General features: G+C 39.1%; 156 protein-coding genes, 7 tRNA genes and 1 pseudogene. 72 read left to right on the top strand and 92 right to left on the bottom strand.

Going from position 1 to position 193,527, the window contains the following annotated elements:
- Positions 1-256 precede the first annotated feature (256 nt).
- The 4 genes from DD649_RS07095 to DD649_RS07080 all read right to left on the bottom strand — a co-directional run bounded on the left by DD649_RS07095 (position 257) and on the right by DD649_RS07080 (position 5,790).
- Entirely contained in the window at positions 257-601 is a 345-nt protein-coding gene (locus DD649_RS07095; protein WP_294105072.1) for a YfiM family lipoprotein, read from the bottom strand.
- Positions 602-667: 66 nt separating this feature from the next.
- Positions 668-2,023 carry a CDP-diacylglycerol--serine O-phosphatidyltransferase gene (gene pssA, locus DD649_RS07090; protein ID WP_294105070.1) on the bottom strand — a complete coding sequence of 452 codons (1,356 nt, stop codon included), beginning with the start codon at positions 2,021-2,023 and terminating at the stop codon, positions 668-670.
- Between the two features lie 153 nt (positions 2,024-2,176).
- Positions 2,177-4,822, bottom strand: coding sequence for a bifunctional acetate--CoA ligase family protein/GNAT family N-acetyltransferase (locus tag DD649_RS07085; protein WP_294105068.1), 2,646 nt, complete (start codon positions 4,820-4,822; stop codon positions 2,177-2,179).
- Between the two features lie 266 nt (positions 4,823-5,088).
- Positions 5,089-5,790 carry a tRNA-uridine aminocarboxypropyltransferase gene (locus DD649_RS07080; protein ID WP_294105066.1) on the bottom strand — a complete coding sequence of 234 codons (702 nt, stop codon included), beginning with the start codon at positions 5,788-5,790 and terminating at the stop codon, positions 5,089-5,091.
- A 190-nt stretch (positions 5,791-5,980) separates the two neighbouring features.
- Between DD649_RS07080 and DD649_RS07075 the strand changes: the two genes are divergently transcribed.
- Both DD649_RS07075 and pta read left to right on the top strand, forming a co-directional pair.
- Positions 5,981-7,060, top strand: coding sequence for a tRNA/rRNA methyltransferase (locus tag DD649_RS07075; RefSeq protein ID WP_294105064.1), 1,080 nt, complete (start codon positions 5,981-5,983; stop codon positions 7,058-7,060).
- A 570-nt stretch (positions 7,061-7,630) separates the two neighbouring features.
- Positions 7,631-10,879, top strand: coding sequence for an autotransporter Pta (pta, locus tag DD649_RS07070; protein ID WP_294105062.1), 3,249 nt, complete (start codon positions 7,631-7,633; stop codon positions 10,877-10,879).
- A 95-nt stretch (positions 10,880-10,974) separates the two neighbouring features.
- Here pta and emrB read toward each other — a convergent pair whose 3' ends face one another.
- The 11 genes from emrB to nrdH all read right to left on the bottom strand — a co-directional run bounded on the left by emrB (position 10,975) and on the right by nrdH (position 24,904).
- Positions 10,975-12,513 (bottom strand): multidrug efflux MFS transporter permease subunit EmrB, encoded by a 1,539-nt coding sequence (gene emrB, locus DD649_RS07065; RefSeq protein WP_294105061.1) that lies wholly within the window; start codon positions 12,511-12,513, stop codon positions 10,975-10,977.
- A 14-nt stretch (positions 12,514-12,527) separates the two neighbouring features.
- On the bottom strand, positions 12,528-13,709 hold the full coding sequence (emrA, locus tag DD649_RS07060; RefSeq protein WP_294105057.1) for a multidrug efflux MFS transporter periplasmic adaptor subunit EmrA: 1,182 nt from the start codon (positions 13,707-13,709) through the stop codon (positions 12,528-12,530).
- 225 nt (positions 13,710-13,934) lie between these two features.
- Positions 13,935-14,450 (bottom strand): transcriptional repressor MprA, encoded by a 516-nt coding sequence (gene mprA / locus DD649_RS07055; protein WP_294105055.1) that lies wholly within the window; start codon positions 14,448-14,450, stop codon positions 13,935-13,937.
- Positions 14,451-15,110: 660 nt separating this feature from the next.
- The gene (locus DD649_RS07050) at positions 15,111-16,301 is read right to left on the bottom strand and encodes an MFS transporter (RefSeq protein WP_294105054.1); all 1,191 of its coding nucleotides are present in this window, start codon (positions 16,299-16,301) and stop codon (positions 15,111-15,113) included.
- Between the two features lie 584 nt (positions 16,302-16,885).
- Positions 16,886-17,881: a glycine betaine/L-proline ABC transporter substrate-binding protein ProX gene (gene proX / locus DD649_RS07045; RefSeq protein WP_294105091.1), complete on the bottom strand. Its 996-nt coding sequence runs from the start codon at positions 17,879-17,881 to the stop codon at positions 16,886-16,888.
- 111 nt (positions 17,882-17,992) lie between these two features.
- Positions 17,993-19,192, bottom strand: a complete 1,200-nt coding sequence (gene proW / locus DD649_RS07040) for a glycine betaine/L-proline ABC transporter permease ProW (protein ID WP_294105052.1) — start codon at positions 19,190-19,192, stop codon at positions 17,993-17,995.
- On the bottom strand, positions 19,182-20,384 hold the full coding sequence (proV, locus tag DD649_RS07035) for a glycine betaine/L-proline ABC transporter ATP-binding protein ProV (protein ID WP_294105050.1): 1,203 nt from the start codon (positions 20,382-20,384) through the stop codon (positions 19,182-19,184). Before proV ends, proW begins: the two co-directional genes overlap by 11 nt.
- A 740-nt stretch (positions 20,385-21,124) precedes the next feature.
- Positions 21,125-22,096 (bottom strand): class 1b ribonucleoside-diphosphate reductase subunit beta, encoded by a 972-nt coding sequence (gene nrdF / locus DD649_RS07030; protein WP_294105048.1) that lies wholly within the window; start codon positions 22,094-22,096, stop codon positions 21,125-21,127.
- Positions 22,097-22,110: 14 nt separating this feature from the next.
- Entirely contained in the window at positions 22,111-24,243 is a 2,133-nt protein-coding gene (gene nrdE, locus DD649_RS07025) for a class 1b ribonucleoside-diphosphate reductase subunit alpha (protein WP_294105046.1), read from the bottom strand.
- 11 nt (positions 24,244-24,254) lie between these two features.
- Positions 24,255-24,668 carry a class Ib ribonucleoside-diphosphate reductase assembly flavoprotein NrdI gene (gene nrdI, locus DD649_RS07020; protein ID WP_294105044.1) on the bottom strand — a complete coding sequence of 138 codons (414 nt, stop codon included), beginning with the start codon at positions 24,666-24,668 and terminating at the stop codon, positions 24,255-24,257.
- Positions 24,669-24,676: 8 nt separating this feature from the next.
- On the bottom strand, positions 24,677-24,904 hold the full coding sequence (gene nrdH / locus DD649_RS07015) for a glutaredoxin-like protein NrdH (protein WP_294105042.1): 228 nt from the start codon (positions 24,902-24,904) through the stop codon (positions 24,677-24,679).
- Positions 24,905-25,191: 287 nt separating this feature from the next.
- On the opposite strand from nrdH, the gene DD649_RS07010 reads away from it, so the two are divergent.
- Both DD649_RS07010 and cspE read left to right on the top strand, forming a co-directional pair.
- Positions 25,192-25,650 (top strand): methylated-DNA--[protein]-cysteine S-methyltransferase, encoded by a 459-nt coding sequence (locus DD649_RS07010; RefSeq protein ID WP_294105040.1) that lies wholly within the window; start codon positions 25,192-25,194, stop codon positions 25,648-25,650.
- Between the two features lie 214 nt (positions 25,651-25,864).
- Positions 25,865-26,074, top strand: coding sequence for a transcription antiterminator/RNA stability regulator CspE (cspE, locus tag DD649_RS07005; protein WP_294105038.1), 210 nt, complete (start codon positions 25,865-25,867; stop codon positions 26,072-26,074).
- A 134-nt stretch (positions 26,075-26,208) separates the two neighbouring features.
- Here cspE and lipA read toward each other — a convergent pair whose 3' ends face one another.
- The 9 genes from lipA to rsfS form a co-directional block, all read right to left on the bottom strand.
- A complete protein-coding gene (gene lipA / locus DD649_RS07000; RefSeq protein ID WP_294105036.1) occupies positions 26,209-27,174 on the bottom strand; it encodes a lipoyl synthase in 966 nt (321 codons plus the stop codon).
- Positions 27,175-27,330: 156 nt separating this feature from the next.
- The gene (gene lipB / locus DD649_RS06995) at positions 27,331-27,975 is read right to left on the bottom strand and encodes a lipoyl(octanoyl) transferase LipB (protein ID WP_294105034.1); all 645 of its coding nucleotides are present in this window, start codon (positions 27,973-27,975) and stop codon (positions 27,331-27,333) included.
- A gap of 175 nt (positions 27,976-28,150) precedes the next feature.
- Positions 28,151-28,414: a DUF493 family protein YbeD gene (gene ybeD, locus DD649_RS06990; RefSeq protein ID WP_294105031.1), complete on the bottom strand. Its 264-nt coding sequence runs from the start codon at positions 28,412-28,414 to the stop codon at positions 28,151-28,153.
- A gap of 96 nt (positions 28,415-28,510) precedes the next feature.
- A complete protein-coding gene (gene dacA / locus DD649_RS06985) occupies positions 28,511-29,722 on the bottom strand; it encodes a D-alanyl-D-alanine carboxypeptidase DacA (protein ID WP_294105030.1) in 1,212 nt (403 codons plus the stop codon).
- Positions 29,723-29,913: 191 nt separating this feature from the next.
- Positions 29,914-30,891, bottom strand: coding sequence for an endolytic peptidoglycan transglycosylase RlpA (gene rlpA, locus DD649_RS06980; RefSeq protein ID WP_294105029.1), 978 nt, complete (start codon positions 30,889-30,891; stop codon positions 29,914-29,916).
- A gap of 13 nt (positions 30,892-30,904) precedes the next feature.
- Positions 30,905-32,017: a peptidoglycan glycosyltransferase MrdB gene (gene mrdB, locus DD649_RS06975; protein WP_294105027.1), complete on the bottom strand. Its 1,113-nt coding sequence runs from the start codon at positions 32,015-32,017 to the stop codon at positions 30,905-30,907.
- A gap of 24 nt (positions 32,018-32,041) precedes the next feature.
- On the bottom strand, positions 32,042-33,931 hold the full coding sequence (mrdA, locus tag DD649_RS06970) for a peptidoglycan DD-transpeptidase MrdA (protein ID WP_294105025.1): 1,890 nt from the start codon (positions 33,929-33,931) through the stop codon (positions 32,042-32,044).
- 32 nt (positions 33,932-33,963) lie between these two features.
- Positions 33,964-34,434: a 23S rRNA (pseudouridine(1915)-N(3))-methyltransferase RlmH gene (rlmH, locus tag DD649_RS06965; protein ID WP_294105023.1), complete on the bottom strand. Its 471-nt coding sequence runs from the start codon at positions 34,432-34,434 to the stop codon at positions 33,964-33,966.
- Between the two features lie 2 nt (positions 34,435-34,436).
- The gene (gene rsfS / locus DD649_RS06960; protein ID WP_336429695.1) at positions 34,437-34,763 is read right to left on the bottom strand and encodes a ribosome silencing factor; all 327 of its coding nucleotides are present in this window, start codon (positions 34,761-34,763) and stop codon (positions 34,437-34,439) included.
- A 268-nt stretch (positions 34,764-35,031) separates the two neighbouring features.
- On the opposite strand from rsfS, the gene DD649_RS06955 reads away from it, so the two are divergent.
- A complete protein-coding gene (locus tag DD649_RS06955; protein WP_336429693.1) occupies positions 35,032-35,766 on the top strand; it encodes a YbgA family protein in 735 nt (244 codons plus the stop codon).
- On the opposite strand, the gene nadD is transcribed toward DD649_RS06955, so the two are convergent.
- From nadD to DD649_RS06915, 8 genes are all read right to left on the bottom strand, one after another.
- A complete protein-coding gene (nadD, locus tag DD649_RS06950) occupies positions 35,757-36,425 on the bottom strand; it encodes a nicotinate-nucleotide adenylyltransferase (RefSeq protein ID WP_294105089.1) in 669 nt (222 codons plus the stop codon). The genes DD649_RS06955 and nadD overlap by 10 nt on opposite strands.
- A gap of 57 nt (positions 36,426-36,482) precedes the next feature.
- A complete protein-coding gene (gene holA / locus DD649_RS06945; protein ID WP_294105020.1) occupies positions 36,483-37,517 on the bottom strand; it encodes a DNA polymerase III subunit delta in 1,035 nt (344 codons plus the stop codon).
- A complete protein-coding gene (gene lptE / locus DD649_RS06940; protein ID WP_294105018.1) occupies positions 37,517-38,056 on the bottom strand; it encodes an LPS assembly lipoprotein LptE in 540 nt (179 codons plus the stop codon). The genes holA and lptE overlap by 1 nt, the downstream gene beginning before the upstream one ends.
- Positions 38,057-38,068: 12 nt before the next feature.
- The gene (gene leuS / locus DD649_RS06935; protein WP_336429689.1) at positions 38,069-40,651 is read right to left on the bottom strand and encodes a leucine--tRNA ligase; all 2,583 of its coding nucleotides are present in this window, start codon (positions 40,649-40,651) and stop codon (positions 38,069-38,071) included.
- 297 nt (positions 40,652-40,948) lie between these two features.
- On the bottom strand, positions 40,949-41,674 hold the full coding sequence (locus tag DD649_RS06930; RefSeq protein ID WP_294105015.1) for an amino acid ABC transporter ATP-binding protein: 726 nt from the start codon (positions 41,672-41,674) through the stop codon (positions 40,949-40,951).
- Complete coding sequence (gene gltK, locus DD649_RS06925; RefSeq protein WP_336429712.1) at positions 41,671-42,348, bottom strand: glutamate/aspartate ABC transporter permease GltK; 678 nt, start codon at positions 42,346-42,348, stop codon at positions 41,671-41,673. The genes DD649_RS06930 and gltK overlap by 4 nt, the downstream gene beginning before the upstream one ends.
- Positions 42,349-42,352: 4 nt before the next feature.
- On the bottom strand, positions 42,353-43,093 hold the full coding sequence (locus DD649_RS06920; protein WP_294105014.1) for an amino acid ABC transporter permease: 741 nt from the start codon (positions 43,091-43,093) through the stop codon (positions 42,353-42,355).
- Between the two features lie 111 nt (positions 43,094-43,204).
- Positions 43,205-44,098, bottom strand: a complete 894-nt coding sequence (locus tag DD649_RS06915) for a glutamate/aspartate ABC transporter substrate-binding protein (RefSeq protein ID WP_294105013.1) — start codon at positions 44,096-44,098, stop codon at positions 43,205-43,207.
- 559 nt (positions 44,099-44,657) lie between these two features.
- On the opposite strand from DD649_RS06915, the gene DD649_RS06910 reads away from it, so the two are divergent.
- The 4 genes from DD649_RS06910 to DD649_RS06895 all read left to right on the top strand — a co-directional run bounded on the left by DD649_RS06910 (position 44,658) and on the right by DD649_RS06895 (position 48,856).
- On the top strand, positions 44,658-45,053 hold the full coding sequence (locus tag DD649_RS06910; RefSeq protein WP_294105012.1) for a metal resistance protein: 396 nt from the start codon (positions 44,658-44,660) through the stop codon (positions 45,051-45,053).
- Between the two features lie 47 nt (positions 45,054-45,100).
- The gene (locus DD649_RS06905) at positions 45,101-47,176 is read left to right on the top strand and encodes a protein-disulfide reductase DsbD domain-containing protein (protein WP_336429685.1); all 2,076 of its coding nucleotides are present in this window, start codon (positions 45,101-45,103) and stop codon (positions 47,174-47,176) included.
- Positions 47,173-47,901 (top strand): DsbA family protein, encoded by a 729-nt coding sequence (locus DD649_RS06900; RefSeq protein WP_294105010.1) that lies wholly within the window; start codon positions 47,173-47,175, stop codon positions 47,899-47,901. Before DD649_RS06905 ends, DD649_RS06900 begins: the two co-directional genes overlap by 4 nt.
- Positions 47,902-48,355: 454 nt before the next feature.
- A complete protein-coding gene (locus DD649_RS06895) occupies positions 48,356-48,856 on the top strand; it encodes a protein disulfide oxidoreductase (protein ID WP_294105084.1) in 501 nt (166 codons plus the stop codon).
- Positions 48,857-49,012: 156 nt separating this feature from the next.
- Here the strand turns inward: DD649_RS06895 and lnt are convergent, their stop codons facing one another.
- The 5 genes from lnt to miaB form a co-directional block, all read right to left on the bottom strand.
- Complete coding sequence (lnt, locus tag DD649_RS06890) at positions 49,013-50,545, bottom strand: apolipoprotein N-acyltransferase (protein WP_294105009.1); 1,533 nt, start codon at positions 50,543-50,545, stop codon at positions 49,013-49,015.
- The gene (corC, locus tag DD649_RS06885) at positions 50,545-51,429 is read right to left on the bottom strand and encodes a CNNM family magnesium/cobalt transport protein CorC (RefSeq protein WP_294105007.1); all 885 of its coding nucleotides are present in this window, start codon (positions 51,427-51,429) and stop codon (positions 50,545-50,547) included. The genes lnt and corC overlap by 1 nt, the downstream gene beginning before the upstream one ends.
- 263 nt (positions 51,430-51,692) lie before the next feature.
- Entirely contained in the window at positions 51,693-52,160 is a 468-nt protein-coding gene (gene ybeY / locus DD649_RS06880; protein WP_336429680.1) for an rRNA maturation RNase YbeY, read from the bottom strand.
- Positions 52,161-53,156 (bottom strand): PhoH family protein, encoded by a 996-nt coding sequence (locus DD649_RS06875; RefSeq protein WP_294105082.1) that lies wholly within the window; start codon positions 53,154-53,156, stop codon positions 52,161-52,163.
- Between the two features lie 86 nt (positions 53,157-53,242).
- Positions 53,243-54,673, bottom strand: a complete 1,431-nt coding sequence (miaB, locus tag DD649_RS06870; protein ID WP_294105005.1) for a tRNA (N6-isopentenyl adenosine(37)-C2)-methylthiotransferase MiaB — start codon at positions 54,671-54,673, stop codon at positions 53,243-53,245.
- 411 nt (positions 54,674-55,084) lie between these two features.
- Here miaB and ubiF point away from each other — a divergent pair, with 411 nt between their 5' ends.
- Positions 55,085-56,272, top strand: a complete 1,188-nt coding sequence (ubiF, locus tag DD649_RS06865; RefSeq protein WP_294105080.1) for a 3-demethoxyubiquinol 3-hydroxylase — start codon at positions 55,085-55,087, stop codon at positions 56,270-56,272.
- Between the two features lie 61 nt (positions 56,273-56,333).
- Here the strand turns inward: ubiF and DD649_RS06860 are convergent, their stop codons facing one another.
- The 11 genes from DD649_RS06860 to nagB form a co-directional block, all read right to left on the bottom strand.
- Complete coding sequence (locus tag DD649_RS06860) at positions 56,334-57,689, bottom strand: dicarboxylate/amino acid:cation symporter (RefSeq protein ID WP_294105004.1); 1,356 nt, start codon at positions 57,687-57,689, stop codon at positions 56,334-56,336.
- A 561-nt stretch (positions 57,690-58,250) separates the two neighbouring features.
- Positions 58,251-58,325: transfer RNA gene (locus DD649_RS06855), tRNA-Gln, on the bottom strand.
- A gap of 33 nt (positions 58,326-58,358) precedes the next feature.
- A tRNA-Leu gene (locus DD649_RS06850) sits at positions 58,359-58,443 on the bottom strand.
- 5 nt (positions 58,444-58,448) lie between these two features.
- Positions 58,449-58,525 (bottom strand) — tRNA-Met (locus tag DD649_RS06845).
- A gap of 59 nt (positions 58,526-58,584) precedes the next feature.
- Positions 58,585-58,659: transfer RNA gene (locus DD649_RS06840), tRNA-Gln, on the bottom strand.
- 43 nt (positions 58,660-58,702) lie between these two features.
- Positions 58,703-58,777 (bottom strand) — tRNA-Gln (locus DD649_RS06835).
- Between the two features lie 30 nt (positions 58,778-58,807).
- Positions 58,808-58,892, bottom strand: a tRNA-Leu gene (locus tag DD649_RS06830).
- Positions 58,893-58,898: 6 nt separating this feature from the next.
- Positions 58,899-58,975: transfer RNA gene (locus tag DD649_RS06825), tRNA-Met, on the bottom strand.
- Between the two features lie 328 nt (positions 58,976-59,303).
- Positions 59,304-60,527, bottom strand: coding sequence for an ROK family protein (locus DD649_RS06820; protein WP_294105001.1), 1,224 nt, complete (start codon positions 60,525-60,527; stop codon positions 59,304-59,306).
- Between the two features lie 7 nt (positions 60,528-60,534).
- Complete coding sequence (gene nagA / locus DD649_RS06815) at positions 60,535-61,701, bottom strand: N-acetylglucosamine-6-phosphate deacetylase (RefSeq protein WP_294104999.1); 1,167 nt, start codon at positions 61,699-61,701, stop codon at positions 60,535-60,537.
- 75 nt (positions 61,702-61,776) lie between these two features.
- Entirely contained in the window at positions 61,777-62,580 is an 804-nt protein-coding gene (gene nagB / locus DD649_RS06810) for a glucosamine-6-phosphate deaminase (RefSeq protein ID WP_294104997.1), read from the bottom strand.
- Positions 62,581-63,065: 485 nt separating this feature from the next.
- Between nagB and nagE the strand changes: the two genes are divergently transcribed.
- Entirely contained in the window at positions 63,066-65,093 is a 2,028-nt protein-coding gene (gene nagE, locus DD649_RS06805) for an N-acetylglucosamine-specific PTS transporter subunit IIBC (protein ID WP_294104995.1), read from the top strand.
- Positions 65,094-65,187: 94 nt separating this feature from the next.
- On the opposite strand, the gene efeB is transcribed toward nagE, so the two are convergent.
- The 5 genes from efeB to DD649_RS06780 all read right to left on the bottom strand — a co-directional run bounded on the left by efeB (position 65,188) and on the right by DD649_RS06780 (position 69,181).
- Positions 65,188-66,459, bottom strand: coding sequence for an iron uptake transporter deferrochelatase/peroxidase subunit (efeB, locus tag DD649_RS06800; RefSeq protein ID WP_294104993.1), 1,272 nt, complete (start codon positions 66,457-66,459; stop codon positions 65,188-65,190).
- An 11-nt stretch (positions 66,460-66,470) separates the two neighbouring features.
- Positions 66,471-67,358, bottom strand: coding sequence for an EfeM/EfeO family lipoprotein (locus tag DD649_RS06795; RefSeq protein WP_294104991.1), 888 nt, complete (start codon positions 67,356-67,358; stop codon positions 66,471-66,473).
- Complete coding sequence (locus DD649_RS06790; RefSeq protein ID WP_294104988.1) at positions 67,351-68,184, bottom strand: FTR1 family protein; 834 nt, start codon at positions 68,182-68,184, stop codon at positions 67,351-67,353. Before DD649_RS06790 ends, DD649_RS06795 begins: the two co-directional genes overlap by 8 nt.
- A gap of 11 nt (positions 68,185-68,195) precedes the next feature.
- Positions 68,196-68,531, bottom strand: coding sequence for a cupredoxin domain-containing protein (locus DD649_RS06785; protein WP_294104986.1), 336 nt, complete (start codon positions 68,529-68,531; stop codon positions 68,196-68,198).
- A 92-nt stretch (positions 68,532-68,623) separates the two neighbouring features.
- Positions 68,624-69,181 carry an iron transporter gene (locus DD649_RS06780; RefSeq protein WP_294104984.1) on the bottom strand — a complete coding sequence of 186 codons (558 nt, stop codon included), beginning with the start codon at positions 69,179-69,181 and terminating at the stop codon, positions 68,624-68,626.
- A gap of 270 nt (positions 69,182-69,451) precedes the next feature.
- Here DD649_RS06780 and DD649_RS06775 point away from each other — a divergent pair, with 270 nt between their 5' ends.
- Positions 69,452-70,381, top strand: coding sequence for a haloacid dehalogenase-like hydrolase (locus tag DD649_RS06775; RefSeq protein WP_294104982.1), 930 nt, complete (start codon positions 69,452-69,454; stop codon positions 70,379-70,381).
- 394 nt (positions 70,382-70,775) lie between these two features.
- Complete coding sequence (locus DD649_RS06770; RefSeq protein WP_336429672.1) at positions 70,776-71,393, top strand: helix-turn-helix domain-containing protein; 618 nt, start codon at positions 70,776-70,778, stop codon at positions 71,391-71,393.
- Between the two features lie 45 nt (positions 71,394-71,438).
- On the opposite strand, the gene dhaM is transcribed toward DD649_RS06770, so the two are convergent.
- Together dhaM and DD649_RS06760 are read right to left on the bottom strand one after the other, a co-directional pair.
- Positions 71,439-72,872: a dihydroxyacetone kinase phosphoryl donor subunit DhaM gene (dhaM, locus tag DD649_RS06765; protein ID WP_294104976.1), complete on the bottom strand. Its 1,434-nt coding sequence runs from the start codon at positions 72,870-72,872 to the stop codon at positions 71,439-71,441.
- A 714-nt stretch (positions 72,873-73,586) separates the two neighbouring features.
- The gene (locus DD649_RS06760) at positions 73,587-74,216 is read right to left on the bottom strand and encodes a LuxR family transcriptional regulator (RefSeq protein ID WP_294104974.1); all 630 of its coding nucleotides are present in this window, start codon (positions 74,214-74,216) and stop codon (positions 73,587-73,589) included.
- A gap of 474 nt (positions 74,217-74,690) precedes the next feature.
- Between DD649_RS06760 and DD649_RS06755 the strand changes: the two genes are divergently transcribed.
- Positions 74,691-75,686, top strand: coding sequence for a LacI family DNA-binding transcriptional regulator (locus DD649_RS06755; RefSeq protein WP_294104972.1), 996 nt, complete (start codon positions 74,691-74,693; stop codon positions 75,684-75,686).
- Between the two features lie 52 nt (positions 75,687-75,738).
- Here DD649_RS06755 and DD649_RS06750 read toward each other — a convergent pair whose 3' ends face one another.
- Entirely contained in the window at positions 75,739-77,172 is a 1,434-nt protein-coding gene (locus tag DD649_RS06750; RefSeq protein WP_294104970.1) for a glycoside hydrolase family 32 protein, read from the bottom strand.
- 246 nt (positions 77,173-77,418) lie between these two features.
- Here DD649_RS06750 and DD649_RS06745 point away from each other — a divergent pair, with 246 nt between their 5' ends.
- The 7 genes from DD649_RS06745 (at position 77,419) to yjiA (ending at position 85,292) form a co-directional block, all read left to right on the top strand.
- Positions 77,419-78,363 (top strand): aminoimidazole riboside kinase, encoded by a 945-nt coding sequence (locus tag DD649_RS06745; protein WP_294104967.1) that lies wholly within the window; start codon positions 77,419-77,421, stop codon positions 78,361-78,363.
- Positions 78,364-78,550: 187 nt separating this feature from the next.
- Positions 78,551-79,477: an EamA family transporter RarD gene (rarD, locus tag DD649_RS06740; RefSeq protein WP_336429667.1), complete on the top strand. Its 927-nt coding sequence runs from the start codon at positions 78,551-78,553 to the stop codon at positions 79,475-79,477.
- A gap of 111 nt (positions 79,478-79,588) precedes the next feature.
- Positions 79,589-80,767: a formate-dependent phosphoribosylglycinamide formyltransferase gene (gene purT, locus DD649_RS06735; RefSeq protein WP_294104964.1), complete on the top strand. Its 1,179-nt coding sequence runs from the start codon at positions 79,589-79,591 to the stop codon at positions 80,765-80,767.
- A gap of 151 nt (positions 80,768-80,918) precedes the next feature.
- Positions 80,919-81,383 carry a WG repeat-containing protein gene (locus DD649_RS06730; protein WP_294104962.1) on the top strand — a complete coding sequence of 155 codons (465 nt, stop codon included), beginning with the start codon at positions 80,919-80,921 and terminating at the stop codon, positions 81,381-81,383.
- Between the two features lie 435 nt (positions 81,384-81,818).
- Complete coding sequence (locus DD649_RS06725) at positions 81,819-83,972, top strand: carbon starvation CstA family protein (protein WP_294104960.1); 2,154 nt, start codon at positions 81,819-81,821, stop codon at positions 83,970-83,972.
- A 71-nt stretch (positions 83,973-84,043) separates the two neighbouring features.
- Entirely contained in the window at positions 84,044-84,247 is a 204-nt protein-coding gene (locus tag DD649_RS06720) for a YbdD/YjiX family protein (RefSeq protein WP_294104958.1), read from the top strand.
- Between the two features lie 70 nt (positions 84,248-84,317).
- Positions 84,318-85,292: a GTPase gene (gene yjiA, locus DD649_RS06715; RefSeq protein WP_294104956.1), complete on the top strand. Its 975-nt coding sequence runs from the start codon at positions 84,318-84,320 to the stop codon at positions 85,290-85,292.
- A gap of 110 nt (positions 85,293-85,402) precedes the next feature.
- On the opposite strand, the gene DD649_RS06710 is transcribed toward yjiA, so the two are convergent.
- Positions 85,403-86,722 (bottom strand): L-serine ammonia-lyase, iron-sulfur-dependent, subunit alpha, encoded by a 1,320-nt coding sequence (locus DD649_RS06710; RefSeq protein ID WP_294104954.1) that lies wholly within the window; start codon positions 86,720-86,722, stop codon positions 85,403-85,405.
- 219 nt (positions 86,723-86,941) lie between these two features.
- Positions 86,942-88,288 carry an MATE family efflux transporter gene (locus tag DD649_RS06705; protein WP_294104953.1) on the bottom strand — a complete coding sequence of 449 codons (1,347 nt, stop codon included), beginning with the start codon at positions 88,286-88,288 and terminating at the stop codon, positions 86,942-86,944.
- A 325-nt stretch (positions 88,289-88,613) separates the two neighbouring features.
- Here DD649_RS06705 and DD649_RS06700 point away from each other — a divergent pair, with 325 nt between their 5' ends.
- Both DD649_RS06700 and DD649_RS06695 read left to right on the top strand, forming a co-directional pair.
- Positions 88,614-89,510 (top strand): diaminopimelate dehydrogenase, encoded by an 897-nt coding sequence (locus tag DD649_RS06700; RefSeq protein ID WP_294104951.1) that lies wholly within the window; start codon positions 88,614-88,616, stop codon positions 89,508-89,510.
- Between the two features lie 206 nt (positions 89,511-89,716).
- On the top strand, positions 89,717-90,478 hold the full coding sequence (locus tag DD649_RS06695; protein WP_294104949.1) for a hypothetical protein: 762 nt from the start codon (positions 89,717-89,719) through the stop codon (positions 90,476-90,478).
- Between the two features lie 130 nt (positions 90,479-90,608).
- Here the strand turns inward: DD649_RS06695 and DD649_RS06690 are convergent, their stop codons facing one another.
- Positions 90,609-91,436, bottom strand: a complete 828-nt coding sequence (locus DD649_RS06690; protein ID WP_294104947.1) for a phosphoenolpyruvate hydrolase family protein — start codon at positions 91,434-91,436, stop codon at positions 90,609-90,611.
- 15 nt (positions 91,437-91,451) lie between these two features.
- On the bottom strand, positions 91,452-92,672 hold the full coding sequence (locus DD649_RS06685; RefSeq protein WP_294104945.1) for a Tm-1-like ATP-binding domain-containing protein: 1,221 nt from the start codon (positions 92,670-92,672) through the stop codon (positions 91,452-91,454).
- Between the two features lie 385 nt (positions 92,673-93,057).
- Between DD649_RS06685 and DD649_RS06680 the strand changes: the two genes are divergently transcribed.
- A complete protein-coding gene (locus DD649_RS06680) occupies positions 93,058-93,693 on the top strand; it encodes a TetR/AcrR family transcriptional regulator (RefSeq protein ID WP_294104943.1) in 636 nt (211 codons plus the stop codon).
- Between the two features lie 199 nt (positions 93,694-93,892).
- The gene (locus tag DD649_RS06675; protein WP_294104941.1) at positions 93,893-94,930 is read left to right on the top strand and encodes an AbrB family transcriptional regulator; all 1,038 of its coding nucleotides are present in this window, start codon (positions 93,893-93,895) and stop codon (positions 94,928-94,930) included.
- A gap of 80 nt (positions 94,931-95,010) precedes the next feature.
- Here the strand turns inward: DD649_RS06675 and DD649_RS06670 are convergent, their stop codons facing one another.
- A complete protein-coding gene (locus DD649_RS06670) occupies positions 95,011-95,358 on the bottom strand; it encodes a YacC family pilotin-like protein (protein ID WP_294104939.1) in 348 nt (115 codons plus the stop codon).
- A gap of 249 nt (positions 95,359-95,607) precedes the next feature.
- On the opposite strand from DD649_RS06670, the gene cueO reads away from it, so the two are divergent.
- A complete protein-coding gene (cueO, locus tag DD649_RS06665; RefSeq protein ID WP_294104937.1) occupies positions 95,608-97,311 on the top strand; it encodes a multicopper oxidase CueO in 1,704 nt (567 codons plus the stop codon).
- Between the two features lie 190 nt (positions 97,312-97,501).
- A complete protein-coding gene (hpt, locus tag DD649_RS06660; protein WP_294104935.1) occupies positions 97,502-98,038 on the top strand; it encodes a hypoxanthine phosphoribosyltransferase in 537 nt (178 codons plus the stop codon).
- Between the two features lie 63 nt (positions 98,039-98,101).
- Here the strand turns inward: hpt and can are convergent, their stop codons facing one another.
- On the bottom strand, positions 98,102-98,755 hold the full coding sequence (can, locus tag DD649_RS06655) for a carbonate dehydratase (RefSeq protein WP_294104933.1): 654 nt from the start codon (positions 98,753-98,755) through the stop codon (positions 98,102-98,104).
- 470 nt (positions 98,756-99,225) lie between these two features.
- On the opposite strand from can, the gene DD649_RS06650 reads away from it, so the two are divergent.
- The 8 genes from DD649_RS06650 (at position 99,226) to DD649_RS06615 (ending at position 107,733) form a co-directional block, all read left to right on the top strand.
- On the top strand, positions 99,226-100,167 hold the full coding sequence (locus tag DD649_RS06650; protein ID WP_336429656.1) for an ABC transporter ATP-binding protein: 942 nt from the start codon (positions 99,226-99,228) through the stop codon (positions 100,165-100,167).
- Positions 100,164-100,934 carry an ABC transporter permease gene (locus DD649_RS06645; protein WP_294104929.1) on the top strand — a complete coding sequence of 257 codons (771 nt, stop codon included), beginning with the start codon at positions 100,164-100,166 and terminating at the stop codon, positions 100,932-100,934. The genes DD649_RS06650 and DD649_RS06645 overlap by 4 nt, the downstream gene beginning before the upstream one ends.
- 781 nt (positions 100,935-101,715) lie before the next feature.
- The gene (locus DD649_RS06640) at positions 101,716-102,258 is read left to right on the top strand and encodes a fimbrial protein (RefSeq protein ID WP_294104927.1); all 543 of its coding nucleotides are present in this window, start codon (positions 101,716-101,718) and stop codon (positions 102,256-102,258) included.
- Positions 102,259-102,312: 54 nt separating this feature from the next.
- A complete protein-coding gene (locus DD649_RS06635) occupies positions 102,313-102,990 on the top strand; it encodes a molecular chaperone (RefSeq protein ID WP_294104926.1) in 678 nt (225 codons plus the stop codon).
- A 20-nt stretch (positions 102,991-103,010) separates the two neighbouring features.
- The gene (locus tag DD649_RS06630) at positions 103,011-105,590 is read left to right on the top strand and encodes a fimbria/pilus outer membrane usher protein (protein WP_294104924.1); all 2,580 of its coding nucleotides are present in this window, start codon (positions 103,011-103,013) and stop codon (positions 105,588-105,590) included.
- A gap of 21 nt (positions 105,591-105,611) precedes the next feature.
- Positions 105,612-106,625, top strand: coding sequence for a fimbrial protein (locus DD649_RS06625; RefSeq protein ID WP_294104923.1), 1,014 nt, complete (start codon positions 105,612-105,614; stop codon positions 106,623-106,625).
- A gap of 16 nt (positions 106,626-106,641) precedes the next feature.
- Positions 106,642-107,178 carry a fimbrial protein gene (locus DD649_RS06620; protein WP_294104921.1) on the top strand — a complete coding sequence of 179 codons (537 nt, stop codon included), beginning with the start codon at positions 106,642-106,644 and terminating at the stop codon, positions 107,176-107,178.
- 9 nt (positions 107,179-107,187) lie between these two features.
- The gene (locus DD649_RS06615; protein ID WP_294104919.1) at positions 107,188-107,733 is read left to right on the top strand and encodes a fimbrial protein; all 546 of its coding nucleotides are present in this window, start codon (positions 107,188-107,190) and stop codon (positions 107,731-107,733) included.
- A gap of 66 nt (positions 107,734-107,799) precedes the next feature.
- On the opposite strand, the gene panD is transcribed toward DD649_RS06615, so the two are convergent.
- The 7 genes from panD to sfsA form a co-directional block, all read right to left on the bottom strand.
- Positions 107,800-108,180, bottom strand: a complete 381-nt coding sequence (panD, locus tag DD649_RS06610) for an aspartate 1-decarboxylase (protein ID WP_294104917.1) — start codon at positions 108,178-108,180, stop codon at positions 107,800-107,802.
- Between the two features lie 253 nt (positions 108,181-108,433).
- A complete protein-coding gene (gene panC / locus DD649_RS06605) occupies positions 108,434-109,297 on the bottom strand; it encodes a pantoate--beta-alanine ligase (RefSeq protein WP_294104915.1) in 864 nt (287 codons plus the stop codon).
- A 43-nt stretch (positions 109,298-109,340) separates the two neighbouring features.
- Positions 109,341-110,132 carry a 3-methyl-2-oxobutanoate hydroxymethyltransferase gene (gene panB / locus DD649_RS06600; protein WP_294104913.1) on the bottom strand — a complete coding sequence of 264 codons (792 nt, stop codon included), beginning with the start codon at positions 110,130-110,132 and terminating at the stop codon, positions 109,341-109,343.
- Positions 110,133-110,191: 59 nt separating this feature from the next.
- Positions 110,192-110,683: a 2-amino-4-hydroxy-6-hydroxymethyldihydropteridine diphosphokinase gene (gene folK / locus DD649_RS06595; protein WP_294104911.1), complete on the bottom strand. Its 492-nt coding sequence runs from the start codon at positions 110,681-110,683 to the stop codon at positions 110,192-110,194.
- Between the two features lie 12 nt (positions 110,684-110,695).
- On the bottom strand, positions 110,696-112,102 hold the full coding sequence (pcnB, locus tag DD649_RS06590; protein ID WP_294105076.1) for a polynucleotide adenylyltransferase PcnB: 1,407 nt from the start codon (positions 112,100-112,102) through the stop codon (positions 110,696-110,698).
- Positions 112,103-112,720: 618 nt separating this feature from the next.
- On the bottom strand, positions 112,721-113,176 hold the full coding sequence (gene dksA, locus DD649_RS06585) for an RNA polymerase-binding protein DksA (protein ID WP_294104909.1): 456 nt from the start codon (positions 113,174-113,176) through the stop codon (positions 112,721-112,723).
- A 194-nt stretch (positions 113,177-113,370) separates the two neighbouring features.
- Entirely contained in the window at positions 113,371-114,081 is a 711-nt protein-coding gene (sfsA, locus tag DD649_RS06580; RefSeq protein ID WP_294104907.1) for a DNA/RNA nuclease SfsA, read from the bottom strand.
- 104 nt (positions 114,082-114,185) lie between these two features.
- Between sfsA and hrpB the strand changes: the two genes are divergently transcribed.
- Together hrpB and mrcB are read left to right on the top strand one after the other, a co-directional pair.
- The gene (gene hrpB, locus DD649_RS06575; RefSeq protein WP_294104905.1) at positions 114,186-116,645 is read left to right on the top strand and encodes an ATP-dependent helicase HrpB; all 2,460 of its coding nucleotides are present in this window, start codon (positions 114,186-114,188) and stop codon (positions 116,643-116,645) included.
- A 179-nt stretch (positions 116,646-116,824) separates the two neighbouring features.
- Positions 116,825-119,359, top strand: coding sequence for a bifunctional glycosyl transferase/transpeptidase (gene mrcB, locus DD649_RS06570; protein WP_294104903.1), 2,535 nt, complete (start codon positions 116,825-116,827; stop codon positions 119,357-119,359).
- Positions 119,360-119,480: 121 nt separating this feature from the next.
- Here the strand turns inward: mrcB and hemL are convergent, their stop codons facing one another.
- Positions 119,481-120,770 carry a glutamate-1-semialdehyde 2,1-aminomutase gene (hemL, locus tag DD649_RS06565; protein WP_294104901.1) on the bottom strand — a complete coding sequence of 430 codons (1,290 nt, stop codon included), beginning with the start codon at positions 120,768-120,770 and terminating at the stop codon, positions 119,481-119,483.
- A gap of 280 nt (positions 120,771-121,050) precedes the next feature.
- Here hemL and erpA point away from each other — a divergent pair, with 280 nt between their 5' ends.
- Positions 121,051-121,395, top strand: coding sequence for an iron-sulfur cluster insertion protein ErpA (erpA, locus tag DD649_RS06560; protein WP_294104899.1), 345 nt, complete (start codon positions 121,051-121,053; stop codon positions 121,393-121,395).
- Positions 121,396-121,620: 225 nt separating this feature from the next.
- Here erpA and btuF read toward each other — a convergent pair whose 3' ends face one another.
- Positions 121,621-122,445, bottom strand: coding sequence for a vitamin B12 ABC transporter substrate-binding protein BtuF (gene btuF / locus DD649_RS06555; RefSeq protein WP_294104897.1), 825 nt, complete (start codon positions 122,443-122,445; stop codon positions 121,621-121,623).
- Positions 122,446-122,529: 84 nt separating this feature from the next.
- Positions 122,530-123,222 carry a 5'-methylthioadenosine/S-adenosylhomocysteine nucleosidase gene (mtnN, locus tag DD649_RS06550; protein ID WP_294104895.1) on the bottom strand — a complete coding sequence of 231 codons (693 nt, stop codon included), beginning with the start codon at positions 123,220-123,222 and terminating at the stop codon, positions 122,530-122,532.
- A gap of 244 nt (positions 123,223-123,466) precedes the next feature.
- Here mtnN and dgt point away from each other — a divergent pair, with 244 nt between their 5' ends.
- The 3 genes from dgt (at position 123,467) to relA (ending at position 128,757) form a co-directional block, all read left to right on the top strand.
- Positions 123,467-124,990: a dGTPase gene (gene dgt / locus DD649_RS06545; protein ID WP_294104893.1), complete on the top strand. Its 1,524-nt coding sequence runs from the start codon at positions 123,467-123,469 to the stop codon at positions 124,988-124,990.
- A 187-nt stretch (positions 124,991-125,177) separates the two neighbouring features.
- Positions 125,178-126,509 (top strand): 23S rRNA (uracil(1939)-C(5))-methyltransferase RlmD, encoded by a 1,332-nt coding sequence (gene rlmD, locus DD649_RS06540; RefSeq protein ID WP_294104891.1) that lies wholly within the window; start codon positions 125,178-125,180, stop codon positions 126,507-126,509.
- 16 nt (positions 126,510-126,525) lie between these two features.
- Positions 126,526-128,757, top strand: a complete 2,232-nt coding sequence (relA, locus tag DD649_RS06535; RefSeq protein WP_294104889.1) for a GTP diphosphokinase — start codon at positions 126,526-126,528, stop codon at positions 128,755-128,757.
- Positions 128,758-128,972: 215 nt separating this feature from the next.
- On the opposite strand, the gene DD649_RS06530 is transcribed toward relA, so the two are convergent.
- Together DD649_RS06530 and DD649_RS06525 are read right to left on the bottom strand one after the other, a co-directional pair.
- Positions 128,973-129,155 (bottom strand): hypothetical protein, encoded by a 183-nt coding sequence (locus DD649_RS06530; protein ID WP_294104887.1) that lies wholly within the window; start codon positions 129,153-129,155, stop codon positions 128,973-128,975.
- Positions 129,156-129,311: 156 nt separating this feature from the next.
- Positions 129,312-130,250: an Rpn family recombination-promoting nuclease/putative transposase gene (locus DD649_RS06525; protein WP_294104885.1), complete on the bottom strand. Its 939-nt coding sequence runs from the start codon at positions 130,248-130,250 to the stop codon at positions 129,312-129,314.
- Positions 130,251-130,462: 212 nt separating this feature from the next.
- Here DD649_RS06525 and mazG point away from each other — a divergent pair, with 212 nt between their 5' ends.
- The 4 genes from mazG to DD649_RS06505 all read left to right on the top strand — a co-directional run bounded on the left by mazG (position 130,463) and on the right by DD649_RS06505 (position 136,308).
- The gene (gene mazG, locus DD649_RS06520) at positions 130,463-131,257 is read left to right on the top strand and encodes a nucleoside triphosphate pyrophosphohydrolase (protein ID WP_294104883.1); all 795 of its coding nucleotides are present in this window, start codon (positions 130,463-130,465) and stop codon (positions 131,255-131,257) included.
- A gap of 378 nt (positions 131,258-131,635) precedes the next feature.
- Positions 131,636-133,273 carry a CTP synthase (glutamine hydrolyzing) gene (gene pyrG / locus DD649_RS06515; protein WP_294104881.1) on the top strand — a complete coding sequence of 546 codons (1,638 nt, stop codon included), beginning with the start codon at positions 131,636-131,638 and terminating at the stop codon, positions 133,271-133,273.
- Positions 133,274-133,338: 65 nt separating this feature from the next.
- Positions 133,339-134,640 (top strand): phosphopyruvate hydratase, encoded by a 1,302-nt coding sequence (gene eno, locus DD649_RS06510; RefSeq protein ID WP_294104879.1) that lies wholly within the window; start codon positions 133,339-133,341, stop codon positions 134,638-134,640.
- Positions 134,641-134,922: 282 nt separating this feature from the next.
- Positions 134,923-136,308 carry a DASS family sodium-coupled anion symporter gene (locus DD649_RS06505; RefSeq protein ID WP_294104876.1) on the top strand — a complete coding sequence of 462 codons (1,386 nt, stop codon included), beginning with the start codon at positions 134,923-134,925 and terminating at the stop codon, positions 136,306-136,308.
- 65 nt (positions 136,309-136,373) lie between these two features.
- Here the strand turns inward: DD649_RS06505 and DD649_RS06500 are convergent, their stop codons facing one another.
- Positions 136,374-137,309 (bottom strand): filamentous hemagglutinin N-terminal domain-containing protein, encoded by a 936-nt coding sequence (locus tag DD649_RS06500; RefSeq protein ID WP_294104874.1) that lies wholly within the window; start codon positions 137,307-137,309, stop codon positions 136,374-136,376.
- A gap of 195 nt (positions 137,310-137,504) precedes the next feature.
- Here DD649_RS06500 and DD649_RS06495 point away from each other — a divergent pair, with 195 nt between their 5' ends.
- Complete coding sequence (locus DD649_RS06495; RefSeq protein WP_294104872.1) at positions 137,505-143,588, top strand: TcdA/TcdB pore-forming domain-containing protein; 6,084 nt, start codon at positions 137,505-137,507, stop codon at positions 143,586-143,588.
- A 53-nt stretch (positions 143,589-143,641) separates the two neighbouring features.
- Here the strand turns inward: DD649_RS06495 and DD649_RS06490 are convergent, their stop codons facing one another.
- Both DD649_RS06490 and DD649_RS06485 read right to left on the bottom strand, forming a co-directional pair.
- A complete protein-coding gene (locus tag DD649_RS06490; protein WP_294104870.1) occupies positions 143,642-146,803 on the bottom strand; it encodes an efflux RND transporter permease subunit in 3,162 nt (1,053 codons plus the stop codon).
- A gap of 15 nt (positions 146,804-146,818) precedes the next feature.
- The gene (locus DD649_RS06485) at positions 146,819-148,006 is read right to left on the bottom strand and encodes an efflux RND transporter periplasmic adaptor subunit (RefSeq protein ID WP_294104868.1); all 1,188 of its coding nucleotides are present in this window, start codon (positions 148,004-148,006) and stop codon (positions 146,819-146,821) included.
- A 134-nt stretch (positions 148,007-148,140) separates the two neighbouring features.
- On the opposite strand from DD649_RS06485, the gene acrR reads away from it, so the two are divergent.
- The 3 genes from acrR to mscK all read left to right on the top strand — a co-directional run bounded on the left by acrR (position 148,141) and on the right by mscK (position 152,689).
- Positions 148,141-148,782, top strand: coding sequence for a multidrug efflux transporter transcriptional repressor AcrR (gene acrR / locus DD649_RS06480; RefSeq protein WP_336429632.1), 642 nt, complete (start codon positions 148,141-148,143; stop codon positions 148,780-148,782).
- Between the two features lie 70 nt (positions 148,783-148,852).
- Positions 148,853-149,206: a DsrE/DsrF/TusD sulfur relay family protein gene (locus tag DD649_RS06475; protein WP_294104862.1), complete on the top strand. Its 354-nt coding sequence runs from the start codon at positions 148,853-148,855 to the stop codon at positions 149,204-149,206.
- Between the two features lie 105 nt (positions 149,207-149,311).
- Positions 149,312-152,689, top strand: coding sequence for a mechanosensitive channel MscK (gene mscK / locus DD649_RS06470; RefSeq protein ID WP_294105074.1), 3,378 nt, complete (start codon positions 149,312-149,314; stop codon positions 152,687-152,689).
- A gap of 6 nt (positions 152,690-152,695) precedes the next feature.
- On the opposite strand, the gene DD649_RS06465 is transcribed toward mscK, so the two are convergent.
- On the bottom strand, positions 152,696-152,872 hold the full coding sequence (locus DD649_RS06465; protein ID WP_294104860.1) for a YbaM family protein: 177 nt from the start codon (positions 152,870-152,872) through the stop codon (positions 152,696-152,698).
- Between the two features lie 53 nt (positions 152,873-152,925).
- Positions 152,926-153,474: a primosomal replication protein gene (locus DD649_RS06460; RefSeq protein ID WP_294104859.1), complete on the bottom strand. Its 549-nt coding sequence runs from the start codon at positions 153,472-153,474 to the stop codon at positions 152,926-152,928.
- Positions 153,475-153,617: 143 nt separating this feature from the next.
- Here DD649_RS06460 and apt point away from each other — a divergent pair, with 143 nt between their 5' ends.
- The 9 genes from apt to DD649_RS06415 all read left to right on the top strand — a co-directional run bounded on the left by apt (position 153,618) and on the right by DD649_RS06415 (position 164,142).
- Positions 153,618-154,169, top strand: coding sequence for an adenine phosphoribosyltransferase (apt, locus tag DD649_RS06455; RefSeq protein WP_294104857.1), 552 nt, complete (start codon positions 153,618-153,620; stop codon positions 154,167-154,169).
- A gap of 154 nt (positions 154,170-154,323) precedes the next feature.
- Positions 154,324-156,255 carry a DNA polymerase III subunit gamma/tau gene (dnaX, locus tag DD649_RS06450; RefSeq protein ID WP_294104855.1) on the top strand — a complete coding sequence of 644 codons (1,932 nt, stop codon included), beginning with the start codon at positions 154,324-154,326 and terminating at the stop codon, positions 156,253-156,255.
- A 57-nt stretch (positions 156,256-156,312) separates the two neighbouring features.
- Positions 156,313-156,642, top strand: coding sequence for a YbaB/EbfC family nucleoid-associated protein (locus DD649_RS06445; protein WP_294104854.1), 330 nt, complete (start codon positions 156,313-156,315; stop codon positions 156,640-156,642).
- Positions 156,642-157,241, top strand: a complete 600-nt coding sequence (gene recR / locus DD649_RS06440) for a recombination mediator RecR (protein ID WP_294104852.1) — start codon at positions 156,642-156,644, stop codon at positions 157,239-157,241. Before DD649_RS06445 ends, recR begins: the two co-directional genes overlap by 1 nt.
- 435 nt (positions 157,242-157,676) lie before the next feature.
- A complete protein-coding gene (gene htpG / locus DD649_RS06435; protein WP_294104850.1) occupies positions 157,677-159,551 on the top strand; it encodes a molecular chaperone HtpG in 1,875 nt (624 codons plus the stop codon).
- Between the two features lie 191 nt (positions 159,552-159,742).
- On the top strand, positions 159,743-160,387 hold the full coding sequence (adk, locus tag DD649_RS06430; protein WP_294104849.1) for an adenylate kinase: 645 nt from the start codon (positions 159,743-159,745) through the stop codon (positions 160,385-160,387).
- Between the two features lie 125 nt (positions 160,388-160,512).
- Positions 160,513-161,478, top strand: a complete 966-nt coding sequence (gene hemH / locus DD649_RS06425; RefSeq protein ID WP_294104847.1) for a ferrochelatase — start codon at positions 160,513-160,515, stop codon at positions 161,476-161,478.
- A 120-nt stretch (positions 161,479-161,598) separates the two neighbouring features.
- Complete coding sequence (gene wzz(fepE), locus DD649_RS06420; protein WP_294104845.1) at positions 161,599-162,720, top strand: LPS O-antigen length regulator Wzz(fepE); 1,122 nt, start codon at positions 161,599-161,601, stop codon at positions 162,718-162,720.
- A gap of 108 nt (positions 162,721-162,828) precedes the next feature.
- Complete coding sequence (locus DD649_RS06415; protein WP_294104843.1) at positions 162,829-164,142, top strand: inosine/guanosine kinase; 1,314 nt, start codon at positions 162,829-162,831, stop codon at positions 164,140-164,142.
- 350 nt (positions 164,143-164,492) lie between these two features.
- Here the strand turns inward: DD649_RS06415 and eutH are convergent, their stop codons facing one another.
- Together eutH and DD649_RS06405 are read right to left on the bottom strand one after the other, a co-directional pair.
- On the bottom strand, positions 164,493-165,743 hold the full coding sequence (gene eutH, locus DD649_RS06410) for an ethanolamine utilization protein EutH (protein ID WP_294104840.1): 1,251 nt from the start codon (positions 165,741-165,743) through the stop codon (positions 164,493-164,495).
- A 161-nt stretch (positions 165,744-165,904) separates the two neighbouring features.
- A complete protein-coding gene (locus DD649_RS06405; protein ID WP_294104838.1) occupies positions 165,905-167,344 on the bottom strand; it encodes an FGGY family carbohydrate kinase in 1,440 nt (479 codons plus the stop codon).
- Between the two features lie 242 nt (positions 167,345-167,586).
- Here DD649_RS06405 and DD649_RS06400 point away from each other — a divergent pair, with 242 nt between their 5' ends.
- The 4 genes from DD649_RS06400 to DD649_RS06385 all read left to right on the top strand — a co-directional run bounded on the left by DD649_RS06400 (position 167,587) and on the right by DD649_RS06385 (position 171,473).
- Positions 167,587-168,987 (top strand): FAD-dependent oxidoreductase, encoded by a 1,401-nt coding sequence (locus DD649_RS06400; RefSeq protein WP_336429624.1) that lies wholly within the window; start codon positions 167,587-167,589, stop codon positions 168,985-168,987.
- On the top strand, positions 168,984-170,213 hold the full coding sequence (locus DD649_RS06395; protein WP_294104833.1) for an FAD-dependent oxidoreductase: 1,230 nt from the start codon (positions 168,984-168,986) through the stop codon (positions 170,211-170,213). The genes DD649_RS06400 and DD649_RS06395 overlap by 4 nt, the downstream gene beginning before the upstream one ends.
- Positions 170,214-170,248: 35 nt before the next feature.
- Complete coding sequence (locus DD649_RS06390; RefSeq protein ID WP_294104831.1) at positions 170,249-171,025, top strand: DeoR/GlpR family DNA-binding transcription regulator; 777 nt, start codon at positions 170,249-170,251, stop codon at positions 171,023-171,025.
- A 106-nt stretch (positions 171,026-171,131) separates the two neighbouring features.
- Positions 171,132-171,473 (top strand): DUF1937 family protein, encoded by a 342-nt coding sequence (locus tag DD649_RS06385; RefSeq protein ID WP_294104829.1) that lies wholly within the window; start codon positions 171,132-171,134, stop codon positions 171,471-171,473.
- A gap of 142 nt (positions 171,474-171,615) precedes the next feature.
- On the opposite strand, the gene ybaL is transcribed toward DD649_RS06385, so the two are convergent.
- Both ybaL and DD649_RS06375 read right to left on the bottom strand, forming a co-directional pair.
- The gene (ybaL, locus tag DD649_RS06380) at positions 171,616-173,367 is read right to left on the bottom strand and encodes a YbaL family putative K(+) efflux transporter (RefSeq protein ID WP_294104827.1); all 1,752 of its coding nucleotides are present in this window, start codon (positions 173,365-173,367) and stop codon (positions 171,616-171,618) included.
- A 295-nt stretch (positions 173,368-173,662) separates the two neighbouring features.
- Positions 173,663-174,886 carry an MFS transporter gene (locus tag DD649_RS06375; RefSeq protein ID WP_294104825.1) on the bottom strand — a complete coding sequence of 408 codons (1,224 nt, stop codon included), beginning with the start codon at positions 174,884-174,886 and terminating at the stop codon, positions 173,663-173,665.
- Positions 174,887-175,216: 330 nt separating this feature from the next.
- Here DD649_RS06375 and ushA point away from each other — a divergent pair, with 330 nt between their 5' ends.
- Entirely contained in the window at positions 175,217-176,887 is a 1,671-nt protein-coding gene (gene ushA, locus DD649_RS06370; protein WP_294104823.1) for a bifunctional UDP-sugar hydrolase/5'-nucleotidase UshA, read from the top strand.
- A gap of 53 nt (positions 176,888-176,940) precedes the next feature.
- On the opposite strand, the gene ybaK is transcribed toward ushA, so the two are convergent.
- The 3 genes from ybaK to DD649_RS06355 all read right to left on the bottom strand — a co-directional run bounded on the left by ybaK (position 176,941) and on the right by DD649_RS06355 (position 179,233).
- Positions 176,941-177,417 (bottom strand): Cys-tRNA(Pro)/Cys-tRNA(Cys) deacylase YbaK, encoded by a 477-nt coding sequence (gene ybaK, locus DD649_RS06365; protein WP_294104821.1) that lies wholly within the window; start codon positions 177,415-177,417, stop codon positions 176,941-176,943.
- Between the two features lie 26 nt (positions 177,418-177,443).
- A complete protein-coding gene (locus tag DD649_RS06360; RefSeq protein ID WP_294104819.1) occupies positions 177,444-178,244 on the bottom strand; it encodes a TraB/GumN family protein in 801 nt (266 codons plus the stop codon).
- Positions 178,245-178,357: 113 nt separating this feature from the next.
- Positions 178,358-179,233 carry a hypothetical protein gene (locus DD649_RS06355; protein WP_336429616.1) on the bottom strand — a complete coding sequence of 292 codons (876 nt, stop codon included), beginning with the start codon at positions 179,231-179,233 and terminating at the stop codon, positions 178,358-178,360.
- 215 nt (positions 179,234-179,448) lie between these two features.
- Here DD649_RS06355 and celB point away from each other — a divergent pair, with 215 nt between their 5' ends.
- The 5 genes from celB to DD649_RS06330 are packed head-to-tail and all read left to right on the top strand — an operon-like array spanning position 179,449 to position 183,833.
- Positions 179,449-180,732, top strand: coding sequence for a PTS cellobiose transporter subunit IIC (celB, locus tag DD649_RS06350; protein WP_294104815.1), 1,284 nt, complete (start codon positions 179,449-179,451; stop codon positions 180,730-180,732).
- 33 nt (positions 180,733-180,765) lie between these two features.
- The gene (locus DD649_RS06345) at positions 180,766-181,734 is read left to right on the top strand and encodes a N(4)-(beta-N-acetylglucosaminyl)-L-asparaginase (RefSeq protein WP_294104813.1); all 969 of its coding nucleotides are present in this window, start codon (positions 180,766-180,768) and stop codon (positions 181,732-181,734) included.
- Positions 181,685-183,199 carry a leucyl aminopeptidase family protein gene (locus DD649_RS06340; protein WP_294104811.1) on the top strand — a complete coding sequence of 505 codons (1,515 nt, stop codon included), beginning with the start codon at positions 181,685-181,687 and terminating at the stop codon, positions 183,197-183,199. The genes DD649_RS06345 and DD649_RS06340 overlap by 50 nt, the downstream gene beginning before the upstream one ends.
- 1 nt (position 183,200) lies before the next feature.
- Positions 183,201-183,506, top strand: coding sequence for a PTS sugar transporter subunit IIB (locus DD649_RS06335; RefSeq protein ID WP_294104808.1), 306 nt, complete (start codon positions 183,201-183,203; stop codon positions 183,504-183,506).
- A gap of 9 nt (positions 183,507-183,515) precedes the next feature.
- Positions 183,516-183,833, top strand: coding sequence for a PTS lactose/cellobiose transporter subunit IIA (locus tag DD649_RS06330; RefSeq protein WP_294104805.1), 318 nt, complete (start codon positions 183,516-183,518; stop codon positions 183,831-183,833).
- A 108-nt stretch (positions 183,834-183,941) separates the two neighbouring features.
- Here the strand turns inward: DD649_RS06330 and DD649_RS06325 are convergent.
- Positions 183,942-184,325: pseudogene (locus DD649_RS06325) on the bottom strand (cation transporter); the annotation flags it as partial.
- Between the two features lie 207 nt (positions 184,326-184,532).
- On the opposite strand from DD649_RS06325, the gene cueR reads away from it, so the two are divergent.
- Complete coding sequence (cueR, locus tag DD649_RS06320) at positions 184,533-184,943, top strand: Cu(I)-responsive transcriptional regulator (RefSeq protein ID WP_294104803.1); 411 nt, start codon at positions 184,533-184,535, stop codon at positions 184,941-184,943.
- Here cueR and DD649_RS06315 read toward each other — a convergent pair.
- The 5 genes from DD649_RS06315 to tesA all read right to left on the bottom strand — a co-directional run bounded on the left by DD649_RS06315 (position 184,897) and on the right by tesA (position 188,824).
- Positions 184,897-185,376, bottom strand: coding sequence for an NfeD family protein (locus DD649_RS06315; RefSeq protein ID WP_294104801.1), 480 nt, complete (start codon positions 185,374-185,376; stop codon positions 184,897-184,899). The two genes, cueR and DD649_RS06315, sit on opposite strands and share 47 nt — an antisense overlap.
- Positions 185,373-186,317, bottom strand: coding sequence for an SPFH domain-containing protein (locus DD649_RS06310; RefSeq protein ID WP_336429610.1), 945 nt, complete (start codon positions 186,315-186,317; stop codon positions 185,373-185,375). The genes DD649_RS06315 and DD649_RS06310 overlap by 4 nt, the downstream gene beginning before the upstream one ends.
- A 13-nt stretch (positions 186,318-186,330) precedes the next feature.
- Complete coding sequence (locus DD649_RS06305; protein ID WP_294104798.1) at positions 186,331-187,188, bottom strand: co-chaperone YbbN; 858 nt, start codon at positions 187,186-187,188, stop codon at positions 186,331-186,333.
- Positions 187,189-187,259: 71 nt separating this feature from the next.
- Complete coding sequence (locus DD649_RS06300; protein ID WP_336429608.1) at positions 187,260-188,045, bottom strand: SDR family oxidoreductase; 786 nt, start codon at positions 188,043-188,045, stop codon at positions 187,260-187,262.
- 140 nt (positions 188,046-188,185) lie between these two features.
- Entirely contained in the window at positions 188,186-188,824 is a 639-nt protein-coding gene (gene tesA / locus DD649_RS06295; RefSeq protein WP_336429606.1) for a multifunctional acyl-CoA thioesterase I/protease I/lysophospholipase L1, read from the bottom strand.
- On the opposite strand from tesA, the gene ybbA reads away from it, so the two are divergent.
- The 3 genes from ybbA to DD649_RS06280 all read left to right on the top strand — a co-directional run bounded on the left by ybbA (position 188,795) and on the right by DD649_RS06280 (position 193,474).
- Positions 188,795-189,481 (top strand): putative ABC transporter ATP-binding protein YbbA, encoded by a 687-nt coding sequence (ybbA, locus tag DD649_RS06290; protein ID WP_336429603.1) that lies wholly within the window; start codon positions 188,795-188,797, stop codon positions 189,479-189,481. The two genes, tesA and ybbA, sit on opposite strands and share 30 nt — an antisense overlap.
- The gene (gene ybbP, locus DD649_RS06285; protein ID WP_336429601.1) at positions 189,478-191,925 is read left to right on the top strand and encodes a putative ABC transporter permease subunit YbbP; all 2,448 of its coding nucleotides are present in this window, start codon (positions 189,478-189,480) and stop codon (positions 191,923-191,925) included. Before ybbA ends, ybbP begins: the two co-directional genes overlap by 4 nt.
- A 190-nt stretch (positions 191,926-192,115) precedes the next feature.
- A complete protein-coding gene (locus tag DD649_RS06280; protein WP_294104788.1) occupies positions 192,116-193,474 on the top strand; it encodes an esterase-like activity of phytase family protein in 1,359 nt (452 codons plus the stop codon).
- Positions 193,475-193,527 lie beyond the last annotated feature (53 nt).

The raw sequence follows: 193,527 nt of genomic DNA, 5'->3' as shown, positions 1-193,527 counted from the left end.
TGTTATTGTTAGTCTTATTTTAGGCTGTATTAAGCTTTTTTGGGCTGTAAATTAATTTAGCGAATGGTTGTATAGAATGTAAGGCCGTGAGTGATAACACTTATTTAGTATGTTAGGCGCTATTTTTAAGTTTATTTAAGGTTACATTAAATAGTATTGAAATGAGGGTGAGCTTGAAGTATTTATTTCGGAAAATTTAACTACATAATGAGTAGTGAGGTATTAAATATAATTAACACTATTTTTAGTGTCATTTTTATTTAAAGGACTGATATAAGCTATAACCTGCTATAGAGCCTGCAACATCGTAGGCAAAGTCGTGCCAACTCCAACCTGTTCCTTCTGGCCGACTATCATAAAATTCTTTTGCTGCTCCTAATGATAAAGAAAATAAGATACCGAATTGCGCTGCATCTCTATGTGACATGTTTTGCCTATCTGCATATGCATTACCAGCAGCGGCCATGGCTGTAGAAAAAGCAAAATGTTGTGCTTTATCTTTACCGGTCCAATTATCATTTGACCAATGAAATCCAGTACACCCCGTGAGCACAAGAATGAAAGAGAACATAATTAAAGGACTTGAGCGGTTAATTAGCATTTTGGTATCACTAACTTGTCGTGAATTAGGGGGAAAACGCCACAGAAGTGACGTTTTGGCGTTAATTTATAAAATACGGCTTATGAGACGGTCAACACGTATTCTTCGTAATCGACGAATAAGTTTTTTCACTTTGACTGGATAGCTTTGAATATTGTCTAGCTCACGGTAATGACCAACAACTTTGGTATGAGTACGAATACATTCCAATTCATGGCTACGTTGTTCTTGTAGCTCTTGTTTGGGGTCATGTAGTAGGATTGCATTTTCAAGATCTAAGCCCCATGCTCGAGGATTTAGATTATTACCGGTGATCAATTGCCAGCTATCATCGACCCACATACCCTTGAGGTGGTAGGTATTATCGCTATCTTTCCATAGTCTTACTGTGAGCTGTTTTGAGTCAACAAAACGCTGTAATCGACTGATAAATTTACGTAAATTTATTTCATACAGATAAGGTAGCGCACCAATTATTTTAAATGGTTCTTCTGGCGGGATATAAAAGTCATTGGCCGTTTTATCCCCAATAATAATTTCTACTTGCTTACCTTCACGTAGTAACCGACTTATAATTCTAACAAGTACCGCGGGAAGATTAAAATAAGGTGTGCAAATAGTCAGTTTATTGGTCGTTGAACTCATTAAATGGGTTATCACGCGATTTAAATCATTCTTTTTACCAAGTCCGACAAATGGAGTTACTGCAAATTCATCATTAGATGCATCACCTAGAAATTGGTAAGACTCATCTTTTAATGATAGGCGGAATTGTTTAATTAAATGCTTAAATTCTGCAGTTTTCGGTCGTGTAGCCGTATTTAGTAAGTGAATGGCATTTGATTCTAACAGCGTGTTGTCAATATATTGCTTCATCGTAGCTGTTAATTGGCCATTTTTGATAATCTGGTATCTGTCATAGCGGTATTTTTCATGACGATGCAGATATACATCATTAATACTTGCGCCGCTGTAGAGCAGAGTATCGTCAAACAAAAAACCTTTAAGATGGAGAACACCTAATGCTTCACGAGTATTTACCGGAATACCAAAAATAGGAATCTCTACACTAGGGTAGCTTTGCGCAACTTCATAATACCAGTCAGCATTGGTTAAATTTGCCGCAGCACCAATTCGACCACGTTGAGCGCGGTGCCAATCAACTAGGATTTTAATCTCTAGGGATGGATTAGCTTGCTTAGCTGCATATAAAGCATGAAGTATGTCTTTACCTGCATCATCTTTTTCTAAATACAGAGCCGTAATGTAGATGGTTTTTTGTGCTTGAGAGATTAGCTCAAGCAGAGCATCACGAAAATCTTCTGTTTTATATAGCGTTCTAACATCAGCAATGGATTGAGACAATTTAGGTAAATTTGCCAAATATTGTTGATGTTTTGCTTGTTTTAATTTTGACAACATCACAGTTTGAATTTTCTCTTATTAGTCCAATAGCAAATCGCTTTGCACAAATATTTTAGCGAATGATCTACGGATGATAGCATATTTAGCCAAGTCGTTAGGAATAAATTGAATACCTGTTTAATCAATATACAAATTTACCCTAATGCATTTTTAAAGATGGAGTGTAAGGTTAACAATGCCATCTTCAAATTGAACCTCAATATTAAATCCTAGTTTTTTAGCTAAACTTATCATATTACGATTCTCAGGCATGGTAATTGCTATCAGTTTTTTAATACCATGAGCGCGAGTGTAATTTAATAGCTTTTGCATTAGCTGATAACCTAATGTTTGCCCTTTCATATCTGATCTGACGAGAACCGCAAATTCAGCCTCTTGATTGTCAGGATCGGCCATTGCTCGTGTCACACCAATAATTTCAGGTATCGTATTTTGATTTTTAACAGCAACAAATGCCATTTCACGGTCATAATCGATTTGTGTCATATTAGCGAGATCGTCATGGGTAAATTCGCTAATTTCACTGAAATATCGGTAATACAGATCTTCCTTTGTGACGCGTTCAATAAATGATTTTAAAAGTGGCTCATCTTCAGGAAGAATTGGACGTAGCAGGCAGATTAAGTCATCTTTTAATTGGATTGTTTCTTCTAACTCACTTGGATAGGGGCGAATGGCTAATCGGGATGTTGCTGTGCCACTCGTTTCGCTTAATGTCATTGACACATCGAGTAAAGTGAACTCGTCCCCAGCGGCGAGTAACGGGTGTATATCTAAACGAGATATATTAGGGCAGTCGATAATAAGGTTGGATACACGTACTAATAAACTGGCTAGACCTGGAATGTTTAGTGGTTCGAGCGCACTTCGAGCTTTGATTTTATAGCCTTTAATCGCATTTATCACGAGATATCTGGCTAAGGCTAGATTTAATGGAGGTAAAGCTACAGCAGCTTGGCTTTCTTGTTGCCACTCGATACCACCTTCGCCTAGCATGATCAATGGACCGAAAACAGGATCTAATTCAACTGCAATCCTTAGTTCTTGAGCACCCGCTCGGTTGGCCATGCTTTGAACTAATAGTCCTTCAATTCGTGCATTTGGATAATTAACAGAAACACGTTCGATTATTGCTTTAGCGGCGTCTTCGACCTCTTTTGCATTACGTAGATATAGCATAACGCCTTGAACTTCTGATTTATGCATAATATCAGGAGAGCGTAATTTCAATGCGACGGGATAACCGATTTTTTCTGCAATATCAATGGCTTCTTGGCTAGAGTGAGCAATCCAAGTGGGTAGGCTATTTAGGCCATAAGCTTTCAAAATGGGTTGAACTTCATGAGTATCTAAATGCAAATTATTATTTTGCAAGGCTTGCTGAATATACTCATGAGCTTGTTGAGTATTGGCTGTAATACCAATAGGCAGCGCAGGTGTTTCTTTGAGTTGTTTTTGGTTACGACGATATTCCACCATATGCATATAAGCAGTGATAGCACCTTCTGGGGTTCGATAGGTTGGAATACCTGCTTCACTAAATAAGCGTCGCGATTCTTGGGATGAATATTCACCGCACCAGTTAGTTAAAATCGTTAGCCATTTACCTCTAGGATGCTGTTTTATGGCTTTTATTATTTTTTCAGCCATGACTTTACTTTCAGTAATTGCGCTTGGGGTATGTATGAGGAGTAGCGCATCATGGTCATGACTATCAAGCATTTTATTCAAGACACTGATGTACCTCTCAACCGTTGAATCATCTCCGAGATCAATAGGATTGTGCGTTGATAAATCTAGAGGTAATAATGCACTGAGCTCATTTTCAGTTTCAGGGCTGAGTTTAGCTAATTTTCCATTACGTTGCAGAAGTTCATCTAGTGCCATTGCCGCAGGTGCTGAGCCGTTACTCATGATAGATAATCGCTCACCTCTGAGTGGTGTCATATAACTGAGAGTTTCTACGGCAGAAAACATTTCATGGGTATCTTGTACTCGCAGTAATCCTGCCCGTTGAATTGCTGCGTCATAGGCGGCATCAAGACTTGGTTTTTCGCCAAGTAACTCTTGCGCTTTTCGGGTTCTACCACTTTTGACTACTAATATTGGTTTATTACGTGAGGCGCTGCGTGATGATGATAGAAAGCGCCGAGCGTCACTTATATTTTCAAGGTAGAGCAAAATAGCACTGGTTTTACTGTCGCGAGCGAGATAATCAAGTAAATCATCGATATCAATGTCGATGCTATCGCCTAAAGCAATAAAATATGAAAAACCAATATCACGATGCCTTGCCCAATCAAGAACCGTATTAGAAACCGCTGCTGATTGAGAAATAAATGCGAGTTTACCTTTTAGAATCGGTATTGGTGAGAAACTGGCATTTAACCCCTGCCATGGCGCTAGAAAACCGAGGCTATTTGGGCCAAGTAGCCTAATTTGGTATTGTTGAGCAATTTTTTTTAGTTCATTGAATTGAATTGAGGGTGAAGAAAGAATAATAACGACATTACAGCCCGCTTCACCTAGCTGACGTAAACAATCTATATTTCTTGAGTAATGGGTGCAAATAACCGCGAGGTCGGGTTTTAGTGGGAGTTTATCAATCGAAGGATAAGCTAGAACGCCAAGAACTGAATTTCTGCTTGGATTTACGGGAAGAATCGGGCCTTTGAAGCCACTACCTAACAGGTTTCTCATCATAACTGAGCCTGCACGATTAGGGTTTTCTGAGGCACCAATAACAACGATTGATTTTGGTCTGAACAAAGATTCTAACTGACTCACTAAACCCATGGCAGATAACCTTTTACTTTGATGAGCGGGGGGCTCGCTCAATGAATATCTTTATTGATACGATATCGATATAACGACATTTTGTATCAATAATATGCCTCATCTTTTACATTACGCTAGTTTAGACTGTGACTTTAACTGAATTATATAAGCATGTTCACGTTTTATGATGAAGGTTATCTGAAATTTATCACTTTTGACCTCACTAAAGAAATGAAGGCTGATCCAAAAGGATATTATCGAAAGGTTAAATTGTTATGGAATAATTATTGGGTCGTTTTAGCTAAAATTTGCTGTGCAATAGGGTGAGATGGTTTTCCTTCAAGATACTTATGTCTAAATAAGTTGAAGTGAGTAAATAGTTGTTTAGATGCATCCATATCTCCGGCAAGTTCAAGTACAGTTGCCGCAATTTCAGCGGTGCAATGCTGCTCTTCTCTTGAAGGCGTTCGCAGTAGATAATCGGTTCTTGCTTTGGTATTGATGGATAATAGGGGAATATTATCTAAGTAAGGACTTTTTCTAAACATTTTACTGGCCTCAGGCCAAGTACCGTCTAATAAAATAAATAGCGCGGGTTTGTTTGAAATATTGGGTTGATTGACGACAATACGCTGACTTTGAGCATAGCTTTCGGGAAATATAAGGTAAGGCTGTCTTGTTGGATCTTGTAAAACAGACAATAACTGTGTGTCAGGATCTGTTCGTGACCATTGAAATGCAAGTGTATTCGGTAAAATATCGGCGATAAGTTTACCTGTATTACTAGGCTTAAATACTTCTCCATCAAACATAATGAGGCAAAATTGGCTTTTTGCATTCATTGGTACTGTTTGTGCGCAAAAACATTGTCGAATAGGTAATAAGCAATATTGGCAGCGCTTTACCCGGCAACCCCTAGCCTTGAAAGGTTTAGTTGAAAGGGCAAGACGTTTTTGACGTAAGTGATAAACTGCATTTTGAGTCATGGGAGTAAGGTATGTGAGCCGCTATAAAACAAGGCGTGTATTGTACGTAAAACGCTTTGTATACGATAGAAGTATATTCAATATCTTTTCGGTGAGATAATAGCCTTTATAGTGAGATAATCGTGTGAATTGGTGGCGCAGTCTTGAAACATCATGTAATCTTCGCGCCAAAGCTCAGTAGGGGATAGTGATGAACGACTCGAATGATTTTAGCGGTAAAAACGGCAAAGTAAAAGTGATGTATGTCCGCAGTGAAGGGCAGGATGACAATAAAGGTAGCGATAAGCGCCAAAATGATAATAAGCGTCGTGGTGGCCGTGATGACCGTGGCGATAGAAGAGGCTCTGATAATAGAAGCGGTGGACGTAACGAACGTTCAGGCCGCTCAGGACGTTCAGATAGCGATAGAGATAGCGCTCCTCGCGAACGTTCCCCGTGGCGTACAATTTCTCGACCAGATAGTGAAGAGTTAATTAATGACCACGGTGGCATTTCAGGTAAAAGCCTGATTGATCCGGAACAATTACGTAAACAACGTCAGGAAGAAACGCGCATTTACGGTGAGAACGCTTGCCAAGCGATGTTTAAAAACCGTCCAGATGCGATTGTTCGTGCATGGTTTTTGAAGTCTGTCACTCCGCGTTTTCGTGATGCGTTGAAGTGGATGGCTGCAAATCGTAAAGCATATCATGTGGTTGATGATGAAGAGTTAGAAAAAGCATCAGGTACAGAGCATCATGGTGGCGTTTGTTTTATTATTAAAAAACGCGGCGGTATGGATGTCGAGACCTATTTGCAAGAAGCAACTGACAAAGATTGCGTATTAGCACTGGAAGATGTGGGAAATCCACATAACCTTGGCGGGATCATGCGTAGTTGTGCACATTTTGGTGTGCAGGGTGTGATTTTACAGGATGCGGGCATGTTGGAGTCTGGTGCTGCGATCCGTACTGCTGAAGGTGGCGCTGAACATATTAAGGCGATTGATGCGGATGGTTTTACTTCAACATTAACTAAGTTCCGTGATGCAGGTTACACCATCGTAACCACTTCAAGCCATAAAGGTAGCCAAGACATTGCGAAAGCACAGTTACCGGCCAAAATGGTGCTTGTGTTAGGTCAAGAAAGCGATGGCCTAAGTGATAGCGCATGGGATGAAGGTGATATGAGCGTGTATATTGGCGGTACAGGTAAAGTTGAAAGTCTCAACGTTTCTGTTGCGACGGGTGTTATGCTAGCTCAATGGTGGCAGCAAAATAAAACCAAGTAAGCAAATATAAAATTATCAACTTCGATAAACCATACATGAAAAGCTAAATCAGCTAATTAATGTATGGTTTTTTTATTATTAATCCCTGTACTGACCTCGGCTATTTCTTTTTTAATTTATTGTACTTCTATTATAGAACAGTCACCTATAAATAAGTGTGTGGTGACTAAAAATAATGCTCTAGTTATTGATGAAAAGCCTTAATTATTTAAAGTAAGGTTTTATCTTTATTTTACTAAATGCTGATGTTTTTTTGTTAATTAGTTTGTAGCGATTGTTTCTTAGTATGTCTCCTTCTTATTTAATATGTTTAAAATTTGAATAATTGTATCGAAAAGCAAGATAAACATAGTGTTGAGTGTTTATAAAGTAGCTTACTTTGATCTTGTATCGTTAGATTTATCTAGTTAATTGCCTATGAGTAGTTAATTTATCTTAATTTTCATTTTGAAATAATGTTTTTGGGATGCTGTTCAAATATTTATTTTTATAAAAAATAGATTATCTCCATGATTTTATTTTTTGATTCTTAATTAATGTTATTAATTTAAATATAACTAAGGTATTGGAATGAACAAAGAGATAGCGTCGAATTTACGTTGTAGTTCAAAAAATAATCACTCTATAAATAAATATGTTATCAATAAACATAGATTTCAACTTTCTGTTGTTGCTTCTGCATTACTTTTTTCTGGATATGCCATTTCTTATTCAGAAATGGGGCAACTTGGTGATAAACAAAGTTGGGAAAGCCAAGAATATCAGAAAGACTGGGGACTTTCTGCCATGAATGCATCTAGTGCTTATGCCCTTGGTTATCATGGGCAAGGTGCAAAAATCGGTGTAATGGATTCAGGAGCTTTGTTATCTCATCAGGAGCTGAGTGGTTCCCGTTTTCATGCAGTTAAGGCAAAAGGAGAATATGGCACAACGGGTATGCGCTATCCCCAAGAAATGGGTGGGCATTATGAAAAAGGCCAGCTTTTTGATGTTGATGGTAATTGGATAAAAGGTGTTAATGACACTCATGGCACGCATGTAACGGGTACTGTCGGCGCTAATCGTGATGGTGACGGTATGCACGGGGTTGCTTGGGGATCTGATATTTATCTAGGTAATACCGGTGCAACAGACAGTAATAACTATGGCCCGTATCAGGATTATCAATACTTTTATACGGGTTGGAAAGCGATGGTTGATGCTGGTGCTCAGGTAATTAATAACAGCTGGGGGACTAACCCTCGCATTATTAATACTATTCCAACTAAAGGTCCTGATGGCGGTAATACCACCGTACATATGCCTGTGGATACGACGGCACAAACAGAATATGAATATTTTTATTTCAAAAAAGTTTATGGTGACAAGCCTTCATTTGTCGATGCAGCTTTTGATGCAGTGAAAGGGACGAATGTGGTTCAAGTTTTCACAACAGGTAACCGTGATTTTGCTAACCCATATTATCGTCCTTTATATCCTTATTTTAATCCAGAGGCTGAAAACCATTGGATTGCAGTGGCGGGACTTAAACAAACTGCGGATAAATCAGGCTATCAATTAGAAAAAGTATTTAATGAAGCAGGTAATGCAAAATGGTGGACGGTTGTTGCTCCGGGTCGGAATATTTACTCTACCGTTGTTGATGAAGAAGGAAACCCAGGTTGGGATACTTTTAGTGGTACCTCAATGGCCGCGCCGCACGTTACTGGTGCTATGGGTGTTCTGATGTCTCGCTATCAAGCCATGAATGCAATGCAAGTGCGTGACTTGATGTTTACAACGGCGAACCGCTATAACCCAGATGGTTCTTTATATGATAGTTGGACATCAGCAGAAGGGACACCTGACATTCGCTATGGCTGGGGAACACCCGATTTAGAGAAAGGGATGTATGGGCCTGGCCAATTTTTAGGGAAATTTGAATATCAGCTTGATGCCGTCCCGTTAGATGTTTGGACTAATGATATTTCTCAAACTGCGCTAGATTTACGTAAACAAGAAGATACTGCATGGTTAGCGGCTTATAAAGATAAGGGCATCGCTGCTGGCGGCGATTACAGCTTAGGTGATGATTTTATTATTAACGATGGTAATTCAGATCCGACTTCTCATATTGTCAGTAAAGAAGATGCACAAAAATGGCGCCAAGAGTATTACCAAAAACGTGCGGATGCCATTCAAGCTAAATTAGATGCAGGCTTATATGATGGTACATTGGTGAAAAAAGGCCAAGGTACATTAGTCATGACGGGTGATAATACTTATCGTGGTGGTACAACGGTTGAACAAGGCACTTTATATGGTTTCACTGAATCTTTTGGTTTGGAAGCGGTGAATGTGAATGGTGGTAAATTCGGTATTATCGATCGTTATAATGATGTATTTACACAAAAAGGCCAGCTAGCATCTAATGAAAGTCATAAAGCCAATATTAATATTAACGATAAAGGCACTTTTTTAGTAATGGCAGGACATAATGTTAATGTCGGTGATGTGTCATTAAATAACGGTGCTGCATTAGATGTTGGCGCTGATAATGTCGGCCAACTACGCGATGTTTATTTGAATAACAATGTTGCGACAGGTATCGTTAATGCGGATAATTTAGTTGATAACCGTATTAAAATGAAAATGGCTGCAACTGATAATAATCTAGAAACAAATAATGATTATGCGTTATTCGATAAAAATGTTTCGGTTAAAGATAATACAATTAAAGGCACTATAAGTAAGAAAGCAGATACCTCGTTATCTACATTTGCGAATAATGAAAATGGCCGTGCTATTGCTAATGCGATAGATAATAAAGGAAGTGGCGAATTATTTAATGCAGTATTACCAATGAATAAAAGCGACTTGAGTCGTACTTATCAATCACTCGGTAATGATATGTATTTAAATGCGAATAATGCAAGTGTAGTTAATGTATTGGGGTTAACTCGAACAGTAAAAGATCAAGCAATTGGTATTGGCCATGGTCGTTACGCAGCGCTAGAAAATAGTCAGGCCCGTATTTGGATGACAGGTATCGGTCAATGGGGTAATGCAGATTATGGTAATAGTAACATGGATGTGGATTTCTATGCTGGACTCGTCGGCGCAGAAATTGATGTGACTTCACAGACTAAAGCTGGGTTATTCTTTGGTGCAGGTTCAACCAAATATAAAGCGAATGAACAGGGTAAAATAGACAGTAACGATATTCACATCGGTTTATACGGTGTATCCAATATTTATGATGTTGCTTCTTTAAATTATGGTATCACTCATACTAATCAAGACCGTGATGCTAAACGTACATTATGGGTAGGACAAGCTTCGGGGAATAATTCTGTCAGTTATGATGCTAAAATTACGCAGTTATTCTTAGAAGGCGCTTACACACAATTTAATACCGATAAGTATTCAATTGAACCATATACTGGATTCAATTGGTTACGAGTATCAACAGATAATATTCATGAGCAAGTGGGGAATATGCAGTTCACTAGCAAAACGGACTCTCAAGATATTCAGGTTGGTACAGTTGGTTTACGTGGTGGTTATCCATTTACAGCAGGCAATATTAATATGGCATTAAAAGGGGATGTTTCTGCTAGCCATATTTTTGGTGATAATCGCCCTGAGGCTAAATTGTTCCTTTCTAATTCAGGTGAAGCAACCTTGAGAGGCGGAAAATTGGATAATTTATTTGGCGTAGGTTTCGGTGTTGATGCGCAATTAAATAAATCAACGACTTTTGGTGTTTCTTACCAAGGCCAATATAATAGTGATGTCAGTTCTAGTGGTATTAATGCAACACTGAAAATTAATTTTTAATTTAGATTAAACTCATACTTTAGTTTTATTAGTGATTAAAAATGTGACCCTATATCATCGATTATCGGTTTTATAGGGTCATTTCATTTGATTAACTAATGGCCTCCGCCGCCGTCTTTTGAGCCAGCCCCAAAAGGTGGCTTCGCAAACCAAACAAGCACCATTAATAAGATGAAAACGCCTGCGGATAACCAAAATATTTCATTGGCTGATATGATTAATCCCTGATCTGTAATACTTTTTGCTATATAAGCGGCACTTTGTTGCTCATTCATACCGACCTGTGCCAGTTCGTTGTACATGTGCTGAGCATTTGGATTAAATGGATTGACAAATTCAGTTAAGTTTTCGTGGTGCATTGCCTCACGTTGTGTCCATAAAGTTGTGGTGATAGATGTTCCTATTGCCCCAGCTAACGTTCGAACAAAGTTAGATAAACTGGAGGCTGACGCCATTCTTTCTGGAGGTAATCCAGATAAAGTAATGGTGGTTAATGGCATAAAGAAGCAAGCAATCGCCAAGCCTTGAACAAATTGAGGCCAAGCTGCTGCCGCAAAACTCATTCCAGGTTCAAAAGTATATGCACGCCAATAATAACAAATAGCATAGACAATAAAGCTAAATGTCACTAAATAACGCATATCAATACGATTGCCGAATCGACCAATAATCGGTGTAATTAATAACGGTAATAAACCGATAGGTGCGGAAGCGAGTCCTGCCCAAGTTGCCGTATAACCAAAGACTTGCTGCAATAATTGTGGCAGTAGGACAATGGTTCCAAAATAAAGCAGATATGCAAGACTGAGTGATAAGCAGCCTATGGTGAAATTTCGTTCTTTAAATAGTGAGAGGTCAATAACGGGGTGCTCATCTGTAAGCTCCCATACAATTAAGAATGCAATAGCTATAACAGCAACAATTGTTAGTACAATAATTTCAGTTGAGTTAAACCAATCGAGCTCTTTGCCTTGGTCAAGCATGATCTGTAGCGCGCCAATACCTACGACCAGTAGAACGAGGCCAATAGTATCAATGGGTCTGATAGATATATTGGTTTCACGGCCTTTGAGTGTTTTCATAATGGCAAAAATAATAGCAACACTAAAAGGAACATTAATAAAGAATATCCATCCCCAATGGTAGTTATCACTAATATATCCACCTAAAATAGGGCCACAAATCGGGGCGACAACAATGGTCATTGACCAAAGTGCAAGTGCCATATTCCGTTTTGCTGGTGGATAATTATTGAGTAATAAGCTTTGAGACAATGGGATCAAAGGACCTGCAACTAATCCTTGTAATACACGGAATAAAATTAACATTTCTAGGCTACCGGAGATCCCGCATAGCCATGATGTTAGTGCAAATAAACCCGTTGACCATAAAAATAATCTGACTTCTCCGATCCTACGGGCGAGCCATCCCGTTATCGGTATCGATATCGCATTCGCTACACCAAATGAGGTAATAACCCATATGCCTTGCGTATTCGATGCACCCAAGTTCCCAGATATGGTTGGAATAGCAACGTTAGCTATTGTTGAATCAAGTACTTGCATGAATGTTGCGAGTGAAAGCGCAACTGTCATCCATGCAAGTTTCGATCCTGTTAGCGGTGCATTAGTCACATTGGCCTCTTTGCTTATTTGTTGCCATAGTTATTATTAATTATCTCAGTAACTATTTTGTTCGCAGGAGACATATCAATTGCTAAAGCAGATGTGTGGTAAGCGGGTGTATCACGCATACCTTTTGAAAGCACTTTGCCATCTTTATTTAAGGTATCGACAGAAACTTCTGTTGAAAGACCAATACGTAGTGGGTAGTTTTCAAGTTGTTTTTCATCTAGTGCAATACGCACTGGCAAGCGTTGAACAACTTTTATCCAGTTGCCACTTGCATTTTGAGCCGGAAGTAGAGAGAAAGCACTACCAGTTCCCATGTCTAATCCTACAACCACACCATTAAAAACGATATCTTTACCATAAAAATCAGTGGTTACTTTGGCAGGTTGGCCAATGCGCATATCTGCAAGCTGTGTTTCTTTGAAATTTGCGTCAATCCACATTCCATTAGAGGGGACGATGGCCATTAATGGCGTTGCAAGGGTGATTTGTGAACCTACTTGCACGCTGCGGCGCGAAACATAACCATCAACAGGGCTGACAATTTTAGTCCGTTGTAGGGTTAACCAGCTATTTCTTACTTGGGTAGCGGCTTGTTCGACTGCGGGTTGTTTTTCTATTGCTGTATTAAGCACAATAGCTTGATTTGCATTGAATTGTTCAATAGCAACATCAAGGGCAGCTTTAGCACTAATAACAGAATCTCTCGCGTGTTGTAGTTCTTCTTTACCGATAAGATTACTATTCCCAAGTACTTCACGACGTTTTAAATCGTTTTGTAATCGACTAAGTTCAGAGCGTTTCACATCAATATTAGCTTGATATTGTCTGCTATTAATCATGTTTTGACGTGTTTGGCGTACACTATTCGCCAGCTCAGTCTTTGCTTTATCTAATGCAATTTCGGCATCTCTTGGGTCAAGCTCAACTAATATTGTGCCACTTTTGACAAAGTCAGTGTTATCAACATTAACCGTCATTACACTACCTGATACCTGAGATTGGATTTGAACTTGGTTTCCGGCAACGTAAGCATTGTCGGTAGACTCATGGTGACGAAGAACTAAATACCAGTAAGCAGACCAGCCAATCCCAATGGCAATAAAAATAAATGTTAAGAATACTAGTGCATTTCTGCGTTGCCTTTTTTTATTCCGTTGTGGCTGTTGCGTTTCTGGCATTTCCTCGCGGACGCTCATTCTGGTAATTCTCCATGTATGGATAAGGATCACAAACGTTTCCAGCAGTTAGTGATTAACTACTGGAAACTGAGACTACAAATTATGTTTTTACTTGATGGGGTAACGTAAAGCATAAGGTAGAAGAATAATGAAATATTAGGCACTGAACAGTCTTTTTTTGTTATTGAGCCTAGATTAGGCTCAAATACATTAACCATATAAAATGAATGGTTAATCGTCGAATTAATTTTTTATGTTATCGAGCTTGTTAAGCAACTTGCGCATTAATTTACTAAGTTGTTGTTTTTCATCTACATCTAATACTGACCAAATTTCAATTAATGCTTCATGCTGAGGAGGTAATAATCCATTTAAAAATTCAGAACCTTTCTCAGTCAGATGAAGATGCAGGCAGCGTCTATCGTTATGGCTTTCTTTGCGTTCTATCCATCCATGCTTTTCTAATTCATCAGCAATCCGTGTTGCATTGGTGCGAGAAGAACCGAGAGCCGCACTAAGCTCTGACGGTTGAATACTGCCAGTATCTTTAGTATCAAGGATCATTAAAGCCATAAATAGTGTTTCATTGATACCTTGAGATCTTAACATGTTATTACGAGAATCAAGTAGCTTGCCATGAACATGCATACTAAGACGAGTTAATAAAATTTCATTATCTGGAATTTCTTTGTTGAGTAACTTTTGTTGTTCAACACGAGCGTTTAATAGCGATTCAGTCGGTGTAAATGAACTTTCCATTATTTGGATACCTTATTAGTTTCAGTTGGTAAGATTACAACTGTCATCAACCATATAAATGGTATATTAAAAGATAAAATTAGCAATTATACTTAATTGATATCATCAATTTTATTTTGATAATGATACATCATTCATAAATATTGTGAATGTAAATTACGCGTTTCAGTATAGCGTAATTAAAATAAACTGTTTTTTTCACACATATAGCGTTAAAAACTGATGAAATAGTCAGAATTTACATATCAAATAAAATCATATAAAACAATATATAATCACATTGCATTAACTTAATACCACTTTTTTTGTTACTTAAGCATTACAATGCAGATGGCATTTACTATAAATTAAGCGAAAATACGTAGATTTAACTTGAGTATTTATTGTTTTTCATCGAAACAATAAGGTCAGTAAGTAATAATTATAGCGTCTTATTAAGGCATATCTTTTGTTTAACTGTGTCATTTGTTAACTTTTGCTAGCGAAACTATAACACTACATAATTATTTATCATTAATTGAGTTCTCAAATCATGAAAAAATAGTTTTAAGCTGAATTTAAGTATGAGATTAAGTAGTAATATATTATGATTTTTTATGTGTGAAGTTAGGTCATCGCATCCTATCGATAGATGCGATGACCTGATCTGAATACAGTAATTTAGGTTTCATCTGAGGGGGATATGGTTGGATCAAATCGGATACCGATTGCCCAAACGACTAAACTAATGAGCGTTAAAATAATACCTGCAATGGCAACACCTTCCCAGCCACCATGTTCATAGGCATAGCCAGACAATAGTGAACCGAGTGCACCGCCAATAAAATAGCTTGTCATATAGCCAGCGGTGAGGCGATTACGTGCGTCAGGCAAAATACGGTACAAAGTACTTTGGTTGGTGACATGAACAGCTTGTACCGCAAGGTCGAGGACTAAAACACCAATAATGAAAGCGACAAGAGAGTATTTTGCGAAAGCGATGGGTATCCAAGAAAGTAATAATAAAGTAAGTCCAAGGGTTGTGAGCCATTTTCCTTTACCTTTATCGACTAAATGACCTGCTTGTGATGCCATTAATGCGCCGGCAGCACCAACTAATCCGAAAAGGCCGATTGTGCCTTCAGAATAATTAAAGGGTGGACTAGCAAGTAAAAATGCCATTGCAGTCCACAATAGGCCGAAATTAGCAAAAGAAAGGGCACCGAGTAGACCTCGTGTAACCAGAACAGGAGTGCTGCAAAATAAACGGCCAATAGAACCAATTAATTGGAAATAATTAAGGTCAGTTTTTTGGTGATATCGAGGTAGTTTGACTGCAAGAACTATCATTAAGATCATCAATAATCCAAAAGCAACAAAGTAAATAGCACGCCAACCACCGACAGTTGCAACAGCTCCAGATACGGTTCTTGCCAATAATATTCCTAGCAATAACCCACTCATGATGATACCAACGGCTTTACCTCGTTGGCTTGGCTTCGCGATTGACGCCGCCATAGGGATCAAAATTTGAGCAACAACAGAAAATAATCCAGTTAATGCAGTCCCTAATAAAATCTGCCAGACATGACTAGAAAGCGCTGTAATAAGTAAGCCGATCGCAGAGAGTGAAGTCATGATTAAAATAAGGCGTTTGCGCTCAAATAGATCGCCCAAAGGCACTAAAAAAAACAAACCCGCAGCATAGCCCAATTGCGCAGCAGTGACGATAAATCCTGCCATATTGGTTGTTAAATTAAATTGTGTAGCAATGGTTTCTAATAGCGGTTGTGCATAGTAGTTACTTGCAACGACTAGTCCCGTTGCGATTGCCATCAAGATGGTTAGGCCTTTCGTCAATTCTGTGTTCATACCCGTCATACTTCAAGTTGTAGGGGTGTTGGCTTCACTCATGATCCCAAGTCACATACTGATGTATGCTCCTTGTGACTCATTCATTTGCCGCCTACCTACAACTCGAATTATTTAGGGTATGGATACCCGCTATTTTTCAAATTGTAGGGGTGTTGGTTTCATTCATAAACCCAAGTCACATACTGATGTATGCTCCTTGTGACTCATTCATTTGCCGCCTACCTACAACTCGAATTATTTAGGGTATGGATACCCGCTATTTTTCAAATTGTAGGGGTGTTGGCTTCACTCATGATCTCAAGTCACATACTGATGTATGCTCCTTGGAATTCATTCATTTACCGGCTACCTATAACTTGAATTATTTAGGGTATGTATATCGCCCTGACTTCAAGTTATAGGGTGTAATAATTTTAACAATCCATTATATCTATAATTTAAGCTTGATTATCGTTTTTTGTTATTGATAAAAAGAGGAAATGGGGCGATTTTTTTGGGGGAAATATTTATTGATTGGTTGTTGATAATAAAAAAGCCATCTTCAATTTGAAAATGGCTTTGATTATGAAGTAAAAATTAGATTATTTCGCTGCTTGGCGAGCCTGCTCAACCCAACCATCAAAGGTAGACTGATGCGCTTTAATCCAAGCATTGGTATGACGTTGAATATCAGCTTGAGACGATTCCCCATTATGCATTCTTAGATTTTGCGCATTAATATCTGAAATTGGTAATTTCATAATTTCAAATAGTTTAGCGGCGGCTGGGTTATCTGCTGCCCATTTTTTGTTCGCGACAATGTGCATGGTATTTGGTGGGAAACCATAGTTTTTACCATTCGGTAGTGCCGTATCAGTTTTCTCACCGTTAGGCATTGAAGAGAACGGAACTTCTAACCAAACGACATCACGACCCGGTTTTAGCACATCACTGATCCAGTAAGGGGTCCAAGTGTAATAAAAGATAGGTTTGCCTTCTTTATAGCGCGTAATGGTATCAGCCATCATCGCTGCATAGTTTCCTTGATTATGATCGACGGTTTTTTCTAAGTTATAGGCTTTTAAATGATTATTAATTGCTGCTTCACAACCCCAGCCCGGGTTACAACCCGTTAAATCAGCTTTTCCATTACCATTCGCATCAAATATTTTGGCGATTTTAGGATCTTTAAGTTGCTCGACGTTGGTTATGTTGTATTTTTCGGCTGTTTTTTTATCGATTAAATAGCCTTGAGCAGCATTTGTTACGTAATTACCTTGGCGATAAAAGACTTTGTCTCCACCCGCGGCATCATATTGAGCATTATGCAAAGGAACCCAGCTGGTGGCGAGATAAGTGGCGTCACCATTGGCAATGGAAGCGTATGCAACGTTGTAGTCGACTTCTTTAATTGAGTCGATATCATAGCCTAATTGTTCAAGTGCTTTAGCCACTAATAAGGTTTGAAAGGTTTCTTCGCTAATTGTACTTTGAACAGGACTGATTTTGATTCCTTTACCGGGAAGATCGGCTGCGCCTGCAAGGGGCACGGTAAGGATCGCTGTAAGTGCAGATGCTATAATTATTGGTTTTTTCATTGTTAACTTATACATTATTGTTACCTCTGTTTTATTTCGCAGCTTGTGCTTGCAAGCTAAGGGACGCGTTAACGACCCTATTGTGAATGGAGGAAATTGTTACTTTTCTAACTATTTATCTGCTTTTTTACAGAATGGGCGAGCAATTAACCCGATAGGCCCTTTTTGATACCAGCGTGTGGATGTTTTATTACGCGTATCTTTCCCTAACGATTGTGTGAAGCGGTCTAATACAATCGCCAATATCACGATACCGACACCTCCGACAGAAGCGAGACCCATATCGAGACGGCCTATTCCGCGTAGTACCATTTGTCCAAGTCCACCAACTGCAATCATTGAGGCAATAACAACCATTGAAAGCGCCAACATCAAGGTTTGGTTGACGCCAGCCATAATAGTTGGCATGGCAAGAGGAAGCTGCACTTTAAACAGCATTTGTCGTGGGCTAGCACCGAAAGATTCCGCCGCTTCAACTAAATCTGCGGGAACTTGTTTAATACCCAATATGGTTAAGCGGATTATCGGTGGTAGCGCAAAGATAATTGTCACGACGACCCCAGGAACATTACCAATACCGAATAACATGACAATGGGTACTAAATACACAAAAGCTGGTGTAGTTTGCATTGCATCAAGGAGTGGTCGAATAATTTTGGCAGCTTTATCGCTGCGAGCTAGCCAAATACCAAGGGGAAGCCCTATAACGATACAAAAAAATAGAGAAGTCAGCACGAGGGATAAAGTCACCATCGCCTCAGACCAAGCCCCAATAGCGCCTATGGCTATCATTGAGACAAAGGTTGTCACACCCATCACTCGACCTGCTAATTGCCATGTTAAGAGCGTAAATAAAATGATTGCAACAGGAGAGGGCATCGATGTTAGAAATTGTTCAAAACCACTTAAGGTAAAGTCAATAGGGATACGTATTCCTTGGAATAGTGGGCGAAAATGCAGCACTATCCAATCAATACCATGAGCAACCCATGAATCTAAAGGGATCAGCGTGTGTTGAAACGGATCCATAATATTAAAGTGTTCAGGGGTGATGCTGTCAGTGGGAGCTGCATCTAGCCAATCACTTGAACCAGTATCTGTTGGAGCATCTGTACTTGAAGCTGTACCCCAAGGATCGTCACCTGATGTACTCGTTGTATCAGAGCTTGACGACCAAGGATCGTCGGCAGGAGGCGCTTCTTGTGTATTAGTTTGCGGTGATGCTGTGGTTGCTTGCGTATCAGCCCATGGATCTTGGTAATCATTCACTTGCTGCTGATCGGTGGTCTGTGCGTTATTTTTATTGCTCATTTGGCGTCTCCTTATCTAGCGCTTGTAGCAGCATTCCTTTTGATATCACGCCTAAATAGCGATTTTTGTCATTGATGACAGGAACGGCGCAGGGAGCTTGTGCAATTGTTGAGATAACTTCATTAAGCGGAGTATCGCCTTGAATGGGATCTATATCTGTTAAAATGGCGGCTTCGATACCGGTTTTATCGTGCAATGCTTTTTCGAGAGATTCTACTGAGACGACACCTGCAAAAGTATGACCTCGGGAGATTAAATACCCGTGATAGCGGTCTTCATCGTTGAGCACTTTAAGGGCTGAGCGAGGACCGAAGCCTGGCGCAACATGAAGAAGTGCATTAGGGCGTCTACGAGCGATGTCTTTGGCACTAAAAACTTGGCTAACATCAACACCACGAAAGAAGGTTCTGACATAATCATTTGCCGGATTATTAAGAATTTCATCCGGAGTACCTACTTGAACAACGATACCCCCTTGCATGATGGCAATTCTGTCACCAATTCGCATGGCTTCATCAAGATCATGAGAAATGAACACAATGGTGCGCTGTTTGTCGCCTTGTAAAGATAGGAGTTCATCCTGCATTTCTGTTCTGATTAGCGGGTCAAGGGCTGAAAATGCCTCATCCATTAACAGAATATCAGGATCATTTGCGAGTGCTCTTGCAAGGCCGATGCGTTGTCGCATTCCGCCAGATAATTCATCGGGATAGGAGTGCGCCCATTTATCTAAGTTAACTTGAAGAAGCGCATCCATAGCTTTTTTATGGCGTTCTTCTTTTGAGATACCGGATAATTCCATACCGAAAGCAGTGTTATCAATTACATTCATATGCGGCATGAGTGCGAAAGATTGGAATACCATACTGATTTTTGTACGTCTGACTTCTCGAAGTGCTTTATCAGAGATACTGGCAATATCTTCGCCATCAATCAATACTTGGCCAATAGTGGGTTCAATCAGGCGATTGAGGAGGCGCACCAACGTGGATTTCCCTGAACCAGAAAGCCCCATAACAACAAAGATTTCGCCTTCTTCAATCGCCAGATTCACATCTTGAACACCAACGGTTAGACCCGTTTTTTCAAAGATATCATCTTTATTCATACCTGATTCTAAAAGCTTAAAAGCTTGATCAGGAGCTTCCCCAAATATTTTATATAAATTTTTAACTTCTAATTTTATTGCCATACATTATTTACCCAATTTTCATTTGAACAGAAAAAGATAGCCTGTATCGAATGTTACTAATTCAATAATTACAGATTAAAAAATAAAAATGTTAATAACTGCTGTTTCTATCTTTGAAAATTATCAGGGCAGAGATTCCTTTTTATATTATTAGTTAGCTAGTATTTATTTAGCTATTATCGCTTTAATTTAATTTCCTCTCATGAAAATATTAATAATTTTTGTCAGCAATATAACCTAGCATAATAAAAAACTCTGACAACCCTAGGTTAAGCATAATTAATCAAAAAAAACAGTCATTATTTGAGTGTTAATTATTGATATGAATAATTGATTTAGATACTAAATAGTTAATGCTAGTATCATCAATATATAGTGATAACTTGCTGTTGAGCCTATATTTATTAAATGAGCATTATTTATTTTTTTTGTTGAATTAGATAAGATGTTAAACCAATGAAAATCTAAATAGGGTGTTACTTAATAGGTGTAAAAAACTTTATCAAATCACGCTAATCATTAAAATTATTAATGTTATTTGTGCGAATTTAGCTAGTACATCACCACTCTTTACCTAAATAGCTCATTAAAAATGAGTTATTTGACAAAATAATATATAAATACCGATGATATTAGGCTGTTTTTTGAGCCAAAAAAATCTTACCAAATAAAACTTTTATTATTCAGTAAGATATGGTTTTTGGCTTTTTCCGTGCTTAGATGTCAATTAAATTAATTGATTAAAAATTCCAATCATCATCTTCTGTGCTTACCGCTTTACCTATGATATATGAAGAGCCTGATCCAGAGAAGAAATCATGATTTTCATTTGCATCAGGTGAAAGTGCAGATAATATTGCTGCACTCACATCAGTCACTGTATCCGGAAATAAGGCTTCATAGCCTAAATTCATTAGCGCTTTGTTTGCATTATAATGAAGGAATTTTTTGACATCTTCAGACCATCCTACCGTGTCATATAATTCTTGAGTGTACTTAACTTCATTTTCATATAAGTCAAATAATAATGAAAATGTGAAGTCTTTAATTTCATTCTGAGTGGTCTCATCATATTGTAATAAAGATTTTTGGAACTTATAGCCAATATAATATCCGTGTATTGCCTCGTCTCTTATAATTAGCCTAATTAAGTCTGCTGTATTGGTTAATTTTCCTCGGCTTGACCAATGCATAGGTAAATAAAAACCGGAATAAAACAGGAATGATTCTAAAAATACACTGGCAATTTTCTTCTTAAGAGGATGTGAGTCGCAATAGTAAGACAGAATGATTTTAGCTTTGTTTTGTAATGCAGTATTTTCCTCACTCCAACGATAGGCGTCATCGACATCAGCGGTGGAGCACAAGGTTGAAAATATAGAACTGTAAGAGCGAGCGTGTACTGCTTCCATAAAGCTAATATTAGATAACACCGCTTCTTCATGAGGGGTTTGAGCATCAGCCATTAAGCAAGGCGCACCGACCGTATTTTGCAGTGTATCTAATAACGTTAGCCCCGTAAAAACACGAATGGTTAGTTTTTGTTCAGGGGGAGTCAATGTATTCCAAGAAGGTGTATCATTTGATAACGGAATTTTTTCGGGTAACCAAAAATTGGTGGTGAGACGATTCCAAACCTCGAGATCTTTATCGTCTTGGATACGATTCCAATTGATAGCCTTAATTGGGCCATTAGATGTGTGGGTAGTCATACCTATTTTTCCTTTTACAGTGAGCAAGACACACAACCTTCAACTTCAGTACCTTCAAGGGCAGTTTGACGTAGCCGAATGTAATACAAGGTTTTGATTCCTTTTTTCCACGCATAAATTTGGGCGCGGTTTATATCTCTTGTTGTTGCATCGTCTTTAAAAAATAGTGTCAATGATAAACCTTGGTCTACATGCTGTGTCGCGACGGCATAGGTATCAATAATTTTTTCAGGACCGATATGATAAGCATCTTGGTAGTATTCAAGGTTTTCATTATTCATAAAGGGGGCGGGATAGTAGACGCGTCCAATTTTTCCTTCTTTACGGATCTCAATACGCGATACGATAGGATGAATACTGGATGTTGAATTATTGATATAAGAAATCGATCCTGTTGGTGGAATCGCTTGTAGGTTTTGGTTGTAAATCCCATGAGTTATTATTGACTGTTTTAGATTGTGCCAATCTTCTTGTGTTGGTATTTCGATACCCGAACGTCGGAATAGTTCCTGAACGGTTTGTGTCTTTGGTAACCAGATTTGGTTGATATATTTATCAAAATACTCACCAGTCGCATAAGTTGACTGTTCAAAACCGAGAAAAGCTTCTTGGCGCTCAATCGCTAATTGGTTTGAGGTTTTCAAAGCGTGATAAGTGACGGTATAAAAATAAATATTAGTAAAATCGAGAGCTTGCTCAGAACCATAATAAATATGTTCTCTAGCAAGGTAACCATGCAAGTTCATTTGACCAAGGCCAATAGCATGAGATTGTCGGTTACCTTGAGCAATGGAAGGTACTGAACGGATATCACTCATGTCAGAAACGGCAGATAGTGCTCTAATTGCAGTTTCAATAGATATGGCAAAATTGTCAGAATCCATTGTGTTGGCAATATTCATCGAACCTAGATTACAGCTAATATCTTTCCCTATTTCTTTATAACTTAAATCATCTTCATAAAGACTTGGGCGATTTACTTGCAGTATTTCCGAACACAGGTTACTCATGTTAATTCGACCCGCAATTGGATTCGCACGGTTAGCGGTATCTTCAAATAAAATATAAGGGTAGCCTGATTCAAATTGTATTTCGGCTATAGTTTGGAAGAATTCTCGGGCGTTGATCTTAAATTTTTTTATCGCTTTATTATTGACCATTTCATAATATTTGTCTGAAACACTTATTTCAGACATTGGCACACCATAAACGCGCTCAACATCGTAAGGCGAGAACAGGTACATATCTTCATTATCTTTTGCAAGCTGGAATGTGATATCTGGAATAACAACACCTAAAGACAGTGTTTTTATTCGAATTTTTTCATCTGCATTTTCGCGTTTCGTGTCTAAAAATCGCATAATGTCAGGGTGATGAGCATGTAAATAAACAGCTCCAGCACCTTGGCGCGCACCTAATTGATTCGCGTAAGAAAAGGCATCTTCAAGCATTTTCATCACAGGAACAACCCCTGAAGATTGGTTTTCAATAAACTTTATTGGTGCGCCTTGTTCCCGTAAATTGGTCATCAAAAATGCGACACCGCCACCGCGTTTAGATAATTGCAACGCTGAGTTAACTGAGCGGCCAATAGATTCCATATTGTCCTCTATGCGTAATAGAAAACAGGAAATCAACTCACCTCGCTGTTTTTTTCCACAATTAAGGAACGTGGGGGTCGCAGGTTGGAAGCGGCCACTAATCATTTCATCAACTAAAAGGGAAGCTAGCGATATAGAACCTTGGGCGAGTGTCAGGGCGACCATGCAAACACGGTCTTCATAACGTTCAAGATAGCGTTTACCGTCAAAGGTTTTTAATGTGTAGCTGGTGTAATACTTAAAAGCACCTAAAAAAGTTTGGAAACGAAACTTATGAGCGTAGGCCTGTTTGAATAATTTTTTAATAAATTTAAAGTCATATTGTGCTAACACTTGCGCTTCGTAATAATTTTCATTGACCAAAAAATCAAGTTTCTCTTTTAAATCATGGAAAAACACGGTGTTTTGATTAACATGCTGACGAAAATAATGATGAGCGGCTTCTTTGTCTTTATCAAATTGAATATGTCCTTCGCTATCATATAGATTTAGCATGGCATTGAGTGCGTGATAATCAACCGTCGTTGTATTTTGTATTTTATCCATTGGGAATAACTCTAGTTTTGGGTATGTAGCCAGAAGGAATGCAGTCCATCACGTACAGATTCGACGTCACGCTGCGTTCCTAACAGTTCAAATCGGTAAAGGTAGGGGACATGACACTTTTGGGAAATAATGTCTCCTGCAATCGCATAGCCCTCGCCAAAATTAGTATTGCCTGCGGCAATAACACCTCGAATAAGTAATCGATTTGATTCAATATTTAAAAACCGAATAACTTCTTTGGGGACGGCGCCTTGTGTTCCTCCTCCTCCATAGGTTGGAAGAAGTAAAACAAAGGGTTGAGTTGCGATAAGTGGTTTACCTTCATCACCTATTAATAATCGAGTAGCGGGTATCGCAAGTTTTTCAACAAAACGATGACAATTACCCGAGCGACTCGAAAAGTAGATTAATGATTGGTTTGTCATCTCAATTCCTAAGAAACTAGGCTGTTTATCATATCAGGACGAAAACCTGACCAATGTTGATCGCCAACAATGACCACTGGGACTTGCTGGTAGCCTAATCGCTTAACTAGTTCAAAGGCTTGAATATCTAAAGTAAGGTCAATAATTTGGTAAGGAATGCTTTTTCTGTCTAGGGCTTGATAGGTAGCATTACACTGAACGCAGTTGGGTTTACTATAAATGATAATCTGAGCCATGTTAGTCACCGTTTCATTTTTTGAAAGTATTAGGAAGAGTGTTACTCATGGATAAATACTATATATAGATTTAAAATTTATCAACCACACAATATATAGTGTGAATAAAATATTGAATGATAATTATTCTAATTATCAGCTAGGTTGTTATTAACATTGAGAATAAAAAATAATGCGCTTGATGGTGCAATTAATCACACTGAGAAAAAAGATTATTGCAAAGTAGAAATGACACAGTTTATAACTGTATATACATTCAGGTAATTGAATCCAACTAAGGAGATAATATGTATCATCAATATTTAGCTTCACCGGAAAAATTTCCTAAACCGTGGATACATATTGCGGCTGATGATGTAGGGATAACCAGCCTCTATTTTGTGGATGAAAAAACGGAAAAAGAGCAAAAAAACGTGCATTCCAAGCTATGCGCTAAAGAATTAAAAGAATATTTTAGTCACAAAAGAAAGTTTTTTACGGTGACATTAAATCCACAGGGAACTGAGTTTCAAAAAAAAGTATGGCAACATCTTAGTGATATACCTTATGGCGAGCGTTGGAGCTATAAAGATTTGGCGCTAAAATTAGGTTCTGTTAATTATTGCCGTGCGGTTGGAATGGCTAATTCACGTAATCCAATTTCGCTAATTGTCCCTTGTCATCGGGTATTAGGGCATGATGGAAAGCTAGTGGGGTATACTGGAGGGTTAGATATTAAAGGTTGGTTGCTCAATCATGAGAAGTAATGTCTAAATAATTAACTCTTGACGATTTTAATGGGCGATAAAATGACCATCGATAAGAATAATTGGTCGATTTAAAGGCAATTAAACCTATAAATAATATTTTTTTGCATTTTTTATCAATTTTCGTGATCTAGGTTGTAGACAAGTTACTTAGATATCTGATGTACTGAGCATGATACATCGTGTGTCTATTTTATTTTAAAGGTAATATTTGATGTCTAAAGTTAAAGGTAACGTTAAGTGGTTCAACGAGTCTAAAGGTTTCGGTTTTATCACTCCAGAAGATGGTAGCAAAGATGTGTTCGTTCACTTTTCTGCTATTACAAGCGACGGTTTCAAAACCTTAGCTGAAGGTCAGAGAGTTGAATTTGAAATCACTGAAGGTGCTAAAGGCCCATCTGCTGTTAACGTTGTCGCTCTGTAATTTAAACAACTAAAACGAACAGCTATCAACTCGCTCTGGTTAATATCGGAGCGAGTTTTTTATTATCTAAAATTCAGTGCGAAAAGTTCGTTATTGGTAGGTAGTTAAAAAGCCTGAATGAACAGGCTTGCCCATTATTTAACTTCTTCACCCTTAGCTTGTAGATCAGCATGGTAAGAAGAGCGTACAAATGGCCCACAGGCTGCGTGGGTAAAACCCATAGCCATTGCTTCATCTTTCATTTCATCAAACTCAGCAGGGCTTACATAGCGTTTTACAGGCAGGTGGTGACGACTTGGCTGTAAATATTGTCCAAGTGTCAGCATGGTGACGCCATGGCGACGTAAATCGCGCATAACTTCGACAATTTCTGCGTTTGTTTCACCTAACCCAACCATAAGACCTGATTTGGTCGGAATGTCAGGGTGCGCTTCTTTGAATTTTTCCAGTAATTTTAATGACCAATCATAGTTTGCGCCGGGGCGGACTTGGCGATAAACCCGTGGGACATTTTCAAGGTTATGATTGAATACATCAGGTGGCGTTGCGGTTAATATTTCTAATGCACGATCCATTCGACCTCTGAAGTCGGGCACCAATGTTTCAATTTTGATATTAGGGCTTTTTTCACGAATAGCGCTAATGCAGTCAGCAAAGTGTTGAGCTCCACCATCACGAAGATCATCACGGTCAACAGAAGTGATAACAACGTAACGTAATGCCATATCTTTAATTGTTTGTGCAAGTTTTGCAGGTTCATTGGCATCTGGCGCGTTCGGGCGACCATGGGCAACGTCACAAAACGGGCAGCGGCGGGTACAAATCGCGCCTAAAATCATGAATGTGGCAGTACCATGATTAAAACATTCAGAAAGGTTAGGACATGAGGCTTCTTCACAAACAGAATGCAGGCCATTTTTACGCATGGCAGCTTTAATGCCTTGGATGCGAGTTGAGTCAGCAGGTAACCTAATTTTCATCCAGTCAGGTTTACGTAGAATCTCTTCACGTTCGGTAACGACGTTTTTGACTGGGATCAGCGCCATTTTATCGGCGTCACGATATTTAATTCCGCGTTCTATCAGAATGGGTTTACTCATAATATGCCGGTTCCAGTTATTTTTTGAGCTGATGGACAGGTTCTAATGCTTATATTTACCAGACTAGAATTATAGGTATTGATCATTCGAGTTTATAAGGATCTGTTACCTATCCATTAAAATTTATTTGAAAAATGTTAAAAAATTATAGCATTATTATTGAACAATATGAAATCCTAGTGTGTCACAGAATTGTTTAATTAGCACAGGTTGAACATCATTTAATGATGTTTCTGGAGCTAGAGCTTTAATCTGTGTCATTTTTAATTCGCTATAACCACAAGGATTTATACGATTGAACGGTTCAAGATCCATATGGATATTTAATGCTAAACCATGAAATGAACAGCCTTGTCTTATGCGTAATCCTAAAGAACAAATTTTATCACCATTCACATAAACTCCTGGTGCATCGGGGCGCGGATAGGCTTCGATATGAAAATGAGCAAGGGTTTTCACTATGGTATTTTCAAGCGCAGTCACTAATTCACGAACGCCGATTTTATTGCGTTTTAAATCAATCATGACATACATCACTTGTTGACCAGGCCCATGATAGGTCACTTGTCCACCTCTATCACTTTGAATGACAGGGATATCACCGGGAGCGATAACATGCTCTGCTTTTCCAGCTTGGCCTTGGGTAAAAACGGGAGGGTGCTCAACGAGCCATACCTCATCACATGTATCTTGATGACGAGATTCCGTAAACTGGTGCATCGCATCAGAAACATCCTGATAAGGCGCAAGCCCTAATTGACGTATGATTATGTTTCTTTCTGACAAAGTTTTAACATCCAAGCGGTTTGTGATCCGTGATTTGTGGGCAGTATAACGCTGCAAAATTTATATCGCCAGTTTGTCTTGTTGTAAATTTGTTATTTGGGTGCGGATGGCAAATTTAGATTAGACGATAATAACGAAAAAACCGAATAGCCAAGATGGTCTATTCGGTTTTCTTTTTAATGCCAACTAATTAAAGGACAACTTTAACGAGTTCTAATGCACCTAACTCAGTATATAAAGTTTCAACTTGTTCGATATGTGTCGCATTGATAGTTATCGATACAGAGTGATAAGTGCCTTTACTGCTCGGTTTAACTTCTGGGGAATAATCACCCGGAGCATGGCGTTGAACGACTTCTACAACCTGATCAACTAACTCAGGATGTGCCACACCCATTACTTTGTAAGTCAGCGGGCATGGGAAATCAAGCAGTTCACCTAATTTGGTTTTCATGGGCACTCCTAATTTTCGATAAATAGCGCCTGTCAGTTTAATGACAGGCTTTAAGATACCTTAATATATGGGGTTAACTTAATCTCAATTCAAGGGTTAGCTGAACCAGCGGTGAAACATCAGTTTAATGTAATCAATTAACCGACTGAAAAAGCCACCTTCTTCAACATTTTTTAAGACAGCTAATGGATGTTGCTCAACTGTTTTACCATCTAATTGGAAGCTAATCACGCCCACTTGTTGGCCTTTGGTGAGTGGGGCTTCTAATTCCGTGTTAGTTAATTCATAGCTAGCTTTCAAATCTTTCAAGCGGCCGCGAGGGATCGTCAGGAACAGATCTTCGGTCACGCCTAATTTCACTTCACTGTCATCACCAAACCATACGGGTGCTGTTGCAAATTCAACACCAGCTTGTAGTGGTTTTACTGTTTCATAGAAGCGAAAACCGTAAGTCAGCAATTTTTTACTTTCGGTATCGCGACCTTTGCTACTTTTTCCACCCATAACAACCGAAATTAAACGCATATCACCATCGGTAGCGGATGCAACTAAGTTATAACCCGCCGCATTGGTATGGCCTGTTTTGATGCCATCAACGGCTAGGCTCTTATCCCATAATAAACCATTGCGGTTGGTTTGACGGATATTGTTAAAGGTGAATTCTTTCTCTTTATAGATTTCGTATTCTTCGGGGACGTCACGAACAAGCGCTTGCCCAATCAATGCCATATCACGAGCAGAGCTATATTGGCCATCAGCATCTAAGCCATGCACAGTTTCAAAATGGGTGTTTTTTAAACCAAGTTTGCCGACGTAGCCATTCATTAATTGAACAAAGTTAGTTTGATCCCCTGCGACATAGTCTGCCATTGCGACGCAAGCATCGTTACCTGATTGCAAGTTAATGCCACGCGTCAGTTGCGCGACACTCACTCGGTCACCTGGTTTTAGGAACATCAATGAAGAGCCCTTAAAAACAGGATTGCCTGTTGCCCATGCATTTTCACTGACGGTAACCATATCATTGGCACCGATTTTTCCTGATTTGATAGCTTGACCGATAACGTAACTTGTCATCATTTTAGTTAAGCTGGCGGGATCGCGACGTTGATCCGCATTATTTTCAGCGAGGACTTTCCCTGAATTATAATCAATTAAGATATAAGCTTCCGCATCAATATTAGGGACTGCGGGTATTGATGTATTTGGAAAAGCTTCATTTGCATTGGCAGTAGTGACAGTAACAAACAGCAGCGCAGAACCCAGTAAAGCCTGACGCGCGATGCGTGATGGGGAGACATTTTTCATGGTTGTATCATTACATCCGAAATTCGGTAAACACAAGGAGGCGCAGTGTAGCAAAAGTGCTGGGATGGATAAAAGAAGTACTTGCTTTGCGCCAATAATTTTACGTTAGTTTATACCTGTCATCTTTCAAGTTGTATGGTTTTATTGGTTATTGCCATACAACTTGAATTCTGTAGAGTATATGACTCATTCTAAGGGGCAACCACCATGGATGCTTGATTTCTTTCAGATTGTAGGCGACCTTGGATTTCGACCGCTTTTTCTCTACTGGTAAATGGCCCTAATTGAACGCGATAAATACCGTTATAGGGTTGCAAGCGTCCGGGTACACCAAATTGATTTTTCAAATCATTGAGCATTTTATTAGCATTATCTTGGCTGCTAATTGCACCTGCTTGGACTAAGAAACCACGTTCAGGCACTGTTTCAGTGGCTGCGGCTTGTGGTGCAGTCTCAGGCTCCGGTGTTTTCAGTGCCATATCAGGCATCGTCGGCTGCATAGGTTCACTAGGTTGTTGAACAGGCAATGCGTTTTCTGGTGTAGGTAAATTTTCCATTACTGGGGTGCCCATTGGGCCTGCTCCGAGTTGTGGTCTACCTGGCAGCGCATAACTTTGCTTAATAAAATTAGAACCCACGGTTCCTGGCCCTGATAATGAACCATCTTGAGCAACTTGGATGGCATCAATTTTGATGCGTGTCGTCGGCATCAAATTTAAGCGATCAGCAGTAGCACGAGAAAGTGCAATACTTTTACCTTGAACATAAGGGCCACGGTCATTGACACGCACTACCATCATACGGCCATTCATCATATTGGTGATACGCACATAACTTGGTATTGGCAGTGTTGGGTGAGCGGCGGTTAGCTCAGCAGGATTAATTCGCTCACCGATAGCAGTCATATTTCCTGCGGATTCAGTGCCATAGATAGAGGCGTAACCAACTTGTGAAAACTGTGATGGGTCGCGAACAACTTGATATTGTTGACCATTACGTTGGTAGTCGCTATTTGCCGTTGGGTGATAAGGCTCATAATGAGGTTCTGCGCCAAGCACATCTTGTGTTTGCACATTTGTAGGTACATTTGTGGGTTGCTTGGGCTCTTCATTGACACAGCCCGCCAGTAGCGTGGCTGTGATGCCAAGTATAATCCATTGTAAACGCATACTAAGCCTCATATTATAAACTTTTAGAAAGAAATTTTCGGTGTGTATGGATAGACATGATAATACCGAACCCAGCCATTAACACAATCAAGGCCGATCCCCCATAACTTACAAGTGGAAGAGGAACGCCGACGACAGGTAATATACCACTGACCATACCAATATTGACAAACACGTAGACAAAAAGAATTAATATTAAGCCACCAACCATAACACGGCCAAATGTGTTTTGCGCACTTGCTGCAATATATAATCCTCTAATAATTAGAAGCATATATAGTGCAAGTAGAATTAATACACCTATCAGTCCGAGCTCTTCGGCTAATACTGCAAAAATAAAGTCGGTATGTCTTTCGGGCAAAAATTCTAGCTGTGATTGTGTTCCTTGTAACCAACCTTTCCCCATTAATCCACCAGAGCCAATTGCTATTTTAGATTGGATAATATGGTATCCAGCGCCTAACGGATCGGTTTCTGGGTCGAGTAACATCATGACGCGAGCTCTTTGATAGCCATGCATCAAGAAGAACCATAACAAAGGAATAAATGCGGCGAGCGCGACGGCCGCGACAGTGATCAATCGCCAACTCATACCGGCAAGAAAAAGAACGAACAGGCCTGAGGCTGCAACTAAAATAGACGTACCAAGATCGGGTTGTGCTGCGACGAGTAAAGTCGGTACAAAAATCAGCACTAGCGCTATCATCGTATTTTTGAATGAAGGAGGGCAAACATCTCGGTTCATAAATCGAGCAACCATGAGAGGAACGGCAATTTTTGCAATTTCAGATGGTTGAAAGCGAATAAAACCTAAATCAAGCCAGCGTTGTGCGCCTTTACTGATTTGCCCAAATACATCTACAAAAATCAATAAAATGACACAAAAAATAAATAAATGAGGTGCCCAATTTTCATACATACGTGGTGGAATTTGAGCCATAACAATCATGACAATAAAGCCAGTTGCGATTTGCCCTAACTTTCTTTCCATCATATCGACGTCTTGACCACTTGCACTCCACATAATAAAAGCACTGTAGGCGAGTAAGGCAAGTATGATCAATAACATAGGCAAATCAATGTGGAGACGCATTGATAGTGATATTTTTTTCTTATCGTCTGTCATATTATTTCATTTATCATCATAGAGTTAACGGTCTTCCTCAGCGCTAGCCTCTGAGCTTTTAACTTGCGTGGTATTATCACCTAAAAGTACATGGTCGAATATTTGACGAACAAGATCGCCTACAGCCGGACCTGCACCACCATTTTCAAGGATAATGGCAACAGCGATAGTCGGCTTGTCATAAGGTGCATAGGCAATCATTAGTTTATGGTCGCGTAAATGTTCTGAAAGCTTGCTCGCATTGTAGGTTTCATAGCTAAAGACTTGAGCGGTACCTGACTTGGCCGCAACTTTATAAGGCGTACCAATAAAGCTACGACGTCCGGTGCCGTTTGGTGCATTTGCAACGCCATACATGCCTTGTTTGGCCAGTTCCCAAAACCCAGAATGGATATCACCTATTTGCGTAGTTTCTTTATCTTCATATGGCACCATAGCATTACCTAATTTGGTACCATACAGTAAGTGAGGTGTTTTGACTTGCCCATCATTAATTAACGTCATCAATGCTTTAGACATTTGAATTGGCGTCGCAGTCCAATAGCCTTGTCCAATGCCTACAGGGATAGTATCACCTTGATACCAAGGCTTTTTATAGCGATTTTGTTTCCATTCACGAGTTGGCATTATGCCAGAATATTCTTCTAGTAGATCAATACCGGTATAGGTACCAAAGCCAAATCGCGTCATCCAGGCTGATAATCGGTCAATTCCCATGTCATAGGCGACTTGGTAAAAAAATGTATCCGCAGATTCAATGATGGATTTCATCACATTTAGTTTGCCATGTCCCCAACGTTTCCAGTCACGATAACGTTTCTCGGAGCCTGGAAGTTGCCACCAACCCGGGTCAAAAATCGTGGTGTTTGGCGTAATGACTTTTTCACTCAATGCAGCTACTGAAATAAACGGTTTAACGGTTGACGCAGGTGGATAGAGACCTTGAGTTGTTCTATTTATTAATGGCCTATCAGGATTAGTCAGTAGCGCCTGATAATCTTTATTTGATATTCCATTGACGAACAGATTGGAGTCATAGCTAGGGTTAGAAACTAATGCAAGTATCTCACCATTACGCGGGTCTGTGACGACCACGGCGGCGCGGCTAGTGGTGAGTAATTTTTCGATATAAGTTTGCAGTTCAAGATCGATAGTTAAGTATATATCGCGTCCAGCCTGAGGGGGCTGTTCATGTAGCTGACGGATAACGCGACCGCGGCTGTTAACTTCAACTTCCTCATAACCTGTTTTACCATGCAATATATCTTCGTAATAGCGCTCGATACCTAATTTGCCAATATCATGGCTTGCCGCATAGTTAGCTAATAAGCCTTCTCTATCAAGACGTTCAACATCTTTATCATTAATTTTAGCAACATAGCCGATAACATGGGTTAATGCAGAACCGTAGGGGTATGAGCGGCGTTGATAGCTTTTTACTTCAAGACCTGGGAAACGGTATTGATTGACAGCAAAACGAGCAACTTGTACTTCATCTAGCCGAGTTTTTAAGGCGATAGAGGTAAAGCGTCGGGAGCGTTTACGCTCTTTTTCAAAATTGGTGATATCTTCATCTGTGAGGCCAACTACATCCCTTAGTTTTTCTAAGGTATCTTGAAGGTTATCAACTTTTTCTGGGACAATTTCGAGTTGATAGAAACTACTGTTGAGGGCAAGTTGAGTGCCTTTTCTATCATAAATAATTCCACGACTTGGCGGAATAGGGACGAGTTTAATGCGGTTATCATTTGATCGAGTTTGGTAATCCTCATGACGTACGATTTGTAAGTGATACAAATTGGTGATGAGAATAGAGAGTAAAATGATAATAATGCCAAAAGCAATTAATGCCCGGCGAATAAATAAGACAGACTCAGCGGTATGGTCGCGAAAAGGGGTGTGTTGTGTTTTCATCCCATTACCATATTGAACATATTAAAACCTGACTATTCCCGATGATAAGGGTGATTAGTCGTAATACTCCATGCCCGATAAAGACTTTCGGCAACAAGGACACGAACGAGAGGATGAGGTAGCGTTAGTTCAGATAGTGACCAGCTTTGTTCTGCTGCTGCTTTACAAGCAGGTGAGAGGCCTTCAGGGCCACCGATCAACAAGCTAACATTACGGCCATCTTGCTTCCATTTATCTAACTGTACAGCAAGTTTTGGGGTATCCCATTTATCACCGGGAATATCGAGAGTAACGATTCGATTACCTTTACCTACCGCAGCGAGCATAAGCTCACCTTCTTTTTCTAGAATTCGCTTAATATCTGCATTTTTTCCCCGTTTCCCTGCTGGAATTTCCGTTAATTCAAACGGCATATCTTTGGGGAAACGATGGAGGTAATCCATAAAGCCGGTCTGTACCCAGTCCGGCATTTTTGTACCAACAGCAATGAGTTGTAATTTCAAACTCAGCTCCAAAGCTTTTCGAGTTCATACATGCGACGGCTTTCGTCTTGCATGATGTGCACGATAGCTTCGCCAAGATCAACAATAACCCAATCAGAAACGCCTTGTCCTTCAACGCCTAGAGGTATCAGACCATTTTTACGGCAAGCGTCAACTAATCTATCGGCTACAGACATTACATGGCGGCTTGATGTTCCTGAACAGATAATCATCTGGTCAGTAATACTTGATTTTTCATGAACATCAATAGTGATGATATCTTCAGCTTTAGCATCATCAAGTTGGTTGATTATAAATTTTTGGAGTTCAGTTCCTTGCAAAAGGTTCACCTTTTAATCAAATTGACAAAATATCATGTTAAATACAGCTTAAAGCAAAATATAGCTTATAGTAAGGCTGTGAGTGAGGGATTAGCCCCATTTAAAGCGCAGCCATTTTACCCTAGATTTTAATAAAAATCGGCTAAATTATTTTTTATTCGTCGTGGTTGGGAATTTATAGGGATATCTCGTCATTTGAGCAAGGAATTTGTATTAACTTTACAAAGTTAACCACTATTTTTATGCTCTAAACGTATTTTAGGATAAGAGGGACATTGTGCAATTAATAAAACAAAAAATTATTCTATTAGGTGAAATAAATTTTCCATCCGAACAAGTTCAGCAGTTAACAGCTTCATTTTTTGAATTAGTGCCTCAGGATATTTCGGTCGGTAACGAGTTTGATGGTGTTGGTATTATTTGTAGCAGCGGTGTTTATGAGCAGCAGCGGGTAAGTTTTCCTGAAAATATGCCGATTTTGATTGATGATGAATGGCAGAGCCCTGAACATCTTGATCGATTTTTAATTCAGATTCACACCTTACTGCGATTAGCGCAATTATCGCTCCATTTGACTCATCATGAAATCATTCAATTTCATAGCCGATACAAATATTTAATAATGGCATACTCGCCAAAAGGTTATCAATTAACAGGTAAAAGTGTTGCAAATATTAGCAGTAAAAGAAATGAACTTAGTCAGTTAAATAATTTTCTGATTGAATATAAAACTCAGCTAATGACCATTTTGTCGCAAACACCCGCAAGAAATATACAGATAAATGCACTGAGCCATATTCAAGGATATTTTAAACATAAGGCGACTAAAGATGAAAAAAAACACCTATTATGTTTGATTGATGAGTATCGAGAAGGGAATATATCCCTAAATTTACCTTTGGCTATGCTACGACAATTACTGAATCAATATCCAGATAATTATTTGAGTGCTCAATATTATTTTGAACCGTATCCAAACTGCGAACAGGTCAGAGAGTTACCCTATTTCTGATACAAATGTTGTTGCTTAATATAGTTCATGACCGCTTCTGGGATTAATTCATTACATGATTTCTCTGAATTTAAACCCGCGCTTAAATTTTGACGTATTTCAGTGGCTGAAATGTTGACGAGAGGTGTGTCGGCTAAAAAGATATAACCATGGGGAGTATGGCGTAATTGGTCTGGGTTTTCCGTTTTATGTTGCTGTAGCCAATTTTGCATAGTGGGATCGGTAAAATGGGTCGCATAACCGGGGCGTGAACAAACCAATAAATGACAGTTATCTAATAACTTGTCCCACCCATACCATGTATGAATTGATAGTAACGAATCTTGACCAATAATGAAGGCAAGAGGTTGCCTTGGACCCAATTCTTGGCGAAACGCAATTAAAGTTTCAAGAGTGTATGATGGCGAATTCTTTTCGAGTTCACGAGTGTCAATAGTAAATAAAGGATTGCCTTGAATCGCTAATCGCACCATTTCGAGCCGCTGCATTGGGCTTGCTTCAGGCTGGGGGCGATGAGGGGGGACATGATTTGGTAATAAAATGACTTTTTGCAAATTGACTTGCTTAGCAAGTGCTTCAACCGGACGTAAGTGCCCATAATGAATGGGGTCAAAAGTTCCACCAAATAACGCCTGAAGGCCTTGCTGATTATTTGTCATCATTAGTTTGCCAATCGTCTTATCTGTAGATTATGAAAGTGTACGAGTTATGACAGCTTATAAATTATGAATGAAGTTTTCTGCCAGTGCTTTGCCGCATAATAACATGGATAAAGTCTGAAGGTCGGGCCATGCAGAATGGCTGAAATCTTGTTTGATATGTATTTCAGCTTGGGTGAGTAATTTTAATGCTGATTGTAATTGTTGCAAACTCAAACGTTGCAATGCTTCGCCTAATAGCCCACGACGGTTTTGCCAGACCTTGTGTTGATCAAACAAGGTTTTTAGCGGCGTGACCTTTGATTGACGTTTTAAGGTAATCAGTAATAGTAGTTCACGTTGAATAGAACGAAGAAGAATGACAGGCTCGACATCTTCTTGTCGAAGTTGTTCTAAAATGTGCCATGAACGACGAGATTTTCCGGCTAGCAGTGCATCAACCCAATGGAATGGAGTAAAATGAGCGGAGTCATTGACTGCATTTTCAACGCGGGGATAGGTTAATTTACCATCGGGGTAAAGTAATGATAACCGTTCGAGTGCTTGAGCTAGCCCGAGTAGATTGCCTTCGTAGCAATAACATAATAGTTGATTTGCTTCAGTATCTATTGTTAGTTGCATACTGTAAGCACGCTTAGATACCCACTGAGGTAGCCGTTGATATTCAGGTGTTAAACAACTGATATAAATACTATCTTGGCTAATGGCTTTAAACCAAGCACTATTTTCTTGTGCTTTAGTGAGTTTATGACCACGTAAGATTAACAGCAAATCAGGGTGAAGTAGCTGAGCTAATTGAATTAGCTTTTCCGCCATCGCTGCATTAGCCCCATTTTCAGGTAAAAACAAAGTGAGTGTTTGACGGCTAGCGAATAAGCTAAGTGCCTGACAGAGGCTAAAAATCTCATCCCAGTCAGTATTTTGCTCTAATGAAAAGACAAAATGTTCTTCAAAGCCTTGTAGTTGTGCCGCTTTACGAATGGCATCTTGGCTTTCTTGAATAAGAAGGGGCTCATTGCCCCAAATTAAATAGCGGCCTCTAAGAGACTCTTGCAACGAAGAGGCCAGCTGTTCAGGATAAATACGCGTCATTATGGTGTAGAAACTGGCTCAGCAGCTTTAGCTTTCGTTTTTTCAAGCTCGGCCGTATGAACAACCAACAATTTACGGACTAAGATACGTGCGGCTTGTTGCTGCATTTCTTGTTTAACCAATTCATTTTCAGCATCTTTTGCAAGAGCTTCTAATGGGTTATCAAAGAAGGTTCGTTCAACCTGACTTTGTATTGGATAAATTGAGCCATCTGGCATTAATACTTGCGCATTCATGACAAAAGTCAGTTGTTTCTCCGCAGCCTTACCATCTTGATAAATCGACACTGTTTCTGTTTTTTCAGATGACGTTGTAATTTTCAAAATAGGTACACTTGCACTACCATTTTCAAGGATTGTGACGTTATTTAGTCTAAGTTGTTCCCTTAATGCTCTGGTGAGATAGCTATAAGGATCATTTGAACTCAGTTGTAGCGTTTTCAATTCTTCAGGAATTTGCGTAGTCCCTTGTAGACGAAAACCGCAACCTGCGGTGACTAGCACCGACAGGCTTAATAGTAAAGTTATCAGATAACGCACCTGGCCTCCTTATCAGCCAACAACTAAGTTCAGTAATTTACCTGGAACATAAATAACTTTGCGAATATTAACGCCTTCGAGGTATTTTGTAACACTGGCCTCTTGTGATGCCATTTCAAGAACGAAATCTTGATTAGCATCTGCAGGGACAGTGATACGGCCGCGAACTTTACCATTAACTTGGACAACAACCAGTTTGGTGTCATCAATCATGGCTTTTTCATCGGCAATAGGCCACTGAGCAAAATCAATATCTTCATTATGACCAAGTGCTTGCCACATTTCGAAACAAGCGTGTGGGATAATTGGTGATAGCATTAATGTAATTGCTTCAAGTGATTCTTGGATCAGGGCGCGATCTTGCTCTGTTTCTTGAGGTGCACGGACTAATTTATTCATGAATTCCATGACAGCAGCAATCGCAGTGTTAAATGCATAGCGGCGACCCACATCGTCAGTCACTTTAGCGATAGTTTTATGTAGGTCACGACGTAAATCTTTTTGTTCAGCTGTCAATGTACTGATATCTAAAGGTTGTGTTGTGCCTTTTTGTGAATGTTCATGAACTAGGCGCCAGACACGACGCACAAAGCGGTTTGCACCTTCAACGCTCGATTCTTGCCACTCAAGGGTTAACTCAGGTGGGGCTGCGAACATCATAAATAAGCGAACAGTATCAGCACCGTATTTTTCAACCATCAACTGTGGGTCAATACCATTGTTTTTAGATTTAGACATTTTGCTCATACCGGTATAAACCAGTTCATGGCCTTCACTGTCTACTGCCTTAATAACACGATTTTTTTCATCACGTTCAACGATAGCATCTGCCGGTGAAATCCAAACTCGATGACCATCACTGCCGGTATAGTAGAATGCATCCGCAAGTACCATGCCTTGGCACAGTAAGCGTTTTGCTGGCTCATCAGAGTTAACTAATCCTGCATCACGCATTAATTTGTGGAAGAAACGGAAATACATTAAGTGCATGATAGCGTGTTCGATACCACCAATATACTGATCTACTGGCAGCCAGTAGTTTGCAGCCGCAGGATCTAACATGCCTTCTTGATGTTGTGGACAAGTATAACGTGCATAGTACCAAGATGATTCCATGAAGGTATCAAAGGTATCTGTTTCACGTAGAGCCGGTTGTCCGTTAATCGTGGTTTTTGCCCACTCAGGATCGGCTTTAATTGGGCTAGTAATGCCGTTCATGGTGACATCTTCAGGCAGAATAACCGGAAGTTGGTCTTCTGGAACTGGAACGACAGTGCCGTCTTCCAATGTTGCCATTGGAATTGGTGCGCCCCAATAACGTTGACGTGAAACGCCCCAATCACGTAAGCGATAGTTAACTTTACGTTTGCCAACACCAATAGCGACCAGTTTATCGGCAATTGCATTAAAGCCCGCTTCATTGCTTAGTCCGCTAAACTCACCTGAATTGATCAGGGAATTTTTTTCTGTCATTGCTTCTTGTGACAAGTCAGGCTCATTGCCATTTGCATCCGCAATAACGCCTTTAATTGGCAGATTATATTTATGCGCAAATTCCCAGTCACGTTGGTCGTGAGCAGGAACTGCCATTACTGCGCCAGTGCCGTATTCCATTAAGACAAAGTTTGCGACCCAGATTGGGAGTTTTTCTTGTGTTAATGGGTGGATAACATAAAGACCAGTCGCCATGCCTTTTTTATCCATCGTTGCCATTTCTGCTTCGGCAGTTTTGGTATTACGGCATTCATCAATAAATTTAGCAAGTTCAGGATTGTTAGCTGCACCTTCTTGTGCCAGAGGGTGGCCTGCGGCAACAGCAACATAAGTTGCGCCCATAAAGGTATCTGGACGAGTGGTATAAACGGTTAAAGTTTCATCACGATCAGCAACATTAAAGGTAATGTCAGTTCCTTCAGAACGACCAATCCAGTTGCGTTGCATCGTCTTAACTTGTTCAGGCCAATCTTCCAGTTTATCCAGATCGTTAAGTAGCTCTTCTGCATAATCGGTGATTTTAATGAACCACTGCGGAATTTCTTTACGCTCAACAGGGGTATCACAGCGCCAGCAGCAGCCGTCAACCACTTGTTCATTAGCTAAGACGGTCAGGTCGTGTGGACACCAGTTAACCGCTGAGGTTTTTTTATAAACTAAGCCTTTTTCATATAGTTTAGTAAAGAACCATTGTTCCCAGCGATAATACTCAGGTGTACAAGTCGTGACTTCACGGCTCCAATCATAACCAAAGCCCAACATTTTCAGTTGGCCTTTCATGTAATCGATATTGGCATAAGTCCAAGGTGCTGGTGCCGTGTTATTTTTAACTGCGGCGCCTTCAGCAGGCAGGCCAAATGCATCCCAACCAATAGGTTGAAGTACATTTTTGCCTAACATTCGTTGGTAGCGAGAGATAACATCACCAATGGTGTAGTTACGCACATGGCCCATGTGTAGTCGGCCAGAAGGGTAAGGTAGCATGGACAGGCAGTAGTATTTCTCTTTGCTGTTGTCTTCAGTCACTTTAAATGTTTCTTTTTTATCCCAGTGACTCTGTACTTTAGGCTCTATATCTTCTGGACGATATTGTTCTTGCATGGCACCGATAATCCTATGGCGAGTAAAGGCTACAACAAAAGTAGCGTTAATTTCTTTTCTATGAATGAGATCGCTATAGCATAACGGATCATGCCCAATAACAACAAGCCTTAAGCAACGTTGCCTGTCATATTTTAATTATTGAATTATCTATTTATCATTTTATGGTCTAAACGACACAGTACTATAAATGTTAGATGATAGGGGGACGGATTGATATTATAGGCTTTTATGTTGTTGTGGTGTTTAAATAAACACCACAACAATGAATAATAATTAATTATAGTTAAAGATTAATTAATGCAAAATTTTAGCAAGGAAATCTTTGGCGCGGTCCGTTTTTGGATTAGCAAAAAAGTCTTCTTTTTTACTGTCTTCAACAATTTTGCCTTCATCCATAAAGATAACGCGATTAGCGACTTTTTTAGCAAAGCCCATTTCGTGAGTAACCACCATCATGGTCATTCCTTCATTCGCTAGCTCAACCATTACATCGAGTACTTCGTTGATCATTTCTGGATCAAGTGCCGAAGTTGGCTCATCAAATAGCATTGCAATAGGGTCCATGCACAGAGCACGAGCAATGGCGACACGTTGCTGCTGACCACCGGATAATTGTGAAGGGAATTTATTTGCATGGCTTGATAAGCCTACTCGCTCAAGTAGCTTTAACGCTTTTACTTCCGCTTCTTTTTTATTTCGATTTAACACCTTAACTTGTGCCAGTGTTAAATTTTCAATAATAGATAGGTGCGGAAAAAGTTCAAAGTGTTGGAACACCATGCCGACTTTAGAGCGAAGTTTTGCAAGGTCAGTCTTCTTACTATTGACTTGAATGTCATTAACAAAGATTTCACCCTGTTGAATAGGTTCTAAACCATTCACTGTTTTTATTAATGTGGATTTACCAGAACCAGATGGGCCACAAACAACCACAACTTCGCCTTTTTTGACTTCAGTTGTGCAATCAGTGAGCACCTGAAATTGGCCATACCATTTGGATACATTTTTCAGGGTTATCATGAAACAGTCCTTTTCTTAAGATAATTCACTAACATGGAAGCGCCAAAACTGAAAATAAAGTACACCAGACCCGCAAATAATACCATCTCTACCTGTGTCCCATCACGCTCACCTATATTGGTAGCGGTGCGGAAGAAATCAGTCAAACTCAATACATAGACGAGTGATGAATCCTGAAACAACACAATGCCTTGAGTTAGTAGTAACGGTACCATGGCTTTAAATGCCTGAGGTAACACAATCAGCCTCATGGTTTGCATATGTGTCATACCAAGTGCGAGTGCTGCTGAAGCTTGCCCTCTAGAGATACTTTGAATACCTGCACGAATAATTTCGGAGTAATAGGCAGCTTCAAAAAGGGAAAAGGCTATCATTGCTGAAATTAAACGAATATCATTTTTTGGAGATAAGCCTAGAACATTTTGTAATAAGGTAGGCACGATTAAATAAAACCATAGCAATACCATGACAAGAGGGATTGATCGGAAAGTGTTTACATACAGCGCTGCAAACCAACGAATAGGGGCAAAACGAGATAGTCTCATTACTGCAAGTACAGTTCCCCATAAAATCCCTACTACGATTGCAGTTATAGTAATTTTGGCAGTTACAATGAAGCCATCAATCAAAAATGGCATACTTGGTGCTATTGAGCTCCAATCAAAATCATAAATCATCTTATCGCCCTCCTAGTGTGCCAGGTAAGCGAACTTTACGCTCAAGCAAAGTCATTAAAATCATAATGACAACGTTGATACCGACATAACCTAATGTAATTGCAGTGAATGATTCCCATGCATGAGCGGAGTAATCAAGCAATTTTCCTGCTTGCGCAGCCATATCCACTAATCCAATTGTTGATGCAATGGCTGAGTTTTTGACTAAATTCAGCATTTCAGATGTCATAGGTGGCAAAATAACCCGATAGGCATTTGGCAGTAATACATAGCGATAAGTTTGAGGTAATGTTAACCCCATCGCTAAAGCTGCGCTTTTTTGCCCTCTAGGTAGAGATTGAATAGCGGCACGGACTTGCTCGGTCATTCGAGCAGCGGTGAACAAGCCAAGGCATAGCATCGATGAGAGGAAAAACTGGTAATTCGGGTCTAATTCCATCTTAAACCAATCGCCAATAGATTTTGGTAAAAGCTCAGGAACCACTAAGTACCAAGTAAAGAATTGAACGATTAACGGGACATTACGGAATAGTTCAACGTAGGCGGTGCCTAAGAAAGATAAAAAGCGATTAGGTACGGTACGTAAAATACCAAAGAAAGAGCCGACTAAAAACGCAATAATCCATGCGCAAATAGAAAGCGTAACAGTAACTTCAAAGCCAGATATTAGCCACCCTAAGTAGGTGGTATTCCCAAACGGGGCTTCCTGTAGGAAAATCCCCCAATTCCAATCGATAGACATAATCTCACTTCCTGTGGGCAATTAGATTGTCCCGAATACTGTGAAGAGGATGCAAGGCGGGAACGACCGCCTTGCAACTCTTACTTCAGTAACACCCTGTTTGTCTTTTTATTAGTTTAATGCTTTGTCATTTGGTGATTTGAATAGCGCTTTCATTTCATCAGACAAGGTAAATTTCAAATTAAGATTTTTAGGTGGAATTGGTTGGTTAAACCAACGGTCAAAGGATTTTTCTGCTGTACCTGATGTTTGAGCTTTTGCAATAGTTTCATCGATAAGCGCTTTGAATTGCGGGTCGTCTTTACGCAACATACAGCCATAAGCTTCTTCTGTTTGCGGTTTGCCTACAATTTCCCACATTTCAGTTTTTTTCGCTTTAGCGCGCTCACCGGCAAGAAGTGCGTCATCCATCATAAATGCAACAGCACGACCTGATTCTAAAGTACGGAATGAATCGCCATGATCTTTCGCACTGATAATGCGCATTTTCATGTTCTTTTCATCGTTGAGTTGATTAAGCAGAATTTCAGAAGTGGTTCCTGAGGTAACAACTACATTTTTTCCAGCTAAATCAGCAAAGTCTTTAACACCAGAGTCATTTTTTGTTAGTAAGCGAGTACCTACTACAAATATGGTATTAGAGAATGCGGCTTGTTTTTGTCTCTCTAAGTTGTTTGTGGTTGAGCCACACTCGAAGTCAAAAGTTCCATTTTGAAGCAAAGGAATTCGATTTTGTGAGGTAATAGGAATAAGTTTGACGTCTAAGTCAGGCATGTTGAGTTTCTTTTTCACAGCATCAACGATTTCGTTTGAGTAATCCTGTGAATAACCGACAACTTTTTGGCTGTTATCGTAGTAAGAGAACGGAACTGATGACTCACGATGACCAACAACAATCACGCCATTGTCTTTAATTTTTTTCAAAGTACCGTTTAATTCGTCTGCTTGAACTGCGCAGGTAGCACCCAAAATCATCATTGATAATACAAGCTTACTTATACGCATAATTACTGCTCCTTTAGAACATCGGTGTATAACTGTTATATTTCAATTTGTAGCCTTTGGGGCCGCAATTTGAATTATTTTGGCTTTGCTATGTTGTGTTTGCTGATGTTTCGCAGATTTATAAATACTGCAGTCATCGGCTATATGTTTTATTATTGTTAAAAAGTAATTAAATTTGTTAAATAATGAAAATGAATTGTTTCAAATTCGGGAGCCATCTCGCATATTATTTGGGCAGTTTTTGAATTACTGCACTAATATGGTGAGTAAGTGCCTTAAATTGATAGTCATGCACTGACAAAGTGCAAATTATCCTCACTTTTTGTTTTCTAATGTTCATGTTGCAATTACTGTGCCTAAATTTAGATAAAGATAGGAATAAAACTAAATAAAAATAAGGCGTATTTGTAAAGTTAGATGATGCCACTTGTGCATGGTGTTTTGCTGTGTAAGATGTAGCCTGTATTTAGCTTATAGATAAGTAACTTGCATAGATTGATGATTTGAAATAAAAAGCAACGAATGATTGTAATTTCAGGAAAGTAAATAGAAAAAACGCATGAACAGACATTTTAAATTAGGCAATGGATTAGTATTACTCGCCTGTCTGATGGTATTGGTTTGCATGAATCAACGAGCCGTCGGAGAACGTCTGTTCGCCCATTTTTTTGTAACAACGCCTGTTGTGCAAATGTCATCGACTGCTGAATCTTCTTTTTCCTATACTGAACAACAAAGTCAAAGTGACTCAAATCTTTCAACCTGTGAGCTCAGCGCTAAATCATTAATGACATTGATACCTGCGGTCATTGAACCTTTTTTCTTTGTGTTTCTTTCTTTGGCTGCATTAGCTATTTTTTGCACTAACCTATTTATACATAGAGCAAATCGTGAAGAGAAACATGCCCCTCCCAGAGTCCGGCGCCACTTACAGTTTTGTAATCTTCGGAATTAAAAAACCACGATTTTTAATTGGGTGGTATCATTTATTCTGGAGGAAACATGCGTTTTTTGATTAATACGTTATTTATTTTATTTGCTATTTTTTCGAGTGGCTTACACGCTGCCGATACGGGCTGGTTACAACCTGCAAATACAGGTTGGATGACCGAGAATAGCCCAAGGCATGTGGACGTTCGCTTGCTAAGCTCGACACAAGAAAATGGCAAGATTGACATATTATTGGATGTAAAGTTAGAAGAGGGTTGGAAGACCTATTGGCGCTCACCGGGAGAAGGGGGCGTTGCACCTGAAATTAAGTGGACATCACCTGTTAGCTCGGTAGATTGGCAATGGCCAGCACCGGGACGCTTTGATGTTGCTGGTGTATCAACACAAGGCTACATGGGCGATATCGTCTTTCCCATTACCGTCACCAGTGACGAAAAGCTCGACAAGTTGTCAGGCATTTTAACACTGTCGACTTGCAGTAATGTCTGTATTTTGACCGACTATCCATTTGAACTCGATTTAACCGAACCCGTCTCTGCTGATTTTACTTGGGCTTTCAATCAAGCCAAAGGTGGCGTACCGCCAACCAGTGGCCTTGTTGAACAAGTGTTAGCTGGGTTTTCGGGCAATAAGTTAATTGTTGAATTACAAAAGAGTACTGATGCTGAGTGGGGAAAACCCAATATTTTCACTGATGTTATTGAAGGGGCAGCGCTTGGCGTACCCAAAATCAAAATATCAGGAAATAGTTTAATCGCATCAATAGAAGTGAGTGATGATTGGGGTGGTGAATCGCCTAATTTAATCGGTAAAGATATCTCTTTTGTTGTCACTGATGGTGATGTTTCTCAACAAATTACCGCCAAAGTTACACCTTATACTGGCTCAGGTATATCAGAGGGTGGGACATCTATTCCACTGTGGCAGATAATCGTATTTGCAATACTCGGTGGGCTTATTTTAAACCTGATGCCTTGCGTTTTACCTGTTCTCGCCATGAAACTTGGTTCTGTCTTGATGGTGCCTCAAGGTGAGCAAAAAACGATTCGTCGTCAATTCTTATTATCTTCATCCGGAATTCTTGTTTCTTTTTGGTTACTTGCTCTGTTAATGACGTTATTGAGAGTCGGTCAACAAGCGGTTGGTTGGGGAATTCAATTTCAAAACCCGTGGTTTATTGGATTTATGGTGTTAGTTACTGCACTCTTTACCGCAAATCTATTTGGCTTATTTGAAATTAATCTCGGAAGTAAGACGAATACGCGTTTAGCTACCGCGGGTGGTCATGGCAATAGTGGGCATTTCTGGCAAGGCGTTTTTGCGACCTTACTGGCAACACCGTGCTCAGCACCTTTTTTGGGAACGGCGGTAGCGTTCGCACTTGCGGCACCAATGAGTGAGCTATGGCTAATATTTACCGCTCTCGGGTTAGGGATGAGTTTACCTTGGTTATTGATAGCTGCTTTTCCTGCTATTGCAAAACTGTTACCAAAGCCTGGTGCTTGGATGAGTAAGCTACGCGCTGTACTTGGTATGATGATGTTGATATCAAGTTTATGGTTAATAAGCTTACTAATTCCTCATTTTGGTGCAACTTATACACTTGTTATTGCGATTGCCTTTTTAGTTTTATTAATCATATTTATCGCAAAAAATAATGGATTACGTAAAGCTATCCTTCCGTTCATTGTATTTGCATTGCTTGCGAGTGGTTTTAGCTGGATGGTCCTTGAGCAAAAAAGTGGAAGTCAGTCTATGGTTAAAGACAGTGTTAACTGGCAGCCATTAACTGAGCAAGCGATTGTGCAAGCGTTGTCTGACAATAAGCGTGTATTTATTGATGTTACTGCTGATTGGTGCGTAACCTGTAAGGCAAATAAATATAATGTATTGCTAAGAGATGAAGTTCAGCAAGCATTGAGTGCGCCCGACATTGTTGCATTAAGAGGTGATTGGACTAAACCATCACCTGAAATTACTGCATTTTTACAAAAGCGTGGGCAAGTCGCGGTTCCATTTAATCAAATTTATGGCCCTAATTTGACAGAGGGAAAAATACTGTCAACGATACTTGATCGTGAATCATTATTATCAATTATGAAAGAGGCCAAAGGAGCCGAAAAATGAAAAAAACAATTTTAGCTGTTCTATTCTCATCGCTAATGCTAGGTGCAACCGCGCATGCGGCTCCATTAACGGCAGATCAAGAAGCACAAGTTCGTAAATTGGTTCGTGATACCTTAGTTGAAAATCCAGAGATCCTCGAGGAAGCAATAGCAGCGTTACAAGCTAAGCAAGGTGAAAAGCAACAAGCTCAAATGAAAACAACGCTCAAAGAAGAGCACAATGCGTTATTTAATGATCCAACAAGTCCACGAATTGGATCAAAGGATGCAAAGCTTGTTCTTGTTAACTTTACTGATTTTAACTGTCCATTCTGTAAGCGCTTTGATCCACAATTAATTGAGCTGGTGGAAAAGAATCCAGATGTTGCAGTGGTCATCAAATATTTGCCATTCAAAGGACAAACTTCTTTAGAGTCCTCTCAACTAGTAATGACCCTATGGCAAGAAAATCCAAAAGCGTTTGAAGCACTGCATCATAAGTTTATGCAAAAACAAGGCATGCTAACGGATGCAAATATCAAAGAAGCGCTCAAAGCTACAGGTAATGAAAACCTCAAAGCTAGTGATAAGAGTCGTGAAGGCATTCGCAGTAATATGATGTTAGCAGAGAAACTAGGTGTAAACGGAACGCCAGCAACATTGGTGGGCGATGAGTTGATCCCCGGAGCGATTGATGCTCAGCAGTTTGAGAGCATAGTTAAGGAGCAGCTGGCTAAGCTCAAATAAATCCTCTTCATATTTCGAGCGGTAGGGGTGTTGGTTGCGTTTAACTAACCCTAGTCACATACTTATGTATGCTCCCAGGGCTTAGTTTTACTTGCCGCCTACCTACCACTCGAACTATTTAGAGAATTGAATCCTCTTCATATTTCGAGCGGTAGGGGTGTTGGCTGCGCTTAACTAACCCTAGTCACATACTTATGTATGCTCTTAGGGCTTAGTTTCACTTGCCGCCTACCTACCACTCGAACTATTTCGAGGATAAATTTTAGAGAATTCTACAACTCAAATTTTTAAAGAACCTTATAACTCGAACTATTTAGAGGATAAATCTTAGAGGGTTGGAGCTTCGTTGTATTTCAAATATTAGTACAATATTCAAACATTCATTTTTTGAGATGTTTGGCTTTAGTGTATCTATGATTTGAATAATTTAATTTATTAATGGTTAATTATTATGATGACTAGACTAAAAAAGTGGTCTAAAGAACTCATTGTTTTAGCAATTATTTTATTTGTTGTTTTTACAGTGATGGATCTTTGGCGTAAACCGCAAAGCCTAGCCCCTGCATTATTGGAATCGCAAACATTAGCGAGTGGTGAAACGGTTTCGTTGGCTGAACTGAGTAAAGAAAAACCTATTTTGGTTTATTTTTGGGCAACGTGGTGTGGGATTTGTAAAATTACCTCGCCGACGGTTTCCGATTTAGCTAAATCAGGAGTCCCCGTTATTTCTATTGCTATTCGTTCGGGGGAAACTTCACGATTATTGGCTGGAATGGAAAAAAAGGATTTAGTATTCCCCGTTATTAATGACATCAATGGACAGCTTGCTAATATTGTTGGAGTGAGTGCAACACCGACATTTATGATTATCGATAACGGTGAGCTAGTGAGTTTTACATCAGGTTGGACAAGCTCATTAGGACTTAGAGCTCGCATGTGGATTGCATCATTCTAAAATAAAAAGGTGAGCAATCTTATGGTTGGAGACCTTTTTGCATCAACTCAATGAATTACCCCCAATAGTTGGATAATTAATTATTGGGGGTAATTCTATAATGCTAATTTAGGCTTTAATTTTATCTAACCAATTATCAATTAAATCAATTCTATACTAACGTTTTTGGCGTCGATTAAATGCAAAACCAATAATACCAAAAATAACAACTACTCCCCACATAGGATAGTTACTCCAACGTGCATAAGGGGTTAGCCCCGTTGTTGGTGTAATTTCAGTGGCAAGTGTGGCGGCTTTAAACTGTGGCAGCATATCTTGAATGGTACCATCAGCACGAACTACTGCGGTTATGCCATTATTCGTTGAACGTAATAATGGACGACCAAGTTCTAGAGAGCGCATTCTCGCCATTTGAAAGTGCTGCCATGGACCGATTGATTGTCCAAACCACGCATCATTCGAAATTGTCAGTAAGTAATCGGTGTCGGGTTTAAAGTTATCTCTAACTTGGGAACCCAAAATAATTTCATAACAAATTGCGGCTGTCAGATGAATATTACCAACGGCTAGCTGAGCTTGCTCATAATCACCGCGACTAAAACCTGACATTGGCAAGTTAAAGAAAGGCGCAATTGGTCTTAAAATATCCTCTAATGGTACAAACTCACCAAAAGGGACTAGGTGATGTTTGTTATAGCGATTTTTAGACGGATAGAGATACGGTTTCTTATCACCAAGTACAATGATAGTGTTATAAAATTCATACTCACCATCAATAGGCCTAGCATCGACGATCCCAGTAATTAATTGAGTATTCGATTCGAGTAGCAGCTTATCAAGAGATTTTAACCAAACTTGATTATCTAATTCGACAGAAGGTACTGCCGATTCAGGCCAAATAATTAACGACGCTTTACCAATATAAGGCCTAGAAAGTGCCATATAGGTATCTTTGGTCTGCTGCAAGAATCCGGCTTCCCACTTCATTGATTGGGGTATATTGCCTTGCACTAATGCAACTTGCATTTTGTTTGATTCAAGTGGGGTGAACCATTGAACATTTTTAAGAAGTAGCGGCGCAAATAAGATTACTGTGGCTGCCGCGAGCGCGATAAACTTCTTACGAACAATGGCGAGAGCCAAAAGTCCACTGATGCTAAATAACAGTAAAGTCATCATTTCAACACCAAATATCGGTGCCAAACTTTTCATCGGTCCATCGATTTGACTATAACCAAATTGTAACCAAGGAAAACCGGTGAGAACCCAACCACGTAAAAATTCAGTTAATTGCCAAAGTGCGGGGGCAGCAAAGGCAAATCGCCAGATATTTGGGTTTGGTGATAAGCGAGCAAGTAATGCACCAAATAGCCCCGGATATAAAGCTAAGTATGCCGCCAGTAAGATAACGATAAATATATTGACGGCTTCAGGCATGCCACCAAAGTCAGCGATACTGACGTAAACCCAATTAACACCACTACCGAATAAACCAAATCCCCACGCAAATGCGATAGCAAAAGATTGCTTCGCATTTCTTTGTAACGTTAATAGTTGGAGAAATAAAATGGACAGAAGCGCAGCAGGCCAGAGATCAAAAGGCGAAAAAGCCAGTGTTCCACTGGCCCCGAATAATAAAGCCAGAAGCAGTCGTAACCACTGGCTTTGATAGATTGACGGTAAGTTCATTAAGCCTGTTCTTCTTCCAAAGTAGGAATTGGGGCATCGTCAGGAATTTTCACATGCAATAGGAGAATTCGACGACTGTCAGCCATGGCGACTTTAAACTGATAATTGCCGATCGTGATGCTTTCACCTCGAGAAGGTAAATGTCCGAATGCTTGCATCACCAAACCACCAACAGTATCAACCTCATCATCACTAAAATTAGTGCCAAAAATATCATTAAAGTCTTCAATTTGCGTTAAGGCGCGAACTGAATATGAATGTTGGCTTAATTGACGTACATCGACGTCACCTTGGTCATCATATTCATCTTCAATTTCACCCACGATTAATTCAAGAATATCTTCGATGGTGACTAAGCCAGACACGCCACCAAACTCATCAATAACGATAGCCATGTGGTAGCGTTGGGAGCGAAATTCTTTGAGTAGACGGTCTACTCGTTTACTTTCAGGTACAACAACCGCTTGACGTAACACTTTATCAATACTGAAAGGTTCGGCATCTGTACGCATAAATGGCAGTAAATCTTTTGCCATCAATAGCCCTTCAATATGATCTTTATCTTCACTGATCACCGGAAAGCGTGAGTGTGCGGAATCGATAATGACATCAAGGCACTCATCAAGTGTTTGATTACGTTTTAAGGTAACAATTTGGGAGCGCGGGATCATGATGTCGCGTACGCGTTGATCCGCAATATCCATCACACCTTCAAGCATTTCTCGGGTATCAGGATCGATTAAATCGTTTTGTTCAGAGTCGCGAATGAATTCGACTAAGTCATCACGATTTTTAGGTTCACCGTGGAAAAGGTGATTTAAAAGTGCAAAGAACCCTTTCTTAGGGCCAGGGTTATCGTTACTCGAAGAGTTATCGTCGCTCATGGCGGTTAATTTCTTATTCCTCAGTTTATACTCGTCATACTTCAAACTGTAGCGTTGTTGGCTACTCTCAGCGTTATTGGCTACCTCAGCGTTTTTGCTGCGCTTAGATATATTATTGAAGTACTTAGAATATCGGTTAGTTAATAAAATAGTTTATATATACTTTTTAGCATAAAACTGACTGTTTATCATGAGAAATCCAGTCAGTTTTTTGTAAAAAAATGCTTTATTTTTAAAGCAGTTCTTGAAAAATTATAGTTAGATCATTCTTTTTCTGCAAGATAGGGGTCGGCATAGCCTAGTTCAGCGAGAATTTCAGTTTCTAATGTTTCCATTTCTTCTGCTTCATCATCTTCAATATGGTCATAGCCAAGTAAATGCAAACAACCATGTACTACCATATGAGCCCAATGCTCTTCGGCAGTTTTTTGTTGTTCCATCGCTTCTTTTTCAACGACCTGACGACAAATAATTAAATCACCTAATAAAGATAGCTCGATTTCAGGTGGTGCTTCAAAAGGAAATGAAAGCACATTTGTGGGCTTATCCATACCTCGATATGTCAGATTCAAATGATGACTTTCTGCTTCATCAACTATGCGGATCGTAACTTCACTTTCTGCTTGAAATTTAGGCAAAACAGCTTCTAGCCAATGTTGAAACAAGGCTACGGAAGGTAAACCTTCCGCATCTTCACAAGCTATTTGTAAATCAAGAATAACGTTGCTCATTTAGTTAGTTTCCTGCCTTTCAAATTCTCTTTGTTCTTTTTCTTCTCTTAGCTGTTGACGGCGTTTATTGTCTTGTTCTTCCCATGCTTCATAGGCAATTACAACTTTAGCTACCACTGGATGGCGCACAACATCTTCACTATGGAAGAAATTAAAACTGAGGTCATCCACATCGGATAGCACTTCTATCGCGTGTTTTAGACCTGATTTACTGCCACGAGGTAAATCGACTTGTGTAATATCACCAGTAACAACCGCTTTTGAGTTAAAACCAATGCGGGTTAAAAACATTTTCATCTGTTCGATGGTGGTATTTTGGCTCTCATCTAAAATAATAAATGCATCATTGAGCGTACGACCACGCATATAAGCTAATGGCGCCACTTCGATAACATTGCGCTCGATGAGCTTTTCAACTTTTTCAAAACCAAGCATTTCAAACAGCGCATCGTAAAGTGGGCGCAAATAAGGGTCCACCTTTTGGCTTAAATCACCGGGTAGAAACCCGAGTTTCTCACCTGCTTCAACCGCTGGACGGGTTAGCATAATACGACGTACTTCCTGACGTTCTAAAGCATCGACTGCTGCGGCAACTGCAAGGTAGGTTTTACCCGTCCCCGCAGGACCAATACCGAAAGTAATATCGTGATCCAAAATATTAGCAATATACTGCGCCTGATTTGGAGTGCGTGGCTTGATGACACCACGTTTGGTCTTAATGTTGACTGCTTTACCATAATCAGGAACGCTATCGGCAGATTGCTCTAGCACTCGGCTGTCGACTACCGCTAAATGAATATTTTCAGTGGTAATGTTTGGTGTCACACCACGAACGGGCGCGGTATCAACATAAAGTTGACGCAAAATCTTGCTCGCAGCTTGGATATTAAGCGGCTTACCTGATAATTTGAAACGATTATCACGGCGATTAATTTCGATTGCGAGGCGACGTTCAAGCTGCTTGATATTATCGTCAAATGGCCCGCAAAGGCTCATTAAACGTTGATTATCTGCGGGCTCTAAAAAAATTTCTTGTGTTGCGATTTGCAACGTTTTTTGATTGGTCACTGAGTATCCTATCGTTAAGGCTGGTAGTTACTTACACCAAGCTCATCTTCTTTACGGGTACGTGCGATAACAGACGCCGGAGATTCTTGAGAGCGTAAATCCATCTCATCTTCTGTGCGGATAATTTTACCGCGTAGGGAGTTAGCAAAGGCATCGACAATCTCTACATCGACGAATTTACCTATCATATCCGGTGTGCCTTCAAAATTCACGACACGGCTGTTCTCGGTACGACCTGAGATTTCCATTACATTTTTACGTGAAATTCCTTCAACTAAAACACGTTGAACAGAACCTAGCATTGTACGGCTAAAGCTCAAGGCTTGCTGATTAATGCGAAGTTGTAGCAGGTGTAAACGCTGTTTTTTCTCTTCTTCGCTGACGTCATCAGGTAAGTCAGCTGCTGGCGTACCCGGGCGAGGTGAGTAAACAAAGCTGAAACTCATGTCGAAATTAACGTCTGCAATCAGTTTCATGGTTTTTTCAAAATCTTCAGTGGTTTCGCCGGGGAAGCCAACAATGAAGTCAGAACTAATCAGAATACCTGGGCGTGCTTCACGTAATTTACGAATGATGGCTTTAAATTCTAGCGCGGTATGTGCCCGTTTCATCATCGTTAAAATACGGTCTGAGCCACTTTGCACTGGAAGGTGTAAATAGCTGACAAGTTCTGGTGTGTCTCGGTAAACTTCAATAATATCGTCTGTAAATTCAATCGGATGGCTTGTCATAAAGCGGACACGGTCAATACCATCGATAGCGGCAACGAGACGTAGTAATTCTGCAAATGAGCAAATTTCACCGTCAAAAGTAGCACCACGATAGGCGTTAACATTTTGACCTAATAAATTGACTTCGCGTACGCCTTGCGCTGCTAATTGTGCAATTTCAAACAAAATATCATCACAAGGACGGCTGACTTCTTCACCACGAGTGTAAGGAACAACGCAGAATGTGCAGTATTTATTGCAGCCTTCCATAATGGAAACGTAGGCGGTTGGGCCATCTGCTTTAGGTTCAGGTAGATTGTCGAATTTTTCAATTTCAGGGAAACTGATATCAATAACAGGACTACGAGTACCTTGAACTTGATTAATCATTTCAGGTAAGCGGTGAAGTGTCTGTGGGCCAAAGACGATATCTACACTGGGCGCACGTTGGCGAATAAAATCACCTTCTTGTGATGCGACACAGCCGCCAACACCGATAATAATATCGGGGTTTTTATCTTTGAAAAACTTCCAGCGGCCTAATTGATGAAAAACTTTTTCCTGCGCTTTTTCACGGATAGAGCAGGTGTTTAGCAACAAAAGGTCAGCTTCTTCTGGAATATCAGTTAACTGATATCCGTGGGTATTTTCTAATAAAGAAACCATTTTGGATGAGTCATACTCATTCATCTGGCAACCCCAAGTTTTAATATATAACTTTTTATTCGTCGACATGTCGTGTATCCGGTGTTTTCGAAGTGGCAAGTAATGGACTCCGAAACGCGTTGTAAATCCAAAGTCCTACCCTATTATGAGAGCTTGTATGCATTTATTTCATATACCCGTCATACTTCGAGTTGTAGGGGTGTTATCATTAGATGGTGCCTACACGCATCTTGAATTATTTCGTGTATAGACATCATGAAATGATGATGTAAATGCAACATTTACCCTGTAATCGCATTGTCTAAATAATATCATTACGAGGTATTTAAGGGCAGGCTATTCGCCTATTGTTTTAAACATTGACGAGTATTGTATTCATTTGCGGCATCAGTGACTAGCGTTCAGACGCAGATATTCCCTGTGAGGGGAACAATTTTTCGGTACACTACATAAATCAAACAGTTAACAGTAGCTAACATGATGAATAAATTAACAGAATTTTATGATGTTGTCGTTGTTGGCGCAGGAATGACCGGCGCAGCGGCAGCATTGGGTTTTGCCCAAGAAGGACTGCGAGTCGCTTTACTTGAAAAAGCAAAACCTGGCGCCTTTGATTCACAAAGTGCGCCAGATGTTCGTATCTCAGCTATCAGCAGCTCATCAGTTGAATTACTTAAACAATTAGGTGCATGGCAACATGTTGAGTCGATGCGCAGTGCGCCTTATCGAGCACTCGAAACATGGGAAGAGCCGGGCAGTAATGTGATTTTTGATGCTCAAAGTTTAGGGTTACCCGAACTGGGCTTTATGGTTGAAAATCGCGTTTTGCAATTAGCCTTGTGGCAGGAATGTGAAAAATACAGCAATCTCGAGATTATTTGCCCTGCTCAGTTGATTAACTTGTCTCAACCGAAAGGGCAAAAAGAGTGGATGGTTGAGCTTGATGATAATCGGGAGCTACAGACAAAATTAGTCGTCGGCGCAGATGGTGCTAACTCTCAGGTTCGTAAATTGGCGGGTATTGGTAGCCGTGGTTGGCAGTATCGTCAGTCGTGTATGTTAATTACGATACAAACGGCACAACCGCAGCAAGATAAAACGTGGCAGCAATTTTTCCCTTCAGGGCCAAGAGCATTTCTACCACTATATGATAATTGGGCCTCATTGGTCTGGTATGACAGTCCAGCGAAAATCAGAAGATTACAGGCAATGACCGTAGAACAACTCAATGACGCCGTGTGTGGTGCGTTTCCTGAGCGTTTAGGTCCTGTCTCTGTAATTGCCTCAGGCGCATTCCCATTAACACGCCATCATGCTAATCGCTATGTTATTGATGGATTAGCATTGATAGGCGATGCAGCGCATACCATTAATCCACTTGCAGGACAGGGGGTTAATCTTGGTTATCGTGATGTGGATGCACTTTTAAGTGTAGTAAGCCGTGCGCGAGAATATCTTGAGCCGTGGTCTAGTTTGGACGTTTTAAAACGTTATCAGCGTCGACGTTTACCGGATAATTTAGTCATGCAAGCAGGTATGGATATTTTCTATATGGCATTTAGTGAAAATATACCGGGCTTGAAAATACTGAGAAACCTAGGATTGATGGCTGCGCAAAGAGCGGGCGAGGCAAAGAAACTTGCGCTGAAATATGCATTAGGTTTGTAGTTAATTGTTTTTTGATATAAAAAATAAGCCGCAATTGCGGCTTATTTTAGTTTAATAGATGTTATTTATTATTAGGAATTTCAACAGTTGAAGTGTCTTTTACATTAGTACTGATGGTGCTTTCTTCAGTAAGAACTGAGTCGAGAGTTTCATTTTTAGCTGAAAATGCATGCGCTAATTTTTCAGTGTCTAACTCTTTTTCCCAACGAGCCACAACGATACACGCACAAGCGTTTCCTACTAAGTTGGTCAACGCTCGACATTCAGACATGAAACGGTCGATACCGAGTATCAGCGCCATACCTGCAACTGGGATACTTGGCACAACCATCAATGTAGCGGCTAAGGTGATAAAACCTGCGCCGGTGACACCTGCTGCACCCTTAGAACTTATCATTGCAACCAGTAACAATGAAACTTGTTCCCAGATAGTGAGCTCGATATTAGTCGCTTGCGCAATAAAAAGCGCCGCCATGGTCATGTAGATATTGGTACCATCGAGGTTAAATGAATATCCGGTTGGTATCACTAATCCAACAACCGATTTCTCACAACCTGCGTGTTCCATTTTTCTCATCAGACTTGGTAATGCCGCTTCCGAAGAAGAGGTCCCTAGCACAAGCCACAATTCATCTTTGATATATTTAATCAAATCAATAATTGAGAAACCGTTGTATTTCGCGACAGCGCCAAGGACAACCAAAATAAATAATAAAGAAGTGATGTAGAAAGTCATGATCAGCATCATTAGGTTGCCGATGGATGAAATTCCATATTTACCGATAGTAAATGCCATCGCACCAAATGCCCCAATAGGTGCTAGTTTCATTAACATCGCAACCATTTTGAAGACTGGCTCAGAGAAGTTTTGCAGCAGTTGGACGATTGGCTCTCCGTGCTTACCCGTAGCTGCTAACGCTAATCCAAAAATAACCGCAATAAATAGAACTTGTAAAATATTACCATTCACCAATGGGCTGATAACCGTATCAGGAATGATATTCATCAAAAAGCCCACAATGGATGATTCATGTGCTTTTGCTACATAGCCAGCAACTTTGCTGCTATCTAGCGTTGCGGGATCAATATTCAAACCTGAACCCGGTTGGATAATATTGGCAACGATAAGACCGATAACCAATGCAATCGTGGAGAAGGTAATGAAATAAAGCATTGATTTACCCGCAACGCTACCCACAGCCTTCATATTTGACATGCCTGATATGCCAGTAACAACAGTCAAAAAGATAACAGGTGCGATAATCATTTTAACGATTTTGATGAATGCATCACCAAGCGGTTTTAATGATTCTCCTATATCTGGGTAAAAGTGACCTAACGCGATACCCAGCGCGATGGCAACAATGACCTGCACATATAAGATTTTATATAATGGTTGTTTTATTATGTTTCGCATAAATTTTCTCTGTAAAAATATTGCGTGATGGCAATTTATAATTATTAGGTTTTTTAACTAATTTTAGCGCTTGAGATCTGATTTTAGGGAATGGAAGATTGGACAGAAATTTATAATGGTGAAAACGTTTTGGTTTTACTTACCACTAATCTTACCTAACTACAATTCGAGGGCAGATTACCATTTTAGCTCGTTAAATTGAAATGATTAAAGTCACATAATTGACAGAAAAGTTATGTAAAGGTAAATAATGTATGCGAAATGTTGATATGAAATGAAACAGGACGACAAAGGGCTAGCTAAATTATAATTGCAGTATTAAATAAAACAGATTATGAAAAGAGATTTACGCTATTTATATGAAATTAAGTGATAAAAATATAAAAGATAGATCGAGTTGGGGATCAAACCTGAGAAAGGATATTAAATATTGAATGGTTAGGTTTCAACAAGCTAACGTTATGAATAATGAATTTGTGGTTAACGGTGTATGGAAAGGTTAGTTAGAAATATATTTTATAAATTTGGGTGTTTTTTTAAAAGGGGAATATGTTTAGAAGATGGCTGGGGTACCAGGATTCGAACCTGGGGATGCTAGGATCAAAACCTAGTGCCTTACCGCTTGGCGATACCCCAATTTTAAAATTTATATTTGCCTAGAAGGCGAAATGGTGCGGGAGGCGAGACTTGAACTCGCACACCTTGCGGCGCTAGAACCTAAATCTAGTGCGTCTACCAATTTCGCCACTCCCGCAATCATGGTGGCTATGACGGGATTCGAACCTGTGACCCCAACATTATGAGTGTTGTGCTCTAACCAGCTGAGCTACATAGCCATTCAATATTTTAAAACTTTAAGATATTTTTACTAAGACAACCCTAACAGGGAAGTAGTTGGCTGGGGTACCAGGATTCGAACCTGGGGATGCTAGGATCAAAACCTAGTGCCTTACCGCTTGGCGATACCCCATCCGAGGATACTCACAACTAATTAAATTAAAAATAGATAAGATTGGCTGGGGTACCAGGATTCGAACCTGGGAATGCTAGGATCAAAACCTAGTGCCTTACCGCTTGGCGATACCCCAATCTTAAAATCTATTTCACCGAGAAGGAAATGGTGCGGGAGGCGAGACTTGAACTCGCACACCTTGCGGCGCTAGAACCTAAATCTAGTGCGTCTACCAATTTCGCCACTCCCGCAAATTATGGTGGCTATGACGGGATTCGAACCTGTGACCCCAACATTATGAGTGTTGTGCTCTAACCAGCTGAGCTACATAGCCAACTCTTTTGCATTACCTTCATCGGCGTTGCGGAGCGCATTATGCTAATTACAGGCAGGACAGTCAACAGCTTTTTGCACTATTTTTGAGAAAACCCGTCTGTTTGTTTGATGAATAATCACTTTGTCGATAAAGACAGCAAAAAAACAACCTGATAATTGATAAAAGGTGATTTTTGCTAATTCCCCCGTTTCTACTTGATAGCTTCGATATCACGTGCTGAAAAATAAAACGGATGTTATGAAGTAATAAAAAAATCCAAAAATATGAGATGTTAGATTAGGCCGAAAGTCATTTAAGATCAACTTTCGGCAAAAATAATCAATTTTTATTGGTCAAACAGTTTTTGTAATAACTCACCATTGAGCATGGCTCTTTTGGTGAGGGCAAAGGCACCGATTGCTGAATTATGAACGAGTTGAGAGGTCACAATGGGTAAGTTTTCACGAAACCCTTTTAGTGCTTGAGTATCAATGCAGCTTTGAATTGCAGGCAATAAAATCTGTTCGGCTTCTGTGATATCACCAGCAATAACAACCTTTTCAGGATTAAACAAGTTAATTGTAATCGCAATTGCTTTACCTATTTGTCGCCCAACGTGTTGAATGACTTCAGTTGCGAGTGAATCACTTTTATTCGCCGCCTGACAAATATGAGAAATGGTGCAAGTTTCAAGCGTTAGTGAGCTGGTATAACCTTGCTCTAAACGCTGTTTGACTCGATTTTCAATAGCTTGGTTGGATGCGATTGTTTCCAGGCAACCAAAATTACCGCAATGGCAAAGTTCACCAAGTGGATCGACTTGAATATGACCAATTTCACCTAAATTGCCGCGATGATTGAGAAGTATCTCTTTATTGATCACCAAACCGGCACCCGCACCACGATGAATACGCACGAGAAGTGAATCTTCACAATCACGAGTTGCCCCGAAATAGCTTTCCGCTAGCGCCAAACTGCGAATATCATGACCAACATAGCAAGTGATATTGAAGTAATCTTGTAAATTATCAATAAGATGCCAATTATCGACCTTGATATGTGGCATATAGTGAACAATGCCTCTATTGGGATTAACTAAGCCGGGGAGAATAACAGAAATGGCAATGAGCTCTTTAATACGTCGTTGGTTGATATCAATAAAATCTTCTATAGCCGCTATCAACTTTTGCTCTACAGCTTGCTGGGAGGGTTCTGTGATGGGGTAATGTCCATCGACAATCATCTTGCCACTTAGATCATAGAGCGCAATGGTTGCATCATAACGACCCAAACGAACACCTATGGTGTGAAAATTTTTGTATTCAGAGACGATGGAGATGGCGCGACGGCCTCCAGTGGAGGCCTGCTGGTCAACTTCTTTAATTAAACCACGTTCGAGTAATTGACGTGTAATCTTAGTCACACTTGCAGGGGCAAGTTGGCTTTGTTCCGCTATTTGAATTCTTGATATTGGCCCATTTTGGTCTATTAGGCTATATACCACGGCACTATTTAGTTGTTTTACCAGATCAATATTACCAATTTGCTTTAGTGTGTGGCTTTGATTCATTAGCTATTTACTCATTTTTGTAGACTTCATCTCCATTCACATAAGTGGCTAGGACTTTGAAGTCGTGGTTAAACGCAGTTAAGTTAGCAATTTTACCCGGGACGATGGAACCTAAAGAATCATCAACACCAATCGCTCTTGCGGGATACAGTGTTGCCATTCTCAATGTTTCATCTAATGCTATGCCTACGTGTTCTACACTATTTTTAACGGCATCGATCATGGTGAGTGATGAACCGCTGAGTGTGCCGTTTTCATCAACACACAATCCATCCCGGTAGTATATTGTTTTACCTGCAAAGATAAAATGATCCATTTCACCAGTTTGAGGATCAATTCCGGCAGGTGCTGTGGCATCTGTCACTAAAATTAACTTATCGCCTTTAAGTTGTTTACTGTTACGGATATTGGCCCATTGAACATGGAGGCCGTCCGCAATAATGCCAGCATAAACTTCAGGTGTATCATAAATCGCACCTACTAGGCCTGGTCCACGCCCTGAAATATAAGGCATTGCGTTGAAAAGGTGAGTAGAGAAACGAATACCTGCTTTGAAACCTTGCTTCGCTTCTTCGTAGGTCGCATTTGAATGCCCGGCAGAAATAATGATCCCCGCATCTTTTAATTGATGAATGAAATCATCGCTAACCATTTCTGGTGCCAATGTGATTTTAGTAATGGCTTCTGCATGTGCGGCCAAGTAATCGATCATCTGCGCTGAAGGTTGACGAATAAAGTCAGGATTGTGCGTCCCTTTTTTTATGACGTTTATATAAGGCCCTTCAAGGTGTAAACCAAGTGCCTGGTTTTTATTATTTTTTAGATAATCAGTCATGACGTTGATGCCATGCTTCATGAGTTCATCTGAACACGTAATTAAAGTTGGAAGGTAGCTCGTACAGCCAGTGCGTTCATTGGCTTTTTGCATGATATCCAAATTTTTCAATGTTACATTTTCTTTATTATCATTGAATTGGACGCCACCACAACCATTGACTTGTAGGTCAATAAATCCAGGAGAAAGTATTGCTCCGTTTAGATCGTGTTGTTTAATCGTCGAAGGAAGCTCAGAGACAGGACAAACATGTTTGATGATTTCGCCATCAATGATAACAGCATGGTTATCCAGCCTTTCATGACCGGTATAAATAATGCAATTAGTGAGTGCATACATAAGTTAATAACTCCTGACCTCTGAAAGGAAAACAGTCACCGATCAGTTTGAGCTGATCGGTTAATCGATATAATTTTAGTTAAATTGTCCAAGAATTTCAGACTCAAGCTGTTTAAAATACTTCAGCGTTTTAACTTTGAGTTCGAGTGTTGCAGGTTCATCACAGACAATAAGTGCTTTTGGATGCATTTGTACGCAGCTTACAGTCCATAAATGATTTATTGGACCTTCAACCGCAGCATGTACTGCCATTGCTTTATTTGCGCCTGTTGCTAGTACCATCAATTCTTGTGCATCCATAAGCGTAGCAACGCCTACGGTGAGTGCAAATTTAGGAACTTGATTGATGTCGTTATCAAAAAAGCGTGAATTTGCTTGGCGAGTTTCTGGTGTTAACGTTTTAATACGTGTACGAGAATTTAGCGATGAACCCGGTTCGTTAAATGCAATATGACCATCATTACCTACGCCACCCATGAATAAATTCACACTACCGTAAGATTTCATTTTTTCTTCATAACGGATGCATTCAGCATCAACATCCGCTGCATTACCGTTAAGCAAGTTGACATTTTCAGTTTGAATATCAACATGATTGAAAAAGTTTTCGTACATAAAAGTACGGTAACTTTGCGGGTGATCAGCTGGAATACCGATATATTCATCCATGTTGAATGTGACAACATGTTTAAAACTAACTTTACCTGCTTGATATAACGCGATTAATGCTTTGTATGTCGCTAATGGTGTTCCACCCGTAGGTAGGCCAAGAACAAAAGGGCGATCAGCGGTAGGGTTGAATGCGTTAATTTTATCGGCAATAAATTGAGCAGACCAAACACCGACATCATATGCATTATTTAGTGGAAGAAGCCTCATGTAAGTTACCTTTAATAAACTTAAATTATGTAGAGTATATCGTAATCATACTTCAAGCTGCATGTGCGTTAGCAACATTCATCTAGCTAAACAACATACATAAGTATGCTATTAGAGCGCGTTTTGTTTGGTGTCTTTTTGCAACTTGAATTAACAGTATATCGTAATTTATACATTGAGTTGCAGGAGTATTAGCGACACCAATTGTTTGAATGTATCTTGACGTATATTAAAAATAGGCAGTCAAATTCACTGCAAAAGTTATTTTTAATCATAAAATAAGTTTTGCATAATAGCTACTAAATTAAGCAATGAACAGCTTCATTCGTTGACATTTATCACAAATCTCACCTATTTATTTTGTATCGCGAAAGAATTAATTTACACTATGAAATTGATATTATTATTCAGTTAAATTATTCTTTAATTGAATGAAAAATAAGATCCCGCGTATGGGGCAAAACAGGGTTATAAAGGGGGAGTTTGTGAATATTCTTAGCTACTTACAGCGGATTGGTAGGGCACTTATGGTGCCTGTGGCAGTATTACCAGCGGCCGCGATCCTTATGGGGATTGGTTATTGGATTGACCCAGATGGTTGGGGCTCTAATAGTGCAATCGCGGCATTACTACTCAAATCTGGTGCGGCGATTATTGAAAATATGTCCGTGCTGTTTGCGATTGGTGTTGCCTATGGGATGTCAAAAGATAAAGATGGTGCTGCTGCGTTAACCGGTTTTGTTGGCTTCTTAGTTGTTACAACACTGTGTTCTCCTGCATCTTATTCCATGATTATGAATGTGCCTGTGGAAACTGTACCAGCTGCATTCAATAAAATTAATAACCAGTTCGTCGGTATCTTAGTCGGTGTGTTGTCCGCTGAATTATATAACCGCTATAGTGGCGTTGAGCTACCTAAAGCGCTGTCATTCTTTAGTGGTCGTCGCCTTGTTCCAATTTTAGTTTCATTCCTAATGATCTTCTTGGCATTCATACTGATGTATGTTTGGCCTCTCGTATTTAATGGCTTAGTTTCATTCGGTGAAAGCATTAAGGATATGGGTTCTGTGGGTGCTGGTATTTATGCATTCTTTAACCGTTTGCTTATCCCTGTTGGTTTACACCATGCTCTTAACTCTGTGTTCTGGTTTGATGTTGCGGGTATTAATGATATTCCTAACTTCCTTGGCGGCGCGAAGTCAATTGAGGCAGGTCTTGCTACTATAGGGGTTACTGGTCGCTATCAAGCTGGTTTCTTCCCAATCATGATGTTTGGTTTACCAGGTGCGGCATTAGCTATTTATCACTGTGCACGTCCTGAAAATAAAGCGAAAGTTGCGGGTATTATGATTGCCGGTGCTTTTGCTGCATTCTTTACAGGTATCACTGAACCACTTGAATTCTCATTCATGTTTGTTGCACCTGTTCTGTTTGTTATCCACGCATTATTGACAGGTATTTCTGTTTATATTGCCGCTTCGATGGAATGGATCTCAGGATTCGGTTTCAGTGCGGGTCTTGTGGATATGCTATTACAAACACGTAACCCACTTGCAGTTAAGTGGTTCATGTTGATTGTTCAAGGCTTAGTCTTCTTCTGTATTTACTATGTCATTTTCCGTTTCATGATCCTAAGATTCAACCTGTTAACCCCAGGTCGTGAACAAGATTCAGGTGATGAAACTATTGATGGCTATGATGAAAATCTAAGTCCAGAAAGCCACAACGATAGCGATATTCAAAAAGAAGCTCGCCAATATGTTTCAGCAGTTGGTGGCAGTGATAACATTGTTAACATTGACGCCTGCATTACACGTCTACGTTTAACGGTTAAAGACTCTGCGATTGTAAATGATGCAATGGCTAAACGTATTGGTGCATCTGGTGTTATTCGTTTGAATAAACAAAACGTACAAGTCATCGTGGGAACAAGAGCAGAGCTAGTTGCTAAAGCAATGGGTGATGTGATTGCAAAAGGTCCTATCGCAGCTTCAGCGCCAACGGCTGCACCTACAGCGGCTAAAGTGACGGAACCGACTAAAGCTAAAGGAAATACCATTCTGTCATTGGTGGCACCGGTAAGCGGTCAAGTTTATTCACTTGATGATGTACCTGATGAAGCGTTTTCTAGCCGTATTGTGGGTGATGGTATTGCTATCAAACCGACAAGTGACGAAGTTCTCGCCCCTGCATCGGGTACTGTTGTGAAAATCTTTGAAACTAATCATGCATTTTGCCTAGAAACTGAAAATGGTGTTGAGCTCATTGTTCATATGGGTATCGATACTGTGGCACTTAAAGGTGAAGGCTGTGCTCGTTTAGTTGAAGAAGGTGCTGAAGTTGAAGCCGGTACACCGATTCTAAAATTAGACCTTCCGTTCCTTGAAGCTAATGCTAAATCAATGATAAGCCCTGTAATTATCAGTAATATCGATGATTTTGCGGGTGTTGAGATTTTAGTTGAAGGCCAAGTGGTTGCGGGTGAAACGGTTATTTATAACGTGCTAAAATAATTTGAATTAGTGATGTTATTGATAAAGGGAGGCTTAGCCTCCCTTTTTTTAGTCATTTTTTAGTTTCTGGCAAAGTATTTTGCCTAAGATATTATTAGGCTTGTTTTAGGGCTTCAAACATACCTTGTGCTAAGTTATTTTTTGCAGATTGAACACCCGGTAACACGAAGTAATACCCACCACCAAATGGCTTAATATAGCGCTCTAAGGGTTCACCATTAAGGCGTTTTTGTGTATCAATAAATCCTGTTTTTAAGTTCTTTTGATAGGATACGAAAATTAATCCCATATCAAGTACTCCACTTTCGGTTAATCCGAGTGAATAACTGTAGCTTCTACGCCTTAATTTTGCCGTATAACGTTCAGGGTTACGGGGTTCAGCACGGCGCATATGGGAGTCAAATAAGATACGATCGCCATGAGGGTCTTTCTCAAAGCTAGGGTCGTCATTTTCATGTTTCATACCAATAGGCGCGCCGGTACTTTTGTGGCGGCCAAAATCATTTTCTTGATCTTCAAGCGGGGTTCTATCCCAGAATTCAAGGTTGAAACGTATTAAGCGCACTGCCTGATATGTGCCCCCTGCACACCATGCAGGTTCTTTATTTTCTGCGGTTATCCAAATGAGTTCATTCATAAGCGCCGCATCATTTGTTGGCGCGTTGCCTGTACCATCTTTAAAGCCAAAAAGATTAATGGGGGTAGTGCGTTGGTCGATATCTCTTGAGGGGAGAAAACCATCAATTTTCCACAATGGAAACCATAATTGCCCCGTATTTCGCAAAATATCTCGTAATGCATAAATGACACTTTCTTGGCTATTTGCACATATTTGCAGCGCGATATCGCCACCACACCATTTTTCCTCTAGCCGATCATTGGGAAAACTGGTCATCTCAACCAGATAATGGGGCTTGATTTTATCTAATCCAAAACGCGAATCAAAAAGGCTATTACCTAGTGATACCGTAATAGTTAAAGAATCAGGTTGTAATAGCGTGCCGAGAATACCCGATTCAGCAGGTGGCATTTTATCATTTGAGGTTGAGGCCGCTTTTTGTACTTGAGTTAGATAGGCAATACGTTGTGTGAGTATTGTGAAGAGTGTTTGTAACTCTTCGATTGAAGTTGTTGTAACATTAAAGGCAATAAATGATGCATTTTTTTGCTCAGGTGTTAATACCCCTGCTTGATGTTCACCCAGAAAATTGATGGCTTTATCATAAGTGAGTTGGCAGTTATTGATTTGCTCTTTTGCTTTAAGTGCAGGCGCCGCAAAAATTGCGCTGCCGATAGCTAAGGTTTTTAATACGCTTCGTCTGGAAAAATTGACAGATTGTGGTTCACTTTTACGTTTAGCTCGCATAAGTATATGCCTTAATATTTATAATAAACATCAACATCGAGCTGTGCACGTAATGTTGCGAGTGCTTCAGCTTGTTGCGTTAGTAGCGAATATAGCCGCATTTTATTTTTTTGATTTAATTGGCTATAAGGTGAATAGCTACCTTTAGTGAGTTGATACGACTGTATTATTTTGTTTATGTGTTGGTCATTTTCTTTTATTTGGTCGAGCTCTTTAGATTGAATAAAAGGTGAAATGACCTCAATGATTTCTTGAGCACCTCTGAGGTTCGCCGCGATATCGGCTAAATCAGACTGACTATAAATATTCTCTTTTCCCGCAAGTTTTGTTTCGAGGATCATTTCAATAAAATCAGCGGAAGCTTGTACAAGTTTAGGTATTTCAATCGTTTCAGTCTGTACGCGTTTATAAAGATCACGTCCTTTGAGGAGTAATTCTTCGGCAGCAGGTAACGCAGTTTTAACATCTTTTTGCTCAAATAAGCGGTATTCAACTAAATGGAATCCGGTGAAACGATAATCTTTTTCTTTATCAAGAAAATAATCAGCTCGTGGATTAATCGTTCTATCCGTATTACCAAATAGCATGATGATAGGACGAACCGCTTCATAATGTTGATGTGCTGTGATGTAAGCATTTTGCGCTTTTTGTAGGTCACCCTTTTTTAAGCTTTGATTTAGTATCTCTAATTGAGAAACCATCTCACCAAGTTCATTAGTTGCAAATAGCAAATAGGTTCGAATTGCTTGCTGATACTTTTCTGGGGTTGCGATATCACCTTTGGCTATCACAATATCGTCCCCTGTTTGCACAGGGGATCTTAGGGCTTTGGTATAGGCAGGCAGGGATACGATTGTCAGCAAAAGAAAGCTGAAAATTACGGTTATTGTTTTACGCATTTCTTTTGCTCCGCGTGAATAACGTAATAACGACAATCCAGTAAACAACAAAGGTAATAACACTTAACCAAATAGGCTGAGAGCGATACGCAAAAAATGAAGAGATGAAATTACCTGCAATATTTGAATCATCTAGAAATGCGGTGCTATCCCAAGCGGGGTAAATCAGAAACTCAGGAATTGAATAATCATATTCAATTAGCAAATTAGCGATTTCTTCTACGCCTTTTAGTAATAACGATAACGCAAGGAAGAGTAAAATAATTCCAGTTACTTTGAAGAAAATTCTCCAAGAAACAAAACGATTAGTTAAAAGGAAGGCATATAATGTTAACGCTGCAATAAGAATGCCACCGCCAGCCTCTAAGAAAAATTCACTTGCGTTTTCAGCATTGAGCGACATGATAAAGCTCGAGAGAAAGACGACGATTTCGCTGCCTTCACGTGCGATCGCGATGGCAATAATAATTGTGGCTCCCCACCAGTTATGGTGTTCAGCATTGCGGCTAATTCCAGTTTCAATTTCAGATTTCATGGAACTGCCATGTTTGTTCATCCAATAGACCATTTGGACAATCAAAATACAGGCGAGTATTTCCATAAATATCATAAATAGAGATTGGCCAGTATCATCAAGAACATTGAAGACACCATAAATAAGCAATGCGAGAACAATTGAGATAATAACCCCGAGTGCAACACCACCCCAGAGGAATTTCATACCATTACGTGCATCTGGATGACGTTTAATCCAAGCATAAATAATGCCGATGACTAAAAGTGCTTCAAAGCTTTCACGCCATACTACAAAGAGAACTTGCCCCATTTTAAATCCTACTATTTTGCAATGATCTCACCTTTAGGGTGAGAAAGGTGAAAGTCATCAAAGAAGGTATAAGTGCCAGGTTTGAGCGGTGCAATGACCACAACTGAGCTTGCGCCCGGGGCTAATACTTTTTCTTTTCGTAGTTGAAGACTTTCAAATTCGGCAGGCTCTGTACCTGTGTTGGTGATTTTGATGCGAATAATTGTTTTTGCAGGGACTTCAAGAACACGTGGAATTAAATCCCCATTTTTCATTTCTAATTCAACGGTAAATTTCTCAGCAGCAAATACAGTCTGAGGGGTTAATGCATAAATGATAACCAGTAAAAGGCTGAGTAATGTTTTCATTATGAGCTCGAATAATTAATCAATAACGATAAACAAAAAAGGCTTACGTGAGAAAATAGCCCACGGTAAGCCCTTTACTAATTTGAATTTAATTAGTAACTACCTTTACGACCTACACCTGCGTAGTCGAAATCCCAAGTAGTTTCAAAAGGCTGGAACCATGGAGCAACACCGGTTTCTTTATCGATATGGCGGCCAAATGCAGCTTGTTTATTATATGAAGGTGGATAGATTTTGTAAGTCACACGGTATTTACCGTTGCCATCTAATTTGATGTTTTCCCCATAATGAGGACCATCGCTTGCCACCATAGGCATGAAAGTGCCCGTTTGAGTTTGTGGTTTATCACCCAGCTTAGTCACAGAGTATTCGATAGTGAGGTAAGGGATCCAATCACCTTCTGCAAAGCCATTTGGATTATCTTCAACAGCATGAATGTCCGCTTCTAAGTGAATATCCGCTTTATCCGCTGCTAGGTGAGACATCGCATGATGCCCTTCTTCGGTATCCATCGTGATAGGTTGTAGATAGACACCTTGAATCTCCATTCCATTCTTAATAATAGGATGACCGAGTGGATATTCTTGAGCGAATGCAGTAACTGAAAATAATACTAGACCCGAAACAGCGGCTTGATAGGCGAGTTTCATTGATACGTCCTTACCATTATTTAATATAGAACTTTAATGATAATCATTACTATTCAATGAATACAAGTGAAAATTTTAGATAAAATTCGATATAGGTTATCTATTTATCAAAAAACTATAATAATCAATTTATTAGGTGAAGTTATTAATTTAAACAAAATAACTTTATGAGAAGTGAGTTGTATGGGATTTTTATTATTTCTGTCGTGATATATTCGAATAAATATAATTAACTTATTTAAAATTCATCGACTCATGAAGGTATTGTAAATGCAAAAACGTTATCTTGATTGTTCAGCTTCTGAAATTTTACGATTAGGTAAAAAGGATTTATTAGAATCGATTAAAGGGAGTGAAGGGCGTCTATTAGTGTCAGAAACAATCGGCACATTACAACCCGTATTGATGACTGTCACAAATGCAGAGTTAGCGGCAAGTCAAGGCGCAGATATTTTATTGTTGAATGTATTTGATGTGAATAATCCTATTATGCAAGGTTTACCCGAAGGTATCCCTGCGAATGATATTATCCGGACATTAAAGCGTCTGACTGGTCGTGCTATTGGTGTCAATCTAGAGCCTGTCCCCGCAGGCTTTAATAATCCAACGCAAGATGTGCAATGGAAAATATCAGAAGGGCGGTTAGCGACGGTTAAAAATGCGATAAAATTAAAAGAAATGGGCGTTGATATCATTGTGTTAACCGGAAACCCGGGCAATGGCGTCACTAACCAAGAAATTAACCAAAGTTTGAAAGAGCTCAAAGCGGTTGTCGGCAATGATGTGGTGTTGATTACTGGAAAAATGCATGCGGCTGGAGTGTTAAATGCATCTGCTGAGCAATTAATTACTGAGGAAGATATTCGTACCTTTATTAGTAGCGGCGCAGATATTATTTTACTACCGGCACCAGGCACTGTTCCCGGGATTTCTTTAGAGTTTGTCCAAAAAATGGTGAGTTATTGTCACTCTCAAGGCGTGATGACGATGACGGCTATCGGGACCTCACAGGAAGGAGCTGATGTTCAAACTATTAGGCAAATTGCGCTGATGTGTAAAATGGCTGGAACCGATTTACATCATATTGGTGATTCGGGATATAACGGCATTGCATTACCCGAAAACATTTTAAATTATGGCATTGTTATTCGTGGTGTTAGACATACCTACTCACGTATTGCTCGCTCAATTAATCGTTAATAGTTTCAATTTACTCGGAAAATCATTTTTGTCGATAAATACAATTTTATTTATTCTTTAGGTAAAAATTAGCAAGAAATTGCTGATATGGTTTATTTCAATGGCGAACGTGTTGATGAACAGGTGTTTGAGTTCAATCGGTATAGCTTAACAGTTTTACCCTTTTTTAATTCATTTTAAAACCCACTTATGTCTAAATAAGTGGGCTTTTCTTCGTCATTTTTATCGAATATTTTCACTTCTAATATGTGAATATTGATTTAGATCAATGGTTGAAAATCTATCAAACAATACATTGATCTAGAATATGAAAATTAAATCCTAAGTAGACATAATCAAATGAGACTTACTCATTATAAGGGTGATTATGCTTCTCAATACAACGGGTTCCATTGTGGCCAACTTATCAGATAAAGCCTTAAATTCAATAACATCGGAATTATTAACTACACTTGCGAGTGTAACGATAATGGACGGCTTAGCATTGATTAAAAATGATATGCAAGTTGATGTTTCGTTGATGGAGCCACAAGGAAAAATACTCTGGTTAAGTCATTCTTGTGAAAAATCGTCCAATATTGCGGCTTCACTTTCGGAATATATTTCTAAAGAGACTCAAAGTCAGTTATTTATACATTCGATTGAACTGCTCGGTAGATTTTATTATTTAGCCCCAATTTATTTAGAGAAAAGTAATTTGCTTGCAGTCGTTGCACTATCCACGAATGAGATAAATAGCACTATATTACTGGCTTTAGCACATTCGTTGGGCAGAGAAGTGAGTGAAAAATTAAAATGTCATTTTTATTTACAACAATTAGCATGCGAGCCTAAAGTTAACCCTTTTTTTAAAGAGCTTAATGTGCAAAAAGTTGAGAAAGCTTTAATTATTGAAGCTGCCAATTCTTGTAATGGGAAAGTTCAACAGATGCATCAAGTTTTGAATATGGGTAGAACGACATTGTGGCGCAAATTAAAGCAATATGAGATTAATATTAAAGATTATAAATAGGCTCATTTATTCATAATGAATGAATAGGGGATGAGCCATAATATCTTATTTATCAATAGATAAAGTGGATTTTTCAAGTGAAAGAATTAACTTACTTTTCGGTGGGATTTTATTTACCTTTTCACCAAGATTAACCAGCATAGGAATGCCCATCTTTGTCGCAATAATTGCTGTATGTGAATATGGCGATCCTTGCGCTAATACAATACCACGAAGCATGGGTTGAATATGTTGCATTAATTCTATTGGGCCAAGATCTTGGCTTATCAAAATGGTTGGTTCAGCAAAAGCGTATTTCGTCGTTGTGTGCTTAGCCAATGTTTTTAATAATTGATTTTTTAAATCTTCAATATCAATAAATCTTGCTTTGAGATAAGGAGAAGAGAGTTGTTTGTATTGAGCTGCCATTTCATTAAAAACAGATAATATCGCAGATTCGGCATGGGTAGAATTGCGCTTAATATGCTGCGTTAAATCCTCAAGTAGCGCTTCATCACTCAATAATAAACTATGACCGTGGAAGATATCTGCAATATTATTGTTCCTTATTTTTGCGGTCTCATCAGCTAAAGTGTCGAGATATGTGCATACTTGATTTAGCGCCTGCGTCATTCTTTGGATTTCTGTAGCATTGTCTTGTGGTGATTTATTATCGTGCTCAATACAAGTCGGTAGATGATAGGCTAAGCCTGATACATTCGGCAGAAATACAACTTCTCCTACTAAATTTGAATTGCCAATAGTATTAATGTCATCGCCGAAATTTTCATCTGCTAATAGATTAAAAGCGTCAATTGCTGCTTGTGCATCTTCACCTTCAGCGATTAATTCAATTTTGTCGCCTTGATAAGCTTGTAAGAGCGTAATTTGATTCATGCTCTTGGCATCGGCTATTTTGTTGCCATGGCGAAGTTGAATATTGGCTTTAAAAGCGCCCAGAGTTGATGAAATTTTAGCGGCTGGACGAAGATGTAAGCCTGCTGGGTTTTGTATTATACATTGGGTTTTTATTGCATACTTAGATGTAGGAGCTAGCTGGTTCGGCATTGAGGGAGTTAAATTAATATCTTCATTTAACTGCTGTTGCTTTGCTTGTAGGGCATTTTTTGCCTCTAATAAAATTGTATCTATTGGTGCGCCACCCGAAGCTGCAGCCGTCATTGCTATAGTACCTTCAACTAAAGGTGCAGAACAAAGATGTACTTTTTTAGCGAGCTCAGAATCAATAAGATCAAGGGCAGTTTCAGCACTGAGTATTGCACTTCCTAAATCCATTAAGAGGATGATGTGAGATGCATCTGCTAAGGATTCTATTGCTTCCATCACTTTAATTGCATCAGTGCCTATTGGGTGTTTATCATCATCGATACCCGCTGCAATCCTGATTTGACAATGTTGCGTATTTTGCATTTGGTTTGCTAACTGAAGTAATCCTTCGGCGAGCTGTTTGCTATGAGAAACAATAATTAAACCAATCACTTAGTTCTCCTTAGAAAAAGTAACGATATGTTATCATTATTTTTTGAAGCCATAGGAAACTTTACATGAAAAAAGGTACGCTTCTACTGATATTCTGCAATAATTTGAAAAATATTGTCAAAGCGTAAATGAGCTAACCAACATCCAGAAATGTGTGTATTCCGATGTTGGCTTTCTTATAGATAGTAATTAAATATACAAACTAATAAGTAAAAAGAGATGAACAAGAGGGGGTATTATCAATGAAGATATTGGATAGTTATATCAAATATAGTCTTAAATTTTTAGAATGTAAAATTGATTAAAATCAAATAACATTAATTTAGAAAAGAGTTTAACTTAAGTTGGATCTTTTTAGTGTAGTAAGTTAAAAGTTAAAAGTTAAAAGTTAAAAGTTAAAAGTTAAAAGTTAAATTTAGCATTTCATTTTACGCTGAATCTGTAAAAAACAGCGTGATTATTTCATAGGTAAAATATTAATGTAAATAAGTTATATTGAGACTTTAGTTTACGACAAAGCATCGATATAAATCGATATAGTTACAGTACCTATAAACCTAAATAAACTAGTTATTAGTTGTTTCTTTAGAGTTTTTATCTATATATGATTTTTTTCAGGTGTAAAAACATTTATATATTTAAAATATCTGATGATTTAAGGTTAAACCATCAGAATATAATAACTATAGCAAAATAGGTAATGCATAATATAAATTACATATTTTTAGGATAAGTATTAATATAATCATACTCTTGAATAAGTTGAGGTAATGACTTTATTCCTAATTTAGTGTAAATATTTGAACGATGAACTTCGACAGTTCTCGGTGATAATGAGAGCTTCTCGGCAGTTTCCTTACTTGTATTGCCATCAAGGATCATATCCATAATTTCGCGTTCGCGTATAGAAAGTCGATCAAATTTATTGGTTAAGTATATGTGTTTTTTGTAATCTTCAAGTTCATGTGTAAAGCGTTCAGCCGCACAATTAATTGAGTTCGATATTTCTATATCTTTGAATGGAAAAGGGAAAAAATCAAAGGCACCTGATTTGAAACTCTCTCTACAAAGACTAATAGAAGGCTCATCTGATAAAATAATAATAGGAACGATACCAAAATTATTATTGATGTTATTTAATCTATTAATATGACTTCCATCATTGTTTAAAAATAATAAAATACATTCCTTTGCTCCTTCCTCTAAAGGGTAAGTATAATTACTAATATATACTTCTTCATTATTATAAAATTTAAAGATGTAATCAAAAGATTCCATCATTAATTTCAGTTTATTCTTAAAGACATTATCATTTTCTATAATTACATGAATGGTGCAATTCATCACCATACTCCTGTTAAACTGATTTGATATTCATATTAATTTGATAAAATAGGTAGATAAATAAAATGCCCAGTAAAATAGACAGTAATATTTTCTACTAAACGTTGTTTTTTTTATTAATGTATTACTGACCATAATTTATATTAAATGTATCATCTAGTTAAATTTAATATAAAAATAGAAACAATGGTTAAAGTTGGTGTCAAAGCGTAAGAAACGATTACTGATTTGTAACAATGTAGGTGCTTTTACTTGTTTTCTGGTATTTTATTTTGCAAGTTTCTTATAAAATTATTTTATACAATAGCGTAATAATATATCAAAACGATAATCATAAAAAGCCTGAAAAGTAGATTTTATGAAGTTTTATTAAGCTGTCACACTAAATTCGTTTGCGCACTAAGAGTGAGTGCTTTTTATCATTAACATGATAGAATTTATTTTTATGTCTTTATACTGAGTGAATATACTTACATGGCCTCTTTGAAAGATGTGGCGCGACTCGCGAGTGTTTCTTTAATGACAGTATCAAGGGCAATCAATAGTCCTGAGTTGTTGAAGCCAGAAACACTAAAACAGGTACAACAGGCCATTGATGCGCTTAATTATGTTCCTGATTTCTCTGCTCGGAAAATCAGAGGTAAAAGCTCGCGCATTTCTACTGTCGGGGTTTTAGCGCTTGATACTGCAACAACGCCATTTTCAGTTGAAATGATTTTATCAATAGAGCAAACCGCAAGGCAATTTGGTTGGAGTAGCTTTGTCGTTAATATTACATCGAATGGTGATTATGATCGGGCTATTCGCCAATTATTATCCCAGAGGCCAGATGGTATTATTTATACGACAATGGGATTAAGGGAAGTTACTATTCCAGAATCGTTGCATAAAAGTCGTTTGGTATTAGCTAACTGCGTTAGTCAAAATAAACAATTTCCAACTTATATACCTGATGATTTTAATGGCCAATATAAAGCAGTCTGTCGTTTAATTGAGAAAGGGTATCGAAAACCATTATGTCTCTATATTCCTAAAGATACCTTGGCGGGGAAAACGCGTCGAGAGGCCGTTCAAGCCGCTTGGTCAAAGGCAAATCTACCTCTTGAATCTTTAATGCAATATCATTTAGAGTCCGGTGATGAACATTATATTGATGTGATTGAGTTGATTGACTCCCATTGTCAAAATGGTCAACCTGATTTTGATGTGGTAATTTGCGGTAATGATCGAATTGCTTTTTTAGCTTATCAAGTATTGTTGAGTAAGGGTCTCCGTATTCCTGAGGATATAGCGGTATTGGGCTATGATAATATGATTGGTGTGGGGGAGTTGTTTTATCCACCGTTAAGTACGGTTGTGTTACCACATTATCAATTAGGGCAAGAAGCGGCTTTACACATCATAGAAGAAAGGTCACATTGCGATACACAATATGTTGCTTGTGACTTGCTCGAGCGCAAATCTTTTTAAGATTTAATCGCGTAAGGGCTACAAATTGTAACCCTTATTTACGGTCGGTTATTTATTTAATTGCTTTCTTTAATGGCCAGTACGTAGCTTTGTCTAATTTTGCGTTCTGATTTATTGCGAATAACTTTAAACTACAATCATTTTCTGCCGGATAAATACGGCTACTAAAAGTTTGCTCTCCATCATTGATAAAAACTTCAAGACAAGACTTATCGATAAATGCGCGTATTTTAAGTTGTTTTGTTTGAGGAAGCGGTGCGCTTCGACTATCACTAATAATATATTCGGGATAGTGACGAGATAATGTTAAGCGCTGATTTTGGTTATCGATATAAAATTGAATACCACTTCCAATCCAAAAGCCAAATTTTTCAGCTGGGCTATTTTGTAGATCCCAAACTAGTTCTATTTCACAGCTAGTCGCTTTTTTCTCAATGAGTTGCGTTGTATTTTTTGTCATAACGACGGCTGGAATATGGATGGGATCTTTACGTAATGTTTTGAGCTCAACAATTGGCTTAGCAATAATTTTACCTTGTTCATTAAGAGAAAGTTCTCTTGGTAAGGTAAAACAACCAGACCAACCATGTGCTTGTGATGGCATATGACTTTCCCACATATCCATCCATGCAATTGCAATACGACGTCTATCTTGCGCTAAAAAAGTTTGAGGTGCATAAAAATCTTGGCCAAAATCGAGTTCCGTAAATTGATGGGTTACCTCATAAGGTTGCCCTGGAGCCCAGTTTCCAACAAGGTAGCCATTTTGGTACAGGTTACGGTATTGATTACCCTGTGCTTTTTTTCCTTGGGGTGAGAATAAGGTGATAAAGTGATCGCCTAATGGGAAAAAATCAGGGCATTCCCACATATAGACGTTTTTATCGTCTGTTTTGGCTAAGATCTGGTAGTCATTATTCCAATTTAGCAAATCTGTAGTGTTAAATAGTAAAATTTGTCCTTGATCAAGGGTATCTCGAGCACCGACTACCATCCACCATTTTCCATCTTGATGCCAAACTTTAGGATCTCGGAAGTGCATATAGCCCTTAGGGGATGGGATAATAATGCCTTTCTTTTCGAAATGAATACCATCGTCACTAACCGCTAAGCACTGAGTTTGGTGTATTTGGCTATCGTCACCTTCTCCTGATAACCAAATATGCCCTGTATAGAATAAATATAATTTACCTTCATGGCTTATCGATGATCCCGAAAAACAGCCATCTTTATCGTATTCATCACCGGGGGCTAGGGCGATCGGCTGATGTTGCCAATGAACCATATCTTTACTGGTCGCGTGACCCCAGTGCATGGGGCCCCAAACAGCGCTATAAGGGTGATGTTGATAAAAAGCATGATATAAACCATTATGATAAATTAATCCATTTGGATCATTGAGCCAGCCGGTATAACTGGCGAGATGATAATTAGGATAAAATTGTTTATTTAATGATTTTCTTGAATTTTCAATTGGATGTTTCATTAATAGTTTTCCGTGTGGCTTAAGCTGTAGGGCTATCTAATTTATTTGGATTCTCGAATTATGCTTTAGGGAAATCACTATTAGCAGATAATTCGTGCGTTCTTATCGTGCTTTATTTATACTTTATGTTAACGTTAACAAATTAAATTTACCAGTCTTAATTTTTATATGGTTTATCGTATTATCAATGAAAATTATTAGGGTTCAGTTAAACGACAATTAAAAACGACAGTTAAAGGAAAATCTATGAAAGTCTGGTCATTAGGTGATGCAGTAGTAGACTTAATTCCCTTACAAAATATGCAATATGAAGCCTGCGCAGGAGGTGCTCCTGTCAATGTAGCTGCTGGTGTTGCAAAGTTAGGTCAGCCAAGTGGTTTTATTGGTCGAGTGGGGGAAGATGCTTTTGGGCATTTTATGCAGAAAACCTTATTCGATTTAAATGTTGATACCAGTGCGATGGAATTTGATGAGTTACATCGAACCAGTACGGTTTTAGTTTCTTTGCATGAAAACGGCGAGCGTGAGTTTTCTTTTCTTGTTTCACCTTCCGCGGATCAGTTTTTATCAAATAAAAATTTACCTGTATTTGATAAAGATATTTTACATTTTTGCTCATTAGCTTTAGTGCATATTGTATGCCGTGAGGCTTTAATACAAGCAATAGACAAAATGAAGCAGGCGGGTGGGTTATTGAGTTTTGATATTAATATCCGCCCTCAAATGTGGGCTGATCCTAATGAAATGCACCGTATTGTCGATGAATTTGCTTATAAAGCGGATATTTTAAAATTATCAGATGATGAATTGTTGTGGCTAACCAAAGAGATCTCTTTAGACAATGCTGTTAATAAACTTAAAAAATATCCAGCGCGTTTGAAAATAGTGACTCAGGGTGCTAAAGGTTGCTTGGTGATTACACCAAACAGTAAAGTGGCGATCAGCGCTTATCAGGTTGAAAGCGTTGATACTACCGGAGCTGGTGATGCATTTATGGCGGGTTTGCTCGCAGCTATTGCTCAATATGGTGTTTCGGATAATGAAGATTATTTTATGACAATAGTGACTCAAGCCGCGGCTTGCGGTGCATTAGCTACAACTCGAAAAGGTGCGATTAGTGCAGCGCCAACCCAACAAGAGCTCATTGATTTTATTGCCCAACAGCCGCCGTTGCATCAAAGGGAATTATAACGCGAGTGGAACAAGGTGATATAAATATGTCACCTTGATTTAATCAGGCTGTTTATTGACTAATATTAAGTAAATATGTGATGTTTTATCATGACTGAAAGTTCTATTTTCTTGATATTAGCGTATGATATTGAATGTATTTCACTTGTTTATATTTATACTCTGACATTTGTACTATGGATAAACTATGTTACTGCGTTCGGGAGTAGCTTTAGCTATTTTTTCTTATATATTATGGGGGATTACCCCTTTGTTTTATCGCCTGCTTCCCGGCGCTCAGGCATTAGAACTTTTAGCCCAACGCCTGATATGGTCAATTCCTTTCCTATTTCTTATCCGCCTGATCATCAAAAATAAATCATTATGGAAGCAAGTTTGGGCTGACAAACGTTCGATTATTTTATGCTTATTCAGCTCATCAATTATGGCTGTCTCTTGGACTGCTTTTACTTATGCTTTGACGCATGGGCAGGTATTAGCGGCAAGCCTTGGGTATTTTATCAATCCACTTTTTTCAATTTTATTAGGTGTAATATTCCTACGTGAGCGGCTAATCTTTGCAGAAAAACTGGCCGTGATTTTTATTTGTGCAGGAGTGGGATATCAAATTTGGCAGTATGGCGAACTACCTATTCTGGCTTTAATTATGGGAAGTGCTTTTGCAATTTATGGCCTAATTCGTAAGTTTATTCGTTTTGATGTCTTTACCTCATTACTACTAGAGGCACTTTGGTTATTTCCTGTTGCACTCGCCATTACATGGTGGTTATCTGCAAACGGAACGAGCGCTGTTATGAATGGCGACTGGCAAACCAAGTTACTTTATATGCTCGCAGCGCCCGTGACTATTATTCCACTGATCTTCTTCACGGCTGCAATTAAACGAACAACATTGACGGTTATTGGTCTTGCACAATATATCGAACCAACCATTCAATTTTTATTGGCAGTATTCTTATTTAATGAGCTTTTTGATTGGGTGAAAGGGGTTAGTTTCTCTCTCATTTGGCTTGGCTTATTATGTTGTATTCTTGCTCTGCTACATAAACGCTATAGTGAATTTCATCGTAGAGATCCATTTGTAACAGGGCGTGATGAAACCCCCAAACTCTGATTATCATGGCATAGTTATTGTTTTAAAAAGTTTCTGCATAGCGAAAGCAAACGATTGCGTATATAATCTACTTCATTATTTTCATCTGTCCGCATACAAAGGCCATCAATCATGAATCAATTAGGTACTGCTCTTTGCTCCTCTGCTACAAAAGTCATGCTTCTCGGTTCAGGAGAGCTAGGTAAAGAAGTGGCGATTGAATGCCAACGTTTAGGGATTGAGGTTATTGCGGTTGATCGTTATGAAAATGCACCTGCAATGCATGTTGCACATAGAAGCTATACGATAAACATGCTTGATGGTGAAGCGCTACGTCAGTTAGTTTTAGCAGAAAAACCAGATTTTATCGTACCTGAAATTGAAGCTATCGCGACTCAGACCCTTGTTGAGTTAGAACAACAAGGACAAAAAGTTGTGCCTTGCGCAAAGGCGGTATCTTTAACGATGAACAGAGAAGGTATCCGTCGTCTTGCTTCTGAAGAGCTTGGCTTACCGACCTCTGAATACTTTTTCGTTGAAAATAAAGCAGATTTTATCCGTGCAGCAACTGAAATTGGTTTTCCTTGCATTGTAAAACCGGTGATGAGTTCATCAGGTAAAGGGCAAAGTATTATTCGTTCACTGGAACAACTTGAACAAGCTTGGAATTACTCTCAAGAAGGTGGTCGAGCAGGACAAGGTCGCGTTATTGTTGAAAAAATGGTTAATTTTGATTTTGAAATTACGTTACTTACTATTAGTGCTGTTGACGGTATTCATTTTTGTTCACCTGTCGGGCATCGCCAAGAAAAGGGGGATTATCGTGAGTCTTGGCAGCCACAGCGAATGAATGATATCGCCCTGAAAAAAGCACAGGAAGTGGCTGCGAAAATAGTCACTGCGCTTGGCGGCTATGGTTTATTTGGGGTGGAATTGTTTGTTTGTGGCGATGAAATTATTTTTAATGAAGTTTCTCCTCGCCCTCATGATACCGGAATGGTGACGCTAATTTCTCAAAATCTATCTGAATTTGCTTTGCATGTTCGGGCTTTTTTGGGTTTGCCTATTGGTAATATTCGCCAATATGGTCCAAGCGCTTCAGCCGTTATTTTACCTGAGTTACATAGTTGTGACGTGGTTTTTTCAGGTATTGGTGAGGCATTATCAAATGATGTTCAATTACGACTATTTGGTAAGCCGGAAATTGCCGGAACGCGTCGATTAGGCGTGGCACTTGCTATTGGTGATACAATCGAAAAAGCTTTAGATATGGCAAAATTATCGGCAAATACAGTAAAAGTGACAGGTTAATTTTCAATTATTAATTGATTAAGTGAGCCCATTAAAATAACGATGGGCTTATTTATTTCATTTGGTATTTCATCTTTTGTTATTTAATATTATATCGATGGTTTTTCAGAGTGAATAAATACAGCAAAATGATAAAGCTAAAGGGTGATAAATGATCCGATTTTTAATCTGCGCGGTGTCATTAATTTTTATGTCGAGTAGTTCGCTTAGCGATAATCTTGAAAAGCAATTTGAAAATTGGGTTGAAGGTAAGCAAAGTCACTGTTTCGAGCCTAAATCGCCTTACTTATATTGCCTACTTGATATTCCTAATGAAAAATTTTCAATCGTCGATATTAATGGCGATGAAATGTATCAAATTTATTATTTTGATAATTGGCCAGATGCAGCTAAGGATGGAGTGTATCGCATTATTAAGAACAATAAAATTGGCTATGCCGATGCAATAACAGGCAAAATTATGATTGAAGCTCAGTATGATTGTGCTCATCCCTTTGAAAACAGCAAAGCGCATGTTGGTGTTGGGTGCAAAATAGAAACGGATGGCGAACACAGTTGGTGGGTTGGTGGTAATTGGCAATGGATTTCTTTGAAAGGGGAAGTTATCAATGAATAACCACTACATTATCAGTTTTTGTAATCACTTTATTAATCAACAGTAATAATTCACTTATTTCTCTATGTTTATTAACAATAATGACAATTCTAACCAGATTGGTGTAATTATTTAACTTATTGAAATGCTGTTATTATTGTTATCTACATCACGTTTTTCATCCGCTCATGTCACGCTCAAAACCATTCGCGTCAAAAATCTAACCGCTTAATTCTTTATGCCACCGCTTAGTCCAACTTTCGCCTTTTAGGGTGAGTTATTTCTTACCATATACACTATGGCAGAGTTCATTTTTTACTTACTACAAGTCAACCGCTGCCAATAATAAAGTCATTAGTTATTCATTCAAAGTAATAAAAGCAGATTCAATGTGTTTTTAACTAATGGTAAATCAGGGATTAATGGCATGTTCGTTCTACCTCAGAAAGGTGTTCTATGAACAAGAATGGTATTTTAAAGCACGTTCCTTGGATGATCCTTGGGATAATTGGTGCAGTTTGTTTGGGCGTTGTCGCTCTCAGACGTGGTGAGAACATCAGTGCGCTATGGATAGTGGTCGCATCGGTGTCAGTTTATCTAATTGCATATCGCTACTATAGCTTATATATAGCGACTAAAGTGATGAAGCTCGATGAAACTCGGGCAACACCTGCGGTCATTAATAATGACGGTTTAAACTATGTACCGACAAATAAAAATGTTTTATTTGGTCACCACTTTGCTGCGATTGCAGGTGCTGGCCCATTAGTCGGGCCAGTATTAGCGGCACAGGTTGGTTATCTTCCCGGAACATTATGGCTACTTGCCGGTGTTGTTGTTGCCGGTGCGGTACAAGATTTTATGGTGCTGTTTATTTCATCACGCCGTAATGGTGCATCGCTAGGGGAAATTATTAAAGAAGAGCTAGGGCCTATCCCAGGGACTTTGGCTTTGTTTGGTTGTTTCCTTATCATGATCATTATTCTGGCTGTATTGGCCCTGATAGTGGTTAAAGCGCTAGCAGAAAGCCCTTGGGGTGTATTTACAGTTTGTTCTACAGTCCCAATTGCACTCTTTATGGGAGTGTATATGCGCTTTATCCGGCCGGGACGCGTGGCTGAGATATCCGTCATTGGTATTGTATTATTGGTGGCATCAATTTGGTTCGGTGGTGTTATTGCACACGACCCGTACTGGGGCCCAGCGCTGACATTTAAAGACACCACGATTACTTATACGCTTGTGGGTTATGCCTTTGTTTCAGCATTATTACCTGTTTGGCTGATTTTGGCTCCACGTGATTACCTAGCAACCTTCCTAAAAATCGGTGTTATTGTTGGATTGGCGATTGGTATTGTGATCCTAAATCCAGAACTGAAAATGCCAGCCGTGACACAATTCGTTGATGGCACAGGCCCTGTCTGGAAAGGTACGTTGTTCCCATTCTTATTTATTACTATTGCTTGCGGGGCGGTATCAGGTTTCCACGCATTGATAGCATCGGGTACGACGCCTAAATTGTTAGCGAATGAAAAAGATGCACGTTATATCGGCTATGGTGCGATGTTAATGGAATCTTTCGTTGCTATCATGGCATTGGTTGCCGCATCTATTATTGAACCAGGTTTGTATTTTGCAATGAACACTCCTCCTGCGGCTTTAGGTATTACGATGCCTAACTTGCATGAATTGGGTGGCTCTGATGCTGCAATGATCATGGCTCAATTGAAAGATGTTTCAGTACAAGCCGCCGCAACGGTTAGCTCATGGGGTTTTGTTATCTCTCCTGAGCAAATTATGCAAACTGCGAAAGACATTGGTGAACCTTCTGTCTTGAACCGTGCGGGTGGTGCGCCAACACTGGCTGTGGGAATTGCATTTGTATTCCACGAAATAATGCCTGCCGCTAATATGGGCTTTTGGTATCACTTCGGTATTTTATTTGAAGCGCTGTTTATCTTAACTGCACTAGATGCGGGAACGCGTTCAGGTCGCTTTATGTTGCAAGATTTACTTGGTAACTTCGTTCCATTCTTGAAGAAAACTGACTCATTAGTTGCGGGGATTATCGGTACCGCGGGTTGTGTTGGACTCTGGGGTTACTTATTGTATCAAGGCGTTGTTGACCCACTAGGTGGCGTTAAGAGCCTATGGCCGCTGTTTGGTATCTCGAACCAAATGTTAGCTGCAGTAGCTTTAGTCTTAAGTACCGTTGTCTTGATTAAGATGAAACGCAGCAAATACATTTTGGTTACTGTTTTACCAGCTGTATGGTTATTAATCTGTACCACTTGGGCGCTGGGTCTGAAATTATTCAGTGATAATCCTCAGTTGGAAGGTTTCCTTTATTTAGCGAAATCATATAAAGATAAAATCGCCGCTGGTGGTGCTGATTTAACAGCACAAGACGTGACGAATATGAACCACATTATTATTAATAACTATACGAATGCGGGTTTAAGTATTCTATTCTTAGTTGTGGTATACGGAATTATTTTCTTTGGTATCCGTGTTGCAATGAAGGCGAATAAAAACCCAAATCGCACCGATATGGAAACACCTTATGTACCGGTACCTAAAGAGGGTGTGAAAGTTTCATCTTCACATTAATCTTTAAAGTCTAAAATGGTGCCCTACATTGTGCGATAACATGATGTAGGGCATTTGTATTGGAGAAGGCGATGTTTGGAAGTTTAGGTAAAACAGGAAAATACCTTGGGCAAGCGGCACGTATGCTAATTGGTATTCCTGATTATGATACTTACGTACAACATATGAAAGATAACCATCCCGATAAACCGGTCATGACTTATAAAGAATTTTTCCGTGAGAGACAAGATGCGCGTTATGGTGGTAGTGGAAAGGGTGGATTTCGCTGTTGTTAATGATCAATAGTAATGATTAATGTTAATGATCGAAGTTAACCGATAAATTGATGAAGAAATGAGGATAATAATGAAACCAATCAATGTCACGATACTAAGCGGTTTTTTAGGTGCAGGTAAAACAACACTACTGAGTCATATTCTTCATGCTGATCATGGGCATAAAATCGCAGTTATTGAAAATGAATTTGGTGAAGTTCCTATTGATAATGCATTAATAGGTGATAGAGCCACTCAAATCACCACATTAAGTAATGGCTGTATTTGTTGTAGTCGTTCAAGTGAATTAGAAAATGCATTATTAGACCTATTAGATGGACTAGATAGCGGCAAACTTGATTTTGACCGATTGGTGATTGAATGCACGGGGATGGCCGATCCCGGTCCGATTACGCAAACTTTTTTCTCTCATGAAGTCTTGTGCGAACGATTTTTATTGGATGGCATCATTACGCTTGTAGATACGGTTCATGCAGATAAACAGTTAAATGATTTTGCAATAGCACAGGCCCAAATTGGTTATGCCGATAGAATTCTACTCACCAAAACAGATATCGAGCCTAACAATACTGCTCAAAAAGAGGCACTAATTGAGCGTATACAACGAATTAACGCACGAGCACCGATTTATCCAGTTATTCATGGTGATATAGATTTAAAGTTATTGTTGGATATTGAAGGGTTTTTGTTAGATTCACAGTTAATTGTTAAACAACCGATTTTTCGTTTTGCACCAAAACAGCAAAATGAGGTGGAGTCGATAGTGGTTGAATTTGATTACCCTGTTGAGTTGATGGCGATATCTCAAGTAATGGAAGATTTATTGTTAAGTTTCGCTGATAATTTATTACGTTATAAAGGTATTTTATCCATCAAAGATGAACCTAAGCGTTTATTATTTCAAGGCGTTCAGCGCCTATATAGCGCAGATTGGGATAAAGATTGGCTTGATGATGAAAAACGCCACAGTGTATTGGTGTTTATTGGGATTAAGCTTCCTGAAGAGATTATCCGCGAAAAATTTGCACAGCTTGAACTTAAATAATATAAGTTGCTAAGAGTAATTCAGAGGTAACAAGGTGATAAGCTAGGATATCGGGTCATCTATATAAGTATATGACCCGAATGGATGAAGCTGACGTGTTATAAGAACAGTTAGCGCGCTTTCGCTGCCATAATTTCGATGATTTGCACATCAGTATGCTTCATCGACCCTGCGGCTAATGCGCATAAATTTGCAATAGATTGGTCAACGTCATCAGAAACAATACCATCAGAGCCTCTAACACAGCTATTATCCATTGCCATTAGTACGGCTTTGTATGCTGAGCTCGCGCCCGTAGAGACTTTCATCGCACAACTGTTTGACGCCCCATCACAAATCATGCCACTGACATCCCCAATCATGCTACTAATAGCCATCGCAACTACTTCATAACGCGATTCTAATAACCACGCAATTCCTGCAGCGGCACCCATTGCGGCGGTGGTTGCCGCGCATAAAGCTGATAATGCAGGTAGTTGATTGTGAATATAAATAGCCATTAGGTGGGATAGCATTAATGCACGTGCGAGCTGTTCTTCTGTTGATTGAAGGTAGTCAGCCGTGACGACGACAGGCATGGTTGCAGCAATACCTTGATTACCTGAACCTGAATTGCTCATCGCAGGAAGAATTGCACCGCCCATACGTGCATCTGATGCGGCAGAGGTACGGATCATAATTTCTGACATTAAGTCTTTTGATAATAAACCGCGATCGCGCTGAGTCTGTAGCGTTCTACCAATATGTAAGCCGTAAACATTGCGCAAGCCTTCTTGAGATAACGCATCATTAAGATGCGCGGCTTCTAAAATGAAACAAATATCTTCAAGGGGGGCTTGAGTTGCGAAATTATAGACCGCTTTAGCGGTAACTATAGGTAATGGAATATCGGCAGCACAGTCAACAGGAGAGCTACTTTGTTGCTCACCTTGAGTGATATCAAAGATAATATTATCGTTATGGATAATTTTGACAATGTGCGTATGAGTACGCGCAATCATCACTGTTGCGGATTCAGTTTCGGTATAAACGGTGGCTTCGGAATAAATTACATCATCACAGGGTTTTTTAATATCGACAGTCACTAAACCTGCCGCAAGCATGGCCTTACTGCGTTCAATCGCATCGGGAGTGGCTGATTTTAGCACTTCAAGACCTGCATCTGCATTACCACCAATAGCGCCAAGAACGGCAGCGATAGGTAATCCGACCATGCCAGTTCCCGGTACGGTGACACCCATACCGTTTTTCATCAGGTTTGGGGAAACAAAGGCACATACACGGATCACTTCGCCATTAACGTACGAGGCCGCTTTCGCTGCCGCTAGTGCCAATGAAATTGGCTCGGTACAGCCTAAAGCAGGTTTAACCTCTTGCTTGACTGCGTTAATAAAATATTGCCACAGTAATGGCTGAGATTGTGTGTGCATAGTGAGTTTTCCCAACGGAATCTTTTTGATGGAATTATTTTAATAAAAAAGTGGGAGAAAAGTTTCACTATGTTTAAGGTGTTGAGGGGGTTTTAGAGAAAAATAATCTCTTATTTAAGTTACAAAGGCGAAAAAATTTTAAGTTTGATGTGTATCACAAAAAATCCTGCCTAAGACATTAGGCAGGATAGGGATGCTAAGGGCTGTTGATCTTTATCCCTAGCTATCTAAATCGAGTCGTTTGCTTTGCCAACGACGCGAGCGCCAACGCCAAGCATTGGTTAAACCACGTAGCCATTCATCTGCAAAGAAGCCAATCCAGATACCGAGTAGCCCCATTTCCATTTTAATACCAAGGAAATAACCCAATGGGATCGCGACGCCCCACATAAAGATAATGGCCGTACATAATGGGAAGCGTGCATCACCAGATGCTCTGAGTGCGTTAACCATGACAATATTCAGTGTTCTACCTGGTTCTAAGAATACTGAAAGTAGGAACAGTGGTAGCAAGAGCGTAATAATTCCCTGATCTTCAGTCAGATTGGTAATGATAGGATCACGCAGTAGCCAGAAAATAATAACGACACCGATAGTGACATAAAAGCCCATTTTTAAGCTTTTTATGCCACGACGGTAAGCATCTTCAAAGCGTTTTGCTCCAACGAGATGCCCAACCATAATTTCATTACCAATACTGATAGATATACCGAACAGCATAATAAAAAGAGAAAGCTGGAAGTATAGGGTTTGAGCCGCAAGTGCGGTTTCTCCCATCAAGCCGATGAATGCGGATGCGGTCATAAAATGTAGTATCCACACCAGGTTTTCTCCCGCAGAAGGTAATCCAATATGCAGAATTTTACCTAACATACTGCTAGACCAACGTACTAATTGTAGCGGGGAAAATTTAATTCTCAGTCCATAAAATAATAGGCAGAAAAGTAAAATAACCGCGATGACACGTCCAACAACAGTTGACCATGCAACACCTTCTAATCCGTATTGCGGTAAACCGAAGAAGCCATATAGCACAATCATGTTACCAAATACGGTAATGATATTGGCTATCAAAGTCACCCACATTGCAGGCTGCGATTTACCGTATACGCGTAAACATGCTGCTAATATGATTGAAATTGCTTCAGGAATTAAGCAAATGCCTAAAATGTGCAAATATGCATAACCATCATCCATTAAATGTGATGGTGTATTCATGATGCTAAGGATTTTATAGCCAAAAAAGAGGGCAATTAACGCACTTGAAAAACCAAGTATGAAGTTAAACGCAATCGAAATATGTATGGCTTGACCTGCTTTATCACGACGTCCCGCGCCTAAATATTGAGCAATAACAACACTGCACCCGACGCTGATGAAAGTGAAAATAGTGATAAAAAGATCAAATACCTGATTTCCCACCCCCATTGCAGCGAGGTAGGCTGTTGATACATGGCTCACCATGTAGGTATTAATAAGTAAAGTGGCCAAATGAAGAAAAATATCAATAAAAATTGGCCAACTAAGAGAAAATAGCGATCTCTCAGTGACATCAGACTGATGCATCAAGAACCTTTATATAATTAGAATTAAGGAAAAATAAATTGGACGATAATTCTACATGGATTTGCTGAGGTATAATAGCGTTTGGCATGCCCTATTTTTATAAAGTGAATACTTTGTTTAGTTTCAACGATTCTGTTAGATTCAATATATTCATAATAATTCGAATTATAGTGTTTATTATAACGCTATTGACTGTTAATTATTCACTCTTACTACATATTTATGTATTATTGCGATGAGATATATTTGCTGAGGCCTGAAAGATTCAAGGTATAGCGTTAATACGTGCGAACAACATCAGAAGACGTTAAATTAAGGAACACAAATGACTAAAATTAAAGCAGCAATAGTGGGATACGGCAATATTGGCCGTTATGCACTCGAAGCTGTTCAAGCCGCTGAAGATTTTGAATTAGTGGGGATAGTGCGCCGTAATACGCAAGATGTTCCTGCTGAACTTTCTGCTTACAAAATTGTAGATGATATTGAAAAACTGGGAAAAGTTGATGTTGCATTATTGTGCTCACCAACTCGTGCAATTGAGCCTTTGGCTGCAAAAATTTTAAGCCTCGGTATTAATACCGTGGATAGTTTTGATGTGCATTCAGGCATTGTAGATTTAAAACATAGCCTTGATAAAGTCGCAAAAGCTTATAACAGTACCGCAATTATTTCCGCTGGTTGGGATCCTGGTTCTGATTCCATCATGCGTACATTAATGTTAGCGATGGCACCGAAAGGCGTGACTTTTACCAATTTTGGTCCAGGTATGAGTATGGGGCATAGCGTTGCAGCTAAGGCAGTCGAGGGTGTAAAAGATGCGCAGTCAGTGACTATTCCGCTGGGAACCGGTGTGCATCGTCGCATGGTATATATTGAATTGGTCTCTGGGGCTAGTTTTGACGATGTGGCTCGTGCAATCAAAGCGGATAGCTATTTCTCATCAGATGAAACGCATATCCGTCAAGTTGATAGCATTGATGCGCTTAAAGATGTGGGGCATGGGGTACATATGACCCATAAAGGAGTTTCAGGTGCGACGCATAATCAATTATTTGAATATACAATGCGTATCAATAACCCTGCATTAACGTCCCAATTTATGGTTTCTGCTGCTAGAGCAACAATGAAACAAGCCGCAGGCGCTTATACGGTTATTGAAATCCCACCGGTTAATTTTCTACAAGGTGATTTAGATAGTTTAATCGCTAAATTGGTTTAACTATTTACTTATTTATTTACCTATTTATTTACTTATGTGGCATGAATAACGATTGAGATGATTCATGCCATTTCTTCTCATTTACGTACTCTGTTTTAATTCTCTCATTATTCCAACATTCAGATTATAGCCACTATTTATTTTTCACCTGATTGAGTAGTCTACCAAGCTTAATGATTGGCACGATTATTTTTGAGGATAAAATGATGAATAAAAAATCAAGGAGCGAAAGAAAAACGAATAGAAATAATCGTAGCAATGATAAGCAAAGCGAGAGCGGTTTTTTTTCTAAGAGCAGTTCGACAAAAAGTCTGACTGAAAGCAAACAATCATTTAATGTTATTCGCGCATTATCGAAAATGGTTAACTATGGTTTCTCGTTATTCTATGTTGGGTTTATTCTCTCAGTATGGTTTTACCCTGAATACTATAATGCAGAGATTATTTATAATCTGACAATTATTCTTATTTTTGAGTTTATTCTCGTGCACTCTGGCGTTTTTATGGCGGTAATTCAAAATAAAATTGCCTTGGTGGGTTTTGCTCTATTTTATGGAGTATTTGCCCTTGCAATAAACACTTCGGTACTTGGTGATGCGCCAATTATTCTTTATCTTTACAGTGCTACAGTGATAAATCGAATGATATTTGGCTTGAGTAGCCGTAGTCCGCAAGAACGACAAGAAAATATGGGCTATTCCGCATTAATGGCGCTCAACTTTATGTTTTGTATTTTCGCCGCTCTGATCCTATCTTTTATGGTGCCTTATGGTGGTCTAACGCCTAGCTACTTATCTTCCATTGACTATTATACAGCTATGACCTCAGGTGGAGAATTTCCTGAAAATCCCCATGTTGCATTTGCTTTTGGTGTTATGTACTTTTCTATGCCAGTAGTGATGCCTATTATTGTTAAATACTTTACTTATCGATACCGTAAAAAACAGGCCAGTAAGGTTAGCGCTTAAGTATGATTTTGCTTTGCGTTATCATTTTTAATGACAGCTTTTATTATGAATAAATAATTTATAAGCAATAAAAAAACGCCTACCGAAGTAGGCGCCTGGTGTTGGCAAAACAAAATGGAAAATAAAAATACTAGCGAGTAATTGATTTGAATTTTTGTGTTGTTTCTGTGAGGGCAATTTCAGTTGGTAGACGTTCCATCGAGCTTGCACCATAGAAACCATGACAATCTGGGCAATTAGCTAAGATATATTGAGCATCTTCTGGTGTAGCAATAGGACCACCATGACAAAGTACAATCACATCATCGCGAACCGATTTAGCCGCTTTCGCCCAATCATTAACTAGGGCCACACAATCCTTAAGTGTCAGTGCCGTTTCTGCACCAATATTACCACCTGTTGTTAACCCCATATGAGGCACAATGATATCCGCACCGGCTTTGGTCATTGCGATAGCATCTTCACTGCTAAAGACATAAGGTGTGGTTAATAAATCTTTTTCGTGAGCCATACGGATCATATCGACTTCAAGTGCGTAACCCATTCCTGTTTCTTCTAAATTTGCTCTGAAGTTACCGTCTATTAAACCGACCGTTGGGAAGTTTTGCACACCAGCGAAGCCTGTCGCTTTGATATCATCAAGGAATTTATCAAACTGACAAAATGGGTCCGTACCGTTGACACCTGCAAGCACAGGGGTTTGTTTAACGACTGGTAGCACTTCTTTTGCCATGTCCATAACGATTTCATTGGCGTTGCCATAGGCAAGAAGGCCAGCGAGTGAGCCACGACCAGCCATGCGATAGCGGCCTGAGTTATAGATAACGATTAAATCAATACCGCCAGCTTCTTCGCATTTAGCTGATAACCCAGTTCCCGCACCACCACCGATAATCGGTTCGCCACGGGCTATCATATCTCTGAATTTTTTCAGTAAACTTTCGCGGTTATGTTTCATGAATAGACCTCTGTATTATTTGTTCAATATATCCTGATGTAATTGAATCACTTGTTCACTAAATTCAGCGGAATTAACATGATAAGGACTCAAAATTAACTGTCTTTTTGCTGTTGTAATTAGATTTTCGGTCAGTGCATCAATAAATGCTTGGTCAGCGAGTGGGTCCCAAAATGGTGCGCCTTCAATATCTAAGGCTGAGAATCCTGCGGTTGGAATGATAAAGCGAATTTCGCCATCACAACGGTTAAGTTTTTGTGCAATCCAACGACCCATTTGTTGATTTTCTTCTGGGGTAGTTCTCATGAGGGTAACTTGCGAATTGTGGTGATAAAATTGCCTATCACGATATTGTTCGGGCACCGTGGCCGGTCGTCCAAAATTGACCATATCCAAAGCACCACAGGAAAGGACACAAGGGGTTTGAGTACGAGCAATTGCACCAAAACGGTCTTCATCACAGGCAAGTACGCCACCAAATAGAAAATCACAAACTTCCGTAGTGGTGATGTCTAAAACGGAATGCAATAGATTGCTATCAATGAGTTTTTCCATTGCCTTCCCGCCACTGCCAGTAGCATGAAAAACTAAACAATCAAACTCATCTTCTAGCTTAGCAGTAAGTTGTTGTACGCAAGATGTGGTGACACCAAACATAGTTAATGCAATAGCCGGTTTTAAGGTGGTGGTATCTTCATCATCTTGATTAAACCAAACTGCCCCTGCAATTTGATTGGCTGCATTTTTTAATACTTTACGGGAAATAATGTTTAACCCAGAGACATCGGTCACTGAATACATCATTGAGATATCGCTGGCACCGATATAGCCTGAAATATCGCCAGAGGCCATGGTGGAAACCATTAGTTTAGGTATACCGACAGGTAATATTTGCATCGCTGGGGTAATTAATGCTGTGCCGCCTGAGCCGCCAAGGCCTAATATAGCAGCAACATCGGTTTGTGCAGCAAGATAAAGACTAAATGCTTGCGCCATAGCTTCTATAGCTTTACCTCTATCGCCACAAAAAACAGCTTTAGCACCAAGAGGATGATAGTTCGCAATAGTATCAGCACTAACATCCGCATTTTTTTCTAATTGAGTTGGTTGCGTTGTTAAATCGACTGTTCGTACAGAAAGCCCTGCATTTTTTATTATTTCACTAACATAAAAAATTTCGGCACTTTTAGTATCTAACGTAGTAGCTATGTAAATAAATCCCTGGTGCTTTTTCATGGAAAATCCTTTCAGATTGGGTCGGGAGTTTAATTTTTCATCTTAATGAGACTATAGTATCATTTTTTAGGTTTGTAAAATGAGATTATTATCTCGTTTTTAAATTTAAGATAAGGAAAATGTGTTAATGATTGTATCTTATTGATAAAAATTAAAAAATAATATTTAATATGGGTTATTATCACTAGCATTAAATATTAATATCTATAATTTGTAGCTTAATTAGCATGATCCACCTATGATATTGAGTAATTAGTTTAAAGCTAAATTAAAATTGAGAGATGTTAGAAAATCTAATAGATTAAAAGTGCATGTCAACTCGAGTTCTTTTTTTTATGAAGTTGATTAAACTTATTCTCAGAGACAGTATTTTAAGGATGAATAAATGCCGCAAACTCAAAATATTTCAGAATATAAAGGTACGCGTAAACGAACCTATATTTTATTGGTAACGACGGCTTTAGATTTATTTGAAAAGGGTGCAATGCCTTCTGTTTCTGAGCTTGCATTTGAAGCCGGCGTTTCTCGTGCAACAGCCTATCGCTACTTTCCCACACAGAGCGACTTAATTACTGCTACCGTGAATGCCAGTTTGGGACCTATTTTAACATGGCGACCGCAAAGTGAAAAAACCAGTGAACGTATTGACGAGTTGTTGCGTTATGCTTTTCCTCGAATGTTTGAGCATGAAGGAGTACTAAGAGCGGCATTACAAGTCTCACTACAGCAATGGGCTTCTGACCGCTCATCATTGCAAAATGTAGATGTCCCGAAAGTTAAACGCCTTCAGCGAGGAAATCGAAAAGATATTCTTTCAATGGTGACAACGCCGATGAAAGGTGAATATCCGCAAGAAACGATTGATAAAGTTATCAAAGCTTTTTCGGTTATTTATGGCTCGGAAATATTCTTAGTGCTAAAAGATATTTGGATGTTAGATAATCAGCAAGTCACAGAAATTGCGCAGTGGATGGCAAAAGCAGTTATTAATCAAGCCGACGCTGATAACAGAAATAAGTAAATCCGAGCTTCAGTTAACTGATTTTATCATCACTGATTTATGCTTCTAAATTAGCAAAATACAAAATGAATATCGGTCAAAAATTGAAATTTCAGTGAATAATCACTTAGGTGACAAATAGGTGAAAACTAAACGTTGGTGGCATTATATTGTGATATAAATTAAGGCTATAACATGGGGTCTTAATGGTTAGTTTTTGATGATGAAATTCATAAAAATGTTAGGCGGGATAGTGATTTGCTCATTTATTGGTGGGCTACTAACCTATTTTGGAATACCACTCGCATTAATGTTTGGTCCCATTATTGCCATTATTATTTTTCATCGATTTGGTTTCTCTTTTCCTATTCCTAAGCATACCATCACCTTTGTTCAAGTCGCGTTAGGGACATCTGTAGGTTTGATGTTCAATCAGGTTTCGTTAAAAGAAGTCGATAATTTATTACTTTTATTAGTTATGTTAGTTGTCTGTTTAGCCGTGCAATTTTCATTCAGTTTTTTTTGGTTTTACCGCAAGGTAGGATGGACTAAACAAGAAGCAATGTTAGGATCAGTTCCTGGTGCAATGGCCGCCATTTTAGCGCTGACTGACCATACGCATACCCCGCCACAGAAAATTGTTATTTCCCATACCATTCGCTTAATTATCTTAATATTTTTAGCTGGTATTGTTGTGGGTAGCAATAATGACCCTCAACCTATTTTTCAATTACCCCAGCTTTCATTAGAATCTACTTTTTGGTTGCTAGTCATTGTTGCAGTAGGTGTTATTTCTGGATTGATATTACAGCGTTTAAGAGTTCCTGCACCTTTTATGCTGACTTCATTAGCCACGGCAACTTTAATACAAGGTTGGCTGGATGTGCCGCTTCATTTTCCATTAATGCTAACAGAACTTAGTATGGTATTAATCGGTATGAACATTGGTAATCATTTTATTGTTTTCCCATTGTCATCATTAATTAAAAATATTTACTCTTCTGCTCAAGTTGTTGTTATTAATATTTTTTTAACTTTTCTTGTTACTGTGTTTGCATCATGGTTAACCGGTTACGATATCTCAGTTTTGCTGTTAGCCTGGGCACCGGGCAGTATGGAAGCGATGACATTCGCTGCAATTACGATGAATCTCGATGCTGGATTTGTCATGTCGAATCACATTATCAGAATGGTGATAATTCAAAGTATTCCATCTTTGGTGTTATTTTGGCAGGAAAAAAGAGCGAAGAGGCCCTAAACTGAAAAGAAACATGTGTGGCAATTAACATGTTTCTTTACTTTAAGTTAACTGTTGTTCCCAATAGGTGATGATTTAACTTATTTGACGTAAGCAAATAATCCCAATGAGTCCCGAGCTAATGATTGACATTTAAAGTCTTTATCTAAAGGAATACCTTTTAGATCAGCATAACTTTCTTTGTTCATTTCTGTCATTTTTGTGGAGTTATAATCACTGAGATCCCATTTATTGCTCTTTGCAAGATAAACGATAGCTCGTTCAATTTCCCTATCGGGTATTTGTGTATATCCACAGTCATATTTTAAATAAATAAAAACGGCTGTGAGATCGGCAAGATCTTCAGCTTCGTTTGTAGAAAGAGCTCTGGCAGATTGGGTTATCCCTAACAGAGTCATTAAGCATGACATTACTATAAATTTGCGCATTCAGTATTCTATCGGATTTGTTTGTAAAGTTACGTTAGCATGAGAATAGAATTGTTAGTCAACTATATTTTTCTTAAATCAATGTAATAAACCCATATTTATTGAGTGGGTATGTTGACCTTCCTGTAGGGGGAAGCTTTATCATCCCCACTATTAAAGCACGTTTTCGCCGGAAAAGGTAATTGGCTATTTGCCATCCTATTTTGTTCTCACAGATTTTTTATTTTGATAAATAAAGGAAGGTTATCAATGTTACGTCGCGATTTTCTTAAATTAAGCGCTATTACTTACGCTGCAAGTGCGCTACCTATTTGGAGCCGTATCGCGGTAGCGGCTGAAAACTATCCAACTCTTGCTATTCCTGCATTGTTAGAGCCAGATGCTCAAGGTAATATCCAAATTGCAATTAAGCAAGGGACTTCTGTGTTTGTTCCCGGTAAAAAAACGACAACGTGGGGATATAACGGTGATTTACTTGGTCCGGCAATTAGTTTGAAAAACGGACAAAATGTTAATATTAATATTGTAAATCAATTACCTGAAGAAACAACAGTGCATTGGCATGGATTAGAAATATCAGGTGAGCAAGATGGTGGTCCACAAGCGATTATTCGTCCGGGCGCGAGCAGAAAAGTAAATTTTACCGTCGCACAACCTGAATCAACGTGCTGGTTCCATCCTCATACACACGGACAAACAGGCTACCAAGTTGCGATGGGATTAGCTGGACTGGTATTGATTAAAGACCAAGATAGCACTAAACATGGCTTACCAAGTTCATGGGGCGTTGATGACATTCCTGTGATTTTACAAGATAAACGTTTGAATGATGACGGCCAGATAGATTATCAGTTGGATGTGATGAGTGCTGCTGTGGGCTGGTTTGGTTCACTGATGCTGACTAATGGTGTAGTTCTTCCTAAGCACATTGCTCCAAAAGGTTGGATACGCCTTCGGTTGTTGAATGGATGTAATGCACGAAGCTTAAATATCTCAACCAGTGATGGCCGTAAAATGTATGTGGTGGCAAGTGATGGTGGCCTGCTCGCAGAACCTATTCCATTAACCGAATTACCTATTTTAACGGGTGAGCGTTTTGAAGTTTTGATTGATGCCTCTGATGGTCGTTCATTTGATTTAGTGACCTTACCTGTTGGTCAAATGGGCATGACGATTGCACCATTCGACCAGCCTCTGCCTGTCCTTCATATTGAAACGACGATCAGTGCTAGTGAAGGTAAATTACCACCTGTCTTGGCCGCGTTGCCCGCGATTCCATCACTTACAGGGCTGACTCGTCGCCGCTTCCATTTAATGATGGATATGCGCTTAGATATGCAAGGTATGATGATGTTACGTGAAAAATATGGTGACCAAGCTATGGGTAACATGGGCGGGCACGGGGCAATGATGGAAAATATGATGTCTGATGGAAATAATAATTCCATGGGGCAGGGAAATATGAATCACGGCAATATGAATCACGGCAATATGAATCACGGTAGTATGGGTGACGGTAATGCGTCTCAGGGCAAGATGAATAACATGCCAATGAATGGGATGGGAAATGGTGGTGGTCATTGTGGTACGGGGACTGGTGAATTAGATATTCATAACGCGAATACCATTAACGGACAAGTTTTCTCGATGACACATCCTGCGTTTAATGCACCGATGAATAAACAAGAGATTTGGGTCATTTCAGGTCGCGGTGACATGATGTTACATCCATTCCATGTGCATGGTACACGTTTTAGAATTTTGAAAGAAAATGGCAAAGCGGTAGAGCCACATCGCCAAGGCTGGAAAGATATTGTAAGAGTGGAAGGGCAAGTGAGTGAAGTGTTGGTAGAATTTAAGCATCCAGCAACACCGCAGCATCCTTATATGGCGCATTGTCATTTATTAGAGCATGAAGATACTGGGATGATGATGGGTTTCACGGTTAGCTAATATTAATTAAATTAAGCTAAATATCTCATGGGTTAGGATTGTTAGATTCTAGCCCTTTTGTTTTTATAGGTATAATTTAAAATCATTATCATCATTAACTTAAATTTAGGTTGTCTGTGAAGATATCGCGTCTTAGAGAGCTTTATGCTAAAATTACGTGCTTTCCATTCCCATAGATGCGTAATTAAAGATGAAACATACCCTTGAAGTAATGATCTCTGAAGAAGAGATCGCTCAGCGAATTAATGAATTAGCGAATGAAATTAGTGCTCACTACCAAAAAATAGAGGGCGAATTAGTACTCGTTGGCTTATTAAAAGGCTCATTTATTTTTATGGCTGATTTATGCCGTAAAATCAGTGTAGCTCATGAAGTCGATTTCATGACGGTATCAAGCTACGGTAATGAAATGACATCCAGCCGTGATGTGAAAATCGTTAAAGATTTAGATGAAGATATTCGGGGTAAACATGTTCTGATTGTTGAGGATATTATCGATTCGGGTAACACCTTAAATAAAGTACGTGAAATATTTGAATTACGTGGCCCGAAATCTGTTGCGATTTGTACGTTGCTTGATAAACCTTCACGTCGTGAAGTTGATGTACCAGTTGAATGGATTGGTTATTCTATTGAAGATAAATTTGTCGTGGGATATGGCATTGATTATGCTCAACAGTACCGCCATTTACCTTATATTGGGCATGTGACTCTACTTGACGAGTAATCAATCTCTCATGCTATAAAAGAAAGGACAGCTAAGGCTGTCCTTTTTATTGATATTCGATTGCTATATTTTTGGCGTGAGTTTCGCTATTGCTTCACGATAACACAGCTCAAGTTTTTCACGGCTATCAGCAGTGGTATGCAAATCATGCAAACGACCGTTGTTAATACCGTAGACCCACCCGTGGATCATCACTTTTTGCCCACGTTTCCATGCTGACTGCATAATAGTTGAGTGGCCTAAGTTATAAACTTGTTCAACAACGTTCAATTCGCATAAACGGTCGAGGCGTTCGCAAGGCTTTAATTCACCTAGCATTGAGCTATGTCGGTACCATATATCACGGATATGCAATAACCAGTTGTTAATCAATCCTAACTCAGTATTATCAACAGCCGCTTCAATACCACCGCATCCATAATGGCCACAGATGATAATGTGTTCGACCTCTAAAACATCTACCGCATATTGAATAACGGATAAACAGTTAAGGTCGGTATGGATGACAAGATTGGCAACGTTACGGTGTACGAATAGATCACCTGGCGCAGCATTAATTAATTTTTCAGCAGGTACACGGCTATCTGAACAGCCGATCCATAGGAATCTAGGTTTTTGAGCTTTTGATAATTCTTTAAAGAACTCAGGATTTTCCTCTTTTACAGAGGCTGACCATGCTTCATTATTTGCAAATAGCTCTTCGATTTTTTTCATCATGACTTATAGCCTGGTTGTGTTACTTTGCGATAAAAATTTATACAATATTTAACTCGTCATACATCAACTTGCATTGGTGTTGACTGTGTTCATTCGTTCTAGTTACCAATGTTAGTTAGCGCCTAGCGACTCATTTACTTGCCATTTAGCTGCACCTTGACTGATTTAGAGTATATTGATTTATTAATAGTTAGTTATATTAATTCAATTTCATTATGATGAACCACTCATTTAGACAAGACAACCCTAAATAAGTAACATGTTGAATTATCTTTTATAACCTTATATTCATCATACTTCAAATGACATTATTACTGCAGTTCTTGGGCTATTTTCCCTTGCTACCTATCTGTATCTCAAATTATTTTGGGTTTATTATCACTTTTCTGCATAACATAGAATAGAAAAAAGTGGCATCATAGGCCCATATTGCCCTTAAACCATCACAAGAATAAAGGTGTTTTTTACATATGACGTATGCCCTTGAGTTATCGCAACTGACCAAAACCTATTCGGGTGGCGTGAAGGCTTTGCGAGGAATCGATTTGAACGTTGAAGATGGTGACTTTTATGCATTGCTCGGACCTAATGGCGCAGGTAAGTCAACCACAATAGGGATTATTAGCTCACTGGTCAATAAAACTAGTGGTTCAGTCAAAGTGTTTGGCTATGATCTTTCAAAGCAAGTTGTGCAGGCTAAGCAGCAACTTGGTCTCGTTCCACAAGAATTTAATTTTAATCCTTTTGAAACGGTATTACAGATTGTACTCAATCAAGCAGGTTATTATGGCGTTAAGCGTGATATCGCTTTACAGCGTGCGAAACAATATTTAACCCAATTAGATTTATGGGAAAAGCGAGATGAACGGGCGCGTAACTTATCTGGTGGTATGAAGCGTCGTTTGATGATTGCTCGGGCATTAATGCATCAACCTCGATTATTGATCTTAGATGAACCGACAGCGGGTGTTGATATTGAGCTACGTCGTTCTATGTGGAGCTTTCTGAAAGAGCTAAATGCACAAGGAACAACCATTATTTTGACAACCCACTATTTAGAAGAAGCTGAAATGCTGTGTCGGAATATTGGTATTATTCAACACGGTGAGCTGGTGGAAAATACCAGTATGAAGCAGTTATTAAGTCAACTAGAGTCAGAAACATTTATTTTTGATCTAACACCTAAAAGTCCGATACCTAAATTAGCAGGATATGACGCTCGGTTAATTGATACATCGACGCTGGAAGTTGATGTGAAAAGAGAGCAGGGACTTAATGGGGTATTTAGTCAATTAAGCGAACAAGGCATTCAAATTTTGAGTATGCGTAATAAGGCGAATCGTTTAGAAGAATTATTTGTCAATTTAGTGGGAAAAGAAAGTGATGCTGCCCATAAGGAGGATGCACAATGATTTCATTATATTGGGTTGCATTAAAAACGATTTGGATAAAGGAAGTTACTCGTTTTGGTCGGATATGGGTACAAACATTGTTACCACCAGTGATTACGATGTCACTCTATTTTGTGATATTCGGTAACTTGATTGGTTCTCGAATTGGTGAAATGGGTGGGGTGGATTATATGCAGTTTATTGTCCCCGGTCTGATTATGATGGCGGTGATTACTAACTCTTACTCTAATGTCTGTTCTTCATTTTTTGGTGCTAAGTTTCAGAAGAATATTGAAGAATTACTGGTAGCCCCTGTGCCAACTCATGTCATTATTGCTGGTTTTGTTGGCGGTGGTGTGGCACGTGGTGTTTTAGTTGGCTTTTTAGTGACTTTAATTTCGCTGTTCTTTATTCCATTACACGTTCATTCATGGTCGATGGTCATAATTACGTTGTTGCTTACTGCAATTGTATTTTCACTCGCTGGATTATTGAATGCAATTTTTGCTAAAAGTTTTGATGATATCAGTATCGTGCCGACTTTTGTTTTAACGCCTCTCACCTATCTTGGCGGTGTTTTTTATTCATTAACTTTATTGCCTCCAGTTTGGCAGGCGATATCTAAGCTTAATCCTATCGTGTATATGATCAGTGGTTTTAGATATGGCTTCTTAGGTATTGCCGATGTTTCTGTCATGGTAACATTGGGTGTTTTAATGATTTTCTTAGTCATCTTTTATATTCTAACTTGGTATCTTATTGAGCAAGGTAGAGGATTACGTAGTTAATTATTAAGGTCATTAATTGTCTTAAACCATTTATTATTAGACGCTTAAAAACCGCACTTTAAAGATTAATAAAAAATCAATTAAAGTGCGGTTTTTTATTAATTAAATAAGTAACAATACCTATTTTTATGATTCTAGTGAGCCAAAATGCAGGTTGTTGCTTATTTGCTTAAACTAATTTAATGAAAAGAAAATAGTTCTAATAGGTGACTTTTTTTCTCTTATATAAATATTTTTTTTAAAAGTTTAATTTTATGCACTAACATAAAAATTACTTAAGATTAGTCTTATTTTTTTAGCGCTCAATTTTTTTCATTTTTATAGAACAATTAGAGAATTATATCTAGCCAGTTTTTAACGCCCATAATCCCTCCGTTATCGATATTAAAATCTAATATTATTAATGAAGTGTTAATTATATTTGTTTTTTTATTAATAAATTGCAGCGTAATGACAGTAGTGATGAATTTATATTTCATTCGAAATATGAGGTTACAGTTTAAAATACAAACTGTAACACTACCACTAAGGTGGTATTTGGTTTTTAATTTCAATTATCAACTATTTTTAAGCTGTTTATTCTTTAAATACCACTAATTTGCTATATTTTGACATTAAATATATTAAATTAATATTAATTACACGTATTATGGATTTAGTTAAGAAACGCTAATATACTTTTGATGAGTTAAAACGTAGAGCAATAATATTTAAATTTACATCAGTAATATTGCGTACGTTGATAATTAAATAATATTTACTGACATATAAAGGGTTAAATATGAATTTTAAAAAAACATTATTAATTACATCAATTATGGCTACTGCATTTTCAGGTATGGCAAATGCGGCATCTGCAGATGCTAATGGGACAATTCATTTTAAAGGTCAATTTATTGATTCAACTTGTATGGTTGAAGTTAATAATGCAAATAAAAATGAAGGCACTATTCAGTTAGGTACTTGGATGTCAAACAGCTTTGATAAAGTTGGCGAGAAAACAGATGCAATACCATTTTTAATTGGTCTTAGTGGCTGCCCTGCAACCTTAAATCAAGCCATTGTTACTTTTAGTGGTACTGCTAATTCAGACAACCCAGAACTATATAACGTAGATAAGGCTACAGGGGTTGGTATTGGACTCTCTTCTGATAATGTCGGTTCTACTTATTATCAACCAAACTCTCCAGCTGGTTCTATTGACTTAAGTAAAGGTAATAAAGGTGAAAAAGAATATTTTGCTCGTTATGTAACGACCGCTGATGCAGTTACTCCTGGAACCGCTAACGCTGATGTAACCGTAACTATTAAATATACTCAGTAATTATATTATTAGGGGACTTTACGTGTTCCCTCTTTTTTCCTATAGGGGAATAGTGTGAAAAAATCACTTATTGCTTTAATTCTTTTGAGCACAGCAGCAGTAAATGCTAACGCAAGCGTAGTATTGGGTGGAACTCGTGTGATTTATGAAGGAGATAAAAAAGAAGCCTCTATTTCGGTCAGAAATGATGATAAAACACCTTTTTTGGTTCAATCGTGGATTGATAATTTCGATAACACGGACAAAACTAAACCACCTTTTTCTGTGACCCCACCCCTTTTTCGAATTGAGCCTGAGTCAGCTAATGCGGTTCGTATTGTATTAACAGACCCAAGACTGCCTACAGATAAAGAGTCGGTTTATTGGTTGAATGTGAAATCGATTCCACCATCAGATAAAAATTCAACGAATAGCTTAACAATTTCGATTAATAACAAAATAAAATTGATTTATCGACCTATAACTTTACCAAGTTCAGATGCATTTAATGCATATGAAAAACTGAGTTTTGAAAAAACAGGTAATACTTTAAAAGCGAAAAATCCGACACCTTACTATGTTTCATTTGGTGAATTGAAAGTCGGCAATAAAGAGATTGAAAATCCAGGAATGGTTCCTCCAATGGGTGAAGCGTCATGGAGTATTTCTGGTATGCAAGCAAACCAAGTGACTTGGAGTGCTGTTAATGATCACGGAACAATCACGCAAGCTAAAACACAAAAATTAAAATAATAATTGGAAGATTATTCATTATGCGCCGTATTACAAAACCAAAAAACTTACGTGAACATTGTAATGAATATCTTTCATATTCGCATAATGGGCAATTGAACTTTCAAGTAAAAAGAATTTGTCAGGCTATTACGGCAATAATTGTTGTCAGCGCTAGTATCAATTGTACCATTGCCGAGGATTATTTTAGTCCTAATTCACTCAGTGCAGTCGATGGGACAAATGTTGCTGATTTACAAAATCTCGATCATTTTTCAACCGCAGGTGGGCAACTTGCAGGAAAATATCACGTCGATATCATTATTAATGGGGTATTTGTTGATTCGAGAGAAGTGACATTTGTTGATAGTGAAACGAGCAAACAATTAATACCTATTTTGACTAAAGCCGAATTAGAATCTTGGGGCGTTAATGTTAAGTCAATTGCTACTTTTTCCTCTCTTACGGCTGAGCAAAGTATCGGTGTTATTAGTGATTATATTCCGGATGCAAAAACGATTTTAGAACTCAACCAGCAAAAACTTATTATTTCTATTCCTCAAATAGCGATGGATAAACAAGTCGCAGGCGCAATACCTTCTAGCCAATGGGAAAATGGCGTTCCAGCATTAGTGTTAAATTATTATTATAGTGGTTCAAATAACTGGAACCGTAATAGTTCTGCAGATAGCAATTCCCATTATTTTAATTTACGTAGCGGACTAAACATAGGTCCGTGGAGGCTCAAAAATTATTCGACTTACAGTGATAATTCAGGGCAAAGAGAATGGAATAATATTGAAACCAGCCTAGAGCGTGGGATTAATTTCTTAAAGTCTCAGTTAATTGTCGGTGATACCACAACACCAGGGGAAGTTTTTGATGGCTTCCAATTTCGTGGTATCCAACTGCAAAGTGATGAGTCTATGTTACCAAACTCGATGAGAGGGTTTGCACCTATTATTAGGGGGATAGCTCAAAGCAATGCAGAAGTAACTGTTAAGCAAAATAATTATACGATTTATCAATCCTATGTAGCCCCTGGCGCTTTTGAAATTGACGATCTTTACTCAACCGGAACCAGTGGTGACTTGACCGTTATAATTAAAGAAGCCGATGGTTCCGAGCGTTCGTTTATTGTGCCATTCTCATCAATTGCCATTATGCAACGTGAAGGACAATTAAAATATTCTCTTACCGGCGGGAAATATAAATCGAATTCAAATGCTAACGAACCCGATTTTATGCAAAGCACATTTATTTATGGCTTACCTAAAGGTATTACAGGTTATGCAGGAACATTGCTTTCGAAAGATTATCAATCCTATGCCGCAGGTCTTGGCATTAACTTAGGTAATTTTGGTGCATTATCAACTGATGTAACTCAAGCTAGTACACAAAACTTAAAAGGCCGAGAGAGTACAGACAGTGGTCAATCATATCGTTTTCAGTATTCTAAAAACATGATGACAACGGGAACGTCAGTAACACTAGCAAATTATCGCTACTCCACTCAGGGTTATTACAGCTTTACTGAAGCTAATAGCAACAATTCTGAATTATATCGAGATAACAAAAAAAACCGCTTCCAAGTCACATTGAGTCAATCGCTTAATGAATATGGCAGTATCTATTTTTCCTCTTATCAGCAAGATTATTGGAATCGCTCAGGAAAAGAACGTTCAATGAGCGCAGGTTATAATAATAGTTATGGCGGGATCACTTATAATTTAAATTACAGTTATTCTGATAACGCATACCAACATAAAGCTGATAATCATTTTTCATTTTCAATAACAATTCCACTTGATAATACATTTGGTGGCTACACGTCATTAAATAGCAATATGACCACCGATAATAATGGCAATACAGATGCGATGGTTGGGATCAGTGGCAGCTTACTTGAGCGTCAGAATTTAAGTTATTCCATTCAACAGTCATACGGCAATAAAGAAACTAAAGCGAGTGGAAACGCCACTGCATCTTATCGAGGTAGCTTCGGTGTTGCTAACGTAGGTTATGGTTATGATCGATATTCACAACGTGCTAATTACGGCTTAACGGGCGCAGTGGTCGCTCATCCTTATGGTGTGACATTGTCGCAGCCTATCTATGACTCTTTTGGCATCATTAGAGCACCCGGCGCAGAAAATGTGAATATCTCTAACCGCACTGGGGTGGCTACCGATGGGCGTGGTTATGCCATCGTACCTTATTTAAGTGCTTATACTAAAAATGAAATTTCACTTGATGTGGACTCATTGCCTGACAATGTTGAATTAAAGACCAATACAGTGACTGTTATTCCAACAAAAGGTGCCGCTATATTAGTTAACTATCAAACGCATGTTGGTTATCGCTTACTCTTTAATGCGAATCACAATGGTAAACCCGTTCCCTTTGGTGCCATAGCTCAATTGGATCAAACTGATGGGCAGGATATAAGTTCTGGTATTGCTGATGAAAATGGGGATGTTTACCTTAGTGGGATGCCTGAAAAAGGGCGTTTAAAGATTAAATGGGGTAACGATGCTCAAGACCAATGCACAGCAGAATATCAATTAACGGCGGAGCAGTTGAAGCAGCATTTGCCTATCCTGCCTGTCAATTGCCGTTAAACACTTAAATGAGCTTTTAATATGAATATAAAACAAATTATGACTTCTATTGGTATCACTTTGTTTTCATTTAATGCGTTAAGTAGTGGATCTTATCGTGTTAATTTAGGGAATTTAGATATTAATAATGCAACTCATAAGCTTCCTCAAAAAGCAATTCTAGGTAATGGTTGGAAACAGTTTGATCTTGAATCTGGTAATGCAGTGTGTATAGCAAATGAGCCTAGTGATCTTAAATTTCAACCATTGATAAATAGCAAAACAACCGGTTTATCGATTAACGATGGTGCTGATAATTACCCAATTTTTAGCACGGGTATTGAAGGTATTGGTTATGTGGTTGGTGTACGTCAAAAAGGAACCAGTCGTTGGTATCCTTTAGCGGATAGTAATAGCCCAATTAATGCAGTTGATGGAACGTCGAAATTATTCCTTGAAACTAAAATGATGTATGTAAAAACAGTGCAAGGCAAAATTGAAGGCAAGGAAAATGCATTTGCTCGTTTTGATCCTTTAAAAGTGCAATGTAGTGGTAATTTACAGGGGGATGGTGAGATTCAACCTGCACCTGCGATGGTGACATGGGAAGCGAGTACTTGTGAAATCAAGAGTGCTCGTCAATCGGTTAATTTAGGTGTTCATGAATTAGCAAAAGTGCAGGCTTTAAAAGTGGGAGATACTTTTGGCTATGCTCAACAATCCGTCACTATTGATTGCCCAAGTCAAATGTCTATTTTTTATACTATAGCCGATAATTTTCACCCAAGTAATGTAAGTACGAATATTATTTACTTAGAGAATGAAGGTGAAAAGCCTGGTTTCGCAGTACAAGTATTCGAAGCGGGTAAAACAACCCCATTGCGGTTAGGTGGTGATAGGTCATTGTCGAGTGATCATCTTTATTCATTAATTAATACAGCCAATGCGAGCCAAGTTGTGACGAAAACTTTTGATTTTAGGTATGTAAAATTATCTGACAATGTGAAAGCTTCCGATGGTAATGCACAGGTCACTGTTACCCTGGTGTATAAATAAAATGAGTAATTTAATAATGAAATATATATTTAACTTGTTAATGCTACTCATATTATCTTTTTCAACATGGGTCTCTGCTGCTGATATAAAGGTCAATTTTACCGGTTCTATTCGAGGTACGACATGTAGCATTGAGACTAATAATTTAAATGTTGATTTAGGTCTTTGGTTATTAAAAGGGGGAGGTAGTAATTTTCCTGTGGGTGATACAACTGATTGGGTGGAGTTTGAATTGCAATTTGTTTGTAACTCAGTAAATAACCAAGTTTCAGGTTCATTACGAGGAATTCCTGCATCAGATAGTAAGTCATTTGCGCTAGATAACGTTGAAGGTAAAGCGACGGGAATGGGCATTCAAATTGAGGCTTATTCTACAGAGCGTAAACAATGGGAAGCTAAGAACGTGAATGAAGTGAGTACATTATTAAGTAGTAGAGCAACTGTTGTTGGCTCGAATAGTATCAAATTGAGGGCGCGTTATAAATCATTAGCTGATAATGCAACTGCGGGAAAAGCAAATGCATCTATCACATTTCTTGTACAAAATAATTAAGGAATGATAATGAGAAAAATAATCAAAGGTTATAAATATTTGTTTCCTATTGCTGCTCTAATTTTTTCTACACCCGCAGTGAGCTATGATGCTGTATTTAATGTTACAGGAAAAGTGGCTGCTGGTACTTGCTCCATAAAATCGTCTCAAACACAAAATGTTAATTTGGGTGATCATACAATTGGTGCGAATGGTTTTGGTCAAAAGATAGGCTCAACGACTAAAGATGTACAATGGGAGCTTAATTTTGATTGTGACGCCAATACTATCATTTCTGTATACCTGACTGGGGACAATGATCCTGATAATAATACAGTATTACGATTAGATTCGAATAATAGTGCTAAAGGGCTAGGTATTGAAACGGTGGCTAATGATGGCATCAGCATTGACTGGCATGCTTTACCATTTTATCGTGAGAGGTCAGTGACTAAAGCCGGTAGGCCAGCAGGACCAATTAAAGTGTTATTTAAATCTCGTTATAAGCAGACTGCGGCTGTTGTAACCCCAGGACCCGCAAATGGTAATTTAGGCATTGATATTTCTTATAACTAAGTGCTCTGAATAGATACCTCAATCGTGTTTGCTATATTGAGGTATCAATACGGAAATACTTTAACTTTACGCTACCTGAACCGGAACCGCTTTAGCAATTCGGCTCATCGTATTATTAGCATCAAAATAGGCGACTTTAGGTTGATGTTGGCGAGCATCCTCATCTTCCATATTCACATATGAACAAATAATGAGCTTATCACCGACTGCGGCGCGACGTGCAGCTGCACCATTAACCGAAATAATTTTAGAGCCTCTTTCACCCGATATTGCATAAGTTGAAAAGCGTTCGCCATTATCAACGTTATAAATATCAATCGCTTCATATTCTAAAATACCTGCGGCATCCATGAAGTTTTGATCGATGGCACAAGATCCTTCGTAGTGAAGGTCTGCCTGTGTGACGGTGACGCGGTGGAGTTTGCCCTGTAGCATTCTTCTTAACATTTTATTCTTCCTCATTCGAACCACAGCGTTGTTGGCTTCACGCATTCGCCCTAGTCACATACTTATGTATGCACCTAGGTTCTCATTTGCTTGCCGCCTAGCTGTAATTCGAATGAGTTTGAATAAACTAAAGACTAAAACATATAAGTATAGTTAGTAACTCAAATACATCTAATTTCATTCGAACCACAACGCTGTTGGTGTTGTATTTGCTGTGCTTGTTATTATAAAGTTATGTTAACTGTATTACTTTCTATGCAATATCGCTTTGTAGGTCAACTTGTAAATTGTCAATGAGACGGGTTTGACCTAGCCATGCTGCCATTAAGATAACGGCACGTTTACTTGAATTACTTAATTCAGCCAATGTATCTGCATCACGAATGAATAGCTCATCAGGAGTAAAGCCAGCGGCACGCAAGTCTTCTGCTATTTCTGCGATAATAGACTCGGAAGTACTGGGTGATGCGACTAATTTTTGACCAGATTCTGTCATGATACGATATAACTGAGGTGCTATTTTAAATTCTTCGGCAGACAAATTATTATTGCGAGAGCTCAGTGCAAGGCCATTTTTGGCTCTGACTGTTGGTACTGAAATAATTTGTGTATCAAAAGATAAATCATTAACTAATTTACGAATAAGCTGTAGTTGCTGATAATCCTTCTCGCCAAATAACGCAATGTCAGGTTGCACTAAATTAAACAATTTGGTGATAACGGTGGCAACACCTCTAAAATGACCTGGGCGGCTAGCGCCTTCGAGCATGGTTGAGAGTTCAGGAACTTCAACGAAAGTCTGTTTTTCCATCCCGTTAGGATAGAATTCTTGAGGTGATGGTGCAAAAACTAAATGAATCCCCCGACGTTTTAGTTTCTCACAATCTTCTTGCAATGTTCGCGGGTAATTCGCTAAATCAGATTGTTTATCAAATTGCATTGGATTGACAAAAATACTGACAATCACAATATCAGCCTGTTGCTTTGCTTGATCAATTATCGCCAAGTGCCCGTCATGCAAATTTCCCATAGTGGGGACGAGCGCGATACGTTTGCCATCTAGTTTCCAGCGACGGATTTCACGGCGCAGTATCAGTGCCGTTTCAACGATAAGCATAAATACAATCCTTATAGTCTACAGTCATAATTAATAGAATGAGTTACGAAAACGAGTGAGACTCATCAGGGTAAATACCTTCTTCAACTTCGCGAATATACATATGAATAGCATCATGTATATTGCCTGCTGGAGCGAGAAAGTTTTTAGCAAATTTGGGTGGGCGAGCGGTAATACCCAGTGCATCTTGCATCACTAGAATTTGGCCATCAGTTTGTGCACCAGCACCGATACCAATAACTGGTAACAATAGCTCTTCGGAGACATGCGCTGCGAGTGAGCTTGGTACGCACTCAAGCACTAATAGCTGCATACCTGCATTTTCTAATGCAATGGCATCTTTGACTAATTGGTTTGCTGTGACTTCATCTCTACCTTGTACTTTATAACCCCCTAGCACATTGACAGCTTGTGGGGTTAATCCAAGGTGCCCACAAACAGGGACTGAGCGTTCACCGAGCATTTTAACGGTTTCACATAGCCAACTACCACCTTCAATTTTCACCATGTTAGCGCCTGCCTGCATCAAAATAGCGGCATTATGGCAAGCTTGTTCAGGGGTGGCATAGCTCATGAAAGGCATGTCGGAAATGATAAAGGCATCGGGTGCCCCTTTACGGACGCAACGAGTGTGGTAGGCAATCTGCTCAACGGTGACTGGCAGCGTACTGGACTCACCTTGAATAGTCATGCCGAGGGAGTCACCAACTAACATGACTTGAATACCTTGCTCATAAAATAGTTGAGCAAAACTTGCATCATAGGCGGTGATAGTTGCGAATTTGTGTTTGTCTTTTTTAAACTGACCCAAATCAGCCAGAGAAATTGGTTTCATTATAATAACCTCCGGAAATGATCTCGCTATTGATAATGGCTTATTTAAGGTTGGACACTTTAGGGGGTAATGTCCCAAAGCATCAGGCCATTGCGAGGGATGTGTGTAAGCCTTTCTGAGAGCAATTCGCCATCAGGAAAAACAAGGTTAGGGGAAATTTCACTGAGCGGATACAGCATAAATTCACGCTCCTTTAGCCCGTAATGGGGTACAGTCAACCGTGAGGTATTAATAACACAGTTACCAAAAAGCATGATATCAAGATCGAGGGTTCTAGGACCCCAACGTTCAGCTTTACGCACTCGCCCAAGGTCGAGCTCAATTTTTTGCGTATAGTCGAGCAATATTTCAGGCTCAAGGTCGGTTTCAAGCAAGACCGCCAGATTGAGATAATCAGGCTGATCTTGTGGTCCAAGTGGCTTTGTGCGATAGAAAGACGATATGGCAGCAATACGGCTGCTTGGGAGCGCATTTAATGCCTGGATAGCTTGCTGTGCTTGCGTTAACGGCTCACCTAGGTTACTTCCAATAGCAATATAAACTTGCTCCATGACACTATCTCTCTATTGTGGCTTGTTTGGTTTGCGAGCCCCTGGTAGCGATGAACGATTAGGACGGTGGCGTCGACGTGTTGGCGCATTGCCTAATTCGGAAATCATTTCACGCTGTTTTAAATTATTGGCTTCTTGGAACTCTGCCCACCATTGCGTGAGCTCTTGTAGCTCATTTCGGCGCTCTGCACTTGCTCTTAGCTCGAGTAAATCAAAAGCAGCACGGAATTTAGGGTGCTCCATTAATTTATTTGCACGGCGACCTTGTCGGCGAGGTAAGCGCAATTGCAATAGCCAAATATCACGCATCGTAGTCGTAATACGTTTTGGTATGGCGATTGAACGGCACTGTTCATCAAGAATATCATTCATCGCAAGAGCGAATGCATCATAGTATGCAAGTCCACCTTCTTGGGATAGCTTCTCTGCATGTTCAGTGACGGGATACCATAACATGACTGCAAATAAAAAAGCAGGGTTGACGCGCTTATCATTTTTTAGTCTGAAATCTGTATTTTTTAATACTTGCTCAATGATTTTTTCCATTGGCGAGTCATTATTTTCACTGAATCGGCTAGTCAGTACTGGGAATAATTGCTCCAACAAATTATATTTTTGTAGCATTTTATAAGTGGCGTAGCCATGACCTGCTTGTAACAGTTTTAATGATTCTTCAAATAGCCTTGCCGATGGTATTTCCTTGAGTAACGGTGCTAAGTGGTGGATAGGCGCTGCGGTATTTGGCTCAATCGTCATATTAAGCTTACAGGCAAAGCGAACCGCTCTTAGCATTCTGACCGGATCTTCACGATAGCGTGTTTCAGGATCGCCAATAAGACGAATAATCCCGTCTTTAAGATCTTTCATACCATTGACATAGTCACGCAATGAAAAATCATCAATGTTGTAATAAAGGCTATTGACCGTAAAGTCGCGACGGATTGCATCGTCTTCGATAGAACCAAAAATATTATCGCGCAGCAACATACCGTTTTGTGCTTGCGAAGACATATTTTTATCGTCTGACAAATTTTGGTCATGGTGACCACGGAATGTGGCAACCTCAATAATTTCTGGGCCGAACATAATATGGGCAAGACGGAATCGGCGGCCTACAAGGCGGCAATTACGAAATAGCTTGCGAATTTGTTCTGGGGTGGCATTTGTTGTGATGTCGAAATCTTTTGGTTTTTGGCCTAAAAGTAAATCACGGACACCGCCACCCACTAAATAGGCGTCATAGCCGCTTTTATTTAAGCGGTAGAGCACTTTGAGTGCGTTATCACTGATATCGTTACGTGAAATGTTATGTTCAGAACGTGGAATTATAGTGATATGTTCTTCGTTTCCGGTTGTCATTGTGGATTGTTTCTCTGCCTGTACGTCGGCACGCTTGGATTGACGAACCGTTTTTTTCATTTGTTTAGTTTTCTGCGCCACGGGCAATACTTCCACTGGGGCAGAATGAGTGACTGGTTTTTCACCGGCTGCGCGTGGATCTTGCTCGACATTATCATTGCGGGATGCATTGCCATTACGCGACAATATATTACGGCAGAAATTTGCTACTCGGTTAAAAATAGTACACCTCGATGTCGTTACGAATATTCATTAAACAAAATAAGCGGCTAATCATAGCTTACTGAGGTTTCTTTGAGAATGGTTAAACGAATAAAAGTGCTATCTAATCATTTTTTATATCAATAGCTTTATCGGTAGAGGGCTAAAATTGCACTCAATTTACCGTTCTCAATAATAGTAGAAACCCTTTGCCTGAGCTGTTCTCGCAATACAATGAACTTAACATTATGCAAAGTAATCAGCGCATATCGCAAGATAATTTTATGAGAGAGTTTATTTCTATCTTGGCTTAGGATCAATGCTAAATGTATTAGATTAAAGCATCCATTTAGTGAAATTAAATTTTTATTGACTCATGAAAAGATAAAATCAAAGCGCAGAGGAAGGGGATTTTAGAGGTGAAAATTCCTTATAACGGCGCATGACAAATGCGCCGTTTAGGACTCCATTTAGCAATTAGCCAGCCATTTGCTTTTCGCGAATTTCAGCTAATGTTTTACAGTCGATGCACAAATCAGCGGTAGGGCGGGCTTCCAAACGGCGGATACCAATTTCTACTCCACATGATTCGCAAAAACCAAAGTCGTCATCTTCAACTTTTTTCAGCGTTTTTTCGATCTTCTTAATCAGTTTACGTTCACGATCCCGGTTACGTAATTCAAGGCTGAATTCTTCTTCTTGAGCGGCTCTATCAACAGGGTCTGGAAAGTTAGCTGCCTCATCTTGCATATGAGTAACTGTCCGGTCCACTTCATCTCTGAGTTGATTGCGCCATGCTTCGAGAATGAGCTTAAAATGCGCCAATTGGGCGTCGTTCATGTACTCTTCGCCAGCTTTCTGCTGATAGGGTTCAACCCCTGCAATGGCGAGAATGCTTAAGGACGATGTCTTACGTTTTTGCCCTTCTTGCATAATGCTTCTCCTACACACGCAAATTTTACAAAAACCCCAAGGGGGGAAAAATAAGGTCGCTATAAATAGCAGAAGAGAGCCCTTTTGGCAATCGTTCCTGCAATGAGTTTTGTAATGCTGTGAAGGCGCGCGCGTTTATTCCCTTTTAGCCCCCAGAACTCAGCTTCCTCGTACAAATATCTGTTAAATAGGAATTATTTATCAGACGTAAAGCTTAATTTCTTTCCCAATTTTATTTGTTGAACGGATATATCTGCTTGATAACAAATAACTTCAACGCCATTGTTAATGGCTTCCTCTAAAAGTAACGCATATTTTTTATCAATATGCGCTGCCGCAGATGCTACGTGGATTCCACTATGCAAAGCAACAAACAATAGTATGGCTCTTTTTCCTTCTTTGGCAATGAGTGTTAGCTCGCGTAAATGCTTTTGTCCTCGTAGTGTGACGGCATCCGGAAAATAACCTTGATTACGCTCGAGCAGGGTAACTGATTTTACCTCAATAAAACAATCAGGTAGGTCTTTTTTAGACAGAAAAAAATCAATGCGACTATTTTCTGACCCATATTTAATTTCTGGTTTAATTTCGCTGTATTCAGATAATTCTGGAATGTTTTTTGCGGCGAGTGCTTCTGCAATGATTTGATTCGCTTTTAGCGTGTTTACGCAAATGAGATGATTGTCGGCAGTTTGTGTAATTTCCCAACTATAGGGATATTTGCGTTTGATGTTATCAGATGTTGAATACCACACAGTATCACCCGGAGTGGCACAACCTGTCATCGCACCCGTATTAGCGCAGTGAATTGTCATTACTTCACCGTCAGGCGTCGTGACATCGGCTAAGAAACGTTTATAGCGCTTAATTAAGGTGGCAGGTTTTAATGGGGGAATAAATTCCATATCAGCTCCAAAGTAGACTTCCAAAACGTTTACTAACGCGAATAGTGGCGCTAATGCTACAGTGTCTGATAGCAAAAGTTAAATCCCATGGAGTCATAACCTAAGTGTTACCGATATTAGATGTGAGTGATGACTTACTCACGGCCTTAAAAAATTCCCCTCAAGTGTTATTGCATGCACCAACGGGTGCAGGTAAATCGACTGTATTGCCGTTGATCATTTTGAATAGTGGTGTTATTCAAGGGCGAATAATTATGTTAGAACCTCGTCGAATTGCCGCGCGAACGGTTGCTGCTCGTTTAGCTGAGCAACTTGGTGAGGAAATCGGTAATACTATTGGGTTGCGTATGCGCTCTGAAACAAAGGTCAGCCAACATACTCGTCTTGAAGTGGTTACTGAGGGAGTATTAACGCGACAACTACAAAATGACCCGATGCTTGAAGGTGTGGGATTGGTTATTTTAGATGAATTCCATGAACGTAATTTACAGGCAGATCTTGGGTTGGCCTTGTTATTAGATTCACAGCAAGCTATTAGGGAAGATATTAAAATTCTATTAATGTCTGCGACGTTAGATAATCAGGGATTAACTGAACTATTTCCAGATGCACCTATTATTACCTCTCAAGGGCGTATGTTTTCAGTTGATCGACAATTTCACCCAATCAATTCCAATAAATTATTTCATAAAGAAGTTGCGAGTGCTGTCTGGAAACTATTACAAAAAGAAAAAGGCTCATTATTACTTTTTTTACCAGGCGCAGGTGAAATTGAAAAAACACGAACAGAACTAGCGCTTATGGTTAGTGAGGACATACTTTTGTGTCCGATGTATGGCGCACTTTCTATTCAAGCTCAGCAACAAGCCATTCAAATTGCACCTCAAGGTAAGCGAAAGGTCGTTTTAGCAACCAATATAGCGGAAACGAGTCTAACCATTGAAGGAATTAGATTGGTGGTTGATAGCGGATTGGAACGTGTTGGGCAGTTTAATCCTCGAACAGGATTGACAAAGTTAGTCAAACAGCGCATTAGCCAAGCGTCAATGACTCAAAGAGCAGGACGTGCAGGCCGATTAGAAGCGGGCGTTTGTTGGCATCTTTTTAGTCAAGAACAAGCCCAAAGAGCGGCGCAGTTTAGTGAAGCGGAAATTAATCAAAGTGATTTGAGTGACTTGTGGCTATCTTTATTGCAATGGGGCTGCTCAGATACCGCTCAATTACGTTGGCTAGATACTCCTCCTGATACTGCAATTTCAGCGGCAAAGGATTTACTGTTTAAACTCGGTGCAACGGATAAACAAGGTAAACTTGCTTTGATGGGGCAAAAAATGGCTGAGTCTGGCAGTGCTAGTCGCACTGCTGCGATGCTATATGAAGCACAAAAAAGCGATAATAAAGAAGTGATTAAACTTGCCTGCTTATTAGTGGCAATAATTGAAGAGCCACCGCGTGCTACTGAGAGTGATATTAGGACTTACTTAGAAAGGCCTACTGAAAATTGGTGCAAAAGAGCATCGATATTAAGTGGGCAAAAAGTGACAGCGATTGTTGGCAGAGACTTTACTCTGATAAGTGAGTGGTTACCAACATTGCTTGCTGCGGGTTATCCAGACCGTATCGCTAAAGCACGAGATAATCATGCTCGCTATCAACTCGCAAGTGGTTTAGGTGCTTCTTTTAATGAAATGGATGCATTAATTGGTAAACCATGGGTAATAGTCGCGGCTGTTTGGCTGCCGGAATCATCTGCTGACGCGCGTATTACATTGGCTTATCCTATTGAAATTGAAAAGCTACAACGTGATTGCCCACGCTTGTTTTCTCAGCAGGAAACAGTTGAATGGGATGAACAAAGAGGCTCATTAATAGCGTGGAAGCGACTTCAATGTGGTCAATTGGTGATTAAATCAGAACGATTACATAATCCGGATAAAGCTGAAATTAAAAAGGCATTAATTCATTGGGTAAGACAAAACGGTTTAGCACAGCTTAATTGGCAAGAATCTGATTTGCAATTACGTATTCGCAGTCAATTAGCGAAACATTATTTTCCTGATTTAAACCTACCCGCCGTTGATGATGAAACGCTGCTGGCGACACTTGAAGAGTGGCTGGAACCTTATCTTAATGGGGTGACAAACAAGCAGAAATTACAGGATATTAATTTAACGCAATTATTGTTAAATCGATTAGATTGGCAGCAAAAGCAATGGCTTGATAGTACCTTTCCGACTCATTACCATGCGCCATCTCAACGAAATGTAAGTATTTACTATTCACTTGAAAAGCCACCTGTCATTGAGATTCGGATGCAAGAGATGTATGGACAAGCCAAAAATCCAACTGTAGCCGAAGGTAAAGTGGTGGTGACATTATCATTATTGTCACCTGCAATGCGGCCATTACAAATTACGCAAGATCTGGGCGCTTTTTGGCTAGGTAGTTATAAAGAAGTGCAAAAAGAGATGAAAGGCCGTTATCCAAAACATTTGTGGCCTGATGATCCGGTCAACACAGAGCCAACAAGACAAACAAAAAAAGCAATGATGGGTGCGAAATAGCCTTTTTTTATGCTCTAATAGCAGCCCATAAATGAAAGGTCGCAATAGGTTGTCATTGAGTAAGGAAATGTAATTAAGAGCTTTCCCCAGTGAAACCTCTTACATTATGAGCCAAAATTCATCACTATGTGCCTAGAGCTGCCTATTAGTCGTTAAGCAATAAGTGATATGGAGTAACCATGTCCGGTAAAGATTATGAACCAATCGGTAGACGCAAAAAAAAGTCTGCTGAGAAAAAAACATCCGCATCACACGGTCGTAGAAATCGTGATGATTATGATGATGAAGATTTATTCGAAGACGATGATGATATTGATGAGCAATATCTCGATGATGAAGATGAAGAAGAGCAAATGGCTAAAAAAGGTTCAAACAATAAAAAACCACGTAAAGTGAAAAGCAAATGGCGTTGGTTTTGGCTATTAGTCAAACTAATGGTCGTCGCTGCTGTTTTACTGGCGGCTTATGGTTTTTATTTGAATCAACAAATTAAAGAACGCCTTGATGGCAAAGTGTGGGATCTCCCCGCTGCCGTTTATGGGCGCATGGTGAACCTTGAACCAGGCATGGATTATAGCCAGGCTGAGATGGCACGCTTGCTTGAAGGTATGCAATATCGAAAAGTCAGTAAAATAACCACCTCTGGCGAATTTGTAGTGCGTGGAAATAGTATTGAAATCTTACGCCGCCCGTTTAATTTCCCTGACCAAAAAGAAGGGCAAATACTGGCGCGCTTAGTGTTTGAAAATGATGCTCTCAGTAAAATTGAGAACATGGAAAATGGCCGCTCATTTGGCTTTTTCCGCTTAGATCCTAAACTGATTACGATGATGCAATCAGCGAATAATGAGCAACGTTTGGTTTTGCCATTAGCTGATTTCCCGGAGTCATTGGTTAAAGTTCTGCTTGAAACTGAAGATAGAAATTTTTATGAGCATGACGGTGTTAGCTTATATTCTATCGGTCGTGCAGTCGTAGCAAACTTGACCGCAGGGCGCTCTGTTCAAGGGGGAAGTACCTTAACTCAGCAGTTGGTTAAAAACTTATTTTTAACCAATGAGCGTACCTTGAAACGTAAAGCGACTGAAGCCTATATGGCTGTGTTGTTGGATTATAATTACAGCAAAGAACGTATTCTTGAGCTTTATCTTAACGAAGTATTTTTAGGGCAAAATGGTAATGACGAAATTCGCGGTTTCCCTTTAGCGAGTTTGTATTACTTTGGTCGTCCGATTAACGAATTGAGCTTTGACCAACAAGCTTTATTAGTAGGTATGGTTCAAGGTGCATCAACTTATAATCCTTGGACTAAACCTCAAAATGCGATTAAACGTCGTAATATTGTGTTGAAAATACTTGAAACACGTAATGTTATCGATAAAGACATGTATGAATTGCTCAGTGCGAGGCCATTAGGGGTTAAATCGAGAGAAGGACTTGTTGCTTCTCAGCCTGCATTTATGCAAATGGTACGCTTAGAGCTAAATGAAAAGTTAGGCGATCAAATTAAAGAGCTCTCAGGGGCTAAAATTTTCACGACCCTTGATCCTGTCGCACAAACTGCCGCAGAAAATGCAGTAGAGGCGGGTGTTGCTGATTTACGTAAAACTCGGAAATTAGATGATCTTGAAGGTGCAATGGTTGTTGTTGATCGTATCAATGGCGAAGTGAGAGCCATGGTAGGGGGATCTCAACCTCAATTTTCTGGATTTAATCGTGCACTAAATGCGCGTCGCAGTATTGGATCGTTAGCAAAACCGCCTGTTTATTTAGCGGCATTGAGTGAACCAGATCGCTATCGTTTAAATACTTGGCTCAAAGATGAACCATTGACAGTAAAAGTGGGAAATCAAACGTGGAGCCCAAGAAACTATAGCCGTAACTTTAATGGCCGAATGATGCTGGTGGATGCTTTGGCTAAATCACAAAATATTCCAACCGTAAATTTAGGGCTAGATATCGGCCTTGATCAGATAGTGAATACGTTTGTGCGTCTAGGCGCACCATCGGCAGCGATGGAAAAAGTACCTGCAATGCTGTTAGGTGCCATAAATTTAACTCCTGCTGAAGTGGCGCAGGTTTATCAAACGATTGGTGGCGACGGCAACCGTGCGAAATTATCAGCACTGCGTTCTGTTATTGATGGTGATGGTAAGGAAATCTACCAAAGCTACCCTTCTGCGGAGCGTGCAGTTCCATCACAAGCCGCATATCTTGCGTTATATGGTATGCAACAAGTGGTTCAGCAAGGTACAGGGCGTGTTTTATTAACCAAATACAGTAAATACAATTTAGCGGGTAAAACTGGAACCACCAACGATTTACGCGATAGCTGGTATGCCGGAATTGACGGTAAAGAGGTTGCTATTGTTTGGGTTGGGCGAGACAACAATGCACCGACTCAACTGACGGGTTCCACAGGCGCATTGAAAGTTTATCAGCGCTACCTTGATAACCAAGCACCTTTGGCTCTGTTCAATCGAGCGCCAGAAGGTATTGTGGATATGCGTGTCATGATGGACGGGCAATTTAGCTGCTCAGATTTAGGTGGTGGTAGAATATTACCGGTTTGGACTGATGATCCTCAAAGCTTGTGCCAAACATCTACAGCGCAAGATCCTGTTTGGGATTTGAATGGTTCAAATGAAAAACCGGAGGAAGAGGATGCGCCAGATTGGGTTAAAGATATGTTTGGTGACACGCCTAGCCAGTAGTTTTTGACATATTTTAAGTTGTAGCATTAGGTATGTTGGCTAGCTGCAACTGGAATTTTTAAATAAAAAAATAGGCGCTATCATGAGCTTGATAGCGCCTATTTCATTTAAGGGCAAAAAACTATTCGGCTTTGATTTTTGCTAACGCGACTTCTGCGGCTTTAATGGTTTTTTCAATATCTGCATCACTGTGAGCAATTGACATAAAACCAGCTTCAAATGCGGATGGTGCTAAATAAATGCCTTGTTCTAACATTGAGTGGAAGAACTTTTTAAAGCGCTCAACATCGCATTTCATCACGTCTTGATAGCAAGTTACGCTTTTTGCATCGGTGAAGAAAATTCCAAACATACCACCCACATGGTTGATCACCATTGGAATGCCTTGCTCTTGTGATACGCGAATTAGCCCGCGAGCTAGTTTTTCAGTTAATTCGGTGAGGCGTGAATGAACACCAACTTGAGATACTTCCTTCAAGCACGCAAGGCCTGCGGCCATCGCGACAGGGTTACCTGATAATGTACCAGCTTGATAAACCGGGCCAATAGGTGCCAGTTTTTCCATAACGTCAAGACGACCACCAAATGCGCCAACAGGCATTCCACCACCAATGATTTTACCTAAGCAGGTAAGATCAGGTTGAACATCGTAATAGTCCTGTGCACCGCCTAATGCGACACGGAAACCCGTCATAACTTCATCAATGATTAAGAGTGCATTGAATTCATCACATAAGGCACGAAGGCCGGGTAAAAACTCTGCATTTGGTGGTACACAGTTCATATTACCAGCGACAGGTTCTACAATGACACAAGCGATTTCTTCTGGATAATTTTCAAAAGCCTGACGAACAGTAGCAAGGTCGTTATAGGTGCAGGTTAATGTATGTTTAACGAAATCCTCAGGAACACCTGGAGAGTTTGGTTCACCCATCGTCAGTGCGCCAGAACCCGCTTTTACTAATAAGCAATCTGCATGACCGTGATAACAGCCTTCAAACTTGATAATTTTGTCGCGCCCTGTATAGCCGCGAGCAAGACGGATAGCACTCATGGTGGCTTCTGTACCTGAGTTCACCATGCGAACCATGTCCATTGAGGGAACTAAGTTACAGACTAATTCAGCCATTTCGACTTCGGCAGCTGTGGGTGCGCCAAAGCTCAAGCCTTTATGGACAGCTTTAATCACTGCATCGCGTATAGCCGGATGGTTATGACCAAGCACCATAGGTCCCCAAGAACCCACGTAATCGACGTAGGCTTTACCATCGACATCATAAATATAGGCGCCATCAGCGCGATCAACAAATACCGGGGTACCACCAACACCGTTAAAAGCGCGCACTGGAGAGTTAACACCACCAGGGATAGAGCGTTGTGCTTCTTCATATAATTCGACAGAATGGCGCATTGCAGGACTCCTAAAAAAGCTAAACAAAAATATTTTCCATATTCTAAAGCACTGAACCAATTAAACCAAATACTGAACCCAAGTTATGTAGAATGTGCGAATTCGATAACAACACTTGAACGATTTAATCATGTGAAGGATAATTAGGTTAATTGATCTGAGTAGGTTATCTGCTTTAAAACATTCAGCCGCAGTTAAGTGTAATCAACAATGCTGTGGTTTGATGTATAATGAATATAGCTTACACATGTATTTACCGGTCACCGGTCTGGAGTAAGAAATGAGTAATGATGCAGCTTTACCATTGCAGTTTACTGACGCGGCAGCAATTAAAGTTAAAGATCTTGTGTCTGATGAAAACAACCCGAATCTGCGCCTACGTGTTTATATCACCGGTGGCGGTTGCAGTGGTTTCCAATATGGTTTCACTTTCGACGATCAAATTAACGACGGTGATATGACTATAGAAAAACAAGGTGTGGCACTTGTTGTTGACCCGATGAGCCTACAATATTTGGTCGGCGGAAGTGTCGATTATACCGAGGGTTTAGAAGGTTCGCGCTTTATTATCACAAATCCAAATGCTAAATCGACTTGTGGATGCGGTTCTTCCTTTAGCGTTTAATTTGGCATATTTCGAGCTGTGGCGTTGTTGGCTTCTCTCGGATATTCGGGTCACGTACTTATGTACGCTCCCCAAGATATCCTCGCTTGTCGCCTAGCCACAACTCGAACTATTTTGGATTATAACCTACTATAAAATAAGGTATATTTAGATAATTTTTCAACACATCAACACATCAACACATCAACACATCAACACATCAACACATCAACTAACTAATAATATTTATTTTTGGTGATTCAGTTGTTCACATAATGCTTGTGTGGCATTGATAATGCGTGGTCCTGCGCGATGAAACCAATCTTCATTTAAACGAATAATCGGTATATCTAATTGTGAATGCCAAAATGCTTTGACAGCATCTTCTTGTGTTTTATTTCCAGTCATGACAATCACATCAGGTTTACGAGTGAGTACTTGCTCTCTGCTTACTTGTGGCCACTGTACTGCACTATTTGCAAAAATATTTTCACCGCCACAAAACGTCACGACATCATTTTGAATGGTGTGATCGCCTGCACTAAAAAGTGGTTGTGTTCCTAGCTGAATAAACACGCGTTTAGCTTGCTTATTGGATGTATTTTGCTGTTTTAGTTGAGCTAAATTAGCTTTCATTTTCGTGATATTTTGTTGTGCTAGCTCAGGATTAGGGCTGTATTGTGCTAATTCATCGATAGCGAGAATCACGTCGTCAATACTTTGTGGATCTAAATAGACAATAGGAATACCTAATGCGGCGAGCTGATCCAGTGGCCGCTGTGGGTTACCACCTCGCCAAGCTAGCAGTAAATCAGGCTTGAGTGTAATAATGCGTTCGACGTTTAAACCTTGCCAATCAGAAACTTGTTCTAATTGTTTGGCTTGTTCTGGGTAATCTGAATAAGCGCTAACGGCGATTAAGCTATCACCGAGTCCTGCTGCATAGGCTAGCTCAGTATTAGCGGGTGAAAGGCTAATAACACGTTGTTTTGGCGCACAAAGTGCGGGTGATATCAAAAATACAAATAATAAGGCGGTTACTGTGGGTAGGATAAAGTTGATTCTTTTCATCGCTATCATCTTGTTTAATTATGATATTGAATTAATAGACTTAGTGAATAGATAGCTAAGTCTATTAAGCTAATATTGAATATATTAAGCGAGTTCAGCCAGTATGGCATTAATCATTAATGATGACTGACGTGCAGCAACAGGAAGAAATTCATCGAAACTTGTATGGGATTCTTTATCTGCAACATCAGAAATTGCGCGAACGACGACAAAAGGTACGGCAAACTGATAGCAAACTTGCCCGATAGCAGTCGCTTCCATTTCAACGGCTGCAACTTGTGGGAAAGTGGCTTTGATGCGAGCTAAAGGTTCTGCGCCATTGATGAAAGCATCACCACTACAGACTAAACCACGAACTGCATTCATCGACAGTTGTGAAATACATTTTTCAGCAACTTCAATGAGTTTTTGGTCAGCAACAAAGGCAGGAGGACATTGTGCCATTTGGCCAGGTTCATAACCAAAAGCGGTGACATCAGCATCGTGGTAGCGTACTTCAGTCGAGACAACGATATCTCCTACATTTAAACGTGAGTCTAATCCGCCGGCAGAGCCCGTATTAATAATTACATCGGGTTGAAAATGTTCTATTAATAGTGTCGTTCCAATCGCGGCTGCAACTTTACCAATACCTGATTTTAGTAAAGCAATATCTGCACCATTAATTTTACCCGTATAAATTTCACAACCTGCACGGCTGAGTGTTTGACAATCTTCAATTTGAGAGCGAAGAATAGCTATTTCTTGCTCCATTGCACCGATTATACCGATTTTCATTATTTCTCCTTTCCCTATCTACCTTGCTTGGCAGCAATTTAAATTATTTAGGGTAAATGTTCGCCATCGTGCTATAACACGAACGAGATAAAATATCCGCGATGCTTTGTATTGTAGATTTTTACTACGAATTGAGCTTGCGAATATATATTAAAAAGATACACAAAGTGTAACATTGAAACGTAAATTTTGGGCTGTTTTTCCAATGCTTGAAGACTAATAAATAAAAAGATAAGGGGCAGATGTGGACGATATTAACTTTTTAAAAAAACTGAGTTTTCAGCGCAACTATAAAAGTGCTATCAGTCAAAAAGTTTCTGCTGATGATGAAGACGCTGTAAATCGTTTATTTGAAAGTGATCGCGGACGAATTATTAATTCTGCTGCTATTCGTCGTTTACAACAAAAAACCCAAGTTTTTCCTCTAGAACAAAATGCCGCTGTGCGCAGTCGACTGACCCATTCATTGGAGGTTCAGCAAGTAGGGCGGTACATTAGTAAAACTGTACTGAGTGATTTAAAAAAGAAAAAATTACTCGAAGAGTATGGATTAACTGAACGTTGTGATGCCTTTGAAAGCCTCGTAGAAATGTCATGTCTGATGCATGATATTGGTAATCCCCCTTTTGGACATTTTGGCGAAGCGGCAATTCAACGTTGGTTTAGCGCCTTACTTGCACCAAGTTATATTTTTACCGAAGAAACACCAGACCCTTGTCGAATCAAAGCGCTTCAATTAACCGGAAACAAAAAACAAGATTTGTTTCGTAGGCAATTAAAGCAAGATCTCTGTTCATTTGAGGGAAATGCACAAGGGCTGAGAATGGCTCATCGACTATTGAAATTGAATTTAACCTATGCTCAGGTTGGTTCTATTTTGAAATATACCCGAGGCGCCTACGATCTTGAGCCTATCCCTGCCGAATTTGATTATTTGATGAAAAAGCCAGGTTATTACTGGTCTGAAGCTGATTTTGTGAGTGAACTGACTAAAAAATTAGATATGGAGAGATATTGCCGTTTTCCTTTGACCTATATTATGGAAGCGGCTGACGATATTTCTTATTGTATCGCTGATTTGGATGATGCTGCTGAGAAAGGTATTTTTACTGTAGAGCAGTTAATTGATCATTTGAAAGCCGAGTGGGGGGAGGTCAAACAAGGTGATTTGTTCGAGCAAACCATCATGCGGGCTTATAATAATATTAGTGAAAACCATACTAGGCGCATTCAGCAAGATCAATTTTTTATGTATCTACGTGTCAATATTACAGGAAAATTAGCTTATTACAGTGCGCAGCGTTTTATTCAAAACCTCCCTGAAATTTATCATGGGCGTTTTAATAGCGCATTATTGGAAGATAAAAGCCCTGAGCATCGGTTATTAAAAGTATTGAAAACGGTCGCTTTTAAACACGTATTTAACCATCATGAAGTTGAAGAGCTGGAGTTACAAGGTTATCGCATTATTAGTGGCTTATTAGATGTTTATAGCCCGTTATTAATGATGGATAGAGCGGAATTTTCTTCGCTGGTAGAACATAATTTCCATAAACATTTTTTTATTGAAACACGTTTATTTCATAAATTGTCAAACAAACATCGTTTATCCTATGCTGAAGCTTTAGAAAAAGTGTCGGCAACGAATGAATCAGATAAATCCATCCTAGAATTTTATTATCGAGCAAGATTAATTCAAGATTATATTAGCGGCATGACAGATCACTATGCCTATGAAGAATATCGTAAATTTATGGTGAGTAATTAGACATAATTGATTTTTGAAAGAGCATTAAGCGAGAAAAACTTATCAGTGGTAAATAATTTTGCTTAAAAAGCTGCTATTATGATCAGCTGTATTCTTAATTCGAATGCGACAGCATAAATTAGCTGTAATTTAGAATTGAGAAAATATAATATTATTTTTTGCAACTTATTACCTCGTAGTGACTATTATGGCCCAATTTTACTCGCCGAATCGCCGTACCACCCAGCGCCGTCAATTAACGGTAATTGCTGATAGTCTTGATGCCGCGGGGCAAGGTGTTGCCCGCGTTGAAGGCAAAGCTATCTTTGTAACAGGACTATTGCCTGGAGAAGAAGCTCAAGTAGAACTGACCGAGGATAAACGTCATTTTGCTAAAGCAAAAGTTATCAAACGTTTTAATCATAGTTTGCAAAGAGTTAAACCTCACTGCCGTTATTTTAACCAGTGTGGTGGTTGTCAGCAGCAACATGTAGATATCTCATTACAGCGAGAAAGCAAAGCCAAAGCGCTACAGCATTTAATGGCAAGAGAAACAGGAAGTAACCTAGAAGCAATCCCTGTTATCAGTGGTGAAGCATATGGTTACCGCCGCAGAGCTCGTCTTGGATTACAATATCAACTAAAAAATAAACATTTGGTGATGGGATTCCGTCAAACACAATCGAATACCTTAGTTGATATAAAAACTTGCCCAGTTTTACATCCTGCGCTTGATGCGCTCATTCAACCTTTATCTGAATGTCTAAATCAACTTAGCATTGCACCTAAATTAGGGCATGTAGAGCTCATTAATGCTGATAATAGTAAAATAGTACTTATCAGACATTTGGCTCCCTTTAAGATATCAGATAGAAAATTATTAGCGGATTTTGAACAACAGAATAACGTGTCAATTTGGCTCGCGGGTGATGAAGATAAACTACAGTCGCTGACACCATCAACGTTGATACCTGAATATCAAGTCGCAGGCGAGGTATTACAGTTTAATCCCCTTAACTTTATCCAAGTCAATGCTGAAATAAATCAGCATATGGTGAAGCAAGCGATAGAGTGGTTAGATATAAAATGTGACGATAGAATATTAGACCTTTTTTGTGGAATGGGTAACTTTACGTTGCCGATGGCTCGCTTGGCTAAATTTGTCGTTGGCGTTGAAGGTGTTGAAAATTTAGTCGAACAAGCAACAAATAACGCTAAGCGCAATTCTATTTATAATACAGCGTTCTATAATGAAAACTTGGAAGCACAAATTCATACGCAACCTTGGGCTGTCGAAGGGTTTAATAAAGTATTGCTTGATCCCGCCAGAGCAGGCGCTGCTGGCGTAATGGAACATTTAATTAAACTGATGCCAGAAAAAATTGTCTATGTTTCTTGTAACCCAACAACATTAGCCAGAGACAGCAAGCAATTGCTTGAGGCAGGGTATCGGTTGCTACATTTGCGGATGTTGGACATGTTTCCGCACACCAGCCATCTGGAGTCAATGGCGCTATTTATTCTTAGCCCAGAGGGTTAACAGGTAGGGAAAAAATATGGTTGCAGTAAGAAGTGCACATCTTACCCCAGCAGGTGAGTTCGCCCCAGAAAAGTGGGTTAGCGGTCTGGGATTAAATAATAAACAATCAGAAGAAAAGCTCATCCATACCTGGCAGTATTGTCATGATAAATTATCAGGACAAGAAATAGGCCCTCTATTGCTATGGCGCGGCATCGAGATGACCGAAATTTTATCCACATTGAGTATGGATATCGGAAGTCTGCAAGCGGCCTTACTATTTCCTTTAGTTGATGAAAAAAAACTAGATGATCAAGCCGTTATTGATGAGTTTGGGTCATCCATTTATGAGTTAGTGAAAGGCGTACTGGAGATGGACGCCATTCGCCAACTTAAAGCGACTCAATCGAGTGAAACTAGCTCCGTTCAAGTTGATAACATCCGTCGTATGTTGTTGTCGATGGTGGAAGATTTTCGTTGCGTTGTTATCAAATTAGCTGAGCGAATTGCCCATTTACGTGAAGTTAAAGATGCTAGCGAAGAAGAGCGCGTACTGGCAGCGAAAGAGTGTTCTAATATTTATGCACCATTAGCAAATCGTTTGGGTATTGGCCAATTAAAATGGGAGTTAGAAGATTTCTGTTTCCGTTATCTACATCCTGATGAATACAAAAAAATAGCTAAATTGTTGCATGAACGCCGTATAGACCGCGAAGATTACATCGATAATTTTGTCAGTACATTACGTAAATATATGCTTAAAGAGCAGATTCAGGCTGATATTTATGGCCGTCCTAAGCATATTTACAGTATTTGGCGAAAAATGAAGAAAAAGGCATTGGCATTTGATGAATTATTCGATGTTAGAGCCGTGCGTATTGTGGTTGAGCGTCTACAGGATTGCTACGCCGCTTTAGGGATTGTGCATACTCATTTTCGTCATCTTCCTGATGAATTTGATGATTATGTCGCAAATCCAAAGCCAAATGGTTATCAATCTATTCATACCGTGGTTCTTGGCCCTAATGGTAAAACCCTTGAAATACAAATACGCACTAGGCAGATGCATGAAGATGCTGAGCTGGGCGTTGCGGCGCACTGGAAATATAAAGAAGGTGCAACCGGTCTTGGAAAAGATAGTGGCTATGAACACCGTATTGCATGGTTGCGTAAGTTAATTGCGTGGCAGGAAGAAATGTCAGATTCTGGCGAAATGTTGGATGAAGTTCGCAGCCAAGTATTTGATGATAGAGTGTATGTCTTTACGCCAAAAGGTGATGTGGTTGATTTGCCAACAGGTTCAACGCCACTTGATTTTGCATACCATATTCATAGTGATGTTGGACACCGTTGTATTGGTGCAAAAATAGGTGGGCGTATTGTTCCATTTAGCTATCAATTGCAGATGGGTGACCAGATAGAAATTATTACCCAAAAACATCCTAATCCTAGTCGTGATTGGCTTAATCCTAATCTTGGATATGTCACGACCAGTCGTGGGCGAGCAAAAATTCAAAATTGGTTCCGTAAGCAAGACAAAGATAAAAACATCCTCGCAGGACGCCAGATTTTAGATGGGGAATTAGCACAGCTTGAAATTAGCATTAAAGATGCAGAGAAATTGCTGATAGCTCGTTATAACGTTCATTCATTGGATGAAGTGTTAGCAGGTATTGGCGGCGGTGATATTCGTATTAATCAACTGGTGAATTTCTTACAAGGTAAGTTTAATAAAACGACTGCTGAAGAAGCTGACCGTGCAGCAATGAAAACCTTGGAAAGCAAATCAACGGTACCACGTGCACCTTCTCATGATAGCGGCCGTGTCGTCGTCGAGGGTGTCGGTAACTTGATGCACCATATCGCTCGCTGCTGCCAACCAATACCCGGTGATGAAATCGCAGGATTTATCACGAAAGGGCGTGGAATTTCTATTCATAGTATTAATTGTGAACAATTAGCTGACTTACAAAGTCATGCTCCTGAACGTGTTATAGACGCTGTCTGGGGGGAGAACTATTCAAGTGGCTATTCTCTAGTTGTCAGGGTCGTCGCAAATGACCGCAGTGGGTTATTGCGTGATATCACGACTATTTTAGCTAATGAAAAAGTGAATGTATTGGGAGTAAGCAGCCGCAGTGATGTAAAACAGCAGCTAGCAACTATCGATATGACGATTGAAATCCATAATTTACAGGTATTGGCGCGGGTTCTTACTAAGCTGAATCAGTTGCCAGATGTTATTGAAGCGAAACGCCATTCCCAATAATATTCTTCATATTTCGAGCTGTGGCGTTGTTGGCTTCACTCGGTTACTCGGGTCACATACTTTTGTATGCTTCCCGAGATAACCTCATTTTGCCGCCTAGCCACAACTCAAACTATTTTGAATATTTGTGTGTGGTATATTTCGAGCTATAGAGCACTGCTGGGCCACTAAAATGAATTTTTAGATTGTTTCTATTTTATTGTGCAGACAAGGTTTTATTGTAGTTGGCGTATTTGGTCTTTGCTTAAGTTCGTGCTTTCCATAATTAATTCAAGAGAAATACCGGATTTTAACAATTTAGCGGCAATTTCTAATTGGGTTGATTCACGTCCTTCTTTATGCCCTTCCTTATGTCCTTTTTTACGTCCCTGATCTTGTAAACGTAGTGCAATATTCATAATAGTTCCTTGATGTTATGAATTTTATTTTTTGCCGTTTAGCCATAACTCGAACTATTTTGAATATTCGTGAGTGATATATTTCGAGCTATAGAGCACTGCTGGGTCACTAAAATGAATTTTTAGATTGTTTCTATTTATTGTGCAGACAAGGTTTTATTGTAGTTGGCGTATTTGGTCTTTGCTTAAGTTCGTGCTTTCCATAATTAATTCAAGAGAAATACCGGATTTTAACAATTTAGCGGCAATTTCTAATTGGGTTGATTCACGTCCTTTTTTATGCCCTTCCTTATGCCCTTCCTTATGTCCTTCCTTATGTCCTTTTTTACGTCCCTGATCTTGTAAACGTAGTGCAATATTCATAATAGTTCCTTGATGGTTGTGAATTTGATTTGTTAGCTGTTTTATAATTTGAGTAAAGCTATGCGAATCAATTGTATAAAACCAGTAATAGAATATTTTATCGATGTCATCTTCATCATTATAGTCTTGATTTATTGCTTGGGCTAGATTAGCGATTATCTGATTAACATCATCCCGCAAATCTTTATGTTTCATGGCAAGCTCCATCACGGCTATCTTACGGTGTTTCAGTAGTTCATTATCATCAATAACAGTAATATCAATCAAAGGTAAAGGGTTAAAATAAAGTTCATTAGCTAATTCTGGAAATTGGAAACAATGGGTCCACATTTGTGAATAGGGATAAGGCGTGATTTTTCCATTATAGAACAACATTGGAACAACAAAAGGCAATGTTTTATGGCCTTGTTGCAAATGTTGGCTCATAGCAAGAAAGGCATAATGCATGAGACGCCATGTCATTAGTTTATCTGGTACAGATTGGTGCTCTACAAGAACATAAATATAACCGTCGCCATAATGAGTCTCGATAGAATACAGAACATCCGATAAACGAGAACGTAGCTTATGGTCAATAAACGATGAATTGGTAAGTTGTAATGTATTAAAATCACATAATTGTTTAATATTTTTAGGTAAATGAATATCAAAAAAATCTCGCGCATTTCCCACTTTAGACATAAAGCCTTTAAATGCAGAGTCATGGGGTGTGTTATGGTAATCCGTTGTCATACTTGAAACCTTTCCATCTGTTTAATGACTAAAATATTAGCGAAATTTTAGTCTGGATATAGAAAAGTTAGTCCTAAATTTTCATATGACTGGAATAATTAACTTATTGTAATAAATGGTTAATTTAAGGTTTAATAAATAAAATTCCACTTGCTATTCATTTGATATAAAAATAGCGGTTTATGTAATTAAGCAAAACAAAGGTTAGTAAAATGAGTCAGGGAAAACTACAAATTGAAAGATTATTAAATATTATGAATAAGTTGCGTGACCCGCAGGATGGCTGCCCGTGGGATAAAGTGCAAACGTTTAAAACCATAGCACCTTATACGTTAGAAGAAACTTATGAAGTGCTAGATGCAATTGAACGCGAAGATTTTAGTGACTTAAAAGGTGAGCTAGGAGACTTGTTATTTCAGGTCGTATTTTATGCTCAAATGGCTAAAGAGCAGTCTTTGTTTGATTTTGATGATATTTGCCAAGCGGTGAGTGACAAGCTAGAACGTCGCCATCCACATATATTTGATGCTGAAAATCGGCTGAGTAGTAGTGAAGTTATCGCGGGTTGGGAAAAGCGTAAAGCGAAGGAACGAGCAGAAAAAGAACAATTTTCCGTGCTTGATGATATTCCGAGTGCATTACCTGCGTTAATGAAAGCTTATAAAATTCAAAAACGTTGCGCATCCGTTGGTTTTGATTGGGATACTTTAGGTCCAGTTGTTGGCAAAGTACATGAAGAACTTGAAGAAGTGATGGAAGAGGCGACGCAAGTGGTTATCAATGAACAACGCCTTGAAGAAGAATTAGGTGATTTATTGTTTGCTACAGTTAATCTTTCTCGTCATTTAGGTCATAAACCGGAAATGGCACTGCAAAAAGCTTGTCAGAAATTTGAGAACCGTTTTAGACAAATCGAAGAACGTTTAGCAGAAAGTGGCAAATCAACAGAAAGTGCTACACTTGATGAGATGGAGGCTTTGTGGGTTTCTATTAAGCGTCAAGAATAGTGGCTCGTCATATTTCGCACTACAGCGTTGTTGGCTGCGCTTGCTAATCTTAATTTTGGCATGAACTATTTAGGGCTACTAACTGATAGCCGTGTTTCAGATCAAAATAAGTTCAAATTCATCTTTTTTAAGGTATACAAAGAGCTGAAAGGATTTAGCTTTTGATTTTAAAGTGTGTTAGTCTTAAGAAATAGTGTTGGATGTGTATTTATCGAGCATAAATATATTTTCTATTTTAACTTGCTGATATTATTAGAGTATTGATGAAAAGTGGCCTTATTGTGCTTAGAACATTTGTAGCGAATTTAAGGTTCGGGTATACTGTTTTCCCGTCCTGTTATATCCATCATCTTTTAAACCTAAACTTTCAGGTTCAGCATGAAAACTAATTATATTTTTGTGACCGGCGGGGTCGTATCCTCTCTGGGTAAAGGCATTGCCGCAGCCTCGTTGGCGGCTATACTCGAAGCCCGTGGACTCAATGTAACCATGATGAAATTGGATCCCTACATCAACGTAGATCCAGGTACAATGAGCCCAACTCAACACGGGGAAGTTTTCGTTACAGAAGACGGCGCTGAAACTGACTTAGATTTAGGTCATTATGAGCGTTTTATTCGTACTAAAATGACACGTCGTAATAACTTTACGACCGGACGTGTATATTCAGAAGTATTGCGCAAAGAGCGCCGTGGCGATTATTTAGGTGCTACGATCCAAGTTATCCCTCATATTACTAATGAAATCAAAGATCGCATCATCCGTGGTGGTGAAGGTCATGATGTTGTATTGGTCGAAATCGGCGGTACAGTGGGTGATATTGAGTCTCTGCCATTCCTTGAAGCTATTCGTCAAATGGCGGCAGAGGTTGGTCGTGAGCGTACGTTATACATACATTTGACCTTAGTGCCATATCTTGCGGCAGCGGGTGAAGTGAAAACGAAACCAACTCAACATTCAGTGAAAGAACTGTTGTCGATTGGTATCCAACCTGATGTATTAATCTGTCGTTCAGACCGTGTTATTCCTGCTAATGAACGTGCAAAAATTGCACTGTTCTGTAATGTGCCAGAAAAAGCGGTTATCTCACTTAAAGATGTTGATTCCATTTATAAAATTCCAGCTTTGTTAAAATCACAAGGTTTGGATGAATATATTTGTACACGCTTCCATCTTGATTGCCCAGAAGCGAACCTTTCTGAGTGGGAACAGGTTATTTATGAAGAAGCTAATCCTGCTGGTGAAGTGACCATTGGGATGGTCGGTAAATATGTTGAATTACCTGATGCTTATAAATCAGTGATTGAAGCCCTAAAACATGCGGGTTTGAAAAATCGTTTAACGGTTAATATTAAACTGATTGATTCACAAGATATTGAAACACGTGGTGTGGAATTACTCAAAAACCTAGATGCAATTCTAGTTCCGGGTGGATTTGGTGAACGCGGCGTGGAAGGTAAGATTCTGACAGCACAATATGCACGTGAGAATAAAATTCCTTATTTAGGTATATGTTTGGGTATGCAGGTTGCTCTGATTGAGTTTTCGCGCAATGTTGCCAACATGAAAGATGCGAACTCCACAGAATTTAAGCCTGATTGTAAATACCCAGTTGTTGCGCTGATTACAGAATGGCGTGATGAAGACGGCAACGTTGAAGTTCGTTCTGAAGAGAGTGATCTTGGTGGAACAATGCGTGTTGGTGGTCAAGTTTGTCATTTAGTGAATGGCAGCTTAGTACGTGAAATGTATGGTTCAGAGACTATCACTGAGCGCCATCGCCACCGTTATGAAGTGAATAATATGCTACTGAAGCGTATTGAAGATGCAGGTCTTAAAGTTGCGGGCCGTTCAGTAGACAATAAGCTGGTTGAAATTATTGAGAATCCAAACCATCCATGGTTCGTGGCTTGTCAGTTCCATCCAGAGTTCACTTCTACACCAAGAGATGGTCATCCGTTGTTTGCAGGTTTTGTTAAAGCCGCTGGAAAATACCAGAAAGGTGAGTTGAAATAAGATATGGGGAAGTCAGCAAATCGTTGTTAACTTCCCAAAATTTAACTTGTACTGAGGAAAACCTAATGTCTAAAATTGTTAAAGTGATCGGTCGTGAAATCATTGACTCTCGTGGCAACCCAACTGTAGAAGCTGAAGTTCATTTAGAAGGTGGTTTTGTTGGTTTAGCTGCTGCTCCTTCAGGCGCATCTACGGGTTCTCGTGAAGCGCTAGAACTACGTGACGGCGATAAAGCACGTTATTTAGGTAAAGGTGTTCTTAAAGCAGTTGGTGCAGTAAATGGCCCATTAGCTCAAGCACTGCTCGGTAAAGATGCAAAAGATCAAGCCAACATTGATAAAATCATGATTGACCTTGATGGCACTGAAAACAAATCTAAATTTGGTGCAAATGCAATTTTAGCGGTTTCTTTAGCAAATGCTAAAGCGGCAGCTGCGGCAAAAGGTATGCCTCTGTATGAGCATATTTCTGACCTGAATGGTACTCATGGTCAATATTCAATGCCTTTGCCAATGATGAACATCATCAATGGCGGTGAGCACGCAGATAACAACGTTGATATCCAAGAGTTCATGATCCAGCCTGTCGGTGCACCAACGCTGAAAGAAGCGATTCGTATGGGTTCTGAAATTTTCCATCATTTAGCGAAAGTGCTCAAATCTAAAGGTATGGGCACCGCTGTTGGTGATGAAGGTGGTTATGCACCTAACTTAGAATCAAACGCTGCTGCACTTGCTGCGATTAAAGTTGCTGTTGAACAAGCAGGTTACGTTCTAGGTAAAGATGTGACTCTGGCTATGGACTGTGCAGCTTCTGAGTTTTATAACAAAGAAACAGGTAACTATGAGCTGAAAGGTGAAGGTAAAACTTTCACTTCACAAGAATTCACTCATTATTTAGAAGAGTTGACTAAGCAATATCCAATCGTTTCTATCGAAGATGGTCTGGACGAATCTGATTGGGACGGTTTTGCATACCAAACTAAAGTTCTTGGCGATAAAATTCAATTAGTTGGTGACGATTTATTCGTTACTAACACCAAGATTTTGAAAGAAGGTATTGATAAAGGTATTGCTAACTCAATCCTGATTAAGTTCAACCAAATCGGTACACTGACTGAGACTTTGGCTGCAATTAAAATGGCGAAAGATGCTGGCTACACGGCGGTTATCTCTCACCGTTCAGGCGAAACTGAAGATGCAACTATTGCTGATTTAGCAGTGGGTACTGCGGCAGGTCAAATCAAAACAGGTTCTATGAGCCGTTCTGACCGTGTTGCTAAATACAACCAATTGATTCGCATTGAAGAAGCTCTTGGTAACAGCGCGCCATTCAAAGGTTTGAAAGAAGTTAAAGGCCAAGCATAATTTAAATTTTGCTTAGCAAATATCTTTAATGGGAAGCTTAGGCTTCCCATTTTTTATTCAATAGAAAGTCAAAGAAACCAGTTAAATAATCTGTTAATTTGTCGACAAAGTAGATTGTTTTTTATCTTTTAAACTAAAAAACAGTTTAATTGCGCGGTATAGGTCTCATTTTTGGACTATCCACATTTTCATCCCATTCAATTAACTCTATATTCCACGTCTCGTAAATAAATTTTAACAATAATACTCGAAACTAATTTGCTTCCGAGCTACGGAGTTTATATGGACGCTTCTGAATCCTTGACACCAGCAGTAGGACCTACCCCACCAAATAAAAGGGGATGGATTATCTTAGCTGTTGATATAGTAATATTAATTTTACTTTTGAAATATTTACCTTTTGACGATAAAGCCAATGCAGGCTTGGCAATGATGGTTTTTGTGGGAGTCCTTTGGTTAACTGAGGCGATTCACGTTACGATAACTGCTCTATGTATTCCAATTTTAGCAGTTGGTTTAGGGCTAATGAATACTGGTGATGCGCTTAAATCTTTTGCAAATCCGATCATTTTCTTATTTTTCGGTGGATTTGCATTGGCAACCGCTTTGCATATTCAAGGCTTAGATAGATTGATTGCCAATCGATTACTGATGGCTGCTCGTGGACGACTTTCTGTTGCTGTTTTGCTGCTGTTTGGCGTAACGGCACTGTTATCAATGTGGATTAGTAATACTGCAACGGCAGCGATGATGTTACCTTTAGTGCTTGGTATTTTATCTAACCTCGATGTTCGCCATGAACGTAATACTTTTGTGTTCGTATTATTGGGCGTGGCATATAGTGCCAGTATCGGTGGTTTAGGAACGATTGTAGGTAGCCCTCCAAATGCAATCGCCGCTGCGGCGTTAGGTTTAGATTTTCTATCATGGATGAAATACGGTATTCCAATCATGGTAGTGTTGTTACCCATGATGTTTGCTTTGATGTATATGATGTTACGTCCAAATCTTAAACACCGCTTTGAAATAGAATTAGAACAGGTTGAATGGAACGGTAAACGCATCACTGCAATGACTATCTTCTTATTAGCAGTAGTTTGTTGGATTACGAGTACTTTTATTAGTGAAGCACTCGGTGGCATTAAAGATTTAGATACAATTATTGCAATGAGTGCGGCAATTTTAATCGCTATAACAGGCGTTGCGACTTGGTCTCAAATTCAAAAAAATACTGAATGGGGCGTATTAATGCTATTCGGTGGTGGTTTAACTTTGAGTGCAATTTTAAGTACTTCAGGAGCCAGTAAGATTATGGCCGACTGGATGCAATTAACTTTTGGTGAGAGCCACTGGTTTATTATTATTTTAGCTGTTACGACCTTCATTATTATATTAACTGAATTTACAAGTAATACAGCAAGTGCGGCATTATTGGTACCTATTTTTGCAACAGTTGCAGAAGCATTAGGTATGCCTGTAATCGTATTGACAATGATCATTGGTATTGGTGCTTCTTGTGCCTTTATGTTGCCTGTAGCGACACCACCAAATGCAATTGTTTTTGGGTCTGGTTATATAAGGCAAATTGAGATGGTACGAGTCGGTGCGGTATTAAATGTTGCCTGTATCATTGTTATCTCACTATTTGCATGGTTCTTCTGGCTCTAGTAGACACTAATTTAGCATTGTATCTTTAGTATATAACGGCCTCATAATTTATGAGGCCGTTTGCATTACTGTATGGGTTTTGCAATGAGTATTTGCTGGTTTTTTCCTATTTGAATTTTTCCTGAACTAGCTACTGAGAAATCAGCATCTCCGCGTAATGAAAAATTCATGGTTTGAATAAGCCCTTTAATATCAATGTTATTTTGCGGACATAAAAAGCTATCTTTACATTGATATTGATGACTTTCAAATGAAATCAAGCGTCCAAGTAGCTTTGCATTCTCGCTTAATTCTAATTGACTACCTTCGCTATAGGGAATACTTGTTTTAAATTTAGAACCTGAACGAATAATACCTTCTCTTGGTGAAATGGAAGCACTTCCCGATGTGCTCAAATAGTTTTGTATGGCAGAGGTAATATTTATCGCATTTTGTAATTTAATTCGATCAGCAAATACGTTTAGTTTAGATAGTTGAATTGGTTGCGCTTGCTGCTGACTAATACTGATTTGACTTGTTGGGCTAACTGAAAATTTTAACTGGCTATAGTCTTCTAATGGTTTAGCTTCTAACTGTTTGTTTTTATTTTTTATATATTGCTTATCCATACTACCTGCGATAAGAGAAAGACTATTGATATTGCTTACGGTTCCATCAACCCATGAAATTCCATTAGGGTTGGCTATAATAAGATTAGCAGCCTGTCCTTTAATACCTAGTATTCCTTGAATTTTACTTTCTTCAGTTCCTGTCACTTCGGCTAATATTAATTTTGCTGCTTTATCAGTAAAGTTAATATTATCACCGATATCATTATTAAAAATAAGTCCGTGCTCATTAGATGATAAACTATCGAATGAATTGAATGAAATATCATTTTTAAGGGGGGCTTCAATATTAATGACTTTCGCTTTGGCTACATCAGATTGAGCAAAGACAGGGAAATTAAAGCAAGATAGAAAAGTAGTTGCTAGACAGATAAAAAAAGCTTCATTATTCATTACATCTCCTTGTAATAATAATCCTAATTGAAGTCATAAACCATAACTCATTTTTTGTTTTTATTCTTGTATCAAAAAATAATATAGGTGTAATGATTTATGTTATTTTATTATTCACATAAAAATTTCATTGTTTTCAATTACAATCTGTTTAGTCGTTAAAATGTTTTTTATCTATAATAAAAGGGAATTAATATGCTTAATGTGATAAATGAAAATGAAAGCAAGGGAATATTTTATGATTCATATTTTAATTTATTTTTAACAATTAAAAATAAAAATAAATTTTCAAATATGAAAAAATATAGTTTTATTTTACAAGCAATTAATGATAAAAAATTAAAGTCAGGCATGATTAGTGGTGTAAGATTAAAAAATAGGCTTGCCAGCTTGGATATTAAGTCATTCAAATCGAACTCATCAGAGTTTGTGATTAAAAATGCAATTAGCTTAGATTGTATCACTAATAAAATAAAAAAATCTTCTATAGTAGATATTCAATTTATTAAAACTAGCAGTTATTCCTATGAAATGGAGTTCGTAATCAATGCTTCAAAGAAAGACGCATCTATGATGGTTGAAGCTTATTTTCTAGGGTATAGCGAGACTAGTCAGTCAAATAAATCACCTGCATATATCGATATACCAAAACATCCATCTAAAACGAAGTTCTTATTTACAGGTACACTTTCTAGCTCTTCAGTAGTTGTTACAGAATTAAATGAAACAACATATCGGGTTTATCATGATGAGAGAGTTAATAGTTCGCTACTCTATGATAATGTAGTGATGGCTGTAGATTATAAGGATTATCAAATTAAAGGTGCTGATGTAGGTATTGGGATGGCATATATGCAATATGAAAATGAAACCTGGCAATTAGTATTGCAAAAACAAAAGTATGAAGTTATTAGCGGTGTACCAAAAGTTTATTTAAGAGATAATACAACTTCACTTTTAGTTCAATTTCCTTTAATACGAGATCAGATGGAGAATGTAAATAAATTTAAAATAGAACGTGATATGAAACATCAAGAGTTAATTGACGCAGCTAAAGAACTTGGCGTTAATACTGAAAATATATATGATATAGAATATAACCCTGGAGAGTTTTCATTATATAATATGAAAACAAGAACGTGGTCTAAGTTAGTTCAGGAAGTAAAGGATGTAATAAACTTTAAAACTAGCGCTTATTTTGTTGAAATAAATAAAATAAAAATTGAGTTGAGTGAGCTTGAATTTGAATCTGGTTCTAAAATAGATAGATATAAAAAATTAAAAAATGATATTTTTTTGATTGAGACTAAGTGTGACTATTTTAAAGTAAAATATAATAAATTATTATCTGAAGTCTTGATACTTGAAAGAAATTGGCTTTGGTTAAAAATAAAAAATATGGAAGGAAGTAGCTCAGTTATAGATCATAATTATGATGAATCAGTTGAATTAGGCAAAGGTGAGGAGTTTGACTCTTCAGTAGAACAGAGATTTAAATTTTTGCTTATGGATGATGTGAATCGTGATAATAGTCATTTTTTTTATGGTTATAATAATTATAGTAAGATCAGGTTCCCTATTTCTCTGGAAAATTTACCATCACTTGAATTAAAAAGAGTATATTTAAATTGCGAGTTAACAATAGAGCAGAGAGGGGCTTTAAGTCGTTATATTGAAATTGAGTTTGAGAAAGAATATATTGCACTAATTTTAATAAAAGGTGAAAAAATAAAAGAGTTTTTTCATCATTCAGGTTGTGACAATATACGACTTATTCCGCAGGATTTCTATCTACTGTCAGTAAAGGACAATAGTGGTGGTCGTTGTTATCCATTAGTTAGAGCTATGGCGGTGGCGCTAGCTAAAGAAGGGAAAACAGGGGCAGATCATTTAATTGATAAGCTATACTATGCAATATCTTTACCTGATGAAGAAAGTTCTAAACGATTAAAAACAAGTTTAATTACTTTACATTCTAATGTGTTAGCGAATCAAGCATCTATTTCAAATGGTATATTAAATTTGACTGAAATTCAGCATAAAATTTCAGAGTCTAATACAACACAGATGTATTCTCTTAATACGACAAAGCATGCCATGTTGTTAGGGAAAATTGTGAATTCGGAGGGAGCTATATATTATTTTTATGATCCAAACTTTGGGATATTTGGATTTAATGATGAAGCTAAGTTATTTAGTGGAATTAAAGAGTATATGTTAAAAAAGAAAATGGCGGCATTTTATAATGCTATGGGGAATGAAAAAGATCCCAAGTTTGAATTAATTACTATTGATATAGATAAAATGGCAGATGTTCCTATAGGTTCTGGTTTGATTGTTGATGATTTACATGATGCAAATAAATTAAATGAAATAAGTGAACGAAGAGCAAAAGTGAGTTTAGTTGCTGAACAAAAAAATGCTATCTATCATGATCTACAATTACAAGCATCATTACAAGTTATTGATGCAAAACAGTGGGGAGAAAGAATTGATGATGCAGTGAAGCGACTTGCGGATGAAAATCATCTTGATAATAAATGGTTAATTAATTTCTCTAATATTAAAAAATTAGCAGAAGGTGATTATCTAATACAATTTTTGCATCAGGATAAAACTGTAGAGCCTCGCTGGATAGAAACATCAGATAGTACATTTCTGGAATTTTCTCATTATTTTAGTCAACAAATAGATAAAATAAAAAATCATAATACTTTATCTAAAGATAGGTTTATACGAGAAGATAGTATAGATGATGTTGAAGCTGCAGATGGTTTAAATATGGGAATTGAGATTCAAACATTAATTCAATGGGCTAATAATAAAAATCGAGGTTCTTCACTGGGAGCTGAATCTAATTTGGGTATTGCATTAAAAATACATAGTTACGTTGGTTTCACTATGATGTCGCATGGTGCTATAAATGATATGTTTAAAGTGAGTAATGCCGTTAAATTATTATGGCAGGACGATGCCAGTACACTTAAAAGTAGTATGAATACCTTTACTTCCAGTGTAGCTCGGACTGCAAATGAAGGAATTGGACTTATTTTTAATGGCACATTAGTCGGGTTAGATATTTATGAATTGACGCAGTCTGAAACAGAGCCTCAAAAAACTATTTTTGGAACACAACTAGCATTTGATTCTGCATCACTGACGTTTGGTATCGCATCCATGTCGGCTGGTGCCGCTGGTGCAACTGGCGTTGCAGCATTCTGTGGTGGCGGTGGGGTGATATTCGGTGGTTTAGCTATTGGGTTTGCTTCACTTGCCGCAAATTTTGCAACGATTACGGAAGATGCTAAGGCTGTAGGGAGATATTTTTATTTATTGGATAAAGCTTATCAAGGGAATGGATTTGATTATATTTCGGATAGCGAATTTTTAGTGGCTCGGCAAGGGGGGATAATAGAGCTAATTGATTTTAAAAATAGCCGTATGGTCTTTGGTAGCCAGTATATATATCGTTCAGGAGAACATGAAGAAGGTGGGGGGGAGCGAAATTATTTTTTTTGGCCGTCATATGCGAATGTGATAAATCATGACAGAGAAGATTCATTGAATGTTCGCGAAGAAATGGGATATATAGAAAATACGCATTATGTAGATTATAATAAATCCAAGGCTATTATTTTACCGAATACACCTCGATCTTATATTAATTATGAGCATAGTATGCTACCGGGTTCAACTAGCAGAAATGATTTAGGATTTAATATTTTGAGAAGAATAGAGGGAAGTGAAAAATTTGATTTTGATTATTATACATTTCCATCTGAGTATATCATATCTAGTATTAAGCAAGAATATATTAAAACAAAAATTGATATTATATTAGATGATAATGAAAGACATTTAATTGTCCCGACGTTACCTAAAGAATGGCATGGGTTATTAAATTATAAAATAGAAGGATTTAATAGTAACTATCAAATTTATCTTAGTGAGGGTGTAGAATTAACATTGCTAAGTCATGAATTTAATAATAAGAAATCTAATTGGATTATTAACGTAAATTCATTGCCAAATAATAATGTTGAATTTTATTCAGGTAAAATAAAAGTTGGGGGTGTAACTATTAATCTAATATCTCCTGAAAATATCGGCTCGATTATGATTGTTGGTAAGAATAATGAAACTAGTTTTGTGGAATTAGACCATAAAATGGTAAAAATTATTAAAGAAGATGCTAGTAACTGGACAGGAAATCAAGAATCGGTTGATAAACATTTAAATATGTTATCTAAAAATCATCGATTATATGAGAAATATATTACGATAGATAATTATCAGCATAATGGGATTGATATAGGTAGAGCCTTTTACGATGTTGAAAAGAGTAAAATGTTTTATATTGAACCAGGCTATGCATCGGGGGAAAATGCGGTATTATCGCTAGTCGCGGATGGTCATGCATACATTAGCTTACCAGATGAGTCAGTTTTTTTTATTATTGATATCGATTCAAATAAAACATTGGTCAAGTACTGTTTTGACAATGATTTTGGAGAAAAAATTAAAGATATTAAGATATGGAAAATGAACAATTATATTTATATGAGCTGCATTTCAAAAGAAGATAGTCATGAAATTAAAAGTGTGTATCAATATAGTAATAATACACTTAACCTAGTGAGTGTATCTACTAGGGGGAAGATTTCATCTTATTTTGATTCGGAACAAGTTGATATATTTAAGAATGAGATGAATAAAAATGAGATGTTGTCTCTTTTATATCCTAAAATGGCATTTAATTATGATGTTAAAGGTAAACGGCTAAAAAATAAAGAAGTAAAACTATCTGATACCATTATGATTTTTGGAAAATTAAATAGTAATGAAAATATACGAGTTTGGTTACGGATAAAGGATTGTGTAGTAATAAAGGCCAATATAAAAAAAGATATTTCATATAAATTAGCTAATCAAGAGAATAAAAAAGTATCGCATAGTGATGTATATGAGGATTTAATTTATATTAATAGTCAATATAATGATGAAGGAGAAGAGGTTTTTTATTTTTATAATTCTAGTGATCATACTGTTTATTGGCAAAAAGGTTTACCTTTAGAGCTTCAAGATGACAGTGGGCCTATTGCGCAAGCAATTGATCTTAAAAATGTGATTAATGCTATTAACTGGGAGGGCAATTGCATCGCAATAACCAAAGATGGAGGTATATATCATATATCAACTACTGGGCTGCCGAGTATCATAGCAGTAAATGAGTTGTGGTTAAAAAAATACAGTATGTGGTTTAATGAACTAATGGTTCGTGTTGATAATGATACTATTATTTCAATTTTTGGACTAACGGATAAAAATAATGATTACTCCCTTTATGCTTGGTATGTAAATGAGGGACTTTTTGTTTCTACTGAATTTTCTTCGAGTAAAAAATTAACTTTTTTAGGTTATGATCGTTTAAAGGAGTCGATATTTATTTTTGATAGAGAGAATGGAAAATTATATTCACAAAAAAAAATAAATTCTATCATTGTTAACCAAGCATTTTCAAATGAAGGTGCTTTGATATATCCAGAGCTAATTAACAGTCCTAGTCAGCTATATTCTGAATTTAAAATTAAAGATATAAAAAGGAGTGGTGAAAATTTAATTTTAAAAACCTCAAATGATGATGTGATTATCCATGTTATTAATAGCTCAGTTAATAAAAATAGTCTTGATGAAAAAAGCTCAGTTTTTATTAAATCGGGTAGCAATGTTGATAACTTTTTAACTATGTATAAAAGTAGTGGTATTCGAAAAATTATTTTTAATGGTAAAGAGGGGCATGATACCTACATTATTAGTGAGTCAATGTGGAAAGAAAGTGAAACAATTATTATTGATAATAATGCTATCGATATGAAGACGGATGACCTTGTATTGATAATAAAAGATCTGAATCAAGTTGTAGTTGATCGAAATAAAGATGATCTAGTTTTTTTTGATGTGAAGTATCAGACAAAATTAATTTTTCGGCAAGTATTTGGCCCTCAGACAAAGCAGCACCAACATTTAAATATAATCTTACCTAATGAAGAAGAAAGCGTCAGACTTGATAAATTAATAGAAGTATATCAAGAACGTGGGCCCCTTATGACATTGCAGACTTATTATAGTAATGAAGATGTTACTACCTCTACTTTGATTGAATCTACATCGTCTATAGGAGCGGATAAAGATATCGGGATGGTTAGTGGTTTTAAAACAACAGAGCTATTAAGTAGAACAACTAATCTTTCAAATCATCTTTTTGGAAGAGGAATGTAAGTATATTAATCTATAAAATGCCAGTCTACTGACTGGCATTTTATAGATAACAATTAGCTATTCGTTGTCGGTGGATGACTATGTTCTACATCTTCAGATTTCTTCGAGAAACGGCGACGGATCACCACGAAGAACACTGGAACGAAGAAGATAGCTAGTGATGTTGCAGCAAACATACCACCAAGAACGCCTGTACCTACAGAGTTCTGGGATGCAGAGCCCGCACCATTACTAAATACCAGAGGAATAACACCTAACATAAAGGCTAATGATGTCATCAAAATTGGTCTTAAACGCATTTTAACTGCATTCAATGTTGCTTCAACCAATCCTTTTCCTTCTTTTTCCATCAAGTCTTTGGCAAATTCAACAATCAAGATTGCATTCTTCGCCGAGAGTCCAATGGTTGTAAGGAGTCCCACTTTAAAGTAAACGTCATTATCTAAGCCTCGTATAGAGGTAAAGAGTAATGCACCGATGATCCCTAGTGGTACAACTAACATGACAGAGAACGGAACAGACCAACTCTCATACAATGCAGCTAAGCATAGGAATACGACAATCAATGAAATTGCATACAGGGCTGGAGCTTGGTTACCTGCTAAACGTTCCTGATATGACATACCTGTCCACTCATAACCGATACCAGCAGGTAAGTTTTCGGTGGTCAGTTGTTCCATCATTAACATCGCATCACCTGTACTCTTACCAGGTGCAGCTTGCCCTTGAATATTCATTGCAGGCACGCCGTTATAACGCTCTAAACGTGGTGAACCAAATTTCCAAGGATCTTGAGATGTATCCAAGAATGCAGAGAATGGCACCATTTTACCGAGGTTATTACGGACATACAGATTGCTAATATCGGATGGTAACATACGGCTTTCAGCGTCACCTTGTACATAAACTTTTTTCACACGACCGCGGTCGATAAAGTCATTTACATAGCTTCCACCAAAGACAGAACTTAGCGTTGCGTTGATATCGCTGATTGCAACACCTTGAGCCTGAGCTTTTTGTTGGTCGATATAAACACGGTATTGGGATGTATCATCCTGCCCATTTGGACGGACACCTTGAAGCATTTCTGGATGTTGGGCCGCGAGTCCAAGTAATTGATTACGGGCTTGCATTAGTGCTTCATGTCCTAAGTTAGCTCTATCAACTAACTCAAAGTCAAATCCATCAGCAGTACCTAACTCAACAATTGCCGGTAGGTTAAAGGCGTAGATCATAGCCTCTTGCTTTTTGGAAAGCGCCATATTTGCACGTAATACAATAGCATCAACGTGGTTTTCATCACCTTTACGTTCGCTCCAGTTTTTCAGAACGACGAAAGCAAGACCCATGTTTTGTCCTTGACCTGCGAAGCTAAAACCTCCAACGGTAAAGACAGATTCAACATTCTTTTTCTCATCAACTAGGTAGTATTTAGTCACTTCATCTAGTACAGCCTGCGTCTGTTCCTGTGTTGAACCCGGCGGTAGCTGAACCATAGAAAGGAATACACCTTGGTCTTCTGCTGGTAAGAAAGAAGAAGGTAGACGAACAAACATTAGCGCCATGCCCGCAACTAAGACAAGATAAATCAATAAGTAACGGCCAGTGCCGTTAAGCATACGACTTACGCTATCAGTGTAGTGGTGAGCTTGTTTTTCAAATGTCCGGTTAAACCATCCAAAGAAACCTTTTTGACTACCATGGCTGCCTTTTTCAATTGGCTTAAGCATCGTTGCACACAGTGCTGGTGTTAAAATCATTGCTACCAGTACAGATAAAAGCATTGATGAAACTATGGTAATGGAGAATTGACGGTAAATTGCCCCTGTCGCTCCTCCAAAGAAGGCCATTGGGATAAATACGGCAGATAGTACTAATGCGATACCGACTAATGCACCTTGGATTTGACCCATTGATTTTTTGGTCGCTTCTTTTGGTGATAAGCCTTCTTCTTGCATAACACGCTCAACGTTTTCGACTACGACAATAGCATCATCGACGAGTAGCCCGATGGCGAGTACCATCGCAAACATGGTCAAGGTGTTAATGGAATAACCAAATGCCGATAAGATGGCAAAGGTACCGAGCAATACGACTGGAACCGCAATCGTTGGTATTAAAGTTGCTCTGATATTTTGTAGGAATAAATACATAACCACAACAACGAGCATGATTGCTTCAACTAACGTTTTTACCACTTCATTAATGGAAATCTTAACGAAAGGCGTTGTATCGTAAGGGTAAACAATCTCTAGGCCTTGAGGAAAGAATGGCTTCATATCTTCAAGCGCTGTACGAACGTTGTTTGATGTGTCTAGTGCATTTGCGCCTGTGGCTAATTTGATACCGATACCAGCAGCTGGCTTACCATTAAAGCGAGCGATAGTACTGTAGTTCTCAGCACCTAACTGAACTTCTGCAAGATCTTTTAAGCGAACTTGGGAACCATCTTGATTAACACGCAGTAAAATATTGGAGAATTCTTCAACATTATTCAAACGAGTTTGAGCGATGATGGAAACGTTTAAACGTTGTCCGCCAACAGGAGGAGTCCCCCCGAGTTGTCCCGCTGCGACCTGGTTATTTTGAACTTTGATCGCATTGATGACATCGGTTGTCGTCATATTGTATTTTACAAGTTGCTCTGGTTTGAGCCAAATACGCATTGCATATTGGGTACCAAACAGTTGGGTTTCACCAACACCGTTGACTCGGCTAAGTGGGTCTTTAACGTTTGATCCCACATAGTCGGCAATGTCATATTGCCCCATGGAACCATCATTAGAAACGAAACCTGCAACCATCAAAAATGAGCTTGTGGATTTATCAACACTAATCCCTTGCTGCTGTACTTCTTGTGGCAATAATGGCATAGCCAGCTGCAATTTATTTTGCACCTGAACCTGCGCAATATCACCATCTGTGCCAGCTTCAAAGGTTAATGTAATACTTGCTGAGCCCGATGAATCGCTGCTTGATGACATATATACCAAGTTATCGATACCATTCATGTTCTGTTCGATAACTTGAGTTACTGTATTTTGTACCGTTGAGGCATCGGCTCCTGGGTAGTTAGCTGAAATAGAAACAGCAGGAGGTGCGATAGTCGGGTACTGAGAAACAGGTAACTGGATAATTGCCAACAGACCAGCAAGCATGGTGATAATCGCAATTACCCACGCAAAAATTGGTCTTTCTATAAAAAACTTAGGCATTAATCAGCCGCTCCCTTATTTAGACTTTTCTTCAGGTTTAGCCTGATTGTCTATGGATTGCGTTTCTAAGTTAGCTTCCTTAGGAACAACAACAATGCCAGGTTTGATTTTTTGTAAGCCAATGACGACAACGCGTTCACCTGCTTGTAAACCATCAGTAACCAACCATTTGTTGCCAATAGCTTGTGCTGCTTTAACATTTCGAACTTCAATTTTATTCTCAGCGCCAACAACCATGACCTGAGAAGTTCCTTGAGCTGTACGAGACACCCCTTGCTGTGGAACTAAAATTGCTTTTTCAATAACGCCATCTTCTAAAATAGCGCGCACGAACATGCCAGGAAGAAGCTCTTTATTCGGGTTCGGGAAGACCGCTCTCATAGTGATTGAACCTGTTGTTTCATCAACAGTCACATCCGAAAACTCAAGTGTTCCTTTTTGCGCATATTCTTTGCCGTTATTATTGACTAAGCTTACAGGCGCTTTACCCACTTCTTTTTGAATAGAACCTTGTTCAATCTCATTTTTCAGACGTAAAAAATCATCACTTGATTGAGTTACATCTACATAGATTGGGTCGAGTTGCTGAACACGCATTAGCTCAGTTGCTTGACCACTTGAAACTAAAGCACCTTCAGTTACATTTGATTTGCCTGTACGGCCACTAATCGGAGCTGTGACTTTAGTGTAGTTCAGGTTAATACGTGCAGTTTCAACAGCCGCCTCGCTTGCTTTTACCGAAGCTAAAGCTTGTGCGTAAGTTGAGGTCGCTTGGTCATATTCTTGTTGGCTAATGTAATTTGTACCAATGAGTTGTTTTTGACGTTTAACGGTCAAACCGGCCAAATTTGCATTTGCTTGTGCTTTTGCAAGTTCTGCCTTTGCGCTGTCATAGGTAGCTTGGAAAGGTGCAGGATCGATTTGATACAAAGATGTACCTGCTTCGACATCGCTACCTTCTTTATAATTGCGTTGCAAAATTATCCCACTAACTTGTGGGCGAACTTCAGCAACACGAAATGCAGATGTACGGCCTGGTAATTCGGTTTTGACAGTCAGAGGTTCAGCTTTAAGCGTAACAATTCCTACCTCAGGCGCCGGGCGTTCACCGCCACCTTTCTGTTCATCGTTACAACCTGATAAAGCTAAGCCACCTGAAAGAACCAACAGAGCCAGAGGTAACACCCCTCTGTTTTTTCGCATAAGTAACCTCAATTAATCAATATGAGTTTTAAAATAAAAATAGGAAAAATGGTAAACAATAAGATTTATCACTATGCTATAATACAAACATACACGAATGTATGTAAATCTGCTTTCGATAAAAACGAGTCAAAATGGCACGAAAAACTAAACAACAGGCTGAAGAAACCCGCCAAGAGATTTTAGATGCTGCTATCAAAACATTCTCTGAACGGGGCGTTTCTGCCACATCATTAGCTGATATAGCTGCGGCAGCGGGTGTTACCCGAGGTGCTATATACTGGCATTTTAAAAATAAAGTCGATCTTTTTTATCAAGCCTGTGAATTTGGTGATAATCAAATAATACAAGCTGAAGAATATTATCGCTCTAAATATACCAACGATCCGCTCTCAATACTAAGAGAATTACTCATTTATATTTTGACTGATTTTATTGAGAGTCCTAAAAACAGAGCATTGATGGAAATTTTCTTTTTAAAATGCGAACTTGTTGGTGAAATGGCTGCTTTAGTTGACTTTAAAAGAGCAAACTATGTTGCGAGCCAATGTCGTATTTTAGATATTTTACGTGCATGTATTGATGCAGGACAACTTCCAGCCAACCTTAATATTGAATGTGCGGCTATAATGACACGTTCCCTAATGTCTGGTTTACTTGAAACTTGGTTATTACAACCCGAAAGTTTTAATATGAATCAATATACGATTACTTTGGTTGATACACTGTTAGAAACGTTTAAACATAACCCAGCAATACGGTTAAACGAAATCTGAACATAATCGCCGTTTAAATATAGCAAATTAAACATAGCAATTTAAATACAATCAATAGTTGGAGAGTAAAATGTCATCCATTCTGATTATAGCCAACGGCGCACCTTATGGTAGCGAAACATTATTCAATTCATTACGTTTAGCAATTACCATAAAAGAGCTGCATCCAGAAACGGATTTAAAAATATTTTTGATGTCAGATGCGGTGAGCGCGGGTATCACTGCGCAAAAACCAAAAGAGGGTTATAATCTTCAACAGATGTTAGAGATTTTAACGGCTCAACAGGTACCTGTTAAGCTTTGTAAAACTTGCACTGATGCAAGAGGTATAAGTGAGCTACCTTTAATTGATGGTGTCGAAATTGGTACTCTCGTTGAGTTGGCTAATTGGACACTCGAAGTTGATAAAGTTCTCACTTTTTAATGATGAGATTGCGTGCTGCAATTAAATTGCTAGCATGCAATATCTACCATTAAGTCGCATTTTAGATGAAGTATCATGAGTTGGGTTGTAATGAAACAGAACATTATGATGAAACAAGAAAATAGGTGGCTATACTCAGTGGGCGTATTTTTGACGCTTATTCTCTTTTTCTCCGCTCATGCAATGGCAATAACCACTAACAATTTTCCGAGTAAAAACGATATTAAAGCCGAGCTCAATACATTAAATAAAAAAAGTAATGTGAGCGAAGATAATAAATTAGCGATCGCAGATCTTGAAAAATCCCTTTCTTTTTATGATGAGCTAGATAAGTTAGATCAAAAGCTAGACGAACTGCAAAAAAAAATCAATCGTGCCAATGAAGAGTCCAAACAAGCGGTTCAAGGATTACTTCAATTAAAAAATCAAAGTGAAAATCAAGCTGCTAACTTTTCCAAAAAAATTGAAAATGTCAGCCTATCTCAATTAGAAGAGATGCTAACTCGTTATTTGGAGAATTTACAATCTGAGCAAAATGATTTAGCTACTTATAATAGTCAGTTAATTGGTTTACAGACTCAGCCCGAACGTGCTCAGGCTATGATGCTAGATAATGTGAGGCGATTACAAGAAATCCGCAATGAGTTAAACAGTACGATAAACGACTCGGTAAAATTACGGCCGACGCAAATTGATATGCTGCAAATTGAACAGTATTTATTGCAGCAACAAAATGAATTTCAAAAGCGTGTATTACAGGTTAATACGCAGCTACAAGATGTTTTACAGAAACAGCGTGATTATACCGCGGTTTATATTGAACAACTCGAAGGGCATATCCAACTTATTCAAGAGGTGATTAATAATAAGCGCCTTAATGACTCTCAATCCACAGTGAGAGAAGCTCAGAGTACCTCTGAGGCTGGTATACAGGTACAACAAAATCCGATTATTCAAAAAGAAATTGCGATTAATAATCAACTGAGTAATCGGTTGATTGAAGCAACACAAGGTAGCAATAAATTAGTACAAAATGGTATTCGAGTAAAAGCCTGGTTAGAAAGAGCGACTCAATCGGAACGCAATCTTAAAGAGCAAATTAATGTTTTACGGGGAAGTTTATTATTATCGCGTATTTTATTTCAGCAACAAATTGATTTACCTGCTGATATTTTAACTAAAAATTTACCGATTACTATTGCTGATTTACGTCTTGAGCAATTTGATGTTAATCAGCAACGGGATGTGTTGTATCAAGTTAATGATTATATTACTAATTTAGAACGTCAGCAGGCTGTGACATCGGGAGATGAACACGTTACATCCGATCTTTTTTCATCGGAAGATAAAGCGGTATTAGTGAGATTACTGGATGTCCGTCGTGAACTACTGGATGAATTAAATCTTCAGTTAGGTAGTCAAATCTCTCAAGCGATTAATTTACAGTTAGATCAAAATCAATTATTGAGTGTCATAAGTTCGCTTGAAAATACGTTAGCTCAACAAATATTTTGGGTTAATAGTAATAAACCTATTGATATTGAATGGGTGAAAGCTTTCCCTGAAGCCGCGGCAGCACAAGTCAGTAGTTTTGATTTTAACCTGTCTACTGGCAGTCTTAAAAAGGGATTTACTAACTCAATGTTGGTTGTTATTCCCTTGCTCTTTATTGCATTAGCCTTTATTTGGTTAAATCGGAAAATTAGCAATAAGTTACATGATATAAATAAAAGCCTTTCTAGTCTTAGGCAAGATAGTATTTTAAATACGCCTTTTGCCTTGTTATTGACGTTATTACAGACGATACCTGTTTCTCTTGTGGTGATTGCTGCGGGTTATTGGTTTTTGAAAACAGGGAATGCACAAGGTGAATTTGTTTGGGCTTTTTGTTTACAATTTGCTATTTTTTGGATTTTGTTTGAACTGACCTTTAGAATATTAAAACCAGAAGGTATTGCTGAGAAACATTTTTCAATCGAAAAAGAAAAAGCGGCCCAAATTCGGCGCAGGATGCTTAGACTATCCATCCCTCTAATTCCATTAATTTACTTTTCAACTTATGGCGTGACTAACCCACTTAAGGTCTCTGATGATGTGATTGGGCAGCTCGTTGTGTTGGTTTCATTATTGCTGTTGTGTGTTTTTACTATCCCATTTTGCAAAGAAGTTTGGCGAGAAAAAGGCAGTCATTTGACACGCTCAGTTGTGATAACGATGCTGACGTTTTCCCCTTTGATACTGATTGGCCTCATGATGGCGGGGTACTATTACACCACATTAAGATTAGCGAATCGCTGGCTTGATAGCCTTTATCTTTTATTGTTGTGGTATATCACTTACAGCACTTGTTTAAGAGATTTAACACTGGTTGCGCGGAAACTGGCGTATCAACGAGCTCTTGAGCGTCGTGCGATGCTTAAGCAAGAAGATACTGAAAATGAACCAATCAAAGAACCCCCAATGACAATTGAATTGATTAGCCAACAGTCATTGCGCTTAACCACGATGGTGCTATTCATCATCTTTGCCCTTGGTTTTTATGCTATTTGGTCTGATTTTATTACTATATTTTCATTTTTAGACAGTGTGAATTTATGGAGCTTTACCACGACTTCTCCTGAAGGGGGAAATATTCTTCAATCGGTTACCTTGGCTAATCTGATCCTCGCTTTGGTTATTATCGTGGTGTCTTGGATTATGACGAGGAACTTACCCGGTTTATTAGAAGTATTGGTGTTATCACGTTTAAAGCTAAGACAAGGCTCAACTTATGCGATCACCACTATATTGACCTACATAATCATTGGTATTGGTACTATAACCTCGATGGGGATGATTGGAGTCACTTGGAATAAACTACAATGGCTTGCCGCTGGGTTAACGGTGGGGTTAGGGTTCGGTTTGCAGGAAATTTTTGCTAACTTTGTTTCAGGGATCATCTTATTGTTTGAAAGGCCGATCCGTATTGGGGATACCGTTACAATTGGTACTTATTCAGGTACCGTGAGTAAAATTCGAATTCGTGCGACTACCATTATTGATTTTGATCGCAAAGAAGTGATCATCCCGAATAAAGCTTTTGTTACAGAACGGCTGATCAACTGGTCTCTTTCCGATACGGTTACTCGGATCACCGTGGCATTAGGTGTAGCTTATGGCTCGGATCTAGATAAAGTGAAAGAAGTCTTATTGAGCGCAGCGACATCAAATAGCAAAGTAATGACAGAACCCGCGCCAGGCGTTTATTTTACCACCTTTGGTGCAAGTACTTTGGATCATGAGCTGCGCTTTTACGTCCGTCAAATAGGCGATCGTGGGACAACTAGCGATGAAGTTAATCGGGAAATTGATAGACTATGTCGAGAGAATGATATCAATATTGCCTTTAATCAGTTGGAAGTGCATCTGCATAATAATAAAGGCGATGAAGTGCAAGAAATTAAACGCATACCTAAAGAAAATAATGATAAAACGGATGATTAATAAGTGTTAGCGTGATTTTGGGCATTCATCGATGATGTCTGCTGCTTGTTTGCTGAGATAGTCATTTTTCACAATATCAAGGGCTTTCAGTACGATCTCTGTTTTAATGTCAGATGACTCTAACAAATAGATAAGATCAACGGCGAGTTGGGTTTCAATTGGGGCGTCCTTTAATGAATTCATCGATATTCCTTTATCTATCTATTTTCAGATTCTGGTTTATTTCATTTGTGCGTTTATTCTAAAAACTGGCCTTCTTGATGTTCAATGGCTTTTTCAATACGTAATAAGGCTTGTCGACAGCGATATAAACGCCCCGCTAAAACTGCCAGTTCTTTTTGACATTGATATTGCTGTGTTTGATTGGTTAAGCCACTTAAATACAATTCTTTCTCACTGACCATAGCTTGTAAACGACGTTCGAAGTCTTGATGTTGAGATAAACGCTCGTATAAATCAATATGTTCTTTTTTCTTCGTGAAAGAGGTCTCTTTTTCGCGTAATGGCTGTGTTGAAATTTCACGTGAAATAGCTTGTATTTGATGAACAATTTTCTCGGTCAGAAAATTGACTTGCTGATTGTTGTTCAAAGAAACACTGTGACAAAGTTGCTGGTAGAGTTTATTTAATTCATTTTGGCAATCGCCAAGGCGTGCCGATTTATGACTAAATAGCTGTAGATCAAAACGAGATTGCGAAAATTCTTGGTCTTTTATTGGTTCTATTCGAGTTTCTAGCTCAATAATTTGCGTTTTTAACGCATCTAAAAGCGCCTGTATTTTCATTTTTTGTGCTCAATAAAGGTGAAAAATAACGGAATATTGATATCCAACAAGAAAACTCACCGCAAATAGACGGCTTCTTATTGCATTTTTATGGTACTTTACATAGATTCTACCTTTTCGTATTTACTATATTGGCTTTTATTATGACTGCTAAAGAGCAACAACTGCAATTGATTAAAGAAAGTATCGCATCTATTCCTGATTATCCGAAGGAAGGTGTGTTATTCCGTGACATAACTACATTGTTAAATAACCCAGCTGCATACCAAGCAACGATTGATATGTTAGTTGAACATTATGAAAACAAAGGAATAACTAAGATCGTTGGTACTGAGGCTCGTGGTTTTCTGTTTGGGGCTCCGGTTGCATTACGTTTAGGTGTTGGTTTTGTACCTGTACGTAAAAAAGGCAAATTGCCGCGCGAAGTATTAAGTATGACTTATGATCTTGAGTATGGCACTGATACACTTGAGATCCACAAAGACAGTATTCTTCCTGAAGATAATGTTTTAGTTGTTGATGATTTATTGGCCACTGGTGGCACAATTGAAGCGACCGTTAAAATGATTAAACAACTTGGCGCAAAAGTTGTTGAAGCGGCATTTATCATCAGTCTACCTGACTTAGGTGGCGTTGAACGCTTGGCTGAGCAGGGTATTAGTTCATATAGCCTTGTCGAATTCCCTGGCCATTAATCCTCTTTTCCCCACTATTTTAATCACAGCCTCGCCGTAGAGGTTGAGGCTGTGATAGCATGGTACTAATATTATATTTAATGACTTATTATATTTAATCGCCGTACCATTTATTGTACTTTATTAATGACCATGTTTAATAACTGTGGAATCCATGAGCTATCAGGTACTTGCCCGTAAGTGGCGCCCCCAAAAATTTTCAGATGTTGTTGGTCAACAACACGTCTTGACCGCACTGGCTAATGGGTTGGAGCATCAGCGGCTTCATCACGCCTATCTTTTTTCGGGTACTCGCGGCGTCGGAAAAACGACGATTGCGCGTTTGTTTGCGAAAGGACTCAATTGTGAGACTGGCATTACGGCAACGCCTTGTGGTCAATGTGCTAATTGTCTTGAAATTGAGCAAGGGCGATTTGTTGATTTGATTGAAATTGATGCGGCTTCTCGCACTAAAGTTGAAGATACGCGTGAATTACTTGATAACGTTCAATATGCGCCAGCAAGAGGTCGTTTTAAAGTTTATCTTATTGACGAAGTGCACATGCTCTCTCGTCATAGCTTTAATGCACTATTAAAAACGCTTGAAGAACCCCCTGAGCATGTGAAATTTTTACTTGCGACGACGGATCCGCAAAAGCTACCTGTCACGATATTATCGCGCTGTTTGCAATTTCATCTTAAAGCACTTGATGTGACGCAGATTGCAGAGCAGCTTGAAGTTATTCTCAATGCAGAAAATATTGAACATGATAAGCGTGCTCGTCAGCTAATAGCACGTGCAGCCGACGGCAGCCTACGTGATGCATTAAGTTTGACGGATCAAGCCATTGCAATGGGGCAAGGTGTGGTCACGGGTGATATCGTTAGTCAAATGCTTGGTACACTTGATGATGAACAACCATTGGCAATTATTGAAGCCTTAGTACGTGCAGATAGTATGGCGGTGATGGCGCAAGTTGAACAGGCTGGTACTCGAGGTGCTGATTGGGATAATTTGCTGGTTGAGACTTTATCTTTACTACATCGAATTGCCATGATCCAGCTATTACCGGCAGAAAAAGAAACAGATCCATCGTCAACGGAAGGTCGTTTAAGGCAAGTTGCAAGAGTCGTTTCTCCTGCGGATTTACAACTTTTTTATCAAATTTTACTTGTTGGGCGTAAAGAGATGCCTTTTGCTCCAGAGCGGCGCATGGGGGTGGAAATGACATTGCTTAGAGCATTAGCTTTTCATCCTAAAAGTATAATTGAGGAAGTTGAAACGCCGCCAAGACTAGTGCAAAGTGTGCCAACGCAATCCGCACCAACTGCGGTTAATCGTCAAGCTTTATCAAGTCCAAGTGCTGATAACTTACCTGAGAATAGCCCGACCTTACAGCTCTTAAAAGCAAGGCAGGCGCTTCAAGTTCCTCAAAATGAGGATCCTGACTCAAAAAAGTCTAAACCGGCGATGCCTCAAAAGGCTAAGCCGGCGGCATCAGCACTTGAAAGGCTGGCCGCGGTGACCAGCAAATATCAGCAAAATATTGAAAGTAAAGCCTCGGAAAAAGGGAAATCCGTAAAGCCGAAGCATTATCAGTGGCGTCCACAGAATGAAGAGGTATTAGAACCTAAAAATACCCTGACAACGCCAACTGAAATTAAAGAAGCTTTAGAGTATGAAAAAACACCTGAGTTGGCGGCTAAAATTATTGAAGAATCTCGAGAGCGAGATAGTTGGTCAGGTGAAATTGCAAAATTAAATATTCCAAAGCTAGTTGAACAATTGGCTTTGAACTCATATAAAGAAGAATTAAATGAATCGCAAATTATTTTACATTTGCGACCGGTTCAGCGTCATCTTGATAAACCCGCTGCTCATGCAGCATTGCAAGAAGCATTGAGCCAACATTATGGTCGTTCTGTTGAACTAAAAATCGTTCAAGATGATAATACAGCGGTAAAAACACCACTTGAATGGCGACAAGCGATTTACGAAGAGAAACTGGCGCAAGCTCGTCAGTCTATTATTGCGGATAAAACGATTCAAAAATTGCAATCAATGTTTGATGCGCAGCTTGATGAAGAGAGTATTCGCCCCGTTTAACGCTACAGTGATTACTGTTATATAAAGTAAGCTGTGGCCTCAGTTGTGAGAAAAAATATGTTTGGAAAAGGCGGATTGGGTAACCTGATGAAACAGGCCCAACAAATGCAAGATAAAATGCAAAAGGTTCAGGAAGAAATCGCTCAACTGGAAGCAACGGGCGAATCTGGTGCAGGTTTAGTCAAAGTGACTATCAATGGGGCACATAATTGCCGCCGCGTTGAGATTGACCAAAGTCTTTTTGAAGATGATAAAGATTTACTAGAAGACTTGATTGCTGCTGCTTTCAACGATGCAGCTCGCCGTATTGAAGAAACCCAGAAAGAAAAAATGGCTGGCGTTTCAAGTGGTATGCAGTTACCACCAGGCTTTAAGATGCCATTCTAATGCAGACAAGTCCGCTTCTTGAATCATTAATGGAAGCGCTGCGCTGTCTTCCCGGAGTGGGACCAAAGTCAGCGCAGCGAATGGCTTTTCAGCTACTACAGCGTGATCGTAGTGGTGGGATGCGATTAGCACAAGCGCTGACACGGGCAATGTCTGAAATAGGGCATTGTCGTGATTGCAGAACATTTACAGAACAAGATGTCTGTAATATTTGTGATAATCCACGCCGTAAACAACAGGGGCTAATCTGTGTAGTGGAAAGCCCTGCGGATATCTATGCCATTGAACAAACAGGCCAGTTTTCAGGGCGTTATTTTGTTTTAATGGGGCATTTATCACCTCTTGACGGTATCGGTCCTATGGATATCGGTTTGGATAGACTAGAAGAGCGTCTTTCTTCTGAATCTATTACTGAGGTCATTTTAGCGACTAATCCAACTGTTGAAGGTGAAGCGACCGCTAATTATATTGCTCAAATATGTGGGCAATATGGCGTGATGGCAAGTCGCATCGCTCATGGAGTGCCGGTAGGTGGGGAGTTGGAGCTGGTAGATAGTACGACGTTGTCTCATTCTCTTTCCGGTCGCTCTCGGTTGTAAGGTCCTCGTCATACTTCGCGCTGTAGCGTTGTTGTCTTCATACGTTAACCCTAGTCACATACTTGTGTATGCTCCTAGGGCTTAACGTATTTGACGCCTAGCTACAACACGAATTATTTAGAGGATGTTGTTAAATATGATTTGCTAGAAAACTTCAAAAACTTCAAAAACTTCAAAAACTTCAAAAACTTCAAAAACTTCAAAAACTTCAAAAACTTCAAAAATTTCAAAAATTTCAAAAATTTCAAAAACTTCAAAAACTTCAAAATTTTAAAAAACCGTCAAAGCTTATCCTGTTATTTTAACTCTCTGCTTTTTATTGTGATTTGTGCAATTTTTTGTGTGGTGAGCTTGAATTCTCATTTTATGCCCCCAACTATTGGACTATCGATAAGTTAAAACTCTTCAATTAGATTAAAGATATAGAGGCCATTAATGAGTATGAAAGGACAGGAAACTCGCGGTTTCCAATCAGAAGTTAAACAACTGCTGCAATTGATGATCCACTCGCTTTATTCAAATAAAGAAATCTTTTTGCGTGAGCTTATATCAAATGCGTCAGACGCCGCAGATAAGCTGCGTTTTCGTGCACTTTCAAAACCTGAACTGTATGAAAATGATGGTGAATTGCATGTGCGCATCAGTGCCGATAAAGATAAAGGAACGTTAACAATCAGTGATAACGGTATCGGGATGAGCCGTGAAGAGGTGATTGATAATTTAGGGACTATTGCAAAATCGGGTACTAAATCATTTTTAGAATCATTAGGTAGTGACCAAGCCAAAGATAGCCAAATGATTGGGCAGTTTGGTGTTGGTTTCTATTCTGCGTTCATTGTGGCTGATAAAGTGACTGTACGCACCCGTGCGGCAGGTTCAGCCCCTGACCAAGGTGTTTTTTGGGAATCTGTTGGTGAAGGTGACTACACCATCGCTGATATCGAAAAAGAACAACGTGGTACAGAAATTACTTTGCATCTTCGAGAAGATGAAAAAGAATATTTAGATAACTGGCGCTTACGTTCAGTGATTAGCAAATATTCTGACCATATCGCATTGCCTGTTGAAATTGAAGATAAAAATGAAGAAGATGGCACAGTCACTTGGGAAAAAATCAACCAAGCAAAAGCACTGTGGACGCGTAATAAATCTGAAATTTCAGATGAGGAATATGTCGAATTCTATAAACATATTTCTCATGACTATGCTGACCCGTTGAGTTGGACCCATAATCGCGTTGAAGGTAAACAAGAATATACCAGCTTGCTGTATATCCCATCGAAAGCGCCATTTGATTTATGGAATCGTGACCAACAGCATGGCTTAAAACTGTATGTACAGCGTGTCTTTATTATGGATGATGCTGAACAGTTTATGCCTAATTACCTACGTTTTGTACGCGGTGTGCTTGACTCGAACGATTTGCCACTGAATGTCTCTCGCGAAATTTTGCAAGATAGCGCACTAACACGTAATTTACGTAGCGCGTTGACTAAACGTGTCTTGCAAATGTTAGAGAAAATGGCAAAAAATGATCCTGAAAAATACCAAGCTTTCTGGCAACAATTTGGCTTAGTCATGAAAGAAGGGCCTGCGGAAGATACAAGCAATGGTGAAGCGATTGCTAAACTTCTGCGCTTTGCGACAACGCACTCAGAAAGTAGTGTGCAAAATGTCTCTTTGGAAGACTATATAAGCCGTATGGTTGAAGGGCAGGACAAAATATACTTTATTACTGCTGATAGTTACGCTGCTGCGAAAGGAAGTCCACATTTAGAGTTATTCCGTAATAAAGGAATTGAGGTTCTGCTGCTATCTGATCGTATTGATGAATGGATGATGAATTACCTATCTGAATTTGATGGTAAACAGTTCCAGTCAGTTAGTAAAGCTGATGAGTCATTAGATAAATTAGCCGATGAAAATAAAGCAGAGTTAGAAGAAGCGGATAAACAATTAGCACCATTTGTAGAGCGTGTAAAAACCTTTTTAGGTGAACGCGTTAATGATGTGAAACTAACTCATCGTTTAACTGATACGCCAGCAATTGTAACGACTAATGCAGATGAAATGAGTACGCAGATGGCCAAACTATTTGCGGCAGCAGGGCAAGCAGCGCCTGAAGTTAAATATAACTTCGAGTTAAACCCAGCACATCCATTAGTTAAAAAGGCATCAGAAGTGACTGATGAATCTGTTTTCTCTGATTGGGTTGATGTACTTTTGGATCAAGCACTACTTGCTGAACGTGGCACGTTAGAAGATCCAAACTTATTCATTCGCAAAATCAATGAATTACTTTTGAAATAATTAAGTGACTCATTTTCGTTTTTGAACATAAACCACGTTTTAGCTTGTGCTTTAGCGTGGTTTTTTTCTTTTGCGAAGAAAGTTAAATGCGAAAACGTTTACGTGTCTTCTTGAGTCGAGCGCTATGCTAATGGTATGGTAGCTTGTTTTCTTTTCAAATTATAAAAAACTAAAAGCAAGGGGTTTACGCAATGCGTATCATTCTGCTCGGCGCTCCAGGCGCAGGCAAGGGCACTCAAGCTCAATTTATTATGGAGAAATTTGGGATCCCACAAATTTCAACTGGTGACATGTTACGTGCCGCTGTTAAATCAGGAAGCGAGTTAGGTAAACAAGCTAAAGATCTGATGGATAACGGCAAGTTAGTAACTGATGAATTAGTTATCGCGTTGGTTAAAGAGCGTATCAAACAAGATGACTGTCGTAACGGCTTCTTGTTGGATGGGTTCCCACGTACAATTCCTCAAGCTGATGCAATGAAAGAAGCAGGTATCACGGTTGATAGCGTTCTGGAATTTGCTGTACCTGATGATATTATTGTTGAACGCATTATAGGTCGTCGTGTACATGCACCATCAGGTCGTGTTTATCATGTTAATTTCAACCCACCAAAAGTTGAGAATAAAGATGATGTTACCGGTGAAGAATTAACAATTCGTAAAGATGACCAAGAAGATACCGTACGTAAGCGTTTAGTTGAGTATCATGATTTGACCGCACCTTTAATTGCTTATTATCAAAAAGAAGCCAAAGCGGGTAATACTCAATACTTTAAATTAGATGGCACGCGTAAAGTTTCAGAAGTGAGCGAAGAATTAGCTAAAATTCTCGGTTAATTTTAGAATTGATTATTAATAAAGGCAGCGATAACCGCTGCCTTTATTTTTGTGCCACTTGGTGTCAAAAATAGTTATTTATCTGTGATAAAGTTGGGAATGATTATCAATTAGGAGTAATTATAATGTTAGAAAAAAAAACCGGAATTCTGTTAGTTAATTTAGGCACTCCAGATGCCCCAACAACATCCGCAGTTAAACGTTATTTGGCCGAATTTTTGAGTGATATTCGTGTTATTGATCTTCCTCGCATTATTTGGAAACCCATTTTGCATGGTGCAATTTTACCTTTGCGTTCGTCTAAAGTGGCGAAACTATATCAATCAATTTGGCAAGAAGAGGGTTCTCCTTTATTAGTTTACTCTTTGCGTCAGAAAGAAAAATTAGCGCAATGTTTTCCTGAGATACCGGTTGAATTAGGCATGAGTTATGGTTCACCTTCAGTGAAAAGTGCGATAGATAATTTAATGAGCCAAAATGTTACTGATTTAATCGTATTACCGTTATATCCTCAGTATTCATGTACTACAACAGCGGCCGTCTATGATGCTGTGACGAAAGTATTTCAGAGGATGAGGACTATCCCATCTCTACAGTTTATTCGTAGCTATGCGACGCATCCTGCGTATATTCAAGCATTGGTTTCTTCTATTGAAAGCAGTTTTTCTGAACATGGTGAGCCTGATAGATTAGTGCTGTCTTTTCATGGCATCCCTCAGCGTTATTGTGATACAGGCGATATTTATCAGCAGGAATGTGAAAAAACGGCACAATTACTGAGAGAAGCTTTAGATTTTCCAAGTGAAAAAGTGTTATTAACTTATCAGTCTCGTTTTGGTCGTGAGCCATGGTTAACGCCTTATATGGATAAAACTATGCAGCAATTACCCGCAAAAGGCGTAAAATCCGTTCAGGTAATTTGTCCAGGATTTTCAGTGGATTGCTTAGAGACATTAGAGGAAATCAGCGAGCAAAATAAAGAATTTTTTATCAATAACGGCGGTACTAATTATCATTACATTCCTGCGTTAAATGATAGTCAAAATAGTATTGACATGCTTAAATTAATTATAAAAGGTGTAATTAAATAATCTATGGCTTAAATTAATACAATAATCTGCTGTTATCGATATATCAAAAATTTCAAAATTGACTATAATACTTATCTAGAACTTAATTATATAAAATATTATATGTCATTTGGAATTAATATGAGCAATGGTAAAGAATCACAAGGTGGCTTAAAACAGGCACTAGTGCAAAGCCCGCAATTCAATATGCAACCAAGTGATGAAATTGACTTAATGGCATTATTAGCAGTTTTGCTGAGGCATAAATTTCTAATAATTGCTTTTACAGTTGTAATGACAATTATAAGTATTGCTGTCGTCAGTTATTTACCACAAAAGTGGACGAGCACAGCCGTTGTGATCCCTCCAACGTCTGAAGAGATTCAAGAGATTAGTTCAATTGGCGCACAATTGAGTGTATTAGATATTAATATTGATTTAGGCGCACAACGTATATTCAATGTTTTCATTGATCAGTTTCGTTCGAAAGTAAATCAAGAAGCCTATGTGAGAAGTACTGATTATTATAAAAAGCTTTCACAAAAAATAGATTCAAAAGAAGAAGTGCTTAGCCAGCAAAGATTGGTTAATCAAATCATTGAGAATGGTATTCAACTTAAAGATAAATCAAAAGAGAAAAACAGTGATTCTACTGATATTGTTTTAACTTTTACTGCCCCTCAACCTATTGAAGCTCAAGACTTACTTGAAGGCTATGTTCGTTATACGGCTTCAAAAGTCAGAACGCAAATCAAAATAGAAATTGAAAATGCCATTGCTCGCCAATTGGTATATGCAACGGAATCTTTCAAGCAGGAAATTACTAAAATTCGTACTAAGTATGATGTTAAAGTTGAAAGATTAAAACGCGCTATTGATATTGCGAAAGCGGCAGGTGTGACAAAACCGATTTCGAGTGAAGCGGCTTCTATTATTGATGATCCTGATTATCCAATTGCATTGGGAACTGAAGCGTTAGAGCAAAAATTACTGATTGAAACACAAAATCGAGATATTGAATTAATGAGTGAAGACTTACAAAATCGTCAACACTATATTAATAATTTGAATGAGTTAACGAGCCAAGAATTAAATTTCACACCGGTGAAATTTATTCTAACGCCAGATTTACCGCTACGTAAAGACTCACCTAAATCTTCATTGATTGTTGCATTGAGCGCAATACTTGGATTTATTCTTAGTTGTGCTTTTGTGTTAAGTCGCGAAATGTTTCGTGATTACAGCAAACAAAATACACATTAAGTAAATTGCTAAATAATTAATAATGAAGCCAGCACCTTGAGACAAGGGTGCTGGTTTTCTTTTATCGTGCTAGAATAGACCAATGTTCCTTTTCTGATTTTTTTCATTATGAAATTCCCCGGTCAACGCAAATCAAAACACTATTTCCCTGTCAGCCTCAGAGATCCTCTTTTGCAACCAATTAAAGAGAGAATGAGCGAAGACGAAAATTGTAAATCTTATATTGTTGGTATCGATCAAACATTAGTGGATATAGAAGCTAAAGTTGATGATAAATTTATTCAGCGTTATCAATTAAGTAAAGGTCATTCATTAGTTATTGAAGACGATTCAGCTGAATCGCTTTATAAAGAGCTTACAGACAACGCATTGATTACTCATGAGTTTGCCGGTGGCACTATTGGTAATACACTACATAACTATTCTGTACTGGCTGATGATAAATCTGTATTGCTTGGAACTATGTGTAATAACATAGGGATAGGTAGTTATTCATATCGTTATTTGTGCCATACCTCTAGCCGCGTTAATCTTAACTATTTACAAGGTGTTGATGGACCTATTGGCCGCTGTTTTACGTTAATAACAGAAAATGGTGAGCGGACTTTTGCCATTAGCCCTGGTCATATGAATCGTTTGCACCCTGATAGTATTCCAGAAGATATTATCGCAAATGCATCTGCTTTGGTTTTAACAGCGTATTTAGTGCGTTGTAAGCCGGGTGAAACGATGCCTGAAGCCACAATGCAAGCAATCACCTATGCTAAAAAACATAATGTTCCTGTCGTGTTAACCTTGGGGACTAAGTTTGTTATTGCTCAAGATCCTCAATTTTGGCGTGACTTCCTAACAGAACATATATCTGTCGTGGCAATGAATGAGGACGAAGCATTAGAATTGACAGGCTTTAGTGACCCTTTGCTTGCTTCTAATATGGCATTAGATTGGGTTGACCTTGTTTTATGCACCGCAGGCCCTTCAGGGCTATATATGGCGGGTTATACTGAAGAAGCCGTCAAACGGGTGACTCAACATCCATTATTACCCGGTGCGATTGCTGAGTTTAATTTGTATGAGTTTAGCCGAGCTATGCGTCAGCAAGATTGCAAAGTCCCATTGAAAATCTTTTCTCATATTGAGCCTTATATGGGTGGGCCAGAGAAAATAATGAATACGAATGGTGCAGGGGATGGGGCTTTATCTGCATTGCTTCATGATATTACGGCGAACTCCTACCACCGCTCTAATGTGCCAAATTCAAGTAAGCATGAGCGCCAATACTTAACTTACTCATCATTAGCGCAAGTGTGCAAATATGCAAACCGTGTCAGTTATCAGGTTTTAACCCAACACTCGCCACGATTGACTCGTGGTTTACCTGAGAAAGAAGATAGCTTAGAAGAATCTTATTGGGAAAGATAAATTTATTATCGTGAGTGATTATTAGATGAGTTAATACTATTGAGTGTAATTGAATGCCCCAATGTTTAAATCAACATTGGGGCATTCAAGTTAATCACTATACTATTGCTGCTAGATTAGGTATTAACAAAAATACTTATTTGAAGGCTAAAATAGCCACTTAAGTTAGTTGAAATTAAATTAATCAAAAAAGTAGTATTATTGTTGAATAATTTTTAGTCATATTTGGATGGTGATATCAAATATGAGTGTTTATAAAAATTGATTATGAAATTTAACTTTAATTCGCCTATTTTTGATAATTAAAATTCGAGCGAGTCATTAACAATACATAAATATTATTAATATATTTAAGCTTGTTTAGTGAGCCCTAACTCCACATTTACTTTTGTGAATTCAATTTCTTTTTCATCTTCAATTTCGTAGCGTATTGCTTGTGGAACTGAAATTTTGATGGCAATGAAAACAGCCAAGAAACCACCAACTAGCTTACCTAATAAAATAGGTAATACGAGTGTCGGTTGAAAGTTAGCAGTAAAGGCTAAATGGTCGCCAATAGTTGCTTGAGCACAAACACCGAATGCTACACACAAAACTTTATCTCTTGCTTTCATATCTTTGAACAAATGATAGGTTGCAATGATATTCGCCATGACCATGATAAAGCCTAAAGAACCCGTATCGCTTAGTTTTAAACGGTTACTTAATGCACGGACTAATGGTTTACAATAGCGTTGAAATAGGTAGCAGATAGGAAATGTGCCTGCCAACATGATCCCGATATAACCTGCAATCTCAATCGCTCTAAACAACTCATTTTGGTCTGCAAATAGAGGATCAAATCCCCAAGCGCCAAACACTTTAGTAAATACACCTGTAAAGTGTTCAACAATTGAAAACGCCAATACAAGTTTAACGAATGCATCCATAATTTTACCAAAAATTAGGAAGCCTGTTACCATCAACATTGGGCGGTATTTAAGTCCTGCCGCTAATAAAAAGCAGAAAATAAATAATGGCATTAAGTATTGCAACATGGTTAGAAAGTCGAGCGCTATCTGATGAGTTGCAGGTGAGTTAGTTGAAATAATGTCTCTTACTGGGATATTGCTAAAAGTGATCAAAAGTAGTGATGCTAATACAGCAAATGGGATGGAAATCAAACCAGCCATTGCACCTAATGCTAGATATTTATGATCTTTACGGTTGAGCATGGTCAATCCAACAGGGATCAGATACACAATAGTTGCACCAGAGGTGTAGCCTATTAGCATCGCAGTGATCCACATATCTCGATTAGTAGTAAGAGCGTCTGCTAATTGGTAACCGCCCATATCAACCGCAATGATTGATAGGGCCGCGATAGAGACATCTGATCCTACTGATGAAAAGATAGGGCCAAGTACGTAAGAAATCAGTTGGGAAAGTAAAGGAACAGCAGCCATGATCCCTGCTTGGGCAAGGAATACGGGGCCAATTGAAAAAATACCGTTAACAAATTCTTTTCCAAGGTCGCTGGTGGGTCTTACTATTGATGCGACAGCGCCAATGATGGCTCCGCACATAATTAAGTAGATAATATAATTACCAAATTCAGCCATAGTAGGGTTTCCTTTTATTATTGTGTATAGCCGTAATGCTTCAAATTGCATGATTTTTTAATCAGTGTGGTTATACCCCATGCCTAAATCACTGGATTACTATGTGACTTTGGAGATAGCAGCATGTTGTTAACATACAACTTGAATTATTTTGCTTATATTTAGTGTCTTAATTGGCGAGAACGGGCGATGATGTCGCGATATTGCGCCATAACGCCTTGCATATTTGTCCCATCGGGACGCGTTATTGTGGAATTGCGTTTTACAGGCATTTCGTGGCTTATACCTAAACCTTTACGGGCTAGCAATGCAGCACCTAAAGCGGTGACTTCGCGATTTGCTGGCGATTCAATATTTTTTTGTAATAAATTGGCTAAAAATTGTTTAAAGTATTGATTTGATGATAATCCTCCATCAACAGAAATGGACTGACCTAACGGCGAAATTTTCTCCATTGCGAAAATAACTTCAGCTGAACGCGCCGCAATCCCTTCTAATACAGACTGCATCATATCTTTTTTATCTGTATCAAGTGAAAGACCCGCCCACATACCGGCAGCACTTCGATCCCAATAAGGGCAACCTAAACCCGATAAAGCAGGTACAAATGCTAGACCTCGTTGAATGGCAGATTCGGCTCTGAAGTCACTCAGTTCATCAAACTGATCAAATAAGCCTATTTTTCGAGCCCAGTTCACGGCTGAAGCGGCATTGTAAACACCACCATCAAGACCAAATACAGCAGCTTCTTTAGGAAATTTCCAACAAAGTGTGGGTAAAAGACCGGTCTCATGGGTTTGTGGAATTTCAGGGCCAGTGAGTGCTTGTAGGAAAGCGCCAGTACCAAATGTAATTTTGGCATCCCCTTTATTGCGACAGCCATGACCAAAAGTCCCCGCAAACTGATCGACAATAACAGCGGTAACTGGGGTTAAGTGCCCATCTAGATTAATTGCGCCAAAATTGCCAATATTATCGCTCAGCGTTGGAAGGCAATGGATAGGTACGCCAAAGATTTCACATAGTTGGGGATCCCATTCTAATGTGTGAATATTCAGTAATGAGGTACGCGATGCCGAATTGTAGTCTGTGACAAAAACGCCGCATAGTCTATCAAGGAAGAAAGCATCCATAGTGCCTAAGCGTAGTTTGTTCTTATCTGCCAGTGTTTTGGCGCCTACAACGTTTTTTATAATCCATCCCATTTTGCTAGCGGAGAAATAAGGGTCTAGCGGCAAGCCTGATTTTGACTGCACAATAGATTCAAAACCTGCATTTTTGAGTTCTTGGATCGTTTTTTCGGTACGCAGATCTTGCCAAACTATGGCATTGTAAAGCGGACGTTTGCTGTCAGCATCCCAAGCCACAATGCTTTCACCCTGATGAGCAATACCGATAGCATCAACAACTTCACAGCTATGTAGGCATTTAATAATATTTGCCAATATTTCTTCAGGGTCATGCTCTACCCAACCACTATTTAGCGTGATTTGCTTATGTGGGATACTCATCGGGGAGTGATAATGGCCACTTTCATCAAAAACCACGACCCGGGTTCCCGTTGTTCCCTGATCGATAGCAGCATAGCGTTGATTGAGCATCGCATTTCTTCCTAGTGTTATAAATGTTGTAAACTAGTCTGTTTTTTTGCTTACTATCGTTCAATCGGAAATAAAATCCACAAAAAACTCACAATAAGTTTCATGATTGTGATAAAAATCACAATAAAGTAACAGTGTGGGTGTTTTTTGGTTTATTACTTTAATTTGTGTTGTTTTGGTTATTGAGTTTGTGGTTATTGTGTGGTTTTATGTGTGAAAGTTTTAAGTAAAGGATTTCAGCCATGGATATTAATAATAAAAAAATTTGGGATGTCATTGTTATCGGTGGTGGTGTCATTGGTTGTGCAGTGACCCGAAAATTTACCTTAATAGGGGCTAAGACACTCTTACTCGAACGCGGTGGTGATATTTTATCGGGGGCAAGTAAAGCAAATAGTGCACTATTGCATACAGGATTTGACGCCACACCAGGGAGTCTCGAATTAGCCTGTATGCAAGATGGATATCGTGAATTCATTGATATTAGAGAAAAAATGAATTTACCGATATTAGAAACTGGGGCGTTAGTTGTTGCTTGGAATGATGAGCAACTGAGCAAACTCCCGAGTATTGTGGAACAAGCACACACTAACAACGTATTAGATGTGGCAATTATAGATAAAGACGAATTATATCGTAGAGAACCTCATTTAGCGGAAGGTGCGATGGCGGCTGTCACTGTTCCCGGAGAAGCGGTAATTGATCCTTGGAGCACTCCATTAGCTTATTTAACACAAGCCGTGAAACATGGGGCGCAGTATCATTTTCATAGTGAGGTGATATCGGGCTCATTAAGTGAGGGAATTTGGCATTTGTTGACATCAAAAGGTGAGTTTTCTGCCCGTTTAGTGATCAACTGTGCGGGTATTAATGGTGATATTGTGGAATCTATTTGTCATCCATCGCCATTTCAAATCAAACCGCGTAAAGGACAGTTCTTAGTTTATGATAAAGCTGCGGCGGCAGACATTAATGCCATTATTCTACCTGTGCCGACTGCGATAACTAAAGGTGTACTGTTATCAAAAACAATATTTGGTAATTTATTACTAGGGCCAACGGCTGAGGAACAAGAAGATCGTTGGAAAGCGGAAGTCAAAGAAGAGGTGCTGCAAGACTTGATTGAACAAGGTTCGCGCTTGTTACCTTCCTTGCATAATTATAGCGTTACCGCGACTTATGCAGGCTTACGTCCAGCAACAGAAGAAAAATATTATCGTATTAATGATTACCCTGAAAAACAGTGGCTGTGTGCTGGTGGAATTCGTTCTACGGGGTTGACTTCAGCGTTGGGGGTGGCTAATTATTTGAGCCAACTTTATCAAAAAAACTTTACGCCTTTATTTGAATTATCTCCGCCAGATGCGTTGATATGGCCAAAAATGCCAATGATTTCAGAATATCATCAACGTGATTACCAATGTAAAAGTAATGGTGGGATTGTCTGTCACTGTGAGTTAGTTACTCAAAGAGAAATCGAAGCCACATTTGATTCGGATATTCCCCCTGAATGTTTAGGCGCACTTCGACGTAGAACACGTGTCATGATGGGGCGCTGTAATGGATTTTATTGTAGTAGTCAGGTAGAAGAAATTATTAATTCTCGCTTCGATAACACACTCGCAGTGGAGGCGGTGAAATGAATTTGAATTACGATGTTATTATTATTGGTGCAGGACCTACAGGGTTAGCGGCAGCACAAACATTACGTCGTCGCGGTATTCACAATATTGCTATCATAGAGCGTGAAGAGCATGCCGGTGGAGTTCCTCGTCATTGTCAGCATCCTACATTTGGTTTGTTAGCATTTAAGCGTCCAATGAAAGGCAATAAATTTGCACAGGCCCTTATTAAACGTGTGGGTGATACTCAAATTTATACGCGCAGTACCGTAGTAAGTTTTCAACCTAATGGAATACTGACCGTGTCAATGTCAGACGGAATTGTTGAAATGCATGCAAAGCGTGTGTTAGTCGCCACTGGTGTGCGCGAAACGCCTCGCCACCCACGATTAGTCACGGGCTTACGTCCTCAAGGAATACTTACCGCAGGAGCATTGCAGCAATTTGTCTATTTGAAAGGTAAAAAACCTTGTCGTAACCCTGTGATTGTGGGAAGTGAACTTGTCAGTTTTTCCGCATTGTGGACCTTGAAAAATGCAGGTGTAAAAGCACAAGGTATGATTGAAAGTGGTTCACGCATTCTTGCTTATAAACCTGCGGTATTATTTGCAAAAGCAATGGGTACGCCTGTGTACCTGAATAGTAAAATTACCCAAATTGGTGGCCTTGAACGCGTTGAATATGTGGTAGTCGAAACCGCAGGGCAATCTCACAAAATTATGTGTGATTCCATTATTTTTACGGGGGGATTTGTTGGGGAAAATACTTTAATTCGTAAAAGTCATCTTGATTTTGACGCGAACACAGGTAAGCCCGTTACTGATCAATATGGGCATTGTTCAGATATACATTATTATGCTGCGGGTAATATGCTGCATCCTGCGGATATGGGCGACCAATGCTATCAAGAAGGTCTCATTATTGGAGGCCATATAGCAGATGATATTTTAGCTCATCACCATAAGTTATCGATTAATAATACGGTAAGATTACCCGTTAGTATTGGCTCTTCGATTCGCTTTAGTGTGCCTGCCTGTATTGATTTATCAGTGATGAATATGGATAAAACTGATTTTAATATTCAAGTTAAACACGCTATTACCGGTACTGTCAAAGTTATGGCTGGAGATTATATTTTGTATGAGAAACATCATCGTTGTTTGCCTACAAGACGTATATTGCTTAAAGGCATCGATTTAACAAAAATTCAACCGGATGCTACTGAAATTCGTATCACTGTTGTATAGTGCTGAAAATGTTAAATAGTTATAAAGGTAAATAGATGAGTGAGGGGCGTTCTTCAAAAGTACGACATCAAGCCATTATTGAATTATTATCAACTCATGGTCAGGTGTATGTGCAAGAGCTTGCTAAGTATTTTAATGTTGCACAAGAAACAATTCGTCGCGACCTCAGTAAGCTTGAAACTCAAAAATTATTGAAAAAAGTCCATGGTGGTGCCGTTAATATTCAATCCAAATTTGAGCGTAATTTTACAGAAAGAGCTCAAGTTGCCGTTGATGAAAAAAAAGCAATAGCTTTTCAAGCCGCGAAATTAATTAAGCCGGGTGATACGCTGTTTATTGATTTTGGCACAACAACTTTTGAGTTTAGCCAGCGGGTTAAATTAATCGATAATTTAACGGTTATTACTAATTCCCCTTTGCTTGCCAATACATTGCAGGAAAATCCAACAATTGAAACAATTCTAATTGGTGGACAATTTAATGCGATGCAAAATGCCTGTTTAGGTGTTATTGCACTGAAAAATATCGCTGAGTTTTTTGCTGATTATGCCGTTATTGGTGTTGGCGCAATTCATTCATTACATGGCGTGATGGATCAACATGTTGATGAAGCGGCTATTGCACAAAAAATGATGGAAAATAGCGATAAATTAATTGTTTTAGCCGATGGTACTAAAGCAAATAAGCATGCAATTAACTTTGTAACGGGGTGGGATAATATTGATTTTTTAGTGACAACCTGCAAAGACTTTAAATTATCTGAAAATAAAAAACGACCAAAAACAAAAATTATTATTGCTGAAATTGAATAAGAGTTAATTTTAAAAATCGTTAATACAAACCTATGAAGAACAATATTAATATTCCTTCATAGGTTTACTGTACTCAAAATTTGTTATTTTATAACCAGGAAATTATATGAAAATCTATTTTATTGCTTGCCCATATTCAGACCCTGATAGCAATGTGGTTGAAATGCGCTTTCAAGAATGTACTAAGGTTGCCGCTGAATTGGCATTAAAAGGCATCGCAACTTATAGCCAAATTACTATTACACACCCAATTAACCAATATCTTGCAACACAGAATAAAAAAGTCGCTTGGTCATCTATTGATATGGCATTTTTAGATCGCTGTGATGGCTTAATTGTATTGACGCTCCCGGGATGGGAGAAAAGTGGTGGTGTTGCTGCTGAGATTCAATTCATGAAGGATAAAGGATTACCTGTTTGGACCTATGATGAGTTTATTACACAATAAACAGTCATTTTTGGAGCTTAGGGAATAAAGTTACTTATTGTGTTACTAATAACTTTAATTAACAAAGAATAAACTATTAATTGAGTTTGGATAAAAAAGGGAAGCCATCTGGCTTCCCTAAATTTATTAAACTAAGTGATAATTAGTGAATTGGTTTTAGATATTCATCTAAATTTTTACCTTCACCTTTATCATTATTATCGCTATCAGTATCGTCATTAATAGTACAGCCGAACTCTTCGACGTCATTACACATAAATGTTGCCATTGATTTAGCAATTTCATGTTCACCGATAATAATATGGTCCGCTCCACGCTCTTTTATGAAGCTAACTTCATCATCGTAGTGAGCACGGACAATCACGATAACATTAGGGTTTAGTTCTTTAGCTGTTGCCACAATTTCACCAGCTTCATAACCATTAGGAATGGTCACAAGTAAGGTCTTAGCACATTCAATACGCGCTAAGCTAATGGTTTCTTTGTTTGCTCCATTACCTAAGATTGCGCTAAATCCATTTTCGGCAAGACCTTCAAATCTAGCTCGAGTGTCCTCAACGACAACCAGTGGGATATTTTTTCTACGTAGTTTGTCCGCTAGCATCCCACCGACACGTCCATAACCAACAATAATGGCGTGACCACAGATATCGACAGGAACTTGAGTTTCATCTTCTAAGGTTTCTTCAAGAAGCTGCTCTTCGATAGTTTCTGTTCTTTCAAGATACTTATCTAATAAGGTAAATAAGATAGGGTTAAGCATGATAGAGACAATTGCACCTGCTAATACAAGGTTTTGAGCGTCTTTATCCATCACACCGAGTGCTAATCCCATACCTGCTAAGATAAAGGCAAACTCACCGATTTGTGCAAGACTGACTGATATGGTTAGTGCTGTTCGCCGTGAATGACCAAACATGCGTACAAGCACCAATGCTGCGGCTGACTTACCGATAATGATAATCGCAAGTACACCTAAAATACCCAGCGGTTGCTGTAATAGTACCATTGGGTCAAATAGCATACCGACAGAAACGAAAAACAGTACGGCAAATGCATCGCGTAGCGGTAAGGTATCTTGAGCAGCACGATGGCTAAGCTCAGATTCATTCAATACCATTCCGGCAAAGAAAGCACCAAGGGCAAATGAGGCATCAAATATTGCCACCGCCGCATAAGCTATACCTAATGCAAGAACAAGGACGGCTAAGGTAAAGAGCTCGCGGGAACCCGTTGAAGCAGTGCGCGATAAAATCCATGGGATCACTTTACGGCCAATAACAACCATAAGAACAATAAAGGCAACAACTTTACCAACTGTCCAAGCAAGTCCGAGGATAAGCTCGCTAAAGCTTGCGTCATCGGTATTCATGATGGCAGCAGCAGCAGGTAATAGTACAAGAGCTAGCACCATGGCTAAATCTTCAACTATTAACCAACCAATGGCAATTTGTCCGCGCTGACTTTCTATTAGTTGTCGTTCTTCTAAGGCTCGAAGTAGTACAACGGTACTGGCGGTAGACAAACAGAGTCCAAAAACAATACCAGTAAATATTCCCCAGCCAAATAACATGGAAAGGCCGAGGCCTAATATCGTTGCGACCGCTATTTGTGCCACTGCGCCGGGGATGGCAATCGCTTTAACTGCGAGCAAATCTTTAAGTGAAAAGTGAAGGCCAACCCCAAACATTAATAGGATAACACCTATTTCAGCGAGCTCTGGTGCCAGGGTGGTGTCGGCGACGAATCCAGGTGTAAAAGGACCGGCTAGTACACCAGCCGCTAAATAACCAACTAAAGGGGAAATTTTTAATCGTTGAGCTATCATTCCTAACAAATATGCAAGGGCGAGACCACCAACAATGGTTGTAATTAAGGGCGTTGAATGCTCCATTTAGTCTCCTCTGGGTCGTGAATAAAAAAGGTGGGTACATGCCTTTGACTTTTAAAATGACGGTGATGCATTGACTATCATTTTGAAATACAAATTTCATGTTTAGGTATTTTATCTTTTTTTGAGATAAATTGCCTTAAAAAAATGCAATGTTTTTAAAAAAAAAGCGGACTAGAGGTGATAAATAGTTTAAAGGTTTGAGTTTTTGAGATTTAGGGCTGATATTTGAGTCAAATATAGCTGTAGTAACCCATACTTATGTTTTGATAAGTATGGGTAAAATAAGAAAATAAAACTATTTATTACCAATATTTGGTAGTAACACTGTGAAAATACCAAGTAATGGTAGAAAGGCGCAATATTGATAAACTTGTTCAATACTGGTTTGGTCTGCAACATACCCGAGTACTGCTGCGCCAACACCACCCATGCCAAAGGCTAGTCCAAAAAAGAGGCCTGAAACCATTCCTGTTTTACCGGGGATCAGGTCTTGGGCATAAACTAGGATCGCTGAAAAAGCAGATGCTAATATCAAGCCAATGATCACAGTGAGTACGCCTGTCCAATAGAGCGATACGTGAGGTAAAATTAAGGTAAATGGCGCAACACCAAGTATAGAAAACCAAATAACATACTTACGACCAATTTTGTCACCGATAGGGCCACCAATCATAGTGCCTGCAGCAACAGCAAATAAAAATACAAAGAGGTGAATTTGGGCATTTTGAACCGAAACACCGAATTTATCGATTAAATAGAATGTGTAATAGCTGCTAATGCTCGCTAAATAAAAGTATTTAGAAAAGATTAATACCAGCAGGACAGCCAAAGAGCCGATTACTGCCTTGCGCGGTAAAACTTTAATATTAGCGTCATAAGTGCTCTTTTTATTTGCTGTGCGGTGTTGTTGCTTATACCAGCTACTAACCTGTAATAGAATGACAATCGCCAGTAGTGCGGCAAGTGAAAACCAACCAATATTGCCTTTGCCGTAAGGTTCAATAATCAGCGCTGCAAGTAATGGGCCTAATGAAGCCCCTAAATTTCCCCCAACTTGAAAAAACGACTGGGCAAGACCGTGACGTCCACCAGATGCCATACGTGCGACGCGAGACGATTCAGGGTGAAATACGGATGATCCAGTTCCCACTAGCGCCGCCGCTAATAAAATCATGGGGAAAGTTTCAGCCATCGCTAGTAGTATTAATCCTGAAAGGGTGAAGGTCATGCCAATGGGTAAGGAATAGGGCTGTGGGTGCTTATCCGTGTAATAACCAATTATTGGCTGTAGTAATGATGCCGTAATTTGATAAGTTAGGGTTATCATTCCTATTTGAACAAAACTCAGCGAGAAATCAGCTTGCAACAATGGATAAATCGCTAGGATTAGCGATTGGATCATGTCATTTAACAGGTGAGAAAAACTGATTGCGGTGAGAATACTAAAAACAGTTTTCCCTGTTTTGCTCGACGGTTTCGGTGGACTGATGTTGTTTGGTGTTGTGGTCTGCTCACTCATAATTATCAACTTATTATTGTGTTATATAATTGTTATCAATATATCCGATATTCTTGGCATACTTCAAGTTAGTGGTTATATTCAATCTCGATCATCTACAGCTTGTCTATAATTCGCCGTATTTCACCTATATTTAAATGAAGAAATAAGAAGTTTCAAAAAGCATAACAATGAATTATTTGAAGTAGATCTCATTTTTATGAAACGAATTTCTTATTATGCAAGAGGTATCAAATCTTGCTCAAATTTTTATGCTATAAAACAGAACTCGATTACTCACTATAATCTACACACACTGTAGAAAATTCCTATATCAGCAGGGAGAAATGTATGAAGTTTACATTTAAGGCATCAGTATGTGCGTTAACTGTGTCTTTGGCGCTATTACCAGCGGCATTGGCAAACGCATGGGAAAAAGATAAAGCCTATAATATTACTATTTTACATACGAATGACCATCACGGGCACTTTTGGCACAATGATAATGGAGAGTATGGTTTAGCGGCACAAAAAACGGTTGTTGATGAAATCCGTGATGAAGTTGCTAAACAAGGCGGCAGTGTATTACTGCTATCTGGTGGTGATATTAATACAGGTGTTCCTGAGTCTGATCTGCAAGATGCAGAACCTGACTTTAAAGGGATGAATTTAGTGGGTTATGATGCAATGGCACTGGGCAACCATGAATTTGATAATCCACTTGAAATATTGCGCCAACAAGAAAAATGGGCTACTTTCCCATTCCTTTCCGCTAATATTTATCAAACTAGTACCGGTAAACGTCTATTTAAGCCTTATCAAATTTTTGATAAGCAAGGTGTGAAAATTGCGGTGATGGGGCTGACAACGGATGATACTGTTCGAATTGGTAATCCGGCTAATTTCCCTGATGTTGAATTTCGTGTTCCAGCAGAAGAAGCCAAAAAAGTTGTTGATGAGCTTCGTGAAACTGAAAAACCAGATATTATCATTGCGGCAACCCATATGGGACATTATGACAATGGTAATCACGGTTCAAATGCACCCGGCGATGTGGAAATGGCGCGTAGTTTACCTGCGGGCTATTTAGATATGATTGTGGGTGGACACTCACAAGATCCTGTTTGTATGTCAAAAGAAAATAAAGATTACAAACAAGCTGATTATGTACCGGGAACACCTTGTGCACCTGATAACCAAAATGGCACTTGGATTGTTCAAGCCCATGAATGGGGTAAATATGTAGGTCGTGCTGATTTTGAATTTAAAAATGGCAAATTCACACTAAAACATTATCAATTGATCCCTGTAAATTTAAAGAAAAAAGTTACTAAAGAAGATGGGACGACTGAGCGCGTCTATTACACTCAAGAAATTGCACATAATCCTGAAATGACTAAATTGTTGACGCCTTATCAAGAAAAAGGTGACACACAACTTGGCGTGAAAGTAGGTTCAGTTGACGGTAAATTAGAAGGTGATCGTAGTAAAGTTCGTTTTGTCCAAACTAACATGGGTCATTTGTTGTTAGCGGCACAAAAAGAGCGTGCGGGTGCTGACTTTGCCATTATGAGTGGTGGTGGTGTTCGTGATTCAATTGAAGCTGGTGAGATAACATATAAAGATGTGCTGAAAGTTCAGCCATTTGCCAATGAATTGGTGTATGTTGATTTTAAAGGTGATGAAGTCATTCCTTATCTGCAAGCGGTTGCCAATATGAAACCTGACGCGGGCGCTTATGGACAATTTTATAATGTTAATCTGACATTAAATGCAGATGGCACTATTAGCGATGTTAAGATTGATGGTAAACCTGTAGATACATCAAAAACTTATCGCATGGCGACATTGAACTTTAATGCTATCGGTGGCGATGGTTACCCTAAAATTGATAATCATCCAAACTATGTAAATACCGGTTTTGTTGATGCAGAAGTGCTTAAAGGCTACATTGAGAAACATTCTCCATTGAAAGCTTCTGATTATGAGCCGAAAGGTGAGATTGTTTATAAAAATAAATAATCAGCAGTAATAGATTGATATTCAAAGCCCCAGAGATGGGGCTTTTTGCTAGGTTAGTCTTTTTTTATCTCCGCAAAAGTCGCGTTTAATACCTCAGCAAGGGCATTTGGCGCTAATTCAATGTCAAGTCCGCGTTTTCCACCTGAAATAAACATCGTGTCATATTGTTTGGCCTGGCTATCAATAACGGTAGGCAGACGTTTTTTCTGACCAAGAGGGCTGATCCCACCGAGTAAATAGCCCGTTGTTTTTTGTGCTATTTGCGGGTCGGCCATTTCGACTTTTTTTACTTTGAAGACTTTAGCTACCAGTTTTAAGTCCAATTGACCAGAAACCGGTGTGACTGCGACTGCCAGCGTTTTTTGATCGCCATTTAATGCCACTAACAAGGTTTTAAATACCTGTTTAGCATCTAACCCTAATTTATTGACGGCTTCATCACCAAAGTTATGCTCATTTGGGTCATGGTCGTAAGGGTGTAAGATAAATTGAATTTTATGTTTTTCGAGTAATTTTACTGCGGGTGTCATATTTATACCTGCTATTTTCTAATCAACTACTTACGTAAATAATCAACAAGGCTGCCTTCACCAAATAGGTGCAAAGCACCAACAGCCACCACATAGTTTCCATCTGGTAGTGCTTTTAATTTTTCACTCCAAGCTTGGTTGCGCTTAACCATTAAGGCTTGGTAAACATCTTCACTGAAGGTATTGGGCAATGTCGCACAATGATTAGGTTGATAATCAAGCCACCAGCTAATCATGGTTTGTAAAGAGCGTGCATTCGCTCGCCAATGGACAAGGGAGTCTTGTAATAGCGCTAAACCTTGATTCGGTAGCTTGAGCAGTAGCTCAATTTGCGAATCAGTTCCTTCAAGTTCAATCATTTCTTTTTGTTGCGATTGAGCGCTGCGTAAGAGTTGATAGTCAATGCCATAGTAACCCCTTAAACCCAGTTCTTGAGCTTGAGTCGCCTGCAAAATCAGTGCAATTTGCCAAGCGGGCAGTCTATCGAATTGGCTTGGTTCTTGGCGAATTTCCTGACAATACTGTAAAAACAACGCATACTCTTCTTTGGTAAGTCGTTCTTCTACCTTCACCTGTGCTGCGGCTTGTGAGGGGAAGGGGGAATAATTATCGGTAATATCTGCTTCTACAATCAACGCATCCGCTTGGTTGAGTTTTTCTAAAAGTACCGCAGATAAAGGAAACATGTTTTCTGTTCCCATATGAATGCTACCGACAATATGCAGTTTTAGTTTTTTTGATAAACGAATATCAGCAGCAGGATAGGGATATACTGGTGCGACTTCAGTATGTAGCCAATTTTTCAAATTTTCGAGTAGCTTTCCCATGTGTAACCCACCGACTTTAAGTTTCAGTTGCTTAGGTTAAACAATCTTGGGTGGATTTGCGAATAACTCAAGGGATTATTTCCTTTCTTTACGTGTTGTTCTGTTTACTATAATCATAAGTGGCTATTTTGACGCCAGAACTCTGCTGGTGTTAAACCGCCCAATTTCTTTTGAGGCCAGTGCGCGTTATGGTGAAGGATAACGCTTGATAAAAACTCGGCTACAGTTAGGTTTTGTGCCGCAGGTATTAGCGTAGAAAATGGTATTTCAAGTCGTATTGATGCCTCATTTTCAACATCAAAATAACTTAAGTTGAGATTCTGTTGGCTACACCATTGTTGCAATGGGTGCTCTTCAAATACAGATTCTAAAAATAGCGTTTTATTTTCAGTCTCAAGACTTTGTATAGCAGCCGGTAAGCTGGGTTGTATTTCATTTAACCAATTGACGACGAGTTGTGCAGATATTCCTTGAAAGATTGCGATGCACAAATAGCCGCTGACCTGTTCTTCTAACCAGAGTAAATGAAGTTGCCCATCATCTTGAGGTAGTAAATTCAATCGACGATAGCGTAATTTCAATGTTCCGCAATGCAGGCCACTGTTCAAGGCTTTTTTCCCTTTTAAAACTCGGGTGCCAAGAATATTCATATGAACCATATTCCCCTTTTTCAGCATCCTATCTAAACTTGCCCGTGAAATAGCTTGTCCCATGCCATCATTAACATAAGTGATGAGCTCATCCAGAGGTAAAACAAAGTGTGTTCTTAGCCAAAGGGCTAGATTAATTTGTTCTTGTCTCATTACCTTGTGTACATTTCGTGGGGTGGATTTCTGATCCTCAACATCTTGCCTTATGCGCCAACGTCGTACGGTAGAAACCGAAATACCTAATTCTTTAGCAAGCTCGCGGTCACTTTTGTCTGACTGTTGCAGGTAGCGGCGAACTCGAGGTGTCGTTGTCGCGTTAGCATGTAATTTTATTTCCATCTCAAACTCCTCTTCTAAATGAGGTGGTATTCAATCTTATGAGACTAGTTTATTTGGTACTAAATACTGTGACGTATCGCAACTTTATTTAAATTGCCTTAGGCAATAATCAAAACGCTGGCAAATAGACAGATAATTAACCAAAACAACGTAACTAAAATGCTCAATAACTTTCGTCTGTTATATCCAATATCGCCTTTTATGGGAGATTTACCATGAGTAAGGTACTTGATTACTTAGAAGCTAAGCTGATGCCATTAGCTGCAAAAGCTGCATCACAACGGCATTTATGCGCAATTCGCGGGGCTTATGTCTCTTTTATGCCATTTATCATCGTCGGCTCGGTGATGCTAATTATTTCGTCCTTTCCGAATCAGGCCTATCAACAATTTATGAGTGGTATTTTTGGCGAGAGCTGGACCAGTATTGTTGAAATCCCTTTTAATGCCGTATTTTCGACTATGTCGTTATTTATCAGCTTTATGGTCGCGTACCGTTTAGCGGAGCATTATGAGGAAGACCAAGTTTCTTGTGGAATTTTGGGTTTGATCTGTTTTTTAATTTTGACCCCTTTTTTAAAAGCAGAATCATTAGGGAATGTCACTGTAATCTCGACTGAATGGATTGGTAGTAAAGGTCTGTTTGTAGCGATGATTGGTTCATTAATATGGACTGAACTTTTTTGCTATATCAAACGCAAAAAATGGGTGATCAAAATGCCAGAAGGCGTTCCACCTGCTGTTCAAGAATCTTTTGCGGCACTGATCCCTGCGTTATTGGTGGTGATTTTAGTGTTAGCAATCCGTACTTTAGTTGCCCAAACCAGCTATGAAACAGTTCATCAATTTATTTATCAAACGCTTGCAACACCGATGCGCCACTTTGGGACTTCATATTTTGGTGCGCTGTTAACTGGGTTGAGTATTACTTTGTTATGGTCTGTAGGAATAAATTCAGGATCGATGGTCAACGGTATTATTCGTCCACTTTGGATGGAAAATCAGACAGACAATATTGCCGCTATTCAAGCTGGTGTAACACCTCCTCATGTTATTACAGAACAATTTTTTGACATGGTTTGGATGGGTGGGGCAGGAGCGACCTTATCTTTAGTGATAGCAATGCTGATTTTTGCGCGTAGTAAAAGTATTCGTGAAGTTGGACGAATAGGGGCTGGCGCTTCAATTTTCAACATTAATGAGCCGATCCTCTTCGGGCTACCTATCATTATGAACCCGATTATGTTGATCCCATTCAATCTCGTCCCACTCGTGCTTATCACGACGCAATATATCGCAATGAGCCTAGGAGCTGTGGCTTCAACGACCGGGGTGTTTATTCCATGGACATTGCCACCGGTAATTAGTGGTTTCATCGTCACGGGGCATATAAGCGGCAGTATTATGCAAATTATTAATTTATTGATTGGCGCGATGATCTATTTACCCTTCTTGCGCATCATTGATAAACAGTATTTAGCCACTGAACAGAAAGTATAATTTGTTGTTTTATTAGAAATTCAAGGAGCTGTTATGTGGGGAATTATAGCAACATGGCGTATGGCCTTAGAAGGTGTCACTCGAGCGACAGGCATGTTGAACCATGGTGAAAGCGCATCCCACGCTGTCGTAGAGGCAGTCTCTGATGTTGAGGATTTTCCTTTATATAAATCGGTCGGTTATGGCGGATTACCCAGTGAAAACTGTGAAGTTGAGTTAGATGCAGCTTTTATGGATGGCGATTCTCTCGCATTTGGTGCAGTCGGTAATTTGATCGATATTGCGAATCCCGTACGTGTCGCACATGCATTAAGTCGAGAACGATTTAATTCGCTATTAGTTGGACGTGGAGCCAGAGAGTGGGCTATCGAGCAAGGTTTTGCGCAGAAAAAAATGCTAACGCAAAGATCAATTGCACATTATAAAAAGCGTTGTAGAGAGACCATCGATAAAGGATTGAGCCCATATGATGGCCACGATACTGTCGGTATGGTCGGGTTAGATTTACAAGGCAGTATGAGCGTAGCAACTTCTACCAGTGGGCTATTTATGAAACGTAGAGGTCGAGTCGGGGATTCACCAATAATTGGTTCTGGTTTTTATTGTGATAGCGAAATTGGCGGTGCTACCGCAACGGGTGTTGGTGAAGATCTAATGAAAGGCTGTACGAGCTATGAGATTGTTCGACGTATGGCTGCCGGTTTAACTCCACAACAGGCCGCGGATTCAGTGGTACTTGAGCTAGAAGATAAATTAATGAAGCGATTTGGCCGTTGTGGTGATTTATCTGTGGTGTGTATGAATGCACTGGGTGAATTTGGCGTGGCTACGAATATCAAAACTTTCTCATTTGTTGTGGCGACCGCCAATATGTCACCAACCGTTTATTTAGCGGATCGCCATGATGAGCACACGACCTATAGGCTAGCCGATAGCAATTGGTTACAAGATTATGAAACGCGGATCAGAGAGCCTATCGATGGAGCGTTACATTATGATTAATTATCAAATTATTATTGAGAGCAAAGCGTTTACTCAGGCACTTTCTACGACACAAGTTATTACTTATCCGCAAAGTGACTTGTTAAAACAATTAGGTCTCCGTAGTCCATTAGTGGAACAGCTTAATAATTACAGCGCGAATGGACAAATTGCCGATTGCCAATTTGGCTGTGAGCCCGTGGGGCGTTTGACGCTAATTCCTGAAAATCATTGGTTATCATGGCCTGAAGGGCAATTACTTACAGATATTCGTTCTTTGGTTAAAGCGCCACTAGCCAATGTATGCGTAGATTGTCGGTTATTTGACCTTAGCCAAGCGAAACATCGCGGTGCCTGCCAGCAGCTATTGATTTTACTGTTTAATCAAAGTTATAGCCTTGATGATCAGCAATTTAAAACCACTCAAACTGTGACTCAGAAAATTAAAAATTTGATTTTTTATAGTCATGTTGAGCAAGTAGATGAGTTAAATAAATTAGCACAACACGCCTTTTGTGTGAGTAAAGGTATGATTGATGCACGGCAATTAGCGGATATCCCGAGTGATATTTGTACGCCTGCTTTTGTGGCAGACACAGTGACTTCTGTGATTGCTAACTATCCTTCACTTTCTGCCTCAATCTTAGATGAAAAAGAAGTCAAAGCCCAAGGATTTGGTTTGCTTCATGCTGTTGGTAAGGGCGCTAAGAATCCGCCTCGTATTGTTATTATTCGCTATCAAGGTAGCGATGATGCTAATAATCGTTGCCGTGCATATGTCGGGAAAGGTGTGACCTATGATACTGGTGGTTATTGGTTAAAAAGTGGTGATGGCATGTATACCATGAAATATGACATGTGCGGTGCTGCTAACGTTTTTGGTTTACTCGTTGCCGCAGCAGAAATGAAATTGCCAGTTAATCTTGTTGGGATCTTGATGCTGGCAGAGAACATGATAGGTCCAGAGGCTATGCGCCCGAGTGAAATTGCGACGAGTTACTCAGGTTTAACCGTAGAAATTAATAATACAGATGCAGAAGGTCGACTGGTATTGGCTGATGGGATTGCTTACGCCAGCACATTACAGCCAAAATATATTATTGACGTGGCGACGTTAACCGGAGCCGTTGTGAAAGCATTGGGTTATGACTTAACCGGACTCATGTCCTCAGATATGGCATTGAGTGCCGATTTGCATCAGGCAGGTCTGGATAGTCGTGATGAGATTTGGGCGTTGCCCTTGGATAAACGTCTTGCAGGACAGGTGAAAAGTCATATTGCGGATGCGTGTAATACACCGAGTAACAATGCGGCAATAAGTGCATCAGCTGCTTACTTTTTAAGTCTATTTTGCCCCACCGATTTACCTTGGGCGCATTTAGATGTTAGTGGAACAGCATTATGGCGTGAGAATGGTTATAGCACAGCATCTGGTCGACCGATTCCGCTTTTAATTCAACATATTATGAATGACTTGGAGAAATAATATGAAAAAAATTTTATTGATTTGTGATTTAGGAATGTCCACAAGTCTGATGGTTAAAAAAATGCAAGAAGCGGCTAAAACACGTGGTATTGACGCTGAAATTACGGCAAAGTCGGTGCGTGATTATAAAGCCTGTGTAAATGATTTTGATGTTGCGCTTTTAGGCCCACAAATTCGTTACAAACTAGCAGAATGTCAAAAAATTGCCGATGCGGCAGGTAAAAAAGTTGAGTGTATCGATATGATGGCCTATGGAACCCTGAAAGGGGATAAAGTATTAGACCAAGCATTAGCGCTGATTGATTAAGGAGTCAGTATGGATCTCGAAAATGAAGTCATGGAGCTGATTACTAATGCAGGTTATGCACGAAGCTTAGTTTTTCAAGCCATTGCGGTTGCACGTGAAAATAATGATTTTGCTGAAGCGGAAAGTTTAATGCAGCAGGCTCAAGATGCATTATCCATTGCGCATCACACTCAAACACGATTAATTGAAATGGATGAAGGAACTGGTAAAGTTCCCGTTCATATCATCATGGTTCATGCTCAAGACCACCTAATGAATGCGATTATGTTGACTGAATTAGGGCGTGAAATCATCATGTTGCATAAAAAAGTGGCAGAGAAAAACTAAAGAGTAAAAATTTGATTCTAAATTGAAAATAGCCCGATATCGAACTAGGGCTATTTTCATTTAATATTGGCGTACTTTAATGCAAAACAACAATATTTAGATTGCGTTCGCTTGATAACCCGCTTGCTCAACCGCTTTAATCAAGCTGTCAGTTGAAGCTTTGCCATAAATTTTAGCGCGTTCAGTATCAACAATAGCGCCAGCAACGCCTTCAACAGCCTCAAGTGCTTGTTGCGTTTTACCCGCACATTTCATACAACTCAAACCTGACAATTGCAACTCAACATCCGGCGTTGTAGCAACAGCCGCCTGATATCCATCTTGTTCAATAGTTGCAATTAATGCATCAGCACTAGCACTGCCCTCAACAACAGCATACTCAAGAGTGACTTTAGCACTTTCAACATCATCACGAGCTTGTAGTACTTTAGTCACGGAGCCCACACAGTGGCTGCAAGTGAGTCCTTGTAGGGAAAGTATTATCTTATTCATTTTATTCTCCATTTTACCCGTCATTCTTCGAGCTACAGGGGTGTTGGCTGCGTAAAACTTTCAGTCATAGCCATAAAACTTTGGCTTTACCGACAACCTATCTGCATTCGAATGGTTTAGGGTGTATAATTAGGCATCAACTTAATCTATCATTTAACTATGTAGTAGAGGTTAAACCTTCCTTCAAGGTTAAGGTCAAGGAAAATTATGAATATTAGTGAAATTGCGAAAAAAACAGGTTTGACCGCAAAAGCGATTCGCTTTTATGAAGATAAAGGCTTAATTACTCCTCCTTTACGCGGTGATAATAGTTATCGCTATTATCAAGATAGACACTTTGATGAACTGGTGTTATTAAAGCAAGCTAAAGATGTTGGGTTTACTCTCGATGAATGCGGTGAATTACTGGGATTATTTCGAAACCCAACCAGACATAGTTCGGATGTGAAAACGACGACTATCGCAAAAGTGCAAGAAATAGAGCAGACAATGGTGAAATTGTCTGCCATACGAGATACGTTGCAAAAATTAGTGGATGAATGTCCCGGTGATGATGGTGCAGACTGCCCGATTATTGACCATCTTGCTCGTGGTTGCTGTCATCAGAGTAAGGCTTAACTTTTAACGTGATACCGTCGACAGTAATAACAACCACTTCGGTATCCGCTAAAAGTGGGATATCTGAATAGATACGCCAGCTTCCGTCGGCCAAACGTACACGGCTGAAACCTTCTTCGGTATCCGTAAGTAAACGTGCCTTAATACCTATTAGCTGGTGGCTAATTTGGTTTACATCGTCAGCTTTAGTGTTTTGCCGCCCACTAAGCCATTTTCGCCATAACACAGCAGAAACAATGGTAAAAATAGCGAACAAAATACCTTGCCATTCCCAACCGAGAAATGGCAATACGAGGGCGATAAAACCGACCAGCACGGCAGCAATACCTGTCCATAATAGGTAGCCGCCAGTCCCAATGAGTTCACTAATCAGCAATAAACCACCGAGACATAGCCAAAACCATGCGGGCTGAGTGCTGATGAGTTCTATCATTTGTTTACCTGCTTCTTATCAGCTCTAGCTTTAGTACTGTCGCCAATAAGTTCAGTGATACCACCGATTGCTCCCATTAAACTACTTGCCTCTAGTGGCATCATGATCACTTTACTATTTTCAGCAGAACCAATACTAATTAGAGCATCGGTATATTTTTGTGCTACGAAATAGTTAATCGCTTGCATGTCACCAACTGCAATAGCTTCTGATACCATTTGAGTGGCTTTAGCCTCCGCTTCTGCCGCTCTTTCACGAGCTTCTGCTTGTAAAAACGCAGATTGGCGTTCACCTTCCGCTTTTAGAATTTGAGATTGCTTCTCACCTTCTGCTTTTAGGATGGCGGCTTGTCGAATACCTTCAGCTTCAAGAATATCGGCACGCTTAGTACGCTCAGCTTTCATTTGAGCATTCATCGCGCTAATCAATTCTTTCGGCGGTTTTACATCACGAATTTCAATACGGGTGATTTTTACACCCCAAGGGTTGGTCGCTTCGTCAACAACATGCAGTAAGCGGTTATTGATGGAATCACGCTGGGAAAGCATTTCATCTAATTCCATTGAACCCAATACGGTACGAATATTGGTCATGGTTAAATTAAGTACAGATAACTCAAGATTACTGACTTCATAAGCAGCGCGAACCGGGTCAACCACTTGAATAAAGCACACAGCATCAATAGTGACGTTGGCGTTATCTCGTGAAATGACTTCTTGGGATGGAATATCAAGGACTTGTTCCATCACATTGATGCGACGGCCTATTTTATCCATAAATGGAACGATAAAATGCAAACCCGGTTGTAACGTTCGAGTGTAACGACCAAAACGTTCAACAGTCCATTGGAATCCTTGCGGCACTGTTTTTACACAGGTAAAAACAATAACAATGGCGAAAAAGATAATAATCGGTATAGCACCAAACGCGAACAAGTCCATATTAAGCCCTTAATTAGTAAAGTAATGAATAAACTTGTCTGCGGTATTTACTGGCTAATGAATCGCCGGTACCCATTGCTGACATGATATCCATCATTGTTTTCTTAACTGCACCGTCTCCGGCATTTAAATCTTTTTTCAAGAATGCCAGTAGCAGTTCTAGTGCTTCTTCATTACGGTTTACTTCATGTAGTTTTAGGGCAAGCTGCACAGCAAGGGTGGTATCTGCTGGGTTTTGATTAAATTCTTGCTGCAATTGCTGAATTTCAGGCGTATCAGCAGCTTGCTTTAATAAATCGATTTGTGCAATTAACCCTTGATAGCGGCTATCTTTGTCTTGCATCGGTACAGTGGCAAGGGTGATTTGTGCATCATCAGTCAAATTCAAATTAATTTGTGTTTCTGCTAATAACAGCGTGATATCACTATTTTTAGGATTGATTTGATTAGCTTCTTTTAGCAGCGGCAGGGCTTCTTGAGCTTTACCTTCTGCGAGTAATTCAGCGGCTTGTGCAGCTTTTAGCTCTTCAGGGCTTGGCAGTACGCGAGAAAGCATTTCCAGCACAACCTCCTCTGGTTGCGGGCCTTCAAAGCCATCAACAGGACGACCATTTTGCAATATATAGACGGTTGGGATCGCTTTTAGGCCAAATTGGCTGGCGACCATTTGCTCTTCATCACAGTTAACTTTAGCTAAAATAAATAAGCCTGCATACTCATTGGCAATCTTATCAAGTGTTAATCCAAGATCTTGGCAATGTGGGCTGCGCGGAGACCAAAAATAAAACATGACAGGCAAAGTCATCGATTGTTCAATGACTTGATGTAAATTGGTTTCGTTAATATCAATAATTTGAGCGTTAGCTAACATAAGGTATCTCTTTGTAAATTGTTATTAATACTAAAATTGTTGTCTATAAAATGGGGGCGTTTTTTGATTTTTCAAGCTTTTTTGCCCTGATTAGACAGTATTTTATCCATTAACTTATCAGGCAGTATTCGTTTAAGTATACGCACAAATACCGTCAGTAGTGTGACAGAGTAGCGTATACGAGGATGTGGGCTTTCGAGCGCATGAATTAATTTTTCAACAACACGTTCTGGTGTTAAGGTGAAACGAGCCGCAATCCCTGGATTTTTAACGGGTTTATCTTTTTGGGTTTGTGCCACATTTTGTGTAAATGCGGTATGAATAGGACCGGGTTCAATCAAACTGATGTGAATACCACTGCCTTTTAATTCTAATCGCAAGGCGTCTGACCAGGCCTCTAATGCATATTTACTGGCCGCATAAGCACCACGCCCCGGTGTTGAAATAATTCCCATCACTGAGCTGGTCTGTACAATACGGCCTTCATTGTGCACAAGCATGGCGGGGAGCAAGCGGAAGGTTAATTGATGAACACCGAAAAAATTAGTGGAAAATTGCGCTTCAAGCTGCTGACGGCTGACAGTACTTAAGGCACCATAAACGCCAAATCCGGCATTATTAAATAATCCGAAAAGACGTCCATGGCATAATGACAGCACCGCGTCAGCCGCGGCATCTATGCTATCGTTATCATCAAGATCAAGAGCAACAGTGTCATAACCGAGATCTTTTAAGCGCAATATATCCGCTTCTTTGCGGCAGGCAGCAATGACATGGTAGCCGCGTTGGCGGAGAGTTTGTGCAGCACAAAAGCCTATGCCGCTTGAGGCGCCAGTGATTAGTACGGATTTTTTCATAACTTTACCTATGCTCGTCATTCTTTGCGCCGTAGTGTTCTCGTCATTCTTTGCGCCGTAGCGTTGTTGTTTTCATAACGTTATTTAAACAGAATGTTGATTATTCACTCTAATTTGAATTAATGTGTTAAGTATATATTTCACTTCTTAGGCGGTAAAATATAGAGAGAAAGCTGTTTTTCCATGAAATCTGTAATAGAAGGCTGAGCCTCTACTGTTGGATGAATACCATCTTGTTGTATCCATTCAGGCTTGGTTATCACAGTTTCCATATAAAATGGTAATAGTGGAATATTATTTTCTTGTGCTAATTTTGAATACACGCGTTCAAAGCTTGATGTATAGCGTTTTCCATAGTTTGGTGGAATACGAATTTGCATTAAAAGCGGTTTAGCACCAGATTGCTCTATTTTATCGATAATTTGTTGTAAATTAGTCTCTAACTGTTCTACAGCTAGCCCTTGTAAACCATCGTTTGCACCAAGCTCAATCAATACCCAATTAGGTTTATGTTGTTCAAGTAAGGTAGAAAGACGTTCCAGCCCTTGAGCTGAAGTGTTTCCACTGATACTGCCATTAATCACAGTTACAGGCGGTGACAATTTCTGCCAACGACTGGCGAGCAAAGAGGCCCAAGCCTGCTCTGCCGGTAAGCGATAACCTGCACTCAGGCTATCACCGAGGATCAATAGTTTTGTTGTTGCGAGTGCCTGTCCACTTGCAATCAATAACAGGAGAAAAACCAATATATGTCGGCGAAAAATATTCTTGAAGTTCATCATCTCATTAAACGTGTTGGCCAAGGTGAACATGAACTGACTATATTGCAAGGTGTTGAGCTAATTGTCGAGCCCGGTCAAACAATTGCTCTTATCGGCGAGTCGGGATCAGGTAAATCAACCCTTTTAGGGATCATTGCCGGACTTGATGACGGCACCAGTGGTAGTGTCAGTTTGCTGGGGCAAGAGTTAACGCAAATGGACGAAGAACAGCGGGCGCGTCTACGTGCACAAAGTGTGGGTTTTGTTTTTCAATCCTTTATGTTGATCCCCACACTGAATGCCATTGAAAACGTACAACTTCCCTCGTTATTACGGGGTGAACCAGAATCCAGCAGCCAGCAACATGCCGTTAGTTTATTAACTGAATTAGGTCTCGGTAATCGACTCAAACATATGCCAGCACAATTGTCCGGTGGTGAGCAACAGCGAGTTGCATTAGCCAGAGCTTTCAATGGCCGTCCTGAAATTTTATTTGCAGATGAACCGACGGGGAATCTTGATCGTCAGACAGGGGATAAAATTGCTGATTTGCTTTTTTCAATGAATAAAGAGCATGGCACAACCTTGATCCTCGTTACTCATGACCATGAACTGGCAGCACGCTGTCAACGCCGTTTAAGATTGGTCGATGGTCTATTAAGGGAAGAGGCATGATTTGGCGCTGGTTCTGGCGTGAGTGGAAAACGCCATCATTATTAATTGTTTGGTTGGCACTGACGCTAGCGGTTGCTTGCGTGTTAGCGTTAGGGCGTATTAGCGACCGTATTGAAAATAGCATGAGCTATCAGAGCCGCGAATTATTAGCGGGTGATTTAGTGTTGCGATCTTCTCAGCCGAGCGACCCGGCTTGGTTACAGGATGCTAAAAATAGTGGCTTGAAAGTGAGTCAGCAAATTTCATTTTCAACTATGGCCTACTCAACGGCAGATGAAGATGCTCGACCACAATTAGTGCTGATCAAAGCCGCCGATAGTGCCTATCCGTTATATGGTGGATTAGTCACTAAGCCTGCGGGGTTACAGCCAACAAAAGGGCAAATATTAGTCGCCCCTAGATTGCTTGAGCTATTAAACCTAAAGTTAGGCGATGATATTGATATTGGCGATGCCACATTAAAAGTTGCAGGTACTTTAGAGCAAGAACCGGATAGTGGCTTTAATCCTTTTCAAATCGCCCCAAGAGCACTTATTTCGATTGAAGATGCTGCATTGACCGGCGCTATTCAATTAGGAAGCCGATTAACGTATCGAGACATGTTCGCCGGAGATAGTGACGCTATTGAGGCTTTCCATGCAAAATTTGATAAAGATTTAAGAACTGACCAACGTTGGTATACCTTAAATGAAGATAATGGTGCGGTAGGAAAGACATTTCAACGTGCACAACAATTTCTTTTATTGTCTGTTTTATTGACGTTATTACTGGCAATTGCTGCTGTTGTTGTTTCAATGACCCATTATTGTCGTAGTCGACATCAGTTGATTGCGGTATTAAAAACCCTTGGAGCAGGGCGTAGCGCATTACGTAAATGGATTATTGGTCAGTGGTTGGTTATTTTAATTGCCGCTGCGCTATTAGGTTCATTGCTTGGGCTTGCCTTTGAAGGCATCTTGATGCAAATTCTAGGCGCAATGCTCCCAAAAGCATTACCTTCAGCAAGTTTATGGCCTTGGGTTTGGGCGATAGGCACATTATTTATCATCGCGATTATTGTGGGTATTCGTCCTTATTATCAATTAATGGCAACGCAACCTTCGCGAGTGTTACGTGAAGATGCACAATCACCCGTTTGGCCTTTGTATTACTATCTCCCCATAGTCACACTCATTGTCGTGGGAGGATTATTTTTATTTGCGGGTGTGAACCCTTTACTATGGTCAATCCTGATTGGCATCGTGGTTTTGGCAATTCTCCTAGCACTTATCGGTTGGATAGGGCTGTGGGGCTTACGTCATATTAAGTTTAAACAGTTAAGTTTACGGCTTTCGGTCAGCCGTTTATTGCGCCAACCAATGCAAACAATCACACAAATGAGCGCATTTTCGCTCTCGTTTATGTTGTTAGCATTATTAGTTTTGGTTCGAGGTGATTTGCTCGACCGTTGGCAGCAGCAGCTTCCAGCCGATAGTCCGAATTATTTCTTGATCAATATGACTCAAGAACAAATTAAGCCAGTAACAGAGCTTTTGGCGCAATATAAAGTCAAACCAACAGGCTTTAACCCTGTAGTATTGGCGCGCCTGGCGGAGATTAACGATAGATCAGCGATTGAATGGGCAGATGAACGCGATCCAAACAATAACACGGTACGACGTGAGCTTAGCCTGACTTGGGAATCCATTTTACCACCGGCCAATTTAATGGATAAAGGCACTTGGCCACCAAAAGCGGGTGAGGTGTCTATTGAACAGACAGTCGTGAAAGAGCTTGGAATAAAAATTGGCGATAAGCTAACGTTTAACTCTGGGGCACAAATTTTTTCTGCGACGGTGAGTAGTATTCGAACGGTAGATTGGGAAAGTTTACGACCTAATTTTTACTTTATTTTCTCTGAAGAAAGTTTATCTCAAATGCCAGCCACTTGGTTGAGTAGTTTTCATTATGACGGTGATGGTCAGTTATTGACGCAGCTTAGCCGTAACTATCCAACCATTAATGTGCTAGACACTGGCGCAATTATTACCCAAATTCAGCAAATTCTCCAACAAGTGAGTCAGGCTTTAGAAGTGATGGTGGTGTTAGTGATTTTATGCGGATTGCTGCTATTACTTGCTCAAGTCCAAGTCGGTATGAGTCAACGTGAACGCGAGTTAGTGGTTTACCGTACGCTAGGTGCCAGTAAAAAGCTGATGCGAAGAACACTTTGGAGTGAGTTTGCATTATTAGGTCTAATGGCCGGTTTTGCTGCGGCTTTTGGTGCAGAAATTGCTCTGTGGTTATTGCAAACTAAAGTGTTTGATTTCCCATGGCAACCTGAGTGGCGTATCTGGTTAATACTACCGCTAAGCGCTGCGTTGTTGCTATCAATATGCGGAGGTTGGTTAGGCTTGCGCTTATTAGGCACTGGCAATCAGCACCGACGTTTATCGAATGGTTGAGTTATAAAACTTCAGGTAGACATCAATGTATTAAATACCGTGATGTCTACCTATTTTCCTTCTGTGAAAAATAAATTCGCTACAATCTTTCAAGTAAAATAACTGTCTTGAATTCATCACTAAACTGTCATTTGCCGTAGTTATGATTCCGTCGTCGATTATTGAATAATCTAATAATAGGATCATAACAATGTTGCATCGTCGCATGATTGGCTCATTATCTTTACTTGCTACTTTAATTTCATTTAGCACCACAGGGTTTGCTCAACAACAAGTTCCGGCTTCATTGGCTGGACATGCTATTTTACCCGTGAATTCAAGTGTTCCTGCACCTGAAAATGCCCCTTCGGATCTACAAACTAGTGGTAAATTTACTACTGCTAAACGTGTTGATACCCTTGGGCAAATTGAAGGAAAATCCGCAGATCGTCCAACAGGTATGCATATCCCAATTAAAGGGCAGCCTTTACAAGGACATTCAGGTATTAAGCGGATGGCTGATGGGACTTATTGGGTACTGACGGACAATGGTTTTGGTAATAAAGTTAATTCTCCTGATTCAATGCTTTATCTAACCCAATACGATATCGATTTTAAAACAGGTAAAGCCAACCCGCTGAAAACTGTTTTCTTCCAAGATCCAAATAAAATTATTCCGTTCCATATCATTAATGAAAGTTCTCAAGAACGTTACCTAACTGGTAGTGATTTTGACCCGGAAAGTTTTCAATTTGCAGATGGTGCGTTATGGGTAGGGGATGAGTTTGGACCGTATTTAATCAAAATGGATTTAGACGGTAAAGTTTTAGCCTTATTTGAAACCCAAGTTGATGGCAAAAAAGTGGTTTCTCCAGATCACTACCAAGTTACTACACCGGGTAAACCTACTGATAAAGTTAGCTTTCAAGTTAATCGGTCAAAAGGTTTTGAAGGGATGGCTTCATCACCTGATGGTTCAAAACTGTACCCAATGTTAGAAGGGGCAGTTTGGAATGAAGACAAGCAAGATTATGAAAATGTTGATGGTAAACGCGCTGCACGCATTCTTGAATTTGATGTGAAGAAACAAGATTGGACAGGCCGTAGCTGGTTATATGTCTTTGAAGATAATCAAAATGCGATTGGTGATTTTAACTTAATTGATGCTACTCATGGGCTGATTATCGAACGTGATAACGGTGAAGGTACGGCTGATAAAGCTTGTGCACAAGGGGCAACAAATACAGAGAATTGCTTTAGCAATTTAGCTAAATTTAAACGCGTTTATCGTATTGAGTTTTCAGATAAAAATGTTGGATCTGCGGTAGATAAGCAAGCTTATATTGATTTGATGAATATCCAAGACCCAAATAGCTTAGCAAGAAAACCATTAAACGAGGGTGTTTTCACTTTTCCATTCTTCACTATCGAAAATGTTGATGTAGTTGATAGCGAACATATTATTGTTGGTAACGATAATAATTATCCGTTCTCATCGAGCCGTGAACCAAATAAAGCAGATGATAATGAGTTTATTTTACTTAAAGTACCTGAGTTATTAGCGCCATAATAATCCGTTATACTCGTCATACTTCAAGCTGCAGGGGTGTTGACTGCGCTCAG

Source organism: Providencia sp. (genome assembly GCF_003533305.1).
Lineage (GTDB): Bacteria > Pseudomonadota > Gammaproteobacteria > Enterobacterales > Enterobacteriaceae > Providencia.
The sequence above is the reverse complement of the archived record's forward strand: the minus strand, read 5'-3'. Positions and strand labels throughout refer to the sequence as shown.

Excerpts from the sequence above, each read along its gene's own strand:
- DD649_RS06465 (WP_294104860.1), bottom strand. The coding sequence starts at position 152,872 with ATGAATTCATTAAAGGACGCCCCAATTGAAACCCAACTCGCCGTTGAT.
- DD649_RS06335 (WP_294104808.1), top strand. The coding sequence starts at position 183,201 with ATGAAAAAAATTTTATTGATTTGTGATTTAGGAATGTCCACAAGTCTG.
- DD649_RS06720 (WP_294104958.1), top strand. The coding sequence starts at position 84,044 with ATGTTTGGAAGTTTAGGTAAAACAGGAAAATACCTTGGGCAAGCGGCA.
- mrcB (WP_294104903.1), top strand. The coding sequence starts at position 116,825 with ATGTCCGGTAAAGATTATGAACCAATCGGTAGACGCAAAAAAAAGTCT.
- DD649_RS06860 (WP_294105004.1), bottom strand. The coding sequence starts at position 57,689 with ATGCGAAACATAATAAAACAACCATTATATAAAATCTTATATGTGCAG.
- ybbP (WP_336429601.1), top strand. The coding sequence starts at position 189,478 with ATGATTTGGCGCTGGTTCTGGCGTGAGTGGAAAACGCCATCATTATTA.
- DD649_RS06530 (WP_294104887.1), bottom strand. The coding sequence starts at position 129,155 with ATGAATATTGCACTACGTTTACAAGATCAGGGACGTAAAAAAGGACAT.
- can (WP_294104933.1), bottom strand. The coding sequence starts at position 98,755 with ATGATGAAAAAAATCGAAGAGCTATTTGCAAATAATGAAGCATGGTCA.
- ybaL (WP_294104827.1), bottom strand. The coding sequence starts at position 173,367 with ATGGAGCATTCAACGCCCTTAATTACAACCATTGTTGGTGGTCTCGCC.
- hemL (WP_294104901.1), bottom strand. The coding sequence starts at position 120,770 with ATGCGCCATTCTGTCGAATTATATGAAGAAGCACAACGCTCTATCCCT.
- nagB (WP_294104997.1), bottom strand. The coding sequence starts at position 62,580 with ATGAGGCTTCTTCCACTAAATAATGCATATGATGTCGGTGTTTGGTCT.
- DD649_RS06780 (WP_294104984.1), bottom strand. The coding sequence starts at position 69,181 with ATGAAACTCGCCTATCAAGCCGCTGTTTCGGGTCTAGTATTATTTTCA.
- yjiA (WP_294104956.1), top strand. The coding sequence starts at position 84,318 with ATGAAACCAATCAATGTCACGATACTAAGCGGTTTTTTAGGTGCAGGT.
- panB (WP_294104913.1), bottom strand. The coding sequence starts at position 110,132 with ATGAAACCAATTTCTCTGGCTGATTTGGGTCAGTTTAAAAAAGACAAA.
- DD649_RS06360 (WP_294104819.1), bottom strand. The coding sequence starts at position 178,244 with ATGGGAAAGCTACTCGAAAATTTGAAAAATTGGCTACATACTGAAGTC.
- dksA (WP_294104909.1), bottom strand. The coding sequence starts at position 113,176 with ATGCAAGAAGGGCAAAAACGTAAGACATCGTCCTTAAGCATTCTCGCC.
- DD649_RS06460 (WP_294104859.1), bottom strand. The coding sequence starts at position 153,474 with ATGAAAATACAGGCGCTTTTAGATGCGTTAAAAACGCAAATTATTGAG.
- nrdE (WP_294105046.1), bottom strand. The coding sequence starts at position 24,243 with ATGGATAAAATACAAAATACAACGACGGTTGATTATCACGCACTCAAT.
- proW (WP_294105052.1), bottom strand. The coding sequence starts at position 19,192 with ATGAGCAATAAAAATAACGCACAGACCACCGATCAGCAGCAAGTGAAT.
- DD649_RS07095 (WP_294105072.1), bottom strand. The coding sequence starts at position 601 with ATGCTAATTAACCGCTCAAGTCCTTTAATTATGTTCTCTTTCATTCTT.
- DD649_RS06445 (WP_294104854.1), top strand. The coding sequence starts at position 156,313 with ATGTTTGGAAAAGGCGGATTGGGTAACCTGATGAAACAGGCCCAACAA.
- DD649_RS06490 (WP_294104870.1), bottom strand. The coding sequence starts at position 146,803 with ATGCCTAAGTTTTTTATAGAAAGACCAATTTTTGCGTGGGTAATTGCG.
- DD649_RS06640 (WP_294104927.1), top strand. The coding sequence starts at position 101,716 with ATGAATTTTAAAAAAACATTATTAATTACATCAATTATGGCTACTGCA.
- DD649_RS06690 (WP_294104947.1), bottom strand. The coding sequence starts at position 91,436 with ATGAAACATAACCGCGAAAGTTTACTGAAAAAATTCAGAGATATGATA.
- dnaX (WP_294104855.1), top strand. The coding sequence starts at position 154,324 with ATGAGCTATCAGGTACTTGCCCGTAAGTGGCGCCCCCAAAAATTTTCA.
- DD649_RS06695 (WP_294104949.1), top strand. The coding sequence starts at position 89,717 with ATGAATAAAAAATCAAGGAGCGAAAGAAAAACGAATAGAAATAATCGT.
- holA (WP_294105020.1), bottom strand. The coding sequence starts at position 37,517 with ATGACGCGTATTTATCCTGAACAGCTGGCCTCTTCGTTGCAAGAGTCT.
- leuS (WP_336429689.1), bottom strand. The coding sequence starts at position 40,651 with ATGCAAGAACAATATCGTCCAGAAGATATAGAGCCTAAAGTACAGAGT.
- DD649_RS06900 (WP_294105010.1), top strand. The coding sequence starts at position 47,173 with ATGAAAAAAACAATTTTAGCTGTTCTATTCTCATCGCTAATGCTAGGT.
- DD649_RS06725 (WP_294104960.1), top strand. The coding sequence starts at position 81,819 with ATGAACAAGAATGGTATTTTAAAGCACGTTCCTTGGATGATCCTTGGG.
- DD649_RS06775 (WP_294104982.1), top strand. The coding sequence starts at position 69,452 with ATGCAAAAACGTTATCTTGATTGTTCAGCTTCTGAAATTTTACGATTA.
- lipA (WP_294105036.1), bottom strand. The coding sequence starts at position 27,174 with ATGAGTAAACCCATTCTGATAGAACGCGGAATTAAATATCGTGACGCC.
- DD649_RS06680 (WP_294104943.1), top strand. The coding sequence starts at position 93,058 with ATGCCGCAAACTCAAAATATTTCAGAATATAAAGGTACGCGTAAACGA.
- DD649_RS06755 (WP_294104972.1), top strand. The coding sequence starts at position 74,691 with ATGGCCTCTTTGAAAGATGTGGCGCGACTCGCGAGTGTTTCTTTAATG.
- DD649_RS06785 (WP_294104986.1), bottom strand. The coding sequence starts at position 68,531 with ATGAAAACATTACTCAGCCTTTTACTGGTTATCATTTATGCATTAACC.
- DD649_RS07075 (WP_294105064.1), top strand. The coding sequence starts at position 5,981 with ATGAACGACTCGAATGATTTTAGCGGTAAAAACGGCAAAGTAAAAGTG.
- lnt (WP_294105009.1), bottom strand. The coding sequence starts at position 50,545 with ATGAACTTACCGTCAATCTATCAAAGCCAGTGGTTACGACTGCTTCTG.
- DD649_RS06790 (WP_294104988.1), bottom strand. The coding sequence starts at position 68,184 with ATGGGGCAAGTTCTCTTTGTAGTATGGCGTGAAAGCTTTGAAGCACTT.
- apt (WP_294104857.1), top strand. The coding sequence starts at position 153,618 with ATGACTGCTAAAGAGCAACAACTGCAATTGATTAAAGAAAGTATCGCA.
- eno (WP_294104879.1), top strand. The coding sequence starts at position 133,339 with ATGTCTAAAATTGTTAAAGTGATCGGTCGTGAAATCATTGACTCTCGT.
- DD649_RS06280 (WP_294104788.1), top strand. The coding sequence starts at position 192,116 with ATGTTGCATCGTCGCATGATTGGCTCATTATCTTTACTTGCTACTTTA.
- DD649_RS06670 (WP_294104939.1), bottom strand. The coding sequence starts at position 95,358 with ATGCGCAAATTTATAGTAATGTCATGCTTAATGACTCTGTTAGGGATA.
- DD649_RS06915 (WP_294105013.1), bottom strand. The coding sequence starts at position 44,098 with ATGCGTATAAGTAAGCTTGTATTATCAATGATGATTTTGGGTGCTACC.
- pyrG (WP_294104881.1), top strand. The coding sequence starts at position 131,636 with ATGAAAACTAATTATATTTTTGTGACCGGCGGGGTCGTATCCTCTCTG.
- DD649_RS06675 (WP_294104941.1), top strand. The coding sequence starts at position 93,893 with ATGATGAAATTCATAAAAATGTTAGGCGGGATAGTGATTTGCTCATTT.
- DD649_RS06705 (WP_294104953.1), bottom strand. The coding sequence starts at position 88,288 with ATGCATCAGTCTGATGTCACTGAGAGATCGCTATTTTCTCTTAGTTGG.
- cueO (WP_294104937.1), top strand. The coding sequence starts at position 95,608 with ATGTTACGTCGCGATTTTCTTAAATTAAGCGCTATTACTTACGCTGCA.
- panC (WP_294104915.1), bottom strand. The coding sequence starts at position 109,297 with ATGCTTATCGTTGAAACGGCACTGATACTGCGCCGTGAAATCCGTCGC.
- DD649_RS06630 (WP_294104924.1), top strand. The coding sequence starts at position 103,011 with ATGCGCCGTATTACAAAACCAAAAAACTTACGTGAACATTGTAATGAA.
- DD649_RS06730 (WP_294104962.1), top strand. The coding sequence starts at position 80,919 with ATGATCCGATTTTTAATCTGCGCGGTGTCATTAATTTTTATGTCGAGT.
- hpt (WP_294104935.1), top strand. The coding sequence starts at position 97,502 with ATGAAACATACCCTTGAAGTAATGATCTCTGAAGAAGAGATCGCTCAG.
- DD649_RS06475 (WP_294104862.1), top strand. The coding sequence starts at position 148,853 with ATGTCATCCATTCTGATTATAGCCAACGGCGCACCTTATGGTAGCGAA.
- DD649_RS07085 (WP_294105068.1), bottom strand. The coding sequence starts at position 4,822 with ATGGGTTTAGTGAGTCAGTTAGAATCTTTGTTCAGACCAAAATCAATC.
- ybaK (WP_294104821.1), bottom strand. The coding sequence starts at position 177,417 with ATGACACCCGCAGTAAAATTACTCGAAAAACATAAAATTCAATTTATC.
- folK (WP_294104911.1), bottom strand. The coding sequence starts at position 110,683 with ATGGAGCAAGTTTATATTGCTATTGGAAGTAACCTAGGTGAGCCGTTA.
- hemH (WP_294104847.1), top strand. The coding sequence starts at position 160,513 with ATGTTAGAAAAAAAAACCGGAATTCTGTTAGTTAATTTAGGCACTCCA.
- DD649_RS06650 (WP_336429656.1), top strand. The coding sequence starts at position 99,226 with ATGACGTATGCCCTTGAGTTATCGCAACTGACCAAAACCTATTCGGGT.
- DD649_RS06315 (WP_294104801.1), bottom strand. The coding sequence starts at position 185,376 with ATGATAGAACTCATCAGCACTCAGCCCGCATGGTTTTGGCTATGTCTC.
- mrdB (WP_294105027.1), bottom strand. The coding sequence starts at position 32,017 with ATGACAGACGATAAGAAAAAAATATCACTATCAATGCGTCTCCACATT.
- relA (WP_294104889.1), top strand. The coding sequence starts at position 126,526 with ATGGTTGCAGTAAGAAGTGCACATCTTACCCCAGCAGGTGAGTTCGCC.
- DD649_RS06505 (WP_294104876.1), top strand. The coding sequence starts at position 134,923 with ATGGACGCTTCTGAATCCTTGACACCAGCAGTAGGACCTACCCCACCA.
- DD649_RS06415 (WP_294104843.1), top strand. The coding sequence starts at position 162,829 with ATGAAATTCCCCGGTCAACGCAAATCAAAACACTATTTCCCTGTCAGC.
- nrdF (WP_294105048.1), bottom strand. The coding sequence starts at position 22,096 with ATGACTACCCACACATCTAATGGCCCAATTAAGGCTATCAATTGGAAT.
- cueR (WP_294104803.1), top strand. The coding sequence starts at position 184,533 with ATGAATATTAGTGAAATTGCGAAAAAAACAGGTTTGACCGCAAAAGCG.
- DD649_RS06920 (WP_294105014.1), bottom strand. The coding sequence starts at position 43,093 with ATGTCTATCGATTGGAATTGGGGGATTTTCCTACAGGAAGCCCCGTTT.
- DD649_RS06750 (WP_294104970.1), bottom strand. The coding sequence starts at position 77,172 with ATGAAACATCCAATTGAAAATTCAAGAAAATCATTAAATAAACAATTT.
- ybbA (WP_336429603.1), top strand. The coding sequence starts at position 188,795 with ATGTCGGCGAAAAATATTCTTGAAGTTCATCATCTCATTAAACGTGTT.
- recR (WP_294104852.1), top strand. The coding sequence starts at position 156,642 with ATGCAGACAAGTCCGCTTCTTGAATCATTAATGGAAGCGCTGCGCTGT.
- celB (WP_294104815.1), top strand. The coding sequence starts at position 179,449 with ATGAGTAAGGTACTTGATTACTTAGAAGCTAAGCTGATGCCATTAGCT.
- miaB (WP_294105005.1), bottom strand. The coding sequence starts at position 54,673 with ATGTCGACGAATAAAAAGTTATATATTAAAACTTGGGGTTGCCAGATG.
- DD649_RS06405 (WP_294104838.1), bottom strand. The coding sequence starts at position 167,344 with ATGCTCAATCAACGCTATGCTGCTATCGATCAGGGAACAACGGGAACC.
- ybeY (WP_336429680.1), bottom strand. The coding sequence starts at position 52,160 with ATGAGCAACGTTATTCTTGATTTACAAATAGCTTGTGAAGATGCGGAA.
- mprA (WP_294105055.1), bottom strand. The coding sequence starts at position 14,450 with ATGGAAAGTTCATTTACACCGACTGAATCGCTATTAAACGCTCGTGTT.
- btuF (WP_294104897.1), bottom strand. The coding sequence starts at position 122,445 with ATGAAAAGAATCAACTTTATCCTACCCACAGTAACCGCCTTATTATTT.
- rlmD (WP_294104891.1), top strand. The coding sequence starts at position 125,178 with ATGGCCCAATTTTACTCGCCGAATCGCCGTACCACCCAGCGCCGTCAA.
- DD649_RS06905 (WP_336429685.1), top strand. The coding sequence starts at position 45,101 with ATGCGTTTTTTGATTAATACGTTATTTATTTTATTTGCTATTTTTTCG.
- DD649_RS06895 (WP_294105084.1), top strand. The coding sequence starts at position 48,356 with ATGACTAGACTAAAAAAGTGGTCTAAAGAACTCATTGTTTTAGCAATT.
- DD649_RS07080 (WP_294105066.1), bottom strand. The coding sequence starts at position 5,790 with ATGACTCAAAATGCAGTTTATCACTTACGTCAAAAACGTCTTGCCCTT.
- purT (WP_294104964.1), top strand. The coding sequence starts at position 79,589 with ATGAATCAATTAGGTACTGCTCTTTGCTCCTCTGCTACAAAAGTCATG.
- DD649_RS06345 (WP_294104813.1), top strand. The coding sequence starts at position 180,766 with ATGTGGGGAATTATAGCAACATGGCGTATGGCCTTAGAAGGTGTCACT.
- nadD (WP_294105089.1), bottom strand. The coding sequence starts at position 36,425 with ATGACAAATAATCAGCAAGGCCTTCAGGCGTTATTTGGTGGAACTTTT.
- DD649_RS06625 (WP_294104923.1), top strand. The coding sequence starts at position 105,612 with ATGAATATAAAACAAATTATGACTTCTATTGGTATCACTTTGTTTTCA.
- DD649_RS06355 (WP_336429616.1), bottom strand. The coding sequence starts at position 179,233 with ATGGAAATAAAATTACATGCTAACGCGACAACGACACCTCGAGTTCGC.
- DD649_RS06930 (WP_294105015.1), bottom strand. The coding sequence starts at position 41,674 with ATGATAACCCTGAAAAATGTATCCAAATGGTATGGCCAATTTCAGGTG.
- DD649_RS07050 (WP_294105054.1), bottom strand. The coding sequence starts at position 16,301 with ATGAACACAGAATTGACGAAAGGCCTAACCATCTTGATGGCAATCGCA.
- corC (WP_294105007.1), bottom strand. The coding sequence starts at position 51,429 with ATGAGCGACGATAACTCTTCGAGTAACGATAACCCTGGCCCTAAGAAA.
- pcnB (WP_294105076.1), bottom strand. The coding sequence starts at position 112,102 with ATGAAAAAAACGGTTCGTCAATCCAAGCGTGCCGACGTACAGGCAGAG.
- mtnN (WP_294104895.1), bottom strand. The coding sequence starts at position 123,222 with ATGAAAATCGGTATAATCGGTGCAATGGAGCAAGAAATAGCTATTCTT.
- DD649_RS06760 (WP_294104974.1), bottom strand. The coding sequence starts at position 74,216 with ATGAATTGCACCATTCATGTAATTATAGAAAATGATAATGTCTTTAAG.
- proV (WP_294105050.1), bottom strand. The coding sequence starts at position 20,384 with ATGGCAATAAAATTAGAAGTTAAAAATTTATATAAAATATTTGGGGAA.
- tesA (WP_336429606.1), bottom strand. The coding sequence starts at position 188,824 with ATGAACTTCAAGAATATTTTTCGCCGACATATATTGGTTTTTCTCCTG.
- dacA (WP_294105030.1), bottom strand. The coding sequence starts at position 29,722 with ATGAAAAATGTCTCCCCATCACGCATCGCGCGTCAGGCTTTACTGGGT.
- DD649_RS06300 (WP_336429608.1), bottom strand. The coding sequence starts at position 188,045 with ATGAAAAAATCCGTACTAATCACTGGCGCCTCAAGCGGCATAGGCTTT.
- pta (WP_294105062.1), top strand. The coding sequence starts at position 7,631 with ATGAACAAAGAGATAGCGTCGAATTTACGTTGTAGTTCAAAAAATAAT.
- pssA (WP_294105070.1), bottom strand. The coding sequence starts at position 2,023 with ATGTTGTCAAAATTAAAACAAGCAAAACATCAACAATATTTGGCAAAT.
- ybeD (WP_294105031.1), bottom strand. The coding sequence starts at position 28,414 with ATGAAAACCAAATTAGGTGAACTGCTTGATTTCCCATGCCCGCTGACT.
- rarD (WP_336429667.1), top strand. The coding sequence starts at position 78,551 with ATGTTACTGCGTTCGGGAGTAGCTTTAGCTATTTTTTCTTATATATTA.
- DD649_RS06385 (WP_294104829.1), top strand. The coding sequence starts at position 171,132 with ATGAAAATCTATTTTATTGCTTGCCCATATTCAGACCCTGATAGCAAT.
- DD649_RS06700 (WP_294104951.1), top strand. The coding sequence starts at position 88,614 with ATGACTAAAATTAAAGCAGCAATAGTGGGATACGGCAATATTGGCCGT.
- DD649_RS06305 (WP_294104798.1), bottom strand. The coding sequence starts at position 187,188 with ATGTTAGCTAACGCTCAAATTATTGATATTAACGAAACCAATTTACAT.
- DD649_RS06395 (WP_294104833.1), top strand. The coding sequence starts at position 168,984 with ATGAATTTGAATTACGATGTTATTATTATTGGTGCAGGACCTACAGGG.
- DD649_RS06340 (WP_294104811.1), top strand. The coding sequence starts at position 181,685 with ATGAAACGCGGATCAGAGAGCCTATCGATGGAGCGTTACATTATGATT.
- DD649_RS06495 (WP_294104872.1), top strand. The coding sequence starts at position 137,505 with ATGCTTAATGTGATAAATGAAAATGAAAGCAAGGGAATATTTTATGAT.
- DD649_RS06745 (WP_294104967.1), top strand. The coding sequence starts at position 77,419 with ATGAAAGTCTGGTCATTAGGTGATGCAGTAGTAGACTTAATTCCCTTA.
- DD649_RS06330 (WP_294104805.1), top strand. The coding sequence starts at position 183,516 with ATGGATCTCGAAAATGAAGTCATGGAGCTGATTACTAATGCAGGTTAT.
- DD649_RS06875 (WP_294105082.1), bottom strand. The coding sequence starts at position 53,156 with ATGAGCCTTTGCGGGCCATTTGACGATAATATCAAGCAGCTTGAACGT.
- DD649_RS06500 (WP_294104874.1), bottom strand. The coding sequence starts at position 137,309 with ATGAATAATGAAGCTTTTTTTATCTGTCTAGCAACTACTTTTCTATCT.
- DD649_RS06620 (WP_294104921.1), top strand. The coding sequence starts at position 106,642 with ATGAAATATATATTTAACTTGTTAATGCTACTCATATTATCTTTTTCA.
- DD649_RS06390 (WP_294104831.1), top strand. The coding sequence starts at position 170,249 with ATGAGTGAGGGGCGTTCTTCAAAAGTACGACATCAAGCCATTATTGAA.
- adk (WP_294104849.1), top strand. The coding sequence starts at position 159,743 with ATGCGTATCATTCTGCTCGGCGCTCCAGGCGCAGGCAAGGGCACTCAA.
- acrR (WP_336429632.1), top strand. The coding sequence starts at position 148,141 with ATGGCACGAAAAACTAAACAACAGGCTGAAGAAACCCGCCAAGAGATT.
- DD649_RS06910 (WP_294105012.1), top strand. The coding sequence starts at position 44,658 with ATGAACAGACATTTTAAATTAGGCAATGGATTAGTATTACTCGCCTGT.
- rlpA (WP_294105029.1), bottom strand. The coding sequence starts at position 30,891 with ATGCGTTTACAATGGATTATACTTGGCATCACAGCCACGCTACTGGCG.
- DD649_RS06795 (WP_294104991.1), bottom strand. The coding sequence starts at position 67,358 with ATGCGTAAAACAATAACCGTAATTTTCAGCTTTCTTTTGCTGACAATC.
- nagA (WP_294104999.1), bottom strand. The coding sequence starts at position 61,701 with ATGTATGCACTCACTAATTGCATTATTTATACCGGTCATGAAAGGCTG.
- DD649_RS06525 (WP_294104885.1), bottom strand. The coding sequence starts at position 130,250 with ATGACAACGGATTACCATAACACACCCCATGACTCTGCATTTAAAGGC.
- DD649_RS06375 (WP_294104825.1), bottom strand. The coding sequence starts at position 174,886 with ATGAGTGAGCAGACCACAACACCAAACAACATCAGTCCACCGAAACCG.
- htpG (WP_294104850.1), top strand. The coding sequence starts at position 157,677 with ATGAGTATGAAAGGACAGGAAACTCGCGGTTTCCAATCAGAAGTTAAA.
- emrA (WP_294105057.1), bottom strand. The coding sequence starts at position 13,709 with ATGAGCGTCCGCGAGGAAATGCCAGAAACGCAACAGCCACAACGGAAT.
- DD649_RS06645 (WP_294104929.1), top strand. The coding sequence starts at position 100,164 with ATGATTTCATTATATTGGGTTGCATTAAAAACGATTTGGATAAAGGAA.
- efeB (WP_294104993.1), bottom strand. The coding sequence starts at position 66,459 with ATGCGAGCTAAACGTAAAAGTGAACCACAATCTGTCAATTTTTCCAGA.
- ushA (WP_294104823.1), top strand. The coding sequence starts at position 175,217 with ATGAAGTTTACATTTAAGGCATCAGTATGTGCGTTAACTGTGTCTTTG.
- ubiF (WP_294105080.1), top strand. The coding sequence starts at position 55,085 with ATGAATAAATTAACAGAATTTTATGATGTTGTCGTTGTTGGCGCAGGA.
- eutH (WP_294104840.1), bottom strand. The coding sequence starts at position 165,743 with ATGGCTGAATTTGGTAATTATATTATCTACTTAATTATGTGCGGAGCC.
- DD649_RS07010 (WP_294105040.1), top strand. The coding sequence starts at position 25,192 with ATGTATCATCAATATTTAGCTTCACCGGAAAAATTTCCTAAACCGTGG.
- DD649_RS06400 (WP_336429624.1), top strand. The coding sequence starts at position 167,587 with ATGGATATTAATAATAAAAAAATTTGGGATGTCATTGTTATCGGTGGT.
- DD649_RS06710 (WP_294104954.1), bottom strand. The coding sequence starts at position 86,722 with ATGCACACACAATCTCAGCCATTACTGTGGCAATATTTTATTAACGCA.
- nrdH (WP_294105042.1), bottom strand. The coding sequence starts at position 24,904 with ATGGCTCAGATTATCATTTATAGTAAACCCAACTGCGTTCAGTGTAAT.
- DD649_RS06685 (WP_294104945.1), bottom strand. The coding sequence starts at position 92,672 with ATGAAAAAGCACCAGGGATTTATTTACATAGCTACTACGTTAGATACT.
- cspE (WP_294105038.1), top strand. The coding sequence starts at position 25,865 with ATGTCTAAAGTTAAAGGTAACGTTAAGTGGTTCAACGAGTCTAAAGGT.
- DD649_RS06615 (WP_294104919.1), top strand. The coding sequence starts at position 107,188 with ATGAGAAAAATAATCAAAGGTTATAAATATTTGTTTCCTATTGCTGCT.
- mscK (WP_294105074.1), top strand. The coding sequence starts at position 149,312 with ATGATGAAACAAGAAAATAGGTGGCTATACTCAGTGGGCGTATTTTTG.
- mrdA (WP_294105025.1), bottom strand. The coding sequence starts at position 33,931 with ATGAAAACACAACACACCCCTTTTCGCGACCATACCGCTGAGTCTGTC.
- nrdI (WP_294105044.1), bottom strand. The coding sequence starts at position 24,668 with ATGACAAACCAATCATTAATCTACTTTTCGAGTCGCTCGGGTAATTGT.
- proX (WP_294105091.1), bottom strand. The coding sequence starts at position 17,881 with ATGAAAAAACCAATAATTATAGCATCTGCACTTACAGCGATCCTTACC.
- DD649_RS06820 (WP_294105001.1), bottom strand. The coding sequence starts at position 60,527 with ATGAATCAAAGCCACACACTAAAGCAAATTGGTAATATTGATCTGGTA.
- DD649_RS06485 (WP_294104868.1), bottom strand. The coding sequence starts at position 148,006 with ATGCGAAAAAACAGAGGGGTGTTACCTCTGGCTCTGTTGGTTCTTTCA.
- DD649_RS06310 (WP_336429610.1), bottom strand. The coding sequence starts at position 186,317 with ATGGACTTGTTCGCGTTTGGTGCTATACCGATTATTATCTTTTTCGCC.
- sfsA (WP_294104907.1), bottom strand. The coding sequence starts at position 114,081 with ATGGAATTTATTCCCCCATTAAAACCTGCCACCTTAATTAAGCGCTAT.
- mazG (WP_294104883.1), top strand. The coding sequence starts at position 130,463 with ATGAGTCAGGGAAAACTACAAATTGAAAGATTATTAAATATTATGAAT.
- erpA (WP_294104899.1), top strand. The coding sequence starts at position 121,051 with ATGAGTAATGATGCAGCTTTACCATTGCAGTTTACTGACGCGGCAGCA.
- panD (WP_294104917.1), bottom strand. The coding sequence starts at position 108,180 with ATGTTAAGAAGAATGCTACAGGGCAAACTCCACCGCGTCACCGTCACA.